Below are 230,686 nucleotides of genomic sequence, written 5' to 3' on the forward strand. Positions count from 1 at the left end.
AACGAGTACCTCTTCGTCGTCATCGCCTCGCCCGCCGGACCGTACTTCCCCGGTGGCGTGAAGCCCGTCTCGATCTGGCTCTCCGAGGACCGTGTCCGCGCCGTCCCGGGCGGCATGGGCGACGCCAAGACCGGCGGCAACTACGCGGCCTCCCTGCTGGCCCAGGCCGAGGCGGTCGCGAGGGGCTGCGACCAGGTCGCCTACCTCGACGCCGTGGAGCACAAGTGGGTCGAGGAGCTCGGCGGCATGAACCTGTACTTCGTGTACGGCGACAAGATCGTCACCCCGACGCTGACGGGCTCCCTGCTCGCCGGCATCACCCGTGACTCGCTCCTCCAGCTCGCGAAGGACCTCGGCTACACCTCGGAGGAGGGCCGCGTCTCCATCGACCAGTGGCAGGCCGACAGCGAGAACGGCACCCTCACCGAGGTCTTCGCCTGCGGCACGGCCGCCGTCATCACGCCCGTCGGCACGGTGAAGTCGGCGCGCGGCGAGTGGCAGCAGTCGGGCGGGCAGCCCGGCGAGGTCACGATGAAGCTCCGCGACGCTCTGCTGGCGATCCAGACGGGCAAGTCCGAGGACGTCCACGGCTGGACGCACCAGCTGGGCTAGAAGGTTCTCATCCCCCGGGTGTGGGCATTCGTTCCGCGGGACGGAACGGGTGGGCACACCCGGGGGCCGTTGTGCGTGCAGGCCCGTTCACTCCTCGGGCCTGCGCGGCATTCAGGAAACGGCGACTTCCTTCTCCGGTGCCTGCTCGCGTACGACCGCCGCCGCTCGGCCCGGCGTCAGCACCGTGTACAGCACTCCGCCCACCAGCGCCGACAGGACGAAGCTGCAGTCGATCCCGCCCGTCAGGGCGAGCAGCGGGCCCTCGTACAGCGGGGTCGACACCGAGGCGAGGCCCACCGTCGCCCCCAGGGCCCAGCAGACCGTCGCCCGCGGGTGCCATCCCGCGGCGAACCAGTACGCGCCACCCCGCGCCCGCCGGTTGTACACCTGGAGCGCCTCCGGGTCGTAGACCCCACGGCAGCGCGCGTGACCGATCAGCGTGATCACCGCCCACGGCGTGCCGATCGCCGTGAGCAGCAGCACGAACGACGTCATCGCCGACTGCGCGTCCGAGGCGAAGTGGCCGAGGAAGACGAAGGCCGTCGCCACCGCCGCCACCACCAGCGTCGCCCGCGCCCGGGTCGCCCGAGGCAGGATCGCGTCCAGGTCGAGGCCCATCGAGTACAGCATCAGACCCGCGTTGCCGACCGTGCCGGCGGTCGCCGCGAGAAGCAGCGGCACCACGTACCAGGCGGGGGAGGCCGCGACGAGCGGGCCCGCGTAGTCCAGCGCGCCGCGGGCCGCCAATGCCGTGTACGTACCGAAGAGCTGAGGGATCAGCAGCCCGACGACGAGGCCGATACAGGTGGTGCGCCAGACGGTCCTGGGGCTGTGCCGCTCGGGGGATATGTAGCGGGTGTAGTCGCCGAGCAGCGTGATGAACGCGACCGGGCCGCTGAGTCCTGCGGCCACCGCCGAGAGCACCCAGGTCGGCCAGAACGAGCCGAGCAGATACGGGGTCTCGGGAACCGGCGCCGCGGTGACATCGCCCGCGTACGCGACGAGGCCGAGACCGAGCAGCAGGGTCATGCCGATCGCGAGCCCCTTGCTGAGCCGCAGCAGCAGGCCGTAGCCGAAGACGGCGAAGACGACCGTGCAGGCGGCGAGCACCGCGTACACCACCGCGTGCGTGGTGTCGCCGGTCGGCAGACCGGCCAGCCGGGCGAGGGTCCCGACCACCACGTCGCCGCCGATCCACAGCGTCAGCGCGGTGTAGCCGAGGGAGAGCAGCAGCCCCACCACCGAGCCGACGAGCCGGCCGCGGACGCCGAAGAAGGCGCCGCTGGAGGTCGAGAGATTCGTCGCGGTGCGCAGTGAGACCAGGGCGAGCGGAGCGGTCACGGCGACGCCGACGAGCGTGCCGGTGACGACGGAGGTCACCGACGCCCACAGCCCGAGGCCGAAGGAGACCGGCAGCCAGCCGAAGACGATCACTCCGAGACAGAGGTTGGAGCCGAGGAGGATCGCCAGCAGGTCACGGGGACCGCTGGTGCGTTCCGCTTCGGGGATGGTGTCGACTCCGCGCTGTTCGATCGGCATGGGGCTCCCTGCGGGCAAGCGGGCGGACAGGATTTAGAGTGGCGCTCAATGTGACCCACTACCGACGCGTACGTCAATGCTTGGATACGACGCGCCGAACGTTTAGAGTGTCGCTCAAACAGGAGGTGTGTGGACGTGCGACTGACCCCCACGGAACGAGACCGGCTGCTGCTCTTCGGGGCAGCGGAGCTCGCCCGGGCCCGCCGGGCACGGGGCCTGCGGCTCAATGTGCCGGAGGCGACCGCGCTCATCGCGGACACGGTCTGCGAGGCGGCCCGTGACGGCAGGCGGCTCGCCGAGGCGATCGCCGCCGCCCGGTCCGTGCTCGGTCCGGAGGACGTACTGCCGGGTGTGGCCGATGTCGTCACCGAAGTGCATGTCGAGGCCGTTTTCGACGACGGCTCGCGGCTCGCGGTCGTCTCCGACCCGATCGGCGGTCCTTCGTTGGGCGAGAGCGCGCCGGGCGCGCTGCTGCCGGCCCCCACGGCGGCCGAGGAGCCGCCCGCGCTGACCCTGGACGTCCGCAACACGGCGGCGGTCCCGGTCAGCGTGACCTCGCACTTCCACTTCTTCGAGGCCAATCCGCGCCTCGACTTCGACCGGGCCGCCGCCTACGGCATGCGGCTCGCGATCCCCGCGGGAGCGTCCTTCCGCTTCGATCCGGGCGGCGAGGCCGAGGTCGGACTCGTACCCATCGGCGGCGCGCGTGTCGCCATCGGCTTCGCGGGCCTGGTGGACGGCGCGCTGGATGCGCCCGGCGCGAAGGAAGAGGCCCTGCGCCGCGCCGCGGCCTGCGGTTACCTGGGAGTTGAGGCGTGATGGACCCGTACGAGTACGCATCGGTGCACGGACCCCGCGCGGGCGACCGGGTCGTCCTCGGCGACTCCGGTCTTGTCGTCCGGGTCGAGTCCGACTCGCAGAAGCCGGGGGACGAGTTCCTCGCGGGCTTCGGCAAGACCGCGCGCGACGGCCTTCACCTCAAGGCCGCGGCCGTCCGCGAGACCTGTGACGTCGTGATCAGCAACGTCCTGGTCATCGACGCCGTTCAGGGCATCCGCAAGGTGTCGATCGGTATTCGCGAGGGCCGGATCCACGCCATCGGGCGTGCGGGCAACCCGGACACGCTCGACGGTGTCGACGTCGTCGTCGGCACCGGGACGTCGATCGTCTCCGGCGAGGGCCTCATCGCCACCGCCGGTGCCGTGGACACCCATGTCCACCTGCTGTCCCCGCGCATCATGGAGGCCTCCCTCGCCTCTGGTGTCACCACCATCATCGGACAGGAGTTCGGTCCTGTCTGGGGGGTTGGCGTCAACTCGCCATGGGCTCTCAGGCACGCGTTCAGTGCGTTCGACGCGTGGCCGGTCAACATCGGCTTCCTGGCGCGGGGTTCGTCCTCGGATCCGGCTCCGCTGGTGGAGGCGCTGGCCGAGGGCGGTGCGTCGGGTTTCAAGGTGCATGAGGACATGGGGGCGCACACGCGGGCGCTGGACACCGCGCTGCGGGTCGCGGACGAGCATGATGTGCAGGTCGCGCTGCACAGTGACGGCCTGAACGAGTGCCTGTCGGTCGAGGACACCCTGCGGGTCCTGGACGGCCGGACCATCCACGCGTTCCACATCGAGGGGTGTGGTGGCGGTCATGTGCCGAACGTGCTGAAGATGGCGGGTGTGCCGAACGTCATCGGTTCGTCCACCAATCCGACGCTGCCGTTCGGCCGGGACGCGGTGGCCGAGCACTACGGCATGATCGTCTCCGTCCACGACCTGAAGACCGATCTGCCCGGCGACGCGGCGATGGCGCGGGACCGGATCCGGGCGGGGACGATGGGCGCGGAGGACGTCCTGCACGACCTGGGGGCGATCGGGATCACCTCGTCCGACGCCCAGGGGATGGGAAGGGCCGGCGAGACCGTACGCCGGACCTTCGCCATGGCGGGGAAGATGAAGGCGGAGCTGGGCCCGCTGGAGGGCGACGGGGCGCACGACGACAACGCGCGTGTGCTGCGGTACATGGCCAAGCTGACCATCAACCCGGCGATCGCCCACGGCCTCGCCCATGAGATCGGCTCGATCGAGGTCGGCAAGATGGCCGACATCGTGCTCTGGCGGCCGGAGTACTTCGGCGCCAAACCACAGATGGTCGTCAAGAACGGCTTCCCCGCGTGGGGGGTCGTGGGCGATCCGAACGCCGCCACCGACACCTGCGAACCCCTCGTCCTCGGACCGCTGTTCGGCGGCCACGGGGCGGCCCCGGCCGACATCTCGGTCGCGTTCGTGGCCCAGGCCGCCGTCGACCTCGGCTCCGACCGGATGCCGACCCGGCGCCGCCGTGTCGCCGTCCGCGGCACCCGCGGCATCGGCCCCGGCGACCTGCTCCTCAACTCCCGCGTCGGAGACGTCCAGGTCGACGGCCGAACGGGCCTGGTGTCACTGGACGGCGACCCGCTCCGCTCCGAGCCGGCCGACTCCGTCTCCCTCAACCGCCTCTACTTCCTCTAGGACCTGACCCATGACCTCCGAGACCTTCCGTATGCCGCCCGAGTGGGCCCCGCACGAGCGCACGTGGATGGCCTGGCCCGGCCCCAACCCGACCTTCACCAACGACGAGGAGCTGGCCGAGGCCCGTACCGCGTGGGCCTCCGTGGCCCGTGCCGTACGCCGCTTCGAGCCGGTCACCATGGTGGTCGGCCCCGGCCAGCTGGAATCCGCGCGGGCCCTGCTCGGCGACGCGGTCGATCTGGTCGAGCGCGAGCTCGACGACGCCTGGATGCGCGACATCGGCCCGACCTTCGTCACCAACGGCACCGAGCTGGCCGCCGTCGACTGGGTCTTCAACGGCTGGGGCGCGCAGGACTGGGCCCGCTGGGAGCACGACTCCAAGATCGCCCGCCATGTCGCCGATCTCGTCGACGTGCCGGTGCTGAGCAGCCCCCTGGTGAACGAGGGCGGCGCGATCCACGTCGACGGTGAGGGAACGGTTCTGCTGACCGACACCGTCCAGCTCGGCTCCGGCCGTAACCCCGAGTGGACCCGGGCACAGGTCGAGGCGGAGATCCACGCGAAGCTCGGCACCACGAAGGCGATCTGGCTCCCGCACGGCCTCTCCGGCGACTACGGCATGTACGGCACCCAGGGCCACGTCGACATCGTCGCCGCCTTCGCCAGGCCCGGCACCGTGGTCGTCCACAGCCAGCAGGACCCTGCCCACCCGGACTACGAGCGCTCCCGGATGTACGTCGACATCCTCAGCCGCCAGACGGACGCCAGGGGCCGGGAGCTGGAGGTCGTGGAGATCCCGGCCCCGACCGTCCTGAAGGACGAGGAGGGCGACTGGGTCGACTACTCGTACATCAACCACTACCTCTGCAACGGCGGTGTGGTCCTGTGCGGCTTCGACGACCCCAACGACGAGATCGCCGCGGGCATCTTCCGCCGGCTGTTCCCGGAGCGGATCGTCACGCTGGTCGACGCGCGCGGCATCTTCGCAGGTGGGGGCGGCATCCACTGCATCACGCAGCAGCAGCCGAAGGTCTGAAACCGTTGGCGACGGCCGCGGGCGGCGTGACAGCCTGCGGCCATGCCGCTGATCTCCCACGAGGGCGCCGACTACGCGCTCCAGATCCTCTACTCCGTACCGGACGAGGCCTGGTACCTGGAGCTGGACCACGTCGCCGGCGACCGGACCGTGCTGACGGCTGTCGTGCCGGACGAGGACCCGGCCCGGGAGCCGACCGTGTGCGTCGACCCGGTGTCGGGCCACCACCGCATCCCGTACGACGTCATGCGCTGGTTCATGGAGCACGTGGAGGAGGAGATCCGCACGTCACGGGGGTGGATGCGACTGAGGCCCGAGCTCGTGGAGATCATCCGCGAGCTGCGCGAGGAGTACCTCGGTGTGATCGACGACGAGCGGTTCGGTCCCGTGCTCGCGGAGCTGCGGGCGAGCGTGCCCGCCGAGGACGTCCCCGCCGTCCTGGAGGCGGCCTTCGGCCGGAGCGCCGACGGAAGCGTGAGGTAGAACAGACGAGTGACCCGCATCAGCCCCGCCGGACCCCGGCGACGCAACAACGCCGCCCCTCCCCGTGAGGAGCTCCTCGCCGCCGCCATGGACACCATCGCCGAGCGGGGTCTCGACGGGCTGACCATGGCCGGGCTCGGGCGCGAGGTCGGGATGAGCAGCGGGCACCTCCTCTACTACTTCCGTACCAAGGACGAGCTGCTGCTGCAGACCCTGGAGTGGAGCGAGGGGCGGCTCGGCGCCGAGCGCAGCGCGCTGCTCTCACGGCCCGGGACCGCCCGCGAGCGGCTCGACGGATACATCGACGTCTACGTCCCGGACGGCCCGCGCGACCCGCACTGGACCCTCTGGCTGGAGGTCTGGAACCGGTCCCAGAACGCCGACGACGACGCGCGCGCCCGGCAGGCGGCCATCGAGGGCGCCTGGCACCGTGACCTGGTCGCCCTGATCGCCGAAGGCGTCTCGCGCGGGGAGTTCCGGTCCGTCGACCCCGACCGGTACGCGGCGCGGATGCGAGCCCTGCTCGACGGGTTCAGTGTCCATGTCGCGGTCGGCATCCCGGGCACCGGGCGTGATCAAGTCCTCGCGCATGTAGGTGAGTTCGTCGCCGAAACCTTGTTGCTGCGAACGTAACGAACGCAAGTACTCCCGATCGTTGCGGGCTACACCCTTGTTGCCCGGGCGTCACCTCCGGCACGGTTCCGGATCATGGGACGAGAGCACTGGAAGAAGATCTGGGTCGGCTCGGCCGGCAACATGGTCGAGTGGTTCGACTGGTTCGTGTACGCGAGTTTCGCGACGTACTTCGCGGGGGCGTTCTTCCCGGAGGGCAATGACACCGCCAAGCTCATGAACACCGCCGGCATCTTCGCCGTCGGCTTCTTCATGCGCCCCGTCGGCGGCTGGCTGCTCGGCCGGGTCGGCGACCGCAAGGGCCGCAAGGCGGCGCTCACGCTCACCGTGACGCTGATGTCCGCCTCGGCCCTGCTGATCGCGATCGCGCCCACGTACGCCGTCGCCGGCTACGGCGGCGCCGCCGTCCTGCTGATCGCCCGGCTCCTCCAGGGCCTCTCGGTCGGCGGCGAGTACGCGGCCAGCGCGACGTATCTGACGGAGGCCTCGGCGCCGCAGCACCGGGGCTTCGCCTCCAGCTTCCAGTACGTCTCGATGACCGCCGGCCAGATCCTCGGCCTCGGTCTCCAGATCGTCCTCCAGCGCACGATGTCCGCGGAGGCGCTGCACAGCTGGGGCTGGCGCATCCCGTTCATCATCGGTGCGCTCGGCGCGGCCGTCGTCTTCTATCTGCGGCGCAACATGCTGGAGACGGAGGTGTACGAGGAGACGGCCGACGCCGGCGTGGCGAGCGGCGAGAAGGGCACGCTCAAGGCGCTGTGGGCGCACCGGCGCGAGGCGTTCCTCGTCGTCGCCCTCACCATGGGCGGGACGGTGGCCTACTACACGTACACCACCTATCTGACGAAGTACCTCTCGAACTCGGCGGGGCTGCCGAAGCAGACCGCCACCCTGGTCTCCTTCTGCGCGCTGATCGTCTTCGCCTGTCTGCAGCCCCTCGCGGGACGGCTCTCCGACCGGATCGGACGGCGCCCGCTGCTGATCACCTTCGCGCTCGGCTCGACCTTCCTCACGGTGCCGATCATGACACTGCTCCAGGGCGCCGGGTCCTTCTGGCCTGCGCTCGGCCTCTCGCTGCTCGCGCTGGTCGTCATCACCGGCTACACCTCGATCAACGCGTGCGTGAAGGCGGAGCTCTTCCCTACCGGCATCCGCGCCCTGGGCGTCGCCCTTCCGTACGCCGTCGCGAACGCCCTCTTCGGCGGCACGGCGGAGTACGTGGCGCTGTGGTTCAAGGACGCGGGGATCGAGTCCGGCTACTACTGGTACGTGGCGGGCTGCGCGGCCGTCTCCCTGATCGTCTACCTGACGATGCGCGAGACCCGGGACATCGACCTCGGCAGGGTCGGCACCCCGGCGTCCCCGCGGGCCGAGCGGACGGCGGCCGACCAGGTGCCCGCATCCTGAGACCGGCGTCCCGCGCACGGCTGGGGTGTGGCAGACTGCGGGCGTGCTTGCTACCACCATGATTATGGGCAGCAGCGCGCCGGTCCGCAGTGGCCACTGATCCGCGACTCCACCCTCGCGGCAGTGGACACCGTGCCCCAGACCCGCGCGCAGACCTCTCGCACCCGCGAGAGGTTTTTTCGTTTTCCGGCCCCACCACCGCCGGAAACGGACAGCGCGTGAGAATGGGGGCAAGTGGATCCAGACCTTCCGGAGCCACATCCGACAGGAGCCATCAGAGCCATGACCACGGAGACCGACGAGAGCTCGCGCCTCGACGACAGCTTCCATGTCTTCGACACGACGCTGCGCGACGGAGCGCAGCGTGAAGGCATCAACCTCACCGTCGCGGACAAGCTGACCATCGCGCGACACCTCGACGACTTCGGCGTCGGCTTCATCGAGGGCGGCTGGCCCGGTGCCAACCCGCGCGACACGGAGTTCTTCGCCCGGGCGAAGCAGGAGATCACGTTCAAGAACGCGCGGCTCGTCGCGTTCGGCGCGACCCGCAGGGCCGGCGGCAACGCCGCCGACGACCCGCAGGTCAAGGCGCTCCTGGACTCCGGCGCCCCGGTGATCACCCTGGTCGCCAAGTCGCACGACCGGCACGTCGAGCTGGCCCTGCGCACCACGTTGGACGAGAACCTGGAGATGGTCCGCGACACCGTCTCCTACCTGCGCTCCCAGGGCCGCCGCGTCTTCGTCGACTGCGAGCACTTCTTCGACGGCTACAAGGCCAACCCGCAGTACGCCAAGGACGTCGTCCGCGCCGCCTCCGAGGCCGGCGCCGATGTCGTGATCCTCTGCGACACCAACGGCGGCATGCTCCCCGCCCAGGTCCAGGCCGTCGTCGCCACCGTCATCGCCGACACCGGCGCCCGGCTCGGCATCCACGCCCAGGACGACACCGGCTGCGCCGTCGCCAACACGCTCGCCGCCGTCGACGCGGGCGCCACGCACGTCCAGTGCACCGCCAACGGCTACGGCGAGCGGGTCGGCAACGCCAACCTCTTCCCGGTGGTCGCCGCCCTGGAACTCAAGTACGACAAGCGGGTGCTGCCCGAGGGCGCGCTCGCCGAGATGACCCGGATCTCGCACGCCATCGCCGAGGTCGTCAATCTGACGCCCTCCACGCATCAGCCGTACGTGGGTGTCTCGGCCTTCGCGCACAAGGCCGGGCTGCATGCCTCCGCGATCAAGGTCGACCCGGACCTCTACCAGCACATCGACCCCGAGCTGGTCGGCAACACCATGCGGATGCTCGTCTCCGACATGGCCGGCCGCGCCTCCATCGAGCTGAAGGGCAAGGAGCTCGGCGTCGACCTGGGCGGCGACCGCGCGCTGGTCGCCCGTGTCGTCGAGCGCGTCAAGGAGCGCGAGCTCTCCGGCTACACCTACGAGGCCGCCGACGCCTCCTTCGAACTGCTGCTCCGCGAGGAGGTGGAGGGCCGCGCCCGCCGCTACTTCCGTACCGAGTCCTGGCGCGCGATCGTCGAGGACCGGCCCGACGGCACCCACGCCAACGAGGCGACCGTGAAGCTCTGGGCCAAGGGTGAGCGGATCGTCGCCACCGCCGAGGGCAACGGCCCCGTCAACGCCCTCGACCGGGCGATGCGGGTCGGCCTGGAGCGGATCTACCCACAGCTCGCCAAGTTCGAGCTGGTGGACTACAAGGTCCGCATCCTGGAAGGGCGCCACGGCACGGAGTCCACGACCCGTGTCCTGATCACCACCAGCGACGGCAACGCCGAGTGGGCGACGGTCGGCGTCGGGGAGAACGTGATCGCCGCCTCCTGGCAGGCGCTGGAGGACGCGTTCACCTACGGACTGCTGCGCGTGGGCATCGACCCCGCGGAATAGGTGCGGAATCGGTCATTACCTTCGGTCCGGTATGTCTCGGAATCCCCCTTTAGGGGTAGTTTCGATGGTATGAGGACCAGGCCGTTCCACCTTCTGTCGGCCCTCGCGGGGCTGGCCATGCTGCTGCTCCTGGTCCTGGCCCCCTCCGCGGGGGCCGGGATCACCGGGATCCCGGACGCCGGAGCGGCCCTGAAGCAGGGGCCGGTCTATGTCGATCCGGGCGCCGCCGACCAGCTCTCGACAGCCCAGGCGGATGCCCTCGCCCAGAAGATCGAGGACGCGGACAAGCCGCTCTTCATCGCCGTACTGCCCGCGACCAGCGAGTATCCGCCCGAGAACCTGCTGCGCAATCTGCGCACCCAGACCGGGGTGACGGGGCTGTACGCCGTCCGGCTCGGTGACGGGTTCGACGCCGCCGCCGACCGTACGGTGATGTCCGCACAGGCCGTGGACAACCTGGTCACCTCCGTGCGCCAGCCGGGAGTGGACGCCGCCACGGAGCTGAACAACTTCGTCGACCAGGCCCTGCCGACCCTGGACGGGACCGCCCCCGCCTCCTGGGGCTCGGTCGGCGCCGACAACGGTGTGCCGGTCGGCGGTCTGATCACCCTCGGCGCGTTCCTCGCCGCCGGTGGCGCGGGCGCCTACGCGATCGTCCGCCGCAACCGGCTCCGCAAGCAGGCTGAGGAGCGTGAAGCCCTCGACAAGCTCCGGGTCGTCGTCGACGAGGACATCACCGCCTTCGGCGAAGAACTCGAACGGCTCGACTTCCACCCCGGCGAGCCCGGCGCCGACGACGCGATGCGCGCCGACTACGAACGCGCGCTCGACTCGTACGACAAGGCGAAATCCCTGATGGGCTCGGCCACCCACCCGCACGACGTCAAGGCCGTGACCCAGGCGATCGAGGACGGCCGCTTCTCGCTCGCCGCCCTGGCCGCCCGCCGCGAGTCCCGGCCGCTCCCCGAGCGCCGTCCACCCTGCTTCTTCGACCCGCGCCACGGCCCGTCGATCGAGGACCGGACCTGGACCCCCGCCGGTGGCACCGCGCGCGAGGTCCCGGTCTGCGCCGCCGACGCAACCCGCCTCGACGACGGCCAGGACCCCTTGGCCCGTACGGTCGAGACCGACACCGGCCGCCGCCCGTACTGGGAGGCGGGACCGGCGTACGGCCCGTGGGCGGGCGGCTACTTCGGCGGCGGCCTGCTCCCCGGCCTCCTCGCCGGCACCCTGCTCGGCTCGATGCTCGCCACCCCCGCCTACGCCGGTGAGTACGGCGGAGGCGAGTTCGGGGGCGGCGACGTCTCCGGGGGCGACTTCAACTCCGGCGACTTCGGATCGGGCGACTTCGGCGGCGGCGGTGGCGGAGGCTTCGGCGACTTCGGTGGCGGCGGGGACTTCGGCGGTGGCGGGTTCTAGGCCGCCGCGCTTCCCCGCGTCACACCGGCCCGTTTCTCATGGTGCGATCTCGAACACGGGTGGCTGGAGACCTGCCAGGCATCCCGTGTCCGGCGCGGTCGGTGTGTCGAAGAACGAGCGGGTGATCGTCTGCGCACACGGCGAGTCCGCGAAGACCACATGGGCGACGTAGGGGACCGTGACGGCCGTGGACCGGCTCAGGGTACGGGCGGCGTACGGCCCGCTGCTCGGCGCGGTCTGGGCGTCGAACCCGCCGGACAGGACGAGCGTCGGGATGTCGCTGCGCGTCACGCTCCGGATCGAGCGGGGTGCCGCGGGGATGTCCCAGGCGCGGCAGTCCGCGTGCATCCAGCTGAGAAGCGGAGCGTTGGCCAGCACCGAGCGGGGGAACGACGGGAACAGACGTCGCCCTGCCCGGATCACGTCGGCCTCACTCTCGAACGGTGTCCACTCGCTGCAGAAGACGCCGAAGACGAGCCCGTGAGAGACCCTCCCGATGGCCTGCGGGCTGAGCTTTCCGCCCGCGTACTGCTCGGCGATCCGCTGCGGGTTGCCGTGGGCCAGTTCGTCGATGGAGCGGGGCACTCCGGCCGCGAGATGGCTGGCGAAGGTCAGCCAGTTCACCAGGAGCCCGCCGTCCAGCACCACCTTCACCGGCTCCGGTTGGCCCGGGACCGTGACGGTGGTGGTGACCGGTCGGGCCTCGAGCTCGACCACCAGGCGCTCGAAGGTGGCCTTGAGGTTCGGATAGCGGGTGTCGCAGGCGGGCTGGTCCGCGCAGGCCTTGAAGATGCCGTCGAAACCTTCGCGTGCGGCCTTCCAGGTCACGGCCCCGCCGGCCAGGGACGGCGGCAGGACGCCGTCGATGCCGACCGACCGGATGCCCTTCGGGTGCAGGCGCATGTACTGGAGCGCCAGGTCGGTGCCGTAGGAGATGCCGAAGACGTTCCACTGCCTGAGGCCCAGTGCCTTGCGCAGGCCGTCGTAGTCGGCGGAACTCTCGGTGCCGTTGTAGGCGCTGAGGTCGGCCCCACGGCGCACCAGCTGGTCGCGGCACTTCCGCGTCTCCGCGACGTGCAGGCGTCCGGTGGACGGTGCGCCGAAGACGAGATCGAGGGAGTCCGCGGCGAACTCGTCGACGTTCCGGCAGGTGAGCTCCGGGTCGGCCGAGTAGGTCCCTCGCTGCGACATGAAGATCACGTCGCGGTCGCGGTTGAGGCCGCCGCCGACCGCCATCGGGATCTCGGAGACCGCGTCGTCGCCGGGCCCGCCGGCGAGCCAGACGATCGGGTCGGGCGCCGGCCTGCTGCTGACCGCGGGGATGATCGCGACCGCGAGGGTGATCTTCCGTCCCTTGCGGTGGGAGCGCTTCTCGGGAACGGTGAGCGTTCCGCACCGGGCGCGCGCCAGATCAGGGATCGGATCCGCCGTCCTCGGGCAGGGGCCGGGCTCGAAGCGGGCGTCGCCCGCCGTCCGGGCGACCGTGCCGAGCGGCGCTCCGGCGTCGGACTCGGCGCGGGCGGGCATCGCGGCGAGGCCGACGACGAGGGCGCCTGCCGTGGCTCCGGCCAGCGTGGCGGGGAACCGGCGCAGAGCGCGACGGTGGTGGAGCGGGCGGATGGACATCATGCTCTCTCCGGTGCAGGGGTGATGGTGAACGGACCCGGTGCGAGTCCCGCCACGCACCCGGTGTCGGGCGAGGTCGGACGCGCGAGGAAGGAAGCCAGAACGCTCTGCGCACAGGGCGACTGGGGAACGACGAAGTGACCGATCCCGGGAATCCGCACGGCGGTCGAGCGGGGCAGCGTACGGCCGGCGTACGGCCCCCAGCTCGCGCCCGTCTTCGCGTCGAACGTTCCGGAGATGATCAGCGTCGGCACCTTGCTGAAGGTGGTGACCCGCTGGATCGCGGTGCGGTCCGGGACGTTCCAGACGCGGCACAGGTCGTACTGGAAGGGGAGCTGCGGCGCGTGGACCAGGACCGTGTCCGGCCACCCGGGGAAGGCCCGTCGCCCCGCCTCCAGGACGTCGGCCTCCGAAAAGCCCGGCGCCCACTCGGCGCACACCACCGAATGCGTCAGACCGAAGGCCTGGGGGACGGGGGGCGGCGCCGCGCCGGCGGCCTGTGCCCGCGCCAGGCGTTCCGGATTGCCACGGGCGAGTTCGTCGAGCGCCGCGGGCACCTCGGCGGCCGGCAGGGCGCCGCCGTTGGCGACCAGCAGGTTCACCAGCGCGCCCCCGTCGAGGACGACCTTCACCGGGCTGCCGCCCCCGGGCGGCTGCACCGTCAGCGTCAGGGGGTTCGCCTCAAGGCGCCGGACCTGCTCCGTGAGCGTGCGGGACAGGTCCGGGTAGCGGCTCTTGCAGCTGGGCTGGGCCTCGCACGCCGCGAAGATCGTGTTGATCCCCTCCCGGGCGCTGTCCCAGGCCCACGGCAGGCTCACGATCTGTGGCGGTACGACCGAGTCGATCGTCACCGAGCGGATCCCGTCGGGGTGCCGGCGCAGGTACGTGAGCGCCAGGTCGGTGCCGTAGGAGTAGCCGTAGACGTTCCACTTCTTGATGCCGAGCGCCTTGCGCAGGTCGGCGAAGTCGGCGGCGTTCTCGGTGGTGTTGTAGCTGCTCAGCCGGAATCCGTCGGCCGTCAGACGGTCCCGGCACTCCTTCGCCGCTCGGACCAGGAGCCGTCCGGTCGAGGGCGCGTCGTAGGGCAGTCCGACGGCGCTCGCGTTGAACCGGTCGATCTCCGGGCAGGCGAGGTACGGCTCCGAGTAGGGCCCGCCGCGCTGGGTCATGACGATCAGGTCGCGATCCCGGTTCACGCCGGAATCGATCAGGAACGGGATGGCCCCGATCGCGTCGCCGCCGGGACCCCCCTCCATGAACACCACCGGGTCCGCGGCCGGTTTCGTCGACGCGGCCGGAATGATGGCGACGGCCAGCTTGATGGTCCGTCCACCGCGGTGTCGCCGGTTCTCGGGAACCTCCAGGACCCCGCACCGTCCGGAGATCTGTTCGGGCGCCTCCGGGCAGGGACCGGGCACGAACCGCGCCGGACCTCCCGGACGGGGCTCGGTGAAGGGGGGTGACGCGGCACTGCTCGATGTCGGACCGACCGCGCCCAGGAAGGCCAGCCCGGCCGCGACGAGCGCGACCCCGGTGGCCGACCGCCGGGAACTTCGCGGCGGGTAGCGGCGCCGCGCCCGCTTTCGTACCGGCCTGTCGCTCCCGCGGGCGAGCGGCAGGCGGCCTGTTCCGGTGCCCTGCTCCGTCATGAGATCCCGTCTCTCTGACGTCCCCACCCGCCCCGACCGGGGCGACGTCGCGTGGCTCAGCCCGCCTCCGCATGATCGGAGGCGGGTTCTGCGTACGTCAGCCTGAGCGTGCGGGAAGACGCCCACCACTCGTGGGCTCCACTTGGGGCGTCGGCGTCACCCCGACGCGGTCACCACGGAGAGCCGGTGGCAGGAGCTGCACCAGGGGCTACACCAGGGGCTTCACCGACATCAGCAGGTGCTGGTGGACTCCGTGCTCCCGGTCGGTGATCAGGGCGCGCTGGCCCGGGCCGAGCAGGTGGATACGGACGGAGTCGGTGTCGAAGGAGCCGAGCGCGTCCAGGAGATATCCGGGGTTGAACGCGACCGTCATCGACTCCGCGCCCTCCAGGAGCGCCGGGAGCCGCTGGGACGCCACGTCGTCCTCGTACCCGGCCTGGAGCTGGACGGTGTCGCCCGCGAAGGCGAGCTGGACCGGGCTGTCTCCCTCCGCGACCACCGCGACCCGCTTCACGGCCTCGACCAGCGGGGCCCGTTCCGTCGCCGCCACAGCGTGCTCGCCGAGGGAGAACAGCTTGTCGTGGCGGGGGAGACGGCCGTCGAGCAGCCGGGTCGTCGTCCGCGTCCCCTCGCTCTCGAAGCCGATCGATCCACCGTCGAGGGCGAGACGGACGGGCCCCGCCGAGGTCAGGGAGCGGGCGATCTCGGTCAGCCGACGGGCCGGTACGACGACATCCGCGCCGCCCCCGTCCCCCGGCTCCTCGCCCTCCGGCTTCCACTCCAGCGTGCGGACCGCGTAGCGGTAGCGGTCGGTCGCGGCGAGCGTCATCGTCGTGCCGTCCAGGGCGAGCCGTATCCCCGTCAGCACCGGCAGCGAGTCGTCCCGGCCGGCCGCCACCGCCACCTGCCCGACCGCCGCCGCGAATGCGTCGGTGTCCACGACGCCCCGGAACGCGGGCAGTTCGGGCTGCGCCGGATAGTCGTCCAGCGGCAGCAGGGAGAGCCCGAAGCGGGCATCCCCGCCCGTCACCGAGAGCCGCGCCCCCTCGACCGCGCACTCGACCGGCCCCTTGGGCAGCACCTTGCAGATGTCGAGCAGCCGCCGTCCGAGGACGAGCGCCCGGCCGTCCCGCACGGTGTCCGCCTCGACCTCGATGCGGGCCGACGCCTCGTAGTCGAGGCCGGATACGCGCAACCGGCCGTCAGCCGCGTCCAGGAGCAGCCCGCCGAGCACCGGCACGGGTGACCGGGCCGGAAGCACGCGGGCCGCCCAGGCCACCGCGTCGGTCAACACACTGCTGTCGATACGGAATTCCATGCCGGCGACGCTAGCGGCCCCCACTGACAACGGCGCCGACCGGCGAGTTCGCGGGCGGCCTCCACGATCAGGCTGTGGCGAGCGGCTCGTTGACGCTTTCGGCGCTGTTGCTGTGCGGGCATACCCAGAACTCTAGCACCGCTAGACAACGGAGCGATGGTAGGTCTAGCGTTGCTATCAGTCCTAGCAGCGCCAGATCACATGCCCTTGGGGGACCCGTGAACCTGCACCGCGTCACCACCGCCCTGTCCGTCGCCCTCGGCCTCGCCTGCCTCTGGTTCGGGGTCAACTTCCTCCTCGCCCCCGAGGCCGCGGCGTCCGGCTTCGGGATCCCCTCCTGGCCGCAGGGCGAGGCCGCGGGCTATTTCGCGATCAAGGCGGTCCGGGACCTGGCCAACGGCGCCGTCGTGCTCACCCTGCTCGCGCTCGGGAAGCGCCGGCCCCTGGCCTGGGTGATGCTCCTTCTCGCGATCGTCCCCTTCGGGGACGCGGTCGCCGTCCTCGCCCACGGCGGCGGTTACGCCGCCGCGCTCGGCATCCACGCCGCCACCGGGTTGGTCGTGCTGCTCACCGCGGGGCTCCTCTTCGCGACGAGCGCCCGGGAGGAGAGCCGTCACCCCCTCGTCCGTATGGCCGTGTGACGATCCGTCGAGCCGACCTCGGCCGCCGTGGAACGCCGAGCGCCCGCCCTCCGTCGTGACGGAGAGGCGGGCGCGCTCGTGGATGCCCTCGGCGGGCGGGGGCCGGGGGTCAGGCGGCGTTCTTGATCGCGGAGATGTCGAAGTTCAGCTTCACCTTGTCGCTGACCATCACACCGCCGGTCTCCAGCGCCGCGTTCCAGGTCAGGCCCCAGTCGGAGCGGAGAATCTCGGCCGAGCCCTCGAAGCCGACGCGCTCGTTGCCGTAGACGTCCGTGGCGGTGCCGTTGAACTCCAGGTCGATGGAGAGCGGCTTCGTGACGTCCTTGATCGTGAGGTCGCCGGTCACGCGGTACTTGTCGCCGCCCAGCTGCTCCGCCTCGGTCGAGCGGAAGGTCATCAGCGGGAACTGCTCGGCGTCGAAGAAGTCGCCGCTGCGCAGGTGGTTGTCGCGGTCGCCGATGCCCGTGTCGATGGAGGCGATCCTGACGTCGATCGAGGCGGCGGAGGCGCCCGGGTTCGAGCCGTCGAGCCGCAGGGTGCCCTCGTGCTCGGCGAAGGAGCCGCGCACGTTGGTGACCATGGCGTGACGGACGGTGAAGCCGATGCTGCTGTGCGCCGGGTCGATCGCGTACTCGCCGGTCAGCGCGGCGAGCGCCGGGTCGACGGGGAGGGTGGCGACGGCGGTGGCGGTGTCGTTCTTGCGGTTGAAGATGCCCATGACGTGCTCCTTGGGGACGGTGCGCGGGGTGGCGCGGAGGCTGTGATGCGTTTCGTTGAACCTTCAACGAGAACTACCGTAGCGCTATTCCGTTCAACATTCAACATCCTGGCGCGATGTTCATCCGCTTGGACTAACCGAAGGGGGTTCTTGGACTGGTGGGGCCGCCGGGACGCCATCTCGTTGACGGTGTCCTGTCGAACGGGCCCAACTAGTCCCCATGCCCCTCCCCAAGTCGCCAAGAATCCGTGCGGCCTGCGCGCTCGCCGCCGCGTCATCCGCTGTGTTCGGGCTGTCAGGACCGGCCCTCGCCGAGGAGCCCGGGCGTCCGGCCGCCGAGGCCCGGATCGGCTCCGCCCAGCTCACCGTCGCCGTCGCCGAGGACTTCCCGCGCGTCGTCTCCTACACGGACCGCGCCACCGGCGCCCGCCTCCTCGGCAGTACGGCCCCGGTCACCCAGGTCGTCCTCAACGGCACCGCCCACGCGGTCCGGGTCACCGGAGCCCCCGTCCTGACCGCCTCCTCCGCCGCGTACACCCTGACCTTCCCGGACCTGCCCGGGGTCGAGATCGACGCGAGCCTGAGCGTCAGCGGCCGGGCCACGACCTTCAAGGTGACCGCCGTCCGGGACACCGAGGCCTTCCGGGTCGGCACGATCGACATACCCGGCCACGACCTGGTCTCCGTCGGCTCCTCGGACGCGGGCGCCGAGACCGCCTTCACCCGGCTCGACCCCGACTCCACCCGTACCGCCGACGTCTTCGCCGACATCACCGATGGGACCCCGGCCGAGACCACGGCCACCGGGGCGAGCTACGCGATCGTCAACACCGGCTCCCTCGCCGCCGCGGTCGAGTCCAACTCCTCCTACGACAAGCCCTCCGGCCCGAGCGCCCGCGACGGCGCCCGCTTCTGGCACCAGGCCCGCAAGAACGGCACCGAGACCCGCGTCGGCGTCTGGTCGGGCCAGTGGACCTACCGAGGCGAGGGCGCCCCCGCCCCCGAGAAGGGGAAGGACCTTCCCTGGGCCAAGGTCGTCGTCACCCCCGACGCCAACGCCGACGGGACGGTGGACTGGCAGGACGGCGCCCTCGCCTTCCCCGTCATCGGCATCAAGGCCCCCGGCGGGGAGCAGACCCCGGACCGGGTGATCGCCCACATCCCGTTCAACTTCGCCTCCCACGCCACCCACCCCTTCCTGCGCACCCTCGACGACGTCAAGCGGATCTCCCTCGCCACCGACGGACTCGGCCAGTTCGCCCTGCTCAAGGGGTACGGCTCCGAGGGCCACGACTCCGCCCACCCCGACTACGGCGGCAACTACAACAAGCGCGCCGGCGGCCTCGCCGACCTCAACACCCTCCTCAAGGAGGGCAAGAAGTGGGGTGCGGGCTTCGGCGTCCACGTCAACGCCACGGAGTCGTACCCCGAGGCGAAGAACTTCAGCGAGACCCTCGTCGACAGGACCAAGCCCGGCTGGAACTGGCTCAACCAGAGCTACTACATCGACCAGCGCCGGGACATCAACAGCGGCGACCTCGCCCGTCGCTTCCAGCAGCTGCGCGACGAGACCGACCCGAACCTGTCGATGCTCTACATCGACGTCTACTACACACACGGCTGGATCGCCGACAAGACACTGCGCGCGGTGCAGTCCCAGGGCTGGAACGTCGCCACCGAGTGGTCCGAGAAGTTCGAGCGGGCCTCGCTCTGGTCCCACTGGGCCAACGACCTGAACTACGGCGGCGCCACCAACAAGGGCCTCAACTCCCAGATCATCCGCTTCATCCGCAACGGCGAGAAGGACGTCTGGAACAACCACCCGGTCCTCGGCCAGACCGCCCTGGAGGACTTCGAGGGCTGGACCGGCGAGACCGACTGGAACCACTTCTACGCCAACATCTGGCAGAAGAACCTGCCCGCCAAGTACCTCCAGCAGCAGCGGATCACCCGCTGGAACGGCAACGACCTCACCTTCACCGGCGGCGTCCGCGGCACCGTGGAGGACGGCCGGCGCACGTTCTACGAGAACGGCCGCAAGGTCCTCGACGGTGAGAAGTACCTGCTGCCGTGGGACGGCGGAAAGAAGCTGTACCACTACAACAAGACGGGCGGGAAGACCACGTGGGCGGTGCCCGGCGCCCGCTCGTACAGCGTCTACAAGCTCACCGACAACGGCCGCGTCAGGACCGCGACCGTCAGGCCGAGCGGCGGCACCATCACGCTCGACGCGGCCGCCGGACAGCCCTACGTGCTCTACCCCGACCGCGCCCCCGAGCCCCGCGATCCGCGCTGGGGCCAGGGCACCCCGGTCAAGGACCCCGGCTTCAACGACGCCGGGCTCGACGCATGGTCCACGACGGGCGCGGTCGCCCGCGACACCGACGACCAGGGCCGCAACAGTGCCGAGCTGACGGGCTCCGCCGCCGCCTCCGTGCGCCAGCCGATCACCGGCCTCACCCCCGGCACGCGCTACACCGCCTCCGCCCTGATCGAGGTCGAGCCGGGCAGGAGCCGCCCGACCACCCTCTCCGTCGGCGGGAAGTCGGTCACCGTCGAGCGCTCGTCGATCGAGGACCGGGTCGCCGCGTCGGACTGGAACGGCACCCGCCTCCAGCGCGCCAAGGTCACCTTCACCGCCCCGGCCGGCGGCTCCGCCACCCTCGCGATCGAGGCCGCGGGAGGCAGCACGGCCGGCGTCCGGATCGACGACGTCCGGGTCGTCGCCAACAACCCGGCGACCAAGGCCGGAGCGCTCGCGTACGAGGACTTCGAGGCCGTCGACCAGGGCTGGGGCCCCTTCCTCAAGGGCGACTCCGGAGGGACGACCGACCCCCGCACCCACATCGCCCAGCTCCACGCCCCGTACACCCAGGCGGGCTGGAACGGGAAGCTCGTGGACGACGTCATCGGCGGCGCCGAGTCCCTGAAGTCCCATGACGAGAACAGCGGCCTGGTCTACCGGACCGCGCCTTGGACGGTGCCCATGAAGGACGGGCACAGCTACCGCGTCGAGTTCACCCACCAGTCGAGCCACGCGGGCGCCTACGAGTGGGTCACCGGATACGACCGTGCGAACGGGACCGCGGTCGAGACCCGTCGTACGCCCGTCGGACAGCAGCGGACGACCGGCCACTTCTCCGAGACCGTGACAGCCGGCTGCGGCGACACCTGGACCGGGCTGCGCAAGCGCGCCGACGCGCCCGACGGAGCCGACTTCGTCCTCGACTCCTTCTCCGTCACCGACCTGGGCCCGGCGCCCGAGAAGGCCGCCTGCGGCACGCTCGCGCTCGCCGCCCCGGAGACGCTGGAGCCGGGCCGTCCGAACCAGGTCACGGCCACCTTCACCAACGACGAGGCGGGCGCGGTCGACTCCGCCACGGCGACGCTGGAGCTTCCCGCGGGCTGGACCGCCGAGCCGGCCGCCGCCGTGACGCTCGGGACGGTCGCGGCCGGCGCCAAGGCCACCGCCACATGGAAGGTGACGCCGCCGGTGGACGCGACGTACCAGCCGTACCCCCTCGGGGCGGGGCTCACCTACACCGTCGGGGGAGAGGCGCGGAAGCTGAGCGCCGCCACCACCGTCCGTACGCTGCCCCCGCCGCCCACCGCCGACAGCTGGGCCGGCGACCTGGAATGGACCTCCGCCACCAACGGATGGGGACCGGTCGAGCGCGACGGGGCCAACGGCGAGACGGGCACCGGCGACGGCGGCCCGCTGCGGATCGGGGGAGTCACGTACGAGAAGGGCCTGGGCGCCCACGCCCCGTCGAAGGTGCGCTACTACCTGGGCGGGAGGTGCACGTCCTTCACCGCCGAGGTCGGCGTGGACGACGTCCAGACCAGCCGCGGATCGGTGCGGTTCGGCGTCGTCGCCGACGGGACGGAGAAGGTGAGGTCGCCGGTCCTGAAGGCCGCCGACACGGCCTGGTCGCTCACCGCCGACGTCACGGGGGCCTCCTATGTGGAGCTCGTGGCCGACGACGGCGGCGACGGGAACGGCAACGATCACGCGGACTGGGGGAACGCCCGCTTCCACTGCGGAGGCTCCTCGCAGTCCCCCTAGGGCAGTCCCGTAGGGCAGTCCCGTAGGGAAGTCCCGGTCCGTCCCGCCGTACCTTCCGGCCGGGTCACCCGTTCGACCCCTCCTTCTTGCGGATCCCCGACAACACCGCCGACCGTCCGGCCGTCTCCCCGTCCCGCCCCTCGGGCTGACGGCCGTACACCTCTGGCGGGCCGGTACGGTGGGGCGCCCGGGACCGGCGGCGGAACCTACCGTGGCCAGATGGCGCTGTAGGGGCCTCTGTGGGAACTCCACAAGAGGGAGGGGTGTCCGGCTGTCGACTCGGTCCGTCCGGGAGGCGGTTCTGTCTTACTCCACCAGGATTCGACTCGGGAGACTGTACGGAGTCAACGGCAGGATTTCCTTGGTCGGCTTCGTAGGGTCGGTACATGACCGTTGTGGACCAGATCCCGAGCGAGCCGACCGACGCCCGAGGCCGCGTGGCCGAGCTGCACGCCCTGCGCGAGGAGGCGCGGCGCGGACCGAGCGACCGGGCGACCGAGGCACAGCACGCCAAGGGCAAGCTCACCGCTCGTGAGCGCATCGAGCTGCTGCTCGACCCTGGTTCCTTCAACGAGGTGGAGCAGCTGCGTCGGCACCGCGCCACCGGCTTCGGCCTGGAGGCGAAGAAGCCGTACACCGACGGTGTCATCACCGGCTGGGGCACGGTCGAGGGCCGTACGGTCTTCGTCTACGCGCACGACTTCCGGATCTTCGGCGGCGCTCTGGGCGAGGCCCACGCCACGAAGATCCACAAGATCATGGACATGGCCATCGCGTCCGGTGCGCCGCTGGTCTCGCTGAACGACGGCGCCGGTGCCCGTATCCAGGAGGGCGTCTCCGCCCTCGCCGGTTACGGCGGCATCTTCCAGCGCAACACCCGGGCCTCGGGTGTCATCCCGCAGATCTCCGTCATGCTCGGCCCGTGCGCGGGCGGCGCGGCGTACAGCCCGGCCCTGACCGACTTCGTCTTCATGGTCCGTGAGACCTCGCAGATGTTCATCACCGGCCCGGACGTCGTCAAGGCGGTCACCGGTGAGGAGATCAGCCAGAACGGCCTGGGCGGCGCCGACGTGCACGCCGAGACCAGCGGTGTGGCGCACTTCGCGTACGACGACGAGGAGACCTGCATCGGCGAGGTCCGCTACCTCCTGTCGATGCTGCCGCAGAACAACCGCGAGAACCCGCCGACCGCGGCCTCCGAGGACCCGGCGGACCGTCGCTCCGACGTCCTGCTCGACCTGGTGCCGGCGGACGGCAACCGTCCGTACGACATGCACAAGGTCATCGAGGAGCTCGTCGACGACGGCGACTACCTGGAGATCCACGAGCGCTGGGCCCGCAACATCATCTGCGCGCTGGCACGCCTGGACGGTCAGGTCGTCGGCATCGTCGCCAACCAGCCGCAGTCGCTGGCGGGCGTTCTGGACATCGAGGCGAGCGAGAAGGCCGCCCGTTTCGTCCAGATGTGCGATGCTTTCAATATCCCGATCGTCACCCTTTTGGACGTACCCGGCTTCCTGCCGGGTGTTGACCAGGAGCACGGTGGAATCATCCGGCACGGCGCGAAGCTGCTGTACGCGTACTGCAACGCGACCGTGCCCCGGATCAGCCTGATCCTGCGCAAGGCGTACGGCGGCGCGTACATCGTCATGGACTCCCAGTCCATCGGCGCCGACCTGACGTACGCCTGGCCCACGAACGAGATCGCGGTGATGGGCGCCGAAGGCGCCGCCAACGTCATCTTCCGCAAGCAGATCGCGGAGGCCGAGGACTCGGAGGCCATGCGGGCGCGCATGGTCAAGGAGTACAAGGCCGAGCTGATGCACCCGTACTACGCCGCGGAGCGCGGCCTGGTCGACGACGTGATCGACCCCGCGGAGACGCGGGAGGTCCTCATCAGGTCCCTCGCCATGCTCCGCACGAAGCACGCCGACCTGCCGTCCCGCAAGCACGGCAACCCGCCTCAGTAAGAGGAGCCACAGACGTGACCACGCCTGCCACAGCCAACCTTCTCCGAGTCGAGAAGGGCCACGCCGACCCCGAGGAGCTGGCCGCCATCACCGCGGTCCTCCTGGCCCGCGCGGCGGCCCAGCCCGCCGACGACGCCGCGACCTCCCACCACGGCCGCTCCACGGCCGGCTGGCGCCGCCTGGAACGCCAGTCGGGCTTCCGCCCCTCCCACTCCTGGCAGGGCTGACCCCAGCCGCACAGAAGGCCCCCGCTCCGGCACGGAGCGGGGGCCTTCCGCATGCGTGCCCAGGTTCCCGGCCCCGGTACAGCGAGAGGGCCCGTCCGCACCGGATCGGTGCGGACGGGCCCTCTCGTACAGGCAGCGCGGCGGAGACCTACCGCAGGCGGGCCATCAGGGCGTGCTCGACCAGGGTGATGAGCGCGCTCTTGGCGTCCGCGCGGTGGCGGGCGTCCGTCGTGATGATCGGCGTGTCCGGGCCGATCTGGAGGGCCTCACGGACCTCCTCCGGGTTGTACGGCTGGTGACCGTCGAACCCGTTCAGGGCGATGACGAACGGCAGGCCGCTGTTCTCGAAGTAGTCGACCGCGGGGAAGCAGTCGGCGAGACGGCGGGTGTCCACGAGCACGACGGCGCCGATGGCGCCGCGGACCAGGTCGTCCCACATGAACCAGAAGCGGTCCTGACCGGGCGTACCGAAGAGGTACAGGATCAGGTCCTGGTCCAGGGTGATACGGCCGAAGTCCATCGCGACAGTCGTCGTCGTCTTGTCGCCGGTGTGCGTGAGGTCGTCGATGCCCGCGGACGCAGACGTCATGACGGCCTCGGTACGCAGCGGGTTGATCTCCGAGACGGCGCCGACGAACGTGGTCTTGCCCACGCCGAAGCCACCCGCCACCACGATCTTCGCGCTGGTGGTTGAACGGGCCGCGCCGCCGCTAGAGCTTGCGAAGTCCACTGAGCACCCTTTCGAGCAGTGTCACGTCTGGCTGACCGCCGGCGGCCTCGTCGCCGCCGGGCTGGTGGATGGCGACAAGTCCGGCCTCGGCCAGGTCGGCGACGAGAATCCGGGCAACGCCGAGAGGAATGGAGAGTAGTGCCGAGATCTCGGCCACCGACTTGATCTCGAAGCACAGCTGGCAGATCCGCTGGTGCTCGGGCAACTGCCCCTGCAGCCGTGACGGATCGGCCGTCGTACTGACCAGCGCCTCGATGGCGAGCTGGTAACGCGGCCGGGTCCGGCCGCCGGTCATGGCATACGGGCGCACGAGCGGGTTGTTGCTCCCGCCCTGCCTGCCCGCACCACGCGGACCGCCCGCGCCCGCACCGCCCTGGCCGCGCTGGGCGGCGGGGCCGCCCACGGACGCCGACGGCGCCTGCGGGGCCTGGTAGGGCTGCTGCGTGCCCTGTCTGCTCGGGGCAGAGGGGAAGTTGAACCGGTTCTGCGCGGCTTCTCCCTGTGCGTGCGCGTCAAAACCGTTGTACGGGTGTCCGCCCGGGGGTGTCCCCACGTCTCCTCCTCCGACTGCCTCGCGGTCCATGTCCCTGTGGAGCCGCGCCACCGCACCTTACGGTGCGGTGGCGTGAAACGCACTGTCTGTCTGTTAGTTGAGAAGACTTCCCTGAAGTTCCGCCCGGAGGTCAGGCGTCAGGACACTGCCCGCACGGTCGACGAGCAGAGCCATCTCGTAGCCCACGAGACCGATGTCGGCCTCCGGGTGCGCGAGTACGGCCAGCGAGGAGCCGTCCGAGATCGACATGATGAAGAGGAAGCCGCGCTCCATCTCCACGACGGTCTGGTTGACCGCACCGCCCTCGAAGATCCGGGACGCGCCCGCGGTCAGCGAAGTCAGTCCGGAGGCGACGGCCGCCAGCTGGTCGGCTCGGTCCCGGGGGAAACCCTCGGACATCGCCAGCAGGAGTCCGTCGGCGGAGACCACCACCGTGTGGGACACCCCAGGGGTGTTGTCCACGAAGTTGGTGATCAACCAGTTCAGATTCTGCGCCGCCTGGCTCATGCTCACACTAACGCTCCTGGTTGTAGGTACTGCCCGGGCCGAGGCCCGATCCGTTCGTGTCCGTTCCCGCGGTCCGTCCCTGCTGGACACCGCGGCGCAGGTTGCTCAACCTGCCCCGCACGTCCTCAGGAGCGCGGGAGACCTGGGGGCCGCCCTGAGGGGTCTGCTCCGCCGTGCCCTCGACCAGATTGGCCTTCGGGACCCGCTTCGGAAGACCGGAGGAGGTGACCCCGCCCGCCTTCGGGTCGCGGAGCTTCTCGGCCCGCTGCCAGCGCTCGTCGTTGGTCGAGCGCCACTCTTCGGTGCCTTCGGCCTGGTTCTGCTGCGCCGGCGCCGACTGCTGGACCGGCTGCTGGGCCGACCGCGTCGGCAGGGGCTGCTGCGCGGGCTGCGAGGCCTGCGGAGCGCTGCTGCCACGACGCGGCAGACCGGCGTCGGTCATCGCGTGGCCGGCGTCCGGGGTGGGGTTCGGAGCCGAACCCGGACGGTCGAAGCCTACGCGCTCAGGAGCCGCTTCGGGAGCGCTGGGGGCAGATTCCGATTCCGTTCCGTACGGCTGCTCGTAGCCGCCCTGGTACGTGGCCTGACCCTGCCACTCGCCCTGCTGCGCCTGGGGCTCGTAGGCGTTGTCGTACGCGACCTGGCCGTTGTCCTGGGCCGGGTAGCCGGATTCCGCATAGGGCTGCTCGGAGTAGCCGCCGGCAGGCTGCGCATAGCCGTCGTAGCTCTGCTCCGGGTAGGCGTAGCCGTCGTGCTGCTGGCCGTACTCGCCGGCGTACTCCTGCTGTCCGTACTGCTGCTCCTGGGCGTACTCCTGCTCGCGCTCGTGCTGTACGTAGCCCTGCTGCGAAGCGTCCATCTCGTCGCGGAACAGCGGACGCTCGCCGCCCTGCGCCTGCGACTCCAGGGCCGCCCTGCGCTCCTCGCGCATCAGCGAACGGTTCACCGGGTCGAGCTGGCGGTCGTCCGCCGGCTGCTCGTAGCGGGAGTCGTCGAAGCCGAGCTCCGCCGCCGTCCGCATCTGCGGCTGCGCGGGCTCGAAGGCGTGCTGCTGCTGTTGCGGGATGATCTGCGAGACCGTGAAGTCGTTCTCGGGGAGCTGCTCGCCACCACCACCGTGGGTGATCGCGTCGGGCAGCATGACCAGCGAGGTCGTACCGGCCTGCTCGCCCGAGGGGCGGAGCTGGACGCGGACGCCGTGCCGGTCGGCCAGCCGGCCGACCACGAACAGGCCCATGCGCTGCGAGACGGCGGCGTCCACGGTCGGCGGGTTGGCCAGCTTGTGGTTGATGTCCGCGAAGTCCTCGGCGGTGAGGCCGATGCCCTTGTCGTGGATCTCGACCATCACGCGGCCGTCGGGCAGCCGGGTCGCGGTGACGCGGACCTTGGTCTGCGGGGAGGAGAACGTGGTGGCGTTCTCCAGGAGCTCGGCGAGCAGGTGCACGAGGTCGGTCACGGCCTGGCCGTGGATCTCGGCCTCCGGGACACCGGCGAGCTCGATGCGCTCGTACTGCTCCACCTCGGAGGAGGCGGCGCGCATCACGTCGACCAGCGGCACCGGCTGGTCCCAGCGGCGGCCCGGCTCCTCGCCGGCGAGGACGAGGAGGTTCTCGCCGTTGCGGCGCATACGGGTGGCCAGGTGGTCCAGCTTGAAGAGGTTCTCCAGCTGGTCCGGGTCGGCCTCGTTGTTCTCCAGGTCGGTGATGAGGGTCAGCTGGCCCTCGATCAGCGACTGGTTGCGGCGCGAGAGGTTGGTGAAGATCGCGTTGACGTTGCCCCGCAGCATGGCCTGCTCGGCGGCGAGCCGCACGGCCTCGCGGTGGACCTGGTCGAAGGCGCGGGCGATCTCGCCGATCTCGTCCTGGGTGTCGATCGGGATCGGCTGGACACGGGTGTCCACGCGGCCCGGCTCGGTCCGGGAGAGCTGGTCGACGAGCATCGGCAGGCGCTGCTCGGCGACGGCGAAGGCGGCGGTGCGCAGCTCGCGCATCGAGCGGCTCATCTGGCGGGCCATCATCCCGGCGATGATGAAGGCGGCGAGCAGAGCGATGACGGTGATGCCACCGGTGACGTAGGCGTCGGTCTGGGCGTCCGAGGAGATGTCGGCCGCCTCGGTCACGGCCTTGTCGACGAGCTCCTTCTCGACCTCGGTGTAGCCGTCGAACTTGCCGGTGGCCACGGCCATCCAGGTCTCGGGCGTGATGCCCTTCTTCTGGAGGTCCTCGATCGCGTCGGCGTCCTTGGCGGAACCGATCTCCTTGGCCATACCGGTGAAGACGGAGCCATCGGGGCCCTTGGGCAGCGTGATCCCGGCCGCCTCCATCCTCTTGGCGCCCTCGGCGGCCTTGCCCGCCATGACCTCCTTCAGCCGGTCCACGTCAGCCTGCGTACCGCCGGAGTTGTACTCGCCGAGGGCGATCTGCTCCAGGTAGTTGTACGAGTTGAACGCCACCGACTGCTGGGCGAAGACGTCGCCCTTCTGGCTGGGGCGGACGAGGAGCTGGGTGCCGATCGAGCGCTGGAGCGACGCGGCGCCCTTGGCGAGCTGCACGGCGTAGAGCGTGCGGCCGTAGGCGGTGACGTTGGTCGTTCCGAGACCGAGCTCGTTGGAGAACTCCATCAGGTAGTGCTGGACGCCGGTGTACCCGAGCTGGGTGTTCACGGGGTCCAGGGCCCGCGTGTACGCGGCCTGGCGGAGCTTCTCGAGCTTGGGTATCTCGTCCTGGAACAGCTTCAGGCGGCGCTCGAGGCCCTCGCCCTCCGGCATGTCCTTGATGGCCTCGTCGAACTTGACCCTGGCGGCGTCGGTGGCGGCGTACGCCTGGGCCACCTCGTCGCTCTTGCGGTCCTCGGCGGACTTCGCCGTCAGCAGGGGAGCGGCGGTCAGGTCACGCTCGTTGAGCAGGGCCTGGCTGTACTCCGAGGCGGCGCGCACGATGAGCGCCGTCTTCTCGGCGTTCTGGGCCTCCTGCCAGGTGTTGATCGCCCCGTTCACCTGGAAGCCGCCCATGACGAGGCCGACCAGCACGGGTATGAGCAGGATCGCGTTCAGCCTGGTCGGTACCCGCCAGTTACGGGGGGACAGCTTGCTGGAGCTCCCCTTGCCGCCGACGGCAGCAGGCGTCGCGGGCACCTCCGCGGGCGGCGCCACCATGCGCGCCGGCGGCGTGAAGTTGCCTCGCGCCTGCTGCTCCGCGGAGCTTTCCTTGCTTCGCCTCACTCGACCAACAACCTCTCGGCGTCGGCACCTACGTTGTGCCGGTGTTTCGTTCAGGGCCGTACTACTCGGGAGTTCATGAATTGCAGCACGTGAAGGGGGTCCCCTCCAAACAGTGCTGAGCTTCGGTTTTCGTCGCTCCAACCCCCAGATAAAACGGGCATAAAGAACGAGCCCCGCCAAAAGACGGGGCTCATGTGAGCGCAGCGGTACCGATCGGATGCGTCGGGTGTCCGTCGCGGTGCAATTCTCTGTCGAAACGTTATGAACCCGGGGGCGGACCGTGGCAAAGGACACAGGCCGCCCCCTCAAATGACGTACGACAACTTCCGTACGCGTTCTCCTACTTGAGTCGTGCCATCAACGCGTGCTCCACCAGCGTGATCAGCGCGCTCTTGGCGTCGGCACGGTGGCGGGCGTCGGTGGTGATGATCGGGGTGCCCGGCCCGATCTGGAGGGCCTCGCGGACCTCCTCCGGCGTATACGGCTGATGCCCCTCGAAACCGTTCAGGGCGACGACGAACGGCAGGCCGCTGTTCTCGAAGTAGTCGACCGCGGGGAAGCAGTCGGCGAGACGGCGGGTGTCCACGAGCACGACGGCGCCGATGGCGCCGCGGACCAGGTCGTCCCACATGAACCAGAAGCGGTCCTGGCCCGGCGTACCGAAGAGGTACAGGATCAGGTCCTGGTCCAGGGTGATACGGCCGAAGTCCATCGCCACCGTGGTGGTGGTCTTGTCGCCGGTGTGCGTCAGGTCGTCGATACCGGCCGACGCCGAGGTCATCACGGCCTCGGTACGCAGCGGGTTGATCTCCGAGACGGCGCCGACGAACGTGGTCTTGCCGACGCCGAAGCCGCCCGCCACCACGATCTTCGCGCTGGTGGTCGACCGGGCGGCCTGAGGACCGGGGCCGCCGCTAGATCTTCCGAAGTCCACTGAGCACCCTTTCGAGCAGTGTCACGTCCGGCGTGCCGCCGGCCTCTCCGTTGCCCGGCTGGTGGATGGCCACCATGCCCGCCTCCGCCAGGTCGGCGACGAGGATCCGGGCCACACCGAGCGGCATCGACAGGAGCGCCGAGACCTCCGCCACCGACTTGACCTCACGGCAGAGGTGGCAGATCCGCTGGTGCTCGGGGAGCAGGGTGGCGAGGTGCGCCGGGTCGGCCGTGGTGCTGACCAGGGCCTCTATGGCGAGTTGGTACCGCGGCCGGGTCCGGCCGCCGGTCATCGCATAGGGCCGGACCAGCGGCTGGTCGCCCTCAAGTCCGTACGACTCGTCGAGAGAGCCGCCGTACGGATCGTGAGAGGCGGGGGGCGGGGTCATGAATCCTCCGGGCGTGACGGCACGAGGTCATGCCGTTCGATGGGGCCGGTGGGGGGCCGGGTGGGGCGGCCGGACGGTTTCTTGAAGCCCAGGGCGGCACGGAGGGGCGTGCCGCCCTGTCGATACGTGTCTAGTGCAGCAGGCTCCCCTGGAGCTCGGCACGGAGGTCCGGGGTGAGGACGCTGCCGGCCCGGTCGACCAGGAGCGTCATCTCGTAGCCCACGAGGCCGATGTCGCACTCCGGGTGCGCCAGCACGGCCAGCGAGGAACCGTCGGACACGGACATCAGGAAGAGGAAGCCGCGCTCCATCTCCACGACCGTCTGGGCGACGGGGCCGCCCTCGAAGATCCGGGACGCTCCCGCGGTCAGCGAGGTCAGTCCCGACGCGACCGCCGCCAGCTGATCGGCGCGGTCACGGGGGAATCCTTCCGACATCGCAAGGAGCAGACCGTCGGCGGAGACCACCACCGTGTGGGACACCCCAGGGGTGTTGTCCACGAAGTTGGTGATCAACCAGTTCAGATTCTGCGCAGCCTGGCTCATCGCGCTCAACTAGTGCTCCTGCTGGTGGGTGGGGCCGACGTGGAAACTACCGGTTGTGGAGTTTCCCGCCTGGCGGCCCTGCTGGATGCCGCGGCGCAGATTGGTGAGCCGGCCACGGACGTCATCGGGTGCACGCGAGACCTGCGGGCCGGCCGTGTTGGCCTGCTCCTGCGCGGTCCCGGGTACGAGGTTGGCACGCGGCACGCGCTTCGGCAGCCCGGAGGTGGTGATGCCACCGGCCGCGGGCTTGCGGACCCGCTCGGCCTGGCGCACCAGCTCGTCGTTGGGCGAGGTCCGCCAGGAGGCGGGACCGCCCTGCTGCTGACCGCTGTTGCCGCCGGCCGGAGCGGCGGGGCGCCGCTGGGCCGGGGGAGCGGACGGGCCCTGCGGCGCCTGCGGCGCCTGCCGGGCGTCCTGGCCCATGCCGTTGGTGAGCTGCTGGTCCTGGCCGCCCTGCTGCTGGCCGCCCTGGCTCTGGTGGAACCAGTTCGTCTCCAGCGTGTCGTACAGCGGGGTACGAGCGTCGGCGGAGCTGCCGGCCGGAGGCAGGGCCTCGGGCTGGCGGGGCTGCTGAAGCTGGGGCTGCTGGGGCTGCTGCGGCAGGTTCCCGGCCGGGCGGGGCGCACCGTAGTCTCCGCCGCCGCGCTGGCGCGGGGCCGGAGCCTGCGGGGCCTGCTGCTGGTAGCCCTGCGGAGCCTGCTGCTGGCCGAAGTCCGGGCGCGGGAACTGGGCGGTGGACGCCGGGTCCTGCGGTCCGGGCTGGTAGGCCTGCGGGGCCTGCTGCTGCCGGCCGAGGTCGGGGCGCGGGAACTGGCCCGTGGAACCCGGTCCCTGAGGCGCCGACGGACGGGCGTACTGGCCCGTGTTCTCCGGCTCCTCGTGACCGCGCGGGGCGTCCAGCGGCGACATGTCCTGCTGCGGGCGGCGGACCGGCTGCGCCTGGTCGTTGCCCCAGCTCGTGGACCCCGGGCGCTGCTGCTGCGGGTTGCCCCCGGGCAGCTCGGCGCGCGGGAAACCGCCCTGGCCGGGACGGCCGCCCTGCGGGGCCTGGTTGCCCTGACCCTGCTGCTGCGGCTGCTGACCCTGGCCCTGCTGCTGGCCCTGGCCCTGGTTGCCCTGGCCCTGGTTGGGCTGTCCGCCCCAGACGTCCGTACGGGACGGGATGGCGCTCTGCGCGCCGCCGAAGCCACCGGTGCCGAGGCCCGGCCGCTGGGGCTCCGCGGAGACCTGCGGCATCTGCGCCGTCGGCTGGCCGCCCTGCTGCTGCGACTGCTGAGGTGCCTGGCCCTGCGGGCCGTTCTGGCGCGGCGCGCCGTCACGGCCCGGCAGCGCGGCCCGCGGACCGCTTCCGGCGCCGACCTGGCCACGGGCGGGGGCCGCACCGGCACCGATCCGGCCGGCGGACGACGCCGACGGCGGCCCACCGAGGCCCGGACGGGCACCCGAACCGGGAGCGCCGGCCGTGCCGGGACCGCCGGCCAGCCGGCCACCGGGAGCGGACGGACCCTGCGGCATCGCGCCCTGGCCGCCGGGGCCCGGCTTGGGAGCCGGCTTCTTGCCGCCCTGGGCGACGTCGACCGGGAGCATGACGAGCGCGGTGGTGCCGCCGGAGTCCGACGGGCGCAGCTGGATCCGGATGCCGTGTCGCAGGGACAGGCGGCCGACCACGAACAGACCCATGCGGCGGGAGACGGAGACGTCCACGGTCGGCGGCGAGGCGAGCCGCTCGTTGATCGCGGCGAGGTCCTCGGGGGAGAGGCCGATGCCGGTGTCGTGGATCTCGACGAGCACCCGGCCGTCGGGCAGCGCGTGACCGGTGACGCGGACCTTCGTCTGCGGCGAGGAGAACGAGGTGGCGTTCTCCAGCAGCTCGGCGAGGAGGTGCACGAGGTCGTTGACGACGCGGCCGGCGACCTCGGTCGCGGGGACGGCGGCCAGTTCGATGCGCTCGTACTGCTCCACCTCGGAGGCGGCGGCACGGAGCACGTCGACCAGCGGGACCGGGCGGGTCCACCGGCGGCCCGGCTCCTCACCCGCGAGGACGAGGAGGTTCTCACCGTTACGGCGCATGCGGGTGGCGAGGTGGTCGAGCTTGAAGAGCGAGGAGAGCTGGTCCGGGTCGGCCTCGCGGGACTCCAGCTCGGAGATGAGCGAGAGCTGACGCTGGATAAGACCCTGGGAGCGGCGCGAGAGGTTGGTGAACATCGCGTTGACGTTGCCCCGGAGGAGGGCCTGCTCGGCGGCGAGGCGGACCGCCTCGCGGTGCACGTCGTCGAAGGCCGCGGCCACCTGGCCGATCTCGTCCCGGGAGTGGACACCGACGGACTCGACGGAGGTGTCGACGTCCTGCGGGTCGGCCTCGGAGAGCTGCTTGACGAGCTCGGGCAGACGGTCCTGGGCGACCTTCGTGGCGGTGTCCTGGAGTCGCCGCAGCGACCGGATCATGGACCGGGCCACGACGAAGGCGCCGACGAGGGAGACACCGAGGACGAGGAGGATCAGGGCACCGTTGATGATCGCTTCGCGCTGCGACTCCGCGCGCAGCTCACGGGCCTTGGTCTCCATCTTGTCGAGGAGGTCGGCCTCGATCTTGTTCATGGCCTGGATCTTGGTGCCGTACTCGTCCGTGAAGTTGAGGTAACCGCGCGGGGCGCGGCCGGCCAGACCGGAGTCGTTGCTGAGCACCCGGTCCGCGTACTTGTCGGCGGCGTCGATGGACGGGTTGCCGGTGCTCAGCGAGCTGGTCAGCGCGTCGGCGTCGCCGCCAGCCGACTCGAAGATGGTCTGGAACTGCTTGAGTTCCACCTTCTCGCCCTGCTGGGCGGCGTAACCGTAGAGACGGTCACCGGGCTCCAGCTTGCCGGTCCGGCTGTCGTTCGCCGGGAGCGCGGAGGCGATGATCGCCTGCTGGACGGAGGCGTACTCCTTGGCGGACGAGAAGGCCGCGAGGGCCCGGGTCCGCTTGATCATCTCGGGGTTGCTGGTCGCCTGCGCCATGTCCTGGGAGAGGCTGAGCAGCGAGCGGATGAGCCGGCTGTACGCCTCGACCGTCACCGAGCGCGCGACGCCGTCCTTGTACGCCTCCTGGCGGATGCCGCCGATCTGGACGACCTGGGAGGCGATCTGGCTGACGTTCTGACGGATGCTCTGCAGCGCCTCGTCGCCCTCGGTGGCCGGGATCTCCGAGGTGGCGTCCATGAACGCCTTCTGGGCCCGGTCGGTGTTCTTCCGCGGGTTGGCGATCTGGTAGTCGTTGGCCGACTTGCCGTTGGCCAGCGGACCGGCGGAGAGGTCGCGCTCGGCCTGGAGGGCCTTGGCGAGGTCCGTCGCCTCTTCGGTCAGCTTGGTCAGCAGCTGCATGTGGTCGAGCTGCTCCATGTCCTGGAGCGACTCGCTGATACGGATACCGCCGAGGCTGGTGGCCGCGACCACGGGGAGGGTCAGCAGGGCGACCAGACGCGTCGAGATGCGCCAGTTGCGCAGGGCTATTCGAGGCCCGACCTCGTTCTCCGCCCTGGGCTTCTTGGCGGCCGGAGCGGTGGACTCGGAGGCGGCGGCCGTCGGGCCGTCACCGCCTGCCGCACCCTGACCGGGGTTCTGGGCGTGCTGGGCCGAGGAACCGCGGTCGGTCCCGGCGCGAGGCTCCTGCTCCGCGGCAGCGTTGCTGCCATCCCTCTTGAATCGTCCCTGCACTAGCGTCGCAACCTCTGGACCAGGCGTCCTTCCGCGTGAACGGATTCGGACGGTGTCGGCGTCTCGGGACGCGAATGCGCCCCAGTGGTGGTCGTCGTGACCGGCGCAGTTCCCCCTTCCCCGCCGCTCACCCGGCGCTGCGTTGCGCCCCCTGCGCGCCGGCTTGAAACCCGCGGCGGTGCGTGGAATTCCAGCACAGTGCCGGATCTCCAACAAGGCCCGCGTGTCGGCCACCGGACTGCATGACAACCCGTGAACGGGGTGTCACCCCATGTAGAAGATGATCACGGATGAATCGGATTTATTACCCCCAAAGGTTCATGGAGTCCGAGTGTCCCAGTCGACATGATCAGGAGCGGAATCAAGCATTCAGTGGGGAAATGTCCGGTTGCTTGACCCTGAGGAGCGGTCCGTAATGTCGGAATCATCCCACCCGTGGTGAGCAAACTCACACAGTGATCGATGTCTTCCCCATGCATTCGAAGGGAATTGCGCGTTTAGCCTGACGCTTTACACGACCCCCCGTTCTGTAGAGGCCTTCCGCGATGACGATGAAGACGACGATGCTGCTCCGCTCCACGGCCAACCCCCGCCGCACCACGCTCGCCCACCTCGAGGACGCCGAGCAGCTCGGCCGGGGCGCGCAGCTGGAGCACACCCTCGAGCTCCCCACCCAGACGGCCAACCCCCGCCGCACGGTTCTCATGAACGCCCCCGAGGCGGCGCTGCCCGCACAGTAGCCGGGCGTCGGCGCCCCTTTTCGGGCGGCTCGCCTCCGAGGCGCTCCAGCGTCTCACTCGCCCCGCCCCTTGCCGCGTTAGCCTGGAGCGTCAGACTCCAGCCAGTACCAAGTGAGGGGCGACAGCACTCGTGCGCATCGCCAGATTCTCCATCGACGGCAATGTCGCCTTCGGCGCCGTCGAGGGCGAGGGAACCGTCGAGTCCGGCGGCCTTGTCCTCGACATCATCAAGGGCATCCCGTACACCGACTTCGAGCTGAGCGGCACGAAGGTCCCGCTCAGCAAGGTACGGCTCCTGCCGCCCGTGCTCCCCAACAAGGTCGTGGCCATCGGCCGCAACTACGCGGAGCACGCTGCCGAACTCGGCAACGAGGTCCCCGACGTACCGGTCGCCTTCTTCAAGCCGACCACCTCCGTGATCGGCCCCGGCGACGCCATCGAGTACCCCTCCTTCTCGAACGAACTGCACCACGAGGCCGAACTGGCCGTGGTCATCGGCCGTATGTGCCGCGAGGTTCCGCGCGAGCGGGTCAAGGACGTCGTGTTCGGCTACACCTGCGCCAACGACGTCACCGCCCGCGACGCGCAAGCGCGCGAGAAGCAGTGGGCCCGGGCCAAGGGCTTCGACACCAGCTGCCCGCTGGGCCCCTGGGTCGAGACGGACCTCGACCCGAGCGACCTCACCATCCAGGCCACGGTCAACGGCGAACAGCGCCAGCTCGGTCGTACGAGCGACATGGTCCGCTCCATCGAGGACCTGATCGTCCACATCACCGAGGCCATGACGCTGCTCCCGGGCGACGTCATCCTCACCGGCACTCCGGCCGGGGTCGGCCCCCTCAACGTCGGCGACGAGGTCGCCGTCACCATCGAAGGCATCGGCACTCTCACCAACAAGGTGATCAAGCGTGGCTAACGCGAATATCCGCGTCCGTTTCTGTCCCTCGCCGACCGGCAACCCCCACGTGGGTCTGGTCCGCACCGCCCTCTTCAACTGGGCCTTCGCCCGGCACAACGAGGGCACCATGGTCTTCCGTATCGAGGACACCGACGCGGCGCGCGACTCCGAGGAGTCGTACAACCAGCTGCTCGACTCGATGCGCTGGCTCGGTCTCGACTGGGACGAGGGCCCGGAGATCGGTGGCCCGCACGAGCCGTACCGCCAGTCGCAGCGGATGGACCTCTACAAGGACGTCGCCCAGAAGCTGCTCGACGCCGGGCACGCGTACCACTGCTTCTGCACCGCCGTGGAGCTCGAGGCCCGTCGTGACGCCGCCCGCCTGGCCGGCAAGCCCTCGGGCTACGACGGCACCTGCCGCAACCTGAGCGCCGAGCGCATCGAGCGCTACCGCGCCGAGGGCCGCGAGTCGATCGTCCGCTTCAAGATGCCCGACGAGCCGATCACCTTCACCGACCTGGTCCGCGGCGAGCTCACCTTCACCCCGGACAACGTCCCGGACTACGGCATCGTGCGCGCCAACGGCGCCCCGCTGTACACCCTGGTCAACCCGGTCGACGACGCGCTGATGGAGATCACCCACGTCCTGCGCGGCGAGGACCTGCTCTCCTCCACCCCGCGCCAGATCGCGCTCTACAAGGCGTTGATCGAGCTGGGCGTCGCCAAGGAGATCCCCGCCTTCGGTCACCTGCCGTACGTGATGGGCGAGGGCAACAAGAAGCTCTCCAAGCGCGACCCGCAGGCCTCCCTCAACCTCTACCGGGAGCGCGGTTTCCTCCCCGAGGGCCTCCTGAACTACCTCTCGCTCCTGGGCTGGTCGTTCTCGGCGGACCAGGACATCTTCACCATCGAGCAGATGATCGAGAAGTTCGACATCGCCGACGTGAACGCCAACCCGGCGCGCTTCGACCTGAAGAAGGCCGAGTCGATCAACGCCGACCACATCCGCATGCTGGACGTGAAGGCCTTCGCCGCGGCCTGCGAGCCCTGGCTGAGCGCCCCCCACGCCAACTGGGCCGCGGAGGACTTCGACCGTGCCGCGTGGGAGGCCATCGCCACGCACGCCCAGACCCGCGTCACGGTCCTCTCGGACATCACGGCCAACGTGGACTTCCTCTTCCTGCCCGAGCCGGTCTTCGACCAGCCCTCGTGGGACAAGGCTATGAAGGGCGAGCCGGCGGCCCTCCTGACCACCGCCCGCGCCAAGCTGGAGACGGCCGACTGGAGCGACCCCGAGTCCCTCAAGAACGCCGTCCTGGCCGCCGGCGAGGAGCACGGCCTGAAGCTCGGCAAGGCCCAGGCCCCGGTCCGCGTCGCGGTCACGGGCCGCACGGTCGGCCTCCCGCTCTTCGAGTCCCTGGAGATCCTGGGCAAGGAGAAGACCCTGACCCGCATCGACGCGGCGCTGGCCAAGCTGGCCGCGTAAGGGTCCCGGATACGTGAGAAGGGGCGCCGGCCATCTGGCCGGCGCCCCTTCGGCGTTCCGTCGGCTGTCGCGTCCTGTGCTCACCCCACCCGCAGGAAAGCGTTCCGCTCCTCGTGCGCGGAGCAGAGTTCCGCGCGGCCCGAGGGCTCGATCAGATCGAACACACCGACCAGGCACAGCTGGAACCGGCTCAGCCCGCCGAGCTTCTGCCGCAGGTTGGCGATGTGGAACTTCACCGTGCGGACCGAGATTCCCAACGCCCTGGAGACCTCGTCGGACTCCGGCCGGGAGACGAGCTGGGCGAGGATCTGGTGCTCCCTGTCGGTGAGGGTGTGCAGACGCGACAGGGCCGTCCTCATGGTGGAGCGCAGCGGCTCCGGCAGACGGCACAGTCTGCATGCAGTGGTCATCGTTCCCCCTGGGCGACAGGGCTCAGGTTCTGTCACTCGGTCAGCGTGGCGGCCAGCTTCAGCCTGCTGTCCACCTGCTCCTTTGCGAGCGCGAGTGTCTCCGCATGCTTCTCGATCAGCTGCTGCTGGTAGGCCTTCGTCGCGGCGTAGTGCACTCCGACGAGGTTTACCTGCTGTTTGCACTCTACGTCGGCCTTGGCGGCGGTGATCGCACGGGTGCCCGAGAGCTCGTCCCCCTGGATACCCAGCTCCTTGCTCGCCCTCATCGGGTCGGAGACCGTGTACCCGGCCTTCGACATGCACGCCGACCACTGCTTGTCGACGGCACGGACCCGGGAGTCCTCGCGGGCCTTCGACTCGGCCTCACCCTTGAGGTTGAAGACGAAGAGGATGTCGACCTCGTTCGCCTTGCGGGCGTAGAGCTTGAGGAAGGACTCGCGGGAGCAGCCGCCCACGGGCACCTTCTGCCCGTTGAACGCGACGTCGCTTCCGCCGGCCTTCTCCGCGTCCTCCAGGTTGGCCGGCAGATCGGCCGGCTTCAGGTCCTGTTTGCCGTTGAGGGCCAGCTGCTCCGCCTGGGTCGGCGGCTTCCCCTGGGCGGGCGGTGTCTCCGCGTTCGCCATCGCGGGGTTCAGATAGCCGTACCGCGCGGCCGCGTCCGGGTCCGTGACACCGAAGATCCGGGCGTTCACCCCCGTCGTCGGAACACGGGGCTGCTCGGGCGCCCTGTAGGCGAAGCCCAACCGGGCCATGCACTGGTCGACGAGCACGTTCTGGGCCGACGCGAGGGTGTTCTGCTGCTCGGGAGTGGCCTCGTAGGCCTCCAGTGGGAAGGCTACGCCCGTCGTCCTGAGCATCGTGGGCACGGGACCGAGCGGTGGTTCGGTACGCCGATCGGCGCCGTCCGAGCCCGTGGCGGAACAGCCCGCCAGGGCAAGGACAGCGCCGACGACGATCACATGACGTCGGCTCATTAGAAGATGATCATCGCGGCAGACGAGATCTCGTTGTTGAAGTTGCCGGTGGCGTTGCCCACGTACCCGGCCGGGAGCGATCCGCGGATGCCCTCCTGGTAGTGGTCGGTCCAGACGTACATGGTGCGACCCGCCCAGTTTCGGTACGAGGCCGTGTTGTCGTTCGCGGTCTGACCCGAGCCGCTGCACGAGCCGACGAAGCGGTCGTCGGCGAAGTCGTTGTCCGAGACGACGTCGAAGACACAGCCGCCCTGGCCCGAGTTGTAGTAGAGACCCAGCTCGAGGTTCTCCAGCACGCCGTTCTTGTCGTCGTACGCCGCCGCCGGACCCGCGGTGCCCAGTGCGAAGCCGCCCACGGCAACCGCCGCGACCGCTGCCTTCAGGATTCGGTTGTTCATTTCGTCCCTTTTCATTTCCATGGATCGTGAAGATCTTGCGACCGGGAAGTGGATCACGGCTGGAGGGGACCGTCTACTGTCCCCGAGGACAGTAGACGCGTCTGACCTGCACGTCTTACCGTGTCGGCCCGGGCCGGAGGCTTCGGCCCCTGCTCGTCTGGAGCCCCGTTGTTCGTACGGCGGTCGCGGCTGAACCACATACGCCGGTGATACGACGAAGGACGACGATGACGCAGGACACAGACGCCTCGGCGACGGTCGTGGAACAGCTGACCGGACCCGAGAGGGGCGCCGAAACGGGACCGCGCACAGTGGCGGGCCGACGCCGTTGGGTGGCGGCGGTCGCCGTGGGGGCCGTACTCGCCACGCTCGGGGGCCTGGGCACTGCGCTCCTCGTGAAGTCGCCCGCGCAGGTCGCGGCCGAAGCTTCGGCACCAGCCCCGGACGTGCTGACCGCGTCCGTGGAGCACCGCGTGCTCACCTCCTCCGTCGTCACGCGTGGCGAAGTGGTGGCCGGCCAGGCCGTCGACGTGATCCCACAGGTGTCCGCCGGCGAAGGCGCGGCCCGCGCGGTCGTCACCAAGATCCAGGTGCGGCCGGGGGATTCCGTACGCGCCGGACAGGTCCTGATGGAGGTGTCCGGGCGACCCGTGTTCGTGCTGGAGGGCGGTCTGCCCGTCTACCGCGACCTGCGGCCCGGCGCCACCGGCGACGACGTGCGGCAGCTGCAGCAGGCGCTGCGCGAGCGTGGCCACGCGACGGGGCCCGACGAGGCGGGCCGCTTCGGCGCCCGTACCAAGGCGGCGCTCAACGCCTTCTACCGGTCCGTGGGTTACGACCCGGTGTCCGCGACGCCCGAGGGCGAAGACGACCCCCTCGTCGGGGCCCGCGAGCAGGTGACCGCCGCCGAACGTGCCCTGGAGGACGCCGTGGACACCGCGTCGGCAGGGGCGGGGAAGGGCTCCCGGTCGTCCTCGCCGTCGCCCTCCGCGTTTCCCTCGGCCTCCGCCGACAAGGAGACGACCGACGACGGCGACCTGCGGAAGGCCGTACGCAGGGCGCGCGAAGACCTTGCCGCGGCGCGGACGAAGCTCGCCGCCGCCGAGGCGGCCGCGGGACCGATGCTGCCCGCAGCGGAGGTGGTCTTCCTCAAGAGCTTCCCGGCACGCGTCGACTCGGTGTCTGCGAAGGTCGGCGGTGGGGCGACCGGCACCGCGATGAGGCTCTCGGCGGGGCAGCTCGTCGTCCAGGCGCACGTCCCCGAGTACCAGAAGGACCTCATCCGCCCCGGCAGCGCGGCCGAGATCTACTCCGAGGTGACCGGGGCCTCCGCGCGGGGCAAGGTCACCGCCGTCTCCGACGCCCCTGTCCAGGCTGGAGCTACCGGAGGCCAGGGGCAGGGGACCCAGGACGGCGGCGAGCAGACAGGGCAGGGAGCGACCGGCTGGCTTGTGGAGATCACCCCCGGCACCCCGCTGAAGTCCGATCTGACCGGCCAGGACGTGCGCGTCACCGTCGTCGCGGCCTCGACCGGCGGCAAGGCCCTGGTCGTGCCGATCACCGCGATCAGCTCCGGCGCGGACGGCCGGGCCACCGTGACCGTGGTGGAGGCCGGCGGCGACCGGCGCAGGGTGGAGATACGCGCGGGCACGGCCGGCGACGGCTACGTGGCCGTCGAGCCGGTCGCGGACCCCGGCGCGCTTGCCCCTGGCGCTCAGGTGATCACGGGCGTCTCCCGCGAGCGGACCGATCCGTGACGGGCGCCCCCGCCTTCGCCCCGGCCTCCGCCGACGGGCCCGGCTTCGCCCTCGGCGCCCCCGCCCCCGAGCCGGTCATCGAGTTCCGCCAGGTCGGACTGACCTACCCGGGACCTCCGCCGGTGGACGCCCTCAGGCCCTGCGACCTGACCGTCCGGCGCGGCGAGTTCGTCGCCGTCGTCGGCCCGTCTGGCTCGGGCAAGTCCACGTTCCTGAACATCGCAGGGCTGCTGGACGCCCCCACCACCGGGACGTACCTCCTGGACGGTATCGACACCGGTACCCTCCGGGACGCCGATCGCACCGCGCTGCGCGGCCGCCGCATCGGCTTCGTCTTCCAGTCCTTCCATCTGCTGCCCCAGCGCAGCGCGTTGGAGAACGTCACCCTCGCCCTGGTCTACAACGGTGCGCCCCGCCGGGAGCGGGCCGCCCGCGCCCGCGAGGCGCTGGAGCAGGTCGGCCTCGTCCACCGCGTCGACACCCTGCCCACCCGGCTGTCGGGCGGCGAACGGCAGCGGGTGGCCGTCGCCCGCGCACTGGTGACCCGGCCCTCCCTCCTGCTCTGCGACGAACCGACCGGCAACCTCGACACCGCGAACGCCGACGCTGTGCTGGCGCTGCTGGAGAAGCTGCACGCGGACGGTATGACGGTCCTGGTCATCACCCATGACCCGGCGGTCGCCGCGCGCGCCAAGCGCACGGTGACGATCCGGGACGGCCGGCTGAGCATGTCGGGCACGGCGGAGCACGAGGAGGTCCGATGAGGCGGATGCGGCGCGGGGGAACGGTCCCGCACTCCGTCTTCGCCTGGCGGGACGTGCTGGCCGAGTCCCTCGCCGGAATGACCCAGCGTCCCGGGCGATCCGCGCTGACCGCACTCGGCACGGTCCTCGGCGTGGGGTCGTTCGTCGCCGTCCTCGGGCTGACGGCCACCACCTCGTCGCAGATCGACGCGCGCTTCAACGCCCTCAGCGCGACCGAGGTGACCGTCGAGGACGTCGCCCGCCAGCAGGACGAGTTCGCCGGGCCCGCCTTTCCGGCGGACGCCGACGCGCGGATCGAGCGGCTGAACGGCGTCGAGCACGCGGGAGTGTTCTGGCCCGTCCGGCTGGCGCCCGACGAGTCCGTACGCTCCTCCGCCCTCGCCGGCCCGGACGGCGACCGGGGCGGGGTCGACGTCGTCGCCGCGTCGCCCGGAGTCCTCGCTGCGGCGGGTGCCCGTCTCGCCGAGGGCAGGATCTACGACGCGTACGCGTCGGAGCGCGGGGAGCCGGTGGCCGTCGTGGGTGAGGGTGTCGCCGACCGGCTCGGCATCACCACCCTGGAGACCCACCCGGCGATCTTCATCGGTGGAAGGCCGTTCACCGTCACGGGCATCGTCGCCGGGACGGACCGGAAGGCCGATCTGCTGCTGTCGGTCGTCGTACCGCGCACCACGGCGGAACGCGTCTGGGGGCAGCCGGAGGACGGCGGGGCGCAGATGCTGGTCTCGACCGAGCTGGGTGCCGCCTCGCAGATCGCCCACGAGGCCGCGACGGCGCTGCGCCCGGACCACCCGGAGTACTTCAAGGTCGTTCCGCCGCCGGACCCCAAGGCGCTGCGGGGCGAGATCGGCGACGACCTGAACCGGCTCTTCCTGCTGCTGGCGTCCATCTGTCTGGTGATCGGCGCGGTGGGCATCGCCAACACCACGCTGGTCGCCGTCCTGGAGCGCACGGGGGAGATCGGACTGCGCCGGGCGCTGGGTGCGCGCGGACGCCACATCACCGTGCAGTTCCTCGCGGAGTCCGGCGCGCTCGGCGCGCTGGGCGGCCTCGTCGGCACGTCCCTGGGCGTCCTGACGGTCGTGGGGGTCGCGGTGGTCCGCGACTGGACCCCGGTGATCCATCCGACGACGGCCGCGGGCGCCCCGGCCATCGGCCTGGTGACGGGCGTCGTCGCGGGCCTCTACCCCGCGTGGCGTGCGGCCAGGATCGAGCCCGCGGAGGCGCTGCGCCGCTGATCCGGGGAACGGGCGGCGTCGGCTCCGGCGTCGGAGTACGTTCGGAGCATGCCCATCCGCGCGGTCCTCTGGGACATCGACGACACGATCTTCGACTACTCCCGCGCCGACCTGGCCGGTATGCGCGACCATCTCACCGCCGAGGGTCTGGTGGGCGGATTCGACTCCGTCGACCAGGCCCTTCGCCGTTGGCAGGAGATCACGGTCGTCCACTGGAGGCGCTTCGAGGCCGGGGGCGTGGACTTCCAGGAGCAGCGGCGCGAGCGGGTGCGGGAGTTCCTCGCCGTGCCCGGTCTGGTCGCCGCCGAGGCGGACGCCTGGTTCGAGCGGTACATCGCGCACTACGAAGCGGCCTGGAAGCTCTTCCCCGACGCCGTCCCCGTGCTCGACCTGCTCGCGGGTGACTACCGTCACGCCGTCCTGTCGAACTCCTCGATCCACAACCAGGACCGCAAGCTGCGCGTGCTGGGTGTACGCGACCGCTTCGAGGCCGTCGTCTGCGCCGCGGAGCTCGGGGTCGCCAAGCCGGCCGCCGAGGCCTTCCACGCCGCCTGCGCCGCCCTCCACCTGGCGCCGGGGGAGGTGGCGTACGTCGGCGACCAGCCGGACATCGACGCCCTGGGTGCGGAGGGCGCCGGGCTCCGGGGCATCTGGCTGGACCGGGCCGGGACCGGCGGGCGGCCCGAGCTGACCCGGATCACCGACCTCCACCAGCTGCCCGCACTGCTGCGCGGCGATACCCGTTTTGGAGCGCCGGACACCTTCGGGTAATGTTCTTCCTGCGCCGAGGGGAGCAAGCCGAAAGGCAGAAACCCTCCGGAGCACAACCCGAACAAGATCCCCTCGACGGGGATCGCGTTTTGGTGGCCTATGGTGTAATTGGCAGCACGACTGATTCTGGTTCAGTTAGTCTAGGTTCGAGTCCTGGTAGGCCAGCTCGCAGAGCTCATCTGCATCGTACGCGGATCTCATCCGCAAAGCCCCCGTTGTGTAGCGGCCTAGCACGCTGCCCTCTCAAGGCAGTAGCGCCGGTTCGAATCCGGTCGGGGGTACAGATCCTTCCCGCGGGATCACCTGGGTCGCACCCGGTGAACTCGATGCAGGATCGCTAGGGCCCCCGTTGTGTAGCGGCCTAGCACGCCGCCCTCTCAAGGCGGTAGCGCCGGTTCGAATCCGGTCGGGGGTACTGGTCTAAACCACCATGGCCTATGGTGTAATTGGCAACACTACGGTTTCTGGTACCGTCATTCTAGGTTCGAGTCCTGGTAGGCCAGCTCGCAGAGCTCATCTGCATCCGCGGATCTGATCCGCAAGGCCCCCGTTGTGTAGCGGCCTAGCACGCCGCCCTCTCAAGGCGGTAGCGCCGGTTCGAATCCGGTCGGGGGTACCACGAGAAGAAGCCCTTCCCTTCGGGGGAGGGCTTCTTCGCCGTTCAGGACGGTCCACGCACAACTCCGGCCCACCGCTGCGGCGTTGAAGCGGTGGGCCGGTGTTCGGCAGGAGGGACGTGAAGCGCGTCAGCCGTTGCGGCGGAGCGCCTCGGAGAGGCGGGCGGCGGCGTCGATGACGGCCTGGGCGTGCATACGGCCCGGGTGGCGCGTCAGGCGCTCGATCGGCCCCGAGACCGACACGGCGGCCACCACGCGGTTCGAGGGGCCGCGCACGGGCGCGGAGACGGACGCGACGCCCGGCTCGCGCTCGCCGATCGACTGGGCCCACCCTCGGCGCCGTACGCCCGAGAGGGCCGTCGCCGTGAAGCGGGCGCCCTGAAGACCGCGGTGGAGCCGCTCGGGCTCCTCCCAGGCCATCAGGATCTGCGCCGAGGAGCCGGCCTTCATCGTCAGCGTCGAGCCGACCGGGACCGTGTCCCGAAGGCCGGACAGCCGCTCGGCGGCCGCCACGCAGATGCGCATGTCGCCCTGACGCCGGTAGAGCTGGGCGCTCTCGCCGGTGACATCGCGCAGATGCGTCAGTACCGGGCCCGCCGTGGCGAGCAGGCGGTCCTCACCGGCCGCGGCGGCGAGCTCCGCCAGGCGCGGTCCGAGGATGAACCGGCCCTGCATGTCGCGCGCCACCATCCGGTGGTGTTCCAGTGCCACGGCGAGGCGATGTGCCGTGGGTCGTGCGAGTCCCGTCGCCGCGACCAGACCTGCGAGGGTGGCCGGACCGGACTCCAGGGCGCTCAGGACAAGGGCTGCCTTGTCGAGAACACCCACGCCGCTAGAGTTGTCCATGCAACGATATTCACGTCTCACTCTGTGAAACGCAAGTTCAATTTTCCGGGGATCTTGCGACCCTGGTGAGGCGGCCGCACAACGGCTCGCGAAACGGGTCTCTAGTTGTGCCGACGTAGACGTCGGCCGGAGGGAAAGCGATGGGTAGGACACTCGCGGAGAAGGTCTGGGACGACCATGTCGTCCGGCGCGCCGAGGGCGAGCCCGACCTCCTCTTCATCGATCTGCACCTGCTGCACGAGGTGACCAGCCCCCAGGCGTTCGACGGCCTGCGTCAGAACGGCCGGCAGGTGCGGCGCCTCGACCTCACCATCGCCACCGAGGACCACAACACCCCGACCCTCGACATCGACAAGCCCATCGCCGACCCGGTCTCGCGTGCCCAGTTGGAGACGCTGCGGAAGAACTGCGCCGAGTTCGGCGTACGGCTGCACCCTCTGGGCGACGTCGAGCAGGGCGTCGTCCACGTCGTGGGCCCGCAGCTGGGCCTGACCCAGCCCGGCACCACCGTGGTCTGCGGTGACTCCCACACCTCCACGCACGGCGCCTTCGGCGCGCTGGCGTTCGGCATCGGCACCAGCCAGGTCGAGCACGTCCTGGCCACCCAGACGCTGCCCCTGGCCCGTCCCAAGACCATGGCGATCACGGTCGACGGCGAGCTGCCCGAGGACGTCACCGCCAAGGACCTGATCCTGGCGATCATCGCCAAGATCGGCACCGGCGGCGGCCAGGGCTACATCCTGGAGTACCGCGGCTCCGCCATCGAGAAGCTCTCGATGGAGGCCCGGATGACCATCTGCAACATGTCGATCGAGGCCGGTGCCCGCGCGGGCATGATCGCCCCCGACGAGACCACCTTCGCGTACCTGAAGGGCCGCGCCCACGCCCCCGAGGGCGAGGACTGGGACGCCGCCGTCGCGTACTGGAAGACCCTCGAGTCCGACGAGGACGCGGTCTTCGACGCCGAGGTCGTCATCGACGCCGCGTCCCTGGCGCCGTTCGTCACCTGGGGCACCAACCCCGGCCAGGGTGCGCCGCTTTCGGCGAACGTCCCCGACCCGGCTTCGTACGAAGACGCTTCGGAGCGCCTGGCCGCCGAAAAGGCCCTGGAGTACATGGGGTTGACCGCCGGGCAGCCGCTGCGGGACATCAAGGTCGACACCGTCTTCGTAGGCTCCTGCACCAACGGCCGCATCGAGGACCTGCGCAACGCAGCCGCCCTGCTGGAAGGCCGCAAGGTCGCCGACGGCGTCCGGATGCTGGTCGTCCCCGGCTCGGTCCGCGTGGCCCTGCAGGCCGTAGAGGAGGGCCTGGACAAGGTCTTCAAGGAGTCCGGCGCCGAATGGCGGCACGCGGGCTGCTCGATGTGTCTGGGCATGAACCCCGACCAACTGGCGCCCGGTGAGCGCTCCGCGTCCACCTCCAACCGCAACTTCGAGGGCCGGCAGGGCAAGGGCGGCCGCACCCACCTGGTCTCGCCCCAGGTCGCCGCCGCCACCGCCGTACTGGGCCACCTGGCCTCCCCGGCCGATCTGTCCGACGTCGCTACGCCCGCGGGGGTCTGAGGAACCATGGAAGCTTTCACCACGCACACCGGCCGGGCCGTCCCGCTGCGCCGCAGCAACGTCGACACCGACCAGATCATCCCCGCCCACTGGCTGAAGAAGGTCACCCGCGACGGGTTCGAGGACGGGCTGTTCGAGGCCTGGCGCAAGGACTCCGAGTTCGTGCTCAACCGCCCCGAGCGGCAGGGCGCCACGGTTCTGGTGGCCGGCCCCGACTTCGGCACCGGCTCCTCCCGTGAGCACGCCGTCTGGGCGCTGCAGAACTACGGCTTCCAGACCGTCATCTCCTCCCGGTTCGCCGACATCTTCCGCGGCAACTCGCTGAAGAACGGTCTGCTGACGGTCGTCCTCGACCAGCCCACCGTGGACGCCCTCTGGGAGCTGACCGAGGCCGACCCGACGGCCGAAATCACTGTTGACTTGGAGCGCCGCAAGGTGCTGGCGGCCGGGATCGACGCCGACTTCGAGCTCGACGAGAACGCCCGCTGGCGTCTGCTGAACGGTCTCGACGACATCAGCCTCACCCTTCAGAACGAAGCCGACATCGCCGCCTACGAGGCGTCCAGGCCGGCCTTCAAACCCCGTACAATTACGGCCTGAGCAGCGCTTTTCCATGACTGCGCCCCCCACCCTCCGGTGGGGGGCGCAGTCGCTTGTTGAGACCCTGTCGGGCGACAACTCGCCCTAGATGGCACAATCGGTGCATGGAACGCGACAGCCAACTCGAGCTCTACGAGGCAGTCGCCGCCCGATTGAAGGAAGCGCACACAAGAGTGCGCGCACTGCAAGTCCCGGAGGGCGTAAGGATGGCGCTGTCCCGGAAGCTGCTGGTCGTCACGGCAGCGGCGAAGCACGATCTCGCGGACGCGGCAACGCGTCTCGACCGGTTGATGAAGGACCTCGACGAGGGCCGATTCCCTGAAGACGACTGACACCAGGAACTCCGCAACGGCACTTCCGCGTTGCGGCACTAGGGTGATTAGCCCGTTTCGTGTTTGATTTGCGGTATATACATGCCTAACGTGCGAAAAAGCTTGAACACTTTCGTTCTGGCAATGTCTCCGAAGGGGAAGACGTGAACAAGGCGCAGCTCGTAGAAGCGATTGCCGACAAGATGGGCGGTCGCCAGCAGGCGGCCGACGCCGTCGACCACGTGCTCGACGCCATCGTGCGTGCCGTGGTCTCCGGGGACCGGGTCTCGGTCACCGGCTTCGGTTCGTTCGAGAAGGTCGACCGTCCGGCCCGGTACGCCCGTAACCCGCAGACGGGTGAGCGCGTCCGGGTCAAGAAGACCTCGGTTCCGCGCTTCCGTGCGGGTCAGGGCTTCAAGGACCTGGTCAGCGGCTCGAAGAAGCTCCCCAAGGGCGGCGAGGTCGCGGTCAAGAAGGCGCCCAAGGGCAGCCTGATGGGCGGCGGCGCCTCGGCGACCGTGAAGAAGGCGGCCGCCAAGAAGGCCACCACCGCCAAGAAGGCGGCCGCGAAGAAGACCACCCCGGCGAAGAAGACCACCGCGGCGAAGACCACGGCGGCCAAGAAGGCCACCACCAAGAAGACCACCGCGGCGGCCAAGAAGACCACGGCGGCGGCCAAGAAGACGACGCCCGCGAAGAAGACCACCACCGCGACGGCGAAGAAGGCCACCGCCAAGAAGACCGCGCCGGCGAAGAAGGCCACGGCGAAGAAGGCGCCCGCCAAGAAGACGACGGCGCGCAAGACCACCGCCAAGAAGACCGCCGCGAAGAAGTAGGAGTAAGCGGCACAAGGGTCAAGGGCCACTCACACGCCGGGCCGGGCTCCCCTCGGGGAGCCCGGCCCGCGGCGCGTCGACGCCCTGTTCGGCCGCGTCCACACGTTCTTCGGCCGCGCGTACGCCCTGTTCGGCCCAGTGGCGCCGGTCGAATCGTTCAGAGGGTCTGCAGCGTCACCAGCGTGATCCGCAGCCCCGCGCCGCCCGTGCCCGGCTCCGTCTCGATCCGCACCCGCTGCCCCGGGCGCAGCAGCCGCAGCCCGCCCGCGTCGAAGGCCTCGGCCCCGAACTCCACCGGGGTGCCGTCGTCGAGCAGCACACTGCCGCTGCGGGTCTCGGGGTCGTACGTGTACGCGGTCGCCTGCATGGGCCGCAGCCTATCCGGCCGCGCGATCACCGGCCGCACGATCCCAGCGGGCGGCCGTCCGCGGACCGATCCCCAACGCCAGCGCGGCCGCCAGATCCTCGCCGGTGTCCACGTCCCGGCGTACGGAATCGACCCCTGCCAGTCTGATTTCCACCGCACCGGACGACAAATGCCGGAGCCGCGAAGCACCCCCGAAAGCAGGTGCCAATTCCACGCCCGGACCCGCCGAGAGGAATGTCGTACCTATTTCGGCGGCATCCGCGAGAAATGTCCGGGGGAATTCACCGGCCGCTTCCAGGACCCGGGCGAGCTCCGCGGGCCGCAGCGCGGGCAGGTCCGCGTTGAGCGCCGCCACGCGCGCGTGGGGCCGGGCGCCCCGTACCGTCCGCGCCCCGTGCGCCAGCGCCGCGTTGAGCCCGGCGGCCGGGGAGTCCGGCACGATCCGCGCCCCGAGCGCCGCCAGCGCCACCGCGGCCGCCTGATCATCCGTGACGACCGCCACATCCCGCACCCGCCCGCACTCGAGCGCCGCGGCCACCGTGTCCTGCGCGAACGCCAGCGCGAGCCGCGGACGCAAGCCGTGACCGGCGGCCGCGGCGAGCCTGCTCTTCGCCCGCGCAAGGGGCTTCAGGGGCACGACCAGGGACCAGCCGTCGTCCGGATCGATGTTCATCGCGGCCCATTGTGACCCGACACCAGGCCCCCGCGTCCGACGGGCCGGAGGGCCCGGCGCCCGGCGCCCGCGCGAGCCCGGGGCGTACGGTGTTCTCGACAGACCAGGAGCATGGGGCGACACTTGGCCCCCTGCACGCCAGTCTCCAGAGGAAGGTGCACGAGTGTCCCGCCGCAGAATCGGCTTCTGGTACCGCCTGGCGGCGGTCATCGCCAAACCCCCACTGGTGGTGCTGTTCAAGCGGGACTGGCGCGGAACGGAACACATTCCGGCCGACGGCGGATTCATCACCGCCGTCAATCACAACTCGTATCTGGACCCGCTGTCCTACGCGCATTACCAGTACAACACCGGACGGGTTCCGCGCTTTCTCGCCAAGGCCGCCCTCTTCAAGGGTTCGTTCGTGGGCACCATGCTGCGCGGCACCGGACAGATCCCCGTCTACCGCGAGACGACCAACGCCCTGGACGCCTTCCGGGCCGCCGTCGAGGCCATCGAGCGCGGCGAGTGCGTCGCCTTCTACCCCGAGGGCACCCTCACCCGCGACCCCGACATGTGGCCCATGGCGGGCAAGACCGGCGCCGCCCGCGTCGCGCTCCTCACCAAGGCCCCGGTCATCCCGGTCGCCCAGTGGGGCGCCAACCTCGCGATGCCGCCGTACGCCACGGAGAACAAGCTCAGCCTGTTCCCGCGCAAGACGCTGATCGTGCAGGCCGGTCCGCCCGTCGATCTCTCGCGCTTCCACGGCCAGGAGCCCACGCCCGAGGTGCTGCGCGAGGCGACCGAGGTCATCATGGCGGCGATCACCGCGCTCCTGGAGGACGTCCGGGGCGAGCAGGCCCCGGCCGAGCCGTACGACCACCGCAAGGCCCGGCTGGAACAGCGGCGCAAGGCCGCCGGGGAGGGCATGAAGTGACCAAGGCAGCCGTATTCGGAACCGGATCCTGGGGCACCGCCTTCGGCATGGTCCTCGCCGACGCGGGCTGCGACGTGACCCTCTGGGGCCGCCGCGCAGAACTCGCCGACGCCATCAACACCACCCGCACCAACCCCGACTACCTTCCGGGTGTCGAACTCCCCGCGAACGTCCGGGCCACCACCGACCCCGCGGAGGCCGCCCACGACGCCGACTTCACCGTCCTCGTCGTGCCCTCGCAGACGCTCCGCGCCAACCTCGCCGAGTGGGCCCCCAAGCTGGCCCCCGACACCGTCCTCGTCTCCCTGATGAAGGGCGTCGAACTGGGCACCGCCAAGCGCATGAGCGAGGTCATCACCGAGGTCGCCGACGTGCCCGTGGAGCGCGTCGCCGTCCTCACCGGCCCCAACCTGGCCAAGGAGATCGCCGCCCGGCAGCCCGCGGCCGCCGTCGTCGCCTGCGCCGACGAGTCGGTCGCCCAGCGGCTCCAGACCGCCTGCATGACCCCGTACTTCCGCCCGTACACCAACACCGACGTCGTCGGCTGCGAACTCGGCGGCGCGGTCAAGAACGTCATCGGGCTCGCCGTCGGCATCGCCGACGGCATGGGCCTCGGCGACAACTCGAAGGCCACGCTGATCACCCGCGGCCTCGCCGAGACCACCCGGCTCGGTCTCGCCATGGGCGCCGACCCGCTCACCTTCTCCGGCCTCGCCGGCCTCGGTGACCTGGTGGCCACCTGCTCCTCGCCGCTCTCCCGGAACCACACCTTCGGCACGAACCTGGGCCGCGGGATGACCCTGGAGGAGACCATCGCGGCGACCAAGCAGACCGCCGAGGGCGTCAAGTCCTGCGAGTCCGTGCTCGATCTGGCCCGCCGCCACGGTGTCGACATGCCGATCACCGAGACGGTCGTCTCGATCGTCCACGAGGGCAAGCCGCCGATCGTCGCCCTCAAGGAACTGATGTCGCGCAGCGCCAAGTCCGAGCGCCGCTGACGCCCTCCGGGGGACACGCGCTACGCCGGACGCGCGCGGCGGCCCGGGGCTCTTAAGCGGATCGAACACGCAAGGTACGCTCAACGCGTTATGAGCGAGAACACCCAGAGCCCCCGCAAGCCGCGCGTGGCCGTCGTCTTCGGCGGACGCAGCTCCGAGCACGCCATCTCCGTCGTCACGGCAGGCGCCGTCCTGCGCGCCATCGACCGGACCAAGTACGACGTGCTGCCCATCGGCATCACGACGGACGGGCGCTGGGCGCTGACCGCCGACGCCCCCGAGCGGATGGCCATCGCCGACCGCGCGCTGCCGAACGTCGCCGACCTCACCGAGTCCGAGGAGGGCGCCGTCGTCCTCTCCGTCGACCCGGCCAACCGCGACGTCGTGTACACCGAGCCCGGCTCCGTGCCGAAGGCCCTCGGCCAGGTCGACGTCGTCTTCCCGATGCTGCACGGCCCGTACGGCGAGGACGGCACCCTCCAGGGCCTCCTGGAGCTCTCCGGCGTCCCCTACGTCGGCGCGGGCGTGCTCGCCTCCGCCGTGGGCCAGGACAAGGAGTACATGAAGCGGGTGTTCACCTCCTTCGGGCTGCCCGTCGGCCCGTACGAGGTCATCCGGCCGCGCGAGTGGGAGCAGAACCCCGCGGCCGCCCGCAAGAAGATCGTCGAGTTCGCCGCCGACCACGGCTGGCCGCTCTTCGTGAAGCCCGCCCGCGGCGGCTCCTCCATGGGCATCACCAAGGTCGACGACCTCTCCGGCCTGGACGAGGCCATCGAGGAGGCCCGGCGCCACGACCCCAAGATCCTCGTCGAGTCGCTGCTGCGCGGCCGTGAGATCGAGTGCGGCGTCCTGGAGTTCGAGGACGGCCCGCGCGCGAGCGTGCCGGCGGAGATCCCGCCCGTCACCGACCACGACTTCTACGACTTCGAGGCCAAGTACATCGACTCGGCGTCCGGGATCGTCCCCGCGCCGATCGGCGACGAGGCCACCGCCGAGGTCCAGCGCCTCGCGGTCGCCGCGTACGAGGCCGTCTCCTGCGAGGGTCTGGTCCGCGCCGACTTCTTCCTCACGGAGGAGGGCGAGTTCGTGATCAACGAGATCAACACCATGCCGGGCTTCACCCCGATCTCCATGTACCCGCGCATGTGGCAGGAGAGCGGCGTCAGCTACCCCGAGCTGGTGGACCGCCTGATCCAGGCGGCCCTCACCCGCTCCACGGGCCTGCGCTAGCGGAGGCCCTAGTCGCACTCCGGTTCCAGTGCGCAGGGCACGGCCTTCTTCACGGGGGCGGCGAGATCGACGAGCGGGCCGATGTCATGGGCGTACCGCTCGTCGAGGCTCACCTCGATGTACGTCTCGCGGTACACCGAGGTGAAGCGGGGTCCGTCGCCCTCGCGCTGTTCCAGCATCCAGCGCACGCCGTCCACCGAGACGCCCTGCGTCTGCGGATCGGTCATCTTTTCGGGCCGGGGGACCCCGCAGCGCAGTACGATCGCCGCATCCCCCCATCCGGCGGTCAGCTCGGAGCCCGGCTCAGGATCGTTCCGTTCCAGCCCCGCCACGGTTTCGGGAAGCGCCTTCGCCAGAGCCTGGCAAAGGGTCGCTTCCGCGACCGGCGGGCTGGGAACCGGGATCGAAGCCTTCGCGTCCGTGGAGGAGCAGCCCGCGGCAGTCAGCAGCAGCAACACGGCCGCGACGGCGGCGGGCAGGCCGAAAGGCCGGTGGGAAGACATCACCGGCCAAGGGTAGACGGGGGCTACAGATGCACGACCGGGCAGGTGAGGGTCCGCGTGATGCCTTCCACTTGCTGGACCTTGGCGACCACCATGCGGCCGAGTTCGTCGACGGTGTCGGCCTGGGCGCGGACGATGACGTCGTAGGGGCCCGTCACGTCTTCCGCCTGGATCACTCCCGCGATCTTGGAGATGGTCTCGGCGACGGTCGACGCCTTGCCCACCTCGGTCTGGATGAGGATGTACGCCTGTACCACGGAACCTCCAGGGCGGCCACGAGGATCTTGTGGGAGAAAGAGACGCCACGGTACCGCGTCGCCGCGGGCCGCGGGGAGACCTGCGTGCCCCGAGGCGCCCACAGTGTGGCGTAGACAAGACAGCAGTTGACGGTCTAGACGGTTCCTCATTGACGGTACCGCACGACAACACGAGGTGAGACGCGGTGAAGGGCACAGTAGGAGAGTTGGGGGAGTTCGGGCTCATCAGAGAGCTCACCTCCCGGCTCACCTCCACCCCGGCGGTGCGGATCGGACCCGGCGACGACGCCGCGGTCGTCTCCGCACCCGACCGGCGCGTGGTGGCCAGTACGGACATCCTGCTCGAAGGACGTCACTTCCGCCGCGACTGGTCGACGGCGTACGACGTCGGCCGCAAGGCCGCCGCGCAGAACCTCGCCGACATCGCCGCGATGGGCGCCGTCCCCACCGCGCTCCTCCTCGGCCTGGTCGTCCCGGCCGAACTCCCGGTCACCTGGCCCACCGAGCTGATGGACGGCCTGCGGGACGAGTGCCAGGTCGCGGGCGCGGCCGTCGTCGGCGGCGACGTCGTCCGCGGCGACACCATCACCGTCGCCATCACGGCCCTCGGCGATCTGCGCAACCACGACCCCGTGACCCGGGGCGGGGCCCAGCCCGGCGACGTCGTCGCGTACACCGGCTGGCTCGGCTGGTCCGCGGCCGGCTATGCGGTGCTCTCCCGAGGCTTCCGCTCCCCGCGCGCGTTCGTCGAGGCCCACCGGCGGCCCGAGCCGCCCTACCACGCGGGCCCCGCGGCCGCCGGGCTCGGCGCCACCGCCATGTGCGACGTCAGCGACGGACTCATCGCCGACCTCGGCCACATCGCCGAGGCCAGCAAGGTCCGCATCGACCTGCGCTCGGGGCTCATCGACATCCCCACCCAGATGAACGACATCGGCCAGGCCGTGGGCGTGGACCCGCTGCAGTGGGTGCTCACCGGGGGAGAGGACCACGCGATCGTGGCCACTTTCCCGCCGGACGTGAAGCTGCCGGCCCGCTGGAAGGTGATCGGCGAGGTCCTGAACCCCTCCGCGCTGCCGCAGGTCACCGTGGACGGGGCGCCCTGGCACAGCAAGGGCGGCTGGGACCACTTCGGGGGCCACGAGTGATGCGGCCGCCGCTCGTCCTGACCGTCGCCGGATCCGACTCCGGCGGCGGCGCGGGCATCCAGGCCGACCTGAAGACGATGCTCGCCCTCGGCGTCCACGGCATGAGCGTGATCACCGCTGTCACGGCCCAGAACTCGCAGGGTGTGCGGGGCGCGTGGGAGCTGCCCGAGGAGGCCGTACGGGCCCAGTACCGCGCCGTCGTCGACGACATAGGCGTCCAGGCCGTGAAGACCGGCATGCTGGCCTCTGCCGCGCTGGTGGAGACGGTCGCGGAGCTCCTCGCCGGGACGGACGCGCCCGTCGTCGTGGATCCGGTCGGGGTCTCCAAGCACGGTGACCCGCTGCTCGCGGCCTCGGCGCTGGATTCCGTACGGACGAAGCTGCTGCCGGTCGCCACGGTCGCCACGCCCAACCTGGACGAGGTGGCGCAGCTCACAGGCGTACGGGTCGGCTCGGAGGCGGATCTGACGGAGGCCGCGGCGGCGATCCTGTCGTACGGGCCTCGCTGGGCGCTCATCAAGGGCGGGCACCTGGAGGGTGAGGCGGTGGATCTGCTCACCGACGGTGACGAGGAGCACTGGCTCCGCGCGCCGCGCCACGACAACCGGCACACCCACGGCACGGGCTGCACGCTCGCCTCTGCGGTCGCGTCGGGCCTCGCGAAGGGGCTGAGCGTGCCGGAGGCGGTGCGGGAGGCGAAGGCGTATGTGACCGGGGCGATCGCGGCCGGGTTCGCGCTGGGCGCGGGGATCGGCCCGGTGGACCACGGCTGGCGCTTCCGCGCCTAGCGGGTCCCGCCAAGGGGGCGTTCGCTTCCGGGGCGTGCGGCTCCGGGGCGTGCGCCTCCGGGGTGTGCGCCTCCAGGGCACGCGCCTACAGGGCACGCGTCCCCGGGCATGGCAAAAGGCCGGTTCACCAAGGTGAACCGGCCTTTCAAGGCAACCGCAGGGGCTGCGCTACGACGAAACGTCGGCGTTAGCGCGAGACCTTGCCGGCCTTGATGCACGAGGTGCAGACGTTGAGCCGCTTCGGCGTCCGACCGACCACGGCACGCACGCGCTGGATGTTCGGGTTCCAGCGACGAGACGTACGGCGGTGCGAGTGCGAAATGTTGTTGCCGAAGCCCGGCCCCTTGCCGCAGACGTCGCAGTTGGCAGCCACGGGTCACTCCAAAGACTTCAGATTTACAGTGAAATCCGGCGCACCGGAATCAGAGTTCTGAAGTGGCTTGCCGGGGGAATGGCCCGACTCTCGCCGGGCAACCGGAGCAGCATACAACGGCTGCTCCCGTAGAACGAAACTACCACGGACACCGCGGCCCCCGCCCCGGCCCCAGGTCACGAGCCGGTCTACCCTGCGGTGAGCTCACCGCAGACGGCCGCCTAGCAGGAGGATCACCAGTTGCCGCAGACCGCGCAGACCCTGGACGCCGCAGCGGTCCGATCCTGGTGCGTACGGGCGCTGGACGCGCTCGGCCGGGAGCGCGAGGAGATCGACGCGATCAACGTCTATCCGATCGCCGACGGGGACACCGGAACGAACCTGTACCTGACGGTGGAGTCCGCGGCCCAGGCGGTCGAGGCGGTCTTCGCGGCGGACGATCCCGACGCGGGTGAGGTCGTACGCGCCATGGCGCACGGCGCGCTGATCGGGGCGCGGGGCAACTCCGGAACGATTCTCTCGCAGCTGCTGCGCGGCATGGCGTCCGTGCTCGCCGACGGACGTGACGGTGATCACCTCGCCCGCGCCCTGACGGCGGCGGCCCGCGCGGCCAGGGAGGCCGTGGCGCACCCCGTCGAAGGCACGATCCTGAGCGTGGCGACGGCGGCGGCGGACTCCTGCGGGGGTGGCGGAAGCCTGGTGACGGTGGCCAGAGGGGCGTACGAGGGCGCCAGGACCGCCCTGGAGGCGACTCCCGGACAGCTGGCCGTCCTCGAGCGCGCCGGCGTCGTGGACGCGGGCGGACGGGGTCTGGTGGCGGTCCTCGGGGCGCTGGTGGAGGCCGTGTCGGGCGAGGCGCAGCTGCGCCCGCCGACGCGGGCCGTGCCGGTGTCCTCGCTGGATGACTGCGCCCCGCAGGGCGGCCCCGCATTCGAGGTGATCTACCTCCTGGAGGCCGAGGACGCGGCGGTGGAGCGGCTGCGGGCCCGGCTGGACGCGCTGGGCGACTCCCTGGTCGTCGTCGGCGGGGACGGCCTGTGGAACGTCCACGTCCACGTCGACGACGCGGGGGCGGCGGTGGAGGCGGGCGTGGAGGCGGGGCGCCCGTACCGGATCCGCATCACGCACTTCGCGGGCGCCTCGGAGACACGGGAGCGGCTGCAGCGGGCCGTCGTGGCGGTCGTACCGGGGGAGGGGCTCGCGGGCCTGTGCGCGGAGGCCGGCGCGACGACCGTGCTGGCCGGGCCGGGGGCGCCGCCGGCGAGCGGGGACCTGGTCGATGCGATCAGGCGGGCCCACGCGCGCGAGGTGGTGCTGCTGCCCAACGACACCGACCTGCGGCACACGGCGGGCGCGGCGGCCGAGCAGGCCCGAGCGGAGGGCATCCGGGTCGCCCTGATCCCGACCCGGGCGGCGGTCCAGGGCATCGCGGCGCTGGCCGTCCACGAGCCGGACCGGCGCTTCGACGAGGACGTCGTGGCGATGACGGCGGCGGCGGGGGCGACGCGGTACGCGGAACTCGCGGTGGCCGAACACCAGTCGTTCACCTCGGCGGGCGTCTGCCAGGCCGGTGACGTCCTCGGCCTGATCGAGGGCGACGTGGCGGTCATCGGCCAGGACCTCACGGACACGGCCCGAACGGTCCTGGACCGGATGCTCTCGGCGGGCGGCGAACTGGTGACCCTGATCGTCTCGGACGAGACGCCACCGGCCCTGTCGGACTCCCTGGAACGCCACGTCCGCGAGACGTACCTGGCCGTGGACACCACGACCTACCACGCGGGCGCGGGCGCCCCGCCGCTCCTGATCGGCGTGGAGTAGCCACCCCGGCCCGACCGTCCCTCCGGCACGGCGCGGACCCCGGCGCGAACCGTCCGCACCTCGGCGGGCTCGCCGGCGGGCGGCGCGAAGCTGCCGCAGTTCTCCGGGGGTTCCGGGGGCGGAGCCCCCGTTCCCGTCAGGGTTTCGGGGAGGGGTGGGGTGGGGGAGTCCCCGCCCCTCCCACCCCCGCCGTCATGAACTCGCGCGCTCCAGGACCGACTCCGCCTCCTCGCGGCGGGAAGGCGCCGGGTCGTCCTCCGTCGTGGCGTACTCCGCCAGCACCCCCCGCGCCAGCGCCACCGCCGACGACGGCTCGTCCACGGCCAGGTGGAGCCAGGCCGACAGGAGCTCCGCTGCCGTGCGGCGGTCGCGCTGATCCGGGCCCGCCTCGGCGAACGCCGCGACCGCCCGCGTCGCGTACGACAGCGCCGCCCCCGCGTCCGTCTCCCCGAGCAGCTCCGCCGCCTGGACGTACGTGTCCCCACGCTCCACCACGTCCGCCCCGCACGCCTCCGCAGCGGCGTCCATCAGCGCCCTGCCCTCCCCGTCCGCGCCCGCGATCCAGGCCCGGACCCGCAGGGTCCGCACATACGCCGCCGTGTCGCCCAGCGCGCTCCACAGCTCGCCCGCCCGCTCGTACGCCGCCGCGGCCTCCGGCCGCAGCTCCGCCGCGAGCAGCGCCTGCGCCGCCAGGTTCGCGAGCACCGCGTGGTCCCGCTGCTCCGGCCACGACTTCGCCAGCTCCGCCGCCCGCAGCCACTGCTCCGCCGCCGCGCGGGGCTCGTTCAGCGTCGAGAGGCAGTCGCCGAGCCACCACAGCGTCTGGACGACCATCCCGTCGCCGTGCCTCTCCACCGACAGGTCCGGCAGCACCGCCTCCAGAATCGCCGCCGCCTCCTCGAACCGCGACTCCCGCAGCAGCCAACCGCCCAGCTGGTGCCGGGCGTACGCGCCGATGCCCCGGCTCTCGCCCGCCTCGTCTGCCCAGTGCGCCGCCTCCAGGGCGTGCTCCGCCGCCTCGCCGAACCGCCCCGCCGCGCCCAGGACTTCGGCGAGCTGGAGCCTGAGCCGGGTCTGCCCGGCCGCCCCGGCGTGCCGCGAGCCATGGTCGAGGGCCGCACGCGCCGCCCGCTCGGCCGTCTCCAGGTCACCCGTGTGCAGGGCGATCCGCGAGAGCCGGGCCTCGGGTTCCACCGCGTACCAGGGCATCCCGATCCGGTGGTAGAGCTCCGCGGCGTGCGCGTACTGCCGGGCCGCCCCCTCGGCATCCCCCTCGTGGGCCGCCAGATCGCCCCGTACGGCCTCCGCCTCGGCGACCCGGTCCGCGACCAGCGGATCGTCCGCGTACGGCGCGGTGAAGGCCAGCAGCTCGTCCACGGCCCGCACCAACTCATCGGCGGGGGAGCCGTGCTCGCCCTCGTCCTCGTGCAGCCGCAGCAGCCCCACACGGACCCGGCTCAGCAGCGCCCCCGCCGCCTGCCGGGGCGTGGCCGCCCCCTCGGCGTGCAGCGCGAGCACCCGGGTGATCGCCTCACCGACGGCCGCCGTCGCCTCGGCCACCCGCCCGTCGAGCGCGAGCGCGTACGCCGCCCTGGCCCGGGCGGCCTCGGCCTCACCCCGGTCGCCGGCCGACTCGTACCCCTCCGCGGCCCGGTGGAACAGCCCGACCGACTCGGCCGGACCGAGGTCCATCGCCATGGCCCGGTGGTCGTCCAGCTCGGCCCGCCCGAGCACGTCCAGTTCGAGATCGGCGGCCCCCACCGCCTCCCACGCGGCGCGGGCGGCCGGATCCCGCTGCGCCGACAGCCGGCGCGCCTCCGCGAGCAGGTCGCCCGGCTCCACCGCCGGCGCCACCACGCGCGCGGACGGGGGCGAGGGCACCGGCACCGGACCCGCCGCCCGTACCCCCAGCGGCAGCCGCTCCAGGAGCGGCCGCGCGTCCATCCGGGCCCGTACGAGCGCGCTGACCCGCCCCGTACCGTTGCGCTCGTCGAAGCGCCGCGCGATCGCCAGCGCCTCCACGCGCGCGTGGGCGGCCAGTTCGCCGGCGGTCCACGGCGCCCCCTCGGCCCTCGCCGGACCCGGCACCGACTGCGCGCCGAGCCCCAGCTCCACCAGCCGGTCGAGGAGCAGCGCCGTCACGGCCAGGAAGTCCATCTGGCTGTCCGGATCGCCGCCGTCCGTGAGGTACGACGGCCGTTCCGCCAGGATCTCCAGACCCCGCGCCTCGTTCCCGGTCAGCGCGCAGAACTCGATGTGGTCCGCCGCCGCGCCCCGCATGCTCTCCATGGGCCGCACCAGCCGGTAGCCCCGCAGATGGTGCGCGCGGGCCTCGTCGGCCCGGCCGAGCCGCACCAGCGGCAGCAGCGAGGAGGCCAGGACCGCGTGCGGCTCGTGCGCGCAGGTGTGCTCGCCCGCGAGGACCGGCGCCCAGGTCCGCAGGGCCTGCTCGTCGTCGCCGAGCTCCGCCGACCACCCGCCCTGCCCGTGCAGTTCGCACGCGTGACAGTCGGCCATCCGGTCCCGCTCGGCCGCCAGCCACGCCGCGTACGCCCGCTCGGCCCGCTCCAGGTCGCCGATGTGCCGCGCCACCCGGAACTCGCTCTGCCGCACGGCCCGTTCGGAGTGGCCCGCCAGGCGGTAGCGGTGCTCCATCTCGCCGAGCCACTTCTCGATCGAGGCGAGCGGGATGTGCGGCTGGTCGAGCATGCCGCTGGAGACCCACTTGAAGACCCAGTGCAGGGAGTGCGCCTCGTACGCGTCGAAGTCCGCCGGGTTGTCGTCCCACATCCGCAGCAGCCGTGAGAAGGGCACGAACATCTTCGCCTTCTCGGAGCTGTAGTTGTACGCCTGGAGCTGATGGCCCAGCGCCTCGATGACGGCCAGCGGCTCGCCGATCAGCTCGGCCTCGGCGAGGAGTCGCTCGGCGCGCGCGTTGCGCGCCGGTCCCTCCGGCTGCTGGGCGTTGTCCCGCATCGCCTCGCGGAGGGCCTCGAAGGTCAGGGTCATGCGTCGTTCTCCCCGTGGTGGGTGGCCCAGGCGAGCAGCCCCGCGAACGCCCGGTTGAGCAGCGCCGAGTCCGCCGGGCGCAGCGGCCGCTGCGCCATCAGCAGGGCCTGCCCGTACAACGCCTCGACGGCCGTCCCCGCGAGCTCAGGGTCGTCGAGCGAACCGATCCGGCGGATCAGCGGATTCAGATGGTTGAGGACCAGCCGGGCCCTCGGCGCGCTGCCGCGCAGTGAGCCGAGGATGCCGGCCCACAGGTCGCCCGCCTGCTCCTCGGCGTCCGCCCGGGCCTGCTCGTGGCGGGCCGCCCGGTCGTCCAGGTGCAGCGCGGGCACGGTCAGCGGATGGAAGGAGCGCAGCGACACGTCGCAGCCCAGCGGATCCAGCGCGGCACGCGCCACCGCGAGGAACGACGAGAGGGCCAGCTCCTGCGCCGGGTCGACCGAGTCGAGATGGGCGGTCACGGTGTCGGCGTCGAGCTCCGCGACGGCGGTGCCGGGACGGACCTCGGGGAGGCGTTCGACCAGCTCCGTGTCGTACGTGTAGCCGCCGTTGACGACGCCGATGCCCTGCGCGGTCGCGATCGCGGCGACCTGCCGGTACTCCTCGACGGTACGGGTGAAGTGCACGACCGGGTGACGGCGGGCGAACTCCTCCAGCGAGAGCCGGCCGTCCGTCGTCTCGAACGGCAGCCACGGCAGCATCGTGCGCAGCATCTCGCCGTCGTGCCGGGCCAGCGACTTCACCCCGAGGTGGTGCACGGCCAGGAACTCCTCCAGACGCTCCGGGGCGCCCGCGGCCAGCTCGCCGAGCCAGTCCCGTACGGCAGCGCCCAGCGCGTCCCGTACCCCCGCCAGCGTCTCGTCCTCGTACAGCGACTCGCGCGAGGCGGTCGGCCGCAGACTGTCCGTGTCGAGGACGCAGCGCACGAAGAACGCCCAGTCGGGCAGCAGTCCGTCGGCCCGCTCGGTGAGCAGCATGCCCTTCAGATGGACCCGGTGGCCGGCGCGCTGGGCGGGGCTGACGGCCGACGGCAGGACGTACGCCACCCCCCGGATCCCGGCGACCGGAAGATCCAGGTCGATCGAGTCGAGCGGGGTGAATCCGAAGACGTCCCTGCAGTGCCCGGCGAGTGCGACCCGCCGGGCCGCCGGGCTCGCGTACGAGCGGTTCCAGGGCGCGGGCAGTTCGGTGACCGGCGCGTCCCCGACCCGTACTTCGTACGGGAGGAGCGAGCCGTACTCGCGGGCCAGCGCGAGGACCCGCTCCTCGGCCAGCCACTCGCCGGAGCCGGGGCGCGCGGTGAGATGCACGGTGGTGCCCGGTTCCGTGCGCGCGCTGTCCGGGAGCGTGCGGACGGTGTACGAACCGTCGTCGCACGCCGTCCACTCCACCGGTGGGGCGGCGGGCGTACGGGCGCTGCGGCTGACCACCCGGATCTCGGCGGCGACCACGAAGCAGGCGAGCAGTCCGATGCCGAACTGCCCCAGGAACTCGGCTCGGGCGCTCGCGATGCCCGCGGCGTCCGCCCGCTTCGAACTGCGTCCGATCGTGGCCAGCAGGCTGTGGACGTCGCTCTCGGTCAGCCCGATGCCGCTGTCCTCGACGCGCAGGCTGCCGCCGTCCGCGTACAGCCGGACCTGTGCCGGGGCATCAGGCTGCTCGGCGCGGCGCGCGGTGATCGCGTCGACGGCGTTCTGCAGCAGTTCGCGCAGGTAGACCCGGGGGCTCGAATAGAGGTGGTGGGAGAGAAGATCCACGAGTCCGCGCAGATCGACCTGGAAGGTGTGCGGTGTCTGATCAGCAGTCATCGTCGCTGCGCCGGTGGGGGGACAGACGACGGCGCGGGTCGGGCGATCCCGGCGGGCGGTGATCGCGGGGCGGCACGGGGGGAGACGCGTCATCCTAGGGGGCACGACGCCGACGTGACCAGGAGATATCCGCAGCCTGCGGGACGGGTGTCAGTGCGGTGGTGTGCAATGGAACGCGTGCCAGTGCTCGACGAACCTCTGAAGAACCTCCTCGGCGCCGCCACCGCGAAGGTGATGGCCGAGCAGCTCGACCTGCGTACGGTCGGGGATCTCCTCCACCACTACCCCCGGCGGTACGCCGAGCGCGGCGAGCTCACCGCCCTCGCCGACCTGCCGCTGGACGAGCACGTCACGGTGGTCGCGCAGGTGGCCGACGCCCGCGTGCTTACCTTCAACAAGGGCGGCCGGGGCAAGGGCCAGCGCCTGGAGGTCACCATCACCGACGGCAGCGGGCGGATGCAGCTCGTCTTCTTCGGCCGAGGCGTCCACTTCCACCAGAAGGAGCTGCTGCCGGGCCGGCGCGGGATGTTCGCCGGCAAGGTCGGGGTCTTCAACCGCAAGCTCCAGCTCGCCCACCCCGAGTACAAACTCCTGGACGCCGAGAGCAGCGACGAGACGGTCAAGGCCTTCGCGGGCGAACTGCTGCCGATCTACCCCGCCTGCAAGCAGCTGGAGTCCTGGACCATCGAGCAGTCCGTCTCGATCGCCCTGGACTCCCTGGCCGCCACCGGCTGGGCGGGCCTCGCCGACCCACTGCCGCCCGCCCTGCGCGAGGGCCGTGGCCTCGCCGAGCTGCCCGAAGCGCTCCAGAAGGTCCACCGGCCCGGTACGAAGGCCGACATCGAGGACGCCCGGCAGCGGCTCAAGTGGGACGAGGCCTTCGTCCTCCAGGTCGCCCTCGCCCGCCGCCGGCACGCCGACACCCAACTGCGCGCCGTCGCCCGCCGGCCCACCCCCGGCGGCATCCTCGACGCCTTCGACGCCAAGCTGCCCTTCACTCTCACCGACGGCCAGAAGAAGGTCTCCAAGGAGATCTTCGACGACCTCGCCACCGAGCACCCCATGCACCGCCTCCTCCAGGGCGAAGTGGGCTCCGGCAAGACGATGGTGGCCCTGCGGGCCATGCTCGCCGTCGTCGACGCCGGGGGACAGGCCGCGATGCTCGCCCCCACCGAGGTCCTCGCCCAGCAGCACCACCGTTCGATCACCGAGATGATGGGCGAGCTCGCCCAGGCCGGCATGCTCGGCGGGGCCGAGCACGCCACCAAGGTCGTGCTGCTCACCGGCTCCATGGGCGCCGCCGCCCGGCGGCAGGCTCTCCTCGACCTGGTCACGGGCGAGGCCGGGATCGTCATCGGCACGCACGCGCTGATCGAGGACAAGGTCCAGTTCCACGACCTCGGGCTGGTCGTCGTCGACGAGCAGCACCGCTTCGGGGTGGAGCAGCGCGACGCCCTCAGGGGCAAGGGGAAGCAGCCGCCGCACCTGCTGGTCATGACCGCCACGCCGATCCCGCGCACGGTCGCCATGACCGTCTTCGGCGACCTGGAGACCTCCGTCCTGGACCAGCTGCCCGCCGGGCGCTCCCCGATCGCCAGCCATGTCGTCCCCGCCGCCGACAAGCCGCACTTCCTCACGCGCGCGTGGGAGCGCGTGCGTGAGGAGGTGGAGAACGGACACCAGGCGTACGTGGTCTGCCCGCGCATCGGCGACGACGAGGACGAGAAGCAGAAGCGGAAGGCGTCCCCCGAGGACGAGGCCGAGAAGCGGCCGCCGCTCGCCGTCCTGGAGGTCGCCGAGAAGCTCCGCGCGGGCCCCCTCGCCGGACTCCGCGTCGAGGTCCTGCACGGCCGGATGCACCCCGACGACAAGGACGCCGTCATGCGCCGCTTCGCCGCGGGCGAGGCGGACGTCCTCGTCGCCACCACCGTCATCGAGGTCGGCGTGAACGTGCCGAACGCCACCGCCATGGTGATCATGGACGCCGACCGCTTCGGCGTCTCCCAGCTCCACCAGCTCCGCGGCCGCGTCGGCCGAGGCTCCGCCCCCGGCCTCTGTCTCCTCGTCACCGAGATGCCCGAGGCCAGTCCCGCCCGGCAGCGCCTCGGCGCCGTCGCCTCCACCCTCGACGGCTTCGAGCTCTCCCGTATCGACCTCGAACAGCGCCGCGAGGGCGATGTCCTCGGACAGGCCCAGTCCGGCGTCCGCTCCTCGCTGCGGATGCTCACCGTCATCGACGACGAGGAGGTCATCGCCGCCGCCCGCGAGGAGGCCACCGCCGTCGTCCTGGCCGACCCCGACCTCACCGACCACCCCGAGCTGCGCACCGCCCTGGACGCGCTCCTGGACAAGGAGCGGGAGGAGTTCCTGGAGAAGGGGTGACGGCACACCCCGCCGACCGGCCATATCGTGGAGGCACAGGAGCGCCGAAGCACAAGGACAAGGACCTCAGATGACCCGCGTGATCGCCGGTACGGCCGGCGGACGCCGACTGGCCGTGCCGCCCGGCAACGGCACCCGCCCGACCTCCGACCGGGCGCGCGAGGGCCTCTTCTCCACCTGGGAGTCGCTCCTCGGCACCCTCCACGGAGCCCGTGTCGCCGATCTGTACGCGGGCTCGGGCGCCGTGGGACTGGAGGCGCTCTCGCGCGGCGCCTCCCATGCCCTCCTCGTCGAGGCCGACGCCCGGGCCGCCCGGACCGTCCGCGAGAACATCCGCACGCTGGGACTCCCCGGCGCCGAACTCCGGACCGGCAAAGCGGAACAGATCGTGACAGGACCGGCGCCCGCCGACCCGTACGACCTGGTCTTCCTCGACCCGCCCTACGCCGTCTCGGACGACGATCTTCGCGAGATCCTGCTCACACTCCGCTCCGGGGGCTGGATCGCCGACGATGCCGTCGTCACCGTGGAGCGCAGCACCCGAGGCGGGGAATTCGCCTGGCCGGCCGGTTTCACATCACTCCGGGCCCGTCGCTACGGCGAGGGAACGTTTTGGTACGGTCGCGCCGCCTCTACGTGCGAAGACGCACGATGACCGGACCGGAGAGCGAGGGACCCAAGTTGCGCCGCGCCGTCTGTCCGGGGTCATTCGACCCCATCACCAACGGACACCTCGACATCATCGCCCGCGCCTCCAAGCTGTACGACGTCGTGCACGTCGCGGTGATGATCAACCAGTCCAAGCGAGGACTGTTCACCGTCGACGAGCGGATCGAACTGATCCGTGAGGTCACGGCCGACTTCGGCAATGTCGAGGTCGAGGCCTTCCACGGCCTGCTCGTCGACTTCTGCAAGCAGCGGGACATCCCCGCGATCGTCAAGGGTCTGCGCGCGGTCAGCGACTTCGACTACGAGCTGCAGATGGCGCAGATGAACAACGGGCTCTCGGGCGTCGAGACCCTGTTCGTCCCCACCAACCCGACGTACAGCTTCCTGTCGTCCTCCCTGGTCAAGGAGGTCGCCGCCTGGGGCGGCGACGTCTCCCACCTGGTCCCGCCGGCCGTCCTCGGCCGGCTCACCGAGCGCCTCGCCGAGCGGCGCGCCGAGCAGTGACCCCGAGCGACCGTCCCTGACGGTCCGTCACCTGGTGTCGGACGGGGGACGACTGCCCTTACAGTCGTCCCGTCCGTCTCCATCCAGCTGTAGAGAGTGGCGAGCACCCGGTGGACGTGCAGAAGAAGCTCGACGAGATCGTTTCCTCGATCACAAACGCCCGCTCCATGCCCATGTCGGCGTCCTGCGTGGTCAACCGCGCCGAGCTGCTCGCCATGCTCGAAGAGGTACGGGAGGCCCTGCCGGGCTCCCTCGCCCAGGCCCAGGAGCTGCTCGGCGGCCGGGAGCAGATGGTCGAGCACGCCCGCCAGGAGGCCGAGCGGATCATCGAGGCCGCCCACGCCGAGCGCGGCTCCCTGATCTCGGACACCCAGGTCGCCCGCCAGTCCCAGGACGAGGCGGACCGGATCCTCTCCGAGGCCCGCCGGGAGGCCGAGGAGATCCGCGCCGAGGCCGACGACTACGTCGACTCCAAGCTCGCCAACTTCGAGGTCGTCCTCAACAAGACCATCGGCTCCGTCGACCGGGGCCGCGAGAAGCTGCTCGGCCGCGGCCCGGGCCTGGACGAGCAGGGCTACGCCGACGAGGACGCCCCGGAGTACAGCGCGGACCCGCAGACCCTGATCCACCGCGCCGACGAGTACGTCGACGCCAAGCTCGGCGCGTTCGAGGCGGTGCTGTCCAAGACCCTGGAGGCCGTCGGCCGCGGCCGGCAGAAGCTGCACGGGCGGATCGCCACGGACGACCTCGGCGCGCACATGGCCGCCCAGGACGCGGCCGGCGGCTCCCGGCCCACCAGCGACGCCGACTACCTGGCCGGTCTCGCCGAGCTGGCGGACCCGGAGCCGGTGCAGCATCAGCCCGTCATGCAGCAGGCCCCGCAGATCCCGGCCCAGCAGCCGGACCCGTACGGGTACCAGCAGCAGCCCCAGCACCAGGACGCCTACGCCTACCAGCAGGCCGACCCCTACGCGTACCAGCAGCAGCCCGACCCGTACTCCGTTGCGGGCAACGGCTCCACCGGAGCGGCCTACGCCGCGCCCTCGTACGAGCAGCAGTACGGCTACGAGCAGCAGCCGCAGCACCAGCCCCAGCCGCAGGCCGCCGCGCTCGACGAGACCAGCTTCTTCGACACGAGCATGATCGACCTGGAGCAGCTGCGTCAGTACGAACAGGGTCACGGCCACGGCCAGGGGCACTGAGCGATCAGCTCCGCGGGCCCGGATTGGGCCCTGAGCGAAGCGTCCAGTATCCTGGCTCTTCGGTCGCGCGTATGCCCGCGATCCATGCTGCCCGCTCCGTCTCTCGATTCGAACGCGGCAGCCCCCTCACGATCCGAAAGCAGGAAGAACCCTGAGCACGCGCCTCGACCACCGCAACCCCCTCGTGTTCGACACACACGAGCTGGGGCGGCGTCCTGGTGCCCTCCAGCGGATCTCCCGTTCGGTCGACGCCCCCAAGAACTTCGGCGTCGAAGGGGTCATCGGAGTGCCGGAAGGCGCACCGGTGGAAATCGACCTCCGCCTCGAGTCGGTCATGGAAGGGGTGCTTGTCACAGGCACCGCCCGTGCATCGGCCGAAGGGGAGTGCGTAAGGTGTCTGGAGCCCGTCGAGCTCGAGCTCGACGTGGACTTCCAGGAGATGTTCTCGTACCCCGACTCCGACGACCGGGGCCGCTCCAAGGCGGCCGCGGACGACGAAGCCGAGGACGACGAGGACATGATCCCCCTCGAGGACGGCATGTTCGACCTCGAGCCCGTGCTGCGTGATGCGGTGGTGCTCGCACTGCCGATGCAGCCGGTGTGCCGGGAGGACTGTGCGGGTCTGTGTTCCGAGTGCGGAACCAACCTGAACGACAACCCGGACCACCACCACGATGCCGTCGACATGCGTTGGGCGGCACTGCAGGGACTCGCCGGTTCGCTGGGAACCGATGAGAAGGACAACATGAGCGGCGCCGAAGCTGGCGTCGACGAGAAGCAGGAGAAGTAGCCGTGGCTGTTCCGAAGCGGAAGATGTCGCGCAGCAACACGCGCCACCGCCGGTCGCAGTGGAAGGCTGCGGTCCCCACCCTGGTTTCGTGTGAGCGTTGCCAGGAGCCGAAGCAGCAGCACATCGCGTGCCCGAGCTGCGGCACCTACAACAAGCGCCAGGTCCTCTCGGTCTGAGTGGCTGGTGAGAGGCGCAATGTCTGAGTCCAACAAGACGGACAATGCCTCGTCCCACACGCTTCTGGAAGGGCGGCTCGGGTATCAGCTCGAGTCCGCCCTTCTGGTGCGTGCGCTGACGCACCGCTCGTACGCGTACGAGAACGGCGGTCTGCCCACCAACGAGCGTCTGGAGTTCCTCGGGGACTCCGTGCTCGGCCTGGTGGTCACGGACACGCTGTACCGCACCCACCCCGACCTGCCGGAAGGCCAGCTGGCCAAGCTGCGGGCCGCGGTGGTCAACTCGCGTGCGCTGGCGGAGGTCGGTCGCGGCCTCGAACTCGGCTCCTTCATCCGGCTCGGCCGGGGCGAAGAGGGCACGGGTGGCCGGGACAAGGCATCCATCCTCGCCGACACCCTTGAAGCGGTGATCGGTGCGGTCTATCTCGACCAGGGCCTCGACGCGGCCTCGGAGCTGGTGCACCGGCTCTTCGACCCGCTGATCGAGAAGTCCTCGAACCTCGGTGCAGGACTGGACTGGAAGACCAGCCTCCAGGAGCTGACCGCGGCCGAGGGTCTGGGTGTTCCGGAGTACCTCGTCACGGAGACGGGTCCGGACCACGAGAAGACCTTCACTGCTGCCGCCCGCGTCGGTGGTGTCTCGTACGGCACCGGCACCGGCCGCAGCAAGAAGGAAGCGGAGCAGCAGGCTGCGGAGTCCGCATGGCGCGCGATTCGCGCGGCGGCGGACGAGCGTCTCGCGGTGGCGAAGGCCGCGGCGGAGGCGGCGGCCGAAGCGACGCCGGAAGAGGTCGCCGACACCCCTTCCCCCGCGGACCAGGCCTCGGCCTGAAGCCCTCCCCTTCCTGACGGCACTGCTTCTTGACGACCCCGCCCGGGGCCCCGCGAGGGTCTCCGGGCGGGGTCTTCTGCTGCCGTCCGGCCGTCACGGCCCGGGCGGTAGGCTTCGGGCGTCGCCTTTCCCGTACCCCTCCGGAGGAGTCCCGTGCCCGAGTTGCCCGAGGTCGAGGTCGTACGACGCGGTCTTGAGCGCTGGGTCGGCGGGCGGACCGTGGGCGAGGTCGAGGTGCTGCATCCCCGGGCCGTACGCCGGCACCCGGCCGGCGGCCCGGACTTCGCCGCACGGCTCAAGGGCCACCGGTTCGGGATCGCGCGCCGCCGCGGCAAGTACCTCTGGATCCCCCTGGCGGACACCGAGGCCTCCGTCCTCGGCCACCTCGGGATGAGCGGGCAGCTGCTCGTACAGCCCGAGACCACCCCGGACGAGAAGCATCTGCGCATCCGCGTGCGGTTCGAGGACGGCCTCGGCACCGAACTGCGCTTCGTCGACCAGCGCACCTTCGGCGGGCTCTCGCTCCACGACAACACCCCCGACGGGCTGCCCGACGTCATCGCGCATATCGCCCGCGATCCGCTGGACCCGGCGTTCGACGACGCAGCCTTCCAGACGGCCCTGCGCCTGCGCCGTACGACGATCAAGCGGGCCCTGCTCGACCAGACGCTTATCAGCGGGGTCGGCAACATCTACGCGGACGAGGCGCTCTGGCGCGCCAAGCTGCACTACGAACGCCCGACCGCCACGCTCACGCGGCCCCGCTCGGCCGAACTCCTCGGCCATGTACGGGACGTGATGAACGCGGCCCTGGCGGCCGGCGGGACCAGCTTCGACAGCCTGTACGTCAACGTGAACGGCGAGTCCGGCTACTTCGACCGGTCGCTCGACGCGTACGGACGCGAGGACGAGCCGTGCCGCCGCTGCGGTACGCCGATGCGCCGCCGTCCCTGGATGAACCGGTCGAGCTACTTCTGCCCGCGATGCCAGCGCCCACCGCGCGCTACGGCCTGACGGTCGCGCTCCCTCACGAGCTCACACGCTCACCACTCGCCGCTGTCGCTCACGCGCTCGCCGCGGCCGCGCGCTCCTCGTCGTAGGTCTCCCGCGCGGTGAGGACGTCCGGCATCCGGCCCTCCACCAGCTCGATCAGCCCGACGAGCCGCTCGGCGACCTCGCGGCCCAGCGGCGTGAGCGTGTAGTCCACCCGCGGCGGGTTGGTCGGCTGCGCCTCGCGGTGGACGAGCCCGTCGCGCTCCAGCGCGTGCAGGGTCTGCGCCAGCATCTTCTCGCTGACCCCGTCGACCCGGCGGCGCAGCTCGTTGAAGCGGAACGAGCCCTCGTGGAGCGCGCCGAGCGTCAGCGAGCCCCACCGGCCCGTCACATGCTCCAGCGTCTCGCGCGAGGTGCAGGCCCGTGCGAACACGTTGAACACGAGGTCGTCAGTCATGCCCTTACCATACCCGCGCACAGCGCTAACTGAGAGAGTGCGCTCTCCAGTGGGTTGCACTGTTGAAAAGTCGACGCGATCGTGTTCGGCTCGCCGACGTACATGGGTGCGCCGAACACCTCGGCCGTCGCGTCGCCACCACCGCCCGCATCTTCGCCACCGGCCGCACGGCCGCCTGATCCCGCCGCGCAGAAGGGCCCCGTCACCACTCGGTGACGGGGCCCTTCTTGGCGTTCGGCGAAGCGCGGAGGCCGCCTTACCTGCCGACGGCTCAGAAGCCGAAGTCCTGCGTCCACCAGGGACCGCCGTCGGCGAAGTGCACGCCGACGCCGAGCGTCGTGTAGTCGCAGTTCAGGATGTTCGCGCGGTGGCCGTCGCTGTTCATCCAGGACTCCATGACGGCCGCCGCGTCCACCTGGCCGCGGGCGATGTTCTCGCCGCCCATGCCGGAGACGCCCGCCTGGGCCGCGCGGTCCCACGGCGTGTCGCCGTCGGGGTCCGTGTGGTCGAAGAAGCCGCGCGCGGCCATGTCCGCGCTGAAGTCGCCCGCCAGGTCGGCGAGAGCGGCATCCGAGCGCACCGGGGTGCAGCCCACCTTGGCCCGCTCCTGGTTGACCAGCCGGACGACCTCGGCCTCGGCGGCCGCGGCGCGGCTGAGGGTCGGTGCGGCCGGCGGCGTCGTACGGGTCGGCGCGGGCTTCGTGGTCGTCGGCGCGGGCTTGGGCGCCGCCGTCTTCGTAGGCGTCGCCGTCTTCGGCGGCGTGGGCTTCTTCGTCGGGGTCGCCGTCTTCGACGGCTTGGCGACGGTCTTCGACGGCGTCGGAGAAGCGGTCGTCTTCGACGGCTTCGGCGAGGGGGTCGCGGAGGGGGAGGCCTTGGCCGTGGGCGTAGTCGTACCCGTCCCCGGGGCGGAGCCGGGCGGAGTGGACGACGGCGTCGCGGACGAGCCGCCCTGCGTCGTCAGCTCCGGAGCCTGCCGGGACTCGCTCTGCTCCTTGCCGGAGCCGACGCTGCCCACGGTGTGCGTCTCCCCGCCGGGCAGCAGGCCCGAGGCGACGGCGACCGCGCCGACCGCCACCGCGGCGGACACACCGAGCAGCCCGTTACGCACGGGCCGCTTCCTACGGCGATTACCCCGGTGCCGGCTGTCCGAACCGGCCGCGTAATCTTCTGCGGCGGGCGCGGCGCCGGAGCGACGATGGCGTCCCATCTGCTCTGCCTTCCTGACGTCCTGTGCTGACTGTGCCGTGTGGCTGTGACCGTGCCGACTGTGCTCCGGTCTTTGCTGATCTTTGCTTCCGCGGACCCTTGCGAGGTCCTCGGGCAAGACACGCCCGAACGGGTGAGCCTCATTCGGTCGGGACTGTACGCCATGACGCACGGGGGTGACGTGCCCCTTGAGTAATTGGCCCGTTAGCGTTCAGCCATGAACGAAGACGTACGGCTGACCGCCTGGGTGCGCGGCCGAGTACAGGGAGTGGGCTTCCGCTGGTTCACCAGGGCAAACGCGCTGGAGATCGGCGGCCTCGTCGGCTTCGCCCTCAACCTCGACGACGGACGGGTACAGGTCGTGGCCGAGGGGCCGAGTGAGAATTGCCACCGTCTGCTGGAGTGGCTGCGCGCCGGCGACACTCCCGGGCGGGTAACCGGAGTCACGGAGATCTGGGGCACCCCGCGCGGCGGTTACGACGGCTTCGAGATCCGCTGACGATCACCCTGACGGCGCTCCGTCCGATGGCCCGCTCGGCCCTCGGGCGGACGTTCGGCGAAGGGCCGCCGACATGGAAATGGCCTGATGGTTGCCAAGAAGGGCTTGCGATGCCAGGCTGCGCGCGGAAGGATGATCGCTACGCCCCCTGAGGCACCGAGTTGCGAGGTCCAGCCGCCTGTTGTGCGGCCGTAGACCCCCGGTCGCCCCTTGATACGGGGCGTGATCGTGTTGACCGTCAAACTTTTTGGTGAGACTCTGGAAGCCCCGCGCACCTTAGCTGTTTGGCAGTAAGAACCGGCACGACATGAAGCACTGCCGAGCACCGCGGGTGCGAAAATCCCTCACGACCCACACCGCTTCGGTCGGTCACTCAGTGTGGAGGACCATCCATCATGGCAAAGGCGCTTCTCGGTTACGTCGGCGGCTCCGACCCGCGACTCCTCGCCGAGATGCGACGGCTTCAGCAGCGCGTCCAGGACCTCGAGTCCGAGCTTGTACGGATTCAGTCCGAGAACGACGCGCTCAACGCTGCCGCCGCACAGCATGGCGAGTCGCTGCTCGACAGCATCGACCTCGACGTTCCCAAGGCGGAGCCTGCGCTCACCTGACCGTCACCACCCGTGTGACAGTCAGCCCCGTGCCGGGGCAGGGTGAGAAACACTCTCGCTAGCACAGCTAGATATGCAAGGGACGCTCAGGCGTCCCTTCTTTCTTGAGTCCCCCACGTCACACCCCTCCTCACCCGAGGGTGTGCCCTGCACCTTCATGGGTGAAACGCGCAACCACAGGTAGAGTCCGGGGGCGTGCATCTCAAGGCCCTGACTCTCCGCGGTTTCAAGTCGTTCGCATCCGCCACCACGCTGCGGTTCGAACCGGGAATCACGTGTGTCGTCGGGCCGAACGGATCCGGCAAGTCCAATGTCGTGGACGCGCTGTCCTGGGTCATGGGCGAGCAGGGCGCCAAGTCGCTGCGCGGCGGCAAGATGGAGGACGTCATCTTCGCCGGCACGACCGGGCGGCCGCCGCTCGGCCGCGCCGAGGTGTCGCTGACCATCGACAACTCCGACGGCGCGCTCCCCATCGACTACGCCGAGGTCACGATCACCCGGATCATGTTCCGGGGCGGAAGCAGCGAGTACCAGATCAACGGCGACACCTGTCGCCTGCTCGACATCCAGGACCTGCTCTCCGATTCCGGCATCGGCCGCGAGATGCATGTCATCGTCGGCCAGGGCCAGCTCGACTCCGTCCTGCACGCCGACCCGATGGGCCGGCGCGCCTTCATCGAGGAGGCGGCGGGCGTCCTCAAGCACCGCAAGCGCAAGGAGAAGGCGCTGCGGAAGCTCGACGCGATGCAGGCCAACCTCGCGCGCGTGCAGGACCTGACCGACGAGCTGCGCCGCCAGCTCAAGCCGCTCGGCCGGCAGGCAGCGGTCGCCCGCCGGGCCGCCGTCATCCAGGCCGATCTGCGCGACGCCCGGCTGCGGCTGCTCTCCGACGACCTCGTACGGCTCCAGGAGGCCCTGAAGGCCGAGGTCGCCGACGAGGCCGCGCTCAAGGAGCGCAAGGACAGCGCCGAGAACGAGCTGCGGGCCGCCCTCGCGAAGGAGGCCGAACTCGAGGACGAGGTCCGCCGGCTCGCCCCGCGCCTCCAGCGCGCCCAGCAGACCTGGTACGAACTCTCCCAGCTCGCCGAGCGGGTACGGGGCACGATCTCGCTCGCCGACGCGCGCGTGAAGAGCGCCACCGCCCAGCCGCCCGAGGAGCGCCGGGGCCGGGACCCGGAGGACATGGAGCGCGAGGCAGCCCGAATCCGCGAGCAGGAGGCCGAGCTGGAGGCCGCCCTGGAGGCCGCCGAACGGGCCCTGGAGGACACCGTCGCCCACCGGGCCGACCTGGAGCGCGAACTCGCGGTCGAGGAGCGCCGGCTCAAGGACGTGGCGCGCGCGATCGCCGACCGGCGCGAGGGCCTGGCGCGGCTGCATGGCCAGGTCAACGCCGCCCGGTCGCGCGCCGCGTCCGCCCAGGCCGAGATCGACCGGCTCGCCGCCGCCCGGGACGAGGCCCAGGAGCGGGCCGTCGCGGCCCAGGAGGAGTACGAGCAGCTCAAGGCCGAGGTCGACGGTCTCGACGCCGACGACAGCGAACGGGGGGAGCGGTACGAAGCCGCCCGCCGTGACCTCGCCGAGGCGGAGGCCGTCCTGACGGCCGCCCGCGAGTCCGCCACCGCGGCCGACCGCCTCCGCGCCGCGACCCGGGCCCGCCACGACGCGCTCGCGCTCGGGCTGCGCCGCAAGGACGGGACGGGAGCGCTGCTCGGCGCCCGCGACAGCTTGACCGGGCTGCTCGGCCCGGCCGCCGAACTCCTCACCGTCACCCCCGGGCACGAGGTCGCGATCGCCGCCGCCCTCGGCGCGGCGGCCGACGCCGTCGCCGTCTCCGGCCCCACCGCGGCGGTCGAGGCCCTGCGCCTCCTGCGCAAGCAGGACGCGGGTCGCGCGGCGCTGCTGCTCACCGGAACGGAAGGCCCGGCGCGTCCGTCCGACACCGCGGGCCGCCCCCGCGCCGCCGACCTCGTCCGAGGCCCCGAGGAACTCATGGGCGCGGTGCGACGGTTGCTCGACGGGATCGTGGTGGTGGAATCCCTGGAGGAGGCCGAGGACCTCGTCCACGCGCACCCGGAACTCACCGCCGTGACCGCCGAGGGCGACATGCTCGGGGCGCACTTCGCCCACGGAGGCTCCGCGGGTGCGCCCAGCCTCCTCGAAGTGCAGGCGTCCGTCGACGAGGCGGCAGCCGAGCTCGAGGAGCTGGACTCCCGCTGCGAGGAGCTGGCCCGCGCCCAGCAGGCGGCGACCGAAGCGAGGCGCGCCGCCGCCGCGCTCGTCGAGGAGCTGGCCGAGAGCCGCCGCGCCGCCGACCGCGAGAAGTCCCAGGTCGCCCAGCAGCTCGGCCGGCTCGCCGGACAGGCCAGGGGCGCCGCGGGCGAGGCCGAGCGGACCGCGGCCGCCGCCGCCCGCGCGCAAGAGGCCCTGGAGAAGGCGCTCTACGAGGCCGAGGAGCTCGCCGAGCGGCTGCTCGTCGCCGAGGAGGCGCCGAGCGAGGAGGAGCCCGACACCTCCGTGCGCGACCGGCTCGCCGCCGACGGCGCCAACGCCCGCCAGACCGAGATGGAGGCCAGGCTCCAGCTCCGTACGCACGAGGAACGGGTCAAGGGTCTCGCCGGACGGGCCGACTCCCTCGACCGGGGCGCCCGCGCCGAACGCGAGGCACGCGCGCGTGCGGAGCAGCGGCGCGCCCGGCTGCGCCACGAGGCGGAGGTCGCGACCGCCGTCGCCACCGGTACCCGGCAGCTGCTGGCCCATGTCGAGGTCTCCCTCGTCCGGGCCGAGCAGGAGCGGGCGCTCGCCGACGCCGCCAAGGGCGCGCGTGAGCAGGGCCTGTCCGCGGCCCGCGCCCGGGGGAGGGATCTGAAGGCCGAGCTGGACAAGCTCACCGACTCCGTCCACCGCGGTGAGGTCCTCGGTGCCGAGAAGCGGATGCGGATCGAGCAGCTGGAGACCAAGGCCCTGGAGGAGCTGGGTGTCGAGCCGGCCGGCCTGGTCGCCGAGTACGGCCCCCATACGCTTGTACCGCCGTCGCCGCCCGCCGAGGGCGAGGAGCTGCCGGAGGACCCGGAGCATCCGCGCAACCAGCCCCGCCCGTTCGTCCGTTCGGAGCAGGAGAAGCGGCTCAAGGCCGCCGAGCGGGCGTACCAGCAGCTCGGCAAGGTGAACCCGCTGGCCCTCGAAGAGTTCGCGGCGCTGGAGGAACGGCACAAGTTCCTCTCCGAGCAGCTGGAGGACCTGAAGAAGACCCGGGCCGACCTCCTTCAGGTCGTGAAGGAGGTCGACATCCGTGTCGAGCAGGTCTTCAGCGAGGCGTACCGGGACACCGCCCGCGAGTTCGAGGGCGTCTTCTCGCGGCTCTTCCCCGGGGGCGAGGGCCGGCTGATCCTGACCGACCCCGACAACATGCTCACCACGGGCGTCGACGTGGAGGCACGTCCGCCCGGCAAGAAGGTCAAACGGCTCTCGCTGCTCTCCGGCGGCGAGCGCTCGCTGACGGCCGTGGCCATGCTGGTCTCCATCTTCAAGGCCAGGCCCAGCCCGTTCTACGTGATGGACGAGGTGGAGGCGGCGCTCGACGACACCAACCTCCAGCGGCTGATCCGGATCATGCAGGAGCTCCAGGAGTCCTCGCAGCTGATCGTCATCACGCACCAGAAGCGGACGATGGAGGTCGCGGACGCGCTGTACGGCGTTTCCATGCAGGGGGACGGGGTATCGAAGGTCATCAGCCAACGACTGCGGTGATGATCAACTTCAAGTCTTGAACGCAAGGGGTTCAAAACTCAGTTTGAAGTCATACGACATGACCTCTTGACTTCGAAACATGAAGGCATAGTCTCTGCAACGTTGCTTTTACCTTCACGTGGTGGGCGGCGTGATGTTGTGCGCCACTTGAAGGGCTCGCCCCCCACGCCCCGGCGACGCTGCCGGAGCCCGTAGGAGTCCATGTGACCAGCCCCGCGCAGGCGCCCACGCCGCCGTCGTCCGAAGGCCGAGCCGCCCACCCGGACCACCTCGGCCACGTCATCTTCATCACGGCGTCCGCCGCGATGGGAGGCTTCCTCTTCGGATACGACAGCTCCGTCATCAACGGCGCCGTCGAGGCCATCCGGGACCGCTACGACATCGGCTCCGGCACGCTGGCGCAAGTCATCGCGATCGCCCTGATCGGCTGCGCCATCGGCGCCGCGACCGCCGGCCGCATGGCCGACAAGATCGGCCGCATCCGCTGCATGCAGATCGCCGCCGTGCTGTTCACCGTCAGCGCCGTCGGCTCGGCCCTGCCCTTCGCCCTGTGGGACCTGGCCTTCTGGCGGATCATCGGCGGCTTCGCCATCGGCATGGCCTCGGTGATCGGCCCGGCCTACATCGCCGAGGTCGCCCCCGCCGCCTACCGCGGCCGCCTCGGCTCCTTCCAGCAGGCCGCGATCGTCATCGGCATCGCCATCTCCCAGCTCGTCAACTACGGCATCCTGCAGCTCGCCGACGGTGACCAGCGCGGCGAGATCGGCGGCCTCGAGGCCTGGCAGTGGATGCTCGGCGTGATGGTCGTCCCCGCCGTGCTCTACGGTCTGCTCTCCTTCGCCATCCCGGAGTCCCCCCGCTTCCTCATCTCCGTCGGCAGGATCGACAAGGCCAAGGAGGTCCTCTCCGAGGTCGAGGGCCGCGGAGTGAACCTGGACCACCGCGTCGCCGAGATCGAGCAGGCCATGCGCCGTGAGCACAAGTCCACCTTCAGGGACCTGCTCGTCGTCGGGAGCCGCTTCAAGCTGCTCCCGATCGTCTGGGTCGGCATCGGACTCTCGGTCTTCCAGCAGCTCGTCGGCATCAACGTCGCGTTCTACTACTCCTCGACGCTCTGGCAGTCGGTCGGCATCGACCCCTCCAGCTCGTTCTTCTACTCGTTCACCACGTCGATCATCAACATCATCGGCACCGTCATCGCGATGGTCCTGGTCGACCGGGTGGGCCGTAAGCCTCTCGCCCTCGTGGGCTCCGTCGGTATGGCGATCGCTCTCGCCTTCGAGGCCTGGGCCTTCTCCGCGGACCTGGTCGACGGCAAGCTGCCCGAGACCCAGGGCGTCGTGGCGCTCGTCGCCGCCCACGTCTTCGTGCTCTTCTTCGCCCTCTCGTGGGGCGTGGTGGTCTGGGTCTTCCTCGGCGAGATGTTCCCCAACCGGATCCGCGCCGCCGCCCTCGGCGTCGCCGCCTCCGCGCAGTGGATCGCCAACTGGGCCATCACGGCCAGCTTCCCGTCCCTCGCGGACTGGAACCTCTCCGGCACGTACATCATCTACACGGTCTTCGCCGTGCTCTCCATCCCCTTCGTGCTCAGGTACGTGAAGGAGACCAAGGGCAAGGCGTTGGAGGAGATGGGCTAATCCCCGCTGCCCCTCTCCTCGCACTCGGAACTGCCCCGGCCCACGGTCCTATGCCGTGAGCCGGGGCAGTACCGCTTCTCCCAGCAGCCGCAGGGACCGCCACCCCTCCTCGAGGGGCATGCCGCCGCACAGCGGATGCAGCACCAGACTCTCCAGCTCGCGCCCGAGCACCACGCACTCGTCCGGCGTGACGATCCGGTAGACCTCCTCGGCCCTCAGCTCCGCCACCGTCGTCGCCGACGAGCGCACCGCCGACCGGATGTCCTTCGACTGCCAGGAGGCGTAGGTGCGTGCCTCGTGCAGAAAGTGCTCCCCGTACAGCCCCCAGGCCCGGTCCGGGTCCTCCGAGACATGCAGCAGCGGGGTCCGCTCGGCCGGCATCATCGTCCAGCCCTCGGTGCCGTGCTCCGCGCACTGCTGCCGGTAGTACGTCTCCAGCTCCGGGAGATGCGCGCTCGGGAAGAGCGGCAGCCCGAGCTGGGCCGCCCGCCGCGCCGCCGCCTTCGAGGAACCGCCGACGAGCAGCAGCGGATGCGGCCGGCTGAGCGGCCGCGGGGTGACCCGTACCGTACGGCCCTGATACGTGAAGGGCTCACCGGACCACGCCTTCAGCAGGGTCTCCAGGAGCAGGTCCTGGAGCTTGCCGCGGCGGCCCCAGTCGACCCCGCGCTCCTCGTACTCCTCCGGCCGGTAGCCGATGCCCGCGACCGTCACCAGGCGGCCCCCGCTCAGCAGGTCCAGGACGGCGATCTCCTCGGCGAGCCGCAGCGGGTCGTGCAGGGGGCCGATGATCGCGGAGACGGTGACCGCGATCCTCTTCGTGGCGCCGAACACCGCGCCCGCGAAGGCGAAGGGGGAGGGCAGCCAGTTGTTGGCGGCGCCGTGGTGCTCCTCGGTCTGGACGGTGTCGACGCCGCGCTCGTCGGCGTAGGCGGCCATGGCGAGGGCGGCGCGATAGCGCTCCGAGAGGGACTCGGGGGTCGCGTGCGGATCGACGAGGTTGAACCGTACGACTGTGAAGGGCATGGGAAGTCCCCCTCCGCGCGTGGGATGCCGGCGAAGGGGGACGGTATCTGACGTCGCGTCAGATGGAAACAGTCGTGGGAGCGGTCTCCGAGACCGTCTCGCGGCCGGCCTCTCGGGCCTCGGCCGCATCCACGGCCTCCGACGGCCCGGCCGTCCGGGGGAGTACGGCGTACAGCACACCCGCGAGCACGATCGTGGCCGCCCAGCCGAGCCCGTTCTCGCCGATCCAGGACGAGGCGAGCGGACCGGAGAACCAGTCGACCTTGGTGAACAGCAGACCGCTCACCAGCGCCACCGCCCACGCCGTCATGGCCTGCCAGGCGAAGCCGCCCCGGTACCAGTACGCGCTGGTCCGTGTGGTGTCCATCAGCGCCTCGCCGTCGTAGGACCGCCGACGCAGCATGTCGACGCCGAAGACGCCGATCCACGCCGAGAAGGCCACCGCGAGCAGCGTCAGGAACGAGATGAAGGAGCCGATGAAGCTGGTCGCCACCACCATGAGCAGAAAGCCGAAGACCAGGCTGATCACGGCGTTCACGCTCACCGCCGCCGCGCGGGAGACCTTGATGCCGAGCGTCTGCGCGGTGAACCCGGCCGAGTACATCGACATCGAGTTGATCAGCAGCATCCCGATCAGCGCGATCAGCAGGTACGGCACGGCGATCCAGGCCGGCAGGAGCTCACCGATGAACGACACCGGGTCCTGCGCCGAGGCAAGCCCGGGGGTGGCCACCGCCATCACCGCGCCCATCAGGACCATCGGCAGCACGACGATCCCCGCGCCGCCGATCGTGGAGCCGACCATCGCCTTCGAGGAGGCCGTACGCGGCAGGTAGCGGGTGAAGTCCGGGCCGGAGGGCACCCAGCTGATGCCGCCCGCCGCGATGGTGCCGATGCCTGCGATCATCATCGCCGTCGAACCGGCCGGCTTGTCGAAGACCGCGGACCACTCCGTGTCGGCGACGAGATAGACCAGCACGAGCACCGAGAAGGCGCCGAAGAGATACGTCGACCACGTGCTGCACACCCGCAGGGCGTTGATGCCCAGCCCGGACACGAGGAACGTGCAGGCGACGAAGAGCAGCAGGGTGACGATGATCAGCGCGGTGTTCGACTTGATCCCGAAGAGCAGGTCGAGCACGGTCAGGACGGCGTAGGCGCCGGTGACCGCGTTGATCGTCTCCCAGCCCCAGCGGGCGATCCAGATCAGCGAACCGGGGAAGAGATTGCCGCGCTGACCGAAGACGGCCCGCGACAGGGCCATGCCGGGGGAGCCGCCGCGCTTTCCGGCGATCGAGATCAGGCCGACGATCCCGTACGAGAGGACCGGCGCCGCCGTCGCGACGACGAGCACCTGCCAGAAGTTCAGACCGTTGAAGACGATCAGGCCCGCGCCCATCGTGAGCAAGAGCACACTGATGTTGGCGGCGACCCAGGTCGGAAACAGCTCGCGGACGCGGCCGGTGCGCTCGGCGTCGGGGACGGGTTCGAGACCTCGGGTCTCGACCGCGCCTTCGCTGTCGGCGGTGGCTTCGGCGGCAGAGGGCATGGGGGTACTCCGTGCGGGGTGTGGGGGACCCACACAGGGTACGTGCTCCTCCTACGGCCCGGTCGTGGCCGATACTGGAGCCGTTATGGAACTCATTCTTGCTGTAGTCATCGCCCTGGTCGTCGCCGTCGCCGTGACCAGCGGGCTCGTGATCAGCGGCCGCAAGAAGAAGCAGCTGCCGCCGCCCGAGGCGCCGTCCACCACGCCGACCATCACCGCTCCGCCCGCCGAGCCGCACGTCGGCGAGGAGGCGGAGACACCACGGGAAGAACCACGCCGCACGATCGAGGAGGTCGACCTCCCGACCGCGGAGGAGGCCGTCGAGGTCCCCGCCGCCGTCGAGGACCCGGTCGTCGCCGAGGCGCCCGCGCCCGCCATCGAGGTGCCCGAGCCGACCGCGGGCCGTCTCGTACGGCTCCGGGCGCGCCTCGCCCGCTCGCAGAACTCCCTCGGCAAGGGGCTGCTCACGCTGCTGTCGCGTGACAACCTCGACGAGGACACCTGGGAGGAGATCGAGGAGACCCTGCTCACCGCCGACGTCGGCGTCGCCCCCACCCAGGAGCTCGTCGAGCGGCTCCGCGAGCGCGTCCGGGTCCTCGGCACGCGTACGCCGGAGGAGCTGCGCGGCCTGCTGCGCGAGGAGCTCATCGCCCTCCTCGGCCCCGATTTCGACCGCTCCGTGAAGACCGAGAGCGACCCGGGCACCCCGGGCGTCGTCATGGTCGTCGGTGTCAACGGCACCGGCAAGACCACCACCACGGGCAAGCTGGCCCGTGTCCTGGTCGCCGACGGCCGCTCCGTCGTCCTCGGCGCCGCGGACACCTTCCGGGCCGCCGCCGCGGACCAGCTCCAGACCTGGGGCGAGCGGGTCGGCGCGCGCACCGTGCGCGGACCCGAGGGCGGCGACCCCGCGTCGATCGCCTTCGACGCGGTCAAGGAGGGCATCGCCGAGGGCGCCGACGTCGTCCTCATCGACACGGCCGGCCGCCTGCACACCAAGACCGGCCTCATGGACGAGCTGGGCAAGGTGAAGCGCGTCGTCGAGAAGCACGGCCCGCTGGACGAGGTCCTGCTGGTCCTCGACGCCACGACCGGTCAGAACGGCCTGGTCCAGGCGCGCGTCTTCGCCGAGGTCGTCGACATCACGGGCATCGTGCTCACCAAGCTCGACGGCACGGCCAAGGGCGGCATCGTCGTCGCCGTCCAGCGCGAGCTGGGCGTCCCGGTCAAGCTGATCGGCCTGGGCGAGGGCCCGGACGATCTGGCCCCCTTCGACCCGGCCGCCTTCGTCGACGCCCTGATCGGCGACTGAGGCGCATCCGCACATGCGATGGGCCCCGCCGGTCTCGGCGGGGCCCTTCGCATGTCAGAAGTGCGTGCGCTGCGTCAGAAGTGCGTGCGATGGCAGATGTACGCCAGAGTCCCCAGAAGCAGCCGCGCCTCGGGCGGCGCGCCCGCCGTGTCCAGCGTCGGCGGCCGCAGCCAGCGGACCGGCCCCAGGCCCCCGAGGTCCGACGGCGGCGCCGTCACGTGGTCGCCCGGCCCCAGGCCCCGCAGATCCAGGTCCGCGTCGTCCCAGCCCATCCGGTACAGCAGCTGGGGCAGCCCCGCCGCCGCCCCCGGCGCCACGAAGAACTGCGCCCGCCCCGTCGGCGTCGCGCACACCGGCCCGAGCGGCAGGCCCATGCGCTCCAGGCGGACCAGCGCCCGCCGGCCCGCGGGCTCGGCGACCTCGATCACGTCGAAGGACCGGCCCACCGGCAGCAGCAGCGCGGCGCCCGGGTACTCGGACCACGCCTTCGTCGCGTCGTCCAGACCCGCGCCCGCCGGAACCGGCGCGCCGAACGAGAGCGGATGCGCGCCCGGAGCCGTACAGGACGTGTCCCCGCAGGAGCACTGGCCGGAGACGGCCCGCGCGCCGGGAACCACGTCCCAGCCCCACAGCCCGGTGTACTCGGCCACCGCTGTGCACTCAGTGGTGCGGACGCGGCGGCGTGAGCCGGACCGCATCTCACGAATGCCGCCGATCGTGAAGCCCATGCCCCCTCCAACGGGTCTGACGCGCCGGTGGTTACGACCCGGAGCCCCACTGTCACGCTCCGTCGCCCGGGGTGGCGCTCGGTCGTGGGCGAGGTGGTGCGTACCGTGGCGCGCGCCTCCCTGCGCAACGGTCCGCCGACCCTGGTTCGTCGCATGTCAAGTGAATCGTGTTCAGCGGCAGGCGAGTTCATTCGAAGGGGTGGCGAATGGTGGCGTTTCTTGAATCCGGCTCGCGGGACGGGTGATCGTAGGATTACTTTCGGTGCTCGAACCCCGGAGTTTCTTGCGCGCGTGGGTATGCCGGAGGCAACCCGGTTTCCTGTTCGAAGGAGTCGAAGCTCCGGACGGACGCCGCAAGACACGGCATTCTGTTAGGGGTTCGCGCAACAGAGTTTCGCGTGACGCAGTCTCGACGTGGATGGGGGCGTTCCAGTGGGCGGCAACGGCGCAGACGGTACGACTGCCGGCAAGCGCCCGAACGAGCAGCTCAGCTCGTGGTTCGTGCGGAGCGGCTGGTCGAAGGGTGAACTGGCGCGCCAAGTGAACCGCAGGGCACGCCAGATGGGCGCGCACCACATCTCCACGGACACCTCGCGCGTCCGTCGCTGGCTGGACGGCGAGCAGCCCCGCGAGCCCATCCCGCGGATCCTCTCGGAACTGTTCTCCGAGCGGTTCGGCTCGGTCGTGGCCGTCGAGGACCTCGGGCTGCGCGCGGCCCACCAGGCGCCGTCCGTCTCCGGGGTCGACCTGCCCTGGGCGGGCCCCCAGACCGTCGCCCTGCTCAGCGAGTTCTCCCGCAGCGACCTGATGCTCGCCCGGCGCGGCTTCCTCGGCACCTCCCTCGCGCTCGCCGCCGGACCCTCCCTCATCGAGCCCATGCAGCGCTGGCTCGTCCCCACCCCGGCCGGCGAGCCCGCCGCGCCCGAGCCGGTCACCGGCGGTCACCGCCCGGGCAAGCTCTCCCCGATCGAGCTCGACCTGCTCGAATCCACCACGGCGATGTTCCGCCAGTGGGACGCCCAGTGCGGCGGCGGGCTGCGCCGCAAGGCGGTCGTCGGCCAGCTCCACGAGGTCACCGACCTGCTCCAGGAGCCCCAGCCCGCCGCCACCGCGCAGCGCCTCTTCACCTGCGCCGCCGAACTGGCCGAACTGGCCGGCTGGATGAGCTACGACGTCGGCCTGCAGCCCACCGCGCAGAAGTACTTCGTCCTCGCCCTGCACGCCGCGAAGGAGGCCGGGGACAAGCCGCTCGGCTCGTACATCCTCTCCTCCATGAGCCGCCAGATGATCCACCTCGGCCGGCCGGACGACGCCCTCGAACTCATCCACCTCGCCCAGTACGGCAGTCGCGACTGCGCCACCCCGCGCACCCAGGCCATGCTGTATGCGATGGAGGCCCGCGCCTACGCCAACATGGGCCAGCCCTCCAAGTGCAAGCGGGCCGTGCGGATGGCCGAGGACACCTTCGCCGACGTCGGCCTCGACGGCGAGCCCGAGCCCGACTGGATCCGCTTCTTCTCCGAGGCGGAGCTCAACGGCGAGAACTCGCACTCCTACCGGGACCTGGCCTATGTCGCCGGGCGCTCCCCGACGTACGCCTCGCTCGCCGAGCCCGTCATGGAGCGGGCCGTCAACCTCTTCGAGAAGGACCCCGAGCACCAGCGTTCGTACGCACTCAACCTGATCGGCATGGCCACCGTGCACCTCCTCAAGCGCGAGCCCGAGCAGTCCGCCTCGCTGGTCGAGAAGGCGCTCGGCGTCGCCAAGAGCGTCCGCTCCGAGCGGGTCAACACCCGGCTGCGCAAGACCGTCGACACCGCCGCCCGCGACTTCCGCGACGTCGCCGAGGTCGTCCAGCTCACCGACCGGCTCACCGCCCTGCTGCCCGAGACCGCCGAGGCGGTCTGAGCACCCGGCCCCTTCACACTCCGGCCGCGACAGCGTTCCCGTACTGACCGACTCGGCTCCCCCGCCGCCAGGACAACCGGGACCTGTCGCGGCCGGTCCGCCCTTGTGGCCGAACCCATGCCTCCGTCCGGGGCACCCCACGCGCGGCTGTCGTCGATCACCGTCGTGGTCGCTCGTTCAATGGTCGAGGTCCCGGGATGGTACGCGCGTTACAAGTCCGTGACTTCGCCGTTCACAGTCGCGTAACACGTCCCCACCCTTCGTCACTGCGGCGAAACATCGTGCGGCATCGACGGAAACCGCGCTGCGCGAATCTCTGGCGCATAACCGGCCACCCCTCACGGCCAAGCCGCTCTCCGGCCCCGCCCCCGCACAGGCCGTACCGACGACGAGGAGACGCCGATGGCACCAGCCATCACGACCCTGGCCGCAGACGCCCCCGAGCTGTCTGCCGCCAACACCGGGTTCATGCTCATCTGCTCCGCCCTGGTCATGCTGATGACCCCGGCACTCGCCTTCTTCTACGGAGGCATGGTCCGCGTCAAGTCCACCCTGAACATGCTGATGATGAGCTTCATCAGCCTCGGGATCGTCACGATCCTCTGGGTGCTCTACGGCTTCAGCCTCGCCTTCGGCACCGACTCCGGATCGCTCATCGGCTGGTCCTCCGAGTACGTCGGCCTCAGCGGCATCGGCGTCACCGAGCTGTGGGACGGCTACACCATCCCGGTGTACGTCTTCGCCGTCTTCCAGCTGATGTTCGCCATCCTCACCCCGGCCCTGATCAGCGGCGCCCTCGCCGACCGCGTGAAGTTCACCGCCTGGGCCCTCTTCATCGCCCTCTGGGTCACCGTCGTCTACTTCCCCGTCGCCCACTGGGTCTGGGGCGCGGGCGGCTGGCTCTTCGAGATGGGCGTCATCGACTTCGCCGGCGGCACGGCGGTCCACATCAACGCCGGTGCCGCGGCCCTCGGCGTGATCCTGGTCATCGGCAAGCGCGTCGGCTTCAAGAAGGACCCGATGCGCCCGCACAGCCTCCCGCTGGTCATGCTCGGCGCCGGTCTGCTCTGGTTCGGCTGGTTCGGCTTCAACGCCGGCTCGTGGCTCGGCAACGACGACGGCGTCGGCGCGGTGATGTTCGTCAACACCCAGGTCGCCACCGCCGCCGCCATGCTCGCCTGGCTGCTCTACGAGAAGATCCGCCACGGCTCCTTCACCACCCTCGGTGCCGCCTCCGGCGCCGTCGCCGGCCTCGTCGCCATCACCCCCTCGGGCGGCTCCTGCTCCCCGCTCGGCGCGATCGCCATCGGCGCCATCGCCGGTCTGCTCTGCGCCATGGCCGTCGGCCTGAAGTACAAGTTCGGCTACGACGACTCCCTCGACGTCATCGGTGTCCACCTCGTCGGCGGTGTCATCGGCTCCCTGCTCGTCGGCTTCTTCGCCACCGGCGGCGTCCAGTCCGACGCCAAGGGCCTCTTCTACGGCGGCGGCCTCGAGCAGCTCGGCAAGCAGGCCGTGGGAGTCTTCGCGGTCCTCGCCTACTCTCTGATCGCCTCCGCGATCCTCGCGCTGATCATCGACAAGACGATGGGCATGCGGGTCAGCGAGGACGTCGAGGTCTCCGGCATCGACCAGGTCGAGCACGCCGAGACCGCGTACGACTTCAGCGGAGCCGGCGGCGGCGCCTCCTCGCGCTCCACCGCCGCGCCCGCCCCGGCAGCTACGGAGACCAAGAAGGTGGACGCATGAAGCTCATCACCGCAGTCGTGAAGCCGCACCGGCTGGACGAGATCAAGGAGGCCCTCCAGGCCTTCGGAGTCCAGGGCCTCACGGTCACCGAGGCCAGCGGATACGGCCGCCAGCGCGGCCACACCGAGGTCTACCGCGGTGCCGAGTACACCGTCGACCTCGTCCCCAAGATCCGTATCGAGGTCCTCGTCGAGGACGACGACGCCGAACAGCTCATCGACGTCGTGGTCAAGGCGGCCCGAACCGGCAAGATCGGTGACGGCAAGGTGTGGAGCGTGCCGGTCGAGACCGCCGTACGGGTCCGCACCGGCGAACGCGGCCCGGACGCACTGTAAGCACGGAGCACGATAAGGAGCTGCTGGGTGACGAGCGTCGACACGAGCACACGAGCGGAAGACTCGGGACCCAGCGGCTACGCGGCGGCCCGGCTGCGCCTTCTCACCGAGAAGGCGCGGTCCGGGCCGCCGCGCCGTGCCGCCCTGGCCCGGCTCACCGACGACTGGCTGACCGGACTGTTCACCGCCGCCCAGCCGCCACGAGGGGTGGCGCTCGTCGCCGTCGGCGGCTACGGGCGCGGTGAACTCTCCCCGCGCAGCGATCTCGACCTGCTCCTGCTGCACGACGGCACCGTCGACGCGGGCGCCGTCGCCACACTCGCCGACCGGATCTGGTACCCGGTCTGGGACCTGGGCCTGGCCCTGGACCACTCCGTCCGCACCCCCGCCGAGGCGCGCAGGACCGCGGGGGACGACCTCAAGGTCCAGCTCGGGCTCCTCGACGCCCGGCCGGTCGCCGGCGACCTCGGACTCGTCGCCGGACTGCGCACCGCCGTCCTCGCCGACTGGCGCAACCAGGCGCCCGAACGGCTGCCGGAGCTGGACGCGCTCTGCCGCGAGCGCGCCGAGCGGATGGGGGAGCTGCAGTTCCTCCTCGAACCCGATCTGAAGGAGGCCAGGGGAGGGCTGCGTGACGCCCAGGTGCTGCGCGCCGTCGCCGCCTCCTGGCTGGCCGACGCCCCGCGCGAAGGCCTGGACGAGGCCCGCCGCCGCCTCCTGGACGCCCGCGACGCCCTCCACCTGGCCACCGGACGGGCCACCGACCGGCTCGCCCTCCAGGAACAGGACGCCGTCGCCGACGAGCTCGGCCTCCTCGACGCCGACACCCTGCTCCGCGAGGTGTACGAAGCGGCCCGGGTCATCTCGTACGCCACGGACGTCACCTGGCGCGAGGTCAACCGGGTCCTGAAGGCCCGCTCGTCCCGCCCCCGGTTCCGTGGCCTCCTGGGCGGCCGGTCGGGCGCCGGAAGGCCGCCCGTCGAACGCACCCCGCTCGCCGAAGGCGTCGTCGAGATGGACGGCGAGGTCGTCCTCGCCCTCAGCGCCAGACCCGAACGCGACCCCGTGCTGCCGCTGCGCGCCGCCGCCGCGGCCGCCCAGTCCGGACTCCCGCTCTCCCTGCACGCCGTACGCCGCCTGGCGGCCGCCGCCAAGCCGCTGCCGGTGCCCTGGCCCGCGGAGGCGCGCGAGGAGCTGGTCACCCTGCTCGGCGCGGGGGAGCCCACCGTGCCCGTCTGGGAGGCGCTGGAGGCCGAAGGCCTCGTCACCCGGCTCCTCCCCGACTGGGAGCGCGTCCGCTGCCGCCCGCAGCGCAACCCCGTCCACACCTGGACCGTCGACCGGCACCTCGTCGAGACCGCCGTACGGGCCTCCTCGCTGACCCGCCGCGTCGGCCGCCCCGACCTGCTGCTCGTCGCCGCGCTCCTGCACGACATCGGCAAGGGCTGGCCCGGAGACCACTCCGTGGCCGGGGAGACCATCGCCCGCGACCTCGCGACCCGGATCGGCTTCGACCGGGCCGACGTGGCCGTCGTCGCCACCGTCGTACGGCACCATCTGCTGCTCGTCGAGACCGCGACCCGGCGCGACCTCGACGACCCCGCCACCGTCGAGGCCGTCGCGGCCGCCGTCGGCACCGCCGGGGCCCTGGAACTGCTGCACGCCCTCACCGAGGCCGACGCGCTGGCCACCGGCCCGGCCGCCTGGTCCACCTGGCGCGCCTCCCTCGTCGCCGACCTCGTCAAACGGGTCGGGGCCGTCCTCGCCGGCGAGCCCGTGGCCGAACCCGAGCCCGCCGCGACCAGCGCCGAGCAGGAACGCCTCGCCATCGAGGCGCTGCGGACCGGAGAGCCGGCCCTCGCCCTGCACACCCATCCGGAGACCGCCCCCGAGGACGGCGAACCGGAACCCGTCGGCGTCGAACTCCTCATCGCCCTGCCCGACCAGCCCGGCGTCCTGCCCGCCGCCGCCGGCGTGCTCGCACTGCACCGCCTGACCGTACGGGCCGCCGACCTGCGCGCCGTCGAGCTCCCCACCGCGCTCGGCCCAGGAGCCGTCCTCGTTCTGAACTGGCGCGTCGCCGCCGAATACGGCTCCCTGCCCCAGGCCACCCGGCTCCGCGCCGATCTCGTACGGGCCCTGGACGGCAGCCTCGACATCCCCGCCCGGCTCGCCGAACGCGACGCCGCCTACCCCCGGCGGCGCGGTGTCACCGCCCCGCCGCCCCGCGTCACGGTCGCCGCCGCCGACTCCCGGCTCGCCACCGTCATCGAGGTCCGCGCCCAGGACGCCCCCGGCCTGCTCCACCGCATCGGCCGGGCGCTGGAGGGCGCCGACGTCCGGGTCAGGAGCGCCCATGTCTCGACGCTGGGCGCGAACGCCGTCGACACGCTGTACGTGACCCGCCCCGACGGCTCCCTCCTGGCGGAGGAGGAGGCCGCGGACGTGGCCCAGACGCTGGAGAAGGCGCTGCGCTGACCCGTGACGTGGAGGCGCGCCGGTCGTTGAGCACGACGTGCTCCCTGTGGGCGCGAGGTGGTGATCCGCAGGTCAGGGGCCGGTCGGCGGGTGCCGGAGGCCGCCTCCCCGTACGAGCGGGACCGCGCCTCCGCCGGCCGGATTCGGCAGGCGGGGGCACGTCCTTCGAGCGGCCAGATACCCTTGAGGGCAATCCGTCCGCCCGCCCCCGACACCGAGGATCCGCGACCACCGTGTTCGATACCCTCTCCGACCGCCTTGCAGCGACATTCAAGAACCTCCGGGGCAAGGGCCGCCTGTCCGAGGCGGACATCGACGCCACCGCGCGCGAGATCCGGATCGCCCTGCTCGAGGCGGACGTCGCCCTGCCCGTCGTCCGGGCGTTCATCAAGCAGGTCAAGGAGCGGGCCACCGGCGCCGAGGTCTCCCAGGCGCTGAACCCCGCCCAGCAGGTCATCAAGATCGTCAACGAGGAGCTCATCGGCATCCTCGGCGGCGAGACCCGGCGGCTGCGCTTCGCCAAGACCGCGCCCACCGTGATCATGCTCGCCGGTCTCCAGGGTGCCGGTAAGACCACTCTCGCCGGAAAGCTCGGTCTCTGGCTCAAGGGCCAGGGCCACTCCCCGCTGCTCGTCGCCTGTGACCTCCAGCGCCCCAACGCCGTCACCCAGCTCGGTGTCGTCGCCGAGCGCGCGGGTGTGGCGTTCTACGGCCCGCAGCCGGGCAACGGCGTCGGTGACCCGGTCCAGGTCGCGAAGGACTCGATCGAGTACGCGCGGTCCAAGATGTACGACGTCGTCATCGTCGACACCGCCGGCCGCCTCGGCATCGACCAGGAGCTGATGCAGCAGGCCGCGGACATCCGCGACGCCGTCAGCCCCGACGAGGTCCTCTTCGTCGTCGACGCCATGATCGGTCAGGACGCCGTCAACACCGCCGAGGCCTTCCGCGACGGCGTCGGCTTCGACGGTGTCGTGCTCTCCAAGCTCGACGGCGACGCCCGAGGCGGTGCCGCGCTCTCCATCGCGCACGTCACCGGCCGCCAGATCATGTTCGCCTCCAACGGCGAGAAGCTGGACGAGTTCGACGCGTTCCACCCGGACCGCATGGCGTCCCGCATCCTCGGCATGGGCGACATGCTCTCGCTCATCGAGAAGGCCGAGCAGACCTTCAGCCAGGAAGAGGCCGCCAAGATGGCCTCCAAGCTGGCGTCCAAGAAGGGCCAGGAGTTCACGCTCGACGACTTCCTCGCCCAGATGGAACAGGTCCGCAAGATGGGCTCCATCTCCAAGCTGCTCGGGATGCTCCCCGGCATGGCACAGATGAAGGAGCAGATCAACAACATCGACGAGCGCGACGTCGACCGCACGGCCGCGATCATCAAGTCGATGACCCCGGGCGAGCGCCACGACCCGACCATCATCAACGGCTCGCGCCGCGCCCGTATCGCCAAGGGTTCCGGCGTCGAGGTCAGCGCGGTCAAGGGGCTCGTCGAGCGCTTCTTCGAAGCCCGCAAGATGATGTCCCGCATGGCCCAGGGCGGTGGCATGCCGGGAATGCCCGGGATGCCGGGCATGGGCGGCGGCCCCGGCCGGCAGAAGAAGCAGGTCAAGCAGGCCAAGGGCAAGCGCAAGAGCGGCAACCCGATGAAGCGCAAGGCCGAGGAGGAGGCCGCCCAGGCCCGCCGCGAGCAGGCGCAGCAGGGTGGCGCCTTCGGCCTCCCGGCCGCCGGACAGGGGCCGGGCGACTTCGAGCTGCCGGACGAGTTCAAGAAGTTCATGGGCTGAGCAGAGCCGAGCACGGCTGAGCAGGTCTGAGCAGGTTCCTGAAGGGGCCCGGGGCGGTGTGAAACCGCCCCGGGCCCCTTTTCACTCCTTCACCCCGTCTGACATGCCGGAATTGTCCACTCTTCCGATACTGGGGGCCGGGCCCGACCGTCGGTGTGAGGAGAGCAGCGTGCCCAACTCCGTACCTCCGCGCGACCGGACCGACCAGCCCTGGCGCTCGGAAGGGGCCCCGCCGCCCCAGCCGCCGAAGAGGAAGATGCCCGGAGGCTGGGGAGGGCTCATCCTCGCCGCCCTGGTCGTCTTTCTCCTGGCCAACCTCGTGCTGTCGTTCTTCAACCGGGGCGACGAGCCGACGATCTCGTACACCGAGTTCAGTAAACAGGTGAACGCGGGCAACGTCACCAAGATCTACTCCAAGGGCGACGCCATCCAGGGCGAGCTGAAGAACAAACAGCCCCTGCCCAACGGCGACAAGGGCGACTACACCAAGTTCGTCACCCAGCGGCCCGCGTTCGCCGACGACGAGCTCTGGAACGAACTGACCTCGAAGGGCGTCACGGTCACCGCCGAACCCGTCGTCCAGGAGCGCAGCTTCCTCGCCAACCTGCTGATCTCCCTGGCGCCGATGCTGCTGCTCGTCGCGCTGTGGATCTTCATCTCCCGGCGGATGAGCTCCGGGATGGGCGGCGCGGGCGGCATGCTCGGCCGCAAGGCCCCGCCCAAACCCGTCGAGCTCGAACCCGGCACCCGGCGCACCACCTTCGAGGACGTCGCCGGTATCGACGAGGTCGAGGGCGAACTCAACGACGTCGTGGACTTCCTGAAGAACCCCTCCGCCTACCGCGACATGGGCGCCAAGATGCCACGCGGCGTCCTCCTCGCCGGGCCGCCGGGAACCGGCAAGACCCTCCTCGCGCGGGCCGTGGCCGGGGAGGCCGGCGTGCCGTTCTTCTCCGCCTCGGCGTCGGAGTTCATCGAGATGATCGTCGGCGTCGGAGCCTCGCGGGTACGTGAACTCTTCGCCGAGGCCCGCAAAGTGGCCCCGGCGATCATCTTCATCGACGAGATCGACACCATCGGCCGCGCCCGCGGCGGCGGCTCCGGCATGGGCGGCCACGACGAGCGCGAGCAGACCCTCAACCAGATCCTGACCGAGATGGACGGGTTCACCGGCTCCGAGGGCGTCATCGTCCTCGCCGCCACCAACCGCGCCGACGTGCTCGACCCGGCGCTCACCCGGCCCGGCCGCTTCGACCGGATCGTGCACGTCAACCCGCCCGACCGCGGGGGCCGCGAGGCGATCCTCAGGATCCACACCCGGGACATCCCGCTCGCCCCGGACGTCGACCTGGTCCAGGTCGCCCGCACGACCCCCGGGATGACCGGCGCCGAACTCGCCAACCTCGCCAACGAGGCCGCCCTCCTCGCCGTCAAGCGGCAGCAGAAGGAGGTCACCCGGTCCGACCTGTCCGACGCCCTGGAGAAGGTCCAGCTCGGTGCCGAACGGCCGCTGGTGATGCCGGAGGAGGAACGTCGCCGCACGGCGTACCACGAGAGCGGCCACGCACTGCTCGGCATGCTCCAGCCGGGCGCCGACCCGGTCCGCAAGATCACGATCGTGCCGCGCGGCCGGGCCCTCGGCGTCACGCTCTCGACCCCGGACTCCGACAAGTACGCGTACACCGAGGAGTACCTGCGCGGCCGGATCATCGGAGCGCTCGGCGGGATGGCCGCCGAGCAGGTCGTCTTCGGGGTCGTCACCACGGGCGCCGAGAGCGACCTGGAGCAGGTCACCACCATCGCCCGAGGCATGGCCGGCCGCTGGGGCATGAGCGAACGCGTCGGCCGCCTCACGGCCATCCCCGGCGACGCCCAGCAGGCGTACGGGCTCTCGGCGGCCCCCGCGACCCTCGACATGGTCGCCGAGGAGATGCGCCGGATCGTCGACGAGTGTTACGAGAGCGCGGTCCGCCAGCTCCGCGAGAACCGCGACAAGCTCGACGCCCTCGCGACCGCCCTCCTGGCGAACGAGACCCTGGAGGAGGACGCGGCATACCGCGCCGCGGGCATCACGCGCCTGAAGAAGGACTCGTAGGGGCGCTCAGGCGGCCTCGGAGCGGTGCGCGCACGGACACGGTCCACGCACGGGCGTCCGCGCGCGGGCGGCGACGCACGGGCGTCCATCACGGACGGCGTGCGTACGGCGCGCGTACGGACGGTCCACGCGCGCGTGGACCGGGCCCCGGCGCCGACGGCCCTTGGCGCGCGGGCTACGGCACGCGCGCGATCAGATAGCGGAAGACGTTCGGCATCCAGACCGTGCCGTCGTGACGGACATACGGCTGCAGAGCCTCCGTGATCTCCTTCTCGACCTGGTCCGGGTCCGTCGCGCGGATCGCCGCGTCGAAGTCGCCCGTCGAGACCAGGCCCCGCACCGCGCTGTCCGGATCCGCGTACCCGAACGGGCAGGACACCCGCCCCGAGCCGTCCGGCTTGAGACCGGCCCGCGCCACCACGTCCTCCAGGTCGTCACGGAACGCCGGCCGCCAGCCCGTCAGCCGTGCCGCGACCTTCAGCACCGACGACGTCGCGCACCTCTCGGGCGGACCCCAGCCCGCCAGCACAACCGCGGCGCCCGATTGCGCCAGAGGAGTGACGGCGGACAGATCCCGCGCCGACTCCGGCGAGGTGTGGAAGGCCGTGATCACGTCGAACGGAGAGCGCGACGCGCCGCCGACGGCACTCACGTCCGCCGGGCAGCCCTCGACGACCGTGTGCCCCGCACCCTCCGGAATCCGCTCCCTGGCCAGCTCCACGCGCGCGTGGTCCCGGTCCACGCCGGTGACCCGCGAGCCCCGCGAGGCCGCGATCAGCAGCGCGAGGCCCGACCCGCAGCCGAGCCCCAGGACCCGGGAGCCGGGGCCCACCTCGAGCCGGTCGTACACCGCCTCGTAGAGCGGTACGAGCATGCGTTCCTGGATCTCGGCCCAGTCGCGCGCGGGGTGGTGCGGGACGAGCGTAGGTGTCATCGAAAGCGCCCCAATCAGTGCCTGGTCGACAGCCCCCGTGAAGCATGTGCGCGCATCCCCCTGTATGTCAGGGAACTGCCGATCCGTGCTCGCGTCCAGTGCTCGCACCGCACCACTTCCCCTTCGGGGAGGGGGCGGTGCGCCGACTTGACGCCCAGCCCGGTACTGTCCCTGCAGCGACCCCGGGGCGCGTACACCACCTCTACGCGCCGGGGCGTATGCGCCGCTACGCACCACCTTGATGCCGGCTGTGTGACTTCTCCGCAGATCGGCGCACTGACCCTCGTCCGGACGCATCAACGGCAACTGACGGGTACGTGCAAAATATTTGGGATGCCCCGGAATGGAACCCGGGGGCGCATCGGCTCGTTGTACGCGACGTGAGCACGACACCACCTGTTCTCGCCGCAGAGCTGGCACAGGCGTGGGCCGATATTCAGCGGCACCACCCCGAACTGCCGGATCTTGCCGCGCCCGAGTCCCTGATCGGAGAGTCCTCGTCCGCCTGCGGCGCCGAGCTCTCCTTCGAACGGCTGCTCCACGAAGCAGTCCACGGCATCGCCGCCGCCCGAGGTGTCCGTGACACCTCCCGCGCCGGCCGCTACCACAACCGCAGATTCCTGGCGATCGCCGAGGAGATGGGCCTGGACCACCCCGAGGAGCCGCACGCCAGCAGCGGCTTCTCCCTGGTCACGCTCAACCCCGAGGCGAAGCGGCGGTACCGGCCCACGATGGAGCGACTGCAGCGCGCCCTCAAGGCCCACACCGTCGCGACGGCCGCGGACACCAAGCGCTCCTTCCGTGGCCCCGCCGCCCGCCATGGCTCCTCCGGCGGCGGCGTGCGCGTGAAGGCCGTCTGCGACTGCGGCCGCAACGTCCGCGTGGTCCCCTCGGTCCTCGCCCAGGCCCCCATCGTCTGCGGTGGCTGCGGCAAGCCCTTCCGCATCCCGGAATCGGTGGGCGCGGCCGGCTGACCCCTGACCCGGCCGGGTCAGGGGCGCCACGGTCGTGTGGCACAATGGCTAGCTGTACTCGACAGTCGCACAGGACCCCTCTCTCCTCCGGCTGACGCGTCCATCGGGCACCCGAGTACCGCAACCCCACGTGGCATCTCATGTGCCCAACCACGTCAAGACCAGGAGACACCACTCCAGTGGCAGTCAAGATCAAGCTCAAGCGCCTCGGCAAGATTCGCCAGCCGCACTACCGCATCGTCGTCGCCGACTCCCGCACCCGCCGGGACGGTCGTGCGATCGAGGAGATCGGTCTGTACCACCCGACGTACAACCCGTCGAAGATCGAGGTCGACTCGGACCGCGCGCAGTACTGGCTGTCCGTCGGCGCCCAGCCGACCGAGCCGGTCCTCGCCATCCTGAAGCTCACCGGCGACTGGCAGAAGCACAAGGGCCTCCCGGCCCCGGCGCCGCTGCTGCAGCCGGCGACGAAGGAGGACAAGCGCGCTTCCTTCGACGCGTTCGCCAAGACCCTCGAGGGCGACGACGCCAAGGGTGAGGCCATCACCCCGAAGGCGAAGAAGGCCGACAAGAAGGCGGACGAGGCCGAGGCCGCGTCCACCGAGTCGACCGAGGCCTGAGCATGCTCGAGGAGGCTCTCGAGCACCTCGTGAAGGGCATCGTCGACAACCCCGACGATGTGCAGGTCGCCTCGCGCAACCTGCGCCGTGGCCGCGTGCTCGAGGTTCGGGTCCACCCCGACGACCTCGGCAAGGTGATCGGCCGTAACGGCCGGACCGCACGTGCGCTGCGCACCGTCGTGGGCGCCATCGGCGGCCGTGGCATCCGCGTCGACCTCGTCGACGTGGACCAGGTCCGCTGAAGCAAGTTGGACACACCGGCACGGGCCGGGGAGGGCCTTCGGGTCCGCCCCGGCCCGTCGTCGTCGGACAGGAGAGAATGAAGTCGTGCAGCTGGTAGTCGCGCGGGTCGGCCGCGCCCACGGCATCAAGGGCGAGGTCACCGTCGAGGTACGGACGGACGAGCCCGAACTGAGGCTCAGCCCCGGAGCGGTCCTGCTCACCGATCCCGCCTCTGCGGGGCCCCTGACCATCGAGACCGGCCGCGTCCACAGCGGTCGCCTGCTGCTCCGCTTCGAGGGCGTGCGCGACCGGAACGGCGCCGAGGCCCTGCGCAACACCCTGCTCATCGCCGACATCGACCCCGACGAGATGCCGGAGGGCGACGACGAGTACTACGACCACCAGCTCATGGACCTGGACGTCGTGCTCGCCGACGGCACCGAGGTCGGCCGGATCACCGAGATCACCCACCTGCCGTCCCAGGACCTCTTCATCGTCGAGCGGCCCGACGGCACCGAGCTGATGATCCCGTTCGTCGAGGAGATCGTCACCGAGATCGACCTCGAGCAGCAGCGGGCCGTCATCACGCCGCCGCCGGGGCTGATCGACGATCGCGCCGAGATCGCCTCCTCCCGGGACGAGGAGTCCGCCGCGGACAAGCCCGCTGCCGAGGACGACGACGCATGAGGCTCGACGTCGTCACGATCTTCCCCGAGTACCTGGAGCCGCTGAACGTCTCCCTGGTCGGCAAGGCACGCGCGCGTGGACAGCTCGATGTCCACGTCCACGACCTGCGGGAGTGGACCTACGACCGGCACAACACGGTCGACGACACCCCCTACGGCGGCGGCCCCGGCATGGTCATGAAGACCGAGCCCTGGGGCGACGCCCTCGACCAGACCCTCGCCGACGGCTTCGAGGCCGGCGCCCACGGGCCCGTCCTCGTCGTCCCCACGCCCAGCGGACGCCCCTTCACCCAGGAGCTCGCCGTCGAGCTCTCCGCGCGCCCCTGGCTGATCTTCACGCCCGCCCGCTACGAGGGCATCGACCGGCGCGTCATGGACGAGTACGCGACCCGGATGCCGGTCTACGAGGTCTCCATCGGCGACTACGTCCTGGCCGGCGGAGAAGCCGCCGTCCTGGTCGTCACCGAGGCCGTGGCGCGGCTCCTGCCCGGCGTCCTCGGCAACGCCGAGTCCCACCGCGACGACTCCTTCGCCCCCGGCGCCATGGCCAACCTCCTCGAAGGCCCCGTCTACACCAAGCCCCCCGAGTGGCGAGGCCGCGCCATCCCCGACGTACTCCTCAGCGGGCACCACGGGAAGATCGCGCGCTGGCGCCGCGACGAGGCGTTCCGGCGTACGGCGGCCAACCGGCCGGATCTGATCGAGCGCTGCGACCCCGCCGCCTTCGACAAGAAGGACCGCGAGATCCTCTCCATGATGGGCTGGGCCCCTGAGGCCGACGGCCGATTTTGGCGCAGGCCCGGCGCCGTGGAAGAATAGGCCGCTGCTGTGTGTCCGGCGAGCGCCCCTGCCACAGGGGGACGACGCCCGCCCGGTACCCACGGCGCTTCATCGTCTTCTTCGAACGTTCCGCTGATGACCTGTGGCATCAGCGAGGAAAGAGACCACCATGGCCTCCCTGCTCGACTCGGTCAACGCGGCTTCGCTCCGCACCGACCTCCCCGCGTTCCGTCCCGGTGACACCGTGAACGTCCACGTTCGCGTCATCGAGGGCAACCGCTCCCGTATCCAGCAGTTCAAGGGCGTTGTCATCCGCCGCCAGGGCTCGGGCGTCAGCGAGACCTTCACGGTCCGCAAGGTCTCGTTCTCCGTCGGCGTCGAGCGCACCTTCCCGGTGAACAGCCCGATCTTCGAGAAGATCGAGCTCGTCAGCCGCGGTGACGTCCGTCGCGCCAAGCTCTACTACCTGCGTGAGCTGCGCGGCAAGGCTGCCAAGATCAAGGAGAAGCGCGACAACTGAGCTCCGGCTCACCGATCGCGCGGGGCTTCGGAGCACTGACCCACAGGGCGGCCGGATAGGCTCTGCCCTCGATGGACACCGAAGCACAGCACACGGAGCGCGACCGCTCCTCCGAGACGGAGGAGCGGTCGCGCTCCGCGCGTATGTCCGGGCAGAGGCGGTCCGGCTGGTCATGGCGCCGTACGGGCATCCTCGGCGGCGTCTGCCTCCTCTTCCCGCTGCTCCTGAGCCACTTCGTCCTGCAGCCGTTCCTGATCCCCAGCCGTTCGATGGAGCCGACGCTCCAGGTCGGGGACCGGATCCTCGTGAACAAGCTGGCGTACCGTTTCGGCGATCAGCCGCGCCGCGGCGACGTCGTCGTCTTCGACGGCACGGGGTCCTTCCTCCAGGAGGCCCCCGAGGAGAACCCGGTGACCGGGCTCCTGCACGGCGCCGCCGCGGCCCTCGGCCTCGCCGAGCCCGCCGAGACCGACTTCGTGAAGCGGGTCGTGGGCGTCGGCGGCGACCGCGTCGTCTGCTGCGACGAGAACGGCCGGCTCACCGTCAACGGCGTGCCCGTGGAGGAGTGGTACGTCCAGCTGGGTGACGCACCCTCGAAGGTCCCCTTCGACATCGTCGTACCGCAGGGCACCCTATGGGTGATGGGCGACCACCGCAGCCAGTCGAGCGACTCCCGCGACCACCTCGGTCAGCCGGGCGGCGGTGTGGTGCCCGTCGAGCAGGTGATCGGCCGCGCGGACTGGATCGGCTGGCCCTTCGGCCGCTGGTCCGGTGTGCCGGAGACCGGTGCCTTCGACTCCGTACCCGCTCCCGCGGCGGGTGGTCATGGGTAACCGGGGGAGGGCGGCCGGGCACCGCGCCGAGACGCCGCTGCCCACCGGAACACGACCCATGGCCGGCGGCCGTCCGCTGCCCGGTCGGGCGGAGCGGCGCAAGCTCGCCCGCAAGGTGAAACGCCGGCGGCAGCGCTCCGCCGTCAAGGAGATCCCGCTCCTCGTCATGGTCGCCGTGCTGATCGCGCTCGTCCTGAAGACCTTCCTGGTCCAGGCGTTCGTCATCCCGTCCGGCTCCATGGAACAGACGATCCGGATCGACGACCGGGTCGTCGTCGACAAACTCACGCCCTGGTTCGGCTCCACACCGCAGCGCGGTGACGTCGTCGTCTTCAAGGACCCCGGCAACTGGCTCCAGGACGCCGCGCCGCCCACCGACGACCCTGTCGGCGTCAAGCAGGTCAAGCAGGCCCTGACCTTCATCGGGCTGCTGCCGTCGGCCGACGAACAGGACCTGATCAAGCGGGTGGTGGCGGTCGGCGGCGACACCGTCGCCTGCTGCGACAAGGACGGCCGGGTCACGGTCAACGGCGTACCCCTGGACGAGCCGTATCTGCACCCGGGGAACGAACCCTCGAAGATCAGGTTCAAGGTGACGGTGCCCCAGGGCCGGATCTTCGTGCTGGGCGACCACCGCTCGGACTCCGCCGACTCGCGCTTCCACCTCGACGAGAAGGACCGGGGGACCGTCTCCGTGGACGACGTCGTCGGCCGTGCGGTCGGGATCGTCTGGCCTGTGAGCCACTGGCGGCGCCTGGAGGAGCCGGACACGTTTGCGGCCGTACCGGACGGTCGTTCGGGCGCTGTGTCCGCGGACGGTGTGTCGCATAGTGTGTCTTCGCGGAATCTGAACGGATTGCCCTGGCTCCCGACCCCTGCGGAACTCCCGCTCGTTATGGGAGTGGTGGGCCTGTCCCTGTTCTGGGGCGGGCATGTGCACGGACTGAGGAGTGGATGTGGGGGATGTGGCCGTCGGCGCACGATCCGGACACGACGATCCCGAGGAGCGGCCTGAGCGGCTCGGCGAGTCGTCGGTGGCCATGAGGGATGACTCCGGCGGCCGGTCTGACGCCGACCCCGCGGACGGCGCGGCCGACGCCGGCGGCACCGGGCAGGGTGGCGAGTCCGGGGAGACCGAGGAGACCGACGGCGCTCCGAAGAAGCCGCGTTCCTTCTGGAAGGAACTGCCGCTGCTGATCGGTATCGCCCTGCTGCTCGCGCTCCTGATCAAGACCTTCCTGGTGCAGGCGTTCTCGATCCCCTCGGACTCGATGATGAACACGCTGCAGCGCGGCGACCGGGTCCTGGTGGACAAGCTGACCCCGTGGTTCGGCTCCGAGCCGGAGCGTGGCGAGGTCGTCGTCTTCCACGACCCGGGCGGCTGGCTGGAGGGTGAGCCCACTCCTGACCCGAACGTGCTCCAGGAGTTCCTCTCCTTCATCGGCCTGATGCCGTCCGCCGAGGAGAAGGACCTGATCAAGCGGGTCATCGCGGTCGGCGGCGACACGGTCTCCTGCAAGGAGGGCGGCAAGGTCGTCCTCAACGGCAAGACGCTGGACGAGACCTCGTACATCTACCCCGGCTCCTCGCCCTGCGGTGACAAGCCCTTCGGGCCGATCACCATCCCCAAGGACAGCATCTGGGTGATGGGCGACAACCGCCAGAACTCGCTGGACTCCCGGTACCACCAGAACCTCGCCGGCGGCGGCACCGTCCCGACCGACCAGGTCGTCGGGCGCGCGGTCTTCGTGGCCTGGCCGGTCACCCGCTGGTCGACGCTGCCCGTGCCGGAGACCTTCGACCAGCCGGGGCTCAGCCAGGCGCTGGCCGTGGCCCCGGGCGCGGCGGGCTTGGCCGGCGCGCTGCCGCTGGTCCTGTGGCGCAGGAAGAGGCTCACGGCTCGGCATACCGCCGAGTAGTGACGCCCGGGTAGGGTGCCGTCCCAGATCGTCGAACCGACCTTCGAGGTGGGGAGCGCTGGGATGAGCGGAACCATACGTACGGAAGGCGGCCGCGGCCGCCTCGGCAGCGTGCTGTCGGGGCTGGTCGTGGCCGTCGGCTGTGTGCTCTTCCTCGGCGGCTTCGCCTGGGGAGCCGCGGTCTACCAGCCGTACAGCGTGCCCAGCGACTCGATGACGCCGGCCCTGGCCGTCGGATCGAAGGTCCTCGCGCAGCGGATCGACGGCGACGAGGTACGCCGCGGTGACATCGTGATCTTCAACGACCCGCTCTGGGGCGATGTGCCCATGGTCAAGCGGGTCGTCGGCGTCGGTGGCGACACCGTCGTCTGCTGCGACAAGGACGGGCGGCTCACGATCGACGGCAAGGCGATCGAGGAGCCCTACACCCGGCCCGGCGCCCCGGCCTCGGGGCAGAAGTTCTCTGCGACCGTGCCGGAGGGGAAGCTCTTCCTGCTCGGCGACGAGCGGCACAACTCCCTGGACTCCCGGACCCATCTGGAGGAGGCCGGCCAGGGCTCCGTACCGAGCTCCGCGGTCACGGCCCGCGTCGACGCCGTCGCCTGGCCCGACACGGACCTCGTGGAGCGGCCCACGGCCTTCGCGGCGCTGCCGGGCGGGGTATCGGAGCGCGGGCCGGTGGAGCCGCTCTTCTACGCGATCGTCGGCGGGTGTGTACTGATCCTTGCGGGCGCCGCGTACGGCCCGGTGGCGCGGCTGGCGGGCCGGCGGTCCGGAACCCGCCCGGGAGACCGGTCGTCGGGCAGGGAGACGGTGGACGCGTGACGGGTACGGCGGATTCGACAGGTACGGCCGGTCCGGCCGGGTTGGGCGAGGCCGGCGGGCGGGAGCTGCGGCGGGTGGCGCGGGTCGTTCTGCTCGACCCCGACGACCGCATCCTCCTCATGCACGGGTACGAGCCCGACGACCCGGCGCAGACCTGGTGGTTCACGCCCGGCGGCGGCCTGGAGGGCCACGAGTCCCGGGAGGAGGCGGCGCTGCGCGAGCTGGCCGAGGAGACCGGGATCACCGAGGTCGAACTGGGACCGGTCCTCTGGCAGCGGATCTGCTCGTTCCCCTTCGACGGGCGGCGCTGGGACCAGGACGAGTGGTACTACCTGGCACGAACCACCCAGACCGCGACGGCCCCCGGGGGCCTCACCGAGCTCGAGGAGCGCAGTGTCGCGGGGCTGAGGTGGTGGACCTCCGCCGAACTGTCGGCGGCGCGTGAGACGGTGTACCCGACCAGACTCGCCGAGCTGCTGCACAGGCTGCTCGACGAGGGACCGCCGAGTTCACCGGTGGTGCTCGCCCCGGAAATCGCTTAACGGTGCGAGCGGCTGGCGCACAATAGGTGGACGCACGGCTGAAGGGGAACATGCCATGAGCGCCGAGGACCTCGAGAAGTACGAGACCGAGATGGAGCTGAAGCTCTACCGGGAGTACCGCGATGTCGTCGGGCTGTTCAAATATGTGATCGAGACCGAGCGTCGCTTCTACCTCACCAACGACTACGAGATGCAGGTGCACTCGGTCCAGGGCGAAGTGTTCTTCGAGGTGTCCATGGCCGATGCCTGGGTCTGGGACATGTACCGGCCGGCCAGATTCGTCAAGCAGGTCCGCGTGCTCACGTTCAAGGACGTGAACATCGAGGAGCTCAACAAGAGCGACCTGGAGCTTCCCGGCAGCTGATCCCGGAGCTCTCGTCACGTCGGCCCCCGGACGGGTGACGAGGTTCTCCACAGGCGTCCGGTTGTCCACCGGCCCGCACACGGAACGTGGCGAAGCGTCACAGTCGGTGCCGGAGGTGGTACCGATGAACGCACCGAACACACCGAGCGCCACGAGCACGCCGAGCACGCCGAACGTAACGAGCGCAACGAGCACGTCGAGCCGGACCAACGCGAGGAATGCCCTCGGGAAGTACGGCGAACAGCTCGCGGTCCGCAGGCTCACCGACGCCGGGATGAGCATCCTCGCGCGGAACTGGCGCTGCGGACGCACCGGAGAGATCGACATCGTCGCCAGGGACGGGGCCACCGTCGTCGTCTGCGAGGTCAAGACCCGGCGCGACGGCGCCTTCGAACACCCCATGGCCGCCGTCACCCCCGCCAAGGCCGACCGGCTCAAACGCCTCGCGGCCTGCTGGCTCGACCGCCACGGCGGACCACCGCCCGACGGAGGCGTGCGCATCGACCTCGTCGGAGTCGTCCTCCCCCGTCGGGGCGCTCCCGTCGTCACCCACGCCCGGGGGGTGGCGTGATGGGATTCGCCCGCACCTGCTCCGTCGCCCTCGTCGGCGTCGAAGGCGTCGTCGTCGAGGTCCAGGCCGACCTGGAAGCCGGAGTCGCCGCCTTCACCCTCGTCGGACTCCCCGACAAGAGCCTCACCGAGAGCCGCGACCGCGTGAGGGCCGCCATCGTCAACTCCGACGCCGAGTGGCCCCAGAAGAAGCTCACCGTGGGACTCAGCCCCGCCTCCGTCCCCAAGGGCGGATCCGGATTCGACCTCGCCGTGGCCGCCGCCGTCCTCGGTGCCGCCGAGCGGATCGACCCCCGGGGCATCGCCGACCTCGTCCTCATCGGCGAACTCGGCCTCGACGGCCGCGTCCGGCCCGTGCGGGGCGTCCTGCCCGCCGTCCTGGCCGCCGCCGAAGCCGGGTACCGCCAGGTCGTCGTCCCCGAACAGACCGCCGGCGAAGCCGCCCTCGTCCCGGGCGTCTCCGTCCTCGGCGTCCGCAGCCTGCGCCAGCTCATCGCCGTACTCTCCAACGAACCCGTCCCCGAAGAGGAAGCCGCCGAGGTGGGCCGCCCCGACGCCATGCTCGCCGGACTCCTCGTCCCCGGCGCGGGTGTCGGCACCGGGCTCTCCGCCGACCCCCTCGACGGACCCGACCTCGCGGACGTCGCCGGGCAGCACGGCGCCCGCCGCGCTCTGGAGGTCGCCGCCGCGGGCAGCCACCACCTGCTGCTCTCCGGACCGCCCGGAGCCGGAAAGACCATGCTCGCCGAACGGCTCCCCGGCATCCTGCCGCCCCTCACCCGCCAGGAGTCCCTCGAAGTCACCGCCGTCCACTCCGTCGCCGGGATCCTCCCTCCGGGCGAACCCCTCGTCCGGCGCGCCCCCTACTGCGCGCCCCACCACTCCGCGACCATGCAGTCCCTCATCGGCGGCGGCAACGGACTGCCGCGCCCCGGAGCCGTCTCCCTCGCTCACCGGGGAGTCCTCTTCCTCGATGAAGCGCCGGAATTCTCCGGGAAAGCGCTCGACGCCCTGCGGCAGCCGCTCGAATCCGGGCACGTCGTCGTCGCCCGTGCCGCCGGAGTCGTCCGGCTCCCCGCCCGCTTCCTGCTCGCACTCGCCGCCAACCCCTGCCCCTGCGGACGGCACAGCCTGCGCGGCGCCGGATGCGAGTGCCCCGCCTCCCTGATCCGCCGCTACCAGGCCAGGCTGTCCGGCCCGCTCCTCGACCGCATCGACCTCCGCGTCGAGGCCGAACCCGTCACCCGCTCCGACCTGCTCGGCCACGGCGGCCGCGGCGAATCCACCGCCACCGTCGCCGACCGCGTCCGCGAGGCGCGCGCCCGCACCGCCGCCCGGCTCGCCGGCACCCCCTGGACCGTCAACAGCGAGGTACCGGGCCACGAACTGCGCACCCGCTTCCTCGTCGGCCCCGGAGCCCTCGCGGCGGCGGAGCGGGACATCGAGCGCGGACTGCTCACCGCCCGAGGCCTCGACCGGGTCCTGCGCGTCGCCTGGACCGTGGCCGACCTCGCCGGCCACGACCGGCCCGACGCCCAGGACGTCGATCTCGCGCTCGAACTGCGTACCGGCATCGCCCGTGGCGTGCCGGCCGGAGCGGGGAGCCTCGCATGACCTCCGACGACGAGCGCCTCGCCCGCGCCGCCCTCACCCACGTCGTCGAACCCGGCGACACCCACGCCGGCCGATGGCTGGCGCGGTACGGAGCCATGGGGTTCCTGGACCGGCTCCGGGCCGACCCCGCCGGAGCCCTGGGAGCCACCCCCTTCCCCGGCACCGGGGAGAAACGGGTCGACGGGTGGCGGCGGCGGGCCGCCACCGTGGAACCGCGGCGGGACCTCGACGCCGCCGAGCGGCACGGCGGCCGGCTCGTCGTCCCCGGCGACACGGAATGGCCCCGGCAGCTCGACGACCTCGGCGAGGCCCGCCCCGTCGGGCTCTGGATCCGAGGCCCCGCCGACCTGCGGACCTGGGCGCTGCGCTCCGTCGCCGTCGTCGGCGCCCGCGCATGCACCCCCTACGGCGCCCACATGGCCACCACGCTCGCCTCCGGGCTCGCCGAACAGGGCTGGGTCGTCGTCTCCGGCGCCGCCTTCGGCATCGACGGCGCCGCCCACAGAGGAGCCCTCGCCGCCCAGGGCGCGACCGTCGCCGTCCTCGCCTGCGGCGTCGACATCCCCTATCCCCGCGGCCATGCGGGACTCATCGGACGCATCGCCGAACAGGGTGTGGTCATCGGCGAGTTACCACCCGGCAGTCACCCCACACCCAGCAGGTTCATCCTTCGTAACCGGGTCATCGCCGCCCTCACCCGCGGCACCGTCGTCGTCGAGGCCGAGTACAGAAGCGGCTCCCTCGTCACCGCCCGCGCCGCCGCACGGCTCGGCCGCCACACCATGGGCGTGCCCGGCGCCGTCACCAGCGGCCTCTCCGCGGGCGTCCACGAACTCCTGCGCGGTGAGGCCACCCTCGTCACCGACGCCGCCGAAGTGATCGAACTCGTCGGAGACATGGGCCAACTGGCCCCGGCCCGACGCGGACCCGTCCTGCCCCGGGACCTCCTCGGCCCCGGCACCGTCCGCGTCCTGGAAGCGATGCCCGCGGGCAGGCCCACCCCTCTGAGAACCATCAGCGACCGGGCCGGCGCGTCCACCGACGACACCCTCGCCAGGCTGTACGAACTGCACTCCTTGGGGTTCGTCGAACGGCAAGGAGATGACTGGCAGTTGACGAACACCCCCACGGAAGGGGGGAACCTGCGGCGAGGCGGTCCTTGACCTGGAGCATTCGGGTGAAATGGTGATGGTGATGAACCAGCCAGTTCTTCCGGCCGCACCCCAGGGGCAGAAACGCGCCACCACTCGGGTTCGAAAGCGTGGCCGAGGACGTCCACCCGGAGCGGCGCGATCCGCAGAGGTTCGCACACCGCGACGGTCCAGTCACGCTACGCTCACCAGGATTCCCTGCCGGACACCCAGACCGACCAACCCGCCAGCAGAACGGCTCAAGGCAACGCATGCCCCAGCACACCTCCGGGTCTGACCGCGCTGCGGTGCCCCCAGCAGCCCGGGGCACCGTGCGACCGCCCGCACCGACATCGCTCGACGAGCTGTGGCGGTCGTACAAGGACACGGGCGACGAGCGGCTGCGGGAACAGCTGATCCTGCACTACTCGCCGCTGGTGAAGTACGTCGCCGGCCGCGTCAGCGTGGGGCTGCCGTCCAACGTGGAACAGGCCGACTTCGTCTCCTCCGGAGTCTTCGGGCTGATCGACGCCATCGAGAAGTTCGACGTCGAGCGGTCGATCAAGTTCGAGACCTATGCGATCACCCGCATCCGGGGCGCGATGATCGACGAGCTCCGCGCCCTGGACTGGATCCCCCGCTCCGTACGACAGAAGGCGCGCAACGTCGAGCGCGCCTACGCCACCCTCGAGGCCAAGCTCCGCCGCACCCCGACCGAGAGCGAGGTCGCGGCCGAGATGGATATCGGGCTGGAAGAACTGCACGCGGTTTTCAGCCAGTTGTCCCTTGCGAACGTCGTCGCCCTGGAGGAGCTGCTCCACGCGGGCGGCGAGGGCGGGGACCGGCTGTCGCTCATGGACACCCTGGAGGACACCGCCGCCGACAACCCGGTCGAGGTCGCCGAGGACCGCGAGCTGCGCAGGCTGCTCGCACGCGCCATCAACACCCTCCCCGAGCGCGAGAAGACCGTCGTCACGCTCTACTACTACGAGGGCCTCACGCTCGCCGAGATCGGCCAGGTCCTCGGCGTCACCGAGAGCCGCGTCAGCCAGATCCACACCAAGTCCGTCCTCCAGCTGCGCGCCAAGCTGGCCGATGTAGGACGCTGACGGCGGGCGGCCGGTCGTATGGTGGAGCCGTGCCCAGGATTCGAGCGGCCTCCGTGGCCGAGCACCGGACGATGCAGCGCGGCGCCCTGCTGGACGCCGCGCGTTCCCTGCTGTCCGAGGGCGGTACGGAGGCGCTGACCTTCCCCGCCCTCGCCGAGCGCACGGGCCTGGCCCGCTCCTCGGTGTACGAGTACTTCCGCTCCCGCGCGGCCGTGGTCGAGGAGCTGTGCGCCGTCGACTTCCCCGTCTGGGCGGCCGAGGTCGAGACGGCGATGGCATCCGCCGACACCGCCGCGGGCAAGGTCGAGGCGTACGTGCGCAAGCAGCTGGAGCTCGTGGGGGACCGGCGTCACCGGGCGGTCGTCGCGATCTCCGCGAGCGAGCTCGACGACGGCGCCCGCGAGAAGATCCGCGCTGCTCACGGCGGCCTCGTCGCCATGATCGTCGAGGCTCTCGCCGACCTGGGCCAGCCTCAGCCCCGCCTGGGCGCGATGCTCCTCCAGGGCGTCGTGGACGCGGCCGTACGCCGTATCGAACTGGGAGCGGCCGAGGACCCGGACACCATCGCCGAGGCCGCTGTCGCCATGGCCCTCCGCGGCGCCGCGGGCTGACCGGCCCGACCGGACGGCTCCCCGACCCGTGACGGACCTCCCCTCCTTCGCCTTCGTGCGCCACGTCGACGGCCTCCGCCACCTCTTCGAACGGGACGGCGAGCGCCACGGCCGGCCCGCGTACCGCCGTACGGACGGCCGGGTGCGGTGCCTCTGGGCGCCCGGCCTCGGCTGGCACTGCGAGATCGCCGACGGCCTCGTCACCGCCCATCCCGTGAACGGCACCGGTGACGAACCAGAACCCCCGGCGACCGTGTGGCGCAGCTTCAAGGGCGACCGCTCGTACCTCTACGACCTGGTGACCCCCGGCGGCGGCTGAACCGTCACCGGCAGCAGCCTCGACGGGCCCACACGCAGGAGCAGCAGGGGATTCAGGTAGGTGTCGCCTCTCAGCAGGCCCCAGTGCAGGCAGGACTCCGGGCAGTGGGGGTTCTCGGGCGGCGGGCGTTCGAGCGTGGCGACCGGGGTGCCGCGGGTGACCGTGGTGCCCGCCGTGACGCTCGGGGCAACTGGTTCGTACGTGGTCCGCAGGGGTGGCTCTCCGGTGCCCGGCAGGGTGATCGTGAGGACGCCCCGGCCGGCCACCCGGCCCGCGAACGTGACCACGCCCGAGGCCGCCGCCCGGACCGGGGTGCCCACCGGGGCGGCCAGGTCGAGCCCGCGGTGGCCGGCGGCGTACGGACCGGACGGGGGTTCCCAGCCGCGGACGATCTCCGGGCGAGGCGGCCCCAGGGGCCACATCAGCGCCAGGGCCAGAAGCAGGTGCGTCGTGAGGTGCATGGGGACACCGTCCCGCAGCCGCCCGATTCGCGTTGATCATGGTTGATATCTGTGGAATACCCGCCGGTTGTGGACAGCGCCGTCACCCGGCGCCCCCGGGGTCCCGTACACTTCCTATGGCGATCCGGGTCACCGGGTCGACTTCGCACGCCCCGCCACACAACCCTCACCGGTCGTGGCAGCGCCTTTCGGTCCCTTGCGGCACGGCGCGCCGGGGTGTCAGGACATAACCGAGAAACACAAGGAGATACGGCCATGGCCGTCGTCACGATGCGGGAGCTGCTTGAGAGCGGCGTCCACTTCGGTCACCAGACCCGTCGCTGGAACCCGAAGATGAAGCGCTTCATCTTCACCGAGCGCAACGGCATCTACATCATCGACCTGCTCCAGTCGCTGTCGTACATCGACCGCGCCTACGAGTTCGTCAAGGAGACCGTCGCCCACGGCGGCTCCATCATGTTCGTCGGTACGAAGAAGCAGGCCCAGGAGGCCATCGCCGAGCAGGCGACGCGTGTCGGCATGCCGTACGTCAACCAGCGTTGGCTCGGTGGCATGCTCACCAACTTCTCCACCGTCTACAAGCGTCTGCAGCGCCTCAAGGAGCTCGAGCAGATCGACTTCGAGGACGTCGCCGCCTCGGGTCTCACCAAGAAGGAGCTCCTGGTCCTCTCCCGCGAGAAGGCCAAGCTGGAGAAGACCCTCGGTGGTATCCGCGAGATGCAGAAGGTGCCGAGCGCCGTCTGGATCGTCGACACCAAGAAGGAGCACATCGCCGTCGGTGAGGCGCGCAAGCTCCACATCCCGGTCGTCGCGATCCTCGACACCAACTGCGACCCCGACGAGGTCGACTACAAGATCCCGGGCAACGACGACGCGATCCGCTCCGTCACCCTGCTCACCCGCGTGATCGCCGACGCCGTCGCCGAGGGCCTCATCGCCCGCTCCGGCGCCGCGACCGGCGACTCGAAGCCGGGCGAGAAGGCCGCCGGCGAGCCGCTCGCCGAGTGGGAGCGCGACCTCCTCGAGGGCGAGAAGAAGGCTGACGAGGCCGAGGTCCAGACCTCTGCCGAGACCGAGAAGGTCGCCGACGCCGAGGCTGCCACCGCCACCGAGGCCACCGAGGCTGTCGAGGCTCCGGCCGCCGAGGCCGAGCAGGCCTGACCCACGACCCGACCTTCACAGGTCAGGTCCGGTTGGTTGTATCGGATGTCGACGGCGGGGGCCCACGAAGCCCCCGCCGTCCACCCGTAGATCTTTCAGACTTCGAGAGAGAAACTCAGACTCATGGCGAACTACACCGCCGCTGACGTCAAGAAGCTCCGTGAGCTCACCGGCGCCGGCATGATGGACTGCAAGAAGGCTCTGGACGAGGCCGACGGCAACGTCGACAAGGCCGTCGAGGCCCTGCGCATCAAGGGCCAGAAGGGCGTCGCCAAGCGCGAGGGCCGCTCTGCCGAGAACGGCGCCGTCGTCTCCCTCATCGCCGACGACAACACCTCCGGTGTCCTCGTCGAGCTGAAGTGCGAGACGGACTTCGTCGCCAAGGGTGACAAGTTCCAGGCTGTCGCCAACGCGCTCGCCGCCCACGTCGCCGCCACCGCCCCGGCCGACCTGGAGGCGCTGCTCGCCTCCGAGATCGAGCCCGGCAAGACGGTCCAGGCGTACGTCGACGAGGCCAACGCCAACCTGGGCGAGAAGATCGTTCTCGACCGCTTCGCGCAGTACGCCGACGGCTTCGTCTCGGCCTACATGCACCGCACCATGCCCGACCTGCCCCCGCAGATCGGTGTTCTCGTCGAGTTCGACAAGGAGAACGCCGAGGTCGCGAAGGGTGTCGCGCAGCACATCGCCGCCTTCGCGCCGAAGTACCTCACCCGTGAGGACGTTCCGGCCGAGGTCGTCGAGACCGAGCGTCGCGTCGCCGAGGAGACCACCCGCGCCGAGGGCAAGCCCGAGGCCGCGCTCCCGAAGATCGTCGAGGGTCGCGTGAACGGCTTCTTCAAGGACGCCACGCTGCTCGGCCAGCCGTACGCGCTGGACAACAAGAAGTCCGTCCAGCAGATCCTGGACGAGGCCGGTGTCACCCTGAAGCGCTTCACGCGCATCAAGGTCGGCATCTGAGTCCGTACGCGACGGACACCGGGCCCGGGTAGGGTCTGAAGCAGTCGCCCACGCTCGCGTAGGACGACCGCAGTTCTGACGAGGAGGCCATTGCCGCAGGGGAAACCGCAAGGACCCACCGGCAATGGCCTTCGTCGTATGTGCACGAGGAGATCTCCATGAACCAGAGCGCCGTACAGGGCGACGACAACCACGGCAAAAAGGCCGGCCGCTTCATGCTGAAGCTGTCCGGTGAGGCATTCGCCGGAGGCGGCGGTCTCGGCGTCGACCCCGACGTCGTGCACAAGATCGCACGCGAGATCGCCGCAGTCGTCCGCGACGGGGCGGAGATCGCGGTCGTGATCGGCGGCGGCAACTTCTTCCGCGGCGCCGAGCTGCAGGTACGCGGCATGGACCGGGCCCGTTCCGACTACATGGGCATGCTCGGCACCGTCATGAACTGCCTCGCCCTCCAGGACTTCCTGGAGAAGGAGGGCATCGACTCCCGCGTCCAGACCGCCATCACCATGGGCCAGGTCGCGGAGCCGTACATCCCGCTGCGGGCCGTGCGCCACCTGGAGAAGGGCCGCGTGGTCATCTTCGGCGCCGGTATGGGCATGCCGTACTTCTCCACCGACACCACGGCCGCCCAGCGTGCCCTGGAGATCGACGCCGAGGCCCTGCTCATGGGCAAGAACGGCGTCGACGGGGTCTACGACTCCGACCCGAAGAAGAACCCGGACGCGGTGAAGTACGACGCGCTGGAGTACGGAGAGGTCATCTCCCGCGACCTCAAGGTCGCCGACGCCACCGCCATCACGCTGTGCCGCGACAACAAGCTGCCGATCCTCGTCTTCGAACTGCTCGCCGAGGGCAATATCGCGCGCGCGGTGAAGGGTGAGAAGATCGGCACTCTCGTGAACGACCAGGGCACCCGGGCCTGAGCCTCGGCTCGAACCGGGTACCTCCCCGCGAGGGGATGGACAGAGCCCTGCCGGTCGTACACCGTGCAGGACAAGACGCGACGACACGCAGGAGCAAGTGGTGATCGAAGAGACCCTCCTCGAGGCCGAGGAGAAGATGGAGAAGGCCGTCGTGGTCGCCAAGGAGGACTTCGCCGCGATCCGCACCGGGCGTGCGCACCCGGCGATGTTCAACAAGATCGTGGCGGACTACTACGGTGCGATCACGCCGATCAATCAGCTGGCGTCGTTCTCGGTGCCCGAGCCGCGCATGGCGGTCGTGACCCCGTTCGACAAGAGCGCGCTGCGCAACATCGAGCAGGCGATCCGTGACTCGGACCTCGGCGTCAACCCGAGCAACGACGGCAACATCATCCGTGTGGTGTTCCCGGAGCTGACCGAGGAGCGCCGCCGGGAGTACATCAAGGTCGCCAAGAGCAAGGCCGAGGACTCCAAGATCTCCATCCGGTCCGTCCGCCGCAAGGCCAAGGAGACCATCGACAAGCTGGTCAAGGACGGCGAGGTCGGCGAGGACGAGGGCCGCCGCGGCGAGAAGGAGCTCGACGACACCACCGCGAAGTACGTCGCGCAGGTGGACGAGCTGCTCAAGCACAAGGAAGCCGAGCTGCTCGAGGTCTGATGAACGACTCTTCCTGGGGGGCCCCGGCCGGTTCCGGCTACTGGGGGCCCGACCAGGGGCCTGCCCCGGCGGGTCCCGCATACGATGGGCTGCAGGCGGCGCAGACTCGGCCCATGCCCATCGTGCCCGACGTCCCCGCCGGCGATCACCAGGACGACCACGACCGGGGGGCCGCTCAGCCGAGCGGTCCCCTGTTCCGTGACGAGACGCCGAACGAGCACCCGCAGGAGCCCATGTCCAGCCCGTCCCAGCCTCCTGCCCCGCAGAAGAAGAACGCGGGGCGCGATCTGGGCGCTGCCATAGGTGTCGGGGTCGGGCTGGGCGCGGTCATCATCGCGTCGCTCTTCATCTGGAAGGCCGCGTTCGTCGGCGTCATAGCGGTCGCCGTCGTGGTCGGTCTGTGGGAGCTCACCTCCCGCCTCCAGGAGCGCAAGGGCATCAAGGCGCCGCTCGTCCCGCTGGCGGTCGGCGGTGCGGCGATGGTCGTGGCCGGCTACGTCCGTGGCGCCGAGGGGGCCTGGGTCGCCATGGCCCTGACGGCGCTCGCGGTGCTGGTGTGGCGGATGACGGAGCGGCCCGAGGGCTATCTGAAGGACGTCACGGCGGGCGTCTTCGCCGCGTTCTACGTGCCGTTCCTGGCGACGTTCGTGGCACTGATGCTCACGGCCGACGACGGCGCGGAGCGGGTGCTCACGTTCCTGCTGCTCACCGTCGTCAGCGACACCGGCGCCTACGCGATCGGCTGGCGTTTCGGCAAGCACAAGCTGGCTCCGCGGATCAGCCCCGGCAAGACCCGTGAGGGCCTGGTCGGAGCGGTGACGTTCGCGATGGCGGCGGGCGCGCTGTGCATGGAGTTCCTGATCGACGGCGGCTCGTGGTGGCAGGGCCTGCTGCTCGGCCTGGCGGTGGCGGCGAGCGCGACGCTCGGTGACCTCGGCGAGTCGATGATCAAGCGCGACCTCGGCATCAAGGACATGGGCACCTTGCTTCCGGGCCACGGCGGCATCATGGACCGCCTGGACTCGCTGCTGCCGACGGCGCCGGTGGTCTGGCTGCTGCTGGTGCTCTTCGTCGGTACGACCTGATCTTCACGCTCCCTCACGAGGGGCCCGTCGCTCACGAGCGACGGGCCCCTCGTGCGTCGTGCCCTCGTGCGCCTGATGCCCGCGACGTGGGACGTGGGCGCCTCGCGTGACCTACAGTCGCGGCTGGCGGGGAGGACGGGGACGCGGGGGAGGAACGGTGGGGGAGCCGGGGGCAGCCGGAGCGGTCTGGAGCCGTCCCGAGGACGAGTCGGTCTACCAGGACGCCGTCCGCAGACTCTTCCGCGAGGACGTCGTCCTCCGGGGGTATCTGGGTCAGCGGTACGTGACGGGGATCGACGAGCGGCGTCTCGCCGCCGAATTCCACGGACCGTGGGTCGTGGAACGAGTGCGAGCCTGGGGCGCCAGGGAGTACGACGACTACCAGAGCGCCGTCGAGCAGTTCGACCAGGCCGTGGCCCAGTACGAACGCCTCGGTGCGGCCCGGCGGATGGTGACGCCGGTCTGGCTGGCTACTTTACGGATGCAGGCCACGTTCCTGCGACGCCGGTGGGAGGAGTGCCTGCCGGAGGCGCTCGCCGCCCAGGTACGGCCGACGCTCCGGCGCCTCATCAGGGAGGAGCACGACGATCTGCTCGTCACCCCCGACCTTCTGGGACTCATCGAGGTCCACGATCCGCGGTATGTGGTCCCCCACCGGGAGTGCAGGGCCTCGCCGCGAGGATGGCCTTGATGGCCGGCGGGACCATCGCGATATCCGGGCCGCGCGGGGTGGGGAAGTCCACGCTGCTCAAGTCGGTGACGCGGAACTGGGAACCCGACCATCTGGTGGTGCCGGTCGAGATTCCGGCCGCGTACGTTCCCCAGGAATTTCTGCTCTCGCTGTTCCAGAGGGTCTGCGAGGAATTTCTCGCGCTGCACGGGCATGCGGTCGATTCCTCGTCGATGTTCCTGGTGAAGCTGCGGAAGCACCTCCTGAAGCGGCTGCGCCATCTGGCGCTGCTCTCGGTGCGTCTGCTGGCGGCGGGCACGCTGCTCGTCATCGCGCTCGCGCCGCTCGGTGTCGGCGTTCGCGTGAAAGTGCACAGGTCGGTACGCGGAAACGTGCACACCCCGGCTACGCAGAACTGGGGTCCCAGCGGCCGCGCGGCAGCTGAGCTATCCGCCCGCGGACGACTTGCCGGGTGGCCGTAGACTCGCGCGCCATGGAAGAGATGTTCGAGCTGGGGGCCGTCAGTTGCCCGTCCGGCACCCTGGTGCTCATCGACGGTGGTCACCTGGGGCTGTGGAGCGGGGACCGGTCGCCGGCGGACATCGATCCGGCTTCCTTGGGTATCGAGGACGCTGCGATGGCGGCCGACGTCACGGGTGCCGTCGACTTCGTGGTCACCGGCCCGGACGCCTCCGAAGCCGTTCGGACCTTTGACCGGCAGCCGGGCTCCCGGCTTCATGACATCCCGGCCTCGCAGGCTCCCGTCTTCAAGGCGGCTTTCGGCGAACACTGCCGGTCCGCCGGTCTTGACGCCCGGCTTGAGGCCCTGCAGGTTCGGGAGGCACATGCCCACCGGGCCGTCCGGACAGGCCGCGAGGGCGGTGGCGGCTTCTCGATGTTCGGGGTTCCCGTCGTCGCCGTCGGTGGCGTACCCCGAGATCGGTATCTGCCCGTGCTGGCTACACGGGTCGCCCACGGCGACGGTGCCGGGGAACGCTGGTCCGAGATCTCGATCCGGATGAATGAGGGCCAGGTGGCGACATCGGTGTCCTTGGGTGACATCGGCGTGGACTGGGCACGTGTCCTCTTCGGTGATGTCGACGCCCTGAACACCTGGCAGCACGATGAGCCGGTGGACGGCCTGGCCGATGTGGCGTTCTGGGGCGCCGCGGCGGACGAAGCGGCCGTGGCGTTCTCCGCGCCCGAACTGGGCGAGCCCGGCGAGGACGGTGTTCACGGATGGACTGCCCTGCCTGTCTCGGAGGCATTCGACAGAGCACTCGCCCTGTCGAGATGGAAGGACGAGGGCGGACGGCGCATGGCGGTGGACTTCCGACCGCACTCACACCACTGGCAGATCATGCGCGAAGTACGTGCTTCGCACGTCGAGGCCGGAACCGTGGAACTCGGTGACGCCCGGGTGCTGTGCGCGATGACGAGCTGGGGCGACGGGTTCTTCCCGGTGACCGCCGATCTGGATGCGTCGGGTGACCTCCTCGCAGTGCGCGTGCGCTTCTTCGACGCGCCCTGAACAGCCAGCCAAGAGCCCGGGGGATGGGTACGTAGCGCCGTACCTCGGTGAGCACTTTCATGTGTACGCCGACACTCGGCGACATGCTGCGCGAGGGGATGAAGGGGCGCGGAGACCGGGGACAGCCCACGGCGGGTGCTGATCGTCATCGACGAGATCGACCGGATCGGAACCGCGGAACAGGCGCGCTCGCTCCTGACGGAGATCAAGTCCGTCTTCGGAATTCCGCACGTCTACTTCCTCATCTCCGTGGCCGAGGATGTCGGCGCGGGATTCGTTCGGCGAGGGATTCCGGTCCGTGACGTCATCGACAGTTCCCTGGACGATGTCGTTCACATCGAACCGCGGACCCTGGACGAGTCGAACGAGATCATTCAGAACCGGGTGCCCGGTCTGACCCTCCCCTTCGTCGCGCTCGCCCACTGCCTCTCCGGTGGCATCACGCGGGACCTGATCCGCTGCACGCGCCGGATGGTCATGATTCCCGAACAGCTCGGACCGGGAGAAGGGCGGCTGCGGCGCATCGCGGGGATGCTGCTGATCGAGGAGCTGAGGGAGACGCTGGCGGGATTCCGGGTTCTGATGGGCAGTGCGGAGAGCTCGCCGGACTGGGCGGCCCGCCTCGACGAGATCCGCTCGACGATCCTGCGGCTGCGGCCCTACGACGCGAACGACGCGAACAACCCGAACGACGCCGAGGCCCCCAGGCCGGACGACGGCCACGACGCGGTACGCGCGCGGGAGGCCGTCCAGCGACTGTTCGACGCCGCGACGGCTGCCGGGGGCGGTGCCGGTACCGCGGGACCGGACGACCGCCACGGGCACTGGGACGAGCTCACGGCGTACAGCGACTTCGTCCTGACGCTGATCGACTTCTTCACCGGGCGGGAGGAGTTTCCCGCGGGCCCGGTCATCAGGAGCGCCGGCCCTGACGGAGACCTCCAGCGCCTCGCCGAGGCCCGCCTCGAACTCGGCGTCTCACCGGCAGGAGCGCGTCTCCTGCTGGAGCGCTTCCGCAAGGCCTGGAACATCCCGGGCGTCGGCGCGGTCGGCTAGCGGGGTGCCGCCGCCGTCGGCGGCGGCCGGGCGGGCGGCACGCGGGGCGGTGGTGCCGCCATGCGGTGGACGGCGACGGCGGGTCTCGGCCCGCTCGGCGGCGTCGTTGGCACGATGCGGCCATGGCACCCAGGGGTGGAAGCGCGGAAGGTCCGGCGGGGGCACGACTCGTTCTGTTGACGCTCGCGGCCGGTCAGTTCCTGATGGCGCTGGACAGTTCCGTCATGAATGTGTCCATCGCGACGGTCGCCGACGACGTGGGGACGACGGTCACCGGGATCCAGGGCGCCATCACCGCGTACACGCTCGTGATGGCGATGTTCATGATCCCCGGGGGCAAGGTCGGGGCGCTGATCGGCCGTAAGCGCGCGTTCATGATCGGCTGCGTCGTCTACGGCTGCGGCTCGCTGACCACGGCGCTGGCGCCGAACCTTCCCGTGCTGCTGTTCGGCTGGTCGTTCCTCGAAGGGGTGGGGGCGGCGCTCATCATGCCCGCGATCGTGGCCCTGGTGGCCGGCAACTTCGCCACGGAGCGTCGCCCCGCGGCCTACGGGATCGTGGCGGCCGCCGGGGCGGTGGCCATCGCTCTGGGGCCCCTGATCGGGGGAGTCGCCACGACGTACTTCTCCTGGCGCTGGGTCTTCGCCGGTGAGGTCCTGGTGGTGCTCGTCATCCTGGTGTTCGCGCGCCGCATCGCCGACGCCGTGGGTGAGGAACGTTCGCGGATCGACCTCGTCGGAGCGGCACTGTCCGCGCTCGGGCTCGGGATCTTCGTCTACGGCGTGCTCCGCTCGGACGAATGGGGCTGGTTCCGGCCGAAGCCGGAGGCACCTTCGTGGCTCGGTGTCTCGATGGTCGTGTGGGCGATGCTGGTGGGCCTGCTCCTGGTGTGGCTCTTCCTCCGCTGGGAGGCGCGGCTCGCGGCGCGCGGCCGGGAGCCGCTCGTCGACCCGGCGATGCTGCGGAACAGGCAGCTCACCGGCGGTCTGACGATGTTCTTCTTCCAGTACCTCGTGCAGATGGGCGTGTTCTTCGTCGTCCCGCTCTACCTGTCCGTCGCCCTGGGCCTGTCCGCGCTCGCGACCGGGGCGCGGATCCTGCCGCTCTCGCTGACGCTGCTGGCGGCGGCGCTCCTGATCCCCCGGTTCCTCCCGGAGGTCTCGCCGCGGCGGGTGGTACGGCTCGGGGTGCTCGCGCTGCTCGCGGGCGCGGTCGTCCTGATGGCCGCGCTCGACGCCGACGCCGGTGCGGAGGTCGTCACCGTCCCACTCCTGCTGATCGGGCTGGGCATGGGCGCGCTGGCCTCGCAGCTCGGTTCGGTGACGGTGTCCGCCGTTCCCGACAGCCGGAGCGCGGAGGTCGGCGGTGTGCAGAACGCCGTCACCAACCTCGGCGCCTCGATCGGTACGGCGCTCGCCGGATCGCTCCTGATCGCCGCGCTCACGTCGTCGTTCCTGGCGAGCGTCGAGCAGGACCCGGCGATCCCGGCCGACGTCAAGAACCGGGCCGCCGTGGAACTCCAGAGCGGCGTCCCGTTCCTGTCGGACGCCCAGCTCACGACGGCGCTCGACGAGGCGGGCACGTCGGAGGAGGTGACCCGGGCGGCGCTGGACGCGAACGCGGCAGCCCGTCTGGACGGCCTGCGGGGGGCCCTGGCGATCCTCGCCCTGTCCTCGGTCCTGGCGCTGTTCTTCACCTCACGCATCCCCTCGACCCAGCCCGGCACGCCCCGGCCCTGACGGTGGCCTAGGCGAGGCCGATCCCGGCCCCGTCAGCCACTCCTGACGGGGCGGTGCGGTGATCGGGCAGACCGTCTCGGCCTTTCTCGGACAGTGAACGTGCTTCATCTCGGGACGTCCGGTCGTCACCCGGCATCGGTGGACTGACCGCATTTCAGGGTTAGTTGCGCTCTCAAGTTGCGGCGACCCGACTCGCGCACTTCTAAACATCGTGCCCATAATTGAAAGAGGGTTTGATGTCGGCCACCGGAACCGGGGCGGTCTCCCCACTCGCAGAACGGCGGCGCGCGGAACGAGGCCGCGTCGGCTGCGGTCAGTAGTCCTCGGCAGGGGCCGATGCCCGGCGGAGAAGTGTGAGCTGTTCAAGTTCCAGCGATTCCAGTGCGTTTCGCTCCCGCCGCCTGCCCTTCCTGCCATGCGACCGAAATTGCACCTTCCCTCATGCGGCCGACGAGGCATCGCTCCGACGGCAAGGTGCAGGTCATGGACCATCACCCGAACTGGGCCTCGAACCAACGCGTTTCGTCTGGAGATCAGCACAGCCGAGACGCAGTCCAGAAAGGCGACGTGATGTCAGATCGCATCCTGTACTACGGGGAGTCCGGGCGCGGATGCATCGGTTCCATCGACGCCGACAACCTCCTCCAGGACGTGACTGTTCTGGAGGAGGGGACCTTCGCATCGGATTGGACACTGATCACCGCACTCAGTGGCGACCGAATCCTGTACTACGCAGGAGCGTCCGGGCGCGCATGCATCGGCTCCATCGACGACAACAACGTCCTCCAGGACGTCGTTGCCTTCCCCGAGCCCCCCGAGGGTGTTTTCACCCCGGGGTTCACGGAGGTCGCCACATTCAGCGGCGATCGCGTCCTGTTCTACGGGGGATCGGACGAGCGCTCCTGGCTCTTCAGCATCCCCGACCACAACGCTCCGCAGGCCCTCACCTTCTTCGAGCCTGGTGCATTCGCCCCGGACTGGAAGCAGATCACCGGACTCAGTGGAAATCGAATCCTGTTCTACGGCGAGGGCGGGCGCGGATGCATCGGCGCCATCGACGCCGACAACAAATTCCACGACGTGACCATCTACTCCGAGGGGGCGTTCGCCCCGGACTGGGCGCAGATCGCCGGACTCAGCGGCGATCGAATCCTGTACTACGGAGGAGAGTCCGGGCGCGGATGCATCGGTTCCGTCGACAGCAACAACGTCCTGAAGGACGTGACCGTTCTGGACGAAGGGAGTTTCGCCCCGGACTGGAAGCAGATCACCTTCCTGCGTCCGCCCGGGTAGTCATCGCCGTATCGGACGGCGGACACGCACTGCGGGGCGGCGCCACGGTGTGGCGACGCCCCGTCCGCGACTTGGTCCCGGCCGTCTCGTTCGGTCAGCCGGCCTGTCGGTAGGCGCCGGCGGGCCGGCGAGGCGGCGGCCGTATACGGCGTTGATGCGATCGAGGACCGGCTCCAGGCGCAGCCGGTTCTCGCGGGCGTGGTCGAGGGAGAGCTGGGTGCCGGGCCCTTCGTGGGCCGTACGGAGGTCTTCGGCGATCAGAGCGAGGCGCCGGATCCGTGCGCGCTGACCGGATCAGTGCGCCCTGAAAGGCTGTCGCGTCCGGTCGGCGAGTGGGTCGGGCAGGTCGAGCACGCCGAAGGGGCGGACCGGAGGGGCGGACGCGGACGGAGGCGGGGCGGCGGTGGCGGCGGCCCAGGTGTCGGCGACGCCGATGCGGGCGTCGATGCCGACCTGGAACAGGGTCCGGACGCGGAACCGGTGGGTAGCGCGCCGGCGGACACACCGAACAGTTCGCGTGAGCCCTTGACCCGCGCGAGCCCGGCCGTGGGCGGGAGGCGCTGGACGAGCGGTGTCATCCCGGCGAGGAGGCCCAGGGCGTGCCGGTAGTCCTCCGGGGAGGTGCCCGGCCGGCACCGGATGTGCCGGAGGGTGTGTGACGGCGACGGCCCGGTCATGCCGCGTCCCCCGTGCGCTCGCGCTCGGCACGGACCAGACCCGCGAGCTCCGCCCGCCCGGCGGCCGGGCGGGGGCGGGTCCAGTAGGGGTGGAAGTACGCGGACGTCGACAGCCGCAGCAGGCGGCGGCGCAGCCGGGTGGTGGCCGTGGCGCCGGGCCGGGAGAGCGCCTCGTACGTCGCGGCCCAGGAACGCTGGGCGGATACGAGGTCGTCGGGGAACGCGTGGTGCCTCATACTTTTAGTAGCTCATGTGTTCGAATATTCTCGCAAGCCGCGACCCACGCTGCTTCGGCACCGCCGTCGCCCCGCCTGACCCCCGAGGAAGAGCGCCATGACCGCCCCCTGCATGTGCCGGGCCCACCAGGCAGACGTGGCCGCGCTCCGGAAGCCCGAGCGGGCCCTCGCCGAGATGGCGTGAGCGATGTCCGAACTCCCGCCCGACCTGCCACGGCTCCGGACCCTGGAGTGCTGGCTCGTGCTGTCCCTGGACCGGGTCCGGGCCCGCATAGCCGAGGTCGAGACCCGCGAGGCGGCGATGCGCCCGGTCCGGGTGCTGCCGCAGGGGCCGGGGTGGGTGATCTCCTACCTGCGTGAGGGCGGCCGCCCCGTCGCGGACAGCGTCCACATCGGCGACTGCAGGCTCGCTGGCCCGCAGAAGCGGCCGCTCAGCAGCGACGAAGCCCGCCGCGCGCTCACCGAGGGCGGGATCCGGGCGTGCGAAATCTGCCGACCCGACTCCGACCTCGGCATCCTCGACTGAGCGCTGCCCGGGGCGGCAGTGAGGTCGGCGAGCCTCCACCGATGCGGCGCACTCGGGCTGCCGGCCGTGCTGATCTGGGGTTTCGCCCGGCGGGCAGGGGCGCCGAGGGAGAGACCCCGAGCCGCCCCGGGCCCGTCCGCCCTCCAGGTGCGACGGCCTGCGACGACCCGGAACGACCGCCTCCTACCGCTTCCGCCCCAGGCCACAGGGTTCGGTCTGCGACACTGGTACCACCATGCCCAAGCCCGGAGAACTTACTTTCGTCGCCCCCCGCGGAGCCAAGAAGCCGCCGCGGCACCTTGCCGACCTCACGCCCGCAGAGCGCAAGGAGGCCGTTGCCGCGATCGGCGAGAAGCCGTTCCGCGCCAAGCAGCTGTCCACCCACTACTTCGCGCGGTACGCCCACGATCCCGCCGAGTGGACCGACATCCCCGCAGCCTCCCGCGAGAAGCTGCAGGGGGAGCTGCTGCCCGACCTGATGTCCGTGGTCCGGCACATCTCCTGCGACGACGACACCACCCGTAAGACCCTGTGGAAGCTGCACGACGGCACGCTCGTCGAGTCCGTGCTCATGCGCTACCCGGACCGGGTCACCATGTGCATCTCCTCACAGGCCGGCTGCGGGATGAACTGCCCGTTCTGCGCCACCGGGCAGGCCGGGCTCGACCGCAACCTGTCGACCGCCGAGATCGTGCACCAGATCGTCGACGGGATGCGCGCCCTGCGCGACGGCGAGGTCCCCGGCGGGCCCGCGCGGCTCAGCAACATCGTCTTCATGGGCATGGGCGAGCCGCTCGCCAACTACAAGCGCGTCGTCGGCGCCATCCGCCGGCTCACCGACCCCGAGCCGGACGGGCTCGGGCTGTCGCAGCGCGGCATCACCGTCTCCACCGTCGGCCTCGTGCCCGCGATGCTGCGCTTCGCCGACGAGGGCTTCAAGTGCCGGCTCGCCGTCTCGCTGCACGCGCCCGACGACGAGCTGCGCGACACCCTCGTGCCCGTCAACACGCGCTGGAAGGTCCGCGAGGTCCTCGACGCCGCCTGGGAGTACGCCGAGAAGTCCGGCCGCCGGATCTCGATCGAGTACGCCCTGATCCGCGACATCAACGACCAGGCCTGGCGCGGCGACCTCCTCGGGCGGCTGCTCAAGGGGAAGAGGGTCCATGTGAACCTGATTCCGCTGAACCCGACGCCCGGCTCGAAGTGGACCGCGTCCCGGCCCGAGGACGAGAAGGCCTTCGTCGAGGCCATCGCCGCCCACGGTGTCCCGGTCACCGTTCGTGACACCCGCGGGCAGGAGATCGACGGCGCCTGTGGACAGCTCGCGGCGTCGGAGCGCTGACCTTGTAGTCTGTGCTCGAACACATCTCCATATTCCGACAGGGGAGCGCCACAGCGCTGAGAGTGCGGTCATCGGACCGCAGACCCTCTGAACCTCGCCCAGGTCATTCTGGGTAGGAAGTTCGGTCGCAACTCGAGCTGTTGCGCCCTGCCCGCCTTCCCGGTGGGCAGGGCCGCGTCTCTTCCTGGTCACACCCAGGAGGAATTTTCAGTGAGCACCAAGAAGATGGTCGCCGCGGCGATCGCCGCAGCGCTGGGCGTCACCACGCTCGCCGCATGCGGTACCGAGGACACCCGGGACGCGGCGGGCAAGAGCGGTGAGCCCGCGCCGAAGACCGTGACCCTCGTGAGTCACGACTCCTTCAACGCCTCCAAGGAGGTCCTGGCGGAGTTCACCAAGCAGACCGGTTTCACCGTCAAGGTCCTCAAGAGCGGCGACGCCGGCGTGGCCGTCAACAAGGAGATCCTGACCAAGGGCTCCCCGCAGGGCGACGTCTTCTTCGGCGTCGACAACACCCTGCTGTCCCGCGCGCTCGACAACGGGATCTTCGAGTCGTACGAGGCGAAGGGCCTGGACGCCGTCGCGGCAGAGGCGAAGCTCGACAAGGAGCACCGCGTCACCCCGATCGACACCGGCGACATCTGCGTCAACTACGACAAGAAGTACTTCGCCGACAAGAAGATCGCGCCCCCGCAGACCTTCGACGACCTGGCCAAGCCGGAGTACAAGGACCTGCTCGTGGTCGAGAACCCCGAGAAGTCCTCCCCCGGCCTCGGCTTCCTCCTCGGCACCGCCGCGCAGTACGGCGACGACGGCTGGCAGGACTACTGGAAGAAGCTCAAGGCCAACGGCGTGAAGACCGTCGACAGCTGGGAGCTCGCCTACAACCAGGAGTTCTCCGGCTCGGCAGGCGGCCAGAAGGCCAAGGGCGACCGGCCTCTGGTCGTCTCGTACGCCTCCAGCCCGCCCGTCGAGGTCCTCTACTCCGAGCCGCAGCCGAAGGACGCGCCCACCGGCGTCTCCACCGGCACCTGCTTCCGGCAGATCGAGTTCGCCGGACTGCTGAACGGGGCGAAGAATCCCGAGGGCGGCAAGGCGCTGATCGACTTCCTGATCTCCAAGAAGTTCCAGGAAGACATGCCGCTGCAGATGTTCGTCAACCCGGTGACCGAGGGCGCCCAGCTGCCCGCGCTGTTCACGCAGCACGGCGAGGTGATCGACAAGCCGCAGACCATGGCGCCCGAGAAGATCGCCGAGAAGCGTGACCAGTGGATCCAGTCGTGGTCCTCGCTCGTCCTGAAGTAGACCGCGAAAGCCGCGTCAGCGGTGTTCGCCGACGCGACGTGCGGGGAAGCGCGGCGCGGCTCGGCCTGATGGCCGTGCCCGTCGCCTTCTTCGCGCTCTTCTTCGCCTGGCCCGTCGCCTCGATCGTCGAGCGCGGGCTGCGGGCCGACGGCACCTGGCGGTTCGACCGGTTCGGCGAGACCCTGAGCCGGCCGGAGATCCTCGACGTCCTCTGGTTCACGCTGTGGCAGGCGCTCGCCTCCACCGCGCTGACCCTGCTGATCGCGCTGCCCGGCGCATACGTCTTCGCGCGCTTCGACTTCCCCGGCAAGGGGCTGCTGCGCGCGGTCGTCACCGTGCCCTTCGTCATGCCGACCGTCATGGTCGGTACGGCCTTCCTGGCGCTCGTCGGGCGCGGCGGGCTGCTCGACGAGCTGTGGGGCGTCCGCCTGGACACCACCGTCTGGGCGATCCTCCTCGCGCACGTCTTCTTCAACTACGCCGTCGTCGTCAGGACCGTCGGCGGCCTCTGGGCGCAGCTCGACCCGCGCCAGGAGGAGGCCGCCCGCGTCCTCGGCGCCTCCCGGTTCACCGCCTGGCGGACCGTGACCCTGCCGGCGCTCGCCCCGGCCGTCGCCGCGGCCGCGCTCATGGTGTTCCTCTTCACCGCCGGCTCCTTCGCCGTCGTCCAGATCCTCGGCGGACCGGCGTACTCCACCCTGGAGACGGAGATCTACCGGCAGACGGTCGACCGCTTCGACCTGACGACGGCCGCCGTCCTCACCCTGGTCCAGTTCGTGGCCGTCGGCGTCGTCCTCGCCGTGCACGCCCGGACGGTACGGCGGCGGGAGACGGCCCTGAAGCTCGTCGCGCCCGAACAGACCGCGCGACGGGTCAAGGGGCTGGGCCAGTGGACGCTCTTCGGGGGCGTCCTCGTCTCCATCGTGCTGCTCCTCGTCCTCCCGCTCGCCGTGCTCGTCGAGCGGTCCTTCGCCACCTCGGACGGATACGGGCTCGACTACTACCGGGCCCTGCAGTCCGTCGACCCCTCTGGCACGTTCCTCGTGCCCATGGCCGACACGATCGGGAACTCCCTCCGGTACGCCGTCGTCGCCACCGCCCTCGCCCTCGTCATCGGCGGACTCGCGGCCGCCGCCCTCACCCGGCGGGCCGGACGGCTGGTGCGCGGCTTCGACGCGCTGCTGATGCTGCCGCTCGGGGTCTCCGCCGTCACCGTCGGCTTCGGCTTCCTGATCACGCTCGACGAGCCGCCGTTCGACCTGCGGGCGAGCTGGATCCTCGTACCGCTCGCGCAGGCGCTGGTCGGCGTCCCCTTCGTCGTCCGGACGATGCTGCCCGTCCTGCGCGCGGTCGACGAACGGCTGCGGGAGGCTGCCGCCGTGCTCGGCGCCTCGCCGCTGCGGGCCTGGCGAGAGGTCGATCTGCCGCTCGTGCGGCGGGCGGTGCTCATCGCGGCCGGGTTCGCCTTCGCGGTCTCCCTGGGCGAGTTCGGCGCGACCGTCTTCATCGCCCGGCCCGACAACCCGACCCTGCCCGTCGCCGTGGCCCGGCTGCTCGGCCGGCCGGGCGAGCTCAACTACGGCCAGGCAATGGCCCTTTCGACGATTCTTATGGTGGTGTGCGCGGTGTCCCTGCTGCTGCTCGAACGGCTCCGCGCGGGCCGGACCGCCTCCGGGGAGTTCTGATGCTGACGATCGAGCGGGCGACCGTACGGTTCGGGGAGCGGGCCGCGCTCGACTCCGTGGACCTGGAGGTGGCCGACCACGAGATCGTGTGCGTGCTCGGGCCGAGCGGCAGCGGCAAGTCCACGCTGCTGCGGGCGGTCTCCGGGCTCCAGGCGCTCGACGACGGGCGTGTTCTGCTCGGCGGCGCCGATCAGACCGGGGTGCCGGTGCACCGGCGCGGTGTCGGGCTGATGTTCCAGGACCACCAGCTCTTCCCGCAGCGGGACGTGGGCGGCAATGTCGCCTTCGGGCTGCGGATGCACGGGGTGGAGCGGGCCGAACGGGACGAACGCGTACGGGAGCTGCTGGAGCTCGTCGGTCTGCCCGGGGCCTCCGGGCGGGCCGTCGCCTCGCTCTCCGGCGGTGAGCAGCAGCGCGTGGCGCTCGCCCGCGCGCTCGCGCCGCGCCCCCGGCTGCTGATGCTGGACGAGCCGCTCGGGCAGCTCGACCGCGGCCTGCGGGAACGGCTCGTGGTCGAACTGCGCGGGCTCTTCGGGCGGTTGGGCACGACGGTGCTGGCCGTCACCCACGACCAGGGGGAGGCCTTCGCGCTCGCCGACCGGGTCGTGGTGATGCGGGACGGGCGGATCGCCCAGACCGGCACACCGCTGGAGGTCTGGCAGCGGCCGGCCTCCGCGTTCGTGGCGCGCTTCCTCGGCTTCGACAACGTGGTGCCCGGGACGGTGAGCGGCGCGGCCGCCGACACCGTGTGGGGCAAGATCCCGGTGCCGGACGGATCGTCCGAGGGCGCGAGGCAGATCCTCGTACGCCCGAACGGGGTCCGGCTCGGGGCCCCGGCGGACGGCCTGGCGTGCACCGTCGAGGCCCGCACGTTCCGCGGCACCCACGTCGCCGTCCTCCTCCGACCGGCCGAAGGCCCGCCCCTGGAGGCGGAGTGCACTCTCCGCGACGCGCCGGCGGAGGGCGCGGAGGTGGGCGTGACGTTCGCCGCGGACGAGGTCGTGGTCCTGGCGGGGGACTAGCGGAGGGCGGCTGCGGCTTCGGCGTCCCGCGCGCATGCGGGACCTGTTTCGGCCTCCGGGGCGGCCGTGTCCTCACCCCCGTGGGTCTCCGGGGCGCCGAACCAGGCCACCGCGACCGCGCCCATGACGGCCAGGACGAAGCCGAGGACGGCCAGCCAGGCGAAGCCAGGGCGGGAGGCATCGCCCAGCCACCACACTCCGATCATCCCGGGGAGCACCGTCTCGCCGACCACGAGCGCCGCCGTCGCCCCGTTCACCGAGCCGATCTGCAGCGCGACGGTGTGCAGGTACATGCCGCCGATCCCGGCGACGAGGATCGCGTACAGCGCGGGGTCGGTGAGGAGCGCGGTGAGGTCGAACGGGTCGACGCCGTTCAGGATCCGTACGCCCACGCCGAGTGCGCCGAAGCCGAGCCCCGAGAGCAGACCGGCCAGGATCGCCGCCCGCGCGCCCAGGAACCGTACGAGAACCGTGCCGCCGACCATCAGGAGCAGGGAGATCGCGAGCAGCCACCAGTGCGTGGCGAGCGGCGTGTGCCCGCTGCCCTCCGGGCCCGCCGCGCTCGCAAGGAGCACGAGCGCCGAGCAGACCACACCGATCGAGGTCCACTCCGCACGGGTCAGCCGGATGCCCAGCAGCCGGACGCTCAGGACGGCCGTGATGACCAGATTCGCGCTGATCACGGTCTGCGAGAGGAACAGCGGCAGCAGCCGCGCCGCGAGCGCGCCGAGGCCGAATCCGATGAAGTCCAGGATCGTGCCGACGACGAACTGCCAGGTCATCGCCGCCTTCGCGGTCGACGACAGACTCGGCCCGCCCCGCCCTGTGACCTGTCCGGCCGCCGCCGCGGCCCCCTCGCGCCGGGCGGACTTGCGCGACCCGACGGCCTGGAGCACGGAGCCCGTGCCGTAACAGATCGAGGCGGCGACGGCGGTCAGCAGTCCTATGAGCACGAGTGGTTCCGTTCAGCCGGTGCGGAGGGTACGGCGGTACGGACTGCCAGACGTGGGATCGGCCGTCGAAGTTGCCTCACGCGCCCGCGGGCCTCCGGTGCGCGGCACTCAGGCCCGTCAGAGGCCTTGGAGGGCCTGGAGCGCCTCCGGGGCCTCGTCGATCGAGTCGACCAGGGCGACGCGGGCCGCCATCGGACGGTCGGCGGCGAGGGACTGGAGCAGCGGCCAGGCGGGCAGCCGCTCCGTCCAGTGCTCCTTGTTCACCAGCACCATCGGGGTGGGCTCTCCCCGCGACTCGTAGTAGTTCGGAGTCGTGTTGTCGAAGATCTCCTGGACCGTGCCGGCCGCCCCCGGCAGGAAGATCACGCCGGCGTTGCACCGGGCGAGCAGCCCGTCCTCGCGGGTGGCGTTGGCGAAGTACTTGGCGATGTGACCGGCGAACGGGTTCGGGGGCTCGTGGCCGTAGAACCAGGTCGGGATGCCGACCGAGTCGCCGCCCTTCGGCCAGCGGGCCCGTACGTCGAACGCGGCACGCGCCCAGTCGGTGACGGACGGCGTGAACGAAGGAGACTTGGCGAGGAGCTCGAGCGCCTCGTCGAGGACGTCGTCGGCGAGGGGCGCGGTGTACGCGCCCAGGTTCGCCGCCTCCATCGCGCCGGGGCCGCCGCCGGTCGCCACGGTGAGTCCGGTACGGCTCAGGGCGCGGCCGAGCCGGGCCGCTCCGGCGTACGCGTCGGTGCCGCGGCCCATCGCGTGCCCGCCCATGACGCCGACGACCCGGGCGCCGCGGAGGAGCTCGTCGAGGGCGTCGGAGATCGCGTCGTCGTGGATGGAGCGGAGCATCGACGCGAAGATGTCGCCGTCGGCCTTCGTCCGCTGGAACCAGTCGTACGCGAGGAAGTCCGGGGTCGCTTCGTACCCCTCGTCCTCGACGCGGTCGAACAGTTCGGCGGGGGAGTAGAGCAGGGCCCGGTACGGGTCGAACGGCAGATCCGGCACGGGCGGGAAGACGAGCGCCCCGTCGGCGCGGACCTTGGCGGCGGCCTCGGGCTGCAGCGTGCAGCCGAGGAAGACGGCGCCGGTGGTGGGGGTGGAGAGCAGTGCGAAGGTGCGGTCGGTCAGGTCGACCGACTGGATCCTGTACCCGAGGAGGGACCCGCGCGCGATGACCGCGTCGAACTCGGCGGGGTTGTGGATCTCGCGCTCGTTGTGGGTCATGCCGACAGCGTAGGACCTTGCGGTGCGGGGTCCGTGGGGTCGGTCTCCGTCGGCGTGGGGTCGGTCGTCCTGGTGCCGGTCGTCCTGGTGCCGGTCGGGAGGGGCCGGTCGGTGCGGGTGCGGCCCTGGAGCACGCGCCCGCCGGGCACGGCCCGGGGGCTCACGCCCCCAGCGGGACCGCCGCCAGTCCGCCCACCAGCAAGGTCAGCGGCAGGAAGACCGCCACCAGTGCCCCCGCCCGCATCAGCGCCGCCGACCGCAGCACCGTGGGCGGGGCGCCGAGGCGGACCAGCGCCTCGGCCGTGTGGGCGCGGCACTGCTTGGACTCCAGCGCCGCCGTCAGCAGCGTCGCCGTCGTACAGGCCGTCACCAGCGCCGCCCCCAGACCGGTCAGCGGCCCGAAGTCGCCCGTTCCCATGTCGTACAGCGTCGCCGCCGCGACCGCGCCCGAGGCCACCGCGCACACCACGCCCAGCGGGCGTCCGATGCGGCGGGACTCGTCCATCAGGACGCGGCCGGCGAGGAGCCGGATCGCGCCCGGGCGCACCGCCTGGAGCAGCCGGCCGCACCAGTGGGTGATGCCGGGGCCCGCCATCGCGAGGCCGATCGCGGTGAGGATCCAGCCCGCGAGCACCCCCGCCGGATTGCCGTCCAGGCGCCCCGGGAGCGGCAGCCCGCCGTCGTCGCCGCCCTGCCCCGCGTACGTCTCGACGGCGAGGCCGACCGCCAGCAGGGCCACGCCCCAGGGCAGCCCCGAAGGCGCCGTCCTCTCGATGCCGTCGGGGGCCGCGGGGGCCTTCCGGGGACGCAGGGCGAGGCCGGCGGCCGTGGAGGCGGCCACCGGCAGGATCGCGAGGAGCGTCAGCGCGGCGGCCAGCGGGATCGGGCGTCCCGCCGCGAGCAGCTCGGCGGCGGCGCCGTCGAACGGCAGCCCGGTGATGTCACCGCGCAGGTGCAGGTAGAACAGCAGCGCGACCATCGAGCCGAGCGTGCAGGAGACGGCCGTCGAGGCCGCGGCGATCGCCGTGAGCCGCGCCGGGCCGAGCCCGATCGCCGAGAGCCCGGGACGGGGCCGGGTGCTGGGATCCGTACGGGCCACCGCGACCGCGAACTGCACGGTCGCGGCCATCGGGATCACGCACCACAGCAGCCGCAGGGTCGCGGCGGCCGACCGGTCCGGGTGACCCACGGCGTAACCGAGCGTGCACAGCAGCAGAAAGCCGACCCCCGCGGCCGCAGCGGCGACCAGGAGGCGCCGCAGCAGCACGAGGGGGTGGGTCCCGCGGACTAGACGGAGAGCGAGCACGCGGCGACGCCCTCCGCCCCGGTGGTCGGTGCCGCGGTGCCCACCCGGCGGCCGTCGAGCAGGGCGACCGAGCGGTCCGCCAGGCCGGCGACCTCCGGGTCGTGGGTGGCGAGGAGCACGGTGATCCGGTGCGAGCGGGCCGCGGCCGTGAGCGTACGGAGCACCTGGGCCCCGTCGGCGCGGTGCAGGGAGGCGGTCGGCTCGTCGGCGAAGAGCACGGACGGCGTGGTGACCAGCGCCCGGGTGATGGCGATCCGCTGCCGCTGCGACTGGTTCAGCGCGTGCGGACGCCTGCGCGCGCACCCGCCGATGTCGAGCCGCTCCAGCCACTCCAGGGCGGAGGCCTTCGCGGTCCGGTGCGAGACGCCGCGCAGCAGGAGCGGCAGGGCGGCGTTCTCCCAGGCGGTCAGCTCCGGTACGAGTCCGGGCTCGGGGTCGATCCAGCCGAACCGGTCGCGGCGCAGCCGTTCGCGCTGGGCCGGGCTCATGGTGTGCACCGGGCTGCTGTTGAACCAGACCTCGCCCTGCTGGGCGACGGTCTGCCCCGACAGACAGCGCATCAGGGTGGTCTTGCCGCTGCCGCGCGGGCCGACCAGGGCGAGGATCTCGGCCTCGCGCACCCCGAGGGAGACGCCGGTCAGGACGTCCGATCCCTCCAGGGTGCAGTGCAGGGAACGCGCCCAGAGCACGTCGTTGTCCGGTGGGGCCATCGCGTACACCTCGATGTCGGATCCGATTCTTGCGTTCCCCCGTCCGAGGGAACGAAGGGACGGGCCTGTCGGTCACTGGGCACCGTAAGGATTCAGATCCGTTTGTACGGACAGCACACGGCCCGGGTTGCCGCCATCCACTCGGATGGCGGCAACCCGGGCCGTGGGGTCACGCCGTGAGGGCGGCGTGAGGTCCTGCGTCCTCGCGGGGGGCGGGGACGGCGGGGAGGGTCAGAGCTTGGTCCACGCCTCGGTGAGCACCGAGCGCAGGATGCCTTCGATCTCGTCGAAGGTGCCCTGGTCGGCGATGAGCGGCGGGGCCAGCTGGATGACCGGGTCGCCACGGTCGTCGGCGCGGCAGTACAGGCCGTTCTCGAAGAGCGCCTTGGAGAGGAAGCCGTAGAGCACGCGCTCGGTCTCCTCGTCCGTGAAGGACTCCTTGGTGACCTTGTCCTTCACGAGCTCGATGCCGTAGAAGAAGCCGTTGCCGCGCACGTCGCCGACGATCGGGAGGTCGTGCAGCTTCTTCAGGGTCTCGAAGAAGTTGCCCTCCTGGTCGAGGACGTGCTGGTTCAGGCCTTCCTTGTCGAAGATGTCGAGGTTGGCGATGGCGACCGCCGACGACACCGGGTGGCCACCGAAGGTGTAGCCGTGCAGGAAGGTGTTGTCACCCTTGTAGAACGGCTCCGCGATGCGGTCCGAGACGATGCAGGCACCGATCGGGGAGTAGCCCGAGGTCATGCCCTTGGCGCAGGTGATCATGTCCGGCACGTAGCCGAACTTGTCACAGGCGAACATCGTGCCGAGGCGGCCGAAGGCGCAGATCGTCTCGTCCGAGACGAGCAGCACGTCGTACTGGTCGCAGATCTCGCGGACCCGCTGGAAGTACCCGGGCGGCGGCGGGAAGCAGCCGCCGGCGTTCTGCACCGGCTCCAGGAAGACGGCCGCGACGGTCTCGGGGCCCTCGAAGAGGATCTGCTGCTCGATCTGGTCGGCGGCCCAGCGGCCGAAGGCCTCGGGGTCGTCGCCGTGGATCGGGGCGCGGTAGATGTTGGTGTTCGGCACCTTGTGCGCGCCGGGGACCAGCGGCTCGAAGGGGGCCTTCAGGGCCGGCAGGCCGGTGATCGACAGGGCGCCCTGCGGGGTGCCGTGGTAGGCGACCGCACGCGAGATGACCTTGTACTTGGTGTGCTTGCCCTGCAGCTTGAAGTACTGCTTGGCGAGCTTCCAGGCGGTCTCGACGGCCTCGCCGCCACCGGTGGTGAAGAAGACCTTGTTCAGGTCGCCCGGGGCGTAGTCGGCCAGACGCTCGGCGAGCTCGACGGCCTTGGGGTGCGCGTACGACCACACGGGGAAGAACGCGAGCTCCTGGGCCTGCTTGTACGCGACCTCGGCCAGCTCCTTGCGGCCGTGACCGGCGTTGACCACGAAGAGACCCGCGAGACCGTCGAGGTACCGCTTGCCCTTGTCGTCGAAGATGTAGGTGCCCTCACCACGCACGATGGTGGGCACGGGAGAGTTCTCGTACGACGACATGCGGGTGAAGTGCATCCACAGGTGGTCGTACGCGGTCTTGGACAGGTCCTGGGTCACGATTATCGAGTTCCCCACATGTAGGTCTGCTTCTTGAGCTTGAGGTAGACGAAGCTCTCCGTGGAGCGCACGCCGGGGAGGGTGCGGATGCGCTTGTTGATCACATCCAGAAGATGGTCGTCATCCTCACAGACGACCTCCACCATCAGGTCGAACGAGCCCGCGGTCATGACCACGTACTCACATTCCGACATGGCAGTCAGGGCTTCCGCCACCGGATCGAGGTCGCCCTCGACGTTGATGCCGACCATCGCCTGCCGCCGTAGGCCCACGGTGAGCGGGTCGGTGACGGCGACGATCTGCATGACGCCCTGGTCGAGCAGCTTCTGGACGCGCTGCCGGACGGCCGCCTCGGAGAGGCCCACGGCCTTGCCGATGGCGGCGTACGGACGGCGACCGTCCTCCTGGAGCTGCTCGATGATCCCCAGAGAGACGGCATCGATCGTCGGGGACGAACCGGAACCGGTTCTGGAGTTCGTGCTTTGACTGGCCACGCCCTCACTCTGCACCGAGACTCGTCGGTCTGGCAAGCCCGGAGCGATGAAATTCGTTGTTTGAGCTTCCGAATCTCACCGAATCCGAAGTTGGCGGATGTCGGGCCTGTCGAAAGCGTCAGGGAAGCGATTAGGCTGAGGTGTCTCAGCAAACGGGACGCCGCACGACGAAGTGCGACCATGAACGTGACAGGAGGGGTGGCAAAGTGACCACCGAGCTGCGCCGGCTGCGTAACTACATCAACGGGGAGTTCCGGGACGCCGCCGACGGGCGGACCATCGATGTGGTCAACCCGGCCACGGGCGAGGTCTTCGCCACGTCTCCGCTCTCCGGACAGGCGGACGTCGACGCCGCCATGGACGCGGCCGCGGCCGCTTTCCCGGCCTGGCGTGACACCACGCCCGCCGAGCGCCAGAAGGTCCTGCTCAAGATCGCGGACGCGTTCGAGGAGCGCGCCGCCGATCTGATCGCCGCCGAGGTCGAGAACACCGGCAAGCCGGTCGCTCTCACCGCGAGCGAAGAGATTCCGCCCATGGTGGACCAGATCCGCTTCTTCGCGGGTGCCGCCCGGATGCTCGAGGGCCGCTCGGCCGGCGAGTACATGGAGGGCCTGACCTCCATCGTCCGCCGCGAGCCCGTGGGTGTCTGTGCCCAGGTCGCGCCGTGGAACTACCCGATGATGATGGCCGTGTGGAAGTTCGCCCCGGCGCTCGCCGCGGGCAACACGGTCGTCCTCAAGCCCTCGGACACGACCCCCGCGTCGACCGTCCTGATCGCCGAGATCATCGGCCAGATCGTCCCCAAGGGTGTCTTCAACGTCATCTGCGGCGACCGCGAGACCGGCCGGGCGATGGTCGAGCACCCGACCCCGGCGATGGCCTCCATCACCGGTTCGGTACGCGCCGGCATCCAGGTGGCCGAGTCGGCCTCCAAGGACGTCAAGCGCGTCCACCTGGAGCTGGGCGGCAAGGCCCCGGTCGTCGTCTTCGAGGACACCGACATCGCCAAGGCCGTCGAGGACATCTCGGTCGCGGGCTTCTTCAACGCCGGCCAGGACTGCACGGCCGCGACCCGCGTCCTCGTGCACGAGTCCATCCACGACGAGTTCGTGACGCAGCTCGCCAAGGCCGCCACGGACACGAAGACCGGTCAGCCGGACGACGAGGACGTGCTCTACGGCCCGCTGAACAACGCCAACCAGCTGAAGCAGGTCTCCGGCTTCATCGACCGCCTCCCGGCCCACGCCAAGGTCGAGGCCGGTGGCCACCAGGTCGGCGAGAAGGGCTACTTCTACGCCCCGACCGTCGTCTCCGGCCTCAAGCAGGACGACGAGATCGTCCAGAACGAGGTCTTCGGCCCGGTCATCACGGTGCAGTCGTTCCGTGACGAGGACCAGGCCCTGGAGTACGCCAACGGCGTCGAGTTCGCCCTCGCGTCCTCGGTCTGGACGAAGGACCACGCCCGCGCGATGCGGATGTCGCGCGCGCTGGACTTCGGCTGTGTGTGGATCAACACGCACATCCCGCTCGTCGCGGAGATGCCGCACGGCGGCTACAAGAAGTCCGGCTACGGCAAGGACCTCTCGGCGTACGGCTTCGAGGACTACACGCGCATCAAGCACGTGATGACGTCCCTGGGCTAGAACCCACGGAACCGACGGACCGGAACCGGCTGTCCTCACCGACGGCCCCGGCACCGACGGACCGAACCGACGGCCCCGGCACCCTTGATCGACAGGGTGTCGGGGCCGCGGTCGTTCCGTCGACGGAGCGTCCATTGTCCCGGCGTGGCGTGCCCGCGATGCTGCTCGGATGAGAGCGACAGTCAGGAAGACCATGTCCCGCCGGTCCGTGCTGCGTGGCATGGGCGGCGCCGGGGCTGCCGCCCTGCTCGCAGGGTGCGGAGTGCCGGCCGCCTATGTCGAGCCGGGGCGGCGGGCCGGCCGGGACCTGTCCGCACGGGACCGCACGCTCGACTTCGCCAACTGGCCGCTCTACATCGACACCGATGACGACGACACCTCGAAGCGGCCCACGCTGGACGCCTTCTCCGAGCGCACCGGGATCTCCGTCCGCTACACCGAGGAGATCAACGACAACGACGAGTTCTTCGGCAAGATCAGTCCCGCGCTGATGAACCACCAGGAGACCGGCCGGGACCTCATCGTCGTCAGCGACTGGATGGCCGCCCGGTTCGTACGGCTCGGCTGGGTGCAGGAGATGGACCGGGCCGCGCAGCCGAACATCACCCGGTACCTGGACCCGCAGCTGCGCTCGCCCGCCTTCGACGAGGGCCGGCTGCACACCGTCCCCTGGCAGTCGGGGATCACCGGCATCGCGTACAACCGCAGGAAGCTCGGCCGGGAGATCCGGTCGGTCAAGGAGCTGTGGGACGACGATCTGCGCGGGAAGATCACCCTGTTGTCCGGGCTCGACGAGTCCTTCGCGCTCCTCCTGCAGGGCAACGGCGTCGACGTGACGCGGTGGACCGCCGACGACTTCCACGCGGTGTGCGAGCAGATCGAGGGGCTCGTACGGAAGCGGCACATCCGCCGCTTCACGGGCAACGACTACATCAAGGACCTGTCGACCGGCGACGTGCTGGCCTGCCAGGCGTACTCGGGCGACGTGATCCAGCTCCAGGCCGACAACCCCGACATCGAGTTCGTCGTCCCCGAGGAGGGCGCCGAGCTGTGGGCCGAGTCGCTGATGATCCCCAACCTGGCGCAGCACAAGGCCAGCGCCGAGAAGCTGATCGACTACTACTACGACCCCGAGGTCGCCGCCGAACTCGCCGCCTGGGTCAACTACGTCTGCCCGGTCCCCGCCGCCCGCGACGTCCTCGCCGACTCGGACGACGAGGAGCTGGCGGCCCTCGCCGAGGACCCGCTGATCTTCCCCGACGACGAGATGCGCGGACGGCTGGCGATCGCCCGGGACATCACCTCCGAGGAGCGGACGGAGTTCGCGAAGAGGTGGAACTCGATCGTCGGGCTGTGAGTTCTCCGGGGGTGACCTCGAACGTGAACTCAGCTGTGACATATGGCCTGTTGGCCGCCTGGGCCCTGCACGACGCCGAGGAGGTGCTCCTCGGGCCCCGCTGGCTCCGGGAGCATCTGCCGGAGCTGCGGGAACGCTTCCCCGAGGTGCCCGAAGCGGTGTGGAAGGCCGCGGAGAGCGTCGACGAGCGGGAGTTCGCCGTCGCCGTCGCGGGGGTGGGGGCCGTCGTCGCCGCGGCCGCCGTGGCCGGGCAGCGCTCAGGCGGCCGGTCGGCCTTCTACCAGGCCGCGCTGAACGGCTTCGGGCTGCACGGCCTCGTCCATCTGGCCCAGGCCGCCGCCGTCCGCGGGTACACCCCCGGCTCCGCGACCTCACCGCTGATCGTCGTGCCCTTCACGCTCTGGGCGCGGGGCCGGCTGCGGCGGGCCGGCGTGCTGCGGCCGACGCGGACGCGGGACCTGGTGACGGGGCTCGCGGTGGCCGCCGGGGTGACCGTCGCCGCGCACGGGATCGCCCGGGAGGTGACCGGGCACCCCCGTTTTTGAACGCGTTCATGACGGGCGTAGGGTGCTGTCATGAACGAGGCGCAGGGGCCGAGAGCCCTTCTCAGGCGTATCCGTGTGTGGCTGGTCGTCTTCATCGTCTGCCTGGTGCTCAGCGGGCTCACCGCCTTTCCGCTCGTCACCGAACTCCGCCTGACCGAGGAGGCGTTGACCTCGTGGGCGGCCCCGGTCGCGGAGCTCTTCCCCGGGCTCCTGGAGTGGATCGAGCGCGTCCGGGACGGGCTCGACACCGCAGACGCCGAGTACCCGTTCCTGCTGTACGGCACCGACTGGCTGGCCTTCGCGCACCTCGTCATCGCCGTGGCGTTCTACGGCCCCTACCGTGACCCCGTACGGAACATCTGGGTGATCGAGTTCGGGATGATCGCCTGCGCGGGGATCATCCCGCTCGCCCTGATCTGCGGCCCCCTCCGGGGCATCCCCTTCTGGTGGTCGGTCATCGACATGTCGTTCGGGGTCTTCGGCGTGATCCCGCTGCTCGTCGTACGACGGATGATCAAGCGCCTCGAAACGGTGCAGGCGGCGCAGGCCGTACAGGCCGGGGCCGAGGCGCCTCAGTCCGTCGGCGCGCCGTAGGCCGCCACCATCAGGGCCAGGGCGACCCTGTTCATGTCCTGGCCCTTCGCGTCCGTCGCGTTGACGCTGTAGACCAGGGTCCGCTCGCCGCGGCGGGTCGAGGCGATCGCCGCGTTGTAGCCCCACCGGCCGCCCGTCTTGCCCCACACCTCCTGCCCGCCGAGCTTCTTCATCGACAGCCCGACGGAGTACGCGGCGGGGGCGCCGCTCTTGACGTCTTTCACCTCCGGCAGCGTGAACATCTCCTCCAGGAGCGGCCCTCGCACCACCCGCCCCTGGAACAGCGCCTCCGTGAAGCGCTCCAGATCTGCCGTCGTGGACACGAGGGCGCCCGCCGCCCAGCCGTCCGTGGCGCTCCAGACCGACACGTCACGCAGTCCGGTCGAGCCGTCCGCGAGCCTCATCGTCTGGTAGCCGTGGTTGTGCGGGCCCCGGATCCGCGGGTCGGTCCCCGGAAGGTACGTGTCGCGCAGCCCGAGCGGCCGGAGGACACGCGCCGTCACCTGACGCTCGTACGTGTCGCCCGTGACGCGCTCGATGAGCAGCCCCGCGATCGTGTAGCCGATGTTGAGGTAGTGCTGCTTCTCGCCCGGCGTGAACTCGGGCTGCTTCGCCGTCGCCGAGCGGACCGTCGCGCGCGGGTCATGGATCTCGAAACGGTTCGCGTACCACTCCTCGACCGTCGAGCCGGCCACGTCGGCCGCCGGGATCCCGTGGGTGTGGTTCAGCAGCTGGCGGACCGTCACCTTCCCGTACCGGACGGGGATCAGCTCCGGCAGGTACGAGCGTGCCGGCCGGTCCAGGTCGAGCCGCCCCTCGGCGGCCAGCTGGAGGACGACCGCAGCCGTGAAGACCTTGGTCACCGACCCGGCGCGGAACCGCCCGTCCGGATCGGCCGGCCGCATCGTCCTCAGGTCGTGCACGCCCGAGGTGCCGTGCCAGACGCCTTCGCTTCCCCCGACCCGTACCAGTGCGGCCGTCGCGTCCTTCGCGGGCAGCCCGGCGATCGCGTCGTCGAGCGCCCGGTCGGCGGTCGGAACGGAGACGGCCGCCGGCGCGCCCGTGGCGGCGGCCGGGAGAACCGCCGGGCCCGCCGCCACCCCCAGGACGAGGGTCGCGGCGAGCAGCGTTCGGGTGGTGCTCTTCATGGTCAACTCCGTGGGTGTGAGCCGTTGTTCTCGACGACTCCCATCCTGTTGACCTGCGGCGTTCCGCGGATCGCCGGAGCGGGGGATCTTCGCCCTCCCCGCTCATCCCCCGTGCGGGGGAGAACCCGCCGTGACCAGACCGCTCTCGTACGCGCAGATCACCGCCTGGATCCGGTCCCGCAGCCCCAGCTTCGCGAGCACGTTCCCCACATGCGTCTTCACCGTGTGGTCGCTGACGACCAGCTCCGCCGCGATCTCCGCGTTCGACAGGCCCCGCGCCAGGAGCAGCAGCGTCTCCCGCTCGCGGGCCGTCAGCCCGTCGAGGCGCGGATCGGGCCGGGGCGCGCGCCGGGCCGGGCGGGTGTACTCCTCCACCAGCCGCCGGGCCACCGACGGGGCCAGCAGCGAGTCGCCCCGCGCCACCACCCGTACCGCGTGCACCAGATCGTCCCGGCGTACGTCCTTCAGGAGGAACCCGCTCGCGCCCGCGTGCAGCGCCTCGTACACGTACGCGTCGGAGTCGAAGGTCGTCAGCATCACCGTCCGGCAGCCCGACTCGGCGCTGATGGTCCGACAGGCCTCGATGCCGTCCATGCCCGGCATCCGGATGTCGAGCAGCGCCACATCGGGGGAGTGGTGGCGCACCGCCTCCACCGCCTCCGCCCCGTCGCCGGCCTCCGCCACGACCTCGATGTCCGGCTGGACGTCGAGAATCATCGCGAAACCGCTGCGGACCAGCTCCTGGTCGTCGGCCACCACCACCCGGATCGTCAACGCGCCACCTCCCGGGCAGCGGCCACGGGGAGCGCGACCCGCACCTCGAAGCCCCGTCCCTGCGGCCCCGGCCCGCACACCGCCGTGCCGCCGTGCGCCGCCGCCCGCTCATGTAGCCCGACCAGGCCGTGCCCGCCGCCTCCGGGCCGCGCACCCCGCCGGGGCCCGCGCCCGTCGTCCGTGACGACCACCTCCAGCACACCCTCCTCGTACGCCAGTCGGACGGAGGCGGTGCGCGCCCCCGCGTGCTTCACCACGTTCGTCAGCGCCTCCTGGACGATCCGGTAGACCGTCGCCCCGGTGGCCGCGGGGAGGGTGCGTACCCCGCCCGTGGTCCGGTACGTGACATCGAGCCCGCCGGCCCGTACGCGCTCCAGCAGGCCCGGCAGCCCGCCGAGGTCCGGCTGCGGCTCCCGGGGCTCGGGGCCCTCAGTCCCCTCCCGCAGCACCCCCAGCATCCGGCGCAGCTGCCCCATCGCGTCCCGTCCCGTCGCGGAGATCGCGTCGAACGCCGCCTCGGCCCGCTCCGGAGCCGTCCGCACCGCCACCGGGCCGGCCTCCGCCTGCACGATCATCAGACTCACCGCGTGGGAGAGGATGTCGTGCATCTCCCGTGCGATCCGGGCCCGTTCCCGCGCCGCCGCCCGCTCGGTCTCCACCCGTGCGGCCCGCTGCCGGGCGTCGGTGAGCCGCCCGAAGACATACGCCGCGGCGAACACGAAGAGGGAGAAGGTCAGTTCACGCGCCGACCGGGTGTTCAGCCACACCGACACCGGCACCGCGACCACCAGCAGCAGAACGGTCGCCAGCCGCTTCGACGGCGGTGAGAGCGCGGCGATCGTGTAGACGATCACGAGCCCGGTGTACGGAAGGGGCTGACCGGGGCCGTCCACGGCCAGCTGGTACAGCGCGCTTGCCGCCATGATGGCGAGGAGCACGGCGACCGGCGCGCGCCGCCGCCAGATCAGCGGGACGACGGTGAGGGACGTCAGACCGTACGCGGACCAGGTCGCAGGCTCCAGTCCGGGCGGGCGCGGCACCACGAACGGCATCGTCATGGCCGCCTGCACGAGCAGCGCGATCCCGATGTCCACGGCCTGCGGGCGGGACGCCCCGAACTCCCGCGCCCGCTCCCACCACCCCCGGACGTCCCCCCGTATACCCACTACGCCTTCCGGCCCACCGCGCCGAACTGCGCCACCTCGCTCGCCGGCGCGAACCGCCAGCTCGCGCAGGACACGACCCCCGGCTCCAGGACGTCGAGACCGTCCAGGAAGGACGAGAACTCGGCGCGGGTGCGGGCCGTGATCGGCGGGGTCGCGTTCTCGTTCCAGAACGCCATCGCCGCCACGTTCCCCTCGCCGCCGAGCTCCGGCTCCAGCGTCGGGTGGGTCAGCGCGAGGTACGAGCCGGAGGGGACCGCGTCCATCAGCGTACAGACGATGGACCGGGCCTCGTCGGTGTCCAGGACGAAGTTGAGGATGCCGAGCATCATCACCGCGACGGGCCGGGACAGGTCGAGCGTCCGCGCCGCCGCTTCCAGGATCCGCCGCGGGTCGCGCGCGTCCGCGTCGACGTAGTCGGTGACACCCTCAGGGGCACTGGTCAGCAGCGCGCGGGCGTGCGTCAGCACGATCGGGTCGTTGTCGACGTAGACGATCCGCGCCTCCGGCGCGAGGCGCTGGGCGACCTCGTGGGTGTTGTCGGCCGTCGGCAGGCCCGTACCGATGTCCAGGAACTGGCGCACCCCCGACTCGGCCGCCAGATGCGTCACCACCCGGCCGAGGAACGCCCGGTCCGCGCGGGCCACTTCGCCGATGCTCGGGTAGAAGCCGGTGACCTGGTCGCCGACCTCCCGGTCCACCGGATAGTTGTCCTTGCCGCCCAGCCAGTAGTTCCACACCCGCGCGTTGTGCGCGATGTCGGTACGGATCCTCTCGGTCCCGGTCACCTCGGCGTACCCCTTCGCAGTTCGGCGGCGAGCGCGTCCACACGGTTGGTGGTGATGGCGTCCACCCCGTGGGACAGGAGCTTACGCATGGTCCGCCGGGTGTCCGCGGTCCAGGCCGAGACGAGAAGGCCGTCCTGGTGCACCCGCTCCACGAGCTCCCGACTCACCAGCCCGAAGCGGTAGTTGAGCCAGCGCGGCCGCACCGCGTCCAGGAGCGCCGCCCGCGGCGGGGAGAGCGTCGTCCAGGTCAGCGCGATCTCGGCGCCCGGGTCGGCGGCCCGCACCTGGAGCATGGCGACCCCGCCCGCGCAGTAGTAGACGCGCTCGGCGGCACCGCACTCGCGGACCGTGCCGACGATCGTGCGGACCGAGTCCTCGTTGCCGCCGGGCAGGTCGAGCATCAGCCGGTACGGCCCCGCCGCGATCAGCGCCTCGCGCAGCGTCGGGACGCCGTCGTACGTCAGCTCGCCGAGCTGGGCCAGGGTGAGCGCGGACAGGGGCCGGTCATGGCCCCACAACCGCTTGAGCGTGTCGTCGTGGAGCAGGACGGGGACGCCGTCCGCGGTGAGCCGTACATCGACCTCGACGGCGTCCGCGCCCGCCTCGATCGCAGAGACGATCGAGGCGAGGGTGTTCTCGCGGACGCGGTACGGGTCCCCGCGGTGGCCTACGACAGTGACGTGGTCCATGGGGCCATTGTCGCGAGTGTCAGCGCGCCAGCCACTTCTCGGTGTAGCTGTCGATCTCCGCGGCGATCCGGGCCTTGCCGGCCGGGTCGAGGAAGGACGCCTCGACCGCGTTCTTGGCGAGGGCCGCGAGACCGCGCTCGTCGAGCTCCAGGAGCCGGGCGGCGACCGCGTACTCGTTGTTCAGGTCCGAGCCGAACATCGGCGGGTCGTCGCTGTTGATCGTCACCAGGACACCGGCCGCCACCATCTCCTTGATGGGGTGCTGGTCCAGATCGGCGACGGCACGGGTCGCGATGTTCGAGGTCGGGCAGACCTCCAGGGCGATCCGGTGCTCGGCGAGGTAGGCGAGCAGCTCGGGGTCCTGGACGGCGCTGGTGCCGTGGCCGATGCGCTCGGCGCCCAGCTCCTTCAGCGCGTCCCAGATCGTCTCCGGGCCCGTCGTCTCGCCCGCGTGGGGCACCGAACGCAGACCGGCCGCGATGGCCCGGTCGAAGTACGGCTTGAACTGCGGACGCGGCACACCGATCTCCGGGCCGCCGAGCCCGAACGACACCAGGCCCTCCGGGCGCAGGTCGACCGCGAGCCGGGCGGTCTCCTCCGCGGCCTCGAGACCGGCCTCGCCCGGGATGTCGAAGCACCAGCGCAGCACGACGCCGAGCTCCGTCTCGGCGGCCTTGCGGGCGTCCTCGATCGCGGCCATGAAGGCGCGCTCGTCGATCCCGCGGCGGGTCGAGCTGTACGGGGTGATGGTCAGCTCGGCGTACCGGATGTTCTGCCGGGCCATGTCCCGGGCGACCTCGTAGGTCAGCAGCCGGACGTCCTCCGGGGTGCGCACCAGGTCCACGACGGAGAGATAGACCTCGATGAAGTGGGCGAAGTCGGTGAAGACGAAGTAGTCGACGAGCGCCTCCGGGTCCGTGGGGACCTTGGAGTCCGGGTGCCGGGCGGCCAGCTCGGCGACGATCCGGGGGGAGGCCGAGCCGACGTGGTGGACGTGCAGCTCGGCCTTGGGGAGCCCCGCGATGAAGGAGTGCAGATCGGTCATCGGATCATCGTAGGCCGGGCGGGTCCCGTGCCGGAGCGAGGTCGTAGCATGGCGTGACCACGATGGGGGAGGCCCATGTCTGAGAACACCGACCAGCCGCGGGGCGGATACGACCCGACGGACCCGTGGGCTCCGCCGAACCGCGACGGGGTGGAACTGAGCAAGGCGACGACGCCCGAGCCCACGCCGCAGGACCGTCCACCGGTGCACGACCAGCCGACGATGACCGCCATGCCGTCGGGGGACGTCCCGCCGCCGCCGGTCGCCCCCGGCGGCCCGGCGACCGGCTCGTACGGCTACCCGACGCCGCCGCCCGTCACGGCGCCCGCGCCGTCCGGATACGGGTATCCCGGATATCCGGGATACCCGGGAGGGGCCGTCGGCTACGGCCGGCAGCCGGGGTGGCAGCAGGGCCCGTCCAACGGGATGGGGACCGCGGCGATGGTGCTCGGCATCATCGCGGTGGCCGGCTTCTGCATGTACGGGCTCGGTGTCGTCCTCGGCATCCTGGCCCTGGTCTTCGGCATCATCGGCCGCAAGAAGGTCCAGCGGGGCGAGGCGAACAACGGCGGGATGGCGACGGCGGGCATCGTGCTCGGCTCCATCGGCATCCTGGTCAGCGCGGTGTTCCTGACCTTCGTCATCTGGGCCGTCGTCCAGGGCGAGAAGTACGAGGACAGCTCGGACGACCCGTTCGCGACGAGCCTGGTGGTCGAGAACCGCTAGCCCGCGGCCGGCGGATCGCCGGACGGCTACGGAGAAGGGCCCCGCGCCATGCGCCGGGCCCTTCCTCATACGCCCGAGCGCAGCCGCTCCCGCGCCTCCATGAGCGCGAACCCCAGCAGGTTCAGGCCTTGCCACCGTGAGGGGTCCTTCGCGCGCGGGTCGTCGGCGCCGAGGCCGATGCCCCAGATCCGGTCCAGCGGGCTCGCCTCCACCAGGACGCGGCCCCCGGTGCCGAGCAGATACGCCCGCAGCGCCTCGTCGGACGCGAACTTGTGGACGCTGCCCGCGACGACGATCCCGAAGCGCTCCCGCTCCCACACCGTGTTGTCGAAGCCCCGCACCAGCCGCCCCGCCTTCTTCGCCTCGGCGGGCGTACGGGACGACAGCGCCGCCCGCTCCGCCTCCGCGTCCCCGAAGAGCCGGGCCTTGGCCGCCATCATCCAGTGCTCGGCGGTCGCGTACCGCACCCCGTCGACCTCGAACGGTGCCTCCCACCACTGGCTCAGACAGCTCGCCGAGAGCCGTCCGTCCGGCCTCGGACGGTGGCCCCAGAAATGCAGCCACTTCACCCGTTCACCCCGGCTGACCTGCTCGGTCAGCGTGTCGATCGTCACCATGCACGGGATTCTGGCAGCCGCCACGGACACTCCGTACGGTCATTAACCCGAGCCCTCGACACATGGTCGACCGATTCCGTCGCGTAACCAAAAGGCAACGACGGAATCACTTGTTGGACCGATCGGCCTCTGTCAGGATCGGCACTCAATTCGAACTGGAACAACGGAGAGCGTCATGGGCAACCGCTTCCAGGTGACGGACCGCTTCGCGGACGGCGCACAGTACATCGGCGGGCGGCTGCGGCCCGGAACCTCAGGGGACGAGCACAGCGTCGTCGATCCGGCGACGGGCGAGAGCGTGTACACCTACACCCTCGCGTCCACCGCCGACGTGGACGACGCCGTCGCCGCCGCGAAGGAGGCGTTCCCCGCCTGGGCGGGCGCGACCCCCGGCGAGCGCTCCGACGCCCTCCACCGGTTCGCGGGCGTCCTGGCCGAGCAGGCCGAGGACATCGCGCATGTCGAGTCCCTCCAGTGCGGCAAGCCGATCAAGCTGTCCACCGAGTTCGACGTACCCGGCACGGTCGACAACACGGCCTTCTTCGCCGGGGCCGCCCGGCACCTCCAGGGCCAGTCCGCGGGCGAGTACAGCGGCGACCACACCTCGTACGTCCGGCGCGAGCCCATCGGTGTCGTCGGCTCCATCGCGCCCTGGAACTACCCGCTCCAGATGGCGGCCTGGAAGATCCTCCCGGCGATCGCCGCCGGCAACACGATCGTCCTGAAGCCGGCCGAACTCACCCCGCTCACCTCGCTGATGTTCGCCCAGGCCGCCACCGAGGCCGGCATCCCCGCCGGCGTCGTCAACATCGTCAACGGCGCCGGCCGCACGGCGGGCGAGCACCTCGTCGGCCACCCCGACGTCGCCATGACCTCCTTCACCGGCTCCACCCCGGTCGGCAAGCGCGTCGCCGAGATCGCCACCTCCACCGTGAAGCGGCTCCACCTCGAACTCGGCGGCAAGGCACCCTTCGTCGTCTTCGACGACGCCGACGTGGAGGCCGCCGCCCACGGAGCCGTCGCCGCCTCCCTCATCAACACCGGCCAGGACTGCACCGCCGCCACGCGCGCGTACATCCAGCGCCCCCTCTTCGACGCCTTCGTCGCCCGCGTCGCCGAGCTGATGGAGAGCGTCCGCCTCGGCGACCCCTTCGACCCCTCCACCGACCTCGGCCCGCTCATCAGCCACACCCAGCGCGACCGTGTCGCCGGCTTCGTCGACCGCGCCCGCGGCTACGCCACCGTCGTCACCGGCGGCGAGGCACCGGGCGGCGAGCTGACGAAGGGCGCGTACTACCGCCCGACCCTGATCACCGGCGCCGCGCAGGACAGCGAGATCGTGCAGTCGGAGATCTTCGGACCGGTCCTGGTGGCCCTGCCCTTCGACAGCGACGACGACGGCCTCCGACTCGCCAACGACACCCCGTACGGCCTCGCCGCCTCCGCCTGGACTCGCGACGTGTTCCGCGCGAACCGCGCCACCCGCGAGATCAAGGCAGGGTGCGTCTGGGTCAACGACCACATCCCGATCATCAGCGAGATGCCGCACGGCGGCTACAAGGCGTCGGGGTTCGGAAAGGACATGTCGGCGTATTCCTTCGAGGAGTACACGCAGGTCAAGCATGTGATGTACGAAAACACCGCGGTGATCCGGAAGGACTGGCACCGCACGATCTTCGGAGACCGGTAGTCCCCCCTCAACCCCCGAGAGGCACAGCGCATGGAGCAGTACGAGCCCGACAGCCTGTCCCCCGCGCAGATAGCGGCGATGCGGCGCAGTGTGACGAGTGGCCGGGGCGCCCTCACCCGCCGCTCGATGCTGCGCGCCGGAGGCGTCGGCGCGCTCACGGTCGGCGGCCTCGCGGCCCTGAGCGCGTGTGGCATCCCGCCGGCCAAGCGGGAGGGCCAAGGCCCCGCGTCCACGGACGTCTCGGCCAAGGAGAAGCGGCTCGCCTTCTCCAACTGGACCGAGTACATGGACGTCAGCGAGGACGAGAAGTCCCGCCCCACTCTGGAGGCGTTCACCAAGCGCACCGGGATCACGGTCAAGTACACCGAGGACATCAACGACAACGTCGAGTTCTTCGGCAAGATCAAGCCGCAGCTCGCGGCCGGCCAGGACACCGGCCGCGACCTGATCTGCGTCACCGATTGGCTCGCCGCCCGCATCATCCGGCTCGGCTGGGCGCAGAAGCTGGACGCGGCCAACCTCCCCAACGCCTACGCGAACCTCTCCGCCCAGTTCCGCCGCCCCGACTGGGACCCGGGCCGTGCGTACTCGTACCCCTGGACCGGCATATCCACCGTCATCGCCTACAACTCCAAGGCGACCGGCGGGAAGAAGGTCGACTCGGTCACCCAGCTCCTGGACGACCCCTCCCTCAAGGGCCGGGTCGGCTTCCTCACCGAGATGCGCGACTCGGTCGGCATGACCCTGCTCGACATGGGCAAGGACCCCGGGAAGTTCACCGACGCCGAGTACGACGAGGCGATCGGCCGCCTTCAGAAGGGCGTCGACAAGAAGCAGATCCGTCGCTTCACCGGCAACGACTACACCTCCGACCTGGACAAGGGCGACCTGGCGGCCTGCCTCGCCTGGGCCGGTGACGTCATCCAGCTGCAGGCCGACAATCCGGACATCAAGTTCGCCATCCCGTCCGCCGGTTACATCACCTCAAGCGACAACCTGCTGGTGCCCGCCCAGGCACGCCACAAGGCCAACGCCGAGAAGCTCATCGACTACTACTACGAGCTTCCGGTCGCCGCCCAGCTGGCCGCGTACATCAACTACGTCTGCCCGGTCGACGGCGTGAAGGACGAACTCGCCAAGATCGACCCCGAGCTGGCGAGCAACACGCTGATCCTGCCGGACAAGGCCATGGCCGCGAAGTCGCGCGCCTTCCGTTCGCTGACCGGCGAGGAAGAGACGGCGTACGAGGAGAAGTTCGCCAAGCTCATCGGTGCCTGAGAACCGTCGTCCACCTCTTACGAACCTGGGATCGCAACCCATGACTGACAAGAACACCGGCGGCGACGTCCGTCTCACCGGCATCAGCAAGACGTACGGCTCCTTCACCGCCGTCCACCCGCTCGATCTCACCATCCCGCAGGGCTCGTTCTTCGCCCTCCTCGGAGCCTCCGGCTGCGGCAAGACCACCACGCTGCGCATGATCGCCGGCCTGGAGGAGCCCACCGGCGGCACCGTGTTCCTCGGAGACAAGGACGTCACCGACCTCCCGCCGTACAAGCGGCCGGTCAACACCGTCTTCCAGTCCTACGCGCTCTTCCCGCACATGGACATCTACGAGAACATCGCGTTCGGTCTGCGCCGGCGGGGCATCAAGTCGGTGAAGAAGCAGGTCGACGACATGCTGGAACTCGTCCAGCTCGGCGACAAGGCCCGGCACAAGCCGCACCAGCTCTCCGGCGGCCAGCAGCAGCGCGTCGCCGTGGCCCGCGCGCTCATCAACCACCCGCAGGTCCTCCTCCTCGACGAGCCGCTCGGCGCCCTCGACCTCAAGCTGCGCCGCCAGATGCAGCTGGAGCTCAAGCGGATCCAGACCGAGGTCGGCATCACCTTCGTCCACGTCACCCACGACCAGGAGGAGGCCATGACCATGGCCGACCAGGTCGCGGTGATGAACGGCGGCCGGGTCGAGCAGCTCGGCGCGCCCGCCGACCTGTACGAGAACCCGCGGACCACGTTCGTCGCGAACTTCCTCGGCACCTCCAACCTCATCGAGGCCGAGGTCGTGGAGAGCGGCGGCTCCGACCTGGTCGTGACGGCCGGTGGCGGCAAGCTCCGGGTGCCCGCGGACCGCTGTTCGGCGACCGTACGCACCGGGGGCAGGGTCCTCGTGGGCGTCCGCCCCGAGAAGATCTCGCTCGCGCACGCCGACGACGCGGGGAAGATAGCCGACGGCCGGAACAAGGTCACCGGCCGGATCGTCGACTCCTCCTTCATCGGTGTCTCCACGCAGTACGTGGTGAACAGCCCGGCGGGCGCGGAGCTGCAGGTCTACGAGCAGAACATCGAGCGCGACACCCGCCTCGTCCCCGGCGCCGAGGTCGTTCTGCACTGGAACGCGGCCCACACGTTCGGCCTCGACGCCGATCAGGACATCGACGCCGGCGTGGAGACGGTGGAGGACGCCTCGTGAGCGCACCCACTCTCACCAAGGAGGAGGAGGCCGCGCCGACCGGAGCACCGGTGGCGCGCAAGCCCTCCACCCGCAAGCGGCTCGTCCCGTACTGGCTGCTGCTGCCCGGCATCGTCTGGCTGATCGTCTTCTTCGCGCTGCCGATGGTCTACCAGGCCTCGACCTCGGTGCAGACCGGCTCCCTGGAGAAGGGCTTCGAGGTCACCTGGCACTTCCAGACGTACTGGGACGCCTTCCAGGAGTACTGGCCGCAGTTCGTCCGCTCCCTGCTGTACGCCGGTACCGCCACGCTCCTGTGCCTGCTCCTCGGCTACCCGCTGGCGTATCTGATCGCCTTCAAGGCCGGCCGCTGGCGCAATCTGCTGCTCGTCCTCGTCATCGCGCCCTTCTTCACCAGCTTCCTCATCCGGACGCTGGCCTGGAAGGCGATCCTGGCCGACGACAGCGTGGTCGTCGACGCCCTGAACGCGCTGCACGTCCTGGACGTGACCAGCTGGCTCGGCTGGACCGAGGGCGACCGCGTCCTCGCCACGCCGATGGCGGTGGTCTGCGGTCTGACGTACAACTTCCTGCCGTTCATGATCCTTCCGCTCTACACCTCGCTGGAGCGGATCGACGGCCGGCTCCACGAGGCCGCCAAGGACCTGTACGCGTCCCCCGCCACCACCTTCCGCAAGGTGACGTTCCCGCTCTCCATGCCGGGCGTGGTCTCGGGCACGCTGCTCACCTTCATCCCGGCGAGCGGCGACTACGTCAACGCCGAACTCCTCGGCTCGACCGACACCAAGATGGTCGGCAACGTCATCCAGTCGCAGTTCCTGCGCGTGCTCGACTACCCGACGGCCGCCGCACTGTCCTTCATCCTCATGGCGATCGTGCTCCTCATGGTCACCGTCTACATCCGCCGCGCGGGAACGGAGGACCTGGTCTGATGCGTTGGATCCGTCGGAACCTTGTCGCCATCGCGGGCCTGCTGACGCTCGCGTACATGATCCTGCCGAACATCGTCGTGATGGTGTTCTCGTTCAACAAGCCGAACGGGCGCTTCAACTACGCCTGGCAGCGCTTCTCCCTGGACGCCTGGAAGGACCCCTGCGGCGTCGCCGACCTGTGCGGCTCGCTGACCCTGTCGCTCCAGATCGCGGCCTGGGCCACCCTCGGTGCCACGATCCTCGGCACGATGATCGCCTTCGCGCTGGTCCGCTACCGCTTCCGGGCGCGCGGCGCGATCAACTCGCTGATCTTCCTGCCGATGGCCATGCCCGAGGTCGTCATGGCCGCCTCCCTGCTCACGCTCTTCCTCAACATGGGTGCCGAGCTGGGCTTCTGGACGGTCCTCATCGCCCACATCATGTTCTGTCTGTCGTTCGTGGTGACGGCCGTCAAGGCGCGCGTGATGTCGATGGACCCGCGCCTGGAGGAGGCCGCGCGCGACCTCTACGCGGGCCCGGTGCAGACCTTCGTACGGGTCACGCTGCCGATCGCCGCCCCCGGCATCGCGGCCGGGGCGCTGCTCTCCTTCGCGCTGTCGTTCGACGACTTCATCATCACCAACTTCAACTCGGGCAACACCGTCACGTTCCCCATGTTCGTCTGGGGCTCGGCGCAGCGCGGCACGCCCGTCCAGATCAACGTCATCGGCACGGCGATGTTCATCATTGCCGTACTGGTGGTGGTAGCCGGACAGATCATCACCAACCGGCGCAAGAAATCAGCGACAAGCTGAGCACACCCTGAGCAACACCTGAAGGAGTTGGAACCCATGGCCCCAGTCGCCATGCGTCTCGCTGCACAATCTCTCTCCGACGCCCAGCCCGTCCCCTTCTGGCTGGAAGACCCGGGCAAGCCCGGAGCCCTGCCCGCCCTCACCGGCACCGAGAAGTGCGATCTCCTCGTCGTCGGCGGCGGCTACAGCGGACTGTGGACCGCGCTCCTCGCCAAGGAGCGCGACCCCTCCAGGGATGTCGTACTGATCGAAGGGCGCGAGGTGGGCTGGGCCGCCTCGGGCCGCAACGGAGGCTTCTGCGCGGCCTCCCTCACGCACGGCTTCGGCAACGGGCTCGCCCGCTGGCCGGGTGAGCTGGCGAAGCTGGAGGAGCTCGGCGAGCGCAACCTCGACTCCATCGAGGCGGCGGTCGCCCGCTACGGGCTCGACTGCGACTTCGAGCGCACGGGCGAGATCGACGTCGCCACCGAGCCGTACCAGGTCGACGAACTCCACGAGGTGTACGAGGAGATCGAAGGGCTCGGCCTCGCGGACGGGCTCGAACTCCTCGACGGCGACGCGGTCCGCGCGCAGGTCGACTCCCCGACCTTCCTCGGCGGCCTGTGGGACCGGCGCGGGGTCGCCATGCTCAACCCCGCCAAGCTGGCCTGGGGCCTGAAGCGGGCCTGCCTGGACCTGGGCGTGCGGATCTACGAGAACACTCCCGGCCTCGACCTCGTCTCCGTCGGCGCGGGCATGGGCGTGCGCACACCGTACGGCAGGGTCCTCGCCCGCCGGGTCGCGCTCGGCACCAATGTCTTCCCCTCGCTGGTCAAGCGGGTCCGGCACTACACCGTCCCGGTCTACGACTACGCCCTGATGACCGAGCCGCTCTCACCCGAGCAGCTCGCCGCCGTCGGCTGGAAGAACCGCCAGGGCCTCGGCGACAGCGCCAACCAGTTCCACTACTTCCGGATCACCGCCGACAACCGGATCCTGTGGGGCGGCTACGACGCGATCTACCGCTTCGGCGGCAAGGTCACCGCCGAGATGGACCACCGCCCCGAGACGTATCTGAAGCTCGCCGAGCACTTCTTCCGCTGCTTCCCGCAGCTGGAGGGGCTCCGCTTCAGCCACGCCTGGGGCGGAGCGATCGACACCTGCTCGCGCTTCTCGGCCTTCTTCGGCACGGCGTACCAGGGCAAGGTCGCGTACGCCGCGGGCTTCACCGGCCTCGGCGTGGGTGCCACCCGCTTCGGCGGAGACGTGATGCTCGACCTGCTGGCGGGGGAGCGCACCGAGCGGACGGAGCTGGAGATGGTCCGCTCCAAGCCGCTGCCCTTCCCGCCCGAGCCGATCGCGTGGGCCGGCATCGGCATCACCAAGTGGTCGATGGCGCGCGCCGACGACAACGGCGGTCGCCGCAATCTGTGGCTGAAGGCGATGGACCGACTCGGCCTGGGCTTCGACAGCTAGCGCCCGCACCGGTCCGGCGGGGTCACGGAGTCTTCCGCGACCCCGCCGGGCCGTTCCCGGTCACCTCGGCCAGCGCGCCCTCGCCCTCGGTGTCCAGGTGCGGCAGGATGCGGTCCAGCCAGCGAGGGGTCCACCAGGCCTTCGGGCCGAGCAGCGTCATCACGGCGGGCACCAGGAGCAGCCGCGCGACCGTCGCGTCGATGAGCACGCTCGCGGCCAGGCCGAGGCCCATCATCTTGATGACGATGTTGTCGCTGACGATGAAGGCCGCGAAGACGCTGACCATGATGAGCGCCGCGCAGGTGATGACGCGGGCCGTGATCTCCAGGGCGTGCGCGACACTCGCCTTCGCGTCGCCGGTGCGCAGCCACGCCTCGTGGACACGGGACAGCAGGAAGATCTCGTAGTCCATGCTCAGGCCGAAGACGATGGCGAACATCATCATCGGCACATAGCTCTCGATCGGGACGTCTCCGGAGACGCCGAGCGCCGGGCCTCCCCAGCCCCACTGGAAGACGGCGACCACCACTCCGTACGAGGCGCCGATCGACAGCAGGTTGAGGATGGCGGCCTTGGCGGCGACGAGCGGCCCGCGGAAGACGACCAGGATCACGAGGAACGCCAGGGCCACGACCACGGCGATGATCAGCGGCAGCCGGCTGGAGACGATGTCGAGGAAGTCGACCTGCGCGGCCGTGGTGCCGGTGACGTACGTGGAGGCCGTGGTGCCGCTGACGGCCTGGGGGAGGACGTTGTCGACGAGGTTGTTGTTCAGCTCCGTGGTCCGCTCGTCCTGCGGCGCCGCGACCGAGTAGGCGGTGGCGATCAGGACGTCCCCGTCCGAGGTCGGCGTCAGCGGGGTGATCAGGGCGGCGTTCGGCACACCGGTGAGCGCCTTCTGGGCCTGCGAGGCGAGGGCCGACCGGTCGGAGGCGGGCACCGAGGTCTGGTCGATCACCAGGGTCAGCGGCCCGTTGGATCCGGGCCCGAAGGCCGAGGACATCAGGTCGTAGGCGCGCCGGTCGGTGAAGGACTTCGGGTCGGCGCCGTCGCCGATGTGCCCGAGCTGCATGAAGAACATGGGGATGGCGAGCACCACGAGCACGACGACGCCCGCGGCCAGGAACCACCACGGCCGCCGCTCGACGCGCAGCGCGTAGCGGTGCCATGCCCCGTGCTCCTCGCCCTCCTGGATGTCGGTCTCGGCGATCGGGGTGCGCACCCGCAGCTTGTCGATCCGCCGCCCGATCAGCCCGAGCATCGCCGGTACGAGCGTCAGCGCGCCGACGACGGCGGTGACGACGGTGGACGTCGCGGCGAGTCCGAGCAGTCCGATGAAGCTCAGCCCCGAGACCCACAGGCCCGAGAGGGCGATGATGACCGTGCATCCCGACACGAGGACCGCCCGGCCGCTGGTGGCGGTGGCCGCCCCGGCGGCCGTCACCGGATCGGCGCCGTCCATCAGCAGCTGGCGGTGGCGGGTGATCAGGAAGAGCGCGTAGTCGATGCCGACACCGATGCCGATCATCGTCGCCAGGGTCGGTGAGACGGTCGCGAACGTCCACACGGCGGCGAGGAGCCCGAGCACCGCGAGCCCGCAGAGGGCCGCGAACAGCGCGGTGACCAGCGGCAGAACGGCCGCGAGTACGCTGCCGAAGCCGATCAGGAGCACCACGATCGCGACCCCGAACCCGATCGCCTCGCTGAGCCGGTCGTTCGGCTCCGGGCGGGCCAGCTCGCCAAGGGTGCCGCCGTACTCGACCTCGACTCCAGCGGCGCGCAGCGGCGCCACGGCGCTGTCCACACCGTCCAGGTAGGAGTCGCCCAGGGTCGAGGGCTGGACGCTGAAACGCATCGTGATGTAGCCGGTCTTGCCGTCCGTCGAGAGCGGGCCGGGGTTCGGCGTCCCCGGCGGGACGCTAGGCGGCGTGGTGCCGGGCGCCGGCAGCGGGCTCTGCGCGCTCAGGACCTCCGGCAGCTTCCCGAGGGAGGTGACCGCCTGGGAGACCTGGTCGCTCACCTCGGTGAGCGGCTTCGCGGAGTCGTACAGCACCACCTGGGCGCTGTATCCGCCGGCGGCCGGCTCGTGCGCGCGGAGCACGTCGAGCCCTTCGGCGGACTGGGTGCCGGGCAGCGAGTAGTTGTCGGAGTACTCACCGCCGTACGCGTGCTGGAGGGCCAGCAGGCCGGCCAGCGCGACGATCCACGCGGCGATCACCAGGACGAAGTGGCGTGCCGACCACGCGCCGACCCGCCACAGCAGCCCCTTCTTACGGGAGCTTCCGGGTGCGTTACCCGAGGACGGCGGGATCGGCATGGGGGTACTCCCGTGGTGGTGGGCGCGGCGCGGAGGCCCATACGACCATGCGGAAGGCGGCGAGCGGCGGAGGCCGCCGACCCGGCCGTCCGCCGTCCACCCGATCGGGCGCGCCCGGAGGGCGCCGGTGCGCCGGGTGTGCGCCCCTGGCGCACACCACTTGCTCGCCATGTGGCCCACTTCACTACCAACTGGTGGTCCGAACCCGCGTAATGATCGTCACCGACCCCGCTCTCTGCGTGTGGACGACGTGTCCGTACACGGAAGGGAGGCCGTAGGCCATGACTGGTTCGGGGGCGGCCAAGACCGCGGTGGAGTGGCTGGCATCGGTGGCGCCGGATCCCGACGCCTGCCGGTGGGAGTGGGAGCGCAACCCGCTCGGGATCGCCCTGCTGCCCGCTGGGAAGCGGTGGGACGTGCTGATCCTGCCGGGGGAGCTCGGGTATCCCACGCTCGATGTGCTGACCCGGCTCGTGGACCGGCCGGGGCCGGTCCTCGCCGACTTCGGCGAGGCGCGGATGGGCTTCTTCGTGCCCCCGGGCACGGCCTCGCGCTGGCTCGGTACGGGGGTGCGCAGCGCGGGCCGCGGCACCTGGATCGTCGTCCCGTATCCGGGGCGCGCGGCCGGCGGGGTGCGCTGGCTGGTGACGCCCGACGGCAGCGGAACCCTCAACGACGCCTCGCTCCTGGAGCTGGCGATGCACGAGGCGGCGGGCCGACTGGCGCGCGGTGAAGGAGAGCAGAGGTCTTGACCACTTGATTGGTCTGGACCATGCTGTGGCGCGCTCCACCTCGATTCCCCCACCCCCGGAGGCAGTTGTGGACCGCACCAGACCTCTCACGCTTCTGCTGGCTGGCGTGCTCGCCGCCGGCGGACTCGTCTCCCTCACCCCCGTGGCCCAGGCCGCGGACTCCGAACTGGCACGCAACGGCGGCTTCGAATCCGGCCTCGACGGCTGGAGTTGTACGGCGGGCAGCGGTGTCGTCGTCTCCTCACCCGTCCACGGCGGTACGAAGGCGCTGCAGGCGACCCCGGCCGGCAGCGACCAGGCCAGGTGCTCCCAGACCGTCACCGTGAAACCGAACTCCGCCTACACGCTGAGCGGTTGGGTGCGCGGAAGCTACGTCTACCTCGGGGCGTCCGGCACCGGCACGACCGACGTCTCCACCTGGACCCAGTCCGCCCCCGACTGGCAGAAGCTCACCACCGGCTTCACCACCGGCGCCTCCACCACCTCCGTGACCCTCTACACCCACGGCTGGTACGGCACCGGCGCCTATCTCGCCGACGACCTCTCCCTGATCGGCCCCGGCGGCGACCCCGTCCAGACCCCGGCCACCCCCACCGGCCTCGCCGCGGGCTCCCCGACCTCCACGTCCGTACCCCTGACCTGGCCCGCCGTCTCCGGGGCCACCTCCTACAAGGTCTACCGCGGCGGAACCCCGGCGGCGACGGTCACCGGCACCTCGTACACCGCGACCGGCCTCGCGCCCTCCACCTCGTACACCTTCCAGGTCTCGGCCGTGAACAGCGCGGGCGAGTCGGCGAAGTCCACGGCCGTGACCGCGACCACGACGTCCGGCGGCGGGAACCCCGGCGGCGGCCTCCCGGCCCACGCCCTCGTCGGCTACCTCCACGCCAGCTTCGCCAACGGCTCCGGCTACACCCGGATGGCCGACGTCCCCGACTCGTGGGACGTCATCAACCTCGCCTTCGGCGAACCGACCTCGGTGACCTCCGGCGACATCCGCTTCTCCCTCTGCCCGGCCGCCGAATGCCCGAACGTGGAGTCCGCCGCGGACTTCAAGGCGGCGATCAAGGCCAAGCAGGCGGCCGGCAAGAAGGTCCTGATCTCGATCGGCGGCCAGAACGGCCAGGTCCAGCTCTCCACGACGGCCGCCCGCGACACCTTCGTCTCCTCCGTCTCGAAGATCATCGACGAGTACGGACTCGACGGCCTGGACATCGACTTCGAGGGCCACTCCCTCTCGCTCCAGACCGGCGACACCGACTTCCGCAACCCCACCAGCCCGGTGATCGTCAACCTCATCTCGGCGGTCAAGTCCCTGAAGGCCAAGTACGGCTCCGGCTTCGTCCTGACGATGGCCCCGGAGACCTTCTTCGTCCAGCTCGGCTACCAGTTCTACGGCTCCGGCCAGTGGGGCGGCCAGGACCCGCGCGCCGGCGCCTACCTCCCGGTCATCCACGCCCTGCGCGACGACCTCACCCTGCTCCACGTCCAGGACTACAACTCGGGCCCGATCATGGGCCTCGACAACCAGTACCACTCCATGGGCGGCGCGGACTTCCACATCGCCATGACCGACATGCTCCTCACGGGCTTCCCGGTCGCCGGCAACACGGACCGCGTCTTCCCGGCCCTCCGCCCGGAGCAGGTCGCCATCGGCCTCCCCGCCTCCACCCAGGCGGGCAACGGCCACACCACCCCGTCCGAGGTGAACAAGGCCCTGGACTGCCTGACGAAGAAGACGAACTGCGGCACGTACCAGACCCACGGCACCTGGCCGGCCCTGCGCGGCCTGATGACGTGGTCGATCAACTGGGACCGCTTCAACGCCTGGGAGTTCAGCCGCAACTTCGACGCCTACCGCTGGAGCTGACGCTCACCCCACCACCTCGCCGAACAGCCGGACCGGAGCCGTCATCGGCTCCGGTCGGCCGTGTGCCGGGGCTCAGCCCGTCGGGGCCTCGGCGGCCGAACGGGAGGCCAGCTCCGCCCGGTTCAGGGCGCGGGTCATGGCCGGGAGGTCCGGGGCGGTCCCGTCGGCGGGGGCGGCGTGGGATGCGAGGAGCTCCGGCGTCAGGCGGTATCCCTCGGCATGCTCCATGAGCGTCTCGGCGGACGTTCCTCCGTCGTACCGGACGTGGTCGTCCAGCAGGCTCAGGGCGTCGTCCCGGTCGACGAAGCGGCTCATCCCGCAGTCGAGGCCGTCGTCCTTCAGGTCCTCGGGGTACGGGGCGCGTGCCCAGGCGCCGTTCTCGTACCAGTAGACGCACCCCAGTTCGTTCCCCTCGAGCCGGTCGCGCAGCTCCTCGTAGGGGAGCCAGTCGGGGCCGCCCGCCAGCATGTCGATCGGCGTACCGTGCCACTTGACGCCGCTCGACTCGTCCTCGCCGAAGAGCACGTACCGGCCCCCACCGACGCGGGAGAACGTCCACCAGGTGCATCCGCAGTCGTCGAGGTGGAGCCCCTCGTCGTCGATCCAGCAGCCCGTCCGGTACCCGGTGGCCTCCTCCGCCTCCGTGGTCGCCTCCAGCACGGCCACAAGGGCCCAGCGCGCCCACAGCACCTCCGGGGACGGCAAGTCGCCCGGAAGTCCCGGCCGTTGAATGGTCATCTGCACTCCGCTTGGTCGGTCACGAACGTGAAGCGCGACCGTACCGCTCGGCGAGGACAGGCCAGCGGAGCAGGGGTACACAGAGAGCCACCGAGGCCAGGACGTCCAGGGGCCAGTGGAAGCCGCGGAGCACCAGACCGATGGCCGTCAGGGTCGTCAGAACGGCGGCCAGGGGGAGCAGGCGCTTCGAGACGAGGAACGCCGCGCCGACGTACGCCACCATCGCCGTCGCCGTGTGGCCCGACGGGTAGTAGCCCGCCGCCCACGGCTCCAGCGGGCCCGGGCGGGCCGTCCACTCCTTCAGTGGAATGATCAGCAGCGGTACGAGAGCCATCGTGAGGCCCGCGGCGAGGACCTGGGAGCGCCGGCCGCGCCAGAGCGCGTACGCCATCGCGGCACCGAGGACCGGGAGGGCGACCGTCATGTTGCCGAGGTCGGCGCCGAGTTCGGAGAACCAGCGGGGGACGCGGTCGACCAGGGAGCGCGAGAGGCGCTCGTCGAGGCGGGCGAGCGGGCCCGCCACGACGACCTGCCAGGTGATGACAGCGAACAGCACGACCGCCGAGAAGACAGCCGGACGCCCCGGAACAGGGGGGGTGGTTCCGGGGCGTCCGAGGTGACCGGGCTGCCGCGCGCCCCGGGGGGTGTGGGGCGGGCGGCCATCCGATCGGTGAGGAGTTCCGGAGCGCGAGGCTCCAGTGGTGTGCGCCAGGGCGCGGGCAGGGCGGGGCTGGGGAGGCTCCGCCCTGTTGTCGCTCGCAGTTCCCTGCGAGCGGGGTGTTTCTCTCATCTGCAGAAACCGTACGGCAGAGAGAAGGGGACCGACAGCCGGATCTCCATCCCGCCATCGGCCCCCCACACTCTCTTCACACGCCGTGTCGAAGGGGTCAGATCTGCCCGAACGCGTTCTCGATGATGTCGAGACCCTCGTTCAGGAGATCGTCACCGATCACCAGCGGCGGCAGGAAGCGGAGCACGTTGCCGTAGGTGCCACAGGTCAGGACCAGCAGGCCCTCGGCGTGACAGGCCTTCGCCAGCGCGCCCGCGGCCTCCGGGTTCGGCTCCTTGGTGTCGCGGTCCTTGACCAGCTCGATGGCGATCATGGCGCCGCGGCCGCGGATGTCGCCGATGGCGTCGAACTTCTCCGCCATCGCCGACAGGCGGGTCTTCATGACGGACTCGATGTGCTTCGCCCTGGCGTTGAGGTCGAGCTCCTTCATGGTCTCGATGGAGCCGAGCGCACCGGCGCAGGCCACCGGGTTGCCGCCGTAGGTGCCGCCCAGACCGCCGCCGTGCACGGAGTCCATGATCTCGGCGCGGCCGGTGACGGCGGCGAGCGGCAGACCGCCCGCGATGCCCTTGGCGGTCGTGATCAGGTCGGGGACGATGCCCTCGTCCTCGCACGCGAACCACTGGCCGGTGCGGCAGAAGCCGGACTGGATCTCGTCGGCGACGAAGACGATGCCGTTGTCGTTGGCGAACTTCACGATCGCCGGCAGGAAGCCCTTGGCCGGCTCGATGAAGCCGCCCTCGCCGAGGACCGGCTCGATGATGATCGCGGCGACGTTCTCGGCGCCGATCTGCTTGGTGATGTTGTCGATCGCCTGGGCGGCGGCCTCGGGGCCGCAGTTCTCGGCGCCGGTGGGCCAGCGGTAGCCGTAGGCGACCGGCACGCGGTAGACCTCGGGCGCGAACGGACCGAAGCCCTGCTTGTACGGCATGTTCTTCGCGGTCAGCGCCATCGTCAGGTTCGTACGGCCGTGGTAGCCGTGGTCGAAGACGACGACGGCCTGGCGCTTGGTGTACGAACGGGCGATCTTGACCGCGTTCTCGACGGCCTCGGCGCCGGAGTTGAACAGCGCGGACTTCTTGGCGTGGTCGCCGGGGGTCAGCTCGGAGAGCGCCTCACAGACCTCGACGTAGCCCTCGTACGGCGTGACCATGAAACAGGTGTGCGTGAAGTCGGCGAGCTGCGCGGCGGCGCGGCGCACGACGGCCTCGGCGGAGGCGCCGACGGAGGTCACGGCGATGCCGGAGCCGAAGTCGATCAGGCGGTTGCCGTCGACGTCCTCGATGATGCCGCCGCCGGCCTTCGCGGTGAAGACGGGCAGCACGGAGCCCACGCCGCCGGCCACGGCGTCGAGGCGGCGGGCCTGCAGCTCCTGCGACTTCGGACCGGGGATGGCGGTGACGACGCGCCGCTCCTGCGGGACAGCGTTCATGCGAGGCTCCTGGGGTGTTCTGGACGCTCTTGTGGGTTTCTTCCGCAGGCTAGGCGCGGGGGGCGGGCGCGGGCATGCGCCGATCGGGAGTGTTGCGGGGTGTGTCGTTGTCCGGTGTGGACATGGCGGCCGGGAAACCGCTCCGGGCCTGGCCTCGCCCACTAGATTGACGGTGGCACAGATGCGGCGACCTGGCTGGTCAGGGGGCAGGGGTTCATGGAGACCGAAGGCACGTACGAGTCACGCGACACCCGAGGAGGCGCGGTCCCGCGCCCAGCGGGCCCGCCCGTGCCCCCCGGCCCCCCACCGCAGGCCTCCCCGGTACCCCCGCCACCCACCCACGCGCCCGCCCGCATCGGCGTCGCCGAGTGGCTCCGGATCCCCCGCCCCGCCGCCGGCCCCGGCGTCTGGCGGCTCGGACACCGCGAGCGGCCCGAGCTCGAACCCGATGCCGTGCCCGGCCGCCAGCTGATCACCGGCGCGGTCGTCGCGTACCTCTGCGGCTGGCTGCTCTGGTCGCTCCTCTGGAACGGATATCTGGAGGGGTGGTGGATCTTCGTCAACGACTGGTGGCTGCTGCCGATGCTCTGGCTCGTCCCCGACGAATGGCAGGCCGCCACGAGCCCGAACATCTGGGTCTTCATCGGTGCGAACTACCTCTGGCACGCCGCGGTGCTCGTCCTCCTCGCCGTCGGCTTCGGCCGCGTCGGCAACTGGCGTGAGGTCTGGCACCGGTACGGCGTCCCCATCTGGCCCCTCTTCGTCCTCCTGCCGGGCGTCTGGCGTGACATGCCCCGCACGGTCACCTGGCTCATCTGGGTCTCCAACCTCTACTACGTCCTCCTGATCGCCGCCCTCGTCGCGGCCGTCGGACGGGCCGGCGCCTGGCCCGTCGTACGCCGCCGGTTCGGTGGCCCCGCCGGTACGCCGGCTGCCGCTCCGCCGCCCCCGCCCGCCGCCGACCCCGCCGAATGGCCCGAGCTGCGGGACGCCGGGCTGACCGAGGCCGCGGCCCAGCTCTCCGAGGCCACCCGGCAGGGGACGCTCGGCGACGTCGACTACGCCCGGATCCGCCGTGCCTGGCAGGGCGTACGGACCCGGCCCGAGCGCCTTGCCGCCTTCACCGAGGCCGTACGCACCCGGGGCGCCGCCGCCTGCGGCCATCCCTCGGGCCTGCGCGACCTGCCCGTGCGCACCGCCACCCATGACCTCGCCACCGACCAGGTCCTCATCGGCACCGCCGCCGACCACCCGCGCAACCCCTACGCCCGGCGGACCACGGGCGTCGCCCTGGAACCGGCGGTGCTCGGCACCTCCCTAGTCGCCGTAGGGCCCGCCGGGGCCGGGAAGACCGTGCGGCTCGTGCGGCCCGTCGTCGAGGCGCTCTGTCTGCAGGCGCTCGCCAACCGGGCCGCCGTCGTCGCCGTCACCTCGCACGGTGCCGCCCTCGGGCCCGACGAGGCCTTCGACGTCGTCGTGTCCGTCGGGCGGCCCGAGTCCACCCACGACCTCGATCTGTACGGCGGCGCGGACGACCCCGACGAGGCCGCCCGGGTCCTCGCCGAGGCGCTCGTCGGGGATCTCGTCGCCGACAGCCGCCGGGCCGCCACCGCGCTCGCCCAGCTGATCGGCCCGTTCCTGGCCGCGTACGGCCGCTTCCCCGGCGTGCCCGAGCTGCGCGAGCTGCTCGCCGGGACGCCCACGGCCCTCGCCGCGCTGCGCGAGGCCGTCGCCGACGACCCCGCCCAGCTGCGCGAGCTCGACGCCCGGCAGCGCCAGGCCGACCGGGGCGACGAGGTCGGCGTCCTGCTCGCCGAGCGCGTCGCCTTCCTCGACCGGCCCGCCTTCGCCCGCTTCTTCCGCACCGAGGGCTCCGGCGGCGAGAAGCCGCAGTTCTCCCTGCGCGCCGTCGAGCACCCCCTCCGCGTCCGCGTCGACCTCCCCGAGCGCGGCCACGCCGAGGCCTCCCGGATCGTCTCCCGGCTGCTCCTCGCACAGTTCGCCGAGGCCGCCCTCGCCCGCCGCGACCGGTCCCTCTTCGCCTGCCTGGTCCTCGACGACGCGACGTACACCGTCACCGCCGACTCTGTGCGCGCCCTGCAGCGGCTGCGCTCCGCCAACGCCGGCGTCGTCCTCGCGCTCCGCAGCCTGGAGGACGTGCCGGAGGCGCTGCGCGGGCCGCTGCTCGGCGCGGTCGGCTGCCGGATGGCGTTCGCGGGGATCGCGCCGTGGGACGGCAACCGGTTCGCCGAGACCTGGGGGACGGAGTGGGTGCAGACCCGGGACGTCACCAACCGGCAGATCATCTCCGACGAGCCCCTGACCAAGGCCCTGCACTTCATGCGACGCCTCGTGACCGGCAAGGCCACGACGGCTGAGGCCGTGACCGTACGGGAGGTCGAGCGGCAGCGCTGGTCCGCCTCCGACCTCGCGCACGCCGTCCCCGCCGGGCACGCCGTGCTCTCCCTCACCCATGTGCGGGGCGAGCACACGCCACCCCTGCTGGTGGATCTGCGGAGCTGACGGCGAGCTGATCCCGACCCGACGGCTACCCGACGGCCACCCGGCGCCGGGCTCGGGCCGAGCCGGAGCGGGCACCGGCGCACCCTGGCACAATCGAGGGCGCCGCTCGGCTGAGCGGCGCCCCCTGCCCTAAGGTCCGACGGTCGCCAATGCCGCCCACCCTCGCCTCACTCGCCCAGCACTCGGCGCTCAAGCTCACCGTCCGCGCGGGTGAGGACCGCCTCGACACTCCCGTGCGCTGGGCCCACGTCAGCGAGCTCACCGACCCCGTCCCGTACATGGAGGGCGGCGAGCTGCTGCTCACCACCGCCCTCACCCTGGACGCCGAGGACCCCGAGGCGATGCGCCGCTACGTGCGACGGCTGCTCGCCGCGGGCGTGGTCGGGCTCGGCTTCGCCATCGGCGTCAACTACGAGGACATCCCGGCCGCCCTCCTCGACGCCGCCGGCGCCGAGGGGCTGCCGCTCCTCGAAGTACCGCGGCGCACACCGTTCCTGGCCATCAGCAAGGCGGTATCCGCGGCCATCGCGGCCGACCAGTACCGGGCGGTCACGGCCGGCTTCGAGGCCCAGCGGGAGCTGACCCGCGCCGCGCTCGCCGAGGGCCCGGACGCGGTGGTGGCGCGCCTCGCGGCCCATGTGGACGGCTGGGCGGCGCTGTACGACACCTCCGGCACCGTCCTCGCCGCGTCCCCCGAGTGGGCGGCGCGCCGGGCGGCCCGGCTGACACCCGACGTCGAACGGCTCCGGGAGCGGCCCGCGCCCGCCAGCGCCGTCGTCGGCGGCACGGACGACCGGGTCGAGCTCCAGTCCCTGGGCACGGGCCGACGGGTCAGGGGCGCCCTCGCGGTCGGCACGGGCGCGCCGCTCGGGACGGCGGAACGGTACGCCGTCCACTCCGCCATCGCCCTGCTCACGCTCACCACCGAACGCTCGCGCTCGCTCCAGGCGGCCGAGAGCAGGCTCGGCGCGGCGGTGCTGCGGATGATGCTCTCCGGCCAGCCCGACCACGCCCGGGCGGTCGCGGGCGACCTGTACGGCGGGCTCCTCGACGCCCCCTTCCGGCTGCTGATCGCCGAGGCGGCGTCGGGGGAGCGGGAGGGCGAACCCCCGCTGCCCGTGCTGGCCGAGGAGCTGGAGTCGGCGGCCGCCCGCGCGGGGGAGACGGTGCTGACCGTCCCCGAGGGCGAGGAGCGCCTCCTGGTCCTTGCCGGCGACGGCGGCGCGGTCGTCACGGCCTGCGAGGCGTACACCGAACGGGACGCCGAGGAGGCCGGTGTCGTCGTCGGGCTCTCCGCTCCGGCGGGACCGATCGCGGCGGCGGCCGCGTACAAGCAGGCCGAGCAGGCACTGTCGGTGGCGCGGCGGCGCGGCCGGGCGCTCGTCGAGCACGAGGACCTGGCGGCGGGCTCCGTGCTGCCGCTCCTCGCCGACGACGCCGTCCGCGCCTTCGCGGACGGCATGCTGCGGGCGCTGTACGAACACGACGCGACGGGCCGCGGCGACCTGGTCGCCTCGCTGCGGGCCTGGCTCTCCCGCCACGGCCAGTGGGACGCGGCCGCGGCGGACCTGGGCGTCCACCGCCACACCCTGCGCTACCGGATGCGCCGCGTGGAGGAGATCCTGGGCCGCTCCCTGGACGACCCGGACGTACGGATGGAGCTGTGGCTGGCCCTCAAGGCGACGGGCGCGGACGCGGAGGAGCGTTAGGGCCGGCGTGGATCCGGCGGAGCGCTTTCGGAGGGCCGCTACAGGGTCGCCCTCCGAACTCGCCGCTCTACGGAGCCATTTCTGCCCGATAGCGGGCAAATCATTGGTCAACCGCGCTGGAACTCCCTACTCTCCTGAGCATGACAACCCCCGCGGCCGACCCCGCCTCCGAGGAACGCACCTCCCCCTCCGCCGCCCCCGGACGCCGCCCCACCACCCGCCGCATATCCGGCGCCGTCTGGTTCGCGCTCGGGATCGTGTACGTCGTCTGGGGGTCGACCTACCTCGGGATCCGGATCGTCGTCGAGACGATGCCGCCGTTCCTCTCCGCCGGAATCCGGTACGTCATCGCGGGCCTGCTCCTCGCCGCGATCATCGCCTGGCGTCAGGGCCCCGCCGCGCTGAAGGTGACCCCGCGCCAACTCGGCTCGGCCGTCCTCGTCGGCATCCTGCTCCTCGTCGGCGGGAACGCGCTCGTCGTCCTGGCCGAGACCTCCATCCCCTCCGGCCTCGCCGCGCTGCTCGTCGCCAGCGTGCCCGCGTGGGTCGTCGTCCTGCGCGCCGCCGCCGGCGAGCGCCCGGGCCGCGGAGCCTTCGCCGGAGTGGCCCTCGGCCTCGTCGGCCTCGGCGTCCTCACCCTCCCCGGTCTCAACGGAGAGGTCAGGATCGGCGGCGTCGTCCTCGTCGTGGTCGCCGCGCTCCTGTGGTCCATCGGCTCGTACTCCTCGGGCCGGCTCTCGATGCCCGCCAACCCCTTCACCGCCAGCGCGTACGAGATGCTCGCCGGCGGCCTCGGCGGCCTGTTCATCGCCCTGATCCGCGGCGAGAACCACGGCTTCGACCTCGCCGACGTGTCCACCCGCTCCTGGACCGCCCTCGTCTACCTCATCGTCTTCGGCTCGCTGATCGCCTTCACCGCGTACGCCTGGCTGCTCCAGACCGCCCCGCTCTCGCTCGTCGCCACGTACGCGTACGTCAACCCGGTCGTCGCCGTGCTGCTCGGCGCGGTCGTCCTCGGCGAGGCCCTGACCTGGCCCATCGCACTCGGCGGCGCGATCGTCGTCGGCGGGGTCTGCCTCATCGTCTCCACGGAGCGACGGGGGTGAGCCTCGCGCGCCGGTGACGGGCGGGGCTCCTTGTGCCGCGCCTCCCACCGCCGCTCCCATCCTCCTTCCGCCACGCGGACAGGAGCTCCTTCCGCCAAAGCGGACAGGAGCCCTGATCCATCACTCCACCGCGGACAAGCGTCACGCCGCCCGCTTCGCCCTAACGTGTCACGAGAGCGATCGCTCGCACCCCGATACGGAAAGGGCCGGGACGCAATGACGACCACCCACGCCTTCTGGCTCGCCGGCCGCGAGGCCACCGGCGAGGCCACCTTCGACGTCACGAACTCCTTCGACGGACGTCTCGTCGGCAAGGTGAGCGTTCCCACCGAGGCCCAGGTCGAGGAGGCCGTCGCGGCCGCGCACGCCGTGGTCGACGAGTTCGCCGCGACCCCGGCGCACGTCCGCGCCGCCGCCCTCGACCACGTATCGAAGCGTCTCGCCGAGCGCACCGAGGAGATCGCCCAGGTGATCTCCGCCGAGAACGGCAAGCCCATCAAGTGGGCCCGCGGCGAGGTCGGCCGTGCCGTCTCCGTCTTCCGTTTCGCCGCCGAGGAAGCCCGCCGCTTCAACGGCGGAGAGGCCCAGCGCCTGGACACCGAGGCCGGTGGCGTCGGCCGCCTGGCGATCACCCGCCGTATCCCCAAGGGCGTCGTTCTCGGCATCGCGCCGTTCAACTTCCCGCTGAACCTCAGCGCCCACAAGGTCGCCCCGGCCATCGCCGTCGGCGCCCCGATCATCCTCAAGCCGGCCCCCTCCACCCCCATCTCGTCCCTGATCCTGGGCGAGCTGCTGGCCGAGACCGACCTGCCGGCCGGCTCCTGGTCCGTCCTGACCGTGCCGAACGACCGCATGCCGGCCCTCGTCCAGGACGAGCGCCTCCCGGTCATCTCCTTCACCGGCTCCGACAAGGTCGGCTTCGCCATCCAGGAGTCCGTACCGCACAAGCACTGCACCCTGGAGCTCGGCGGCAACGCCGCCGCCGTCGTCCTCGGCGACTGGGCGTCCGAGCAGGACCTGGACTGGGCGGCGACCCGTATCGCCACCTTCTCCAACTACCAGGGCGGCCAGTCCTGCATCTCCGTGCAGCGCGTGATCGCCGACGCCTCGGTCTACGACCGCCTGGTGCCGAAGATCGTCGCCGCCGTCGAGGCCCAGGTCACGGGTGACCCGGCGGACGACGCCACCGACGTCGGCCCGCTGGTCGACGAGAACGCCGCCAAGCGCGTCGAGGCCTGGGTGGACGAGGCCGTCGCGGCCGGCGCGAAGCTCCTCGCCGGCGGCAAGCGCGAGGGCGCGACCTACGCCCCGACCGTCCTGACCGACCTCCCGGCCGACGTCACCCTGGCCCGCGCCGAGGTCTTCGGCCCGGTCCTGACCGTCGCCAAGGCCGACGGCGAGGCCGAGGCCTTCGCCGCCGTCAACGACTCGGACTTCGGCCTCCAGGCCGGCGTCTTCACCCATGACCTGCAGACCGCCTTCCGCGCCCACCGCGCGCTCGAGGTCGGCGGCGTGATCATCGGCGACGTCCCGTCCTACCGCGCCGACCAGATGCCGTACGGCGGCGCCAAGAAGTCCGGCGTCGGCCGCGAGGGCGTCAAGTACGCGATGGACGACTACACCTACGAGCGCGTCCTCGTCCTCACGGGCCTCGCCCTGTAACCCGTCCGTACGTACGCGTACGGATCCACGAGACCGACGGCCGGAGCCCACTGTGCGGGGGCTCCGGCCGTCCTCGTGCGCTTCCGCCGTCTTTCGGGGCGCCGCGAAATCGGGTACTACGGACGAGTAGCCACAAGGCACCCGACGAGCGGCAGGTGAGCTCCTCATGTCCGCACCCACCCAGCGGCCCAAGGTCACCGAACGCGAGGCCCGGCAGGTCGCCGAGGCAGCGCGCGAGCAGGACTGGCGCAAACCCAGCTTCGCCAAGGAGCTGTTCCTCGGCCGCTTCCGACTGGACCTCATCCACCCCCACCCCATGCCCTCCGAGGAGGACGTACGGCGCGGCGAGGCCTTCCTCGCCAAGCTGCGCACCTTCTGCGAGACACGGATCGACGGCCGGCTCATCGAACGCGAGGCCCGGATCCCCGACGAGGTCGTCACCGGTCTCAAGGAGATCGGCGCGTTCGGGATGAAGATCGACCCGAAGTACGGCGGGCTCGGCCTCACCCAGGTGTACTACAACCGAGCCCTCGCCCTCGTCGGCTCCGCGAGCCCCGCGATCGGTGCGCTGCTCTCCGCGCATCAGTCGATCGGCGTACCGCAGCCGCTGAAGATCTTCGGTACGCAGGAACAGCGCGACACCTACCTGCCGCGCCTCGCCCGCACCGACATCTCCGCCTTCCTCCTCACCGAGCCGGACGTCGGCTCCGACCCGGCCCGGCTCGCCACCACCGCCGTCCCGGACGGCGACGACGCCTACGTCCTCGACGGGGTGAAGCTCTGGACGACCAACGGCGTCGTCGCCGACCTGCTCGTCGTCATGGCGCGCGTGCCGAAGTCCGAGGGCCATCGAGGCGGCATCACCGCGTTCGTGGTCGAGGCGGACTCGCCGGGCATCACCGTCGAGCGACGCAACGCCTTCATGGGCCTGCGTGGCCTGGAGAACGGCGTCACCCGCTTCCACGGCGTCCGGGTCCCGGCCGAGAACCGCATCGGCCCCGAGGGCGCCGGTCTCAAGATCGCCCTCACCACTCTGAACACCGGACGGCTCTCCCTCCCCGCGATGTGTGTCGGCGCGGGCAAGTGGGCGCTGAAGATCGCCCGCGAGTGGGCGGCCGTACGGGAGCAGTGGGGCAAGCCGGTCGCCCGGCACGAGGCCGTGGGCGCGAAGATCTCCTTCATCGCGGCGACCACGTTCGCCCTGGAGGCGGTCGTCGACCTCGCCTCCCAGATGGCCGACGAGGACCGCAACGACATCCGCATCGAGGCGGCCCTCGCCAAGCTCTACGGCTCCGAGATGGGCTGCCTCATCGCCGACGAACTGGTCCAGATCCGCGGCGGACGCGGCTACGAGACGGCGGACTCGCTCGCGGCCCGGGGCGAACGCGCGGTCCCGGCGGAACAGCTCCTGAGGGACCTGCGGATCAACCGCATCTTCGAGGGCTCGACCGAGATCATGCACCTGCTCATCGCCCGCGAGGCGGTCGACGCGCACCTGGCCGTGGCGGGCGACATCATCGACCCCGACAAGTCGCTGGGCGACAAGGCGAAGGCGGGCGCGCGGGCGGGCGGCTTCTACGCCCGCTGGCTGCCGAAGCTGGTGGCCGGACCGGGCCAGCTGCCGAACTCGTACGCGGAGTTCGGCACCCTCGCGACCCATCTGCGGTACGTGGAGCGGACGTCGAGGAAGCTGGCCCGCTCGACGTTCTACGCCATGTCGCGGTGGCAGGGCCGGATGGAGCTCAAGCAGGCGTTCCTCGGGCGGATCGTGGACATCGGCGCGGAGCTCTTCGCGATGAGCGCGGCGTGCGTACGGGCGGACCTGCTGCGGTCCTCGGGCGGCCCGCACGGCCGCGAGGCCCAGGCACTGGCGGACGCGTTCTGCCGGCAGGCGCGGCTACGGGTGGAGGAGCTCTTCGGCCGCCTCTGGTCCAACACGGACGACCTGGACCGGCGCGTGGTGGACGGGGTCCTGGCGGGCCGCTTCGAGTGGCTGGAGGAGGGGATCGTGGACCCGAGCGACGACGGCCCCTGGATCGCCGACGCGACCCCTGGCCCGTCGACGCACGAGAACGTCCACCGCAAGATCCCCTGACGCGACGGGGCGATGCCCACGCCGCCTCCGGTGTGGGCAATCGTCCCGCTGGGGCGGGACGGGTGGGCACAACGGACGGCGCCCCCTGCCGGGCCCAGGCTCCCGGTGCCTGCGGTGCCCCCGGGCGCGGCGCCTTGCCGGGCCCCGGGCACGAGGCCCTTGCCAGGGGCACCGGTCACCACCCTTGTGCCCACCCGTTCCGCCATGCGGAACGTTTGTCCACCAGGGTGGTGATGCCCGGCACCATGGCCCCCGTGACCGTCATCGACATCCCCGGCTCCAAGTCCCTCACCGCCCGCGCCCTCTTCCTCGCCGCCGCCGCGGACGGGACCAGCACCCTCCTGCGCCCCCTCCTCTCCGACGACACCGAGGGCTTCGCCGAAGGGCTCAAGGCCCTCGGCCACCAGGTACGGCAGGAGCCGGGCGGCGGCGCCTGGCTCATCGAAGGACGCCCCGAAGGGCCCGCCGTCGACACCGCCGACGTCTACTGCCGCGACGGCGCCACCACCGCCCGCTTCCTCCCCACCCTCGCCGCTGCCGGCCACGGCACCTTCCGCTTCGACGCCTCCCCGCAGATGCGCCGCCGCCCCCTCGGCCCCCTCACCACCGCCCTGCGCACCCTCGGCGTCGACCTCCGCCACGAGGAGAACGAGGGCCACCACCCCCTCACCGTCCACGCCGCCGGCATCAAGGGCGGCGCGCTCACTCTCGACGCCGGCCAGTCCTCCCAGTACCTGACCGCGCTCCTCATGCTCGGCCCGCTCACCGCCGAGGGCCTCACCATCACCGTGACCGACCTGGTCTCGGAGCCGTACGTCGAGATCACCCTGGCGATGATGCGGGCCTTCGGGGCGCAGGTCACCCAGGAGGGACGTACGTACACGGTCGCCCCCACCGGCTACACGGCGACCGCCTACCCCATCGAGCCCGACGCCTCCACGTCCTCGTACTTCTTCGCCGCCGCCGCGCTCGAACCCGGCCGCACCGTCACCGTCCCCGGCCTCGGCACCGGCGCCCTCCAGGGCGACCTCGGCTTCGTCGACGTCCTGCGCCGGATGGGCGCGGACGTCGAGATCACCGACACGGCCACCACCGTCCGCGGCACCGGAATCCTGCGCGGCCTGACCGTCAACATGCGTGACATCTCCGACACCATGCCGACCCTCGCCGCCCTCGCGCCCTTCGCCGACGGACCGGTGCGCATCGAGGACGTCGCCAACACCCGCGTCAAGGAGTGCGACCGCCTCGACGCCTGCGCCGAGAACCTCCGCCGCCTCGGCATCACCGTCGCCACCGGACCCGACTGGATCGAGATCCGGCCCGGCACCCCCACCGGCCCCGTCGAGATCGCCACCCACGGCGACCACCGGATCGTCATGTCCTTCGCCGTCACCGCCCTGCGCACCCCCGGCATCACCTTCGACGACCCCGGCTGTGTACGGAAGACGTTCCCCGACTTCCACCACGTCTTCGGAGCGTTCCCCCGCACCCCGTGAAGGGCGCGCGGTCTTTGCGGCAAGAATGGGGGGCATGAGCGACCGCCCCTCTCCTCTCGCCGACCCGCATCTCGTCTTCGATCCGACCGAAGGCCGCCGGGACATCGTCGTCCTCGGCTCCACCGGGTCCATCGGCACCCAGGCCATCGACCTGGTCCTGCGCAACCCCGACCGCTTCCGGGTCACCGCCCTCGCCGCCTCCGGCGGCCGGGTGGAGCTGCTCGCCGAGCAGGCACACCGGCTCAGGGTCGAGACGGTCGCCGTCGCCCGCGAGGACAAGGCCTCCGACCTGCGCGAGGCGCTGACCAGGCTGTACGGCCCCGGTGCCACGCTCCCCGAGATCCTCGCCGGACCCGACGCCGCCACCACGCTGGCCGCCTCGCCCTGCCACACGGTCCTCAACGGCATCACCGGCTCCATCGGCCTGGCGCCCACGCTCGCCGCCCTCGAAGCCGGCCGCACCCTCGCCCTCGCCAACAAGGAGTCGCTGATCGTCGGCGGCCCGCTGGTCAGGGCCCTGGCCGAGCCCGGCCAGATCATCCCCGTCGACTCCGAGCACGCCGCCCTCTTCCAGGCGCTCGCCGCCGGCACCCGCGCCGACGTCCGCAAGCTGGTCGTCACCGCCTCCGGCGGCCCCTTCCGCGGCCGTACGAGGGCCGAGCTGGCGCACGTCACCCGGGAGGACGCGCTCGCCCACCCGACCTGGGCCATGGGCCCGGTCATCACGGTCAACAGCGCCACCCTGGTGAACAAGGGGCTCGAGGTCATCGAGGCGCACCTCCTCTACGACATCCCCTTCGACCGCATCCAGGTCGTCGTCCACCCCCAGTCGTACGTGCACTCGATGGTCGAGTTCACCGACGGCTCCACGCTCGCCCAGGCCACCCCGCCGGACATGCGCGGCCCGATCGCGCTCGGCATCGGCTGGCCCCAGCGGGTCCCGGACGCGGCCCCCGCCTTCGACTGGACCAAGGCCTCCAGCTGGGAGTTCTTCCCGCTCGACACCGAGGCCTTCCCCTCCGTCGGCCTCGCCCGCCACGTCGGCGAACTGGGCGGCACCGCCCCGGCCGTCTTCAACGCGGCGAACGAGGAGTGCGTCGAGGCGTTTCTCGCCGGAAGGCTGCCGTTCAACGGAATCATGGATACGGTCACGGCAGTCGTCACCGAGCACGGCACCCCCGACCGGGGAACCTCACTGACGGTGTCGGACGTCCTGGAAGCGGAGACCTGGGCCAGGGCCCGGGCCCGGGAACTGGCAGTACTCGCTGCGAAGGCAACCGCGGAGGCGCGCGCATGACCGTTCTTCTGACGCTCCTCGGCATCGCGCTGTTCGCGTTCGGGCTGCTCGTCTCCATCGCCTGGCACGAGCTGGGCCACCTCTCCACCGCCAAGCTCTTCGGCATCCGCGTGCCCCAGTACATGGTCGGCTTCGGCCCGACGATCTGGTCGAGGAAGAAGGGCGAGACGGAGTACGGCATCAAGGCCATCCCGGCCGGCGGCTACATCCGGATGATCGGAATGTTCCCGCCCGGCAAGGACGGCCGGATCGAGGCCCGCTCCACCTCCCCCTGGCGCGCCATGATCGAGGACGCCCGGGAGGCCTCCTTCGAGGAGCTCCAGCCCGGCGACGAGAAGCGGCTCTTCTACACGCGCAGGCCGTGGAAGCGCGTCATCGTGATGTTCGCCGGCCCGTTCATGAACCTGATCCTCGCCGTCCTGCTCTTCTTCGGCAGCGCCATGGCCGTCGGCTTCGAGGCCCAGACCACCAAGGTCGCCGGCGTCACCAACTGCGTCATCGACCAGAGCGAGAAGCGCGACACCTGCCAGGCCGGCGACCGCCCGTCGCCCGCCAAGGCCGCCGGCCTGCTGAAGGGCGACCGGATCGTCGCCTTCAACGGCGAACGCGTCACCGACTGGAACACCCTCTCCGACCGCATCCGCGCCACCACCGGGCCCGCCACCGTCACCGTCCAGCGCGACGGCAAGGAGCTGGACCTCCGGGCGACGCTCCTGGAGAACAAGGTCCTGAAGAAGGACGCGGACGGCAACGTCGTCCAGCCGCTGCAGTACGTCTCCGCCGGCTATCTGGGCTTCGAGTCCGGCCGCGAGGTCGTCCCGCTCACCTTCGGCGAGTCCGCCTCCCGGATGACCGACCAGCTCCAGGCCGGTTTCGAGTCCGTGCTCGCCCTGCCCGGCAAGGTTCCGGACCTCTGGGACGCCACCTTCGGCGACGGCGAACGCAAGCAGGACTCACCCGTCGGCGTCGTCGGCGCGGCCCGGATCAGCGGCGAGCTGATGAGCATCGAGGCGCCGGCGGAGACCCGGCTGGTCTTCTTCCTCCAGCTGCTCGTCATGTTCAACGTGTCGCTGTTCCTCTTCAACATGCTGCCGCTGCTCCCGCTCGACGGCGGTCACATCGCGGGCGCCCTGTGGGAGTCCGTACGCCGTCACACCGCGCGGATCTTCCGGCGCCCCGACCCGGGCCCGTTCGACGTGGCCAAGCTGATGCCGGCCGCCTATGTCGTGGCGGGCGTGTTCGTCTGCTTCACCCTGCTCGTCCTCGCCGCGGACATCGTCAACCCGGTGAAGCTGACGTGACCGATCGGTGGCCGGACCCCCTGGGTGTCCGGCCACTCGCGCCCGGGGCGGTAATCTCGAAGACCTGAGCCCGATGAACCACACCTTGGGGTTGTACAGCTGATGACCGCGATTTCTCTCGGTATCCCGTCCGTTCCGACCCGGCTCGCCGAGCGGCGCAAGAGCCGCCAGATCCAGGTCGGATCGGTCGCGGTGGGCGGGGACGCGCCCGTCTCGGTGCAGTCGATGACGACGACCCGTACGTCCGACATCGGCGCCACGCTCCAGCAGATCGCCGAGCTGACGGCCTCCGGCTGCCAGATCGTCCGGGTCGCCTGCCCCACGCAGGACGACGCCGACGCGCTCGCCACGATCGCGAAGAAGTCGCAGATCCCGGTGATCGCCGACATCCACTTCCAGCCGAAGTACGTCTTCGCGGCCATCGACGCCGGCTGCGCGGCCGTCCGCGTCAACCCGGGCAACATCAAGCAGTTCGACGACAAGGTCAAGGAGATCGCGCACGCCGCCAAGGCCGCGGGCACTCCGATCCGGATCGGCGTCAACGCGGGCTCGCTCGACGCCCGGCTGCTGAAGAAGTACGGCAAGGCCACCCCCGAGGCGCTGGTCGAGTCCGCGCTGTGGGAGGCCTCCCTCTTCGAGGAGCACGGCTTCGGCGACATCAAGATCTCGGTCAAGCACAACGACCCGGTCGTCATGGTCAACGCCTACCGCCAGCTCGCCGCCGCCTGCGACTACCCGCTGCACCTCGGTGTCACCGAGGCCGGTCCGGCCTTCCAGGGCACCATCAAGTCCGCCGTCGCCTTCGGCGCGCTGCTCTCCGAGGGCATCGGCGACACCATCCGCGTCTCGCTCTCCGCGCCGCCGGTCGAGGAGGTCAAGGTCGGCAACCAGATCCTGGAGTCGCTGAACCTCAAGCCGCGCCGCCTGGAGATCGTCTCCTGCCCGTCCTGCGGCCGCGCCCAGGTCGACGTCTACAAGCTCGCCGAGGAGGTCACGGCCGGCCTGGAGGGCATGGAGGTACCGCTGCGCGTCGCCGTCATGGGCTGTGTCGTCAACGGCCCCGGCGAGGCCCGCGAGGCCGACCTGGGCGTCGCCTCCGGCAACGGCAAGGGTCAGATCTTCGTCAAGGGCGAGGTCATCAAGACCGTCCCCGAGTCGAAGATCGTCGAGACCCTCATCGAGGAGGCGCTGAAGATCGCCGAGCAGATGGAGAAGGACGGCGTGATGTCCGGCGAGCCGACGGTCGCCATCGGCGTCTGAACCCGTACGTACGGACACCCGAGGCCTCGGCGCAACCCCGCGCCGGGGCCTCGTGCCGTCCCCCGGAACCGGTCGCTCCCCGTCGGCGTCGTGACATTCATGGCATCGGGTGGGAGCACGATGGGCGACGAGCCGGCGACATGGGGAGAGCTGCTGCTGCACTCCCTCCTCATCGCGGCCGTGCCCACGCTCGTCGGAGGGGCGCTGGTCGTCTCCCTCGTCGGACTGACGATGTGGGCGACAGGACCGCTGCGCCGCCGGAGGCGGGCACACTCCGCCGACAGGTAGGGGCGCGGGCACGGGCCACCGAGCGCCCGGCGGGCTCTCCGCTCACTCGCCCGCCACCTCCTCGACGCGCCAGGTACAGTGCGGAGAATCAGCAGACCGCATGGTGAGGCCCCCTCGTGTTGACGCAGACCACCACCCGGGTCCTCGAACCCGCCGACCTCGGAGCCGCGCTCGCCGTCCTTGAGAGCGCCCCCGTGGAGAACGCCTTCGTGACCGCCCGGGTCCAGGCCGCCGGACTCGACCCCTGGCGCCTCGGCGGCGAGATGTGGGGCTGGTACACCGACGGACGACTGCGCTCCCTGTGCTACTCCGGCGCCAACCTCGTCCCCATCTGCGCCACCCCCGAAGCCGTCCGCGCCTTCGCCGACCGCGCCCGCAGGACCGGCCGCCGCTGCTCCTCCATCGTCGGGCCCGCCGAGCCCACCTCCCAGCTCTGGAGCCTCCTGGAGCCCAGCTGGGGCCCCGCAAGGGACGTCCGAGGCAACCAGCCGCTCATGGTCACCGAAGGGCCCTCCGCCTCCGTCGAGCCCGACCCGCTCGTGCGCCGCATCCGCAAGGACGAGATGGAAGTGATCATGCCCGCGTGCGTGGCCATGTTCACCGAGGAGGTCGGCATCTCGCCGATGGCCGGCGACGGCGGACTGCTCTACCAGGCCCGCGTCGCCGAACTCGTCGGCACGGGCCGCTCCTTCGCCCGGATCGAGGACGGCAAGGTCGTCTTCAAGGCGGAGATCGGCGCCGCCACCCGTCAGGCCTGCCAGATCCAGGGCGTCTGGGTCGCCCCCGAGTACCGGGGCCGCGGCCTCTCCGAGTCCGGCATGGCCGCCGTGCTGCGCTTCGCCCTCGCCGACGTCGCCCCCGTCGTCAGCCTCTACGTCAACGACTACAACACCCCGGCCAGGGCCGCGTACCGCCGCGTCGGCTTCCGCGAGGTCGGCGCCTTCATGAGCGTGCTCTTCTGAGGCACTTGTAAGGTGCGGCGCATGGATGACGCTGACGTCACGATCGGACCGGTCGACCTCGCCGCACGTGTCGACGACGCCCTCGCCGTACAGGCCATCGCCTTCGGACTGAGCGAGGACGAGATCGCCGTACGCCGCCACATCGTGCTGCGCCATCTCCTCAACCCGGGCGCCCGCGCGTACGGAGCGACCACCGCGTCCGGGCGGCTGGTGGGGTTCGTGTACGGGATGCCCAACGACCGGACCCACTGGTGGTCCGGCGTCGTGGAGCCGTACCTCCGCTCCAACGGCACCGTCGAGTGGCTCGACGACTCCTTCGTGATCACCGAACTCCATGTCCACCCCGACCATCAGGGGCGGGGCGTCGGCCGGGAGCTCATCACCACCATCACCGACCAGTCGAAGCTTCCGCGCTCGATCCTCTCCGCGATCGACACCGAGAGCCCGGCCCGCGGCCTGTACCGCTCCCTCGGCTACGTCGACCTCGCCCGGATGGTCCACTTCCCCAGCGCCCCCCGCCCGTACGCCGTGATGGGCGCCCCGCTGCCGCTCCCGCGCCGGAACTGAGTTACTGATTTCCACCCGCGCGGGCCGCCCGGCTAACCTCCTAGGGGGTGTCCGGCGGACCATGGCCGGGGCCACGACATCTGGCACGGCACCTCGCCGCGTTGCCGAAGCGCCTCAACAGCTCCGCTACGGAGGCGCCGGCGCCTTGCGATGCACCGCACCAGACGCCGCGTCCTATCCGGCCCTGGTCCGCCGGACACCCCCTAGCCACCACCCTTACCCGGCAGGAGTACGAGAACCATGGCCAACGCACCGGTCCAGCGCATGTCCCAGTTGATGGCGAAGACGCTGCGCGACGACCCGGCGGACGCCGAGGTCCTCAGCCACAAGCTCCTCGTCCGCGCCGGCTACGTGCGCCGCACCGCCGCAGGCATCTGGAGCTGGCTGCCGCTCGGCAAGAAGGTCCTCGCCAACGTCGAGCGCATCGTCCGCGAGGAGATGGACGCCATCGGCGCCCAGGAGGTCTCGCTGCCCGCCCTGCTGCCGCGTGAGCCCTACGAGGCGACGGGCCGCTGGGACGAGTACGGCGCCGAGCTCTTCCGCCTCCAGGACCGCAGGGGCGGCGACTACCTCCTCGGCCCGACCCACGAGGAGATCTTCACCCTCCTGGTGAAGGACCAGTGCTCGTCCTACAAGGACCTGCCCGTCATCCTGTACCAGATCCAGACGAAGTTCCGCGACGAGGCCCGTCCGCGGGCCGGCATCCTGCGCGGCCGCGAGTTCCTGATGAAGGACTCGTACTCCTTCGACACGGAGGACGAGGGCCTCGCCCAGTCCTACGCCCTGCACCGCGAGGCCTACAAGCGCGTCTTCGAGCGCCTCGGTCTCGACTACCGCATCGTGGCCGCCACCGCCGGCGCCATGGGCGGCTCGAAGTCCGAGGAGTTCCTCGCCCCGGCCGAGGCAGGCGAGGACACCTTCGCCGACTGCCCGAACTGCGACTTCGCCGCGAACACCGAGGCGATCTCCTACGAGCTCCAGCCGGTCGACGGCTCCGCCGTCGCCGCCGCCGAGGAGATCCCCACCCCCGACACCCCGACCATCGAGACCCTGGCCGCCTCCCTCGGCGTCCCGGCCTCCGCCACGCTCAAGAACCTCCTGGTGAAGGTCGACGGCGAGATCGTGGCCGTGGGCGTGCCGGGCGACCGTGAGGTCGACATGGGCAAGGTCGAGGAGCACTTCGCCCCGGCCGTCGTCGAGATGGTCACCGAGGCCGACTTCGCCGAGCGCGCGGACCTCGTACGCGGGTACGTCGGCCCGCAGGGCCTGGAGAAGGTCACGTACATCGCCGACCCGCGCGTGGCGCCGGGCACGGCGTGGATCACGGGCGCCAACAAGGAGGGCATGCACGCGAAGAACGTCGTCGCGGGGCGTGACTTCGAGGTCTCCGAGTACGTCGACGTCGTCGTCGTGCAGGAGGGCGACCCCTGCCCCAAGTGCGGCACCGGCCTGAAGCTGGACCGCGCGATCGAGATCGGCCACATCTTCCAGCTGGGCCGCAAGTACGCGGACGCCCTCAAGCTCGACGTCCTCGGCCAGAACGGCAAGCCGGTCCGCGTGACCATGGGCTCGTACGGCATCGGCGTCTCGCGCGCGGTCGCCGCGCTCGCCGAGCAGTCGGCCGACGACAAGGGCCTGTGCTGGCCCGCCGAGGTCGCCCCGGCCGACGTCCACGTCGTGGCGGCGGGCAAGGCGCTCCAGACGGAGCTGGCCCTGGACGTCTCGGAGCAGCTGCGCGCCGCGGGCCTCCGGGTCCTGGTCGACGACCGCGCGGGCGTCTCCCCGGGTGTGAAGTTCACCGACGCGGAGCTGATCGGCGTCCCGAAGATCCTGGTCGCCGGCCGCCGCTCGGCCGAGGGCGTCCTGGAACTCAAGGACCGCCGGACGGGCGAGCGCGAAGAACTGCCGGTGGCAGAAGCGATCGCCCGCCTGTCCGCGTAACCCCGCCACCGCGCGGGTGGGCGGTCCCGCCCATCCGCGCGACGCCCACCCGGCTCCGTCCCCCGTTGTGGGCATTCGTTCCGCTGGGGCGGAACGGGTGGGCACAACGGACGGCGCCCTTGCCGGGCCAAGGCGCCAGGTGCCTGAGCGGTGCGCAGAGTGCGGCGCCGTCCGTTGTGCCCACGCTCCCCCGGAGTCCGTCCGGGGGGACCCCCAGCCCCGCGGAACGAACGCCCACGACGGCGGAGGGGGCCGGGCGGAACCGCTACGCCGCTTCGTCTCGCGGTGCCGGGTCCGCCGGCGGGCCCGCCAGCGTGTCGTCCGGGAGCGGCGGGAGGTCCGCCAGGTCCGGGAGATCCGCCGTCACCCGAGACTGAGGCTCCGGCCCCTCCAGGGCCTCCGGCTCCGACGGCAGCTCCGGCAGCGGATCCTGGAACATCTCCGGCGGCGCCACCGGCACGGGCGCCTCGTCCCCGGCCGCGTCCGACGGCGCCGCGCCACCCTGCGGCGGCGCCGCCCGCTCCAGGAACCTCAGCAGCTCCACCGGGATCGGCAGTACCAGCGTCGAGTTCTTCTCCGCCGACACGGCCATCACCGTCTGCAGCAGCCTCAGCTGAAGCGCCGCCGGCTGCGTCGACATCACGCCCGCCGCCTCCGCCAGCTTCTTCGATGCCTGGAGCTCCGCGTCCGCGTTGATCACCCGCGCCCGCCGCTCCCGGTCCGCCTCCGCCTGTCGCGCCATCGAGCGCTTCATCGTCTCCGGCAGCGAGACGTCCTTGATCTCGACCCGGTCGATCGCGACACCCCAGCCCATCGCCGGGCTGTCGAGCATCAGCTCCAGGCCCTGGTTGAGCTTCTCGCGGTTCGACAGCAGGTCGTCCAGATCGCTCTTGCCGATGATCGACCGCAGCGACGTCTGCGCCATCTGCGAGACCGCGAACCGGTAGTCCTCCACCCGCACCAGCGCGTCCGCCGCGTCGACCACCTTGAAGTACACGACCGCGTCCACCCGCACCGTCACGTTGTCCCGGGTGATGCCCTCCTGCGCCGGCACGGGCAGCGTCACGATCTGGAGGTTCACCTTGTGCAGCCGGTCGACCACCGGCACGATCATCGTGAATCCCGGCTGCCGGACCTGGCTCACGAGCCGCCCGAAGCGGAAGACCACGCCCCGTTCGTACTGCTTCACCACGCGCGCGGCCGCGCCTACGTAGACCACGACCGCTACGCCGGTCGCCGCCGCCGCTGCCAACAGCTCCTCGACCATGACGGCCCCCTGAGCTCCGAGCCGAGCGTTACAGCAAGGTTATTCCCCTACAGCCAGTCCGCGAACTCGAGCAGCAGCTCCGCGTCCTGCCGCCGCCCCGCCGTCAGCGCCCGCGTCCCCGACTCGACGGCGCGGAACAGGGTCCAGCCGCGCAGCCGGTCCCGGTCCACCTCCAGGGAGTCCGCCAGCTTGTTGACCCGCCGACGGGCCGCCGACGCCCCGGCCGAGGCGCCCACCAGGTCCTCGACCCGGTCCCGAACCAGCCGCGCCAGGTCGTAGGCGCGCTCGCCGACCAGCGGCTCGGGACCGACGGCGAGCCACGGCGCGCGGTCACCGGCGAGCACCTTGCCCTGGCGGAAGTTCCCGTGCAGCAGCAGGGTCTCGGAAGGGTCGGCGACCAGCTCCGCGCGCGCGTCGAGAGCGGCCGCTGTCAGCGCACCGGTCTCGGCGTCGGCCCGGTAGGACTCCATGGCCGTCGCCTGCCGGGCGGTGCGCTCGGCCACCGACTCGAATCCGTGCCCCACGGGCGGCTCCACCCACAGCTTCCGCACCGTGCCCGCCGCCTCGAGGAGCGCCTTCGCCTCGGGCAGGGACCGCACCGACACCTCGGGGTGCAGCCGCTCCAGGACCAGCGAACCGTCCTCGGGCGCGTCGAGCAGCCGCACCGCGCCCCAGCCGTTCCAGTGCGCCAGCGCGTCCCGCTCCAGATCGGGCCGGGCGGCCTCCGGGGCGAGCTTCAGCGCGGCGGGGGAGTCGTCGGCCCGCCGTACGAGCACCACCAGGCTGCTGCGCCCGCCGGGCGCCATCACCCGTTCGACGTCCAGGGAGGCGTGCTCCACGGCGTTCCGCGCGAGCTCGGGCAGCTTCCCGAGCCACTCGGCCGCGACAGCGTTCCCGTACGTCTCGCCGAGCGTCCGCACCAGTCGCTGCGGCGGTTCGAAACCCATACGTGCGTTGTTCCTTCTGGTCAAAGGGGCCTACGCCCGCTCGGCGAGCCCAGGAAAGGTTACGTCGGTACCGCGCCAGCGAACGGCCCGGACCGCCGCCTCCCGCAACGCGGCGGCCGCGTCCCGCCGCAGCGGCCCCTCCGCCGCCCGTACGAGATCGGAGTACACCCCGGCCACGCGGTCCTCCAGGACGGCGGCGAGACGTACGGCGGCGGCCGTGTCCGGCACCGGGAACGGCAGCTCGTAGCCGGCCGCCGCGGCCACCGGTTCGCCGCCCAGGTCCCGCACGGTCCTGCGCAGCCCGTCGCGGCGGGCGCGGTGCGCCTCGTACGCCGCCGTGGCCTCCGCGCGCCGCTCGGCGCCGATCCTGCCGCCGACGACGCCGTACCCGTACACCGCCGCGTGCTCGGCGGCGAGGGCGGCGCGCGCCGCGTCGAGGGCGCTCATCCCCGTCCTCCTTCGGTCAGCAGATACGCGTGGGCCGCTCCGGCCGCCGCCACCGAGGCGAGCAGCCGGGCGTACTCGGGCGGCGCGTCGAGCAGCGTCGCCGCGTGGACGTCGGCGGTCGACCGGGCGGCCGCCGCCAGGTCCTTGAGGGCGACCGCAGGATCGGTGGCCACGGCGGGCGGGACGGGCGCCCCGGAGACGGGTGCTCCCGAGGCCGGGGCACCGGAGGCCGGCGCCGCCGAACCGGAAGGGACCGGGCTCGCCGAACCGGTCGCCGTGCCGCTCGTCGCCCGCTCGGCGCCCGTGTCCGCCGGTCGGGTGTCCGCCGAAGGGGCGTCCTTCGCCGCGCCCTCGGCCAGCGCGGCGACATGGGCCGCCACCGCCGCCCGCAGCGGGGCCAGGCGCTGCGCCAGCGGGGGATGCGCGGCGAGCACCGCGTCGTAACGTTCCAGCAGATCCCTGCTGGTCGACGCCGACCTGCGGCGAAGCGCCGCCTCGGCCAGCGCCGCCCGTTCGGCGGCGGAAGGCTTCCTCGGCCGCCCGCCGCCGCCCTCCGAGGTGCAGCCGGCCAGCGTCACCGCCCCGGCAGCCAGGAGCGCGCGCCTGCCTACGGTCCCCGTGCGCCCCACATTCACTCCCTCGGCCCGGATCGAAGATCACCGCAGGCGAGCGTACCCGCGGCCCCCGGCCCCGTGGACGGCAACACCCCCCGCGACCGGATACCCTTTGGTCTGACACGCGACGAACCCACAACAGCACACGCGGCCGAGGAGTCACCCGGATGAGCACCACCCAGAGCGACAGGCTGCGAGCACTCCTTGAGCCGCTCATCGCCTCGCAGGGACTCGATCTCGAAGAGCTCGAGGTGGCCTCCGTGGGACGCAAGCGGGTGCTGCGTGTGGTCGTCGACTCCGACGAAGGCGCCGACCTGGACCAGGTCGCCGATGTGAGCCGCGCGCTCTCGGCGAAGCTGGACGAGACCGACGCGATGGGCGAGGGCGAGTACACCCTCGAAGTCGGCACCCCGGGCGCGGAGCGCCCGCTCACCGAGCACCGCCACTACGTGCGCGCCACCGGGCGCCTGGCCAAGCTGCAGCTGAACGACGGCGCGGAGCTCGTCGCGCGGATCCTCGCCGTGGACGAGGACGGCATCGACCTCGAGGTGCCGGGCGTGAAGGGGCGCAAGCCCACCGCCCGCCGGGTCGAGTTCGCGGACGTCGCCAAGGCGCGTGTCGAGATCGAGTTCAACCGCAAGGACAAGAAGGAAGAGGAGGCGTAGCCGTGGACATCGACGTGAAGCTCCTGAAGGGCTTGGCACAAGAGAAGGAGATCTCCTTCGATCTGTTGGTCGAGGCGATCGAGTCGGCCCTCCTCATCGCATACCACCGCACCCCCTCGGCCCGCCGCCACGCGCGCGTGGAGCTGAACCGGCAGACCGGTCATGTGACGGTGTGGGCCAAGGAGGACCCCTCCGAGCTGGAGGAGGGCCAGGAGCCCAAGGAGTTCGACGACACTCCGTCGGACTTCGGCCGGATCGCCGCGAGCACGGCCCGCCAGGTCATCCAGCAGCGGCTGCGCGACGCCGAGAACGACGTCACCTTCGGCGAGTACGCCCGCCGTGAGGGCGACATCGTGGCCGGCATGGTGCAGCAGGGCAAGGACCCGAAGAACGTCCTCGTCAAGCTGGACGACAAGCTCGAGGCCATCCTTCCGGTGCAGGAGCAGGTACCGGGCGAGGACTACACGCACGGTCTGCGGCTGCGTACGTACGTGGTCCGGGTCGCCAAGGGTGTCCGCGGTCCTTCCGTCACCCTTTCGCGCACCCACCCCAATCTGGTGAAGAAGCTGTTCGCCCTGGAGGTCCCCGAGATCGCCGACGGTTCCGTCGAGATCGCGGCGATCGCCCGTGAGGCCGGCCACCGCACCAAGATCGCCGTACGGTCCACCCGTTCGGGCCTGAACGCCAAGGGAGCCTGCATCGGCCCCATGGGCAGCCGGGTGCGCAATGTCATGGCCGAGCTGCTCGGCGAGAAGATCGACATCGTCGACTGGTCGGACGACCCGGCCGAGATGGTGGCCAGCGCGCTCTCCCCGGCCCGGGTCTCCAAGGTCGAGATCGTCGACCTGGCCGCCCGCTCCGCGCGGGTGACCGTGCCGGACTACCAGCTGTCGCTGGCGATCGGCAAGGAGGGCCAGAACGCCCGCCTGGCCGCCCGTCTGACCGGCTGGCGCATCGACATCCGTCCGGACACCGAGCAGCCGTCCGACGAGCAGCGCGATCGGGACTGAGCGCGCCGCAAGGAGCCGCAAGGAAGAGATCCCGCCCTCGTCACCTGGTGTGAGAGCGAGATCACGACAAACGACCGTTCGAATTTTGCCCCAAACGGGTGAGGTCGGTACGGGGAGGTAGACTTAACCGTGTCTGGCCGGACGCATGCCCGCGCGTGCCCTGAGCGAACCTGTGTGGGATGCCGGGAGCGAGCGGCCAAGAGCGATCTGCTGCGCATCGTGGCGGTCGAGGGCGCTTGTGTCCCCGATCATCGCGGTACGCTGCCCGGCCGGGGTGCGTATCTGCACCCCGCCTCGGTCTGTCTCGACCTGGCGGTCCGTCGCCGGGCGTTCCCGAGGGCCTTCAAGGTCCAGGGGCCGCTCGAACTGGCGGAAATCAGGTGTCGGCTGGAGCAGCTCACCCAGTAAGAAGAAGTACGGCACGGAGAACCGTGCGGTCAGGTACCTCGCGAGTTGGAAGTAGGTCGAGATTGCGATGAGCACTCGATGAGTACGCGATGAGTACGCCCATGAAGTAGCGACGGTCCGGCGGTAACCGGACCTAAAAGGAGCGAAGTGGCTAAGGTCCGGGTATACGAACTCGCCAAGGAGTTCGGTGTGGAGAGCAAGGTCGTCATGGCCAAGCTCCAAGAACTCGGTGAATTCGTCCGTTCGGCGTCCTCGACGATCGAGGCGCCGGTCGTGCGCAAGTTGACTGATGCGTTGCAGGGTCCCGGCGGTGGCGCCGGCAAGACCGCTGCGAAGCCTGGCGCGCCTCGTAAGGCCGCCCCCTCGAAGCCCGCGGCGCCGTCTCCGGCCGCCGCGGCACGTCCCGCTGCCCCGAAGCCCGGCGCCCCGGCCCCCAAGCCGGCCCCCGCCGCGCCTGCGGCCCCGGTCACCCCGGCGGCTCCGGCGAGCAGCACCCCTTCTCCGGCTCCGGCCGCCTCGGGCCCCCGCCCGGGCCCGAAGCCCGCGCCCAAGCCGGTCACGCCGGCTCCGGCCGCGCCCGAGTTCACCGCGCCTCCGTCGGCTCCCGCCGCCGGTCAGCGTCCCGGTGGCGCGACCCCGGGACCCCGTCCCGCCGGCGAGCGTCCCGCCCGTCCGGGTCAGGGCGCGCCGCGTCCGCAGGGCCAGGGTGCCCCGCGTCCGCAGGGCCAGGGCGCTCCGCGTCCGGGCGGTGCCCGTCCGGCCGGTCCGCGTCCGGGCAACAACCCCTTCACCTCGGGTGGCTCCACCGGAATGGCGCGCCCGCAGGCGCCCCGTCCGGGTGGCGGTGCCCCCCGTCCCGGCGGCGGTGCCGTTCCGGGCGCCCCGCGTCCGCAGGGCGGCCCCGGTGGCGCCCCGCGTCCCCAGGGTCAGGGCGGTGCCCGTCCGACCCCCGGTGGCATGCCTCGTCCGCAGGCTCCCCGTCCGGGCGGCGCGCCCGGCGGTAACCGTCCGAACCCGGGCATGATGCCGCAGCGTCCCGCTGCCGGCCCGCGTCCCGGTGGTGGCCCCGGCGGCGGTCGTGGTCCCGGTGGCCCCGGTGGTCGTCCGGGTGGCGGCGGCGGTCGTCCCGGTGGCGGCGGCGGCTTCGCCGGCCGTCCGGCCGGTCCCGGCGGTGGCGGCGGCGGCTTCGCCGGTCGTCCCGGTGGTCCCGGTGGTGGCGGCGGCGGTCGTCCGGGTGGTCCCGGCGGCGGTGGCGGCGGCTTCGGCGGTCGTCCCGGCGGCTTCGGTGGCCGTCCCGGTGGCCCCGGTGGCCGTGGTGGCACGCAGGGCGCCTTCGGTCGCCCCGGCGGTCCCGCGCGTCGTGGTCGCAAGTCGAAGCGTCAGAGGCGCCAGGAGTACGAGGCCATGCAGGCCCCGTCGGTCGGCGGCGTGATGCTGCCCCGCGGTGGCGGCGAGACCATTCGCCTGTCGCGCGGTGCCTCCCTCACCGACTTCGCCGAGAAGATCGGCGCCAACCCGGCGTCGCTCGTCGCGGTGATGATGAACCTCGGTGAGATGGTGACGGCCACGCAGTCCGTCTCCGACGACACGCTGCAGATGCTCGGCGACGAGATGAACTACACGGTTCAGATCGTCTCCCCGGAGGAGGAGGACCGCGAGCTCCTCGAGTCCTTCGACATCGAGTTCGGCGAGGACGAGGGCGGCGAAGAGGCTCTGGTCTCCCGTCCGCCGGTCGTCACCGTCATGGGCCACGTCGACCACGGTAAGACCCGACTTCTCGACGCGATCCGCAAGACGAACGTCGTCGCGGGCGAGGCCGGTGGCATCACCCAGCACATCGGTGCCTACCAGGTGGGTACCGAGGTCAACGGCGAAGAGCGTCGCATCACCTTCATCGACACCCCGGGTCACGAGGCGTTCACCGCCATGCGTGCCCGTGGTGCGAAGTCGACCGACATCGCGATCCTCGTGGTCGCGGCCAACGACGGCGTCATGCCGCAGACGATCGAGGCGCTCAACCACGCCAAGGCCGCCGGCGTCCCGATCGTCGTCGCGGTCAACAAGATCGACGTCGAGGGTGCCGACCCGACCAAGGTCCGCGGTCAGCTGACCGAGTTCGGTCTGGTGGCCGAGGAGTACGGCGGCGACACGATGTTCGTCGACATCTCCGCCAAGCAGGGTCTGCACATCGACTCCCTGCTGGAGGCCGTCGTCCTCACCGCCGACGCCTCGCTCGACCTTCGGGCCAACCCGAACCAGGACGCGCAGGGTATTGCGATCGAGTCCCACCTCGACCGCGGTCGCGGTGCCGTCTCGACCGTCCTGGTCCAGCGCGGAACGCTGCGCATCGGCGACACCGTGGTGGTCGGCGACGCGTACGGCCGTGTCCGGGCGATGCTCGACGACAAGGGCAACAACGTCGAGGAGGCGACCCCGTCGACTCCCGTCCTGGTGCTCGGTCTCACCAACGTGCCGGGTGCCGGCGACAACCTCCTGGTCGTCGACGAGGACCGTACGGCGCGTCAGATCGCCGAGAAGCGTGCTGCGCGTGAGCGCAACGCCGCCTTCGCCAAGCGCGTCCGCCGGGTGTCCCTCGAGGACCTCGACAAGGTGCTCAAGGCCGGTCTGGTCCAGGAACTCAACCTCATCATCAAGGGCGACGCGTCCGGTGCGGTCGAGGCTCTCGAGTCCTCGCTGCTCCAGCTCGACGTCGGCGAAGAGGTCGACATCCGTGTCCTGCACCGCGGTGTGGGTGCGGTCACCGAGTCCGACATCGACCTGGCCATGGGCTCCGACGCCATCGTCATCGGCTACAACGTCCGGGCTGCCGGCCGTGCGGCCCAGATGGCGGAGCGCGAGGGTGTCGACGTCCGGTACTACTCGGTGATCTACCAGGCCATCGAGGAGATCGAGGCGGCGCTCAAGGGCCTCCTCAAGCCGGAGTACGAAGAGGTCGAGCTCGGTACGGCGGAGATCCGCGAGGTCTTCCGCTCGTCCAAGCTGGGCAACATCGCCGGTGTCCTCATCCGCTCCGGCGAGGTCAAGCGCAACACCAAGGCGCGCCTCGTCCGCGACGGCAAGGTCATCGCCGAGGACCTCACGATCCACGGTCTGCGCCGCTTCAAGGACGACGTCACCGAGATCCGCGAAGGCTTCGAGGGCGGTATCAACCTCGGAAACTTCAACGACATCAAGATCGACGACGTCATCGCGACGTACGAGATGCGCGAGAAGCCGCGCGCCTGAGTGCAGCGGTAGGTCGGGGCCGGTCGGCGGAAAGTATTCCGTCGATCGGCCCCGGCCGTTGCGTGTACGGTTCTGGTGTTCCTGCCAAGCGACGGCATGGCGGGCCACCGAACCCGAACCGGCGGGACATCCGGCACTACATGTACGTGGGGACTCTGTCCTTCGATCTGCTCCTCGGCGACGTTCATTCGTTGAAGGAGAAACGCTCCGTCGTCCGGCCCATCGTCGCCGAGCTCCAGCGCAAGTTCTCCGTGAGCGCGGCCGAGGTGGGCGACCAGGACCTCCATCGCAGGGCCCGTCTGGGCGTCGCGCTGGTGTCCGGGGACCCGGGGTTCGTATCGGACGTGCTCGACCGCTGTGAGCGGCTGGTCGCGGCCCGGCCCGAGGTGGAGCTGCTGTCGGTGCGACGCAGGCTCCACACTGATGAAGACTGAATGAGCAAGGCAAAGAAGGAGAAGGACCAGTGGCCGACAACGCGCGGGCGAAGAAGCTGGCGGACCTCATCCGGGAGGTGGTCGCCGAGAAGCTGCAGCGCGGCATCAAGGACCCGCGCCTGGGTACGCACGTGACCATCACGGACACCCGCGTCACCGGTGACCTGCGGGAGGCCACGGTCTTCTACACGGTCTACGGCGACGACGAGGAGCGGGCCAGCGCGGCCGCCGGCCTGGAGAGCGCCAAGGGCATCCTGCGCTCCGCCGTCGGTGCCGCCGCCGGGACGAAGTTCACGCCGACGCTGACCTTCGTCGCGGACGCCCTTCCGGAGACCGCCAAGACGATCGAGGACCTCCTCGACAAGGCGCGGGCCTCGGACGCCAAGGTGCGCGAGGCGTCCTCGGGCGCGAAGTACGCCGGCGAGGCCGACCCGTACCGCAAGCCCGAGGACGAGGACGAAGAGGGCACCACCGCCTGATGAGCACCGCAAAGACGCCCGACGGCCTTGTCATCGTCGACAAGCCGTCGGGCTTCACTTCGCACGACGTCGTGGCCAAGATGCGCGGGATCGCCAAGACCCGCCGTGTCGGCCACGCGGGCACGCTCGACCCCATGGCGACGGGCGTGCTCGTCCTCGGTGTGGAGCGGGCGACCAAGCTGCTCGGTCACCTCGCACTGACCGAGAAGGAGTACCTCGGCACCATCCGCCTCGGCCAGACGACGATCACCGACGACGCCGAGGGTGAGATCACGGCCTCCGTGGACGCGTCCAAGGTGACCCGTGAGGGGATCGACGCGGGCGTGGCGGAGCTGACCGGCGCCATCATGCAGGTGCCGTCGAAGGTCTCCGCCATCAAGATCGACGGCAAGCGGTCGTACGCGCGCGTGCGCGGCGGCGAGGAGTTCGAGATTCCGGCCCGCCCGGTCACGGTCTCGTCCTTCCAGGTGTACGACGTCCGCGAGGCCGTCGCCGAGGACGGCACGCCCGTCGTGGACCTCGTCGTCTCGGTGGTCTGCTCCTCCGGTACGTACATCAGGGCGCTCGCCCGCGACCTGGGCGCCGGGCTCGGCGTGGGCGGTCATCTGACCGCGCTGCGAAGGACCCGGGTCGGCCCGTACAAGCTCGACTCGGCGCGGACGCTCGACCAGCTCCAGGAGGAGCTGACGGTCATGCCGGTCGCCGAGGCGGCCGCCGCGGCGTTCCCGCGCTGGGACGTCGACGAGAAGCGGGGCCGGCTGCTGCTGAACGGCGTCCGCCTGGAGATGCCGTCCTACCCGGCGGGCCCGGTCGCGGTCTTCGGGCCGGGGGACCGGCTGCTCGCCCTCGTGGAGGACCAGAAGGGCAAGGCCAAGAGCCTCGCCGTCTTCGGCTGACGCGTCGGTGTGGACCATGGTGGAGCGGGCACGCACGCGTGCCCGCTCCACACTCCCCCCGGGTGATCCCCCGATCCCCCCCGGGCGAGTATCTATCCACTCCGATCCGCGTATTCACCCCTTCGGGCAGGCGCTCGGAGTGAAACGGGGGAGCGCTGGGGGGCGCGTTCGGCCTGTGTGGTTCTCGGAGTGATCACCGCCGACCTACCGTCGACACCATGGGACGCGGGGACCTCGGCACTCTGGTACGGATCTGCGATCCCGCGGGCCGACCGCGCGGAACCGGCTTCGTGGCCGACGACCGGGGAACGGTCGTCACCAGTCACGAGGCCGTCGACGGGCTCGTACGGATCGTCCTGCGCGCCCCCGGCGACCGGACGTACGCAGCCGAGGCCGACGCCGTCACCGCCCTGCCCGGGACGGGTCTCGCACTCGTACGGACCGAGGGGCTCGACGTCCGGCCGATGCCGGTCTCGGGGCGGACCGGGGTCGAGGCCGGGACGTACGTACGGATCGCGGCGCACGGCTGGCGGGAGGCCCGGGTTCTCGGCGCGGCGGCCGTCACCCACGCGGGAGCCGGCCGCCGGCGGATCCTCGGCCACGCCTGGGAGCTGGCCATCGGCACCGAAGGCGCCGATGCCCTGCGGCTCGGTGGACAGGCCACGGGCGGGCCCGTCGTGGACCCGGAGACCGGGGCGGTCCTCGCCGTCCTCGCCACCGCCCTGCACGGCGACCACCGGGCCGCCGGATACGCCCTGCCGCTCGCGCCCGTCGGCCCGCTCGCCGAGCTGCTGAGGCGCAACGCGGCGACCGCGCCCTGCTACGGCCCCGAGCTCAATCTGGCGGCCGTCCTGGAACTCACCGCCACCTCCGCCGGGGCCGTGGACCCGGCGGGGACCCGGACCGCGCCCGCGCCCGTCGAACGGGGCGTCTGCGTCCGCGAGTTCACCGCCTTCGCCGCCTCGGACGCCCTGGTCCTCGCCCTCGTCGGCGCCCCCGGCAGCGGCCGTACGACGGCGCTCGCCGCCCACCGCGCCGAGCGGGCCCGCGGCGCCGAGCCCGCCCCCACGGTCTGGCTGCGCGGGGCCGACCTGCGCGCCGACGACACCTCGGTCGCCGACGCCGTGGCCCGCGTCCTGCGCCAGGCCGGCCGTGTCGTCACCGCCTCGGGAGCCCGCGGCGACACCACGGCCGCCACCCCCGAACACGCCGCGGCGCTCGCCCGCGCGGCCGGCCGGCCGCTGCTGATCGTCCTCGACGGCCCCGAGGAGATGCCGCCCGCCCTCGCGCACCGCCTCCCCGGCTGGACGACGGGCACCGAGACCTGGCTCCGCGCCCATGGCGCCCGGCTGATGCTCGGCTGCCGCCCGGAGCACTGGGAACAGGCGTTCCGGCACTACACCCCCGAGTCCCTCCACAGGCCCGGTGCCATGCCGGAAGCCGGGGCGGTGCCCGGCGCCGTACCGCTCGGGGACCTCACCGAGGAGGAGGCGAGGCTCGCCCGCGCGCGCTACGGACTCGACCTCACCGATCTGGCCGCCGACGACGCCCGGCACCCCCTCACGCTGCGGCTGCTCGCCGAGGTACGGGACGCCGTGCCCGGGGGAGCGCCGGGGAGACCCGGGCGGGAGGAGATCCTCGGCGCCCACCTCGACCTGATGTGTCTGCGGGTCGCCGTACGGATCGCCGCCGGAACCCGCCCCGTCCCGCGCGGCGCCGACGTACGCCGGCTCGCCACGCGGGTCGCCGGGCAGATCCACGAGGCGGCCCGCAGATGCCTCGGGCCCGGGCAGGGCGAACTGGACCGCGGCTCCTTCGAAGAGCTCTTCCCCTGGCGGACCGGCTGGGCCTCCGCCGTCCTGACCGAGGGGCTCGTCGTCCCGGCCGGCTCCGGCTACCGCCTCGGCCACGAGGAGCTCGCCGACTGGATCCAGGGCGCCCACCTGGACGCCGACGAAGCCCTGCGCACACTCGCCGGCGTCACTACGCCCGGCCCGGCGCGCCGGGGGGCCTCGCCGGAAGCCCCGGCACGGCCGGGGGCGACGACGCCTGCCCCGGCACAGCCGGGGACCACAGCCGCCGGCTCGTCATGGCAAGGGGGCGCTACGCCCGGCCAGGCACGGCCGGAGGTAACCACGCTCGCTCCTGCCGGGCCGGGGACGACCACCCCCGCCCCGGCACCGCCAGGGACCATCACCCCCGCCCTGGCAGCGTCAGGGGCCTCTCCGGAGGTTCCGGCGGAGGGTCCGTTGCCCGTGCCCCGGCACCGGATCGGGCCCGTCGTTCAGGCCCTGCTTCTGATGGATCGCGAACACGGCTCCGACGCGCTCGGGCTCCGCCTGAGCGGACTGGCCGAGGCCCTGAACCGGCTCCGCGCCGAGGGCCTGGCGACCAGCGACGCCGGTTGGTGGGCCTCCCGGCTCCTCGCCCAGACCCTGCTCCGGCTCCAGGACCCCCGGCCCTACCTCCCGGTCCTCCGCCGCCTCGCCGACCACCTGGGCGGCCCCCGGCCCGCGCCCCTCGCGGGCGAGGGGATCCCCCAGCCGCGCCCCGCCCCGGAAACCGGGCCCGTGGCCCCCCTCTCCGCACCAGCCACCCCGCCCCCACCACGGGCCCCCTCCGCACCGGCGGCCGCCCCCGTCTTCGGGCCCGCGTTCTGGCAGGTCCTGCGGATCGGGGAGGGGGAGCGGATCGACCTGCTACGGCGGCTCGTGCCGGCCGACCCGCCCGTCGGCGCCACCACGGCCCCCAGGTTCCTCGACGTCGTCGCCGCACGCCTCGTCGCCGAGCCCCGTGGCGTACAGCCGCTGCTCTGCCGCTGGTTCGGAGACGGACGCGCCCTCGCCGCCGCCCCGTACGCCACCGTCGGCACCGCCGCGCAGGCCCTCCTGCACACCCATCGGCACCTGGCCGTCGACGACCTCTGCGAAGCGCTCGTCGCCACCGCCCACCCGCTCGCCGACGGGCTGCTCACCGCGCTCACCGAGGACGAGCCCTCGGCCGTGTGCCGGGCCGTCGACCGCTGGGCCCACGACGACGGCCGGCCCGCGCGCCGCGCCGCGGCCGCCGCGTACGGCAGCCTGGTCGCCCCGCACGCCACGACCGGCCCCGACCGCGAACTCCTCGGCTACGCCGCCCTCGCCCTGCTCGCCCGCCCCGGCGACGCGGACCTGCACGGTCCCGCCCTCGGCCTCCTCGTCCGCGACCCGCACACCCGATCCCGTCATCTGCCCCGCGCCCTGACCCACCCGCGCGTCCCCGCGGACGCCCTCACCGCCGCGCTCGCCACCCACCCCGAACCCGTCCTCGCCGCCCTCGAGGCCCGGCTGCACGGGCCCGGCGAGGCCGCCGGAGAGACCCTGCGCGCGCTCGCCGAGGTCACCACGCCCGCGCTCGCCCGGCGCGCCGCCGCACTCGTCGGCGCGTACGTCGACCGCCACCCCGACGGCGCCCACCACGCCGCCGCGTTCGTCGACCGCCGCCTCGAACACGGCCCCGCCGCCCGCGCCGTCCTGTTCCCCCTGGTCACCGGCCTGCTGCGCGGCAGGCCCGTCCAGGTCCGCAGCGCCCTCGCCCCCGTGCTCGCCGCGCCCGGCACAGGAGCCTCCCGCCTGCTGCGTACCGAACTTCTCGACGTACTCCTCGACCACGAGCGGTACGCGGCACGGGACCTCGCCGTGCTCGACGCCCTGCTGCGGGCCGCCGCCCTCGGCTGCGAGCGGCGCCCCGAGGTCCGCACCCGCGACCTCGTCCACCGCAGCGCCCTCCTCCTCGTCCGTACGCCCGAAGGGGCGACCTGCTGCGACCGGAGGCTCGTCGAGCTCGCCCGCGAAGTACCCGCGTTCGCCACCCAGCTGGCCCGCTGGCTCGCCGACGCCCCCGACGAGTGGGCCGTCGTGGTCGGCCCCGGCGCCCGTCGTACGGTCCAGAGCATCGGCAGGTCCATGCCGATGCGAGGAGAAGGCCGTGGGCATGGCAGTCTTAGACCGGCGTAATCGGCGAACAGGCGGACGAGGAGCGGTCACAGTGCAGCGCTGGCGTGGCTTGGAGGACATCCCCCAGGACTGGGGGCGCAGCGTCGTCACCATCGGCTCCTACGACGGGGTGCACCGCGGACACCAGCTGATCATCGGGAGGGCCGTGGAGCGCGCCCGTGAGCTGGGCGTGCCCTCGGTCGTCGTCACCTTCGAGCCGCACCCCTCCGAGGTCGTACGGCCCGGCAGCCACCCCCCGCTGCTCGCCCCGCACCCCCGCCGCGCCGAGCTGATGGCGGAGCTGGGCGTGGACGCGGTGCTCGTCCTGCCCTTCACGGCCGACTTCTCGCAGCTCTCCCCGGCGGACTTCATCGTGAAGGTCCTCGTCGACAAGCTGCACGCCAAGGCCGTCGTCGAGGGACCGAACTTCCGCTTCGGCCACCGCGCCGCGGGCAACGTCGCCTACCTCACCGAGCTCGGCGCCACCTACGACTACGAGGTCGAGGTCATCGACCTCTTCGTGAGCGGCACGGCGGGCGGCGGGGAGCCGTTCTCCTCCACGCTCACCCGCCGACTGGTCGCCGAGGGCGACGTGGAGGGCGCCGCCGAGATCCTCGGACGCCCCCACCGCGTCGAGGGCATCGTCGTCCGCGGCGCCCAGCGCGGCCGTGAGCTGGGCTTCCCCACGGCCAATGTGGAGACCCTGCCGCACACCGCGATCCCGGCGGACGGCGTGTACGCCGGCTGGCTGACCGCCGCCGGGGAGCGCATGCCGGCCGCGATCTCGGTCGGCACGAACCCCCAGTTCGACGGGACGGAGCGGACGGTCGAGGCGTACGCCATCGACCGCGAGGGCCTGGACCTGTACGGCCTGCACGTGGCCGTCGACTTCCTGGCGTACGTCCGCGGCATGCTCAAGTTCGACACGCTCGACGACCTGCTCGCGGCGATGGCCGGGGACGTGAAACAGGCCCGGGAACTCACCGCGGCGTACGACAAGAAGAGCTGACCCCCCCGGGGGCCGCGCGTCAGACCACCTTCGCGCCGCCGGCCACCCAGTGGCAGGCCACCTCCCGCGTACCGCCGCCGCCGAGCACCGGCAGATCCTCGCCCCGGCAGCGGTCCGCGACCTCCGAGGCCTCGCCCGAGGCGAGGACCTGGCAGCGGGCGTGGAAGCGGCACCCGGACGGGATGCGGGCCGGGTCCGGCGGCTCGCCGGTCAGCACCACAGGCGCCCCTTCGGACTCCGGCAGGACGGACAACAGGGCCCGGGTGTACGGGTGCTGAGGGGCGGTCAGGACGGACTCCACCGTCCCGGTCTCCACGATCCGCCCCAGATACATCACCGCCACCCGGTCCGCGATGTTCCACGCGAGTCCCAGGTCGTGCGTCACGACCAGCGCCGAGAGCCCCAGTTCGTCGCGGAGCCGCAGCAGCAGCGCCAGGATCTCGCCCCGTACCGACGCGTCCAGCGAGGCCACCGGCTCGTCCGCGACGATCAGCTCGGGCTGGAGGACCAGCGCGCCCGCGATGACGACGCGCTGACGCTGCCCGCCGGACAGCTCGTGCGGATAGCGCAGGAAGAACCGCTCCGGGGGGCGCAGGCCCGCCCGGGACAGGGCCTCCGCGACGGCCGTCCGCTCGTCCCCGTCGTACCGGTGGATCCGCAGCCCCTCGGCCACCGCGTCGTACACCGTGTGCCGGGGGTTCAGGGAGCCGCTGGGGTCCTGGAGGACCAGCTGGGCGCGCCTGCGGTACGCCTTGAGCGCGCGCGAGGTGTACGAGAGCGGCGCACCGGCAAAGGTGACGGAGCCGGAGGTCGGCGGCACCAGTCCGAGCAGCGACCGCGCCAGCGTGGTCTTGCCGCACCCCGACTCGCCGACCAGGGCCACGATCTCCCCGGCGCCGATGTCCAGATCCACCCCGTCCACGGCCCGCGCGGGAGGAGCGCCCCGCCTTCCGGGGAAGGTGACGCGCAACCCGCTCGCCGACAGCAGCGGACCCACGGCCTCCGCCGCGCCCGCGGGGGACGCCGAGGCCACCGACGTGCCCGCGCTCGCTCCCGCGCCCGTCGGTGCGGCGTCCGGTGTCAGCGGGTTCATGAGCCACTCCCTACGTGTACGCAGGCGGCGCGGCGCCCCACGCCCGCCTCCCGCAACTCCTGGTCCTGCTCACCGCAGACCTCCACCGCCGCCGGACAGCGCGGGTGGAACGCGCAGCCGCCCGGCAGATCGGCCGGGTCCGGCGGATCGCCCGGCAGCCCGCGCGGCGCCCGGCGTGACGCCGGGTCGCCGATCCTCGGGAAGGCCGAGGACAGGGCGCGCCCGTACGGGTGCTCCGCCGCGTCGTACACCTCCCGCGCCGGGCCCTCCTCCACCACACGCCCCGCGTACATCACGGCGAGCCGGTCGCAGGTGTCGGCGAGGACCGCCAGATCGTGGCTGATCATCAGCAGACTGATGCCGTCGTCGGCCACCAGACGCTCGATCAGCCGCAGGATCTGCGCCTGGATCATCACATCGAGCGCCGTCGTCGGCTCGTCCGCCACGATCAGCCGCGGATCGCAGGCGAGCGCCATCGCGATCATCACGCGCTGCCGCTGCCCGCCGGACAGCTCGTGCGGATACGCCGCCGCCCGCGCCGTCGGCAGGCCGACGTGCTCCAGGAGCTCCCCGACCCGCTTCCGCGCCTCCGCCGGGGTCGGACGCCCGTGCACGAGCAGCGGCTCCGCGATCTGGTCGCCGATCCGCTGCACCGCGTTGAGCGAGTGCATCGCGCCCTGGAAGACGATCGACGCCCCCGCCCAGCGCACGGCCCGCAGCCGCCCCCACTTCATGGCGAGGACGTCCTCGCCGTCGAGGAGGATCTGCCCCGTCAGCCGCGCCGACGCGGGCAGCAGGCGCAGCAGCGCCAGCGCCATCGTCGACTTCCCGCACCCCGACTCGCCCGCGACCCCGAGCTTCTGCCCGGCGGCCAGGGTGAGATCGACGCCCCGTACGGCGGGGACGGCGGACGCCCCCGACCCGTACGTCACCGTCAGGTTCTGTACCTCGAGCAGGCTCATCGCCCCACCCCCAGCTTCGGGTTCAGTACGGACTCGACCGCCCGCCCGCACAGCGTGAAGGCCAGCGCGACCAGCGCGATCGCGATCCCGGGCGGGGCGAGGTACCACCAGTGACCGGACGAGACCGCGCCCGCCTCGCGGGCGTCCTGGAGCATGCCGCCCCAGGAGACCACCGTCGGATCGCCGAGGCCCAGGAAGGCGAGCGTCGCCTCGGTGAGGATGGCTGTGGAGATGCCGAGCGTGGTCTGGGCGAGCACCAGCGGCATCACGTTGGGCAGCACGTGCCGGCTCATGATGTGCCCGTGTCCGCCGCCGAGCGCCGTGGCCCGCTCGATGTACGGGCGGGACTCCACCGCGATCGTCTGGGCGCGCACCAGCCGGGCCGTGGTCGGCCAGCTGGTGACACCGATCGCGAGGATCACCGTCCACATCGACCGGGACATCACGGTCGCGAGGACGATCGCGAGGACGAGGGCCGGCATGACGAGGAACCAGTCCGTGATGCGCATGACGACCGTCGAGAACCAGCCGCCGTAATGCCCGGCGATGATCCCGACGAGGGTGCCGATGGCGACCGAGAGAGCCGCCGCGAGCAGCCCGACGAGCAGTGAGATTCGCGCGCCCCAGATCAGCAGCCCGAGCAGCGACCGCCCGAACTGGTCCGTCCCCAGCGGGAATTCGGTACTCGGCGACTCCATGGCCGTACCCGGCGCGTTCGTCACCGACTGCACGTCCGCGCCGACGATCAGCGGGGCGGCGAGGGCGAGCAGGGCGATCAGGGCGAGTCCGGCGAGACCGTAGAGACCCGCGCGGTGGGTGCGGTACTGCTTCCAGAAGCGGGACACCGTACCGCGGCGGCGTTCCCAGGCCAGAGAGGAGAGTGACGAGGAGGTCATCGGCCCACCCGGGGGTCGAGCAGCGGATAGAGCAGATCGGCGATGAGGTTCATCACGATCATCGCGCCGGCGAAGACCACGAACAGGCCCTGGACCAGTGGCAGATCGGGCACGCTGAGCGCCTGGTAGAACAGCCCGCCGAGCCCCGGCCAGGAGAACACCGTCTCCACCAGGATCGAACCGGCCGCCACATGGCCGAGGTTGATGAAGACCATGGTCACCGTCGGCAGCAGCGCGTTCGGTACGGCGTGCCGGCGCCGTACGACGTCGTCGCGCAGCCCCTTCGCCCGCGCGGTCGTCAGATAGTCGCTGCCCATCTCGTCGAGCAGCGACGAGCGCATGACGAGCAGCGTCTGCGCGTAGCCCACCGCCACCAGGGTGACGACCGGCAGCACCATGTGGTGGGCGACGTCGAGGACGTACGCGAAGCCGGTCTCACCCGCGCCCGACTCCATACCGCCGGTGGGGAAGAGCCCGGGGATCGGCCCGATGCCGACCGAGAAGACGATGATCAGGAGCAGCCCGAGCCAGAACGAGGGCACGGACCACAGGGTCAGCGCGACGCCCGTGCTCACCTTGTCGCCGAGACCGCCGTGGTGCCAGGCGGAGCGGGTGCCGAGCCAGAGGCCGAGCGCCGAGTAGATCACCACGGCGACACCGGTCAGCAGCAGCGTCGCCGGCAGCTTCGTCGCGATGAGATCGCCGACCGGGGCATGGAACTGGTACGAGGTGCCGAGATCGCCGCTCAGCGCCTTGGCGCAGTAGTCCGTGAACTGCTGCCACAGCGGCAGATCGAGCCCGAACTGCCGGCGCAGCGTCGCCAGCTGCTCGGCCGAGGTGGGGATCCCGTGGGTCATCGCCTTGACCGGGTCACCGGGGATGATCCGGAACAGGAAGAAGCTGGTGACCAGGACGGCGAAGAGCGAGACGGCCGCGCCGCCCAGCTTCCCGGCCACGTAGCGGAGGTACTGGAGGGTCGTACCGGTGCGGGACGCGCCGTCCGTGGTGCGGACCTTGTCGGTCCGCACCACGTCGGCGGGGGTGCTTGCTGTCGTCACGTCGCCGCTCGTCTACTCGCGGTCGTCGGCGGTGGAGCGCCGCCGCATGCCGAGGAAGACGCCGGCACCGACCACGACGACCACGGCCGCGCCGATACCGAGGACGACACCGTTGGACGACTCGCTCTCCGATCCGGCGGCGGTGGACGCCGGGGTCGGCACGGCCGACCACCAGCTCCAGTAGCCGTCCTGACCCCAGAGGTTGCCGGCGGCCGCCGGCATGGTCGTGATGGACTTGATCTGGTCCGAGCGGTACGCCTCCAGGGCGTTCGGGTAGGCCATGATGTTCATGTACCCGGTGTCATACAGTCTCGACTGCATCCGCTTGACGAGATCCGCCCGCTTGGCGGCGTCGTACTCCGCCGACTGCTGCGCGTAGAGCGTGTCGAACTGCTTGTCGCAGATGAAGTTGTCGGTGGCGCCGCTGTCCTTCGGGGTCGCGGGCAGCGCGCCGCAGGTGTGGATCGACAGCACGTAGTCGGGGTCCGGGTTGACCGACCAGCCGTCGAACGCGAGGTCGTAGTCGCCCTTGGTCCACGGATCGCCGACGTTGTCGAGGCACTCGACCTTCAGCCCGATGCCGAGCTCGCCCCACCACTCCTGGAGGTACTTCCCGACCGCCTTGTCGTTCGGGTCGGTGGCGTGACAGAGGATCCGGAAGTCGAGCGGCCTGCCGTTCTTGCCGACCCGCTTGCCCTCGCCGTTCTTCTTGTATCCGGCCTGGTCGAGGAGGAGCGCGGCCTTGGCCGGGTCGTAGGCGAGCTTCTGCCCGGCGCCCGGCTTCCAGAAGTACGCGCCGAAGCGCGGCGGGATGTAGCCCTCGCCCTCGACGGCGTGGCCCTGGAAGACCTTGTCGACGATCGTCGTGCGGTCGACGGCCAGGAAGAGCGCCTTGCGGACCGCCGGGTCGAGGAGCGCCGGGTGGCCGTTGCCGAAGGTCTTGCCGTCCTTGGAGCGGGCGCCCGGATTGGTGGCCAGGGCGAAGAAGCGCCGGCCGGGAGCGTCGTTGACCTTGATGTTCTTGGTGGACTTCAGCGCGTCTGCCTGAGCGGGCGTCAGGTTCGAGACGAACGACACCTCGCCCTTCTGCAGCGCGGCGACGGCGGCGTCACCGTCCTTGTAGTACTTGAACACCAGCTCGTCGAACTTGGGTGCGCCCCGCCAGAAGCCCTTGTTCGGCTTCATCTTGATGTACTGGTCGACCTTGAAGTCCGTGATGACGAACGGCCCGTTGCCGACGATCGGGAACTGCTGGTCGTTGTTGAACTTCGAGAAGTCGCCGACCTTCTCCCAGACGTGCTTGGGCACGATCGGCACGTCGAGCGCCGTCATCGTGGCCTGCGGCTTCTTCAGCTCGATGACGAGGGTTCGCGGGTCGGGCGCGGTGACCTTCTTGAAGTTGGACGTGAAGCTGCCGTTCGCGGTGGCGGCGTTCGGGTCCGTCATCATCTTGTTGAAGGTCCAGGCCGCGTCCTCGGCGGTGGCCTGCTTGCCGTCGGACCACTTCGAGTCCTCGCGGATCGTGTACGTCCAGGTGAGCTTGTCCGGCGAGGGCGTCCACGCGGTCGCCAGACCCGGGATCGCCCGGGCGTCGTCGGCGTCGTAGTTGGTCAGGTACTCGTACGCCAACCGGTGGATGCTGGTCGAGACGAGCTTCTGGGCGAGGAACGGGCTCAGGGAGTCGACGCTCTGCGAGACGGCGACGGTGAGGGTGGTGCCACCGCTCTTCGCGTCGCCTTCGGCGGCCGGCGCCGCCTGGGCCGTGACCTGGGGAACGGCCATGAGCGTAGTGGCGGCGACGCCCGCGGCGAGGAGCAGCCGGGGCAGTCTGCGGGGGGTGGCAGGGCGGGGCGGGACCTTCGTGACCATGACCATAGGACGTACCTCGCGTCGTGGATCTTGGGCGCCAACTGGTGAAGCGAAGGTTTATCAGCGGTGGACAGCGTCGTCAACGATGACTCAAACCCCTTGTGGGCTGCGGGAATACAGGAAGGCCCCGCACCGGGGAGCCGGTGCGGGGCCTCATTGGTCTACTCCTGTGACGCCTTACTGCTGAGGGGCTGGCGGAGCCTGCGGAGGCGTCTGGGGGTGCTGCTGCGGCCACCCGGCGGGGGGTACGGGAGCGTTCGGATCCGCTTGCGCCTGCGGGGGTACGGGCTGCCCGGGGGGCTGCTCCCAGCCCTGGGGCGAGCCGGGCTGGCCGGGCTGGCCGTACTGAGGCGGCTGCCCGGGCTCACCCGGCTGTCCGGGCTGAGGCGCGTAGGGCTGCTGCGGGTAGGGCTGCGGCTGGGCCTGGGGGTACGGCTGTGCCTGCTGCTGCTGCGGCTGCTGGGGGTACGGCTGGGGCGCGTACGGCTGACCCGGCTGCGGGGGCTGCGGGGCGTACGGCTGTCCGGGCTGAGGCGCGTACGGCTGACCGGGGGCGGCCTGACCGGGCATGGGCTGTCCGGGCATCGGCTGCTGACCGGGCATCGGCTGTTCGGGCATGGGCTGCTGACCCGGCATCTGCTGCTGGCCCGGCATCGGCGGGGCCATGTTCGGCGGCAGGGTGCCCTGGCCGTCGCCCGTCCACAGCCCCTGCGCCTGCTGCGCACGGGAGAAGTCCTCGGCGACCATCGCCGACAGGTTGAAGTACGCCTCACGCGTCTTCGGCCGCATCATGTCGAGGTCGACCTCGGCGCCCGCCGACAGGTGCTCGTCGAACGGCACCACGATCACCCCGCGGCAGCGGGTCTGGAAGTGCTGCACGATGTCGTCGACCTTGATCATCTTGCCGGTCTCGCGCACTCCGGAGATGACCGTGATCGAGCGCTGCACCAGCTCCGCGTACCCGTGGGCGGAGAGCCAGTCGAGCGTCGTCGAGGCGCTGGAGGCACCGTCGACGGACGGGGTGGAGATGATGATCAGCTGGTCGGCGAGGTCCAGCACACCGCGCATCGCGCTGTAGAGCAGACCCGTACCGGAGTCGGTGAGGATGACCGGGTACTGCTTGCCCAGGACGTCGATCGCCCGCCGGTAGTCCTCGTCGTTGAACGTCGTCGAGACGGCCGGGTCCACGTCGTTGGCGATGATCTCCAGACCGGAGGGCGCCTGTGAGGTGAAGCGGCGGATGTCCATGTACGAGTGGAGGTACGGGATCGCCTGCACGAGGTCACGAATGGTGGCCCCGGTCTCGCGCCGTACCCGGCGGCCGAGCGTGCCTGCGTCCGGGTTGGCGTCGATGGCGAGGATCTTGTCCTGCCGCTCGGTGGCCAGGGTCGCGCCGAGCGCGGTGGTCGTCGTGGTCTTGCCGACACCGCCCTTGAGGGAGATGACCGCGATCCGGTAGCAGGACAGGACCGGCGTACGGATGAGGTCGAGCTTGCGCTGCCGCTCGGCCTCCTCCTTCTTGCCGCCGATCTTGAAGCGGGCGGAGGCGGCCGGGTTCCGGCTGGACTTGGCCTTCTGCTTGTTGTTGCGCAGCAGACGGTCGGAGGAGAGCTCGACGGCGGCGGTGTACCCGAGCGGGGCACCCGGCACCGACCGCTCACGCTGGTCGTGCGTGACGGGGGTGGGCCAGGCGGCACCGGTCCGCGGATCGACGGGCGCCTGCGGCGGAACCTGCGCGTCGGGCTGCGGCTGAGGCTGGGCGGGGTGCGGGAAGCCGTACCCACCCTGCGGGGCGGGGGCCTCGCCCTGCTGCGGGAAGCCGTACCCGCCCTGCGCCTGCGGGGGCACGGGGGTGGGCTGGGGCTGCCCGGGCTGGGGGAACCCGTACCCACCCTGCGGGGCGGGCGCCTGCGGAGCCTGAGGTGCCTCGGGCGCGGGGGCCTGCGGCGGTACGGGTGCGGGCTGGGGTTGTCCCGGCTGGGGGAACCCATAGCCACCTTGCGGCGCGGGCGCCTGCGGTGCCTGGGGTGCCTCGGGCGCGGGCGGCTGCGGCGTCGGGGGCTGGGGCTGTCCGGGCTGCGGGAAGCCGTAGCCACCCTGCGGAGCCTGTGGCGCCTCGGGCGCGGGCGGCTGCGGCGCCTGGGGCTGGGGCTGTCCGGGCTGCGGGAAGCTGTACCCACCCTGTGCCTGCGGCGGTACGGGGGCGGGCTGGGGCTGTCCGGGCTGGGGGAACCCGTAGCCACCTTGCGGGGCGGGCGCCTGCGGAGCCTGGGGCGCCTCGGGCGCGGGGCCCTGCGGCGGTACGGGGGCGGGCTGGGGCTGTCCCGGCTGCGGGAAGCCGTAGCCACCCTGCGGGGCGGGCGCCTGCGGAGCCTGAGGTGCCTCGGGCGCGGGGGCCTGCGGCGTCTGGGGCTGTCCGGGCTGCGGGAATCCGTACCCACCCTGCGGCGGCACGGGAGCCGCCGGGGTCTGCCAGGCGGCGGCCGGCGCCGGCGCGGCCGGCGGAGCCGTCGGCGTGCCGGTGGGTTCCGGGGCCGGCCACTGCTGCGCGGGCGTGGGAGCCGCGGGCTGGAACGACGGCGGCAGCGGAGGCAGTCCGGCCCCGTCCTGCGGCGCGGGCGCCGTAGGCACTGCGGGCGGCACCGCGGCAGACGGCAACGCCGCCGGGACCGCGTCCTGCGGCTCCGGCTGGTCGGCCTGCCCGGGCGCGGGAGCGGCCTGGGGGGCATCGGCGGCGCGCAGCGCGAACTCGTCCGGCTCGGAGGGCCGGGCCGCCGGTGGTGCCGGGACGCCGGGCGCCTGGTCGGCCTCCGGCGCAGTGTCCGCGACGGCGTCCGCCGGACCCTGCTCCGGCCCGCTCGCGGTGTCCGCCGCGGACTCTCCGGAGTCCGCCGGCGAAAGCTCGCTCGTGGGTGAGCCTGCGGCAGCCGCCGCGTCCTTCTGCGTCGGGTCGGCGCCCCCTCCCTCTGCAGGGCCGGCGGTCTCCGAGGAACCGTCCTCGGAGTCGTCCTGCGCTGCGGCGGGAGCGCCGTGGGTGTCGAACGCGGGCGGGGTGCCCGCGCCGGCGGCGTCCGTCGTCGCATCGGTACGGGGACCCGTCGCGCCGTCCGTCGCCGCCGGAGGGGCCGCCGGGGGCGGCGCCTGGTCACCGGAGTGTCCCTGGCCGGCCGGGGCGTCGCCCGTCGCCGTACCCGGGGCGGAGTCTCCGCCGGTCTCCTCCGTGCGCGCGTTCCCGGCCGCGGCGGCCGCCGCGCGCTCGGAGATCTCCGCCATCTCGCGCTTGAGCGCGGCGGGGGAGAAGCGCATGGTGGCGCCGCTCTCCAGATCGCCGTTGCCGAACGCCCCGCTGTCGGCGGCCACGGCCGGTGCGGCGGGCGTGGGCGCGACCGGTGCCGGAACGGGCGCGGCAGGCTCGACGGGCGCGCCAGGGGCCGGAGCCGAAGCCGGTGGTACCGGCGCCTGAGGCGCATAGTTGGGCTCGAAGCCGCTGTTCGCCGGAAGCCCCGGGACGCCAAGAGGCGCGCTGCCCGGCGGCGGTGGCATCGCACTCTCGGTGCCCCCCGAACCGGCTGATCCCGACGCGTTCTGCGTGTACCAGGCCGGAGGGGTGTAGTCGATGGTGAACTCACCCGTCATCTCGGCGGGATCCGCGTCGGACTGATCATCGGCGGGTGGATTCCAACCCCCGTGGATCCCGTCCCGATCGCCGTTCACTTTGCCTCCTGGTGTGGTCGCGCACCCTTGTGCTGTCGTGGGCGGGCCCTACCCACCCTAAACGCCAACCGCGTCCGTGGGGCAGGCCGGACTGCCCGGCCGTATCTGTCCTGTAGATCACGTCTCGCCCCCAAGTGACCTACCGGCACCGCAGAGTGAACCCCCAGGTGATCACGCGGAGGTTCAAATGCGCACAAAAAAGGACGGGATGGAAAGTTGTCGAGCCGTCAGTCCATCCGGCGGGCGGTGCCCAACAATCCGGTCTCGGTGTCTGTCGCCTGCGTCATCACGAACTGCCGGTCGCTCGGTGTGCACCAGAGGCTCACACCGTCGGCGAGCGTCGACAACGCCTCGGACTCCGCACGGGGCAGCCCCATGATCCGGCCGATCTGCGCGGCTTCGTCCGGCGACACCCGCTGGATGCCGACCAGCGCGGACTTCTCCAGGAGACGCGGAGCCACCGGGCTCAGGTACGGCAGCAGCGTCACCACCGACTGCCAGGGGCCGGACACCACCCGGCCGCGCGGCGGACGCATCCCGCAGTCCCGCACCACGACCACAGGGCTGCCGGCCGAGGCGCCCTGCGGCGGGACCCGGCCGACATCGTGCAGCGTGATGCACGGCTGACCACCGCCCGCGGCCTGGGCGAGCCCGGTCCACGCCTGTGCCCGGCCGGTCTCCACGGCCACGCGCGCTCCGGTCGCGGCTGCGCGCAGCGCCAACACCTGCGCCGTCCACAGGCCGCCGATCAACGTCACCTCGTACGGAGTGGGCCGGTTGATGCCGAGCACAGCGGGCCGGCCCTCGGCGTCCACGCCGATGACCATGCCGTCGTCGCCGACCGGAAGGCCGAGTGCGCCGAGCTGCTCCAGCGGTACCGCGTGCCGGTCGCGGCGCGGCCCGACGAGCCCGAAGCCGAACCGGGGCCGCGCGGTCCGCCCCGTACCGCGTCCGGTACCGCCGCGCCTGCGCCCATCGGAACGGGCGCCGGGATCCGTACCCCGGTTGCCGGGAGACGGCTGCGAAGAGGGCGAAGAAGAGGGCGAGGTGGGGAAGGACATCAGCGAGCACCTCCGAGCGGCAGCGAGGCCAGCATGGCCGGCACCTGCTCGCGGTCGAGCCGCACCAGACCCGTCTTCACCCCACGTGCCGCACGCTCCAGTTCGCGCCGCGCGGTCACGAGCTCCTCGTCGCTGCGGCCGGTGATCCGTACGTGGCCGGCCACCGTCACCTCCTGACGGTCACCGCCGCTGAGCGTCAGACTGAACGTCGTCGCGAGCGCCGGCAGCGAGGTCAGCAGCGCGATCAGCTGCGGCATGGACGCATCCGCGCCACCCGGGACGCCGAGCTGCGGCCAGCGTCCCACCCAGTACGTCGTATGGCGCCGGTCGTCGACCCGCCAGGTCCTCGGCGTCTCCTGGGTCCGCCGCGCCTGTGCCCCGCCCCGTCCGGCCTGGGCGATGGCCATCGGGCTCGCGCACGTGGACGTCGCCAGGGCGGCGATCAGCTCCTGCTCGGTGAGCACGGTCGCCTTGAACCCGGCGCCGGCCAGCCGGCTCGCCAACTGGTCCGCGGCGCGTACCACACACTTCTGGGCACCCTTGAGTCCGCCGCCGCGCGCGGCGACCGCCTCCGGACAGAGCTCCGGGTCCAGCTTCAGCGCCACCCAGGTGATCCGCAGCGCCGGTGAACCCGTCTGCGCCTGCAGCGGCGCGTAGTTCCGCTTGGCCATCGACTGCTCCGGCAGATGCGGCGCGGGCGCCGGCTGCGTGTGCTGCACGATCTGCGCGGACTCCAGCCTGATGCCGTCCACGTCCAGGACGTCCCGGACGAGCGCGACGGGCAGCGGCCGTGAGGCGCGGTCCGAACGCAGCGCCGTGGCCTCCGAGTCGACGCGCACCAGCGCGGTGAGGAACGTACCGTCGCCGATCATTCCCACGGGCCTGCGGTCCCGGTCGCTGTACCCGTACGTGCGCAGCGCCGGATCGCATTCCACGACCGGTGCGAGCCCGGGCTCCGTGCTCTCCGGGACGCCGAGCGAGGCGGCCCGGCGCGTACGCGTTCGCAGGGCCAGGTAGGTGGCGAGCCACTCCGGCAACGAGCGGCTGTGCCGGCGCACCACCGCGAGCAGGACGAGCAGCGTCGACAGGGCGCCGGCGGGCACCAGCAACAACGGCTCGACGACCCACGCCACGAGCAGCAGCGCCGCCGCGATTTCGATCAGTACGAGCTGTTGCAATCGGAACGATCCGAAGTGTCCCGGACGTGCCTGAAGTCGAGGTGAGACGGCCGAGGGTGCGTCGCCCTGCGCGGGCAGCCGGGGAGCGGAGGAGGGAGCGGCCGCCGCGTTCCGCGTCCGCGTCACGGATGCCATCATGGAGAATCCCCCCAATTCGTCCCGATCACCCTGGCCTGCCAGGGCTTTGGCGGCCGGTTCACCCTACCCGCCCCGCTAGCGCCACCGGACAGCAGGCATAGTAGGGGGCCGGTCCGACAGCCGGAGCCGGGTGCCATGCCCCCCGGACTCGTCGGCGAAGACTGCGCCTGACGAAAATGGGGACTCATGGCATCACGGCGGGATGAGCTCAATGCGTACACCTTTGCGAAGAAGCGCACGGTGGCCGCATTCCTCCAACCTTCGCCTTCGGGTACCGAGGAGGGGGCGCCGAGGCCGCTGCGAGCGGTACTCCCCGGCCTGATCGTGGGTGCCCTGGTGCTTGCCGGGTTCGGTGCATGGGGCATGTTCAGCCCTCAGGCCCCCAAGGGTTGGGACAAGCCCGGCACCAAGGTGATCGTCGGCAAGCAGTCGACCACCCGGTACGTGGTGCTCAGCACCGGCAAGGGCAAGGACAGGAAGACCCTTCTCCATCCCGTCCTCAACCTCGCCTCGGCCCGGCTCCTGCTCACGCCGCAGCAGTTCTCCGTCATCCAGGTCGACGACAAGCTCCTCGACGGGGGCGATCCGCCGCGCGGCCCGATCCTCGGCATCCCGTACGCCCCCGACCGCCTCCCGAACGCGACCGAGGCGGGCGCGGCCAAGCGCTGGGCCGTGTGCCAACAGCCGGGAGGCGGCAAGGGAGCCGGCGTCCAGAAGGCCACGTTCGTCTTCGCCCAGCGGGACTTCAAACGCACCGAGGGCAGCGGGCAGCTCAAGGACGGGCAGATGATGTACGTCCAGGGACAGAAGGGCAAGGCCCGCTACCTCGTCGACCACCGAGGTACGAAGTACCTGGTGCCGGGTGACCCCGCCGAGGCCGCAGGGCTCACCACGGCGCTCGTCGGCCTCAACAAGGAGCCCCAGCAGGTCACGGACGACTGGCTGGCCACCCTGCACACCGGGAGCCCCGTCGAGTTCCCGCAGATCCCCGGCAAGGTCGGCGATCCGGCCGGCATCGACGGCGGGAACCTCAGCCAGACCGAGGGCCGGGTCGGCATGGTGCTGCTAGGTCAGACCGGTTCCGGGCCGCAGCACTATGTGGTCCTGCCCGGAAAGGTCCAGCCGGTCTCGGAGTTCACGGCCTGGCTCCTCATCAACTCGCCGCAGACCGACGCCCTCGACATGGACGGCAGGGCGACCACGGTCGACGCCGCCTCCTTCACCCCGGACTCCACCACGTTCGGTTCGCAGTACCGCTGGCCGACCCGTAAGTCCGAGCAGGTCAACGCGGTGACCGGCGCAGGCGCCCGGGACACCCTCTGCAGTGTGCTCAACCAGGTCGACGACAAGGGCCGTACGACGCTGACCACCTGGGCGGGCAAGCGGTACCCGGCCGAGATCACCGCCGGCGGCACCAGCACGTACGTCACCCCGGGCAGCGGCCTGCTCTACACCCAGATCCAGGGCAACCAGACCAAGGCCGACGGTTCGCTCTTCCTCGTCACCGACACCGGTCTGCGGTACGCGGTGCAGGCCAACGGCGACAGCGACGCGGCACGGTCCGACATCGGCACCGGGGACCAGGCCGGCAAGCAGACCGACGGCCGCCCGGAACCGAGCGAGGCGCAGACTCGTCTCGGCTACGAGAAGGTCACTCCGCTCCCTGTGCCGATGGCCTGGTCGGAGTTCCTTTCCAAGGGACCGAGGCTCGACACCAACAGCGCGCGTCAGCCGCAGGGTTCGTGAGGAGCGCCAGTGGTGACGTACCGAACGGCGGCCCTGCTCGCCGCCGCGGCCCTCACGGGGACCCTCGCCGCTCCGCCCGCGTTCGCGGCACCGCACGACCTTCTTCTCGACGGCAGCGGCGAGTGCACGTTCCCGATGAAGAAGCAGATCGAGGGCATTCCCTGGTCGCTCCAGCGGGTCCTGCTCGACGAGCTCTGGCAGGACACCAAGGGCAAGGGCATCCGCGTCGCCGTCATCGACACGGGTGTCGACGACGTCAACCCCCAGCTGAAGACGGCGGTGGACGCCAAGGCGGGTAAGGACTACCTGAAGCCCGACAAGAAGAACCCGGGCCCCGGAGACGAGCAGCGGGGCAAAACCGACGGCACCGTCGACGAGGTCGGTCACGGCACCAAGGTCGCCGGCATCATCGCCGCCCGCCCGCGCTCCGGCACCGGTTTCGTCGGGCTCGCCCCCGAGGCGACGATCATCCCGATCCGCCAGAACGACGAGAAGAACAGCGGCAAGTCCGACACGATGGCGCAGGCGATCGACCACGCCGTCGCCAAGGGCGCCCACGTCATCAACATCTCGCAGGACACGACCCAGGCGCTCGGCGAGGACTCGGCGATGGGCAAGGCGGTGGCCCGCGCACTGGCGCAGGACGTCGTCGTGGTCGCCTCGGCCGGCAACGACGGCATGGACGGCAAACTCAAGAACACCTATCCGGCGGCCTTCCCCGGCGTCCTCGCCGTGGCCTCCTCCGACCGCAACAACGAACGGGCGGAGTTCTCCCAGTCGGGCACGTTCGTGGGCGTCGCCGCGCCTGGCGTGGACATGGTCTCGACCGTCCCGGGCGGGGGCCAGTGCGTGGACAACGGCACCAGCTTCTCGGCGCCGTACGTCTCCGGCGTCGCCGCGCTCCTGCGGGCCAAACACCCCGAGTGGAGCCCGGCTCAGATCGTCGCCCGCATCGAACAGACGGCGGTACGATCCGTCAACGGCCGCGACAATCACGTGGGTTGGGGCGTGGTGGACCCGGTCCGGGCCCTCTCCGACGCCCCGGAACCGGCCCCGACGGAACCCACCCCCGACCCGGCTCCCCCCAAGCCACCGGCGCCGGAACCCGCTCACCTGGCGCTGACGGAGACCTCCCAGGAACGCGCCGAACGCATCGGCACGTACGCCCTGGGCGTGGGAGGCGTTCTGGTGGCCGTGATCGCGGGCGTGGCCACGGTGATCCGCGACAGCCGGCGCCGGTCAAGGGGGATGTGACTTTGCAATTGGAACTGTCGTACCCAATGGCTAGAGTGGTGTGCGAGTTCGAGAGCCTGACGAGGGGGCACTGAGGTGGGAGACCCGGCCGGGGGCGGCAAGCAGGGGCTGGAAGTCGGAGAAGTCACTCTCCAGAGCTTCTACTCGCGCATGCAGAAGCTCGTCGAGGAACTGAAGGGCTCGCCCGCCGAGCACACGAAGATCGGCGAACAGAAGGTCACGGCCGCGTCGTACGGCACGGGCTTCGCCGCCGCGACGGAACTTCACAGCGCGTACGAAAAGGTACGTACGCGCCTCGAAGAACTCACGAGGACGTTCGGCGAGACGATCGAGGGCATGGGCCTGGCGGCCACGATCGCCGACAAGGGCTACACCGGCGTGGACGAGGAAGAGCGCGAGCGCTACGCGGCGATCCAGAAGCGCACGCAGCAGGAGTACCGCGAGCGCCACGGCGAGGGCGGCCAGGGAGCCGGCGGCGGCAAGGACAAGCCCGAGCAGCCCACCAAGGACACGGACGGCACCGGCGATTCCGGCGGATTCAGCTAACGGGGGAGTGGCAAGAACATGGCAGGAGAGTTCGAGGGGAAGTCCCTGGACGCCCTGTACGCGATGATCGCGTCGGCCAAGCCGGAGGAAATCACCACCACCGGCACGGCGCTGGCGTCGGCGGTGCCGAAGATCCTCGAGATCGCCGCCGACCTCCGTCTGTACATCAGCCGCGTCCAGTGGGAGGGCGAGGGAGGCAACTCCTTCCGCACCTGGGGCGCGGGCATGGTCTCCGAAACCCTGGTCCTCGGCGACTTCACCAAGGTCGTCGCGGACGAGATGCAGCGCGCGGGCCAGGCCCTGTCGGAAGCAAAGGCCGCGGTACCGAAGCCGGCGGGCATGTGCTTCGCGGACCCGGAGAAGGAGAAGGCCCGCATCGAGTCGGAGACGGGCCCGAAGCTCCAGGAGGCGATCCACCAGCTGGAGCGGCTGTCGTCGTACTACGAGGCCACGCGGAACCGGATGGCGGCGGAGCGGGAGCCGGACTTCAAGCCTCTGAAGTCCACGGGCTTCGGAGAGGGCGAACGTGCCTACGGGACGGGGGCCTCCGGGACCGGTACGACATCGGTGTCCTCCGGAGCAGGCCCGTCCTACGCAGACCGGTCCTCCACCCGTACGCCCGACGCAGCGACGCCGAGCCGACCGACCCCTGACGTGACGCTTCCTCCGACTGCGACCAGGCCGCCGGAGTCAGAGGTGAACACGAACCTCGACTCCGTGACCATCACGCCGGATGCTCCGCCCCGCACCCCTGCCCAGCCGCCCACTGCACCGCCGGTCACGACGGGCGGCCCGCCGACTCCTCCGTTGCCGCCCCTCGCTCCGCCGGTCGGCCCTCAGCCGACGACCAGTCTGCCTCGTGCCAACCCGGGGCTCCCGGGCCCGGCGACCGGCGGCCTGAGGGGCCCCAGCCCTCTCGGCACGCCGCCCCGCGCGGAGGGCATCACCGGCGGCCGTCAGGTGCCCGGTCGTACAGGCCTGCCCGGTCAGGGGCCGCGGCTTCCTATGGGCCCCGTGATCGGCGAGGAACGCGCTGGTCAGTACGGTCGCGGTGGCGCGGGAATGCACGGCCCGGGCGCCGGAATGCACGGCGCGCCGGGGGGCAGCACGGGCGGTGCGACCGGCCGGCGACTGGCCACGCAGCCCGGTGGCATCGTCGGGAACCCCACGGGTTCCGCTGGACGCGCGTTCACCCCTGGGGGAACCGGGCTGGTCCGGCCGGCCTCCACCGAGCGCGGCGATGACGAGCGCCGTACGAGCCGTTCCCGCCCTGATTACCTGACCGAGGATGAGGAGACGTGGGCTTCCGGCCAGCGTCAGATCGTCCCGCCTGTCATCGACTAGGAGCCCCTCCCGCATGTCCCCAGTTGCCCGTGTCCTTCGCCGCCGCGCTGCCGGTCTGCTCGGCGCGATGACCGCCGTCGTCGCGACGTGGACCGTCGCCGCGCCGACGGCGCACGCGGAAGACATGCGTGCGCGCCAGTGGTACCTGGACGCGATGAAGGCGGACGCGCTGTGGAAGGTGGCCACGGGCAAGGGAGTCACCGTCGCCGTGCTCGACAGCGGAGTGGACTCGACGGTGTCGGAACTCCGGGGCAAGGTTCTGCCCGGTCGCAACTTCTCTGACGCGGGGGGAGGGCCGGGCCGAATCGATCACAAGGACGACGACCGGCATGGCACCAACATGGCCATCGCCATCGCGGGCAACGGGACCAATGGCGGCTTGAAGGGTATTGCCCCTGATGCACTAATCCTTCCGGTGAAGGTGGGCGACTACGTCAACTTCGGTAACGCGCCGATGTTCAAGGGCATCCGCTATGCCGTGGACAACGGTGCCCGCGTGATCAATCTGTCCATGGGTGGCCCCGCCGACGAGAGTGAGGCCGCGGATTGGCAGGCGGCCGTGGACTACGCCCGCAAGAAGAACGCTCTGATCTTCGCGGCAGCTGGTAACGACGGTCTAGAGATGCCGCAGTACCCCGCAGCAATTCCCGGAGTCGTGGCGGTCGGCGCACTCGACACCAAGGGCAAGGCCGCAGAGCTGTCCAACTACGGCTCCCACCTCGCCCTCGCCGCGCCAGGCGTCGAGATTCCCGGCCGGTGCACCGACGACAAGAAGCAGTACTGCGCCCACCGGGGCACCAGTCAAGCCACCGCCATCGCCTCCGGCACCGCCGCCCTCATCTGGTCCGCGCACCCCGACTGGACCGCCAACCAGGTGCTCCGCGTCATGATGGAGACCGCCGGCCACGTGGGCAAGGTGCCGGACAAGTACATCGGCTACGGCTCGGTCCGTCCCGCCCAGGTCCTGCTCGAGGGCAAGGGCAACCCGGGTGACCCGGACGTCAATCCGCTGCTCGCCGCGCAGAGGCAGCAGCAGTCGCAGTCGCCCGCACCTCAGACTTCCCCCTCTCCTGGCAGCACGGGGGCAAGCGGCACCAACGGGCCGACCCAGGAACCGAAGAAGCCTGAGTCGGCGGCCCGGCCCGACGAGGGCGGATTCCCGCTCTGGGGCATCGCCGCGGGTGCCGTCGTCATCGTCGCCGTGACCGTCGGCGTCGTCGTGGCGGCAGGCAGGCGCAACAGGAGAGCGTAGCCAGAGCTGAGCTACGCGTACGAGTACCTTCCCGACAACGAGGAGCGTCACATGACCAGCCCCGCAGGTGGGTTCGGGCTTGCCGAGGATCCGGTAACCCAGGCCAAGAACAAGATCATGCAGACCGGTGAAGAGGTCTCCAAGCAGGCCCGCGAGATGGCCAACATCCTGGAGACGGTCCACGCGGGCTGGACGGGTGCGGGTGCGGCCGGCTTCAAGACCGCGCAGACGGCCCTCAACGAGGACCACGACACCATTCGTCGCCTGCTCAACGTGCTGCTCAACGCGGTCAACGAGACCAAGAACCTCAGCACCGCGAACGACTTCGAGGTGTTCCAGACCCTCAAGGCCAACAACTCCGCGCTGAACAACCTCTGAGTCCGAGGAGAGCACGATGTCCGGCATCGATCAGAACACCAAGGTCCGGTACGAGAGCGTCCAGGAGATGGCGAACCGCCTCCGGACCGTCTCCTCGAACATCATCAAGGACCTCGAAGAGATGAACGCCGCCCTCCGTGTCGTCACCGACACCTGGGACGGCGAGGCCCACCAGGAGTACGTGATCCTCCAGGGCAAGTACAAGAAGCGTGCCGAGGACATGAAGAACCGCCTCGAGCTCGTCGCCAAGCAGATCGAGCAGGGCAAGGACAGCTACCGCGCCACGGACGTCAAGGCGTCGCGCCTGTTCACCGAGGGGTACTGACCCCCGGCCTGCCGCACGCACAGCAGAAGGGGCCCGTTCCGGGAGGAACGGGCCCCTTCTGCTGTGCGTCTCGCGCATGCCCTACTTCAGGTCGAACTCGCCGTCCTTGGCGCCCAGGACGAACGCCGTCCACTCGGCCTCGGTGTAGCGCAGGACGGTGTCGGGGTCGAGGGAGGAGCGCATCGCCACGGCCCCGCCCGGCAGGTGGGCGATCTCCACGCGCTCCTCGTCGGCGCTCGTGCCGGGAGGGCCCTGCCACTCGACGTCGCTGATGTCGAGCGCGTACAGCTCGTCCTTCTCCTGCTGAGTGCCCATCAGGCTGTGCTCCTTAGTGCGGGTGGAACGTCGTCGCCCCTCAATGATCGACCCGGACGGCTCCCGGTGTCAGACGGACGGCGGATTCACTTCGCCTGCGCGGCGAACGTCCGCGCCAGCTCCACGACCTGGTCCCGCTTGAGAGCACTCTTGTCGTCCTCCCCGACCGTCAGGAGCAGCGCCACGTCTCCCTTCCCGCCGGAGTCGAGCCGGACGGTCACCACGTTCCCGCCCTTGCTCGCCACGGGCTCGCCGGGCTTCGCGTCATAGGCCTGCGTGCCGAATGACTTCACGTCCTCGACGGACATGCCGCCGGCCTGCTGGGCGGTGGGCAGGAGGTGGTTGGTCGCACTCCCCGCTTCCGTACCGACGGTGTGGACCGTCAGGTCTTCACCGCTCACGTGGTACGAGCAGGTGATGATCCCGCCGGCCTTGCCGGCGAAGGGCGACTGCGGGTCCGTCTTCCTTCCGCCCTCACCCGTCGCCATCGGTTCGCCCGCCTCGGCCCCTGCCGCGCCGGCCTCGATGCCCTCGTCGACGTGGGCCGCCTCGGCCGCCTTCCCGGCGTCGTACGGCACCGGGCACGCCTCGGCCCCGCCCTTCCCGACTCCCTCGGCGAGCTCGACCACCCGGTCCACGCTCAGGGACCCCCCGGCATCTGCGCCACCACCGCTCCCACAGCCGGCCAACGCGGCGACGAGAACAGCACTCACAGCGGCGCCCATGGTGACGTGCTTCGTTCGGATCTTCACGAGTTGCCTTCTGTAAGGGGCTTCACGACTGGGTCCTTCTCCAGCGGCTTGTTCTCGCATCCCAAGGCTTTCGTGACCTCACGGGTCATGAAATAGAGGTACGAGAGCTGCTCTGCCTCTTGGTCTTTGTCCACGCGCTGACCACGGTCGGCCGTGAGCACAGCGTCTGCGCGCAGCACCGCCCTTCGTGACGGGTCGCTCAGCTCGCCGCCCAGCACACAGGTCGCGTAGAGCCCCGCCGAGAGGTTGCCGACCTCCCCGGTCGCGCCGTTCAGGTCGTAGAACGTCCCACCCTGAGCGCGCTGCTCGGCGGGCTGGTCGGCGGGGGACCAGGCGAACCCGAGGAGCACGTGTCCCTTGCTGCCCTCAGGGACGTACTTGCACAGGAAGGAGGGAGACGTCGAGTTCTTGCCTGCCTGCCACTCCCGCAGGTCCTTCTTGAACTCCCGTACGAAGTTGTCGTCCGACCTGAGCACCTCCGCGGTGAAGTCGTCCGTTCGCAACACCGCGCGCAGCGACTCACCCGCGTCGGAGTCGGCGGACGGCCCGCACAAGCCCTCGACCTGCGCACCGGAGTCACCGGACGAGCAGCCGGTCGCCGTCAGTGCGAGCACCGCCACCCCGGCGGCGGCGACGGCGGTGCGTGCGAGGCCCGGAACGCGCTCAGTTCCCCAGGTGCGCAGCCGCGGCACCCCGCCCGTCCTCGTATCCGCCATTGGCCTCGCCCTTCGCCGATTCGTACGCCGCACCGTGGAGATCTCCTTCCTTGTCCCTCCATGCCTGGAAGAGGTGGTTCATGCCGTCCTTGCCGGCCGAGTAGTTGTTCGAGGAGTCCTTCTTTCCCTGCTCCTCAGCCGCGTCCGTGACGTCCTTGACCCACTCGTACTTCACGGTGTCGACGATGGCGCCGGCGGCCGAGCCCGCGAACGGGATCTCGCCGACGACGCTGTTGACGCCGTTGGCCGAGTATTCGGCGGTCGACTCGGCCCACTTGACCTTGTCGTCCTCCTTGTCGATGTAGACATCGGCGCCGATGCCGTTCAACGCACCCATCGCGATGCCGACATCGCGCGAGCGCTTGTCCCAGTCGGCGCTCTGGCCATGGTTCGGGTCCCCCGTGTAGGCGGGGGCGTCAGCGAGCTGCTGAGCGGAGTACGCGCGCTCCGCCTCGTAGATCAGGGCGAACCCCTCCGAATCGTCGGCGACGCCGCGCATGACACGGATCAGGCTGCCCTGTCCCACCGCCATGTGGGCGTTGTCGCCGGAGCCGAAGATGGTGTCCTTGCCGCCACTGCCTCCGTAGTTGGAGTCCTCGCCGTTGAGGATCACGTGGGTGTCCGCCACGTAGTCCGCGAGCGCGTGAGCCATCGGCTTCTGGAGGTTCGTCAGGTTCTCGGGGAACTTGTCGCCGGACATCTCCGAGTCGAGGTAGCGGACCGCGTTGTGCATGACCCGCGCCTGCCCCTCGGTATGCGCACCGACCGGTCCAGGCCTCTCGCCCGGCTCGTGCCCCGTCGCCGCCGCCTGGATCGCATTGCCGAGGCCCGTGGCCTTGAAGGGGTCGTCCATGAACTGGGGAGGACCGTAGATGTTGTTCATCCCCTCCTTCGGCCACTCCCGCTCCGTGAGCAGGAACTTCAGGTGCTCGTTCTCGTTGCCCGGAGCCTTGGGGTCGAGGAAGTACTCGGCGTCCGCGGGGTCCTTGCTCATGATGTTGAGCAGCCCGTCCAGCGGGTCATTGGCGATGTTGGGGCGCTTGACGTCGTTGAAGTGGAGCCAGTTGTCCGGGTCCTTCTTCTCGATCTCGATCATGTCGTGACCGAGCTCGTTGAGGAACTCCTTGCCGTAGCCGTCCGGGTTCCCCTGGTTCATCAGGGTGACGAGGACCTGGTACCCCTGCGTCGGGACCTGGCCGCCGGTGACGTCCTTGTCGCCAAGGGCCTTCAGGCCGTCCACGAACGGCCGGTACGCGTAGCCGTTCGGGTCCTTCGTCCCCGAGGCGATGGTGTCCGCGAGGCTCGCGTTGATCGAGTTGTACAGCTTCTTGTCCGCGTCCGAGATGCCCCGCTCGTTCGCCGCCAGGTTCATCTCGTCCGCGATCTTCAGCGTGTCCTTGGCGCCCAGCGCGTGCAGGTACGCCTCACTGAAGTGCTTGTCCTTGGCGTTCTGCTGCAGGATCTCGCGGTACTGCTCCAGCTCCTTCTTCGAGGCGTCGCCGTTGCGCACCTTCTCCGAGAGGGCCAGGGCCTCCACGGCCTCGACGTCGCCCACCGGCTTGGAGTTGAAGCCCAGCGGCGCGGTGCCGTCCGCGCCCGAGGCGTTCAGCAGGGCGGTCTTGACGTCCTTGTCGAACTCCGTGATCGCCTTGACCGCGTCGTTGATCTTCTTTGTGTACGACTGCTCGACCGCGTGCAGTTCCGGGTCGTGCTTGATCGTGTAGGCCTGCTTCTCGGTGACCTTGCTGAAGTCGAAGCTCGCGACGCCGGACTCGGAGACCTTCATGCCGGCGTCGACCGCCTCCTTCACGGCGGTCGTCACCCGCCCCTTGAGCTCCGTGAGCGTGCTGTGGGCGTCCCGCAGCAGCGACTCCATCGCCTTCGCTTCCTTCTGCGCGGCGTCGAGCTCGTTCCGGGTGATGCCGAAGTTGGTCGCGCCGATCTGCTGGGCCTGACCCGTCCACAGCGGACCGCCCGAAGCGACCTTCTGGACGTCCTTCTCGTAGAGGTCCTCGACCTTCTTGAACTTCTCCGCCATGGACTTCCAGCCGTCGGCGGCGGTGCTCAGCTTGCCGAGGTCGGTCTGCATGATCTCTTCGTACGTCGGCATCGCGGTCCCCCTACAGTCCCGAGATCTTCGACTGCGTCACGAGGCCGTTCCCGGTGACGATGTCGTTGCTCTGGAACAGGGTCGACGCGCTCCGCAGCGCGCCCTTCTCCGATTCCAGGCGCGCGTTGAGCCGCTTCACCTGGCTGTCCCAGTGTTCGTGCGCCTTCTTCAGGCCGGCGGCCGTCTCCCAGCCCTTGAACGTCGCGATGGCGCTGCTGGTGGACTCGTCGGCCGCGTCGGCTGCCGTCTTCAGGTCCGGCTGGATGTGGTTCTCGATGCTGTTGGCGGCCTGCTTCTTCTTCGCGGGCGTCGTCGCCAGATCGGGAGCGGTGCCACCACTGCCCCCGTCCGCCGGGAGCTGGTTGAGGCGCATCGCCGACTGGTTGTCGGCCGCCGCGTTCTTGGCCTGGGTCCACTCGTCGTTGAACGACATTGATTCCCCCTCGCTGAATCAGGGTGATGTTTGCAGTGCTGAAGTGTTCACGTCCATCGGCGACGGCGTCATGAGCCGTCTCACGGTTCTCCGCGCCGGGCTCGCCCCACGTCTCACGCCACGTCGCGTCGCATGCCTCGCCGCGCGTCCCGTCACCGTTCTCACCTCTCCGGCATCCGTCCCGTCTGCACCAGCGACGAGCCGCCCCGGCGCCCCACGAAGAAGCCACGCCCCGGCGGCATCGGCCGCGGCCGGGCGCTGCCCAGGAGGTCGCCCTCCTGCGGGTCGCCCGAGAGGACCACGCCCTGCGCGCCGAGCTCCTTGATGCGCTGCATGAACGCCTCGTACATCGAGCGCGAGGCCCCCGCGCTGTTGCGCGCGATGATGAACCGGACGCCCGTGTCCCGGGCGAAGGGGAGATACTCCGCGAGCGCGGCCAGTGGGTTGCCGCCGCTCGTCGCCACCAGGTCGTAGTCGTCGACGACGATGAAGACCTGCGGCCCCGACCACCAGCTGCGGTCCCGCAGCTGCTGCGGGGTCACGTCCTGCGGAGGCTGGCGCCGGGCGAACACGCCGGCCAGCGCCTCCATGTGCATCTGCATCGAACTCGCCATGGGCGCGTACTCCAGCAGGTGCTCCTCCGGCAGGCTGCCGAGCAGCGCGCGCCGGTAGTCGCCCACCACGAGCTTGGCCTCGTCGGGGGAGTACCGCTCCGCGATCTGCTTGGTGATCAGCCGCAGCAGGTTCGTCTTGCCGGACTCGCTCTCGCCGAAGATCAGGAAGAACGGATCGGTGTCGAAGTTGACGAAGACGGGCTCCAGCCTCGTCTCGTCGATGCCGATCGCGATGCCGTGCTGAGGGAACTCGAAACCCTTCGGCAGTCGGTCGGCCGGCAGCTTGTGCGGCAGCAGCCGGACGGGCGGCGCCACCGGGCCCGTCCAGGAGCCCCGTACCGCCTCGACGAAGTCCGCCGTCCCCACCGAGAGATCGCTCGCCGAGCCGGAACCGTCGATCCGCGGCAGCGCGGTCATGAAATGGAGCTTCTCCGGCACCTGGCCACGGCCGGGCACCCCCGTCGGGACGTTCGCCGCCACCTTCCGGTCGAACTCGGAGTCCATCACGTCACCCAGACGCAGCTCCAGACGGCTCAGCATCTGGTCCTTGATCGCTGCCCGCACCTCCATGTACCGGGCGGCGGTGATGACGACGTGGATGCCGTACCCGAGACCGCGCGCCGCGATGTCGGAGACGATCCCCTCCAGCATGTCGTACTCGCCCCTGAAGCCGCCCCAGCCGTCGATGACCAGGAACACGTCGCCCCAGGGCTCACCGGGCAGTTCACCCGCGGCGCGCTTGCGCCGGAAGGTGGAGATCGAGTCGATGGAGTGCGAGCGGAAGAACTCCTCGCGCCGGTTCAGTACGCCGAGCACCTCCGCGACCGTACGCCGTACGCGCTCCGGATCCAGCCGGGACGCGACCCCGCCGACATGCGGCAGATCGGCCAGCGACGCCATGCCGCCACCACCGAAGTCCAGTGCGTAGAACTGCACCTCGGCGGGCGTGTGCGTCAGCGCGAACGACGAGATCAGCGTCCTCATCAGCGTCGACTTGCCGGACTGCGGACCGCCGACCACCATCATGTGGCCGGCCGCGCCCGAGAAGTCCCGGTACAGGACCTCGCGCCGCTGCTCGAAGGGCTTGTCGATCAGGCCGAGCGGCACCGTCAGACCGCCGGGGCGGGTGTACTCGGTCGCCGTCAGACCGCGGTCCGCGGTCGGCGCGAGCCCCGGAAGGAGCTGGTCGAGCGACGGAGCCCGGTCCAGCGGCGGCAGCCACACCTGGTGGGCGGGCACGCCCTGTCCCTCCAGCCGGCGCACGATCACGTCGAGGACGGTGTCCGCCAGGGCGTCGTCCTCCTCCTCGCGCTGCGCCGCCAGATACGCCGGGTCGGGCGCCGCGTACACCACCGGCACCGGCGAGGCCGTGAAGACCGCCGGCCGCCGCTCGATCGGCAGCTGACCTGCCGCCGGCCGCGGCCCACCCGTGCGGTACGTCCCGGAGACGTACGCCGCCTTGAACCGGGTCATCTCGTCCGTACCGAACTTCAGATACCCCGAACCCGGCACCGACGGCAGGTGGTACGCGTCCGGTACACCGATCGCCGTCCGTGACTCGGCCGCGGAGAACGTCCGCAGACCGATCCGGTACGACAGGTAGGTGTCCAGGCCGCGGAGCTTGCCCTCCTCCAACCGCTGCGAGGCCAGCAGCAGGTGCACGCCCAGGGAGCGGCCGATGCGGCCGATCTGGATGAACATGTCGATGAAGTCCGGCTTCGCGGTCAGCAGCTCGGAGAACTCGTCGATGACCAGGACCATCGAAGCCAGCGGTTCCAGCGGCGCACCGGCCGCCCGCGCCTTCTCGTAGTCGTGGATGTTGGCGTAGTTGCCCGCCGAACGCAGCAGCTCCTGACGGCGCTGCAGCTCACCGCGGATCGCGTCGCCCATACGGTCCACGAGCGTGAGGTCGTCCGCGAGGTTGGTGATGACGGCGGCGACGTGCGGCATCTGCGACATGCCCGCGAAGGTCGCACCACCCTTGAAGTCCGCGAGGACGAAGTTCAGCGTCTCCGAGGAGTGCGTCACCGCCAGACCGAGGACCAGGGTGCGCAGCAGCTCCGACTTTCCGGAACCGGTCGCGCCCACGCACAGACCGTGCGGGCCCATGCCCTCCTGGGCGGCCTCCTTGAGGTCCAGCATCACCGGCTGGCCGTCCTCGCCGACACCGATCGGCACGCGCAGCCGCTCCGCCACCGACCGGGGCCGCCACGTCCGTGCCACGTCGACCGAGGCCGCGTCGCCCAGGTTCAGCAGATCCGTGAAGTCCAGGTTCGCGAGCAGCGGTTCGTCGTCGTCCCCGCCGCCCATCCGCAGCGGCGCGAGCTGTCGCGCCAGCGCCTCGGCGGCAGGCAGCGAGATCCCGTCCGGCACACCCTCGTACGCGAAGCCGCCGCCCGACTCCAGGCGCAGCCGCCCGGGCCGTACGACCACGGAAAGACCGCCGCGCGGCTCGTCGAGCTCCCCGGAGACCACCTCGATTATGGTCACGCCCTGCAGACCCTCGGGCGCCGCGAAGAGCGAGTCCGGAGGCACCATCCCGCCGTCGAGCACCACCACGACATGCGGCTGGTCCAGGACCGGCTGGTTGTCCCGGCTGAACCGGGGCCGCCCGTCGAGCCGCGAGCGGATCATCGACTCCAGCTCACCGAGGTCGTCGCCGAACAGCCGCCTGCTGCCCGCGCCGTCGATCTGCCCGGCCACCTGCGTGTGCGGCAGCCACTTCGTCCAGTCCCAGCGCTCGTGCGCGCCGCGGGCCGCGACCACGACCACCATCAGGTCGTCGGGGGAGTGCAGCGTCACCAGCTGGGAGACCATCCCGCGCGCCGCCGCCTGCGCCGCCTCCGGCTCCCCGGAGACCGTCACGTGATAGAAGGCGCGCATCGAGACAGCCATCGGCAGCCCGTCCAGCGAACCGTGCACGGCCAGGAACTGCTGCATCGCCCCCGCGCACAGCGGCTCCAGCTCGTCCACCGGCGCCGTGTCCGGCGCGACCAGGGGCGTCGCCAACTGCTGGGCGCCGAGCCCGATCCGTACCTGTCCGAAGTCCTTGTCGCCCACGCGCCGTTCCCACACCCGCGAGCCCTCGGCCACCACCGACCACAACTGCTCGGGGGCAGGGTGCAGATACAGCTGAGCGTCCCGCTGCTTGCGTGCGGTGCGGCGGACCGTACGCCGGGTCTGAGCGAGGTATTTGAGGTAGTCGCGCCGGACATCGGCAATTTGCCCCTGCGTACCCTTCCGGAATCGCACGAGCTGGGCGATGACCATGCCGACGGTCGAGACGAGCATCAGGATGCCCATGATGCGCATGAACGGATGGGCCCCAGGCATGAAGAAGAAGACCACCGAGGAGCCCATGCCGAGCATCGGCAGGAGCTGCATCAACATGCCCTCCTGCTGCCCGCGCGGCAGTTCGGGCGGAGGCTCCAGGACCAGTTCCTCGCTGGGTACTTCCGGAGGAAGGGACCTCGGCGGGCGTTTGACGACGATCTGGCTCACCGGCGCATCAATCCCTCGTTACGGGCGGACTTCGTGGGGGAGTTCCGCACCGGCGCCCCAGCGAGCGACGGCCTCCCCCATGAGACGGCGATCCTACTTGCAGGCACCTCCACCGGTCCCCGGTAGGGTGGCGCGCGCACTGTGCGCAACCGCGAATCAGGGGGTCCAGACACGTGAGTACGACCGCAGCGACCGGCTTCTGCCGTGTCACCGTCGTGGCGCCGGACAGTCGTATCGACGTCGCGCTCCCGGAGGACATCGCCGTGGCCGACGTCTACCCCGAGATCCTGCGGCTCACCGGTCAGACCCAGTCCGCCGGCACCCCCACCGGCTACCACCTCGTCCGGCGTGACGGCTCGGTCCTCGACGGGTCGCGCACCCTCGCCGCCCAGCAGGTCCTCGACGGCGAGGTCCTCTCGCTGCGGCCGTTCGCGCAGTCGCTGCCGCCCGCCGTCTTCGACGACGTCTCCGACGCCGTCGCCTCCGCCGTCACCCGCGACCGGCACCTGTGGAGCGACGACCTGCTGCGCGGGGCCGGACTCGTCGGCGGAGTGCTGCTGTTGGTCCTGCTGGGCTTCGTCCTCTGGTTCGCCGACCCCGTGCGCCACGACATGCACAGCCTCCCCGGTGTCGTCGCCGGCGCCGCGGGCGTCCTGCTGACCGCCTTCGCCGGGGTACGGGCCCGTGTCTACGGCGACCGAGCCACCGCCGTCGCCCTCGGCCTCGGCGCCCTCCCGCTCCTGCTCATCGCCGGCTCCGGCATCGTCGGACCCGACGCCGGCCACGGCCCCGGGCGCCTGCAGTTCCTGCTCGGCTGCGTGACGGTGCTGGTCGCCTCGGTCACCCTGGTCGCGCTCACCCCCAGCGGCGACGCTCCCTTCGTCGCGGCGACCTTCCTCGCCACCGTCGGCACCCTCGCCACCTTCCTGGCGATCGTCTCCGAGTCCTCGGCCACCGAGACGGCCTCCGTCTGCGCCCCGGTCGCCGTCGGCCTGGTCGCCTTCCTGCCCGGGCTCTCCGCCCGCTTCGCCCGGCTGCCCATCGGTTACGCCTCCCCGCGCAGCGCCCCCGACGACGAGTTCCACGCCGACCCGAACCGCACCGCCGACGAGGCCCAGCCCGTCGACGGCGAGCGCATCGCCCTCCAGGCCCGGCGCGGCCACGAGATGCTCCTCGGCCTCGTCGGCGGCTGCGCCGCCGTCGTCGTCGGCTCCGCCGCGGTCCTCGGCTTCGCCGGGAACGTCTGGGGCCAGCTCCTCGCCCTCGCCGCCGGCCTCGCGATGCTCCTGCGCGCCCGGCTCTTCCGCTACACCTCGCAGGTCGCCTGCGTCCTGGTCGCCGGTATCGCCGCGATCGCCCTGCTGATCCTCGGCCTCTCCCTGAACCCGCCGGCCGACCTGGTCAAGGACCTGCTGATCTACGGGGACCGCGGCGGCCTGGACATCCGTACGATCTGGCTCACCGCCGCCGTCGCCGCGGGCGCCGCCCTGGTCACCGCGATCGGCCTGATCATCCCGAGGAAGGGCCTCTCGCCCTTCTGGGGCCGCTTCCTCGACCTGACCGAGGGCTTCGTCCTGCTCTCCCTCGTTCCGCTCTGTCTGGCAGTCCTGGACGTCTTCATGGCAGCCCGCTCCCTCACCAGCAAGTAAGGGGCATCCCGCCACCTGGTACGCTGTGTCACGGCCGTTTGTGTACGCGCTCCCGGACATGCCCGAATCCATGGATTCACCGGATTCTCTGGGAGCTGCGCTCATCGGACCTTCGCCTCCGAGTCACGGAAGCTCCCCTGAGACCAAGACCAGGGGCACTCGTGGGCGCACGAACAACCAGAGGAGTACCGAGTGTCTCTCGACGCCGCTACGAAGAAGCAGATTTTCGCCGAGTTCGGCCAGAAGGAGGGCGACACCGGCTCCCCCGAGGTTCAGGTCGCGATGCTCTCCCGCCGCATCTCGGACCTGACCGAGCACCTCAAGCAGCACAAGCACGACCACCACTCCCGTCGTGGTCTGCTGATCCTGGTCGGCCAGCGTCGCCGCCTGCTGCAGTACCTGGCCAAGAAGGACATCCAGCGCTTCCGTACCCTGGTCGACCGCCTCGGCATCCGCCGCGGTGCGGCCGGCGGTGCCAAGTAAGGACGCCGTGAAGGGAGCGGTTCCCACTTTTAGGGGGCCGCTCCCTTTGCTGTACGTGCGCGATGTACCGACCGGCACTTAGTCTGGTCACACAACGCCACATTCAAGAGCGAGAGGCCGCCGGCACGCCGCCGGTCCTCGGTAGTGGCCCCCGGACCCCACAATCCCGGGTGCTTCGATCGAAGACCGGCCTGCATCCGAAGGCGCGCTTCTCCTCCACCACCGTCCCCGGCCACACGGGCCGACGGACGAAAAGACGAACACGTAGGAGAAACCGCTAGTGGAGAACGAGACCCACTACGCCGAGGCCGTCATCGACAACGGCACCTTCGGCACCCGCACCATCCGCTTCGAGACGGGCCGCCTGGCCAAGCAGGCCGCCGGCTCCGCCGTGGCGTACCTGGACGACGACACGATGGTCCTTTCGGCCACCACCGCGTCCAAGAAGCCCAAGGACCAGCTCGACTTCTTCCCCCTCACGGTGGACGTCGAAGAGCGGATGTACGCGGCCGGCAAGATCCCCGGCTCCTTCTTCCGCCGGGAAGGCCGCCCCTCCGAGGACGCCGTCCTCACCTGCCGCCTGATCGACCGCCCGCTGCGCCCCTCCTTCAAGAAGGGCCTGCGCAACGAGATCCAGATCGTCGAGACGATCATGGCGCTCAACCCCGACCACCTCTACGACGTGGTCGCCATCAACGCCGCCTCCTGCTCCACGCAGCTGGCCGGCCTGCCCTTCTCCGGCCCGATCGGCGGCACCCGTGTCGCCCTGATCAACGGCCAGTGGGTCGCGTTCCCGACGCACACCGAGCTCGAGGACGCCGTCTTCGACATGGTCGTCGCCGGTCGCGTCCTGGAGGACGGCGACGTCGCGATCATGATGGTCGAGGCCGAGGCCACCGAGAAGACCATCGAGCTCGTCAAGGGCGGCGCCGAGGCGCCGACCGAGGAGGTCGTCGCCGCCGGTCTCGAGGCCGCGAAGCCCTTCATCAAGGTCCTCTGCAAGGCCCAGTCGGACCTCGCCGCCAAGGCTGCCAAGCCCACCGGCGAGTTCCCGGTCTTCCTCGACTACCAGGACGACGTCCTGGAGGCGCTCACCGCCGCGGTCAGGAGCGAGCTCGCCCAGGCGCTCACCATCGCCGGCAAGCAGGAGCGCGAGGCCGAGCTCGACCGCGTCAAGGAGCTCGCCGCCGAGAAGCTTCTCCCGGCCTTCGAGGGCCGAGAGAAGGAGATCTCCGGTGCCTACCGCGCGCTGACCAAGAAGCTGGTCCGCGAGCGGATCATCAAGGACAAGGTCCGCATCGACGGCCGCGGGATCACGGACATCCGTACCCTCGCCGCCGAGGTCGAGGCCATCCCGCGCGTGCACGGCTCGGCGCTGTTCGAGCGTGGCGAGACCCAGATCCTGGGCGTCACCACCCTCAACATGCTCCGCATGGAGCAGCAGCTGGACACCCTCTCCCCGGTGACCCGCAAGCGCTACATGCACAACTACAACTTCCCGCCGTACTCCGTCGGTGAGACCGGCCGCGTGGGCTCGCCCAAGCGCCGCGAGATCGGCCACGGCGCGCTCGCCGAGCGCGCCATCGTGCCGGTGCTGCCGACGCGCGAGGAGTTCCCGTACGCGATCCGTCAGGTGTCCGAGGCCCTCGGCTCCAACGGCTCGACGTCCATGGGCTCGGTCTGCGCCTCCACCATGTCGCTGCTGAACGCCGGTGTGCCGCTGAAGGCCCCCGTCGCCGGTATCGCCATGGGCCTGATCTCCGAGGAGATCGACGGCAAGACCCACTACGTCGCCCTCACCGACATCCTCGGTGCGGAGGACGCCTTCGGCGACATGGACTTCAAGGTCGCCGGTACGAAGACCTTCGTCACCGCGCTCCAGCTCGACACCAAGCTCGACGGCATCCCCGCCTCGGTCCTGGCCGCCGCGCTGAAGCAGGCCCGTGACGCGCGTCTGCACATCCTCGACGTGATGAACGAGGCGATCGACGTTCCGGACGAGATGTCCCCGAACGCGCCGCGCATCATCACCGTCAAGATCCCGGTGGACAAGATCGGTGAGGTCATCGGCCCCAAGGGCAAGATGATCAACCAGATCCAGGAGGACACCGGCGCCGACATCACGATCGAGGACGACGGCACGATCTACATCGGTGCCGCCCAGGGCTCGCAGGCCGAGGCCGCCCGCGCCACGATCAACGGCATCGCCAACCCGACCATGCCGGAGGTCGGCGAGCGCTACCTGGGTACGGTCGTCAAGACCACCACCTTCGGTGCCTTCGTCTCCCTGATGCCCGGCAAGGACGGCCTGCTGCACATCTCGCAGATCCGCAAGCTCGCCGGTGGCAAGCGCGTGGAGAACGTCGAGGACGTGCTCGCGGTCGGCGCCAAGGTCCAGGTCGAGATCGCCGAGATCGACCAGCGCGGCAAGCTCTCCCTCGTGCCCGTCATGGCGGACGAGGACGCTGCCGCGGAGGACGCGAAGGACGACACCGACCAGTGACGTCCCGTAGTTCCGTGACGACGGCCCGCCCCTCTTCGGAGGGGCGGGCCGTCGCCCGTACCCAAACGCTTCTCCCGGGCAGGGACGGCATCGGCACGGTCCGCCGCACCACTCTCCCCGGCGGTCTGCGGATCGTCACCGAGACCCTTCCCTCCGTGCGCTCCGCCACCTTCGGCATCTGGGCGCACGTCGGCTCGCGCGACGAGACGCCCACACTCAACGGCGCCACGCACTACCTGGAGCACCTCCTCTTCAAGGGCACGAAGCGACGCAGTGCCCTCGACATCTCCTCCGCGCTCGACGCGGTCGGCGGAGAGATGAACGCCTTCACGGCGAAGGAGTTCACCTGCTACTACGCGCGGGTGCTCGACACCGACCTGCCGCTCGCCATCGACGTGGTCTGCGACATGCTGACCGGCTCGCTGATCCTCGAAGAGGACGTCGACGCCGAGCGCGGCGTCATCCTCGAAGAGATCGCGATGACCGAGGACGACCCGGGCGACGTCGTGCACGACCTGTTCGCGCAGACCATGTTCGGCGACACCCCGCTGGGCCGCCCGGTCCTCGGCACGGTCGACACCATCAACGCCCTCGACCGCGGCCGGATCGCCCGCTTCTACAAGAAGCACTACGACCCGACCCACCTGGTCGTCGCCGCCGCGGGCAACATCGACCACGCGACCGTCGTACGCCAGGTCCGCCGCGCCTTCGAGAAGGCGGGCGCCCTCTCCCGTACGGACGCCGTCCCCGTCGCCCCGCGCGACGGCCGGCGCACGATCCGCACCGCGGGTGCCGTCGAGGTCCTGGGCCGCAAGACCGAGCAGGCCCATGTCGTCCTCGGCATGCCGGGCCTCGCCCGCACCGACGAGCGCCGCTGGGCCCTCGGCGTGCTGAACACGGCCCTCGGCGGCGGCATGTCCTCCCGCCTCTTCCAGGAGGTCCGCGAGAAGCGCGGCCTGGCCTACAGCGTGTACTCGTACACCTCCGGCTTCGCCGACTGCGGCCTGTTCGGGGTGTACGCGGGCTGCCGCCCCAACCAGGTCCACGACGTGCTGAAGATCTGCCGCGACGAGCTCGACAAGGTCGCCTCCGACGGGCTGACCGACGACGAGATCGCCCGCGCCATCGGCCAGCTCTCCGGCTCGACCGTCCTCGGCCTGGAGGACACGGGCGCGCTGATGAACCGCATCGGCAAGAGCGAGCTGTGCTGGGGCACCCAGATGTCGGTCGACGACATGCTGGGCCGGATCGCCGCCGTCACCCCGGACGAGGTCCGCGAGGTCGCCCGTGATGTGCTCGGACAGCGGCCCTCGCTGTCCGCCATAGGGCCGCTGAAGGACAAGCAGGCGGCTCGCCTGCACGAATCCGTCTCCTAGAAGGAGTTCAGAGAGCAATGAGCAAGCTGCGCGTGGCGGTTGTCGGATCCAAGGGCCGGATCGGCTCCGAGGCCGTACGGGCCGTCGAGGCCGCCGAGGACATGGAACTGGTCGCGGCGCTCGGCCGCGGCGACAAGCTGGAGACGCTCACCGAGGCGGGCGCCCAGGTCGTGGTCGAACTGACCACCCCGGACTCCGTGATGGGCAACCTCGACTTCTGCGTACGCCACGGCATCCACGCCGTCGTCGGTACGACCGGCTGGACCGAGGACCGCCTCGCGCAGCTGAACACCTGGCTCGCCGCCTCCCCGGAGACCGGCGTCCTGATCGCCCCGAACTTCTCCATCGGCGCCGTGCTGACCATGAAGTTCGCCCAGATCGCGGCCCCGTACTTCGAGTCCGTCGAGGTCGTCGAGCTGCACCACCCGAACAAGGTGGACGCCCCCAGCGGCACCGCCACCCGTACCGCCCAGCTGATCGCCGCCGCCCGTGCCGAGGCCGGCCTCGGCGCCCAGCCGGACGCGACCGCCACCGCCCTGGACGGGGCGCGCGGCGCGGACGTCGACGGCGTCCCGGTGCACGCCGTACGGCTCCGGGGCCTGCTGGCCCACCAGGAGGTGCTGCTCGGCGGCGAGGGCGAGACCCTGACGATCCGTCACGACTCGCTGCACCACTCCAGCTTCATGCCGGGCATCCTCCTGGGCGCCCGCCGTGTCGTCTCCACCCCGGGCCTCACCTTCGGCCTGGAACACTTCCTGGACCTGGGCTGACGGCCATGGGTGGAAAGATCACGTACGTCTTCCTCGCCACCGTCCTCGTCCTCGTCTTCGGCGTGGTGGCGATGGAGGGCGTCCTGCTGCTGCTGACCGGCGAGCCCATCGCCATGGCCATGGGCGGAGTCGCGTTCCTGCTGCCCTGCGTGGGCGGCTGGTTCCTCTGGAAGAACACCGCCTTCGCGCGGAACGCGCAGCGGCTCGCCCGCGAGCTGGAGGCCGAAGGCGGCCTGCCGGTGGACGAGTTGAAGCGCACGGCCGGCGGCCGTATCGACCGGGAATCGGCCGACGAGGTCTTCGCGCGGCGGCGTGCCGAGACCGAGGACTCCCCGGGCGACTGGCGCTGCTGGTTCCGGCTCGCGGTCGCCTATCACGACGCCCGCGACACCCCGCGCGCCCGCAAGGCCATGCAGCGCGCGATCGCCCTGCACGCCGGCCGTACGGTCGGCGCGTAGGGCTCCGAGGGGGCTGTAGCGGCGGCTCAGCGCGCGGGTGCCGGCACGACCCCGTACTCGGCGTTCCACGCCTCGACGGTGTCCGCCGCGCGGTCGAACGCCTCGATACGGGAGAGGAAGTCGGCGTTGTGGTCGGTGAGCAGAGCGATCTGCTCACCACCCTGCCGTCCCAGAATCAGGGCCTGGCCCTGCACGGTCCTGGGCAGCCCCAGCCACCGCACGGGCTGCTGCGCCGTACGCACCTGCGTCACGCGGGTCCATGCCACCGTGGTGGTGGAGAAGAAGCCGACCTTGCGCACGCCGTGCCGGCTCACCCAGGTACCCACCCGCAGCATCCGCAGCGCGGCGAGGATGATCAGGGCCGCCAGGGCGAAAGTGACGACGGCACCGCTCATCGCGCCGGCGGCGACGATGATCACCGCGGCGAAGAGCACGAACGACGCGAGCAGCAGCGCGAGCGCCGCCGCCCCGACGCGCCAGGGGCCGGGCCGGTAGGGCCGACGCCACTGGTCGTGGTCGTCGAACGGCAGCGCGACGTCGTCGTCGGTCGCGTCAAAAGCGCGGTCGGCCGTCAGAAAAGGCAGGGGCACGACTGATCCTCACTCACAAGCACGCTCGAAGGGGCTGTGCCCGGTGAGGCTACCCAGGTGGTCTCGACCGGGCCACCTCAGGGGGCCGTTCTGATCAGCGGCCGTCGGAGGCTTCGGACTGCTGCCGGTGCCCGTCGGCCGCCCCCGACTGCATGGACGGCATTCCGAAGAGCAGCGACCCGACGAGACCGGCCACGACGGTCAGCCCGACCAGCGTACGGCCCGCGACCTCGGAGACGCTCGGACGCTCCCTGGGCGGCGGAGTGACGTTACTGCGGAAGCGGTCGGCCTCAGCGACGAACGTGAACGGGACGGCCTCTCGCCGGCGGAACATCAGGGCCACTCTCCTCGAACTCGTGTGGTGCGGTGTCACGGATACAGACGATCAAAGTCATCGTTCGGTGCCCGAATTCCCCGAATTGACCAAACAATGTCCCTCGGGTGGGTGTGGGAGCCCGCTGTCAGTGGCTCCCCGTAGAGTGGGCGCCGCCCGAGCGACGCACTTTGGAAGGACCCCGCCGGTGACCGACACCCCCGCAGCAGACCTCAAGCCCAGCTTCCGCAGCGATGTGACCGTCGAGCTGGTGAAGCACAGCGCCGCCGACTCGGACGTGCTGTGGGCGGCGCGCGTCTCCACGGCGGGTGAGCAGTCGCTCGAAGAGCTGCAGAAGGACCCCGAGCGGTCCAAGGGGCTCATCAACTACCTGATGCGGGACCGGCACGGCAGCCCCTTCGAGCACAACTCGATGACCTTCTTCATCAGCGCCCCGATCTTCGTCTTCCGCGAGTTCATGCGGCACCGCGTCGGCTGGTCGTACAACGAGGAATCGGGCCGCTACAGGGAGCTGGAGCCGGTCTTCTACGTCCCCGACGCCTCCCGCAAGCTCGTCCAGGAAGGCCGCCCCGGCAAGTACGTCTTCGTCGAGGGCACCGAGGCTCAGCAGGAGCTGACCGGCCGCGCCATGGAGGCCTCGTACATCCAGGCGTACGCGGCGTACCAGGAGATGCTCGCCGCGGGTGTCGCCCGCGAGGTCGCCCGCTCGGTGCTCCCCGTCGGTCTCTTCTCCTCGATGTACGCCACGTGCAACGCGCGCTCGCTGATGCACTTCCTCGGCCTGCGCACCCAGCATGAGCTGGCCAAGGTGCCGTCCTTCCCGCAGCGTGAGATCGAGATGGTCGGCGAGAAGATGGAGCAGCACTGGGCACAGCTCATGCCGCTCACGTACGACGCGTTCAACAAGAACGGCCGTGTGGCCCCATAAAGCACAGATGTACGACCACGTCACGCGAAGTGTCCGTATTGCGACGTTTCACGAAGTTCATCTAGGCTGATCAAACGGACCCGGCACTGCTTGAACCCCCGAGCAGGCAGTGCCGGGCTCCCTTTCTCACGTCCCCCGAGGGGACACCGGGCGATGAGCAGCGAGTAGCGTGTTACCCATGGCTCCGATCTCCACTCCGCAGACCCCCTTCGGGAGGGTCCTCACCGCCATGGTCACGCCCTTCACGGCTGACGGCGCACTCGACCTCGACGGTGCCCAGCGACTCGCCGCCCATCTGGTGGACGCGGGCAACGACGGCCTCGTCATCAACGGCACCACCGGCGAGTCCCCGACCACCAGCGACGCGGAGAAATCGGAGCTGGTACGAGCGGTACTGGAGGCGGTGGGCGACCGCGCCCACGTCGTCGCCGGCATCGGCACCAACGACACCCACCACTCCATCGAGCTGGCCCGCACCGCCGAGCGCGACGGCGCCCACGGCCTCCTCGCCGTCACGCCGTACTACAACAAGCCCCCGCAGGAGGGCCTGCACCGGCACTTCTCGGCCATCGCGGACGCCACCGGCCTCCCGGTCATGCTCTACGACATCCCGGGCCGCAGCGGTGTCCCCATCGACACCGAGACACTCGTCCGGCTCGCCGAGCACCCCCGGATCGTCGCCAACAAGGACGCCAAGGGCGACCTCGGCCGCGCCAGCTGGGCCATCGCCCGATCCGGCCTCGCCTGGTACTCCGGCGACGACATGCTCAACCTGCCGCTGCTCTCCGTGGGCGCCTGCGGCTTCGTCTCCGTCGTCGGCCACGTCGTGACGCCCGAGCTCCGCGCCCTCCTGGACGCCCACCTGAACGGTGAGGTCCAGAAGGCCACCGAGATCCACCAGCGGCTCCTGCCGATCTACACGGGCATGTTCCGCACGCAGGGCGTCATGACCACCAAGGCCGCCCTCGCCCTCCAGGGCCTCCCGGCCGGCCCCCTGCGCCTGCCCCTCGTGGAGCTCTCGCCGGAGGAGACCGCCCAGCTCAAGATCGATCTCGCCGCCGGCGGGGTAGAGCTGTAACTACAGACTTCACAACTGAATATCCGATCGACGAACGATCGACTGACAACAGCAAGTGCACGAATGTCATGCGCGCCACGTGCCCAAGCGGTACGTGGCGCGTGTGGTGAGGAGAGTCTTTTGAGTCATCCGCATCCTGAACTCGGCGCCCCGCCGAAGCTGCCCAAGGGTGGCCTGCGCGTCATCCCGCTCGGCGGGCTCGGTGAGATCGGCCGCAACATGACGGTCTTCGAATACGAAGGCCGGCTGCTGATCGTCGACTGCGGCGTCCTCTTCCCCGAGGAGGAGCAGCCGGGCATCGACCTGATCCTGCCCGACTTCACCATCATCAAGGACCGCCTCGACGAGGTCGAAGGGATCGTGCTCACGCACGGCCACGAGGACCACATCGGCGCCGTCCCCTACCTGCTCCGGCTCAAGCCGGACATCCCGCTCATCGGCTCCAAGCTGACGCTCGCGCTGATCGAGGCGAAGCTGCAGGAGCACCGGATCCGTCCGTACACCCTCGAGGTGTCCGAGGGCGACCGGGAGAACCTGGGTCCCTTCGACTGCGAGTTCATCGCGGTCAACCACTCCATCCCGGACGCGCTCGCGGTCGCCATCCGCACCCCCGCGGGCATGGCCGTCGCCACCGGCGACTTCAAGATGGACCAGCTCCCGATGGACGGCCGGCTCACCGACCTCCACGCGTTCGCGCGGCTCAGCGAGGAGGGCATCGACCTTCTGCTGTCCGACTCGACGAACGCCGAGGTCCCGGGCTTCGTCCCGCCGGAGAAGGACATCTCCAACGTCCTGCGGAACGTCTTCGCCAACGCCCCGAAGCGCATCATCGTGGCCAGCTTCGCCAGCCACGTGCACCGCATCCAGCAGATCCTCGACGCGGCGCACGAGTACGGCCGCCGCGTGGCCTTCGTCGGCCGCTCGATGGTCCGCAACATGGGCATCGCGCGCGACCTGGGCTATCTCCGCGTCCCGGCCGGCCTGGTCGTGGACGTGAAGACCCTGGACGACCTCCCGGACGACGAGGTCGTGCTCGTCTGTACGGGCTCCCAGGGCGAGCCCAT

At 71.1% G+C, this 230,686-nt stretch carries 203 protein-coding genes, 5 tRNA genes, 1 pseudogene and 1 riboswitch (2 of these 210 cut by a window edge); of the genes and pseudogenes, 140 read left to right on the forward strand and 69 right to left on the reverse strand.

All coding sequences use genetic code 11. The annotated features are described in order from the left end of the window. Window positions 1–612, forward strand: the 3' portion of a protein-coding gene (locus tag ACFY8U_RS25015) for a branched-chain amino acid aminotransferase (RefSeq protein ID WP_361599886.1). 477 nt of this gene lie to the left of the window's left edge; only the last 612 of its 1,089 coding nucleotides appear in the window; the start codon falls outside the window, past its left edge; it ends in the stop codon at window positions 610–612. A 111-nt stretch (window positions 613–723) separates the two neighbouring features. On the opposite strand, the gene ACFY8U_RS25020 is transcribed toward ACFY8U_RS25015, so the two are convergent. Further along, a complete protein-coding gene (locus ACFY8U_RS25020) occupies window positions 724–2,151 on the reverse strand; it encodes a cytosine permease (protein ID WP_389573766.1) in 1,428 nt (475 codons plus the stop codon). Between the two features lie 135 nt (window positions 2,152–2,286). Between ACFY8U_RS25020 and ureA the strand changes: the two genes are divergently transcribed. The 8 genes from ureA (at window position 2,287) to ACFY8U_RS25060 (ending at window position 11,529) form a co-directional block, all read left to right on the forward strand. Further along, a complete protein-coding gene (gene ureA / locus ACFY8U_RS25025; protein ID WP_389573769.1) occupies window positions 2,287–2,970 on the forward strand; it encodes an urease subunit gamma in 684 nt (227 codons plus the stop codon). Then, a complete protein-coding gene (locus tag ACFY8U_RS25030; RefSeq protein ID WP_389573772.1) occupies window positions 2,970–4,652 on the forward strand; it encodes an urease subunit alpha in 1,683 nt (560 codons plus the stop codon). The genes ureA and ACFY8U_RS25030 overlap by 1 nt, the downstream gene beginning before the upstream one ends. Window positions 4,653–4,662: 10 nt before the next feature. Then, window positions 4,663–5,688 (forward strand): agmatine/peptidylarginine deiminase, encoded by a 1,026-nt coding sequence (locus ACFY8U_RS25035; protein ID WP_389573775.1) that lies wholly within the window; start codon window positions 4,663–4,665, stop codon window positions 5,686–5,688. A 42-nt stretch (window positions 5,689–5,730) separates the two neighbouring features. Continuing rightward, a complete protein-coding gene (locus ACFY8U_RS25040) occupies window positions 5,731–6,171 on the forward strand; it encodes a hypothetical protein (RefSeq protein WP_389573778.1) in 441 nt (146 codons plus the stop codon). Between the two features lie 18 nt (window positions 6,172–6,189). Next, a complete protein-coding gene (locus ACFY8U_RS25045; protein WP_361434780.1) occupies window positions 6,190–6,804 on the forward strand; it encodes a TetR/AcrR family transcriptional regulator in 615 nt (204 codons plus the stop codon). A gap of 75 nt (window positions 6,805–6,879) precedes the next feature. Beyond that, window positions 6,880–8,211: an MFS transporter gene (locus ACFY8U_RS25050; RefSeq protein WP_389573781.1), complete on the forward strand. Its 1,332-nt coding sequence runs from the start codon at window positions 6,880–6,882 to the stop codon at window positions 8,209–8,211. Between the two features lie 282 nt (window positions 8,212–8,493). After that, a complete protein-coding gene (gene cimA / locus ACFY8U_RS25055) occupies window positions 8,494–10,110 on the forward strand; it encodes a citramalate synthase (RefSeq protein ID WP_389573784.1) in 1,617 nt (538 codons plus the stop codon). A gap of 69 nt (window positions 10,111–10,179) precedes the next feature. Next, entirely contained in the window at window positions 10,180–11,529 is a 1,350-nt protein-coding gene (locus tag ACFY8U_RS25060) for a hypothetical protein (RefSeq protein ID WP_389573787.1), read from the forward strand. Between the two features lie 36 nt (window positions 11,530–11,565). Here ACFY8U_RS25060 and ACFY8U_RS25065 read toward each other — a convergent pair whose 3' ends face one another. The 3 genes from ACFY8U_RS25065 to dnaN all read right to left on the reverse strand — a co-directional run bounded on the left by ACFY8U_RS25065 (window position 11,566) and on the right by dnaN (window position 16,122). Further along, complete coding sequence (locus ACFY8U_RS25065; RefSeq protein WP_389573790.1) at window positions 11,566–13,158, reverse strand: alpha/beta fold hydrolase; 1,593 nt, start codon at window positions 13,156–13,158, stop codon at window positions 11,566–11,568. Beyond that, entirely contained in the window at window positions 13,155–14,573 is a 1,419-nt protein-coding gene (locus ACFY8U_RS25070) for an alpha/beta fold hydrolase (protein ID WP_389573793.1), read from the reverse strand. The genes ACFY8U_RS25065 and ACFY8U_RS25070 overlap by 4 nt, the downstream gene beginning before the upstream one ends. A gap of 439 nt (window positions 14,574–15,012) precedes the next feature. Further along, on the reverse strand, window positions 15,013–16,122 hold the full coding sequence (dnaN, locus tag ACFY8U_RS25075) for a DNA polymerase III subunit beta (protein WP_389573796.1): 1,110 nt from the start codon (window positions 16,120–16,122) through the stop codon (window positions 15,013–15,015). A 218-nt stretch (window positions 16,123–16,340) separates the two neighbouring features. Between dnaN and ACFY8U_RS25080 the strand changes: the two genes are divergently transcribed. Beyond that, window positions 16,341–16,763 (forward strand): DUF4267 domain-containing protein, encoded by a 423-nt coding sequence (locus ACFY8U_RS25080; RefSeq protein WP_389573799.1) that lies wholly within the window; start codon window positions 16,341–16,343, stop codon window positions 16,761–16,763. A 109-nt stretch (window positions 16,764–16,872) separates the two neighbouring features. Here ACFY8U_RS25080 and ACFY8U_RS25085 read toward each other — a convergent pair whose 3' ends face one another. Further along, window positions 16,873–17,481 (reverse strand): YceI family protein, encoded by a 609-nt coding sequence (locus ACFY8U_RS25085; RefSeq protein WP_361434541.1) that lies wholly within the window; start codon window positions 17,479–17,481, stop codon window positions 16,873–16,875. A gap of 220 nt (window positions 17,482–17,701) precedes the next feature. Between ACFY8U_RS25085 and ACFY8U_RS25090 the strand changes: the two genes are divergently transcribed. The 3 genes from ACFY8U_RS25090 to ACFY8U_RS25100 all read left to right on the forward strand — a co-directional run bounded on the left by ACFY8U_RS25090 (window position 17,702) and on the right by ACFY8U_RS25100 (window position 23,744). Further along, window positions 17,702–21,547, forward strand: a complete 3,846-nt coding sequence (locus ACFY8U_RS25090; RefSeq protein WP_389573802.1) for an endo-alpha-N-acetylgalactosaminidase family protein — start codon at window positions 17,702–17,704, stop codon at window positions 21,545–21,547. 386 nt (window positions 21,548–21,933) lie between these two features. Next, window positions 21,934–23,517: an acyl-CoA carboxylase subunit beta gene (locus ACFY8U_RS25095; RefSeq protein WP_361434539.1), complete on the forward strand. Its 1,584-nt coding sequence runs from the start codon at window positions 21,934–21,936 to the stop codon at window positions 23,515–23,517. Between the two features lie 14 nt (window positions 23,518–23,531). Beyond that, window positions 23,532–23,744, forward strand: a complete 213-nt coding sequence (locus tag ACFY8U_RS25100; RefSeq protein WP_389573806.1) for an acyl-CoA carboxylase subunit epsilon — start codon at window positions 23,532–23,534, stop codon at window positions 23,742–23,744. Window positions 23,745–23,892: 148 nt separating this feature from the next. On the opposite strand, the gene ACFY8U_RS25105 is transcribed toward ACFY8U_RS25100, so the two are convergent. From ACFY8U_RS25105 to ACFY8U_RS25140, 8 genes are all read right to left on the reverse strand, one after another. Beyond that, entirely contained in the window at window positions 23,893–24,474 is a 582-nt protein-coding gene (locus ACFY8U_RS25105; protein WP_050791473.1) for an ATP/GTP-binding protein, read from the reverse strand. Continuing rightward, the gene (locus ACFY8U_RS25110; protein WP_361603807.1) at window positions 24,455–25,027 is read right to left on the reverse strand and encodes a DUF742 domain-containing protein; all 573 of its coding nucleotides are present in this window, start codon (window positions 25,025–25,027) and stop codon (window positions 24,455–24,457) included. The genes ACFY8U_RS25105 and ACFY8U_RS25110 overlap by 20 nt, the downstream gene beginning before the upstream one ends. Before the next feature lie 93 nt (window positions 25,028–25,120). Further along, window positions 25,121–25,534 (reverse strand): roadblock/LC7 domain-containing protein, encoded by a 414-nt coding sequence (locus ACFY8U_RS25115; protein WP_005311461.1) that lies wholly within the window; start codon window positions 25,532–25,534, stop codon window positions 25,121–25,123. Window positions 25,535–25,541: 7 nt separating this feature from the next. Then, window positions 25,542–28,754 (reverse strand): nitrate- and nitrite sensing domain-containing protein, encoded by a 3,213-nt coding sequence (locus ACFY8U_RS25120; RefSeq protein ID WP_389573810.1) that lies wholly within the window; start codon window positions 28,752–28,754, stop codon window positions 25,542–25,544. A 340-nt stretch (window positions 28,755–29,094) separates the two neighbouring features. Further along, entirely contained in the window at window positions 29,095–29,688 is a 594-nt protein-coding gene (locus ACFY8U_RS25125; protein ID WP_361603801.1) for an ATP/GTP-binding protein, read from the reverse strand. Further along, window positions 29,669–30,076 (reverse strand): DUF742 domain-containing protein, encoded by a 408-nt coding sequence (locus ACFY8U_RS25130; RefSeq protein WP_361434534.1) that lies wholly within the window; start codon window positions 30,074–30,076, stop codon window positions 29,669–29,671. The genes ACFY8U_RS25125 and ACFY8U_RS25130 overlap by 20 nt, the downstream gene beginning before the upstream one ends. Before the next feature lie 130 nt (window positions 30,077–30,206). After that, entirely contained in the window at window positions 30,207–30,620 is a 414-nt protein-coding gene (locus ACFY8U_RS25135) for a roadblock/LC7 domain-containing protein (RefSeq protein ID WP_030325548.1), read from the reverse strand. A gap of 9 nt (window positions 30,621–30,629) precedes the next feature. Beyond that, entirely contained in the window at window positions 30,630–34,313 is a 3,684-nt protein-coding gene (locus ACFY8U_RS25140; protein ID WP_389573815.1) for a nitrate- and nitrite sensing domain-containing protein, read from the reverse strand. A 551-nt stretch (window positions 34,314–34,864) separates the two neighbouring features. Here ACFY8U_RS25140 and ACFY8U_RS25145 point away from each other — a divergent pair. From ACFY8U_RS25145 to gltX, 3 genes are all read left to right on the forward strand, one after another. Further along, window positions 34,865–35,053, forward strand: a complete 189-nt coding sequence (locus ACFY8U_RS25145) for a hypothetical protein (protein ID WP_361603846.1) — start codon at window positions 34,865–34,867, stop codon at window positions 35,051–35,053. A gap of 130 nt (window positions 35,054–35,183) precedes the next feature. Next, on the forward strand, window positions 35,184–35,969 hold the full coding sequence (locus tag ACFY8U_RS25150; RefSeq protein WP_389573817.1) for a fumarylacetoacetate hydrolase family protein: 786 nt from the start codon (window positions 35,184–35,186) through the stop codon (window positions 35,967–35,969). Continuing rightward, a complete protein-coding gene (gltX, locus tag ACFY8U_RS25155; RefSeq protein ID WP_389573820.1) occupies window positions 35,962–37,437 on the forward strand; it encodes a glutamate--tRNA ligase in 1,476 nt (491 codons plus the stop codon). Before ACFY8U_RS25150 ends, gltX begins: the two co-directional genes overlap by 8 nt. A gap of 80 nt (window positions 37,438–37,517) precedes the next feature. On the opposite strand, the gene ACFY8U_RS25160 is transcribed toward gltX, so the two are convergent. From ACFY8U_RS25160 to ACFY8U_RS25170, 3 genes are read right to left on the reverse strand one after another with little or no spacing between them, the layout of a single operon-like run. Further along, window positions 37,518–37,847, reverse strand: coding sequence for a helix-turn-helix transcriptional regulator (locus ACFY8U_RS25160; protein WP_389573822.1), 330 nt, complete (start codon window positions 37,845–37,847; stop codon window positions 37,518–37,520). Window positions 37,848–37,879: 32 nt separating this feature from the next. Continuing rightward, window positions 37,880–38,821 (reverse strand): hypothetical protein, encoded by a 942-nt coding sequence (locus ACFY8U_RS25165; protein ID WP_389573825.1) that lies wholly within the window; start codon window positions 38,819–38,821, stop codon window positions 37,880–37,882. Next, window positions 38,821–39,219, reverse strand: a complete 399-nt coding sequence (locus ACFY8U_RS25170) for a hypothetical protein (protein WP_361759758.1) — start codon at window positions 39,217–39,219, stop codon at window positions 38,821–38,823. The genes ACFY8U_RS25165 and ACFY8U_RS25170 overlap by 1 nt, the downstream gene beginning before the upstream one ends. A 227-nt stretch (window positions 39,220–39,446) precedes the next feature. On the opposite strand from ACFY8U_RS25170, the gene ACFY8U_RS25175 reads away from it, so the two are divergent. From ACFY8U_RS25175 to ACFY8U_RS25215, 9 genes are all read left to right on the forward strand, one after another. Further along, window positions 39,447–40,976: a peptidoglycan-binding protein gene (locus tag ACFY8U_RS25175; RefSeq protein ID WP_389573828.1), complete on the forward strand. Its 1,530-nt coding sequence runs from the start codon at window positions 39,447–39,449 to the stop codon at window positions 40,974–40,976. 77 nt (window positions 40,977–41,053) lie between these two features. Continuing rightward, a complete protein-coding gene (locus ACFY8U_RS25180; RefSeq protein ID WP_389574163.1) occupies window positions 41,054–41,740 on the forward strand; it encodes an ABC transporter ATP-binding protein in 687 nt (228 codons plus the stop codon). Continuing rightward, complete coding sequence (locus ACFY8U_RS25185) at window positions 41,737–42,978, forward strand: ABC transporter permease (protein ID WP_389573830.1); 1,242 nt, start codon at window positions 41,737–41,739, stop codon at window positions 42,976–42,978. The genes ACFY8U_RS25180 and ACFY8U_RS25185 overlap by 4 nt, the downstream gene beginning before the upstream one ends. A gap of 48 nt (window positions 42,979–43,026) precedes the next feature. Then, window positions 43,027–43,749, forward strand: coding sequence for an HAD family hydrolase (locus tag ACFY8U_RS25190; RefSeq protein WP_389573833.1), 723 nt, complete (start codon window positions 43,027–43,029; stop codon window positions 43,747–43,749). A gap of 93 nt (window positions 43,750–43,842) precedes the next feature. Next, window positions 43,843–43,914 (forward strand) — tRNA-Gln (locus tag ACFY8U_RS25195). A gap of 43 nt (window positions 43,915–43,957) precedes the next feature. Then, window positions 43,958–44,030, forward strand: a tRNA-Glu gene (locus ACFY8U_RS25200). A 61-nt stretch (window positions 44,031–44,091) separates the two neighbouring features. After that, window positions 44,092–44,164 (forward strand) — tRNA-Glu (locus tag ACFY8U_RS25205). A gap of 16 nt (window positions 44,165–44,180) precedes the next feature. Beyond that, window positions 44,181–44,252: transfer RNA gene (locus ACFY8U_RS25210), tRNA-Gln, on the forward strand. Window positions 44,253–44,292: 40 nt separating this feature from the next. Further along, window positions 44,293–44,368, forward strand: a tRNA-Glu gene (locus ACFY8U_RS25215). Window positions 44,369–44,495: 127 nt separating this feature from the next. Here ACFY8U_RS25215 and ndgR read toward each other — a convergent pair. Then, window positions 44,496–45,212: an IclR family transcriptional regulator NdgR gene (gene ndgR, locus ACFY8U_RS25220; RefSeq protein WP_005311436.1), complete on the reverse strand. Its 717-nt coding sequence runs from the start codon at window positions 45,210–45,212 to the stop codon at window positions 44,496–44,498. A 140-nt stretch (window positions 45,213–45,352) separates the two neighbouring features. On the opposite strand from ndgR, the gene leuC reads away from it, so the two are divergent. The 4 genes from leuC to ACFY8U_RS25240 all read left to right on the forward strand — a co-directional run bounded on the left by leuC (window position 45,353) and on the right by ACFY8U_RS25240 (window position 48,524). Further along, complete coding sequence (gene leuC / locus ACFY8U_RS25225) at window positions 45,353–46,777, forward strand: 3-isopropylmalate dehydratase large subunit (RefSeq protein WP_361434522.1); 1,425 nt, start codon at window positions 45,353–45,355, stop codon at window positions 46,775–46,777. Between the two features lie 6 nt (window positions 46,778–46,783). Beyond that, a complete protein-coding gene (gene leuD, locus ACFY8U_RS25230; RefSeq protein WP_389573836.1) occupies window positions 46,784–47,377 on the forward strand; it encodes a 3-isopropylmalate dehydratase small subunit in 594 nt (197 codons plus the stop codon). Between the two features lie 104 nt (window positions 47,378–47,481). Next, the gene (locus ACFY8U_RS25235) at window positions 47,482–47,709 is read left to right on the forward strand and encodes a hypothetical protein (RefSeq protein ID WP_031013922.1); all 228 of its coding nucleotides are present in this window, start codon (window positions 47,482–47,484) and stop codon (window positions 47,707–47,709) included. Window positions 47,710–47,852: 143 nt separating this feature from the next. After that, window positions 47,853–48,524 carry an HU family DNA-binding protein gene (locus tag ACFY8U_RS25240; protein WP_361603767.1) on the forward strand — a complete coding sequence of 224 codons (672 nt, stop codon included), beginning with the start codon at window positions 47,853–47,855 and terminating at the stop codon, window positions 48,522–48,524. 157 nt (window positions 48,525–48,681) lie between these two features. Here ACFY8U_RS25240 and ACFY8U_RS25245 read toward each other — a convergent pair whose 3' ends face one another. Next, a complete protein-coding gene (locus ACFY8U_RS25245; RefSeq protein ID WP_315895639.1) occupies window positions 48,682–48,891 on the reverse strand; it encodes a hypothetical protein in 210 nt (69 codons plus the stop codon). 10 nt (window positions 48,892–48,901) lie between these two features. Then, entirely contained in the window at window positions 48,902–49,564 is a 663-nt protein-coding gene (gene cofC / locus ACFY8U_RS25250) for a 2-phospho-L-lactate guanylyltransferase (RefSeq protein ID WP_389573841.1), read from the reverse strand. A 163-nt stretch (window positions 49,565–49,727) separates the two neighbouring features. Between cofC and ACFY8U_RS25255 the strand changes: the two genes are divergently transcribed. The 3 genes from ACFY8U_RS25255 to ACFY8U_RS25265 all read left to right on the forward strand — a co-directional run bounded on the left by ACFY8U_RS25255 (window position 49,728) and on the right by ACFY8U_RS25265 (window position 52,708). Further along, a complete protein-coding gene (locus ACFY8U_RS25255) occupies window positions 49,728–50,480 on the forward strand; it encodes a lysophospholipid acyltransferase family protein (protein WP_361603762.1) in 753 nt (250 codons plus the stop codon). After that, window positions 50,477–51,478: an NAD(P)H-dependent glycerol-3-phosphate dehydrogenase gene (locus ACFY8U_RS25260; protein WP_361603759.1), complete on the forward strand. Its 1,002-nt coding sequence runs from the start codon at window positions 50,477–50,479 to the stop codon at window positions 51,476–51,478. Before ACFY8U_RS25255 ends, ACFY8U_RS25260 begins: the two co-directional genes overlap by 4 nt. 90 nt (window positions 51,479–51,568) lie before the next feature. Then, a complete protein-coding gene (locus ACFY8U_RS25265; RefSeq protein WP_361434515.1) occupies window positions 51,569–52,708 on the forward strand; it encodes a D-alanine--D-alanine ligase family protein in 1,140 nt (379 codons plus the stop codon). Window positions 52,709–52,716: 8 nt separating this feature from the next. Here ACFY8U_RS25265 and ACFY8U_RS25270 read toward each other — a convergent pair whose 3' ends face one another. Together ACFY8U_RS25270 and ACFY8U_RS25275 are read right to left on the reverse strand one after the other, a co-directional pair. Then, window positions 52,717–53,211: a DUF3515 domain-containing protein gene (locus tag ACFY8U_RS25270; RefSeq protein WP_389574165.1), complete on the reverse strand. Its 495-nt coding sequence runs from the start codon at window positions 53,209–53,211 to the stop codon at window positions 52,717–52,719. Between the two features lie 23 nt (window positions 53,212–53,234). After that, the gene (locus ACFY8U_RS25275; protein ID WP_352190331.1) at window positions 53,235–53,468 is read right to left on the reverse strand and encodes an Lrp/AsnC ligand binding domain-containing protein; all 234 of its coding nucleotides are present in this window, start codon (window positions 53,466–53,468) and stop codon (window positions 53,235–53,237) included. Window positions 53,469–53,653: 185 nt separating this feature from the next. Between ACFY8U_RS25275 and ACFY8U_RS25280 the strand changes: the two genes are divergently transcribed. From ACFY8U_RS25280 to ACFY8U_RS25290, 3 genes and pseudogenes are all read left to right on the forward strand, one after another. Then, a complete protein-coding gene (locus ACFY8U_RS25280) occupies window positions 53,654–54,616 on the forward strand; it encodes a thiamine-phosphate kinase (protein ID WP_352190330.1) in 963 nt (320 codons plus the stop codon). Beyond that, window positions 54,616–55,404 (forward strand): bifunctional hydroxymethylpyrimidine kinase/phosphomethylpyrimidine kinase, encoded by a 789-nt coding sequence (gene thiD / locus ACFY8U_RS25285; protein ID WP_389573846.1) that lies wholly within the window; start codon window positions 54,616–54,618, stop codon window positions 55,402–55,404. Before ACFY8U_RS25280 ends, thiD begins: the two co-directional genes overlap by 1 nt. A gap of 28 nt (window positions 55,405–55,432) precedes the next feature. Continuing rightward, window positions 55,433–55,540, forward strand: a pseudogene (locus ACFY8U_RS25290) (hypothetical protein); the annotation flags it as partial. A gap of 51 nt (window positions 55,541–55,591) precedes the next feature. Here ACFY8U_RS25290 and rpmB read toward each other — a convergent pair. Next, entirely contained in the window at window positions 55,592–55,777 is a 186-nt protein-coding gene (gene rpmB / locus ACFY8U_RS25295; protein WP_003957616.1) for a 50S ribosomal protein L28, read from the reverse strand. A gap of 240 nt (window positions 55,778–56,017) precedes the next feature. Between rpmB and ACFY8U_RS25300 the strand changes: the two genes are divergently transcribed. Next, on the forward strand, window positions 56,018–57,598 hold the full coding sequence (locus tag ACFY8U_RS25300; RefSeq protein WP_389573848.1) for a DAK2 domain-containing protein: 1,581 nt from the start codon (window positions 56,018–56,020) through the stop codon (window positions 57,596–57,598). Window positions 57,599–57,790: 192 nt separating this feature from the next. Here ACFY8U_RS25300 and ACFY8U_RS25305 read toward each other — a convergent pair whose 3' ends face one another. Both ACFY8U_RS25305 and ACFY8U_RS25310 read right to left on the reverse strand, forming a co-directional pair. Further along, window positions 57,791–60,607, reverse strand: a complete 2,817-nt coding sequence (locus tag ACFY8U_RS25305; protein ID WP_389573851.1) for a tetratricopeptide repeat protein — start codon at window positions 60,605–60,607, stop codon at window positions 57,791–57,793. Continuing rightward, entirely contained in the window at window positions 60,604–62,415 is a 1,812-nt protein-coding gene (locus ACFY8U_RS25310) for an HSP90 family protein (protein ID WP_389573854.1), read from the reverse strand. Before ACFY8U_RS25310 ends, ACFY8U_RS25305 begins: the two co-directional genes overlap by 4 nt. A gap of 168 nt (window positions 62,416–62,583) precedes the next feature. Between ACFY8U_RS25310 and recG the strand changes: the two genes are divergently transcribed. The 8 genes from recG to mutM all read left to right on the forward strand — a co-directional run bounded on the left by recG (window position 62,584) and on the right by mutM (window position 69,984). Continuing rightward, window positions 62,584–64,797 (forward strand): ATP-dependent DNA helicase RecG, encoded by a 2,214-nt coding sequence (recG, locus tag ACFY8U_RS25315; protein ID WP_389573857.1) that lies wholly within the window; start codon window positions 62,584–62,586, stop codon window positions 64,795–64,797. A gap of 70 nt (window positions 64,798–64,867) precedes the next feature. Then, window positions 64,868–65,452, forward strand: a complete 585-nt coding sequence (gene rsmD, locus ACFY8U_RS25320; protein WP_389573859.1) for a 16S rRNA (guanine(966)-N(2))-methyltransferase RsmD — start codon at window positions 64,868–64,870, stop codon at window positions 65,450–65,452. A gap of 26 nt (window positions 65,453–65,478) precedes the next feature. Then, window positions 65,479–65,970, forward strand: a complete 492-nt coding sequence (gene coaD, locus ACFY8U_RS25325; RefSeq protein ID WP_361434777.1) for a pantetheine-phosphate adenylyltransferase — start codon at window positions 65,479–65,481, stop codon at window positions 65,968–65,970. A 110-nt stretch (window positions 65,971–66,080) separates the two neighbouring features. After that, window positions 66,081–67,172, forward strand: coding sequence for an ATP synthase F0 subunit B (locus ACFY8U_RS25330; protein ID WP_389573862.1), 1,092 nt, complete (start codon window positions 66,081–66,083; stop codon window positions 67,170–67,172). A gap of 151 nt (window positions 67,173–67,323) precedes the next feature. After that, window positions 67,324–67,962 (forward strand): YceD family protein, encoded by a 639-nt coding sequence (locus ACFY8U_RS25335; protein ID WP_389574168.1) that lies wholly within the window; start codon window positions 67,324–67,326, stop codon window positions 67,960–67,962. Window positions 67,963–67,964: 2 nt separating this feature from the next. Further along, window positions 67,965–68,138 carry a 50S ribosomal protein L32 gene (gene rpmF, locus ACFY8U_RS25340; RefSeq protein WP_030496967.1) on the forward strand — a complete coding sequence of 58 codons (174 nt, stop codon included), beginning with the start codon at window positions 67,965–67,967 and terminating at the stop codon, window positions 68,136–68,138. Between the two features lie 19 nt (window positions 68,139–68,157). Further along, complete coding sequence (rnc, locus tag ACFY8U_RS25345; protein WP_389573865.1) at window positions 68,158–68,970, forward strand: ribonuclease III; 813 nt, start codon at window positions 68,158–68,160, stop codon at window positions 68,968–68,970. 153 nt (window positions 68,971–69,123) lie between these two features. Continuing rightward, window positions 69,124–69,984 carry a bifunctional DNA-formamidopyrimidine glycosylase/DNA-(apurinic or apyrimidinic site) lyase gene (gene mutM, locus ACFY8U_RS25350; protein WP_361759803.1) on the forward strand — a complete coding sequence of 287 codons (861 nt, stop codon included), beginning with the start codon at window positions 69,124–69,126 and terminating at the stop codon, window positions 69,982–69,984. A gap of 49 nt (window positions 69,985–70,033) precedes the next feature. Here mutM and ACFY8U_RS25355 read toward each other — a convergent pair whose 3' ends face one another. Both ACFY8U_RS25355 and ACFY8U_RS25360 read right to left on the reverse strand, forming a co-directional pair. Beyond that, on the reverse strand, window positions 70,034–70,420 hold the full coding sequence (locus tag ACFY8U_RS25355) for a winged helix-turn-helix transcriptional regulator (protein WP_389573870.1): 387 nt from the start codon (window positions 70,418–70,420) through the stop codon (window positions 70,034–70,036). 271 nt (window positions 70,421–70,691) lie between these two features. Beyond that, complete coding sequence (locus ACFY8U_RS25360) at window positions 70,692–71,630, reverse strand: CAP domain-containing protein (protein ID WP_389573872.1); 939 nt, start codon at window positions 71,628–71,630, stop codon at window positions 70,692–70,694. Window positions 71,631–71,846: 216 nt separating this feature from the next. Here ACFY8U_RS25360 and ACFY8U_RS25365 point away from each other — a divergent pair, with 216 nt between their 5' ends. The 4 genes from ACFY8U_RS25365 (at window position 71,847) to ACFY8U_RS25380 (ending at window position 78,123) form a co-directional block, all read left to right on the forward strand. Continuing rightward, the gene (locus ACFY8U_RS25365) at window positions 71,847–72,128 is read left to right on the forward strand and encodes an acylphosphatase (RefSeq protein WP_361434500.1); all 282 of its coding nucleotides are present in this window, start codon (window positions 71,847–71,849) and stop codon (window positions 72,126–72,128) included. A gap of 395 nt (window positions 72,129–72,523) precedes the next feature. After that, window positions 72,524–72,739, forward strand: a complete 216-nt coding sequence (locus tag ACFY8U_RS25370; RefSeq protein WP_352190317.1) for a hypothetical protein — start codon at window positions 72,524–72,526, stop codon at window positions 72,737–72,739. A 195-nt stretch (window positions 72,740–72,934) separates the two neighbouring features. Continuing rightward, window positions 72,935–76,486 (forward strand): chromosome segregation protein SMC, encoded by a 3,552-nt coding sequence (gene smc / locus ACFY8U_RS25375; protein WP_389573876.1) that lies wholly within the window; start codon window positions 72,935–72,937, stop codon window positions 76,484–76,486. 203 nt (window positions 76,487–76,689) lie between these two features. Continuing rightward, window positions 76,690–78,123, forward strand: coding sequence for a sugar porter family MFS transporter (locus tag ACFY8U_RS25380; RefSeq protein WP_389573879.1), 1,434 nt, complete (start codon window positions 76,690–76,692; stop codon window positions 78,121–78,123). A gap of 48 nt (window positions 78,124–78,171) precedes the next feature. Here ACFY8U_RS25380 and ACFY8U_RS25385 read toward each other — a convergent pair whose 3' ends face one another. Together ACFY8U_RS25385 and ACFY8U_RS25390 are read right to left on the reverse strand one after the other, a co-directional pair. Beyond that, window positions 78,172–79,149, reverse strand: a complete 978-nt coding sequence (locus ACFY8U_RS25385; protein ID WP_389573882.1) for an LLM class flavin-dependent oxidoreductase — start codon at window positions 79,147–79,149, stop codon at window positions 78,172–78,174. A 58-nt stretch (window positions 79,150–79,207) separates the two neighbouring features. Further along, on the reverse strand, window positions 79,208–80,698 hold the full coding sequence (locus tag ACFY8U_RS25390) for a cytosine permease (protein ID WP_389573885.1): 1,491 nt from the start codon (window positions 80,696–80,698) through the stop codon (window positions 79,208–79,210). An 85-nt stretch (window positions 80,699–80,783) separates the two neighbouring features. On the opposite strand from ACFY8U_RS25390, the gene ftsY reads away from it, so the two are divergent. Continuing rightward, complete coding sequence (gene ftsY, locus ACFY8U_RS25395) at window positions 80,784–82,010, forward strand: signal recognition particle-docking protein FtsY (protein WP_389573888.1); 1,227 nt, start codon at window positions 80,784–80,786, stop codon at window positions 82,008–82,010. Between the two features lie 74 nt (window positions 82,011–82,084). On the opposite strand, the gene ACFY8U_RS25400 is transcribed toward ftsY, so the two are convergent. Next, window positions 82,085–82,738 (reverse strand): bifunctional DNA primase/polymerase, encoded by a 654-nt coding sequence (locus ACFY8U_RS25400; RefSeq protein ID WP_389573891.1) that lies wholly within the window; start codon window positions 82,736–82,738, stop codon window positions 82,085–82,087. Between the two features lie 432 nt (window positions 82,739–83,170). Between ACFY8U_RS25400 and ACFY8U_RS25405 the strand changes: the two genes are divergently transcribed. The 6 genes from ACFY8U_RS25405 to ftsH all read left to right on the forward strand — a co-directional run bounded on the left by ACFY8U_RS25405 (window position 83,171) and on the right by ftsH (window position 93,090). Then, window positions 83,171–84,646 carry a hypothetical protein gene (locus ACFY8U_RS25405; RefSeq protein WP_389573894.1) on the forward strand — a complete coding sequence of 492 codons (1,476 nt, stop codon included), beginning with the start codon at window positions 83,171–83,173 and terminating at the stop codon, window positions 84,644–84,646. Window positions 84,647–85,048: 402 nt separating this feature from the next. Further along, entirely contained in the window at window positions 85,049–86,395 is a 1,347-nt protein-coding gene (locus tag ACFY8U_RS25410) for an ammonium transporter (RefSeq protein ID WP_389573896.1), read from the forward strand. Continuing rightward, window positions 86,392–86,730 carry a P-II family nitrogen regulator gene (locus ACFY8U_RS25415; RefSeq protein WP_101390346.1) on the forward strand — a complete coding sequence of 113 codons (339 nt, stop codon included), beginning with the start codon at window positions 86,392–86,394 and terminating at the stop codon, window positions 86,728–86,730. Before ACFY8U_RS25410 ends, ACFY8U_RS25415 begins: the two co-directional genes overlap by 4 nt. A gap of 27 nt (window positions 86,731–86,757) precedes the next feature. After that, window positions 86,758–89,208 carry a [protein-PII] uridylyltransferase gene (locus ACFY8U_RS25420; protein ID WP_389573899.1) on the forward strand — a complete coding sequence of 817 codons (2,451 nt, stop codon included), beginning with the start codon at window positions 86,758–86,760 and terminating at the stop codon, window positions 89,206–89,208. Window positions 89,209–89,441: 233 nt separating this feature from the next. Beyond that, window positions 89,442–90,995: a signal recognition particle protein gene (ffh, locus tag ACFY8U_RS25425; protein ID WP_361434490.1), complete on the forward strand. Its 1,554-nt coding sequence runs from the start codon at window positions 89,442–89,444 to the stop codon at window positions 90,993–90,995. 169 nt (window positions 90,996–91,164) lie between these two features. Further along, complete coding sequence (gene ftsH, locus ACFY8U_RS25430; protein ID WP_389573903.1) at window positions 91,165–93,090, forward strand: ATP-dependent zinc metalloprotease FtsH; 1,926 nt, start codon at window positions 91,165–91,167, stop codon at window positions 93,088–93,090. Between the two features lie 175 nt (window positions 93,091–93,265). On the opposite strand, the gene ACFY8U_RS25435 is transcribed toward ftsH, so the two are convergent. Beyond that, window positions 93,266–94,024 carry a class I SAM-dependent methyltransferase gene (locus ACFY8U_RS25435; RefSeq protein WP_389573906.1) on the reverse strand — a complete coding sequence of 253 codons (759 nt, stop codon included), beginning with the start codon at window positions 94,022–94,024 and terminating at the stop codon, window positions 93,266–93,268. 380 nt (window positions 94,025–94,404) lie between these two features. Between ACFY8U_RS25435 and ACFY8U_RS25440 the strand changes: the two genes are divergently transcribed. From ACFY8U_RS25440 to ACFY8U_RS25525, 18 genes are all read left to right on the forward strand, one after another. After that, a complete protein-coding gene (locus tag ACFY8U_RS25440; protein ID WP_352190305.1) occupies window positions 94,405–94,998 on the forward strand; it encodes a hypothetical protein in 594 nt (197 codons plus the stop codon). 179 nt (window positions 94,999–95,177) lie between these two features. Next, window positions 95,178–95,618 carry a 30S ribosomal protein S16 gene (rpsP, locus tag ACFY8U_RS25445; protein WP_260227749.1) on the forward strand — a complete coding sequence of 147 codons (441 nt, stop codon included), beginning with the start codon at window positions 95,178–95,180 and terminating at the stop codon, window positions 95,616–95,618. Between the two features lie 2 nt (window positions 95,619–95,620). Then, window positions 95,621–95,860 carry an RNA-binding protein gene (locus tag ACFY8U_RS25450; protein ID WP_005311361.1) on the forward strand — a complete coding sequence of 80 codons (240 nt, stop codon included), beginning with the start codon at window positions 95,621–95,623 and terminating at the stop codon, window positions 95,858–95,860. A gap of 85 nt (window positions 95,861–95,945) precedes the next feature. Further along, complete coding sequence (rimM, locus tag ACFY8U_RS25455) at window positions 95,946–96,527, forward strand: ribosome maturation factor RimM (RefSeq protein WP_389573910.1); 582 nt, start codon at window positions 95,946–95,948, stop codon at window positions 96,525–96,527. Further along, window positions 96,524–97,345, forward strand: a complete 822-nt coding sequence (gene trmD / locus ACFY8U_RS25460) for a tRNA (guanosine(37)-N1)-methyltransferase TrmD (protein ID WP_361603680.1) — start codon at window positions 96,524–96,526, stop codon at window positions 97,343–97,345. The genes rimM and trmD overlap by 4 nt, the downstream gene beginning before the upstream one ends. Before the next feature lie 130 nt (window positions 97,346–97,475). After that, entirely contained in the window at window positions 97,476–97,826 is a 351-nt protein-coding gene (gene rplS, locus ACFY8U_RS25465; protein WP_356894105.1) for a 50S ribosomal protein L19, read from the forward strand. Between the two features lie 71 nt (window positions 97,827–97,897). Then, the gene (gene lepB, locus ACFY8U_RS25470) at window positions 97,898–98,659 is read left to right on the forward strand and encodes a signal peptidase I (protein ID WP_361603677.1); all 762 of its coding nucleotides are present in this window, start codon (window positions 97,898–97,900) and stop codon (window positions 98,657–98,659) included. Further along, window positions 98,652–99,674, forward strand: coding sequence for a signal peptidase I (gene lepB / locus ACFY8U_RS25475; RefSeq protein WP_389573914.1), 1,023 nt, complete (start codon window positions 98,652–98,654; stop codon window positions 99,672–99,674). Before lepB (ACFY8U_RS25470) ends, lepB (ACFY8U_RS25475) begins: the two co-directional genes overlap by 8 nt. After that, window positions 99,625–100,578 (forward strand): signal peptidase I, encoded by a 954-nt coding sequence (lepB, locus tag ACFY8U_RS25480; RefSeq protein ID WP_389574170.1) that lies wholly within the window; start codon window positions 99,625–99,627, stop codon window positions 100,576–100,578. The genes lepB (ACFY8U_RS25475) and lepB (ACFY8U_RS25480) overlap by 50 nt, the downstream gene beginning before the upstream one ends. A gap of 63 nt (window positions 100,579–100,641) precedes the next feature. After that, window positions 100,642–101,403: a signal peptidase I gene (lepB, locus tag ACFY8U_RS25485; RefSeq protein ID WP_389573917.1), complete on the forward strand. Its 762-nt coding sequence runs from the start codon at window positions 100,642–100,644 to the stop codon at window positions 101,401–101,403. A gap of 41 nt (window positions 101,404–101,444) precedes the next feature. Further along, window positions 101,445–101,945 carry an NUDIX hydrolase gene (locus tag ACFY8U_RS25490; protein WP_389574173.1) on the forward strand — a complete coding sequence of 167 codons (501 nt, stop codon included), beginning with the start codon at window positions 101,445–101,447 and terminating at the stop codon, window positions 101,943–101,945. Window positions 101,946–102,000: 55 nt separating this feature from the next. Continuing rightward, window positions 102,001–102,309 carry a DUF2469 domain-containing protein gene (locus ACFY8U_RS25495; protein WP_005311352.1) on the forward strand — a complete coding sequence of 103 codons (309 nt, stop codon included), beginning with the start codon at window positions 102,001–102,003 and terminating at the stop codon, window positions 102,307–102,309. 124 nt (window positions 102,310–102,433) lie between these two features. Next, the gene (locus ACFY8U_RS25500) at window positions 102,434–102,880 is read left to right on the forward strand and encodes a YraN family protein (RefSeq protein ID WP_389573920.1); all 447 of its coding nucleotides are present in this window, start codon (window positions 102,434–102,436) and stop codon (window positions 102,878–102,880) included. After that, window positions 102,880–104,493, forward strand: coding sequence for a YifB family Mg chelatase-like AAA ATPase (locus ACFY8U_RS25505; protein WP_389573923.1), 1,614 nt, complete (start codon window positions 102,880–102,882; stop codon window positions 104,491–104,493). The genes ACFY8U_RS25500 and ACFY8U_RS25505 overlap by 1 nt, the downstream gene beginning before the upstream one ends. After that, window positions 104,490–105,656, forward strand: coding sequence for a DNA-processing protein DprA (gene dprA, locus ACFY8U_RS25510; RefSeq protein WP_389573926.1), 1,167 nt, complete (start codon window positions 104,490–104,492; stop codon window positions 105,654–105,656). The genes ACFY8U_RS25505 and dprA overlap by 4 nt, the downstream gene beginning before the upstream one ends. A 239-nt stretch (window positions 105,657–105,895) precedes the next feature. Then, complete coding sequence (gene whiG, locus ACFY8U_RS25515) at window positions 105,896–106,732, forward strand: RNA polymerase sigma factor WhiG (RefSeq protein WP_361603659.1); 837 nt, start codon at window positions 105,896–105,898, stop codon at window positions 106,730–106,732. 53 nt (window positions 106,733–106,785) lie between these two features. Continuing rightward, on the forward strand, window positions 106,786–107,343 hold the full coding sequence (locus tag ACFY8U_RS25520) for a TetR/AcrR family transcriptional regulator (RefSeq protein ID WP_389574176.1): 558 nt from the start codon (window positions 106,786–106,788) through the stop codon (window positions 107,341–107,343). 28 nt (window positions 107,344–107,371) lie between these two features. Further along, complete coding sequence (locus ACFY8U_RS25525; RefSeq protein ID WP_389573929.1) at window positions 107,372–107,662, forward strand: hypothetical protein; 291 nt, start codon at window positions 107,372–107,374, stop codon at window positions 107,660–107,662. Here the strand turns inward: ACFY8U_RS25525 and ACFY8U_RS25530 are convergent. After that, window positions 107,632–108,123, reverse strand: a complete 492-nt coding sequence (locus tag ACFY8U_RS25530; protein WP_389573931.1) for a M23 family metallopeptidase — start codon at window positions 108,121–108,123, stop codon at window positions 107,632–107,634. The genes ACFY8U_RS25525 and ACFY8U_RS25530 overlap by 31 nt on opposite strands. Before the next feature lie 255 nt (window positions 108,124–108,378). Between ACFY8U_RS25530 and rpsB the strand changes: the two genes are divergently transcribed. The 11 genes from rpsB to ACFY8U_RS25585 all read left to right on the forward strand — a co-directional run bounded on the left by rpsB (window position 108,379) and on the right by ACFY8U_RS25585 (window position 119,199). Next, window positions 108,379–109,284 (forward strand): 30S ribosomal protein S2, encoded by a 906-nt coding sequence (gene rpsB / locus ACFY8U_RS25535; protein ID WP_361434476.1) that lies wholly within the window; start codon window positions 108,379–108,381, stop codon window positions 109,282–109,284. 123 nt (window positions 109,285–109,407) lie between these two features. Beyond that, complete coding sequence (gene tsf / locus ACFY8U_RS25540; protein WP_361434475.1) at window positions 109,408–110,244, forward strand: translation elongation factor Ts; 837 nt, start codon at window positions 109,408–109,410, stop codon at window positions 110,242–110,244. Window positions 110,245–110,402: 158 nt separating this feature from the next. Continuing rightward, window positions 110,403–111,167 carry a UMP kinase gene (gene pyrH / locus ACFY8U_RS25545; RefSeq protein ID WP_352191873.1) on the forward strand — a complete coding sequence of 255 codons (765 nt, stop codon included), beginning with the start codon at window positions 110,403–110,405 and terminating at the stop codon, window positions 111,165–111,167. Between the two features lie 100 nt (window positions 111,168–111,267). Continuing rightward, window positions 111,268–111,825: a ribosome recycling factor gene (gene frr / locus ACFY8U_RS25550; RefSeq protein ID WP_137993093.1), complete on the forward strand. Its 558-nt coding sequence runs from the start codon at window positions 111,268–111,270 to the stop codon at window positions 111,823–111,825. Then, entirely contained in the window at window positions 111,825–112,910 is a 1,086-nt protein-coding gene (locus ACFY8U_RS25555) for a phosphatidate cytidylyltransferase (protein ID WP_361434474.1), read from the forward strand. The genes frr and ACFY8U_RS25555 overlap by 1 nt, the downstream gene beginning before the upstream one ends. Window positions 112,911–113,067: 157 nt before the next feature. Continuing rightward, window positions 113,068–113,601, forward strand: a complete 534-nt coding sequence (locus ACFY8U_RS25560) for a hypothetical protein (RefSeq protein WP_389573936.1) — start codon at window positions 113,068–113,070, stop codon at window positions 113,599–113,601. Beyond that, the gene (locus tag ACFY8U_RS25565; protein ID WP_389573939.1) at window positions 113,601–114,062 is read left to right on the forward strand and encodes a hypothetical protein; all 462 of its coding nucleotides are present in this window, start codon (window positions 113,601–113,603) and stop codon (window positions 114,060–114,062) included. The genes ACFY8U_RS25560 and ACFY8U_RS25565 overlap by 1 nt, the downstream gene beginning before the upstream one ends. Window positions 114,063–114,073: 11 nt before the next feature. Beyond that, a complete protein-coding gene (locus ACFY8U_RS25570) occupies window positions 114,074–115,111 on the forward strand; it encodes a hypothetical protein (protein ID WP_389573942.1) in 1,038 nt (345 codons plus the stop codon). 135 nt (window positions 115,112–115,246) lie between these two features. Continuing rightward, window positions 115,247–116,167, forward strand: a complete 921-nt coding sequence (locus ACFY8U_RS25575; RefSeq protein ID WP_389573944.1) for a hypothetical protein — start codon at window positions 115,247–115,249, stop codon at window positions 116,165–116,167. A gap of 122 nt (window positions 116,168–116,289) precedes the next feature. Next, window positions 116,290–117,906 (forward strand): MFS transporter, encoded by a 1,617-nt coding sequence (locus ACFY8U_RS25580; RefSeq protein ID WP_389573947.1) that lies wholly within the window; start codon window positions 116,290–116,292, stop codon window positions 117,904–117,906. A 483-nt stretch (window positions 117,907–118,389) separates the two neighbouring features. Continuing rightward, on the forward strand, window positions 118,390–119,199 hold the full coding sequence (locus ACFY8U_RS25585) for a hypothetical protein (protein ID WP_389573951.1): 810 nt from the start codon (window positions 118,390–118,392) through the stop codon (window positions 119,197–119,199). 673 nt (window positions 119,200–119,872) lie between these two features. On the opposite strand, the gene ACFY8U_RS25590 is transcribed toward ACFY8U_RS25585, so the two are convergent. After that, entirely contained in the window at window positions 119,873–120,112 is a 240-nt protein-coding gene (locus tag ACFY8U_RS25590) for a hypothetical protein (protein WP_389573954.1), read from the reverse strand. 187 nt (window positions 120,113–120,299) lie between these two features. Between ACFY8U_RS25590 and ACFY8U_RS25595 the strand changes: the two genes are divergently transcribed. The 5 genes from ACFY8U_RS25595 (at window position 120,300) to ACFY8U_RS25615 (ending at window position 125,992) form a co-directional block, all read left to right on the forward strand. Continuing rightward, the gene (locus ACFY8U_RS25595) at window positions 120,300–120,638 is read left to right on the forward strand and encodes a DUF6233 domain-containing protein (protein ID WP_389573957.1); all 339 of its coding nucleotides are present in this window, start codon (window positions 120,300–120,302) and stop codon (window positions 120,636–120,638) included. 235 nt (window positions 120,639–120,873) lie between these two features. Then, complete coding sequence (gene rlmN, locus ACFY8U_RS25600; protein ID WP_361603639.1) at window positions 120,874–121,980, forward strand: 23S rRNA (adenine(2503)-C(2))-methyltransferase RlmN; 1,107 nt, start codon at window positions 120,874–120,876, stop codon at window positions 121,978–121,980. 29 nt (window positions 121,981–122,009) lie between these two features. Then, window positions 122,010–122,117: riboswitch (TPP riboswitch) on the forward strand. An 88-nt stretch (window positions 122,118–122,205) separates the two neighbouring features. Then, window positions 122,206–123,285 (forward strand): thiamine ABC transporter substrate binding subunit, encoded by a 1,080-nt coding sequence (locus tag ACFY8U_RS25605; RefSeq protein ID WP_389574179.1) that lies wholly within the window; start codon window positions 122,206–122,208, stop codon window positions 123,283–123,285. Between the two features lie 68 nt (window positions 123,286–123,353). Continuing rightward, window positions 123,354–124,970 (forward strand): ABC transporter permease, encoded by a 1,617-nt coding sequence (locus ACFY8U_RS25610; protein ID WP_389573961.1) that lies wholly within the window; start codon window positions 123,354–123,356, stop codon window positions 124,968–124,970. Next, a complete protein-coding gene (locus ACFY8U_RS25615; RefSeq protein WP_389573964.1) occupies window positions 124,970–125,992 on the forward strand; it encodes an ABC transporter ATP-binding protein in 1,023 nt (340 codons plus the stop codon). Before ACFY8U_RS25610 ends, ACFY8U_RS25615 begins: the two co-directional genes overlap by 1 nt. Here ACFY8U_RS25615 and ACFY8U_RS25620 read toward each other — a convergent pair. The 6 genes from ACFY8U_RS25620 to ACFY8U_RS25645 all read right to left on the reverse strand — a co-directional run bounded on the left by ACFY8U_RS25620 (window position 125,989) and on the right by ACFY8U_RS25645 (window position 132,266). Then, window positions 125,989–126,945 (reverse strand): hypothetical protein, encoded by a 957-nt coding sequence (locus ACFY8U_RS25620; protein WP_389573967.1) that lies wholly within the window; start codon window positions 126,943–126,945, stop codon window positions 125,989–125,991. The genes ACFY8U_RS25615 and ACFY8U_RS25620 overlap by 4 nt on opposite strands. A 117-nt stretch (window positions 126,946–127,062) precedes the next feature. After that, entirely contained in the window at window positions 127,063–128,163 is a 1,101-nt protein-coding gene (locus tag ACFY8U_RS25625; RefSeq protein WP_389573970.1) for an LOG family protein, read from the reverse strand. A gap of 160 nt (window positions 128,164–128,323) precedes the next feature. Then, window positions 128,324–129,469 (reverse strand): hypothetical protein, encoded by a 1,146-nt coding sequence (locus ACFY8U_RS25630; RefSeq protein WP_361759962.1) that lies wholly within the window; start codon window positions 129,467–129,469, stop codon window positions 128,324–128,326. Next, window positions 129,451–130,179 (reverse strand): ABC transporter ATP-binding protein, encoded by a 729-nt coding sequence (locus tag ACFY8U_RS25635; protein WP_389573973.1) that lies wholly within the window; start codon window positions 130,177–130,179, stop codon window positions 129,451–129,453. Before ACFY8U_RS25635 ends, ACFY8U_RS25630 begins: the two co-directional genes overlap by 19 nt. Before the next feature lie 231 nt (window positions 130,180–130,410). Continuing rightward, a complete protein-coding gene (locus ACFY8U_RS25640; RefSeq protein WP_361603621.1) occupies window positions 130,411–131,790 on the reverse strand; it encodes an aspartate aminotransferase family protein in 1,380 nt (459 codons plus the stop codon). After that, entirely contained in the window at window positions 131,775–132,266 is a 492-nt protein-coding gene (locus ACFY8U_RS25645; RefSeq protein WP_361434458.1) for an Lrp/AsnC family transcriptional regulator, read from the reverse strand. The genes ACFY8U_RS25640 and ACFY8U_RS25645 overlap by 16 nt, the downstream gene beginning before the upstream one ends. A gap of 206 nt (window positions 132,267–132,472) precedes the next feature. Here ACFY8U_RS25645 and ACFY8U_RS25650 point away from each other — a divergent pair, with 206 nt between their 5' ends. The 4 genes from ACFY8U_RS25650 to ACFY8U_RS25665 all read left to right on the forward strand — a co-directional run bounded on the left by ACFY8U_RS25650 (window position 132,473) and on the right by ACFY8U_RS25665 (window position 136,405). After that, window positions 132,473–133,909 (forward strand): gamma-aminobutyraldehyde dehydrogenase, encoded by a 1,437-nt coding sequence (locus ACFY8U_RS25650; RefSeq protein ID WP_361759970.1) that lies wholly within the window; start codon window positions 132,473–132,475, stop codon window positions 133,907–133,909. A gap of 193 nt (window positions 133,910–134,102) precedes the next feature. Beyond that, on the forward strand, window positions 134,103–135,266 hold the full coding sequence (locus ACFY8U_RS25655) for a spermidine/putrescine ABC transporter substrate-binding protein (protein WP_389574181.1): 1,164 nt from the start codon (window positions 134,103–134,105) through the stop codon (window positions 135,264–135,266). A 23-nt stretch (window positions 135,267–135,289) separates the two neighbouring features. Beyond that, window positions 135,290–135,811, forward strand: coding sequence for an HXXEE domain-containing protein (locus tag ACFY8U_RS25660; protein ID WP_389573977.1), 522 nt, complete (start codon window positions 135,290–135,292; stop codon window positions 135,809–135,811). A gap of 30 nt (window positions 135,812–135,841) precedes the next feature. Next, window positions 135,842–136,405: a hypothetical protein gene (locus ACFY8U_RS25665; RefSeq protein ID WP_389573980.1), complete on the forward strand. Its 564-nt coding sequence runs from the start codon at window positions 135,842–135,844 to the stop codon at window positions 136,403–136,405. Here ACFY8U_RS25665 and ACFY8U_RS25670 read toward each other — a convergent pair. The 6 genes from ACFY8U_RS25670 to ACFY8U_RS25695 all read right to left on the reverse strand — a co-directional run bounded on the left by ACFY8U_RS25670 (window position 136,384) and on the right by ACFY8U_RS25695 (window position 142,012). After that, a complete protein-coding gene (locus tag ACFY8U_RS25670; RefSeq protein ID WP_389573983.1) occupies window positions 136,384–137,553 on the reverse strand; it encodes a serine hydrolase domain-containing protein in 1,170 nt (389 codons plus the stop codon). The two genes, ACFY8U_RS25665 and ACFY8U_RS25670, sit on opposite strands and share 22 nt — an antisense overlap. A gap of 102 nt (window positions 137,554–137,655) precedes the next feature. Then, window positions 137,656–138,327: a response regulator gene (locus ACFY8U_RS25675; RefSeq protein ID WP_389573985.1), complete on the reverse strand. Its 672-nt coding sequence runs from the start codon at window positions 138,325–138,327 to the stop codon at window positions 137,656–137,658. Beyond that, a complete protein-coding gene (locus tag ACFY8U_RS25680) occupies window positions 138,324–139,493 on the reverse strand; it encodes a sensor histidine kinase (RefSeq protein WP_389573988.1) in 1,170 nt (389 codons plus the stop codon). Before ACFY8U_RS25680 ends, ACFY8U_RS25675 begins: the two co-directional genes overlap by 4 nt. Beyond that, window positions 139,493–140,278 (reverse strand): SAM-dependent methyltransferase, encoded by a 786-nt coding sequence (locus tag ACFY8U_RS25685; RefSeq protein ID WP_389573990.1) that lies wholly within the window; start codon window positions 140,276–140,278, stop codon window positions 139,493–139,495. The genes ACFY8U_RS25680 and ACFY8U_RS25685 overlap by 1 nt, the downstream gene beginning before the upstream one ends. Further along, the gene (locus ACFY8U_RS25690) at window positions 140,275–140,967 is read right to left on the reverse strand and encodes a glycerophosphodiester phosphodiesterase (protein WP_389573993.1); all 693 of its coding nucleotides are present in this window, start codon (window positions 140,965–140,967) and stop codon (window positions 140,275–140,277) included. The genes ACFY8U_RS25685 and ACFY8U_RS25690 overlap by 4 nt, the downstream gene beginning before the upstream one ends. Window positions 140,968–140,986: 19 nt before the next feature. Continuing rightward, window positions 140,987–142,012 (reverse strand): adenosine deaminase, encoded by a 1,026-nt coding sequence (locus ACFY8U_RS25695; protein WP_389573996.1) that lies wholly within the window; start codon window positions 142,010–142,012, stop codon window positions 140,987–140,989. Window positions 142,013–142,087: 75 nt separating this feature from the next. Between ACFY8U_RS25695 and ACFY8U_RS25700 the strand changes: the two genes are divergently transcribed. Continuing rightward, window positions 142,088–142,738 (forward strand): DUF4190 domain-containing protein, encoded by a 651-nt coding sequence (locus tag ACFY8U_RS25700; protein ID WP_389573999.1) that lies wholly within the window; start codon window positions 142,088–142,090, stop codon window positions 142,736–142,738. 65 nt (window positions 142,739–142,803) lie between these two features. Here ACFY8U_RS25700 and ACFY8U_RS25705 read toward each other — a convergent pair whose 3' ends face one another. Then, window positions 142,804–143,355 carry an NADAR family protein gene (locus tag ACFY8U_RS25705; RefSeq protein ID WP_389574002.1) on the reverse strand — a complete coding sequence of 184 codons (552 nt, stop codon included), beginning with the start codon at window positions 143,353–143,355 and terminating at the stop codon, window positions 142,804–142,806. Window positions 143,356–143,530: 175 nt separating this feature from the next. On the opposite strand from ACFY8U_RS25705, the gene ACFY8U_RS25710 reads away from it, so the two are divergent. Genes ACFY8U_RS25710 through ACFY8U_RS25735 form a run of 6 tightly spaced genes read left to right on the forward strand, consistent with a single transcriptional unit; the run spans window position 143,531 to window position 150,696 of the window. Then, on the forward strand, window positions 143,531–145,045 hold the full coding sequence (locus ACFY8U_RS25710) for a gamma-aminobutyraldehyde dehydrogenase (protein WP_389574005.1): 1,515 nt from the start codon (window positions 143,531–143,533) through the stop codon (window positions 145,043–145,045). 30 nt (window positions 145,046–145,075) lie between these two features. Continuing rightward, window positions 145,076–146,323 carry a spermidine/putrescine ABC transporter substrate-binding protein gene (locus ACFY8U_RS25715; protein ID WP_389574008.1) on the forward strand — a complete coding sequence of 416 codons (1,248 nt, stop codon included), beginning with the start codon at window positions 145,076–145,078 and terminating at the stop codon, window positions 146,321–146,323. A gap of 40 nt (window positions 146,324–146,363) precedes the next feature. Next, entirely contained in the window at window positions 146,364–147,515 is a 1,152-nt protein-coding gene (locus tag ACFY8U_RS25720; protein ID WP_389574011.1) for an ABC transporter ATP-binding protein, read from the forward strand. Further along, on the forward strand, window positions 147,512–148,447 hold the full coding sequence (locus ACFY8U_RS25725; RefSeq protein WP_389574014.1) for an ABC transporter permease: 936 nt from the start codon (window positions 147,512–147,514) through the stop codon (window positions 148,445–148,447). Before ACFY8U_RS25720 ends, ACFY8U_RS25725 begins: the two co-directional genes overlap by 4 nt. Next, entirely contained in the window at window positions 148,447–149,241 is a 795-nt protein-coding gene (locus ACFY8U_RS25730; protein ID WP_389574017.1) for an ABC transporter permease, read from the forward strand. The genes ACFY8U_RS25725 and ACFY8U_RS25730 overlap by 1 nt, the downstream gene beginning before the upstream one ends. Window positions 149,242–149,277: 36 nt before the next feature. Further along, on the forward strand, window positions 149,278–150,696 hold the full coding sequence (locus ACFY8U_RS25735) for an FAD-dependent oxidoreductase (RefSeq protein WP_361603573.1): 1,419 nt from the start codon (window positions 149,278–149,280) through the stop codon (window positions 150,694–150,696). A gap of 22 nt (window positions 150,697–150,718) precedes the next feature. Here ACFY8U_RS25735 and ACFY8U_RS25740 read toward each other — a convergent pair whose 3' ends face one another. Further along, a complete protein-coding gene (locus tag ACFY8U_RS25740; protein ID WP_389574020.1) occupies window positions 150,719–153,013 on the reverse strand; it encodes an MMPL family transporter in 2,295 nt (764 codons plus the stop codon). Window positions 153,014–153,294: 281 nt separating this feature from the next. Here ACFY8U_RS25740 and ACFY8U_RS25745 point away from each other — a divergent pair, with 281 nt between their 5' ends. Together ACFY8U_RS25745 and ACFY8U_RS25750 are read left to right on the forward strand one after the other, a co-directional pair. Beyond that, complete coding sequence (locus ACFY8U_RS25745) at window positions 153,295–153,765, forward strand: hypothetical protein (protein ID WP_389574023.1); 471 nt, start codon at window positions 153,295–153,297, stop codon at window positions 153,763–153,765. 67 nt (window positions 153,766–153,832) lie between these two features. Next, window positions 153,833–155,635, forward strand: a complete 1,803-nt coding sequence (locus ACFY8U_RS25750) for a chitinase (protein ID WP_389574026.1) — start codon at window positions 153,833–153,835, stop codon at window positions 155,633–155,635. Between the two features lie 72 nt (window positions 155,636–155,707). Here the strand turns inward: ACFY8U_RS25750 and ACFY8U_RS25755 are convergent, their stop codons facing one another. The 3 genes from ACFY8U_RS25755 to gabT all read right to left on the reverse strand — a co-directional run bounded on the left by ACFY8U_RS25755 (window position 155,708) and on the right by gabT (window position 158,595). Further along, complete coding sequence (locus tag ACFY8U_RS25755) at window positions 155,708–156,373, reverse strand: hypothetical protein (protein WP_389574029.1); 666 nt, start codon at window positions 156,371–156,373, stop codon at window positions 155,708–155,710. Window positions 156,374–156,392: 19 nt separating this feature from the next. After that, entirely contained in the window at window positions 156,393–156,929 is a 537-nt protein-coding gene (locus ACFY8U_RS25760) for a phosphatase PAP2 family protein (RefSeq protein WP_361644940.1), read from the reverse strand. Between the two features lie 331 nt (window positions 156,930–157,260). Then, window positions 157,261–158,595 (reverse strand): 4-aminobutyrate--2-oxoglutarate transaminase, encoded by a 1,335-nt coding sequence (gabT, locus tag ACFY8U_RS25765; RefSeq protein ID WP_383180164.1) that lies wholly within the window; start codon window positions 158,593–158,595, stop codon window positions 157,261–157,263. A gap of 216 nt (window positions 158,596–158,811) precedes the next feature. Here gabT and ACFY8U_RS25770 point away from each other — a divergent pair, with 216 nt between their 5' ends. From ACFY8U_RS25770 to ACFY8U_RS25830, 13 genes are all read left to right on the forward strand, one after another. Then, entirely contained in the window at window positions 158,812–161,118 is a 2,307-nt protein-coding gene (locus ACFY8U_RS25770) for an ATP/GTP-binding protein (protein WP_389574033.1), read from the forward strand. Between the two features lie 149 nt (window positions 161,119–161,267). Further along, window positions 161,268–162,827, forward strand: a complete 1,560-nt coding sequence (locus ACFY8U_RS25775) for a PucR family transcriptional regulator (protein WP_389574036.1) — start codon at window positions 161,268–161,270, stop codon at window positions 162,825–162,827. Window positions 162,828–162,967: 140 nt separating this feature from the next. Then, the gene (locus tag ACFY8U_RS25780; protein ID WP_361768861.1) at window positions 162,968–163,933 is read left to right on the forward strand and encodes an EamA family transporter; all 966 of its coding nucleotides are present in this window, start codon (window positions 162,968–162,970) and stop codon (window positions 163,931–163,933) included. 216 nt (window positions 163,934–164,149) lie between these two features. Continuing rightward, window positions 164,150–165,595, forward strand: coding sequence for an aldehyde dehydrogenase family protein (locus tag ACFY8U_RS25785; protein ID WP_361644953.1), 1,446 nt, complete (start codon window positions 164,150–164,152; stop codon window positions 165,593–165,595). 166 nt (window positions 165,596–165,761) lie between these two features. Then, complete coding sequence (locus ACFY8U_RS25790; RefSeq protein WP_389574040.1) at window positions 165,762–167,690, forward strand: acyl-CoA dehydrogenase family protein; 1,929 nt, start codon at window positions 165,762–165,764, stop codon at window positions 167,688–167,690. A gap of 254 nt (window positions 167,691–167,944) precedes the next feature. Then, window positions 167,945–169,186 (forward strand): 3-phosphoshikimate 1-carboxyvinyltransferase, encoded by a 1,242-nt coding sequence (gene aroA / locus ACFY8U_RS25795; RefSeq protein ID WP_389574043.1) that lies wholly within the window; start codon window positions 167,945–167,947, stop codon window positions 169,184–169,186. A gap of 34 nt (window positions 169,187–169,220) precedes the next feature. Then, window positions 169,221–170,483: a 1-deoxy-D-xylulose-5-phosphate reductoisomerase gene (dxr, locus tag ACFY8U_RS25800; protein WP_389574045.1), complete on the forward strand. Its 1,263-nt coding sequence runs from the start codon at window positions 169,221–169,223 to the stop codon at window positions 170,481–170,483. Then, the gene (locus tag ACFY8U_RS25805; RefSeq protein WP_361603526.1) at window positions 170,480–171,784 is read left to right on the forward strand and encodes a site-2 protease family protein; all 1,305 of its coding nucleotides are present in this window, start codon (window positions 170,480–170,482) and stop codon (window positions 171,782–171,784) included. Before dxr ends, ACFY8U_RS25805 begins: the two co-directional genes overlap by 4 nt. Window positions 171,785–171,886: 102 nt before the next feature. Next, window positions 171,887–173,044, forward strand: a complete 1,158-nt coding sequence (gene ispG, locus ACFY8U_RS25810; RefSeq protein WP_361434427.1) for a flavodoxin-dependent (E)-4-hydroxy-3-methylbut-2-enyl-diphosphate synthase — start codon at window positions 171,887–171,889, stop codon at window positions 173,042–173,044. Between the two features lie 120 nt (window positions 173,045–173,164). Then, window positions 173,165–173,332, forward strand: coding sequence for a hypothetical protein (locus ACFY8U_RS25815; protein WP_389574048.1), 168 nt, complete (start codon window positions 173,165–173,167; stop codon window positions 173,330–173,332). A gap of 116 nt (window positions 173,333–173,448) precedes the next feature. Continuing rightward, the gene (locus ACFY8U_RS25820; RefSeq protein WP_389574051.1) at window positions 173,449–174,294 is read left to right on the forward strand and encodes a GNAT family N-acetyltransferase; all 846 of its coding nucleotides are present in this window, start codon (window positions 173,449–173,451) and stop codon (window positions 174,292–174,294) included. 21 nt (window positions 174,295–174,315) lie between these two features. Further along, the gene (locus tag ACFY8U_RS25825) at window positions 174,316–174,861 is read left to right on the forward strand and encodes a GNAT family N-acetyltransferase (protein WP_389574054.1); all 546 of its coding nucleotides are present in this window, start codon (window positions 174,316–174,318) and stop codon (window positions 174,859–174,861) included. Window positions 174,862–175,101: 240 nt separating this feature from the next. Beyond that, window positions 175,102–176,802 (forward strand): proline--tRNA ligase, encoded by a 1,701-nt coding sequence (locus tag ACFY8U_RS25830; RefSeq protein ID WP_389574056.1) that lies wholly within the window; start codon window positions 175,102–175,104, stop codon window positions 176,800–176,802. A 265-nt stretch (window positions 176,803–177,067) separates the two neighbouring features. On the opposite strand, the gene ACFY8U_RS25835 is transcribed toward ACFY8U_RS25830, so the two are convergent. The 4 genes from ACFY8U_RS25835 to ACFY8U_RS25850 are packed head-to-tail and all read right to left on the reverse strand — an operon-like array spanning window position 177,068 to window position 180,092. After that, entirely contained in the window at window positions 177,068–178,069 is a 1,002-nt protein-coding gene (locus ACFY8U_RS25835; protein WP_389574058.1) for an SPFH domain-containing protein, read from the reverse strand. Between the two features lie 47 nt (window positions 178,070–178,116). Beyond that, a complete protein-coding gene (locus ACFY8U_RS25840) occupies window positions 178,117–179,016 on the reverse strand; it encodes an aminoglycoside phosphotransferase family protein (RefSeq protein WP_389574061.1) in 900 nt (299 codons plus the stop codon). Between the two features lie 30 nt (window positions 179,017–179,046). After that, window positions 179,047–179,463, reverse strand: a complete 417-nt coding sequence (locus ACFY8U_RS25845) for a ferritin-like domain-containing protein (protein ID WP_361768881.1) — start codon at window positions 179,461–179,463, stop codon at window positions 179,047–179,049. Beyond that, window positions 179,460–180,092, reverse strand: coding sequence for a hypothetical protein (locus ACFY8U_RS25850; protein WP_389574064.1), 633 nt, complete (start codon window positions 180,090–180,092; stop codon window positions 179,460–179,462). Before ACFY8U_RS25850 ends, ACFY8U_RS25845 begins: the two co-directional genes overlap by 4 nt. A gap of 152 nt (window positions 180,093–180,244) precedes the next feature. On the opposite strand from ACFY8U_RS25850, the gene rimP reads away from it, so the two are divergent. The 9 genes from rimP (at window position 180,245) to ACFY8U_RS25895 (ending at window position 192,198) form a co-directional block, all read left to right on the forward strand. Continuing rightward, window positions 180,245–180,742: a ribosome maturation factor RimP gene (gene rimP / locus ACFY8U_RS25855; protein ID WP_361434419.1), complete on the forward strand. Its 498-nt coding sequence runs from the start codon at window positions 180,245–180,247 to the stop codon at window positions 180,740–180,742. Between the two features lie 2 nt (window positions 180,743–180,744). Further along, window positions 180,745–181,752 (forward strand): transcription termination factor NusA, encoded by a 1,008-nt coding sequence (gene nusA, locus ACFY8U_RS25860; RefSeq protein WP_389574067.1) that lies wholly within the window; start codon window positions 180,745–180,747, stop codon window positions 181,750–181,752. A gap of 129 nt (window positions 181,753–181,881) precedes the next feature. Continuing rightward, window positions 181,882–182,160: a YlxR family protein gene (locus tag ACFY8U_RS25865; RefSeq protein WP_352191528.1), complete on the forward strand. Its 279-nt coding sequence runs from the start codon at window positions 181,882–181,884 to the stop codon at window positions 182,158–182,160. A gap of 147 nt (window positions 182,161–182,307) precedes the next feature. Beyond that, the gene (infB, locus tag ACFY8U_RS25870; RefSeq protein ID WP_361434417.1) at window positions 182,308–185,406 is read left to right on the forward strand and encodes a translation initiation factor IF-2; all 3,099 of its coding nucleotides are present in this window, start codon (window positions 182,308–182,310) and stop codon (window positions 185,404–185,406) included. Between the two features lie 140 nt (window positions 185,407–185,546). After that, window positions 185,547–185,840, forward strand: coding sequence for a DUF503 domain-containing protein (locus tag ACFY8U_RS25875; RefSeq protein WP_019889861.1), 294 nt, complete (start codon window positions 185,547–185,549; stop codon window positions 185,838–185,840). A 29-nt stretch (window positions 185,841–185,869) separates the two neighbouring features. After that, a complete protein-coding gene (gene rbfA, locus ACFY8U_RS25880; RefSeq protein ID WP_361434416.1) occupies window positions 185,870–186,319 on the forward strand; it encodes a 30S ribosome-binding factor RbfA in 450 nt (149 codons plus the stop codon). Then, entirely contained in the window at window positions 186,319–187,215 is an 897-nt protein-coding gene (truB, locus tag ACFY8U_RS25885) for a tRNA pseudouridine(55) synthase TruB (RefSeq protein WP_389574072.1), read from the forward strand. The genes rbfA and truB overlap by 1 nt, the downstream gene beginning before the upstream one ends. 218 nt (window positions 187,216–187,433) lie before the next feature. Next, entirely contained in the window at window positions 187,434–191,210 is a 3,777-nt protein-coding gene (locus tag ACFY8U_RS25890) for a trypsin-like peptidase domain-containing protein (protein WP_389574074.1), read from the forward strand. Between the two features lie 31 nt (window positions 191,211–191,241). Beyond that, a complete protein-coding gene (locus ACFY8U_RS25895) occupies window positions 191,242–192,198 on the forward strand; it encodes a bifunctional riboflavin kinase/FAD synthetase (protein ID WP_361434413.1) in 957 nt (318 codons plus the stop codon). 19 nt (window positions 192,199–192,217) lie between these two features. Here ACFY8U_RS25895 and ACFY8U_RS25900 read toward each other — a convergent pair whose 3' ends face one another. The 8 genes from ACFY8U_RS25900 to eccE all read right to left on the reverse strand — a co-directional run bounded on the left by ACFY8U_RS25900 (window position 192,218) and on the right by eccE (window position 204,164). Continuing rightward, window positions 192,218–193,291, reverse strand: a complete 1,074-nt coding sequence (locus tag ACFY8U_RS25900; protein WP_389574077.1) for an ABC transporter ATP-binding protein — start codon at window positions 193,289–193,291, stop codon at window positions 192,218–192,220. Beyond that, window positions 193,288–194,253 carry an ABC transporter ATP-binding protein gene (locus ACFY8U_RS25905; protein WP_389574080.1) on the reverse strand — a complete coding sequence of 322 codons (966 nt, stop codon included), beginning with the start codon at window positions 194,251–194,253 and terminating at the stop codon, window positions 193,288–193,290. The genes ACFY8U_RS25900 and ACFY8U_RS25905 overlap by 4 nt, the downstream gene beginning before the upstream one ends. Then, the gene (locus tag ACFY8U_RS25910) at window positions 194,250–195,149 is read right to left on the reverse strand and encodes an ABC transporter permease (RefSeq protein WP_361603484.1); all 900 of its coding nucleotides are present in this window, start codon (window positions 195,147–195,149) and stop codon (window positions 194,250–194,252) included. The genes ACFY8U_RS25905 and ACFY8U_RS25910 overlap by 4 nt, the downstream gene beginning before the upstream one ends. After that, a complete protein-coding gene (locus tag ACFY8U_RS25915; RefSeq protein WP_389574083.1) occupies window positions 195,146–196,207 on the reverse strand; it encodes an ABC transporter permease in 1,062 nt (353 codons plus the stop codon). The genes ACFY8U_RS25910 and ACFY8U_RS25915 overlap by 4 nt, the downstream gene beginning before the upstream one ends. Before the next feature lie 12 nt (window positions 196,208–196,219). Beyond that, window positions 196,220–198,076 (reverse strand): ABC transporter substrate-binding protein, encoded by a 1,857-nt coding sequence (locus tag ACFY8U_RS25920; RefSeq protein ID WP_389574183.1) that lies wholly within the window; start codon window positions 198,074–198,076, stop codon window positions 196,220–196,222. 177 nt (window positions 198,077–198,253) lie between these two features. Continuing rightward, a complete protein-coding gene (locus ACFY8U_RS25925) occupies window positions 198,254–201,790 on the reverse strand; it encodes an SCO5717 family growth-regulating ATPase (RefSeq protein WP_389574085.1) in 3,537 nt (1,178 codons plus the stop codon). A gap of 227 nt (window positions 201,791–202,017) precedes the next feature. Then, window positions 202,018–202,851, reverse strand: coding sequence for a hypothetical protein (locus tag ACFY8U_RS25930; protein ID WP_389574087.1), 834 nt, complete (start codon window positions 202,849–202,851; stop codon window positions 202,018–202,020). Then, window positions 202,851–204,164: a type VII secretion protein EccE gene (gene eccE, locus ACFY8U_RS25935; protein WP_389574185.1), complete on the reverse strand. Its 1,314-nt coding sequence runs from the start codon at window positions 204,162–204,164 to the stop codon at window positions 202,851–202,853. The genes ACFY8U_RS25930 and eccE overlap by 1 nt, the downstream gene beginning before the upstream one ends. A gap of 189 nt (window positions 204,165–204,353) precedes the next feature. On the opposite strand from eccE, the gene eccB reads away from it, so the two are divergent. The 7 genes from eccB (at window position 204,354) to ACFY8U_RS25970 (ending at window position 211,012) form a co-directional block, all read left to right on the forward strand. Continuing rightward, window positions 204,354–205,913: a type VII secretion protein EccB gene (gene eccB, locus ACFY8U_RS25940; RefSeq protein WP_389574090.1), complete on the forward strand. Its 1,560-nt coding sequence runs from the start codon at window positions 204,354–204,356 to the stop codon at window positions 205,911–205,913. Window positions 205,914–205,925: 12 nt separating this feature from the next. Next, window positions 205,926–207,167: a type VII secretion-associated serine protease mycosin gene (gene mycP, locus ACFY8U_RS25945; protein ID WP_389574093.1), complete on the forward strand. Its 1,242-nt coding sequence runs from the start codon at window positions 205,926–205,928 to the stop codon at window positions 207,165–207,167. 75 nt (window positions 207,168–207,242) lie between these two features. Further along, complete coding sequence (locus tag ACFY8U_RS25950) at window positions 207,243–207,713, forward strand: hypothetical protein (RefSeq protein WP_361434404.1); 471 nt, start codon at window positions 207,243–207,245, stop codon at window positions 207,711–207,713. Between the two features lie 18 nt (window positions 207,714–207,731). Next, window positions 207,732–209,057: a hypothetical protein gene (locus tag ACFY8U_RS25955; protein WP_389574095.1), complete on the forward strand. Its 1,326-nt coding sequence runs from the start codon at window positions 207,732–207,734 to the stop codon at window positions 209,055–209,057. Between the two features lie 67 nt (window positions 209,058–209,124). Continuing rightward, window positions 209,125–210,309: a S8 family serine peptidase gene (locus ACFY8U_RS25960; protein WP_389574098.1), complete on the forward strand. Its 1,185-nt coding sequence runs from the start codon at window positions 209,125–209,127 to the stop codon at window positions 210,307–210,309. Window positions 210,310–210,360: 51 nt separating this feature from the next. Further along, entirely contained in the window at window positions 210,361–210,687 is a 327-nt protein-coding gene (locus tag ACFY8U_RS25965; RefSeq protein WP_361603457.1) for a WXG100 family type VII secretion target, read from the forward strand. Between the two features lie 16 nt (window positions 210,688–210,703). Further along, on the forward strand, window positions 210,704–211,012 hold the full coding sequence (locus ACFY8U_RS25970) for a WXG100 family type VII secretion target (RefSeq protein WP_361434400.1): 309 nt from the start codon (window positions 210,704–210,706) through the stop codon (window positions 211,010–211,012). 81 nt (window positions 211,013–211,093) lie between these two features. On the opposite strand, the gene ACFY8U_RS25975 is transcribed toward ACFY8U_RS25970, so the two are convergent. The 6 genes from ACFY8U_RS25975 to eccCa all read right to left on the reverse strand — a co-directional run bounded on the left by ACFY8U_RS25975 (window position 211,094) and on the right by eccCa (window position 219,453). Next, window positions 211,094–211,327, reverse strand: coding sequence for a DUF397 domain-containing protein (locus ACFY8U_RS25975; protein WP_361434399.1), 234 nt, complete (start codon window positions 211,325–211,327; stop codon window positions 211,094–211,096). 86 nt (window positions 211,328–211,413) lie between these two features. Then, window positions 211,414–212,079, reverse strand: a complete 666-nt coding sequence (locus ACFY8U_RS25980; protein WP_389574102.1) for a hypothetical protein — start codon at window positions 212,077–212,079, stop codon at window positions 211,414–211,416. Beyond that, window positions 212,076–212,795: a hypothetical protein gene (locus ACFY8U_RS25985; RefSeq protein WP_389574104.1), complete on the reverse strand. Its 720-nt coding sequence runs from the start codon at window positions 212,793–212,795 to the stop codon at window positions 212,076–212,078. Before ACFY8U_RS25985 ends, ACFY8U_RS25980 begins: the two co-directional genes overlap by 4 nt. Beyond that, window positions 212,743–214,905 (reverse strand): hypothetical protein, encoded by a 2,163-nt coding sequence (locus ACFY8U_RS25990; protein WP_389574106.1) that lies wholly within the window; start codon window positions 214,903–214,905, stop codon window positions 212,743–212,745. The genes ACFY8U_RS25985 and ACFY8U_RS25990 overlap by 53 nt, the downstream gene beginning before the upstream one ends. A gap of 10 nt (window positions 214,906–214,915) precedes the next feature. Then, window positions 214,916–215,338: a hypothetical protein gene (locus tag ACFY8U_RS25995; protein WP_389574107.1), complete on the reverse strand. Its 423-nt coding sequence runs from the start codon at window positions 215,336–215,338 to the stop codon at window positions 214,916–214,918. A gap of 161 nt (window positions 215,339–215,499) precedes the next feature. Continuing rightward, window positions 215,500–219,453, reverse strand: a complete 3,954-nt coding sequence (gene eccCa, locus ACFY8U_RS26000) for a type VII secretion protein EccCa (RefSeq protein WP_389574110.1) — start codon at window positions 219,451–219,453, stop codon at window positions 215,500–215,502. Window positions 219,454–219,626: 173 nt separating this feature from the next. Between eccCa and eccD the strand changes: the two genes are divergently transcribed. From eccD to ACFY8U_RS26030, 6 genes are all read left to right on the forward strand, one after another. Beyond that, on the forward strand, window positions 219,627–221,102 hold the full coding sequence (gene eccD / locus ACFY8U_RS26005; RefSeq protein ID WP_361603440.1) for a type VII secretion integral membrane protein EccD: 1,476 nt from the start codon (window positions 219,627–219,629) through the stop codon (window positions 221,100–221,102). A gap of 192 nt (window positions 221,103–221,294) precedes the next feature. Further along, the gene (rpsO, locus tag ACFY8U_RS26010; RefSeq protein ID WP_331917982.1) at window positions 221,295–221,585 is read left to right on the forward strand and encodes a 30S ribosomal protein S15; all 291 of its coding nucleotides are present in this window, start codon (window positions 221,295–221,297) and stop codon (window positions 221,583–221,585) included. Window positions 221,586–221,865: 280 nt separating this feature from the next. Beyond that, window positions 221,866–224,088 carry a polyribonucleotide nucleotidyltransferase gene (locus ACFY8U_RS26015; RefSeq protein WP_389574114.1) on the forward strand — a complete coding sequence of 741 codons (2,223 nt, stop codon included), beginning with the start codon at window positions 221,866–221,868 and terminating at the stop codon, window positions 224,086–224,088. After that, a complete protein-coding gene (locus ACFY8U_RS26020) occupies window positions 224,085–225,464 on the forward strand; it encodes a M16 family metallopeptidase (RefSeq protein WP_389574117.1) in 1,380 nt (459 codons plus the stop codon). Before ACFY8U_RS26015 ends, ACFY8U_RS26020 begins: the two co-directional genes overlap by 4 nt. Before the next feature lie 17 nt (window positions 225,465–225,481). Beyond that, window positions 225,482–226,234 carry a 4-hydroxy-tetrahydrodipicolinate reductase gene (gene dapB, locus ACFY8U_RS26025; RefSeq protein WP_389574120.1) on the forward strand — a complete coding sequence of 251 codons (753 nt, stop codon included), beginning with the start codon at window positions 225,482–225,484 and terminating at the stop codon, window positions 226,232–226,234. 5 nt (window positions 226,235–226,239) lie between these two features. Further along, entirely contained in the window at window positions 226,240–226,692 is a 453-nt protein-coding gene (locus ACFY8U_RS26030) for a hypothetical protein (protein ID WP_389574123.1), read from the forward strand. Between the two features lie 26 nt (window positions 226,693–226,718). On the opposite strand, the gene ACFY8U_RS26035 is transcribed toward ACFY8U_RS26030, so the two are convergent. Continuing rightward, window positions 226,719–227,282 carry a hypothetical protein gene (locus ACFY8U_RS26035; protein ID WP_389574126.1) on the reverse strand — a complete coding sequence of 188 codons (564 nt, stop codon included), beginning with the start codon at window positions 227,280–227,282 and terminating at the stop codon, window positions 226,719–226,721. Window positions 227,283–227,376: 94 nt separating this feature from the next. Further along, window positions 227,377–227,616: a hypothetical protein gene (locus tag ACFY8U_RS26040; protein ID WP_389574128.1), complete on the reverse strand. Its 240-nt coding sequence runs from the start codon at window positions 227,614–227,616 to the stop codon at window positions 227,377–227,379. Window positions 227,617–227,803: 187 nt separating this feature from the next. On the opposite strand from ACFY8U_RS26040, the gene thyX reads away from it, so the two are divergent. The 3 genes from thyX to ACFY8U_RS26055 all read left to right on the forward strand — a co-directional run. Continuing rightward, window positions 227,804–228,544: an FAD-dependent thymidylate synthase gene (gene thyX / locus ACFY8U_RS26045; protein ID WP_361603420.1), complete on the forward strand. Its 741-nt coding sequence runs from the start codon at window positions 227,804–227,806 to the stop codon at window positions 228,542–228,544. Between the two features lie 178 nt (window positions 228,545–228,722). Further along, complete coding sequence (gene dapA / locus ACFY8U_RS26050) at window positions 228,723–229,622, forward strand: 4-hydroxy-tetrahydrodipicolinate synthase (protein ID WP_361603417.1); 900 nt, start codon at window positions 228,723–228,725, stop codon at window positions 229,620–229,622. A 120-nt stretch (window positions 229,623–229,742) separates the two neighbouring features. Then, on the forward strand, window positions 229,743–230,686 hold the 5' portion of the coding sequence (locus ACFY8U_RS26055; RefSeq protein ID WP_361603414.1) for a ribonuclease J. 742 nt of this gene lie beyond the right edge of the window; the window shows 944 of its 1,686 coding nt (coding positions 1–944); it begins with the start codon at window positions 229,743–229,745; the stop codon falls past the right edge of the window.

Origin of the sequence: Streptomyces sp. NPDC012508, assembly GCF_042902595.1 — a bacterium.
Taxonomy (GTDB): domain Bacteria; phylum Actinomycetota; class Actinomycetes; order Streptomycetales; family Streptomycetaceae; genus Streptomyces.

Bases quoted from the DNA above. Each gene is read 5' to 3' on its own strand.
- ACFY8U_RS25625 (WP_389573970.1), bottom strand. From the start codon at position 128,163: ATGACCCACAACGAGCGCGAGATCCACAACCCCGCCGAGTTCGACGCG.
- whiG (WP_361603659.1), top strand. From the start codon at position 105,896: ATGCCCCAGCACACCTCCGGGTCTGACCGCGCTGCGGTGCCCCCAGCA.
- ACFY8U_RS25170 (WP_361759758.1), bottom strand. From the start codon at position 39,219: ATGAACAACCGAATCCTGAAGGCAGCGGTCGCGGCGGTTGCCGTGGGC.
- ACFY8U_RS25175 (WP_389573828.1), top strand. From the start codon at position 39,447: ATGACGCAGGACACAGACGCCTCGGCGACGGTCGTGGAACAGCTGACC.
- tsf (WP_361434475.1), top strand. From the start codon at position 109,408: ATGGCGAACTACACCGCCGCTGACGTCAAGAAGCTCCGTGAGCTCACC.
- ACFY8U_RS25190 (WP_389573833.1), top strand. From the start codon at position 43,027: ATGCCCATCCGCGCGGTCCTCTGGGACATCGACGACACGATCTTCGAC.
- eccB (WP_389574090.1), top strand. From the start codon at position 204,354: ATGGCATCACGGCGGGATGAGCTCAATGCGTACACCTTTGCGAAGAAG.
- ACFY8U_RS25740 (WP_389574020.1), bottom strand. From the start codon at position 153,013: ATGCCGATCCCGCCGTCCTCGGGTAACGCACCCGGAAGCTCCCGTAAG.
- ACFY8U_RS25435 (WP_389573906.1), bottom strand. From the start codon at position 94,024: ATGACACCTACGCTCGTCCCGCACCACCCCGCGCGCGACTGGGCCGAG.
- ACFY8U_RS25415 (WP_101390346.1), top strand. From the start codon at position 86,392: ATGAAGCTCATCACCGCAGTCGTGAAGCCGCACCGGCTGGACGAGATC.
- ACFY8U_RS25835 (WP_389574058.1), bottom strand. From the start codon at position 178,069: ATGGTCGAGGAGCTGTTGGCAGCGGCGGCGGCGACCGGCGTAGCGGTC.
- ACFY8U_RS25305 (WP_389573851.1), bottom strand. From the start codon at position 60,607: ATGACCCTGACCTTCGAGGCCCTCCGCGAGGCGATGCGGGACAACGCC.
- lepB (WP_389573914.1), top strand. From the start codon at position 98,652: ATGGGTAACCGGGGGAGGGCGGCCGGGCACCGCGCCGAGACGCCGCTG.
- ACFY8U_RS25530 (WP_389573931.1), bottom strand. From the start codon at position 108,123: ATGCACCTCACGACGCACCTGCTTCTGGCCCTGGCGCTGATGTGGCCC.
- ACFY8U_RS25955 (WP_389574095.1), top strand. From the start codon at position 207,732: ATGGCAGGAGAGTTCGAGGGGAAGTCCCTGGACGCCCTGTACGCGATG.
- dprA (WP_389573926.1), top strand. From the start codon at position 104,490: ATGACCTCCGACGACGAGCGCCTCGCCCGCGCCGCCCTCACCCACGTC.
- lepB (WP_361603677.1), top strand. From the start codon at position 97,898: ATGGACACCGAAGCACAGCACACGGAGCGCGACCGCTCCTCCGAGACG.
- rplS (WP_356894105.1), top strand. From the start codon at position 97,476: ATGGCCTCCCTGCTCGACTCGGTCAACGCGGCTTCGCTCCGCACCGAC.
- pyrH (WP_352191873.1), top strand. From the start codon at position 110,403: ATGAACCAGAGCGCCGTACAGGGCGACGACAACCACGGCAAAAAGGCC.
- ACFY8U_RS25065 (WP_389573790.1), bottom strand. From the start codon at position 13,158: ATGATGTCCATCCGCCCGCTCCACCACCGTCGCGCTCTGCGCCGGTTC.
- leuD (WP_389573836.1), top strand. From the start codon at position 46,784: ATGGAAGCTTTCACCACGCACACCGGCCGGGCCGTCCCGCTGCGCCGC.
- ACFY8U_RS25270 (WP_389574165.1), bottom strand. From the start codon at position 53,211: ATGTCTTCCCACCGGCCTTTCGGCCTGCCCGCCGCCGTCGCGGCCGTG.
- ACFY8U_RS25635 (WP_389573973.1), bottom strand. From the start codon at position 130,179: ATGGCCCCACCGGACAACGACGTGCTCTGGGCGCGTTCCCTGCACTGC.
- ACFY8U_RS25245 (WP_315895639.1), bottom strand. From the start codon at position 48,891: ATGCAGGCGACCGCGTACACGTACGACCCCGAGACCCGCAGCGGCAGT.
- ACFY8U_RS25605 (WP_389574179.1), top strand. From the start codon at position 122,206: ATGGTCGCCGCGGCGATCGCCGCAGCGCTGGGCGTCACCACGCTCGCC.
- dapB (WP_389574120.1), top strand. From the start codon at position 225,482: ATGAGCAAGCTGCGCGTGGCGGTTGTCGGATCCAAGGGCCGGATCGGC.
- ACFY8U_RS25615 (WP_389573964.1), top strand. From the start codon at position 124,970: ATGCTGACGATCGAGCGGGCGACCGTACGGTTCGGGGAGCGGGCCGCG.
- ACFY8U_RS25710 (WP_389574005.1), top strand. From the start codon at position 143,531: ATGGGCAACCGCTTCCAGGTGACGGACCGCTTCGCGGACGGCGCACAG.
- ACFY8U_RS25920 (WP_389574183.1), bottom strand. From the start codon at position 198,076: ATGGTCACGAAGGTCCCGCCCCGCCCTGCCACCCCCCGCAGACTGCCC.
- ACFY8U_RS25770 (WP_389574033.1), top strand. From the start codon at position 158,812: ATGGAGACCGAAGGCACGTACGAGTCACGCGACACCCGAGGAGGCGCG.
- ACFY8U_RS25755 (WP_389574029.1), bottom strand. From the start codon at position 156,373: ATGACCATTCAACGGCCGGGACTTCCGGGCGACTTGCCGTCCCCGGAG.
- rsmD (WP_389573859.1), top strand. From the start codon at position 64,868: ATGACCCGCGTGATCGCCGGTACGGCCGGCGGACGCCGACTGGCCGTG.
- ACFY8U_RS25610 (WP_389573961.1), top strand. From the start codon at position 123,354: ATGGCCGTGCCCGTCGCCTTCTTCGCGCTCTTCTTCGCCTGGCCCGTC.
- ACFY8U_RS25040 (WP_389573778.1), top strand. From the start codon at position 5,731: ATGCCGCTGATCTCCCACGAGGGCGCCGACTACGCGCTCCAGATCCTC.
- rpsB (WP_361434476.1), top strand. From the start codon at position 108,379: ATGGCCGTCGTCACGATGCGGGAGCTGCTTGAGAGCGGCGTCCACTTC.
- ACFY8U_RS25875 (WP_019889861.1), top strand. From the start codon at position 185,547: ATGTACGTGGGGACTCTGTCCTTCGATCTGCTCCTCGGCGACGTTCAT.
- ACFY8U_RS25095 (WP_361434539.1), top strand. From the start codon at position 21,934: ATGACCGTTGTGGACCAGATCCCGAGCGAGCCGACCGACGCCCGAGGC.
- ACFY8U_RS25690 (WP_389573993.1), bottom strand. From the start codon at position 140,967: ATGGACCACGTCACTGTCGTAGGCCACCGCGGGGACCCGTACCGCGTC.
- ACFY8U_RS25890 (WP_389574074.1), top strand. From the start codon at position 187,434: ATGGGACGCGGGGACCTCGGCACTCTGGTACGGATCTGCGATCCCGCG.
- ACFY8U_RS25965 (WP_361603457.1), top strand. From the start codon at position 210,361: ATGACCAGCCCCGCAGGTGGGTTCGGGCTTGCCGAGGATCCGGTAACC.
- ACFY8U_RS25985 (WP_389574104.1), bottom strand. From the start codon at position 212,795: ATGGCGGATACGAGGACGGGCGGGGTGCCGCGGCTGCGCACCTGGGGA.
- ACFY8U_RS25130 (WP_361434534.1), bottom strand. From the start codon at position 30,076: ATGACCCCGCCCCCCGCCTCTCACGATCCGTACGGCGGCTCTCTCGAC.
- ACFY8U_RS25090 (WP_389573802.1), top strand. From the start codon at position 17,702: ATGCCCCTCCCCAAGTCGCCAAGAATCCGTGCGGCCTGCGCGCTCGCC.
- ACFY8U_RS25960 (WP_389574098.1), top strand. From the start codon at position 209,125: ATGACCGCCGTCGTCGCGACGTGGACCGTCGCCGCGCCGACGGCGCAC.
- rimP (WP_361434419.1), top strand. From the start codon at position 180,245: ATGAGCACCACCCAGAGCGACAGGCTGCGAGCACTCCTTGAGCCGCTC.
- ACFY8U_RS25585 (WP_389573951.1), top strand. From the start codon at position 118,390: ATGGACCATCACCCGAACTGGGCCTCGAACCAACGCGTTTCGTCTGGA.
- ACFY8U_RS25590 (WP_389573954.1), bottom strand. From the start codon at position 120,112: ATGAGGCACCACGCGTTCCCCGACGACCTCGTATCCGCCCAGCGTTCC.
- ACFY8U_RS25370 (WP_352190317.1), top strand. From the start codon at position 72,524: ATGGCAAAGGCGCTTCTCGGTTACGTCGGCGGCTCCGACCCGCGACTC.
- ACFY8U_RS25905 (WP_389574080.1), bottom strand. From the start codon at position 194,253: ATGAGCCTGCTCGAGGTACAGAACCTGACGGTGACGTACGGGTCGGGG.
- ACFY8U_RS25900 (WP_389574077.1), bottom strand. From the start codon at position 193,291: ATGAACCCGCTGACACCGGACGCCGCACCGACGGGCGCGGGAGCGAGC.
- rnc (WP_389573865.1), top strand. From the start codon at position 68,158: ATGTCTGAGTCCAACAAGACGGACAATGCCTCGTCCCACACGCTTCTG.
- ACFY8U_RS25715 (WP_389574008.1), top strand. From the start codon at position 145,076: ATGGAGCAGTACGAGCCCGACAGCCTGTCCCCCGCGCAGATAGCGGCG.
- ACFY8U_RS25745 (WP_389574023.1), top strand. From the start codon at position 153,295: ATGACTGGTTCGGGGGCGGCCAAGACCGCGGTGGAGTGGCTGGCATCG.
- ACFY8U_RS25410 (WP_389573896.1), top strand. From the start codon at position 85,049: ATGGCACCAGCCATCACGACCCTGGCCGCAGACGCCCCCGAGCTGTCT.
- ACFY8U_RS25930 (WP_389574087.1), bottom strand. From the start codon at position 202,851: ATGTCCTTCCCCACCTCGCCCTCTTCTTCGCCCTCTTCGCAGCCGTCT.
- ACFY8U_RS25780 (WP_361768861.1), top strand. From the start codon at position 162,968: ATGACAACCCCCGCGGCCGACCCCGCCTCCGAGGAACGCACCTCCCCC.
- cofC (WP_389573841.1), bottom strand. From the start codon at position 49,564: ATGAACATCGATCCGGACGACGGCTGGTCCCTGGTCGTGCCCCTGAAG.
- ACFY8U_RS25020 (WP_389573766.1), bottom strand. From the start codon at position 2,151: ATGCCGATCGAACAGCGCGGAGTCGACACCATCCCCGAAGCGGAACGC.
- ACFY8U_RS25845 (WP_361768881.1), bottom strand. From the start codon at position 179,463: ATGAGCGCCCTCGACGCGGCGCGCGCCGCCCTCGCCGCCGAGCACGCG.
- ACFY8U_RS25235 (WP_031013922.1), top strand. From the start codon at position 47,482: ATGGAACGCGACAGCCAACTCGAGCTCTACGAGGCAGTCGCCGCCCGA.
- leuC (WP_361434522.1), top strand. From the start codon at position 45,353: ATGGGTAGGACACTCGCGGAGAAGGTCTGGGACGACCATGTCGTCCGG.
- ACFY8U_RS25365 (WP_361434500.1), top strand. From the start codon at position 71,847: ATGAACGAAGACGTACGGCTGACCGCCTGGGTGCGCGGCCGAGTACAG.
- ACFY8U_RS26040 (WP_389574128.1), bottom strand. From the start codon at position 227,616: ATGTTCCGCCGGCGAGAGGCCGTCCCGTTCACGTTCGTCGCTGAGGCC.
- cimA (WP_389573784.1), top strand. From the start codon at position 8,494: ATGACCACGGAGACCGACGAGAGCTCGCGCCTCGACGACAGCTTCCAT.
- rlmN (WP_361603639.1), top strand. From the start codon at position 120,874: ATGCCCAAGCCCGGAGAACTTACTTTCGTCGCCCCCCGCGGAGCCAAG.
- ACFY8U_RS25805 (WP_361603526.1), top strand. From the start codon at position 170,480: ATGACCGTTCTTCTGACGCTCCTCGGCATCGCGCTGTTCGCGTTCGGG.
- ACFY8U_RS25655 (WP_389574181.1), top strand. From the start codon at position 134,103: ATGTCCCGCCGGTCCGTGCTGCGTGGCATGGGCGGCGCCGGGGCTGCC.
- ACFY8U_RS25400 (WP_389573891.1), bottom strand. From the start codon at position 82,738: ATGGGCTTCACGATCGGCGGCATTCGTGAGATGCGGTCCGGCTCACGC.
- ndgR (WP_005311436.1), bottom strand. From the start codon at position 45,212: ATGGACAACTCTAGCGGCGTGGGTGTTCTCGACAAGGCAGCCCTTGTC.
- ACFY8U_RS25050 (WP_389573781.1), top strand. From the start codon at position 6,880: ATGGGACGAGAGCACTGGAAGAAGATCTGGGTCGGCTCGGCCGGCAAC.
- ftsY (WP_389573888.1), top strand. From the start codon at position 80,784: ATGGAACTCATTCTTGCTGTAGTCATCGCCCTGGTCGTCGCCGTCGCC.
- ispG (WP_361434427.1), top strand. From the start codon at position 171,887: ATGACCGCGATTTCTCTCGGTATCCCGTCCGTTCCGACCCGGCTCGCC.
- ACFY8U_RS25160 (WP_389573822.1), bottom strand. From the start codon at position 37,847: ATGACCACTGCATGCAGACTGTGCCGTCTGCCGGAGCCGCTGCGCTCC.
- ACFY8U_RS25995 (WP_389574107.1), bottom strand. From the start codon at position 215,338: ATGTCGTTCAACGACGAGTGGACCCAGGCCAAGAACGCGGCGGCCGAC.
- ACFY8U_RS25670 (WP_389573983.1), bottom strand. From the start codon at position 137,553: ATGAAGAGCACCACCCGAACGCTGCTCGCCGCGACCCTCGTCCTGGGG.
- ACFY8U_RS25665 (WP_389573980.1), top strand. From the start codon at position 135,842: ATGAACGAGGCGCAGGGGCCGAGAGCCCTTCTCAGGCGTATCCGTGTG.
- ACFY8U_RS25035 (WP_389573775.1), top strand. From the start codon at position 4,663: ATGACCTCCGAGACCTTCCGTATGCCGCCCGAGTGGGCCCCGCACGAG.
- ACFY8U_RS25700 (WP_389573999.1), top strand. From the start codon at position 142,088: ATGTCTGAGAACACCGACCAGCCGCGGGGCGGATACGACCCGACGGAC.
- ACFY8U_RS25840 (WP_389574061.1), bottom strand. From the start codon at position 179,016: ATGGGTTTCGAACCGCCGCAGCGACTGGTGCGGACGCTCGGCGAGACG.
- ACFY8U_RS25500 (WP_389573920.1), top strand. From the start codon at position 102,434: ATGAACGCACCGAACACACCGAGCGCCACGAGCACGCCGAGCACGCCG.
- thiD (WP_389573846.1), top strand. From the start codon at position 54,616: ATGCGGCCGCCGCTCGTCCTGACCGTCGCCGGATCCGACTCCGGCGGC.
- dnaN (WP_389573796.1), bottom strand. From the start codon at position 16,122: ATGGAATTCCGTATCGACAGCAGTGTGTTGACCGACGCGGTGGCCTGG.
- ACFY8U_RS25265 (WP_361434515.1), top strand. From the start codon at position 51,569: ATGAGCGAGAACACCCAGAGCCCCCGCAAGCCGCGCGTGGCCGTCGTC.
- ACFY8U_RS25555 (WP_361434474.1), top strand. From the start codon at position 111,825: ATGAACGACTCTTCCTGGGGGGCCCCGGCCGGTTCCGGCTACTGGGGG.
- ACFY8U_RS25030 (WP_389573772.1), top strand. From the start codon at position 2,970: ATGGACCCGTACGAGTACGCATCGGTGCACGGACCCCGCGCGGGCGAC.
- ACFY8U_RS25975 (WP_361434399.1), bottom strand. From the start codon at position 211,327: ATGGGCACTCAGCAGGAGAAGGACGAGCTGTACGCGCTCGACATCAGC.
- ACFY8U_RS25990 (WP_389574106.1), bottom strand. From the start codon at position 214,905: ATGCCGACGTACGAAGAGATCATGCAGACCGACCTCGGCAAGCTGAGC.
- ACFY8U_RS25735 (WP_361603573.1), top strand. From the start codon at position 149,278: ATGGCCCCAGTCGCCATGCGTCTCGCTGCACAATCTCTCTCCGACGCC.
- ACFY8U_RS25970 (WP_361434400.1), top strand. From the start codon at position 210,704: ATGTCCGGCATCGATCAGAACACCAAGGTCCGGTACGAGAGCGTCCAG.
- ACFY8U_RS25695 (WP_389573996.1), bottom strand. From the start codon at position 142,012: ATGACCGATCTGCACTCCTTCATCGCGGGGCTCCCCAAGGCCGAGCTG.
- ACFY8U_RS25165 (WP_389573825.1), bottom strand. From the start codon at position 38,821: ATGAGCCGACGTCATGTGATCGTCGTCGGCGCTGTCCTTGCCCTGGCG.
- ACFY8U_RS25775 (WP_389574036.1), top strand. From the start codon at position 161,268: ATGCCGCCCACCCTCGCCTCACTCGCCCAGCACTCGGCGCTCAAGCTC.
- ACFY8U_RS25565 (WP_389573939.1), top strand. From the start codon at position 113,601: ATGGCCGGCGGGACCATCGCGATATCCGGGCCGCGCGGGGTGGGGAAG.
- ACFY8U_RS25790 (WP_389574040.1), top strand. From the start codon at position 165,762: ATGTCCGCACCCACCCAGCGGCCCAAGGTCACCGAACGCGAGGCCCGG.
- dapA (WP_361603417.1), top strand. From the start codon at position 228,723: ATGGCTCCGATCTCCACTCCGCAGACCCCCTTCGGGAGGGTCCTCACC.
- lepB (WP_389573917.1), top strand. From the start codon at position 100,642: ATGAGCGGAACCATACGTACGGAAGGCGGCCGCGGCCGCCTCGGCAGC.
- ACFY8U_RS25495 (WP_005311352.1), top strand. From the start codon at position 102,001: ATGAGCGCCGAGGACCTCGAGAAGTACGAGACCGAGATGGAGCTGAAG.
- ACFY8U_RS26030 (WP_389574123.1), top strand. From the start codon at position 226,240: ATGGGTGGAAAGATCACGTACGTCTTCCTCGCCACCGTCCTCGTCCTC.
- recG (WP_389573857.1), top strand. From the start codon at position 62,584: ATGGAACGCGTGCCAGTGCTCGACGAACCTCTGAAGAACCTCCTCGGC.
- ACFY8U_RS25185 (WP_389573830.1), top strand. From the start codon at position 41,737: ATGAGGCGGATGCGGCGCGGGGGAACGGTCCCGCACTCCGTCTTCGCC.
- ACFY8U_RS25730 (WP_389574017.1), top strand. From the start codon at position 148,447: ATGCGTTGGATCCGTCGGAACCTTGTCGCCATCGCGGGCCTGCTGACG.
- ACFY8U_RS25385 (WP_389573882.1), bottom strand. From the start codon at position 79,149: ATGCCCTTCACAGTCGTACGGTTCAACCTCGTCGATCCGCACGCGACC.
- ACFY8U_RS25830 (WP_389574056.1), top strand. From the start codon at position 175,102: ATGGCCAACGCACCGGTCCAGCGCATGTCCCAGTTGATGGCGAAGACG.
- ACFY8U_RS25910 (WP_361603484.1), bottom strand. From the start codon at position 195,149: ATGACCTCCTCGTCACTCTCCTCTCTGGCCTGGGAACGCCGCCGCGGT.
- ACFY8U_RS25450 (WP_005311361.1), top strand. From the start codon at position 95,621: ATGCTCGAGGAGGCTCTCGAGCACCTCGTGAAGGGCATCGTCGACAAC.
- ACFY8U_RS25705 (WP_389574002.1), bottom strand. From the start codon at position 143,355: ATGGTGACGATCGACACGCTGACCGAGCAGGTCAGCCGGGGTGAACGG.
- ACFY8U_RS25135 (WP_030325548.1), bottom strand. From the start codon at position 30,620: ATGAGCCAGGCTGCGCAGAATCTGAACTGGTTGATCACCAACTTCGTG.
- ACFY8U_RS25390 (WP_389573885.1), bottom strand. From the start codon at position 80,698: ATGCCCTCTGCCGCCGAAGCCACCGCCGACAGCGAAGGCGCGGTCGAG.
- ACFY8U_RS25570 (WP_389573942.1), top strand. From the start codon at position 114,074: ATGGAAGAGATGTTCGAGCTGGGGGCCGTCAGTTGCCCGTCCGGCACC.
- eccE (WP_389574185.1), bottom strand. From the start codon at position 204,164: ATGGCATCCGTGACGCGGACGCGGAACGCGGCGGCCGCTCCCTCCTCC.
- ACFY8U_RS25595 (WP_389573957.1), top strand. From the start codon at position 120,300: ATGTCCGAACTCCCGCCCGACCTGCCACGGCTCCGGACCCTGGAGTGC.
- ACFY8U_RS25825 (WP_389574054.1), top strand. From the start codon at position 174,316: ATGGATGACGCTGACGTCACGATCGGACCGGTCGACCTCGCCGCACGT.
- ACFY8U_RS25720 (WP_389574011.1), top strand. From the start codon at position 146,364: ATGACTGACAAGAACACCGGCGGCGACGTCCGTCTCACCGGCATCAGC.
- gabT (WP_383180164.1), bottom strand. From the start codon at position 158,595: ATGAACGCTGTCCCGCAGGAGCGGCGCGTCGTCACCGCCATCCCCGGT.
- truB (WP_389574072.1), top strand. From the start codon at position 186,319: ATGAGCACCGCAAAGACGCCCGACGGCCTTGTCATCGTCGACAAGCCG.
- ACFY8U_RS25085 (WP_361434541.1), bottom strand. From the start codon at position 17,481: ATGGGCATCTTCAACCGCAAGAACGACACCGCCACCGCCGTCGCCACC.
- dxr (WP_389574045.1), top strand. From the start codon at position 169,221: ATGAGCGACCGCCCCTCTCCTCTCGCCGACCCGCATCTCGTCTTCGAT.
- ACFY8U_RS25785 (WP_361644953.1), top strand. From the start codon at position 164,150: ATGACGACCACCCACGCCTTCTGGCTCGCCGGCCGCGAGGCCACCGGC.
- ACFY8U_RS25815 (WP_389574048.1), top strand. From the start codon at position 173,165: ATGGGCGACGAGCCGGCGACATGGGGAGAGCTGCTGCTGCACTCCCTC.
- ACFY8U_RS25505 (WP_389573923.1), top strand. From the start codon at position 102,880: ATGGGATTCGCCCGCACCTGCTCCGTCGCCCTCGTCGGCGTCGAAGGC.
- trmD (WP_361603680.1), top strand. From the start codon at position 96,524: ATGAGGCTCGACGTCGTCACGATCTTCCCCGAGTACCTGGAGCCGCTG.
- ACFY8U_RS25310 (WP_389573854.1), bottom strand. From the start codon at position 62,415: ATGACTGCTGATCAGACACCGCACACCTTCCAGGTCGATCTGCGCGGA.
- ACFY8U_RS25145 (WP_361603846.1), top strand. From the start codon at position 34,865: ATGAAGACGACGATGCTGCTCCGCTCCACGGCCAACCCCCGCCGCACC.
- ACFY8U_RS25355 (WP_389573870.1), bottom strand. From the start codon at position 70,420: ATGACTGACGACCTCGTGTTCAACGTGTTCGCACGGGCCTGCACCTCG.
- ACFY8U_RS25360 (WP_389573872.1), bottom strand. From the start codon at position 71,630: ATGGGACGCCATCGTCGCTCCGGCGCCGCGCCCGCCGCAGAAGATTAC.
- ACFY8U_RS25115 (WP_005311461.1), bottom strand. From the start codon at position 25,534: ATGAGCCAGGCGGCGCAGAATCTGAACTGGTTGATCACCAACTTCGTG.
- ACFY8U_RS25060 (WP_389573787.1), top strand. From the start codon at position 10,180: ATGAGGACCAGGCCGTTCCACCTTCTGTCGGCCCTCGCGGGGCTGGCC.
- ACFY8U_RS25580 (WP_389573947.1), top strand. From the start codon at position 116,290: ATGGCACCCAGGGGTGGAAGCGCGGAAGGTCCGGCGGGGGCACGACTC.